This is a genomic window from Gammaproteobacteria bacterium (assembly GCA_033344735.1).
GTDB lineage: Bacteria > Pseudomonadota > Gammaproteobacteria > UBA4575 > UBA4575 > UBA1858.
Genome location: JAWPMW010000001.1, coordinates 1153088 through 1383773 on the forward strand (window position 1 = coordinate 1153088; position 230686 = coordinate 1383773).

Annotated in this window: 235 protein-coding genes and 5 tRNA genes (2 of these 240 cut by a window edge); 108 read left to right on the forward strand and 132 right to left on the reverse strand. The window is 39.7% G+C overall.

All coding sequences use genetic code 11. The features are described 5' to 3' along the window. Positions 1–966: the final stretch of a UvrD-helicase domain-containing protein gene (locus R8G33_05860; protein MDW3095176.1), read on the forward strand. 2370 nt of this gene lie to the left of the window's left edge; the window shows 966 of its 3336 coding nt (coding positions 2371–3336); its start codon lies off the left edge, out of view; it ends in the stop codon at positions 964–966. Between the two features lie 6 nt (positions 967–972). Here R8G33_05860 and R8G33_05865 read toward each other — a convergent pair whose 3' ends face one another. Then, on the reverse strand, positions 973–1701 hold the full coding sequence (locus R8G33_05865) for a DsbC family protein (protein ID MDW3095177.1): 729 nt from the start codon (positions 1699–1701) through the stop codon (positions 973–975). 93 nt (positions 1702–1794) lie between these two features. Further along, complete coding sequence (gene xerD / locus R8G33_05870) at positions 1795–2718, reverse strand: site-specific tyrosine recombinase XerD (protein ID MDW3095178.1); 924 nt, start codon at positions 2716–2718, stop codon at positions 1795–1797. A 251-nt stretch (positions 2719–2969) separates the two neighbouring features. Here xerD and R8G33_05875 point away from each other — a divergent pair, with 251 nt between their 5' ends. Next, on the forward strand, positions 2970–3398 hold the full coding sequence (locus R8G33_05875; GenBank protein ID MDW3095179.1) for an RDD family protein: 429 nt from the start codon (positions 2970–2972) through the stop codon (positions 3396–3398). Here the strand turns inward: R8G33_05875 and lptG are convergent. Beyond that, complete coding sequence (gene lptG, locus R8G33_05880; GenBank protein MDW3095180.1) at positions 3388–4452, reverse strand: LPS export ABC transporter permease LptG; 1065 nt, start codon at positions 4450–4452, stop codon at positions 3388–3390. The two genes, R8G33_05875 and lptG, sit on opposite strands and share 11 nt — an antisense overlap. 1 nt (position 4453) lies before the next feature. Beyond that, positions 4454–5542 (reverse strand): LPS export ABC transporter permease LptF, encoded by a 1089-nt coding sequence (gene lptF / locus R8G33_05885; protein MDW3095181.1) that lies wholly within the window; start codon positions 5540–5542, stop codon positions 4454–4456. A 113-nt stretch (positions 5543–5655) separates the two neighbouring features. Between lptF and R8G33_05890 the strand changes: the two genes are divergently transcribed. From R8G33_05890 to R8G33_05905, 4 genes are all read left to right on the forward strand, one after another. Next, positions 5656–7149 carry a leucyl aminopeptidase gene (locus tag R8G33_05890; protein ID MDW3095182.1) on the forward strand — a complete coding sequence of 498 codons (1494 nt, stop codon included), beginning with the start codon at positions 5656–5658 and terminating at the stop codon, positions 7147–7149. Position 7150: 1 nt separating this feature from the next. Next, entirely contained in the window at positions 7151–7573 is a 423-nt protein-coding gene (locus tag R8G33_05895; protein ID MDW3095183.1) for a DNA polymerase III subunit chi, read from the forward strand. A gap of 125 nt (positions 7574–7698) precedes the next feature. Beyond that, positions 7699–10458 carry a valine--tRNA ligase gene (locus tag R8G33_05900; GenBank protein MDW3095184.1) on the forward strand — a complete coding sequence of 920 codons (2760 nt, stop codon included), beginning with the start codon at positions 7699–7701 and terminating at the stop codon, positions 10456–10458. Between the two features lie 266 nt (positions 10459–10724). Beyond that, entirely contained in the window at positions 10725–11348 is a 624-nt protein-coding gene (locus R8G33_05905) for a LysE family translocator (protein MDW3095185.1), read from the forward strand. A gap of 78 nt (positions 11349–11426) precedes the next feature. Here R8G33_05905 and R8G33_05910 read toward each other — a convergent pair whose 3' ends face one another. The 14 genes from R8G33_05910 to rnhB all read right to left on the reverse strand — a co-directional run bounded on the left by R8G33_05910 (position 11427) and on the right by rnhB (position 26625). Beyond that, positions 11427–11816: a hypothetical protein gene (locus R8G33_05910; protein ID MDW3095186.1), complete on the reverse strand. Its 390-nt coding sequence runs from the start codon at positions 11814–11816 to the stop codon at positions 11427–11429. A gap of 2 nt (positions 11817–11818) precedes the next feature. Then, on the reverse strand, positions 11819–12241 hold the full coding sequence (locus tag R8G33_05915; GenBank protein ID MDW3095187.1) for a glyoxalase: 423 nt from the start codon (positions 12239–12241) through the stop codon (positions 11819–11821). Continuing rightward, positions 12241–12912, reverse strand: a complete 672-nt coding sequence (tsaB, locus tag R8G33_05920; GenBank protein ID MDW3095188.1) for a tRNA (adenosine(37)-N6)-threonylcarbamoyltransferase complex dimerization subunit type 1 TsaB — start codon at positions 12910–12912, stop codon at positions 12241–12243. The genes R8G33_05915 and tsaB overlap by 1 nt, the downstream gene beginning before the upstream one ends. Beyond that, positions 12887–14815 (reverse strand): ATP-dependent DNA helicase, encoded by a 1929-nt coding sequence (locus tag R8G33_05925; GenBank protein ID MDW3095189.1) that lies wholly within the window; start codon positions 14813–14815, stop codon positions 12887–12889. The genes tsaB and R8G33_05925 overlap by 26 nt, the downstream gene beginning before the upstream one ends. A 15-nt stretch (positions 14816–14830) precedes the next feature. Further along, positions 14831–15298 carry a 2-C-methyl-D-erythritol 2,4-cyclodiphosphate synthase gene (gene ispF, locus R8G33_05930; protein MDW3095190.1) on the reverse strand — a complete coding sequence of 156 codons (468 nt, stop codon included), beginning with the start codon at positions 15296–15298 and terminating at the stop codon, positions 14831–14833. 3 nt (positions 15299–15301) lie between these two features. Next, the gene (gene ispD / locus R8G33_05935; protein MDW3095191.1) at positions 15302–16003 is read right to left on the reverse strand and encodes a 2-C-methyl-D-erythritol 4-phosphate cytidylyltransferase; all 702 of its coding nucleotides are present in this window, start codon (positions 16001–16003) and stop codon (positions 15302–15304) included. Continuing rightward, positions 16000–16293, reverse strand: coding sequence for a cell division protein FtsB (ftsB, locus tag R8G33_05940; GenBank protein ID MDW3095192.1), 294 nt, complete (start codon positions 16291–16293; stop codon positions 16000–16002). Before ftsB ends, ispD begins: the two co-directional genes overlap by 4 nt. Before the next feature lie 37 nt (positions 16294–16330). After that, a complete protein-coding gene (eno, locus tag R8G33_05945) occupies positions 16331–17608 on the reverse strand; it encodes a phosphopyruvate hydratase (protein MDW3095193.1) in 1278 nt (425 codons plus the stop codon). Positions 17609–17653: 45 nt separating this feature from the next. Further along, positions 17654–18490: a 3-deoxy-8-phosphooctulonate synthase gene (kdsA, locus tag R8G33_05950; protein ID MDW3095194.1), complete on the reverse strand. Its 837-nt coding sequence runs from the start codon at positions 18488–18490 to the stop codon at positions 17654–17656. Then, positions 18487–20175 (reverse strand): CTP synthase, encoded by a 1689-nt coding sequence (locus R8G33_05955; GenBank protein MDW3095195.1) that lies wholly within the window; start codon positions 20173–20175, stop codon positions 18487–18489. The genes kdsA and R8G33_05955 overlap by 4 nt, the downstream gene beginning before the upstream one ends. A 61-nt stretch (positions 20176–20236) precedes the next feature. Continuing rightward, positions 20237–21508, reverse strand: a complete 1272-nt coding sequence (tilS, locus tag R8G33_05960) for a tRNA lysidine(34) synthetase TilS (protein ID MDW3095196.1) — start codon at positions 21506–21508, stop codon at positions 20237–20239. A gap of 15 nt (positions 21509–21523) precedes the next feature. After that, positions 21524–22480: an acetyl-CoA carboxylase carboxyltransferase subunit alpha gene (locus tag R8G33_05965; protein ID MDW3095197.1), complete on the reverse strand. Its 957-nt coding sequence runs from the start codon at positions 22478–22480 to the stop codon at positions 21524–21526. A gap of 90 nt (positions 22481–22570) precedes the next feature. Further along, the gene (dnaE, locus tag R8G33_05970; protein MDW3095198.1) at positions 22571–26041 is read right to left on the reverse strand and encodes a DNA polymerase III subunit alpha; all 3471 of its coding nucleotides are present in this window, start codon (positions 26039–26041) and stop codon (positions 22571–22573) included. Beyond that, a complete protein-coding gene (rnhB, locus tag R8G33_05975; GenBank protein MDW3095199.1) occupies positions 26038–26625 on the reverse strand; it encodes a ribonuclease HII in 588 nt (195 codons plus the stop codon). Before rnhB ends, dnaE begins: the two co-directional genes overlap by 4 nt. Before the next feature lie 120 nt (positions 26626–26745). On the opposite strand from rnhB, the gene R8G33_05980 reads away from it, so the two are divergent. From R8G33_05980 to lpxB, 3 genes are read left to right on the forward strand one after another with little or no spacing between them, the layout of a single operon-like run. Beyond that, positions 26746–27675, forward strand: a complete 930-nt coding sequence (locus R8G33_05980) for a Gfo/Idh/MocA family oxidoreductase (GenBank protein ID MDW3095200.1) — start codon at positions 26746–26748, stop codon at positions 27673–27675. A 5-nt stretch (positions 27676–27680) separates the two neighbouring features. Continuing rightward, on the forward strand, positions 27681–28787 hold the full coding sequence (locus tag R8G33_05985; GenBank protein MDW3095201.1) for a DegT/DnrJ/EryC1/StrS family aminotransferase: 1107 nt from the start codon (positions 27681–27683) through the stop codon (positions 28785–28787). Positions 28788–28799: 12 nt separating this feature from the next. Then, complete coding sequence (gene lpxB / locus R8G33_05990) at positions 28800–29915, forward strand: lipid-A-disaccharide synthase (protein MDW3095202.1); 1116 nt, start codon at positions 28800–28802, stop codon at positions 29913–29915. Here lpxB and lpxA read toward each other — a convergent pair. The 13 genes from lpxA to rpsB all read right to left on the reverse strand — a co-directional run bounded on the left by lpxA (position 29912) and on the right by rpsB (position 42383). Next, positions 29912–30721: an acyl-ACP--UDP-N-acetylglucosamine O-acyltransferase gene (lpxA, locus tag R8G33_05995; protein MDW3095203.1), complete on the reverse strand. Its 810-nt coding sequence runs from the start codon at positions 30719–30721 to the stop codon at positions 29912–29914. The genes lpxB and lpxA overlap by 4 nt on opposite strands. Positions 30722–30723: 2 nt before the next feature. Beyond that, on the reverse strand, positions 30724–31170 hold the full coding sequence (gene fabZ / locus R8G33_06000; protein MDW3095204.1) for a 3-hydroxyacyl-ACP dehydratase FabZ: 447 nt from the start codon (positions 31168–31170) through the stop codon (positions 30724–30726). Between the two features lies 1 nt (position 31171). Further along, positions 31172–32203: a UDP-3-O-(3-hydroxymyristoyl)glucosamine N-acyltransferase gene (gene lpxD, locus R8G33_06005; protein MDW3095205.1), complete on the reverse strand. Its 1032-nt coding sequence runs from the start codon at positions 32201–32203 to the stop codon at positions 31172–31174. A 26-nt stretch (positions 32204–32229) separates the two neighbouring features. Next, the gene (locus R8G33_06010) at positions 32230–32736 is read right to left on the reverse strand and encodes an OmpH family outer membrane protein (protein MDW3095206.1); all 507 of its coding nucleotides are present in this window, start codon (positions 32734–32736) and stop codon (positions 32230–32232) included. A 15-nt stretch (positions 32737–32751) separates the two neighbouring features. Then, positions 32752–35037 carry an outer membrane protein assembly factor BamA gene (gene bamA, locus R8G33_06015; GenBank protein ID MDW3095207.1) on the reverse strand — a complete coding sequence of 762 codons (2286 nt, stop codon included), beginning with the start codon at positions 35035–35037 and terminating at the stop codon, positions 32752–32754. Between the two features lie 18 nt (positions 35038–35055). Continuing rightward, the gene (rseP, locus tag R8G33_06020) at positions 35056–36420 is read right to left on the reverse strand and encodes an RIP metalloprotease RseP (protein ID MDW3095208.1); all 1365 of its coding nucleotides are present in this window, start codon (positions 36418–36420) and stop codon (positions 35056–35058) included. A gap of 10 nt (positions 36421–36430) precedes the next feature. Beyond that, positions 36431–37627: a 1-deoxy-D-xylulose-5-phosphate reductoisomerase gene (gene ispC, locus R8G33_06025; GenBank protein MDW3095209.1), complete on the reverse strand. Its 1197-nt coding sequence runs from the start codon at positions 37625–37627 to the stop codon at positions 36431–36433. Between the two features lie 3 nt (positions 37628–37630). After that, a complete protein-coding gene (locus R8G33_06030) occupies positions 37631–38440 on the reverse strand; it encodes a phosphatidate cytidylyltransferase (GenBank protein ID MDW3095210.1) in 810 nt (269 codons plus the stop codon). Then, complete coding sequence (locus R8G33_06035; protein MDW3095211.1) at positions 38433–39173, reverse strand: isoprenyl transferase; 741 nt, start codon at positions 39171–39173, stop codon at positions 38433–38435. The genes R8G33_06030 and R8G33_06035 overlap by 8 nt, the downstream gene beginning before the upstream one ends. 50 nt (positions 39174–39223) lie before the next feature. After that, positions 39224–39781, reverse strand: a complete 558-nt coding sequence (gene frr / locus R8G33_06040; protein MDW3095212.1) for a ribosome recycling factor — start codon at positions 39779–39781, stop codon at positions 39224–39226. Further along, positions 39781–40506 (reverse strand): UMP kinase, encoded by a 726-nt coding sequence (gene pyrH / locus R8G33_06045; protein MDW3095213.1) that lies wholly within the window; start codon positions 40504–40506, stop codon positions 39781–39783. The genes frr and pyrH overlap by 1 nt, the downstream gene beginning before the upstream one ends. Positions 40507–40583: 77 nt before the next feature. Beyond that, positions 40584–41465, reverse strand: a complete 882-nt coding sequence (tsf, locus tag R8G33_06050) for a translation elongation factor Ts (GenBank protein ID MDW3095214.1) — start codon at positions 41463–41465, stop codon at positions 40584–40586. A gap of 30 nt (positions 41466–41495) precedes the next feature. Next, positions 41496–42383 (reverse strand): 30S ribosomal protein S2, encoded by an 888-nt coding sequence (gene rpsB, locus R8G33_06055; protein MDW3095215.1) that lies wholly within the window; start codon positions 42381–42383, stop codon positions 41496–41498. Between the two features lie 212 nt (positions 42384–42595). Between rpsB and map the strand changes: the two genes are divergently transcribed. The 6 genes from map to dapE are packed head-to-tail and all read left to right on the forward strand — an operon-like array spanning position 42596 to position 49587. Next, positions 42596–43366 (forward strand): type I methionyl aminopeptidase, encoded by a 771-nt coding sequence (map, locus tag R8G33_06060; protein ID MDW3095216.1) that lies wholly within the window; start codon positions 42596–42598, stop codon positions 43364–43366. Then, positions 43367–46054 carry a [protein-PII] uridylyltransferase gene (glnD, locus tag R8G33_06065; GenBank protein ID MDW3095217.1) on the forward strand — a complete coding sequence of 896 codons (2688 nt, stop codon included), beginning with the start codon at positions 43367–43369 and terminating at the stop codon, positions 46052–46054. It abuts the gene before it with no gap. Positions 46055–46060: 6 nt separating this feature from the next. Further along, entirely contained in the window at positions 46061–47260 is a 1200-nt protein-coding gene (dapC, locus tag R8G33_06070; protein MDW3095218.1) for a succinyldiaminopimelate transaminase, read from the forward strand. Between the two features lie 11 nt (positions 47261–47271). After that, positions 47272–48096: a 2,3,4,5-tetrahydropyridine-2,6-dicarboxylate N-succinyltransferase gene (gene dapD / locus R8G33_06075; GenBank protein MDW3095219.1), complete on the forward strand. Its 825-nt coding sequence runs from the start codon at positions 47272–47274 to the stop codon at positions 48094–48096. 5 nt (positions 48097–48101) lie between these two features. Next, complete coding sequence (locus R8G33_06080; protein ID MDW3095220.1) at positions 48102–48443, forward strand: ArsC family reductase; 342 nt, start codon at positions 48102–48104, stop codon at positions 48441–48443. 16 nt (positions 48444–48459) lie between these two features. Beyond that, positions 48460–49587: a succinyl-diaminopimelate desuccinylase gene (gene dapE, locus R8G33_06085; protein ID MDW3095221.1), complete on the forward strand. Its 1128-nt coding sequence runs from the start codon at positions 48460–48462 to the stop codon at positions 49585–49587. 15 nt (positions 49588–49602) lie between these two features. Here the strand turns inward: dapE and R8G33_06090 are convergent, their stop codons facing one another. After that, positions 49603–50382 (reverse strand): 3'-5' exonuclease, encoded by a 780-nt coding sequence (locus R8G33_06090; protein MDW3095222.1) that lies wholly within the window; start codon positions 50380–50382, stop codon positions 49603–49605. 31 nt (positions 50383–50413) lie between these two features. Here R8G33_06090 and mnmC point away from each other — a divergent pair, with 31 nt between their 5' ends. Continuing rightward, the gene (gene mnmC, locus R8G33_06095; protein ID MDW3095223.1) at positions 50414–52393 is read left to right on the forward strand and encodes a bifunctional tRNA (5-methylaminomethyl-2-thiouridine)(34)-methyltransferase MnmD/FAD-dependent 5-carboxymethylaminomethyl-2-thiouridine(34) oxidoreductase MnmC; all 1980 of its coding nucleotides are present in this window, start codon (positions 50414–50416) and stop codon (positions 52391–52393) included. After that, the gene (locus tag R8G33_06100; GenBank protein MDW3095224.1) at positions 52390–52764 is read left to right on the forward strand and encodes a hypothetical protein; all 375 of its coding nucleotides are present in this window, start codon (positions 52390–52392) and stop codon (positions 52762–52764) included. Before mnmC ends, R8G33_06100 begins: the two co-directional genes overlap by 4 nt. Here the strand turns inward: R8G33_06100 and R8G33_06105 are convergent. The 20 genes from R8G33_06105 to uvrB form a co-directional block, all read right to left on the reverse strand. Further along, positions 52761–53117 (reverse strand): acyl-CoA thioesterase, encoded by a 357-nt coding sequence (locus tag R8G33_06105; protein MDW3095225.1) that lies wholly within the window; start codon positions 53115–53117, stop codon positions 52761–52763. The genes R8G33_06100 and R8G33_06105 overlap by 4 nt on opposite strands. A gap of 83 nt (positions 53118–53200) precedes the next feature. Next, positions 53201–54103 carry a cysteine synthase CysM gene (cysM, locus tag R8G33_06110; GenBank protein ID MDW3095226.1) on the reverse strand — a complete coding sequence of 301 codons (903 nt, stop codon included), beginning with the start codon at positions 54101–54103 and terminating at the stop codon, positions 53201–53203. A gap of 6 nt (positions 54104–54109) precedes the next feature. Further along, complete coding sequence (acpS, locus tag R8G33_06115) at positions 54110–54493, reverse strand: holo-ACP synthase (protein ID MDW3095227.1); 384 nt, start codon at positions 54491–54493, stop codon at positions 54110–54112. Then, the gene (locus tag R8G33_06120) at positions 54493–55224 is read right to left on the reverse strand and encodes a pyridoxine 5'-phosphate synthase (GenBank protein ID MDW3095228.1); all 732 of its coding nucleotides are present in this window, start codon (positions 55222–55224) and stop codon (positions 54493–54495) included. Before R8G33_06120 ends, acpS begins: the two co-directional genes overlap by 1 nt. Then, positions 55225–55914, reverse strand: coding sequence for a DNA repair protein RecO (recO, locus tag R8G33_06125; protein ID MDW3095229.1), 690 nt, complete (start codon positions 55912–55914; stop codon positions 55225–55227). A gap of 8 nt (positions 55915–55922) precedes the next feature. After that, positions 55923–56804 (reverse strand): GTPase Era, encoded by an 882-nt coding sequence (gene era, locus R8G33_06130; GenBank protein ID MDW3095230.1) that lies wholly within the window; start codon positions 56802–56804, stop codon positions 55923–55925. A 6-nt stretch (positions 56805–56810) separates the two neighbouring features. Then, positions 56811–57473, reverse strand: coding sequence for a ribonuclease III (rnc, locus tag R8G33_06135; protein MDW3095231.1), 663 nt, complete (start codon positions 57471–57473; stop codon positions 56811–56813). A gap of 17 nt (positions 57474–57490) precedes the next feature. Further along, on the reverse strand, positions 57491–57907 hold the full coding sequence (locus R8G33_06140) for a DUF4845 domain-containing protein (protein ID MDW3095232.1): 417 nt from the start codon (positions 57905–57907) through the stop codon (positions 57491–57493). A gap of 10 nt (positions 57908–57917) precedes the next feature. Further along, entirely contained in the window at positions 57918–58751 is an 834-nt protein-coding gene (gene lepB, locus R8G33_06145; protein MDW3095233.1) for a signal peptidase I, read from the reverse strand. Between the two features lie 140 nt (positions 58752–58891). Then, positions 58892–58968 (reverse strand) — tRNA-Pro (locus tag R8G33_06150). Positions 58969–59004: 36 nt separating this feature from the next. Next, positions 59005–59364 carry a MerR family transcriptional regulator gene (locus R8G33_06155; GenBank protein ID MDW3095234.1) on the reverse strand — a complete coding sequence of 120 codons (360 nt, stop codon included), beginning with the start codon at positions 59362–59364 and terminating at the stop codon, positions 59005–59007. Further along, positions 59345–59644, reverse strand: coding sequence for an integration host factor subunit alpha (ihfA, locus tag R8G33_06160; protein MDW3095235.1), 300 nt, complete (start codon positions 59642–59644; stop codon positions 59345–59347). Before ihfA ends, R8G33_06155 begins: the two co-directional genes overlap by 20 nt. Before the next feature lie 4 nt (positions 59645–59648). Further along, positions 59649–62042 carry a phenylalanine--tRNA ligase subunit beta gene (gene pheT, locus R8G33_06165; GenBank protein ID MDW3095236.1) on the reverse strand — a complete coding sequence of 798 codons (2394 nt, stop codon included), beginning with the start codon at positions 62040–62042 and terminating at the stop codon, positions 59649–59651. Positions 62043–62073: 31 nt separating this feature from the next. Continuing rightward, on the reverse strand, positions 62074–63075 hold the full coding sequence (gene pheS / locus R8G33_06170; GenBank protein ID MDW3095237.1) for a phenylalanine--tRNA ligase subunit alpha: 1002 nt from the start codon (positions 63073–63075) through the stop codon (positions 62074–62076). A gap of 107 nt (positions 63076–63182) precedes the next feature. Then, on the reverse strand, positions 63183–63536 hold the full coding sequence (gene rplT, locus R8G33_06175) for a 50S ribosomal protein L20 (GenBank protein ID MDW3095238.1): 354 nt from the start codon (positions 63534–63536) through the stop codon (positions 63183–63185). 21 nt (positions 63537–63557) lie between these two features. Then, complete coding sequence (gene rpmI, locus R8G33_06180) at positions 63558–63755, reverse strand: 50S ribosomal protein L35 (protein ID MDW3095239.1); 198 nt, start codon at positions 63753–63755, stop codon at positions 63558–63560. 29 nt (positions 63756–63784) lie between these two features. Next, positions 63785–64309 (reverse strand): translation initiation factor IF-3, encoded by a 525-nt coding sequence (gene infC / locus R8G33_06185; GenBank protein MDW3095240.1) that lies wholly within the window; start codon positions 64307–64309, stop codon positions 63785–63787. A gap of 19 nt (positions 64310–64328) precedes the next feature. Beyond that, positions 64329–66242, reverse strand: coding sequence for a threonine--tRNA ligase (thrS, locus tag R8G33_06190; GenBank protein MDW3095241.1), 1914 nt, complete (start codon positions 66240–66242; stop codon positions 64329–64331). A 95-nt stretch (positions 66243–66337) separates the two neighbouring features. Then, positions 66338–66414: transfer RNA gene (locus tag R8G33_06195), tRNA-Val, on the reverse strand. Between the two features lie 94 nt (positions 66415–66508). Then, positions 66509–68536, reverse strand: coding sequence for an excinuclease ABC subunit UvrB (gene uvrB, locus R8G33_06200; GenBank protein MDW3095242.1), 2028 nt, complete (start codon positions 68534–68536; stop codon positions 66509–66511). A gap of 82 nt (positions 68537–68618) precedes the next feature. On the opposite strand from uvrB, the gene R8G33_06205 reads away from it, so the two are divergent. Continuing rightward, a complete protein-coding gene (locus tag R8G33_06205; protein ID MDW3095243.1) occupies positions 68619–69803 on the forward strand; it encodes a pyridoxal phosphate-dependent aminotransferase in 1185 nt (394 codons plus the stop codon). A 41-nt stretch (positions 69804–69844) separates the two neighbouring features. On the opposite strand, the gene R8G33_06210 is transcribed toward R8G33_06205, so the two are convergent. Next, entirely contained in the window at positions 69845–70222 is a 378-nt protein-coding gene (locus R8G33_06210; protein ID MDW3095244.1) for a Bro-N domain-containing protein, read from the reverse strand. Positions 70223–70564: 342 nt separating this feature from the next. Here R8G33_06210 and R8G33_06215 point away from each other — a divergent pair. Continuing rightward, positions 70565–70640 (forward strand) — tRNA-Asn (locus R8G33_06215). A 143-nt stretch (positions 70641–70783) separates the two neighbouring features. On the opposite strand, the gene galU is transcribed toward R8G33_06215, so the two are convergent. The 9 genes from galU to pheA all read right to left on the reverse strand — a co-directional run bounded on the left by galU (position 70784) and on the right by pheA (position 78981). Further along, positions 70784–71656: a UTP--glucose-1-phosphate uridylyltransferase GalU gene (gene galU, locus R8G33_06220; GenBank protein ID MDW3095245.1), complete on the reverse strand. Its 873-nt coding sequence runs from the start codon at positions 71654–71656 to the stop codon at positions 70784–70786. A gap of 113 nt (positions 71657–71769) precedes the next feature. Continuing rightward, the gene (locus tag R8G33_06225; GenBank protein ID MDW3095246.1) at positions 71770–72033 is read right to left on the reverse strand and encodes a helix-hairpin-helix domain-containing protein; all 264 of its coding nucleotides are present in this window, start codon (positions 72031–72033) and stop codon (positions 71770–71772) included. A gap of 104 nt (positions 72034–72137) precedes the next feature. Continuing rightward, positions 72138–72842: an orotidine-5'-phosphate decarboxylase gene (pyrF, locus tag R8G33_06230; protein ID MDW3095247.1), complete on the reverse strand. Its 705-nt coding sequence runs from the start codon at positions 72840–72842 to the stop codon at positions 72138–72140. A 90-nt stretch (positions 72843–72932) separates the two neighbouring features. After that, on the reverse strand, positions 72933–73235 hold the full coding sequence (locus R8G33_06235) for an integration host factor subunit beta (protein ID MDW3095248.1): 303 nt from the start codon (positions 73233–73235) through the stop codon (positions 72933–72935). Positions 73236–73276: 41 nt separating this feature from the next. Continuing rightward, complete coding sequence (gene rpsA, locus R8G33_06240) at positions 73277–74947, reverse strand: 30S ribosomal protein S1 (GenBank protein ID MDW3095249.1); 1671 nt, start codon at positions 74945–74947, stop codon at positions 73277–73279. Positions 74948–75003: 56 nt separating this feature from the next. After that, a complete protein-coding gene (cmk, locus tag R8G33_06245; GenBank protein MDW3095250.1) occupies positions 75004–75696 on the reverse strand; it encodes a (d)CMP kinase in 693 nt (230 codons plus the stop codon). Beyond that, positions 75686–76984: a 3-phosphoshikimate 1-carboxyvinyltransferase gene (gene aroA, locus R8G33_06250; protein MDW3095251.1), complete on the reverse strand. Its 1299-nt coding sequence runs from the start codon at positions 76982–76984 to the stop codon at positions 75686–75688. Before aroA ends, cmk begins: the two co-directional genes overlap by 11 nt. Before the next feature lie 40 nt (positions 76985–77024). Continuing rightward, positions 77025–77888, reverse strand: coding sequence for a prephenate dehydrogenase/arogenate dehydrogenase family protein (locus R8G33_06255; protein MDW3095252.1), 864 nt, complete (start codon positions 77886–77888; stop codon positions 77025–77027). A gap of 10 nt (positions 77889–77898) precedes the next feature. After that, positions 77899–78981, reverse strand: a complete 1083-nt coding sequence (pheA, locus tag R8G33_06260; protein ID MDW3095253.1) for a prephenate dehydratase — start codon at positions 78979–78981, stop codon at positions 77899–77901. Between the two features lie 293 nt (positions 78982–79274). On the opposite strand from pheA, the gene R8G33_06265 reads away from it, so the two are divergent. Next, positions 79275–79949, forward strand: coding sequence for a hypothetical protein (locus R8G33_06265; GenBank protein MDW3095254.1), 675 nt, complete (start codon positions 79275–79277; stop codon positions 79947–79949). A 184-nt stretch (positions 79950–80133) separates the two neighbouring features. Here R8G33_06265 and wecB read toward each other — a convergent pair whose 3' ends face one another. Beyond that, positions 80134–81225: a UDP-N-acetylglucosamine 2-epimerase (non-hydrolyzing) gene (gene wecB / locus R8G33_06270; protein MDW3095255.1), complete on the reverse strand. Its 1092-nt coding sequence runs from the start codon at positions 81223–81225 to the stop codon at positions 80134–80136. A gap of 322 nt (positions 81226–81547) precedes the next feature. On the opposite strand from wecB, the gene R8G33_06275 reads away from it, so the two are divergent. Together R8G33_06275 and R8G33_06280 are read left to right on the forward strand one after the other, a co-directional pair. Beyond that, a complete protein-coding gene (locus R8G33_06275) occupies positions 81548–83140 on the forward strand; it encodes an acyl-CoA ligase (AMP-forming), exosortase A system-associated (GenBank protein ID MDW3095256.1) in 1593 nt (530 codons plus the stop codon). Then, the gene (locus R8G33_06280; GenBank protein ID MDW3095257.1) at positions 83137–84372 is read left to right on the forward strand and encodes a pyridoxal-dependent decarboxylase, exosortase A system-associated; all 1236 of its coding nucleotides are present in this window, start codon (positions 83137–83139) and stop codon (positions 84370–84372) included. The genes R8G33_06275 and R8G33_06280 overlap by 4 nt, the downstream gene beginning before the upstream one ends. On the opposite strand, the gene R8G33_06285 is transcribed toward R8G33_06280, so the two are convergent. The 4 genes from R8G33_06285 to R8G33_06300 all read right to left on the reverse strand — a co-directional run bounded on the left by R8G33_06285 (position 84369) and on the right by R8G33_06300 (position 87046). Next, positions 84369–85247 (reverse strand): hydrolase 1, exosortase A system-associated, encoded by an 879-nt coding sequence (locus R8G33_06285; GenBank protein ID MDW3095258.1) that lies wholly within the window; start codon positions 85245–85247, stop codon positions 84369–84371. The genes R8G33_06280 and R8G33_06285 overlap by 4 nt on opposite strands. Next, complete coding sequence (locus tag R8G33_06290) at positions 85247–85969, reverse strand: hypothetical protein (protein MDW3095259.1); 723 nt, start codon at positions 85967–85969, stop codon at positions 85247–85249. The genes R8G33_06285 and R8G33_06290 overlap by 1 nt, the downstream gene beginning before the upstream one ends. Positions 85970–86088: 119 nt before the next feature. Further along, positions 86089–86340 carry a phosphopantetheine-binding protein gene (locus R8G33_06295; GenBank protein MDW3095260.1) on the reverse strand — a complete coding sequence of 84 codons (252 nt, stop codon included), beginning with the start codon at positions 86338–86340 and terminating at the stop codon, positions 86089–86091. A 25-nt stretch (positions 86341–86365) separates the two neighbouring features. Beyond that, the gene (locus tag R8G33_06300) at positions 86366–87046 is read right to left on the reverse strand and encodes a tetratricopeptide repeat protein (GenBank protein MDW3095261.1); all 681 of its coding nucleotides are present in this window, start codon (positions 87044–87046) and stop codon (positions 86366–86368) included. 340 nt (positions 87047–87386) lie between these two features. On the opposite strand from R8G33_06300, the gene R8G33_06305 reads away from it, so the two are divergent. Further along, positions 87387–89219: an asparagine synthase C-terminal domain-containing protein gene (locus R8G33_06305; GenBank protein MDW3095262.1), complete on the forward strand. Its 1833-nt coding sequence runs from the start codon at positions 87387–87389 to the stop codon at positions 89217–89219. 81 nt (positions 89220–89300) lie between these two features. Here R8G33_06305 and R8G33_06310 read toward each other — a convergent pair whose 3' ends face one another. From R8G33_06310 to R8G33_06360, 11 genes are all read right to left on the reverse strand, one after another. Continuing rightward, entirely contained in the window at positions 89301–90611 is a 1311-nt protein-coding gene (locus R8G33_06310) for a putative O-glycosylation ligase, exosortase A system-associated (protein ID MDW3095263.1), read from the reverse strand. A gap of 25 nt (positions 90612–90636) precedes the next feature. After that, the gene (locus R8G33_06315) at positions 90637–91605 is read right to left on the reverse strand and encodes a polysaccharide deacetylase family protein (protein MDW3095264.1); all 969 of its coding nucleotides are present in this window, start codon (positions 91603–91605) and stop codon (positions 90637–90639) included. An 80-nt stretch (positions 91606–91685) separates the two neighbouring features. Continuing rightward, positions 91686–92912 carry a glycosyltransferase, exosortase A system-associated gene (locus R8G33_06320; GenBank protein MDW3095265.1) on the reverse strand — a complete coding sequence of 409 codons (1227 nt, stop codon included), beginning with the start codon at positions 92910–92912 and terminating at the stop codon, positions 91686–91688. 12 nt (positions 92913–92924) lie between these two features. Then, on the reverse strand, positions 92925–94151 hold the full coding sequence (locus R8G33_06325) for a TIGR03087 family PEP-CTERM/XrtA system glycosyltransferase (GenBank protein MDW3095266.1): 1227 nt from the start codon (positions 94149–94151) through the stop codon (positions 92925–92927). Between the two features lie 199 nt (positions 94152–94350). After that, positions 94351–95391, reverse strand: coding sequence for a FemAB family PEP-CTERM system-associated protein (locus R8G33_06330; GenBank protein MDW3095267.1), 1041 nt, complete (start codon positions 95389–95391; stop codon positions 94351–94353). A 29-nt stretch (positions 95392–95420) separates the two neighbouring features. Then, positions 95421–96290 carry a DUF3473 domain-containing protein gene (locus R8G33_06335; protein MDW3095268.1) on the reverse strand — a complete coding sequence of 290 codons (870 nt, stop codon included), beginning with the start codon at positions 96288–96290 and terminating at the stop codon, positions 95421–95423. A 119-nt stretch (positions 96291–96409) separates the two neighbouring features. Beyond that, entirely contained in the window at positions 96410–97873 is a 1464-nt protein-coding gene (locus tag R8G33_06340; GenBank protein ID MDW3095269.1) for a TIGR03016 family PEP-CTERM system-associated outer membrane protein, read from the reverse strand. A 223-nt stretch (positions 97874–98096) separates the two neighbouring features. Next, positions 98097–98945 (reverse strand): AAA family ATPase, encoded by an 849-nt coding sequence (locus R8G33_06345; GenBank protein ID MDW3095270.1) that lies wholly within the window; start codon positions 98943–98945, stop codon positions 98097–98099. Positions 98946–98972: 27 nt separating this feature from the next. Further along, entirely contained in the window at positions 98973–100547 is a 1575-nt protein-coding gene (locus tag R8G33_06350; protein MDW3095271.1) for a Wzz/FepE/Etk N-terminal domain-containing protein, read from the reverse strand. A 66-nt stretch (positions 100548–100613) separates the two neighbouring features. Further along, the gene (locus R8G33_06355; GenBank protein MDW3095272.1) at positions 100614–101243 is read right to left on the reverse strand and encodes a polysaccharide export protein; all 630 of its coding nucleotides are present in this window, start codon (positions 101241–101243) and stop codon (positions 100614–100616) included. Positions 101244–101562: 319 nt separating this feature from the next. Further along, positions 101563–102972 (reverse strand): TIGR03013 family PEP-CTERM/XrtA system glycosyltransferase, encoded by a 1410-nt coding sequence (locus tag R8G33_06360; protein ID MDW3095273.1) that lies wholly within the window; start codon positions 102970–102972, stop codon positions 101563–101565. Positions 102973–103264: 292 nt separating this feature from the next. On the opposite strand from R8G33_06360, the gene tviB reads away from it, so the two are divergent. Together tviB and R8G33_06370 are read left to right on the forward strand one after the other, a co-directional pair. Then, entirely contained in the window at positions 103265–104542 is a 1278-nt protein-coding gene (gene tviB / locus R8G33_06365; protein MDW3095274.1) for a Vi polysaccharide biosynthesis UDP-N-acetylglucosamine C-6 dehydrogenase TviB, read from the forward strand. A gap of 22 nt (positions 104543–104564) precedes the next feature. Further along, entirely contained in the window at positions 104565–105575 is a 1011-nt protein-coding gene (locus tag R8G33_06370; GenBank protein ID MDW3095275.1) for an NAD-dependent epimerase, read from the forward strand. 32 nt (positions 105576–105607) lie between these two features. On the opposite strand, the gene serC is transcribed toward R8G33_06370, so the two are convergent. From serC to mtnA, 3 genes are all read right to left on the reverse strand, one after another. Continuing rightward, positions 105608–106678 (reverse strand): 3-phosphoserine/phosphohydroxythreonine transaminase, encoded by a 1071-nt coding sequence (serC, locus tag R8G33_06375; GenBank protein ID MDW3095276.1) that lies wholly within the window; start codon positions 106676–106678, stop codon positions 105608–105610. Positions 106679–106699: 21 nt separating this feature from the next. Then, the gene (gyrA, locus tag R8G33_06380) at positions 106700–109285 is read right to left on the reverse strand and encodes a DNA gyrase subunit A (GenBank protein ID MDW3095277.1); all 2586 of its coding nucleotides are present in this window, start codon (positions 109283–109285) and stop codon (positions 106700–106702) included. A gap of 149 nt (positions 109286–109434) precedes the next feature. Then, on the reverse strand, positions 109435–110484 hold the full coding sequence (gene mtnA, locus R8G33_06385) for an S-methyl-5-thioribose-1-phosphate isomerase (GenBank protein ID MDW3095278.1): 1050 nt from the start codon (positions 110482–110484) through the stop codon (positions 109435–109437). 59 nt (positions 110485–110543) lie between these two features. Here mtnA and R8G33_06390 point away from each other — a divergent pair, with 59 nt between their 5' ends. The 5 genes from R8G33_06390 to R8G33_06410 are packed head-to-tail and all read left to right on the forward strand — an operon-like array spanning position 110544 to position 115295. Beyond that, positions 110544–111860 carry a TRZ/ATZ family hydrolase gene (locus tag R8G33_06390; GenBank protein MDW3095279.1) on the forward strand — a complete coding sequence of 439 codons (1317 nt, stop codon included), beginning with the start codon at positions 110544–110546 and terminating at the stop codon, positions 111858–111860. Between the two features lie 14 nt (positions 111861–111874). After that, on the forward strand, positions 111875–112585 hold the full coding sequence (ubiG, locus tag R8G33_06395) for a bifunctional 2-polyprenyl-6-hydroxyphenol methylase/3-demethylubiquinol 3-O-methyltransferase UbiG (GenBank protein ID MDW3095280.1): 711 nt from the start codon (positions 111875–111877) through the stop codon (positions 112583–112585). Beyond that, a complete protein-coding gene (locus R8G33_06400; protein MDW3095281.1) occupies positions 112582–113280 on the forward strand; it encodes an HAD-IA family hydrolase in 699 nt (232 codons plus the stop codon). The genes ubiG and R8G33_06400 overlap by 4 nt, the downstream gene beginning before the upstream one ends. Beyond that, positions 113264–114562: a DNA recombination protein RmuC gene (locus tag R8G33_06405; protein MDW3095282.1), complete on the forward strand. Its 1299-nt coding sequence runs from the start codon at positions 113264–113266 to the stop codon at positions 114560–114562. Before R8G33_06400 ends, R8G33_06405 begins: the two co-directional genes overlap by 17 nt. Continuing rightward, a complete protein-coding gene (locus R8G33_06410) occupies positions 114555–115295 on the forward strand; it encodes an SDR family NAD(P)-dependent oxidoreductase (GenBank protein ID MDW3095283.1) in 741 nt (246 codons plus the stop codon). The genes R8G33_06405 and R8G33_06410 overlap by 8 nt, the downstream gene beginning before the upstream one ends. Positions 115296–115424: 129 nt before the next feature. Here R8G33_06410 and R8G33_06415 read toward each other — a convergent pair whose 3' ends face one another. Continuing rightward, positions 115425–115625, reverse strand: a complete 201-nt coding sequence (locus R8G33_06415; protein ID MDW3095284.1) for a hypothetical protein — start codon at positions 115623–115625, stop codon at positions 115425–115427. 281 nt (positions 115626–115906) lie between these two features. Between R8G33_06415 and R8G33_06420 the strand changes: the two genes are divergently transcribed. Further along, positions 115907–116179 (forward strand): hypothetical protein, encoded by a 273-nt coding sequence (locus tag R8G33_06420; protein ID MDW3095285.1) that lies wholly within the window; start codon positions 115907–115909, stop codon positions 116177–116179. Here R8G33_06420 and R8G33_06425 read toward each other — a convergent pair. The 6 genes from R8G33_06425 to R8G33_06450 all read right to left on the reverse strand — a co-directional run bounded on the left by R8G33_06425 (position 116161) and on the right by R8G33_06450 (position 121084). Continuing rightward, positions 116161–116916 carry a pseudouridine synthase gene (locus tag R8G33_06425; protein ID MDW3095286.1) on the reverse strand — a complete coding sequence of 252 codons (756 nt, stop codon included), beginning with the start codon at positions 116914–116916 and terminating at the stop codon, positions 116161–116163. The two genes, R8G33_06420 and R8G33_06425, sit on opposite strands and share 19 nt — an antisense overlap. 100 nt (positions 116917–117016) lie before the next feature. Beyond that, a complete protein-coding gene (scpB, locus tag R8G33_06430) occupies positions 117017–117652 on the reverse strand; it encodes an SMC-Scp complex subunit ScpB (protein ID MDW3095287.1) in 636 nt (211 codons plus the stop codon). Then, positions 117639–118511 (reverse strand): ScpA family protein, encoded by an 873-nt coding sequence (locus R8G33_06435; protein ID MDW3095288.1) that lies wholly within the window; start codon positions 118509–118511, stop codon positions 117639–117641. The genes scpB and R8G33_06435 overlap by 14 nt, the downstream gene beginning before the upstream one ends. 43 nt (positions 118512–118554) lie before the next feature. After that, entirely contained in the window at positions 118555–119772 is a 1218-nt protein-coding gene (locus R8G33_06440) for a tryptophan--tRNA ligase (GenBank protein MDW3095289.1), read from the reverse strand. Between the two features lie 9 nt (positions 119773–119781). Then, positions 119782–120420 (reverse strand): site-2 protease family protein, encoded by a 639-nt coding sequence (locus R8G33_06445; GenBank protein MDW3095290.1) that lies wholly within the window; start codon positions 120418–120420, stop codon positions 119782–119784. 46 nt (positions 120421–120466) lie between these two features. Next, the gene (locus R8G33_06450; protein ID MDW3095291.1) at positions 120467–121084 is read right to left on the reverse strand and encodes an L-threonylcarbamoyladenylate synthase; all 618 of its coding nucleotides are present in this window, start codon (positions 121082–121084) and stop codon (positions 120467–120469) included. A gap of 126 nt (positions 121085–121210) precedes the next feature. Here R8G33_06450 and R8G33_06455 point away from each other — a divergent pair, with 126 nt between their 5' ends. The 4 genes from R8G33_06455 (at position 121211) to R8G33_06470 (ending at position 123268) form a co-directional block, all read left to right on the forward strand. Continuing rightward, positions 121211–121828 (forward strand): septation protein A, encoded by a 618-nt coding sequence (locus tag R8G33_06455; GenBank protein MDW3095292.1) that lies wholly within the window; start codon positions 121211–121213, stop codon positions 121826–121828. A gap of 20 nt (positions 121829–121848) precedes the next feature. Beyond that, complete coding sequence (locus R8G33_06460) at positions 121849–122148, forward strand: YciI family protein (protein MDW3095293.1); 300 nt, start codon at positions 121849–121851, stop codon at positions 122146–122148. Positions 122149–122182: 34 nt separating this feature from the next. Continuing rightward, positions 122183–122992: a peptidylprolyl isomerase gene (locus R8G33_06465; GenBank protein MDW3095294.1), complete on the forward strand. Its 810-nt coding sequence runs from the start codon at positions 122183–122185 to the stop codon at positions 122990–122992. A gap of 117 nt (positions 122993–123109) precedes the next feature. Beyond that, positions 123110–123268, forward strand: a complete 159-nt coding sequence (locus R8G33_06470; GenBank protein MDW3095295.1) for a hypothetical protein — start codon at positions 123110–123112, stop codon at positions 123266–123268. 34 nt (positions 123269–123302) lie between these two features. Here the strand turns inward: R8G33_06470 and R8G33_06475 are convergent, their stop codons facing one another. The 3 genes from R8G33_06475 to R8G33_06485 are packed head-to-tail and all read right to left on the reverse strand — an operon-like array spanning position 123303 to position 126139. Next, a complete protein-coding gene (locus R8G33_06475) occupies positions 123303–124103 on the reverse strand; it encodes a hypothetical protein (protein ID MDW3095296.1) in 801 nt (266 codons plus the stop codon). A 32-nt stretch (positions 124104–124135) separates the two neighbouring features. After that, entirely contained in the window at positions 124136–124882 is a 747-nt protein-coding gene (locus tag R8G33_06480; protein MDW3095297.1) for a VacJ family lipoprotein, read from the reverse strand. A gap of 42 nt (positions 124883–124924) precedes the next feature. Beyond that, positions 124925–126139, reverse strand: coding sequence for an argininosuccinate synthase (locus R8G33_06485; GenBank protein ID MDW3095298.1), 1215 nt, complete (start codon positions 126137–126139; stop codon positions 124925–124927). A 108-nt stretch (positions 126140–126247) separates the two neighbouring features. Between R8G33_06485 and rnt the strand changes: the two genes are divergently transcribed. Together rnt and yeiP are read left to right on the forward strand one after the other, a co-directional pair. Further along, positions 126248–126949: a ribonuclease T gene (gene rnt / locus R8G33_06490; protein MDW3095299.1), complete on the forward strand. Its 702-nt coding sequence runs from the start codon at positions 126248–126250 to the stop codon at positions 126947–126949. A gap of 23 nt (positions 126950–126972) precedes the next feature. Further along, complete coding sequence (gene yeiP / locus R8G33_06495; GenBank protein ID MDW3095300.1) at positions 126973–127539, forward strand: elongation factor P-like protein YeiP; 567 nt, start codon at positions 126973–126975, stop codon at positions 127537–127539. 101 nt (positions 127540–127640) lie between these two features. Here the strand turns inward: yeiP and grxD are convergent, their stop codons facing one another. The 3 genes from grxD to R8G33_06510 form a co-directional block, all read right to left on the reverse strand. Next, positions 127641–127958, reverse strand: coding sequence for a Grx4 family monothiol glutaredoxin (gene grxD, locus R8G33_06500; GenBank protein MDW3095301.1), 318 nt, complete (start codon positions 127956–127958; stop codon positions 127641–127643). A 75-nt stretch (positions 127959–128033) separates the two neighbouring features. After that, positions 128034–129821 carry an N-acetylglutaminylglutamine amidotransferase gene (locus R8G33_06505; protein MDW3095302.1) on the reverse strand — a complete coding sequence of 596 codons (1788 nt, stop codon included), beginning with the start codon at positions 129819–129821 and terminating at the stop codon, positions 128034–128036. A gap of 13 nt (positions 129822–129834) precedes the next feature. Then, entirely contained in the window at positions 129835–131391 is a 1557-nt protein-coding gene (locus R8G33_06510) for a hydantoinase B/oxoprolinase family protein (protein ID MDW3095303.1), read from the reverse strand. A gap of 257 nt (positions 131392–131648) precedes the next feature. Between R8G33_06510 and R8G33_06515 the strand changes: the two genes are divergently transcribed. The 3 genes from R8G33_06515 (at position 131649) to argF (ending at position 134384) form a co-directional block, all read left to right on the forward strand. Further along, complete coding sequence (locus R8G33_06515) at positions 131649–132149, forward strand: urate hydroxylase PuuD (GenBank protein ID MDW3095304.1); 501 nt, start codon at positions 131649–131651, stop codon at positions 132147–132149. A gap of 140 nt (positions 132150–132289) precedes the next feature. Beyond that, positions 132290–133453: an aspartate aminotransferase family protein gene (locus tag R8G33_06520; GenBank protein MDW3095305.1), complete on the forward strand. Its 1164-nt coding sequence runs from the start codon at positions 132290–132292 to the stop codon at positions 133451–133453. A gap of 19 nt (positions 133454–133472) precedes the next feature. Beyond that, positions 133473–134384 carry an ornithine carbamoyltransferase gene (gene argF, locus R8G33_06525; protein ID MDW3095306.1) on the forward strand — a complete coding sequence of 304 codons (912 nt, stop codon included), beginning with the start codon at positions 133473–133475 and terminating at the stop codon, positions 134382–134384. A 15-nt stretch (positions 134385–134399) separates the two neighbouring features. On the opposite strand, the gene R8G33_06530 is transcribed toward argF, so the two are convergent. Continuing rightward, a complete protein-coding gene (locus R8G33_06530) occupies positions 134400–135533 on the reverse strand; it encodes a DUF3179 domain-containing protein (GenBank protein MDW3095307.1) in 1134 nt (377 codons plus the stop codon). A 101-nt stretch (positions 135534–135634) separates the two neighbouring features. On the opposite strand from R8G33_06530, the gene R8G33_06535 reads away from it, so the two are divergent. Both R8G33_06535 and nadC read left to right on the forward strand, forming a co-directional pair. After that, positions 135635–136975 carry a sodium:alanine symporter family protein gene (locus R8G33_06535; GenBank protein ID MDW3095308.1) on the forward strand — a complete coding sequence of 447 codons (1341 nt, stop codon included), beginning with the start codon at positions 135635–135637 and terminating at the stop codon, positions 136973–136975. A 5-nt stretch (positions 136976–136980) separates the two neighbouring features. Next, positions 136981–137823 carry a carboxylating nicotinate-nucleotide diphosphorylase gene (nadC, locus tag R8G33_06540; GenBank protein ID MDW3095309.1) on the forward strand — a complete coding sequence of 281 codons (843 nt, stop codon included), beginning with the start codon at positions 136981–136983 and terminating at the stop codon, positions 137821–137823. Here the strand turns inward: nadC and mazG are convergent. Together mazG and R8G33_06550 are read right to left on the reverse strand one after the other, a co-directional pair. Further along, positions 137809–138612 (reverse strand): nucleoside triphosphate pyrophosphohydrolase, encoded by an 804-nt coding sequence (mazG, locus tag R8G33_06545; GenBank protein ID MDW3095310.1) that lies wholly within the window; start codon positions 138610–138612, stop codon positions 137809–137811. The genes nadC and mazG overlap by 15 nt on opposite strands. Before the next feature lie 96 nt (positions 138613–138708). Next, positions 138709–139434 carry a DnaJ domain-containing protein gene (locus tag R8G33_06550; GenBank protein ID MDW3095311.1) on the reverse strand — a complete coding sequence of 242 codons (726 nt, stop codon included), beginning with the start codon at positions 139432–139434 and terminating at the stop codon, positions 138709–138711. A 114-nt stretch (positions 139435–139548) separates the two neighbouring features. On the opposite strand from R8G33_06550, the gene R8G33_06555 reads away from it, so the two are divergent. The 16 genes from R8G33_06555 to R8G33_06630 all read left to right on the forward strand — a co-directional run bounded on the left by R8G33_06555 (position 139549) and on the right by R8G33_06630 (position 154930). After that, the gene (locus tag R8G33_06555) at positions 139549–139851 is read left to right on the forward strand and encodes a hypothetical protein (GenBank protein ID MDW3095312.1); all 303 of its coding nucleotides are present in this window, start codon (positions 139549–139551) and stop codon (positions 139849–139851) included. Positions 139852–140119: 268 nt separating this feature from the next. Beyond that, positions 140120–140305 (forward strand): hypothetical protein, encoded by a 186-nt coding sequence (locus R8G33_06560; protein MDW3095313.1) that lies wholly within the window; start codon positions 140120–140122, stop codon positions 140303–140305. Positions 140306–140357: 52 nt separating this feature from the next. Next, the gene (locus tag R8G33_06565) at positions 140358–142865 is read left to right on the forward strand and encodes an EAL domain-containing protein (GenBank protein ID MDW3095314.1); all 2508 of its coding nucleotides are present in this window, start codon (positions 140358–140360) and stop codon (positions 142863–142865) included. A gap of 17 nt (positions 142866–142882) precedes the next feature. After that, a complete protein-coding gene (locus R8G33_06570; protein ID MDW3095315.1) occupies positions 142883–143998 on the forward strand; it encodes a sensor domain-containing diguanylate cyclase in 1116 nt (371 codons plus the stop codon). A gap of 198 nt (positions 143999–144196) precedes the next feature. After that, on the forward strand, positions 144197–144643 hold the full coding sequence (locus R8G33_06575) for a hypothetical protein (GenBank protein MDW3095316.1): 447 nt from the start codon (positions 144197–144199) through the stop codon (positions 144641–144643). Positions 144644–144663: 20 nt separating this feature from the next. Continuing rightward, complete coding sequence (gene cmoA / locus R8G33_06580) at positions 144664–145389, forward strand: carboxy-S-adenosyl-L-methionine synthase CmoA (GenBank protein MDW3095317.1); 726 nt, start codon at positions 144664–144666, stop codon at positions 145387–145389. Between the two features lie 8 nt (positions 145390–145397). Next, a complete protein-coding gene (gene cmoB, locus R8G33_06585; GenBank protein MDW3095318.1) occupies positions 145398–146381 on the forward strand; it encodes a tRNA 5-methoxyuridine(34)/uridine 5-oxyacetic acid(34) synthase CmoB in 984 nt (327 codons plus the stop codon). 130 nt (positions 146382–146511) lie between these two features. Beyond that, complete coding sequence (glnK, locus tag R8G33_06590) at positions 146512–146850, forward strand: P-II family nitrogen regulator (GenBank protein ID MDW3095319.1); 339 nt, start codon at positions 146512–146514, stop codon at positions 146848–146850. 11 nt (positions 146851–146861) lie between these two features. Next, positions 146862–148157: an ammonium transporter gene (locus R8G33_06595; GenBank protein ID MDW3095320.1), complete on the forward strand. Its 1296-nt coding sequence runs from the start codon at positions 146862–146864 to the stop codon at positions 148155–148157. An 82-nt stretch (positions 148158–148239) separates the two neighbouring features. Further along, positions 148240–149511: a polynucleotide adenylyltransferase PcnB gene (gene pcnB, locus R8G33_06600; GenBank protein ID MDW3095321.1), complete on the forward strand. Its 1272-nt coding sequence runs from the start codon at positions 148240–148242 to the stop codon at positions 149509–149511. A gap of 26 nt (positions 149512–149537) precedes the next feature. Continuing rightward, entirely contained in the window at positions 149538–150038 is a 501-nt protein-coding gene (gene folK / locus R8G33_06605; GenBank protein ID MDW3095322.1) for a 2-amino-4-hydroxy-6-hydroxymethyldihydropteridine diphosphokinase, read from the forward strand. Further along, on the forward strand, positions 150007–150690 hold the full coding sequence (locus R8G33_06610) for a deoxynucleoside kinase (GenBank protein MDW3095323.1): 684 nt from the start codon (positions 150007–150009) through the stop codon (positions 150688–150690). The genes folK and R8G33_06610 overlap by 32 nt, the downstream gene beginning before the upstream one ends. Before the next feature lie 7 nt (positions 150691–150697). Further along, entirely contained in the window at positions 150698–151489 is a 792-nt protein-coding gene (gene panB / locus R8G33_06615; protein MDW3095324.1) for a 3-methyl-2-oxobutanoate hydroxymethyltransferase, read from the forward strand. Positions 151490–151509: 20 nt separating this feature from the next. Further along, entirely contained in the window at positions 151510–152355 is an 846-nt protein-coding gene (panC, locus tag R8G33_06620; GenBank protein MDW3095325.1) for a pantoate--beta-alanine ligase, read from the forward strand. Positions 152356–152713: 358 nt separating this feature from the next. Further along, a complete protein-coding gene (pgi, locus tag R8G33_06625; GenBank protein MDW3095326.1) occupies positions 152714–154321 on the forward strand; it encodes a glucose-6-phosphate isomerase in 1608 nt (535 codons plus the stop codon). A gap of 18 nt (positions 154322–154339) precedes the next feature. After that, positions 154340–154930, forward strand: coding sequence for a DUF938 domain-containing protein (locus R8G33_06630; protein MDW3095327.1), 591 nt, complete (start codon positions 154340–154342; stop codon positions 154928–154930). 3 nt (positions 154931–154933) lie between these two features. Here the strand turns inward: R8G33_06630 and R8G33_06635 are convergent, their stop codons facing one another. From R8G33_06635 to queG, 4 genes are read right to left on the reverse strand one after another with little or no spacing between them, the layout of a single operon-like run. Next, positions 154934–155266, reverse strand: coding sequence for a YdbL family protein (locus R8G33_06635; protein ID MDW3095328.1), 333 nt, complete (start codon positions 155264–155266; stop codon positions 154934–154936). Positions 155267–155281: 15 nt separating this feature from the next. Then, positions 155282–155473 carry a YnbE family lipoprotein gene (locus R8G33_06640; GenBank protein MDW3095329.1) on the reverse strand — a complete coding sequence of 64 codons (192 nt, stop codon included), beginning with the start codon at positions 155471–155473 and terminating at the stop codon, positions 155282–155284. Positions 155474–155531: 58 nt separating this feature from the next. Further along, complete coding sequence (locus tag R8G33_06645; GenBank protein MDW3095330.1) at positions 155532–158168, reverse strand: YdbH domain-containing protein; 2637 nt, start codon at positions 158166–158168, stop codon at positions 155532–155534. Between the two features lie 7 nt (positions 158169–158175). Beyond that, positions 158176–159216, reverse strand: a complete 1041-nt coding sequence (queG, locus tag R8G33_06650) for a tRNA epoxyqueuosine(34) reductase QueG (GenBank protein ID MDW3095331.1) — start codon at positions 159214–159216, stop codon at positions 158176–158178. A gap of 51 nt (positions 159217–159267) precedes the next feature. On the opposite strand from queG, the gene R8G33_06655 reads away from it, so the two are divergent. Genes R8G33_06655 through R8G33_06665 form a run of 3 tightly spaced genes read left to right on the forward strand, consistent with a single transcriptional unit; the run spans position 159268 to position 162857 of the window. Continuing rightward, a complete protein-coding gene (locus tag R8G33_06655; protein MDW3095332.1) occupies positions 159268–160752 on the forward strand; it encodes an NAD(P)H-hydrate dehydratase in 1485 nt (494 codons plus the stop codon). Further along, the gene (tsaE, locus tag R8G33_06660) at positions 160749–161171 is read left to right on the forward strand and encodes a tRNA (adenosine(37)-N6)-threonylcarbamoyltransferase complex ATPase subunit type 1 TsaE (protein MDW3095333.1); all 423 of its coding nucleotides are present in this window, start codon (positions 160749–160751) and stop codon (positions 161169–161171) included. Before R8G33_06655 ends, tsaE begins: the two co-directional genes overlap by 4 nt. 60 nt (positions 161172–161231) lie before the next feature. Further along, positions 161232–162857, forward strand: coding sequence for an N-acetylmuramoyl-L-alanine amidase (locus R8G33_06665; GenBank protein ID MDW3095334.1), 1626 nt, complete (start codon positions 161232–161234; stop codon positions 162855–162857). Positions 162858–162880: 23 nt separating this feature from the next. On the opposite strand, the gene sohB is transcribed toward R8G33_06665, so the two are convergent. Next, positions 162881–163885 (reverse strand): protease SohB, encoded by a 1005-nt coding sequence (gene sohB / locus R8G33_06670; protein MDW3095335.1) that lies wholly within the window; start codon positions 163883–163885, stop codon positions 162881–162883. Between the two features lie 23 nt (positions 163886–163908). Next, positions 163909–164760: a dihydrofolate reductase family protein gene (locus R8G33_06675; protein MDW3095336.1), complete on the reverse strand. Its 852-nt coding sequence runs from the start codon at positions 164758–164760 to the stop codon at positions 163909–163911. Positions 164761–164785: 25 nt separating this feature from the next. Here R8G33_06675 and R8G33_06680 point away from each other — a divergent pair, with 25 nt between their 5' ends. The 10 genes from R8G33_06680 to R8G33_06725 all read left to right on the forward strand — a co-directional run bounded on the left by R8G33_06680 (position 164786) and on the right by R8G33_06725 (position 174320). Further along, entirely contained in the window at positions 164786–165133 is a 348-nt protein-coding gene (locus tag R8G33_06680; protein MDW3095337.1) for a hypothetical protein, read from the forward strand. A 5-nt stretch (positions 165134–165138) separates the two neighbouring features. Next, positions 165139–166935, forward strand: a complete 1797-nt coding sequence (mutL, locus tag R8G33_06685) for a DNA mismatch repair endonuclease MutL (protein ID MDW3095338.1) — start codon at positions 165139–165141, stop codon at positions 166933–166935. Between the two features lie 4 nt (positions 166936–166939). Next, the gene (miaA, locus tag R8G33_06690; protein MDW3095339.1) at positions 166940–167887 is read left to right on the forward strand and encodes a tRNA (adenosine(37)-N6)-dimethylallyltransferase MiaA; all 948 of its coding nucleotides are present in this window, start codon (positions 166940–166942) and stop codon (positions 167885–167887) included. 93 nt (positions 167888–167980) lie between these two features. Further along, the gene (gene hfq / locus R8G33_06695; GenBank protein MDW3095340.1) at positions 167981–168214 is read left to right on the forward strand and encodes an RNA chaperone Hfq; all 234 of its coding nucleotides are present in this window, start codon (positions 167981–167983) and stop codon (positions 168212–168214) included. A 32-nt stretch (positions 168215–168246) separates the two neighbouring features. Next, positions 168247–169560 carry a ribosome rescue GTPase HflX gene (hflX, locus tag R8G33_06700; GenBank protein ID MDW3095341.1) on the forward strand — a complete coding sequence of 438 codons (1314 nt, stop codon included), beginning with the start codon at positions 168247–168249 and terminating at the stop codon, positions 169558–169560. A gap of 44 nt (positions 169561–169604) precedes the next feature. After that, on the forward strand, positions 169605–170738 hold the full coding sequence (hflK, locus tag R8G33_06705) for an FtsH protease activity modulator HflK (GenBank protein ID MDW3095342.1): 1134 nt from the start codon (positions 169605–169607) through the stop codon (positions 170736–170738). 1 nt (position 170739) lies between these two features. Continuing rightward, on the forward strand, positions 170740–171603 hold the full coding sequence (gene hflC, locus R8G33_06710; protein MDW3095343.1) for a protease modulator HflC: 864 nt from the start codon (positions 170740–170742) through the stop codon (positions 171601–171603). Positions 171604–171623: 20 nt separating this feature from the next. Further along, complete coding sequence (locus tag R8G33_06715) at positions 171624–171815, forward strand: DUF2065 domain-containing protein (GenBank protein MDW3095344.1); 192 nt, start codon at positions 171624–171626, stop codon at positions 171813–171815. 15 nt (positions 171816–171830) lie between these two features. Beyond that, positions 171831–173015: an ATP phosphoribosyltransferase regulatory subunit gene (locus R8G33_06720; GenBank protein MDW3095345.1), complete on the forward strand. Its 1185-nt coding sequence runs from the start codon at positions 171831–171833 to the stop codon at positions 173013–173015. A 15-nt stretch (positions 173016–173030) separates the two neighbouring features. Next, complete coding sequence (locus R8G33_06725; protein MDW3095346.1) at positions 173031–174320, forward strand: adenylosuccinate synthase; 1290 nt, start codon at positions 173031–173033, stop codon at positions 174318–174320. Here R8G33_06725 and R8G33_06730 read toward each other — a convergent pair. Further along, a complete protein-coding gene (locus R8G33_06730) occupies positions 174317–174916 on the reverse strand; it encodes a GNAT family N-acetyltransferase (GenBank protein ID MDW3095347.1) in 600 nt (199 codons plus the stop codon). The two genes, R8G33_06725 and R8G33_06730, sit on opposite strands and share 4 nt — an antisense overlap. A gap of 94 nt (positions 174917–175010) precedes the next feature. Here R8G33_06730 and R8G33_06735 point away from each other — a divergent pair, with 94 nt between their 5' ends. Further along, on the forward strand, positions 175011–175805 hold the full coding sequence (locus tag R8G33_06735; GenBank protein MDW3095348.1) for a sterol desaturase family protein: 795 nt from the start codon (positions 175011–175013) through the stop codon (positions 175803–175805). A gap of 20 nt (positions 175806–175825) precedes the next feature. Here R8G33_06735 and R8G33_06740 read toward each other — a convergent pair whose 3' ends face one another. Further along, positions 175826–176041 (reverse strand): hypothetical protein, encoded by a 216-nt coding sequence (locus R8G33_06740; GenBank protein MDW3095349.1) that lies wholly within the window; start codon positions 176039–176041, stop codon positions 175826–175828. Between the two features lie 430 nt (positions 176042–176471). Between R8G33_06740 and R8G33_06745 the strand changes: the two genes are divergently transcribed. The 11 genes from R8G33_06745 to R8G33_06795 all read left to right on the forward strand — a co-directional run bounded on the left by R8G33_06745 (position 176472) and on the right by R8G33_06795 (position 186226). Next, the gene (locus tag R8G33_06745; protein ID MDW3095350.1) at positions 176472–176846 is read left to right on the forward strand and encodes an SPOR domain-containing protein; all 375 of its coding nucleotides are present in this window, start codon (positions 176472–176474) and stop codon (positions 176844–176846) included. A gap of 137 nt (positions 176847–176983) precedes the next feature. Further along, positions 176984–179215 (forward strand): ribonuclease R, encoded by a 2232-nt coding sequence (gene rnr, locus R8G33_06750; protein ID MDW3095351.1) that lies wholly within the window; start codon positions 176984–176986, stop codon positions 179213–179215. Positions 179216–179236: 21 nt separating this feature from the next. Beyond that, the gene (gene rlmB, locus R8G33_06755) at positions 179237–179980 is read left to right on the forward strand and encodes a 23S rRNA (guanosine(2251)-2'-O)-methyltransferase RlmB (GenBank protein MDW3095352.1); all 744 of its coding nucleotides are present in this window, start codon (positions 179237–179239) and stop codon (positions 179978–179980) included. A gap of 101 nt (positions 179981–180081) precedes the next feature. After that, the gene (gene rpsF, locus R8G33_06760) at positions 180082–180549 is read left to right on the forward strand and encodes a 30S ribosomal protein S6 (protein ID MDW3095353.1); all 468 of its coding nucleotides are present in this window, start codon (positions 180082–180084) and stop codon (positions 180547–180549) included. A gap of 2 nt (positions 180550–180551) precedes the next feature. Then, positions 180552–180776, forward strand: a complete 225-nt coding sequence (gene rpsR, locus R8G33_06765) for a 30S ribosomal protein S18 (GenBank protein ID MDW3095354.1) — start codon at positions 180552–180554, stop codon at positions 180774–180776. Positions 180777–180847: 71 nt separating this feature from the next. Further along, positions 180848–181735, forward strand: a complete 888-nt coding sequence (locus R8G33_06770; GenBank protein ID MDW3095355.1) for a hypothetical protein — start codon at positions 180848–180850, stop codon at positions 181733–181735. Positions 181736–181771: 36 nt separating this feature from the next. Then, positions 181772–182221, forward strand: coding sequence for a 50S ribosomal protein L9 (rplI, locus tag R8G33_06775; protein ID MDW3095356.1), 450 nt, complete (start codon positions 181772–181774; stop codon positions 182219–182221). Between the two features lie 25 nt (positions 182222–182246). Continuing rightward, a complete protein-coding gene (gene dnaB, locus R8G33_06780; GenBank protein MDW3095357.1) occupies positions 182247–183653 on the forward strand; it encodes a replicative DNA helicase in 1407 nt (468 codons plus the stop codon). Then, the gene (gene alr / locus R8G33_06785) at positions 183650–184729 is read left to right on the forward strand and encodes an alanine racemase (GenBank protein MDW3095358.1); all 1080 of its coding nucleotides are present in this window, start codon (positions 183650–183652) and stop codon (positions 184727–184729) included. The genes dnaB and alr overlap by 4 nt, the downstream gene beginning before the upstream one ends. 83 nt (positions 184730–184812) lie before the next feature. Then, a complete protein-coding gene (locus tag R8G33_06790; GenBank protein ID MDW3095359.1) occupies positions 184813–185568 on the forward strand; it encodes a glycine zipper domain-containing protein in 756 nt (251 codons plus the stop codon). Between the two features lie 169 nt (positions 185569–185737). After that, positions 185738–186226: a DUF5658 family protein gene (locus R8G33_06795; protein MDW3095360.1), complete on the forward strand. Its 489-nt coding sequence runs from the start codon at positions 185738–185740 to the stop codon at positions 186224–186226. 4 nt (positions 186227–186230) lie between these two features. Here R8G33_06795 and R8G33_06800 read toward each other — a convergent pair whose 3' ends face one another. Beyond that, positions 186231–186572, reverse strand: a complete 342-nt coding sequence (locus R8G33_06800) for a hypothetical protein (protein ID MDW3095361.1) — start codon at positions 186570–186572, stop codon at positions 186231–186233. 291 nt (positions 186573–186863) lie between these two features. On the opposite strand from R8G33_06800, the gene R8G33_06805 reads away from it, so the two are divergent. Beyond that, on the forward strand, positions 186864–187136 hold the full coding sequence (locus R8G33_06805) for a hypothetical protein (protein MDW3095362.1): 273 nt from the start codon (positions 186864–186866) through the stop codon (positions 187134–187136). A 337-nt stretch (positions 187137–187473) separates the two neighbouring features. After that, positions 187474–189315, forward strand: a complete 1842-nt coding sequence (locus R8G33_06810) for a hypothetical protein (GenBank protein MDW3095363.1) — start codon at positions 187474–187476, stop codon at positions 189313–189315. Positions 189316–189395: 80 nt separating this feature from the next. Here R8G33_06810 and R8G33_06815 read toward each other — a convergent pair whose 3' ends face one another. From R8G33_06815 to R8G33_06830, 4 genes are all read right to left on the reverse strand, one after another. After that, positions 189396–189965, reverse strand: coding sequence for a hypothetical protein (locus R8G33_06815; protein MDW3095364.1), 570 nt, complete (start codon positions 189963–189965; stop codon positions 189396–189398). A 66-nt stretch (positions 189966–190031) separates the two neighbouring features. Then, the gene (locus R8G33_06820; protein MDW3095365.1) at positions 190032–190592 is read right to left on the reverse strand and encodes an N-acetyltransferase; all 561 of its coding nucleotides are present in this window, start codon (positions 190590–190592) and stop codon (positions 190032–190034) included. Positions 190593–190650: 58 nt separating this feature from the next. Continuing rightward, positions 190651–191103 carry a TspO/MBR family protein gene (locus R8G33_06825; GenBank protein ID MDW3095366.1) on the reverse strand — a complete coding sequence of 151 codons (453 nt, stop codon included), beginning with the start codon at positions 191101–191103 and terminating at the stop codon, positions 190651–190653. A 62-nt stretch (positions 191104–191165) separates the two neighbouring features. Beyond that, the gene (locus R8G33_06830) at positions 191166–192590 is read right to left on the reverse strand and encodes a deoxyribodipyrimidine photo-lyase (protein MDW3095367.1); all 1425 of its coding nucleotides are present in this window, start codon (positions 192588–192590) and stop codon (positions 191166–191168) included. 305 nt (positions 192591–192895) lie between these two features. Between R8G33_06830 and R8G33_06835 the strand changes: the two genes are divergently transcribed. After that, on the forward strand, positions 192896–193318 hold the full coding sequence (locus R8G33_06835; protein MDW3095368.1) for a hypothetical protein: 423 nt from the start codon (positions 192896–192898) through the stop codon (positions 193316–193318). A 238-nt stretch (positions 193319–193556) separates the two neighbouring features. Here R8G33_06835 and R8G33_06840 read toward each other — a convergent pair whose 3' ends face one another. Beyond that, positions 193557–194765, reverse strand: a complete 1209-nt coding sequence (locus R8G33_06840) for a cytochrome P450 (protein MDW3095369.1) — start codon at positions 194763–194765, stop codon at positions 193557–193559. Between the two features lie 241 nt (positions 194766–195006). Between R8G33_06840 and R8G33_06845 the strand changes: the two genes are divergently transcribed. Beyond that, complete coding sequence (locus R8G33_06845) at positions 195007–195171, forward strand: hypothetical protein (GenBank protein MDW3095370.1); 165 nt, start codon at positions 195007–195009, stop codon at positions 195169–195171. Here the strand turns inward: R8G33_06845 and R8G33_06850 are convergent. From R8G33_06850 to R8G33_06870, 5 genes are all read right to left on the reverse strand, one after another. After that, positions 195168–195749 carry a tetratricopeptide repeat protein gene (locus tag R8G33_06850; GenBank protein ID MDW3095371.1) on the reverse strand — a complete coding sequence of 194 codons (582 nt, stop codon included), beginning with the start codon at positions 195747–195749 and terminating at the stop codon, positions 195168–195170. The two genes, R8G33_06845 and R8G33_06850, sit on opposite strands and share 4 nt — an antisense overlap. Further along, positions 195742–195975: a hypothetical protein gene (locus tag R8G33_06855; GenBank protein ID MDW3095372.1), complete on the reverse strand. Its 234-nt coding sequence runs from the start codon at positions 195973–195975 to the stop codon at positions 195742–195744. Before R8G33_06855 ends, R8G33_06850 begins: the two co-directional genes overlap by 8 nt. A 50-nt stretch (positions 195976–196025) precedes the next feature. Beyond that, the gene (locus tag R8G33_06860) at positions 196026–197981 is read right to left on the reverse strand and encodes a sodium:solute symporter (protein MDW3095373.1); all 1956 of its coding nucleotides are present in this window, start codon (positions 197979–197981) and stop codon (positions 196026–196028) included. 228 nt (positions 197982–198209) lie between these two features. Next, the gene (locus R8G33_06865) at positions 198210–198965 is read right to left on the reverse strand and encodes an amidohydrolase family protein (GenBank protein MDW3095374.1); all 756 of its coding nucleotides are present in this window, start codon (positions 198963–198965) and stop codon (positions 198210–198212) included. A 129-nt stretch (positions 198966–199094) separates the two neighbouring features. After that, positions 199095–199769 (reverse strand): haloacid dehalogenase type II, encoded by a 675-nt coding sequence (locus R8G33_06870; GenBank protein ID MDW3095375.1) that lies wholly within the window; start codon positions 199767–199769, stop codon positions 199095–199097. 298 nt (positions 199770–200067) lie between these two features. Between R8G33_06870 and R8G33_06875 the strand changes: the two genes are divergently transcribed. Next, positions 200068–202053: a TonB-dependent receptor gene (locus tag R8G33_06875; GenBank protein ID MDW3095376.1), complete on the forward strand. Its 1986-nt coding sequence runs from the start codon at positions 200068–200070 to the stop codon at positions 202051–202053. 322 nt (positions 202054–202375) lie between these two features. Here R8G33_06875 and R8G33_06880 read toward each other — a convergent pair whose 3' ends face one another. The 3 genes from R8G33_06880 to R8G33_06890 form a co-directional block, all read right to left on the reverse strand. Then, positions 202376–202777: a MerC domain-containing protein gene (locus R8G33_06880; protein ID MDW3095377.1), complete on the reverse strand. Its 402-nt coding sequence runs from the start codon at positions 202775–202777 to the stop codon at positions 202376–202378. Positions 202778–202942: 165 nt separating this feature from the next. Then, a complete protein-coding gene (locus R8G33_06885; protein ID MDW3095378.1) occupies positions 202943–203077 on the reverse strand; it encodes a hypothetical protein in 135 nt (44 codons plus the stop codon). 686 nt (positions 203078–203763) lie between these two features. Next, positions 203764–204582 (reverse strand): hypothetical protein, encoded by an 819-nt coding sequence (locus R8G33_06890; GenBank protein ID MDW3095379.1) that lies wholly within the window; start codon positions 204580–204582, stop codon positions 203764–203766. Between the two features lie 637 nt (positions 204583–205219). Here R8G33_06890 and R8G33_06895 point away from each other — a divergent pair. The 7 genes from R8G33_06895 (at position 205220) to R8G33_06925 (ending at position 210025) form a co-directional block, all read left to right on the forward strand. Beyond that, positions 205220–205936, forward strand: coding sequence for a hypothetical protein (locus tag R8G33_06895; GenBank protein ID MDW3095380.1), 717 nt, complete (start codon positions 205220–205222; stop codon positions 205934–205936). 86 nt (positions 205937–206022) lie between these two features. Beyond that, complete coding sequence (locus R8G33_06900) at positions 206023–206418, forward strand: tautomerase (protein ID MDW3095381.1); 396 nt, start codon at positions 206023–206025, stop codon at positions 206416–206418. Between the two features lie 151 nt (positions 206419–206569). After that, a complete protein-coding gene (locus tag R8G33_06905; GenBank protein MDW3095382.1) occupies positions 206570–207118 on the forward strand; it encodes an OsmC family protein in 549 nt (182 codons plus the stop codon). 118 nt (positions 207119–207236) lie between these two features. Next, on the forward strand, positions 207237–207671 hold the full coding sequence (locus R8G33_06910; protein MDW3095383.1) for a hypothetical protein: 435 nt from the start codon (positions 207237–207239) through the stop codon (positions 207669–207671). 244 nt (positions 207672–207915) lie between these two features. Then, on the forward strand, positions 207916–208521 hold the full coding sequence (locus R8G33_06915; GenBank protein ID MDW3095384.1) for a hypothetical protein: 606 nt from the start codon (positions 207916–207918) through the stop codon (positions 208519–208521). A gap of 132 nt (positions 208522–208653) precedes the next feature. Continuing rightward, positions 208654–209511, forward strand: coding sequence for a dienelactone hydrolase family protein (locus R8G33_06920; protein ID MDW3095385.1), 858 nt, complete (start codon positions 208654–208656; stop codon positions 209509–209511). A gap of 64 nt (positions 209512–209575) precedes the next feature. Next, entirely contained in the window at positions 209576–210025 is a 450-nt protein-coding gene (locus tag R8G33_06925) for a hypothetical protein (GenBank protein ID MDW3095386.1), read from the forward strand. 50 nt (positions 210026–210075) lie between these two features. Here R8G33_06925 and R8G33_06930 read toward each other — a convergent pair whose 3' ends face one another. From R8G33_06930 to R8G33_06975, 10 genes are all read right to left on the reverse strand, one after another. After that, positions 210076–210702 (reverse strand): tyrosine-type recombinase/integrase, encoded by a 627-nt coding sequence (locus tag R8G33_06930; GenBank protein ID MDW3095387.1) that lies wholly within the window; start codon positions 210700–210702, stop codon positions 210076–210078. A gap of 562 nt (positions 210703–211264) precedes the next feature. Beyond that, a tRNA-Met gene (locus R8G33_06935) sits at positions 211265–211341 on the reverse strand. Positions 211342–211406: 65 nt separating this feature from the next. Then, positions 211407–212498 carry a redox-regulated ATPase YchF gene (gene ychF, locus R8G33_06940; protein MDW3095388.1) on the reverse strand — a complete coding sequence of 364 codons (1092 nt, stop codon included), beginning with the start codon at positions 212496–212498 and terminating at the stop codon, positions 211407–211409. Between the two features lie 12 nt (positions 212499–212510). Further along, entirely contained in the window at positions 212511–213101 is a 591-nt protein-coding gene (gene pth / locus R8G33_06945; GenBank protein ID MDW3095389.1) for an aminoacyl-tRNA hydrolase, read from the reverse strand. Positions 213102–213136: 35 nt separating this feature from the next. Next, positions 213137–213793 (reverse strand): 50S ribosomal protein L25/general stress protein Ctc, encoded by a 657-nt coding sequence (locus R8G33_06950; GenBank protein ID MDW3095390.1) that lies wholly within the window; start codon positions 213791–213793, stop codon positions 213137–213139. A gap of 95 nt (positions 213794–213888) precedes the next feature. Then, positions 213889–214863, reverse strand: a complete 975-nt coding sequence (locus tag R8G33_06955) for a ribose-phosphate diphosphokinase (GenBank protein MDW3095391.1) — start codon at positions 214861–214863, stop codon at positions 213889–213891. Positions 214864–214890: 27 nt separating this feature from the next. Next, positions 214891–214965, reverse strand: a tRNA-Gln gene (locus R8G33_06960). Positions 214966–215002: 37 nt separating this feature from the next. Further along, the gene (gene ispE / locus R8G33_06965) at positions 215003–215848 is read right to left on the reverse strand and encodes a 4-(cytidine 5'-diphospho)-2-C-methyl-D-erythritol kinase (protein ID MDW3095392.1); all 846 of its coding nucleotides are present in this window, start codon (positions 215846–215848) and stop codon (positions 215003–215005) included. A 13-nt stretch (positions 215849–215861) separates the two neighbouring features. Beyond that, positions 215862–216464 (reverse strand): lipoprotein insertase outer membrane protein LolB, encoded by a 603-nt coding sequence (gene lolB / locus R8G33_06970; protein ID MDW3095393.1) that lies wholly within the window; start codon positions 216462–216464, stop codon positions 215862–215864. Positions 216465–216538: 74 nt separating this feature from the next. Then, a complete protein-coding gene (locus R8G33_06975) occupies positions 216539–218284 on the reverse strand; it encodes a tetratricopeptide repeat protein (protein ID MDW3095394.1) in 1746 nt (581 codons plus the stop codon). A gap of 165 nt (positions 218285–218449) precedes the next feature. Here R8G33_06975 and hemA point away from each other — a divergent pair, with 165 nt between their 5' ends. From hemA to R8G33_07015, 8 genes are all read left to right on the forward strand, one after another. Continuing rightward, on the forward strand, positions 218450–219712 hold the full coding sequence (hemA, locus tag R8G33_06980; protein ID MDW3095395.1) for a glutamyl-tRNA reductase: 1263 nt from the start codon (positions 218450–218452) through the stop codon (positions 219710–219712). Positions 219713–219753: 41 nt separating this feature from the next. Beyond that, the gene (gene prfA / locus R8G33_06985) at positions 219754–220836 is read left to right on the forward strand and encodes a peptide chain release factor 1 (GenBank protein ID MDW3095396.1); all 1083 of its coding nucleotides are present in this window, start codon (positions 219754–219756) and stop codon (positions 220834–220836) included. Positions 220837–220853: 17 nt separating this feature from the next. After that, positions 220854–221696: a peptide chain release factor N(5)-glutamine methyltransferase gene (gene prmC / locus R8G33_06990; protein MDW3095397.1), complete on the forward strand. Its 843-nt coding sequence runs from the start codon at positions 220854–220856 to the stop codon at positions 221694–221696. Then, positions 221697–222017, forward strand: a complete 321-nt coding sequence (locus tag R8G33_06995) for a TusE/DsrC/DsvC family sulfur relay protein (protein MDW3095398.1) — start codon at positions 221697–221699, stop codon at positions 222015–222017. A 285-nt stretch (positions 222018–222302) separates the two neighbouring features. After that, positions 222303–222800, forward strand: a complete 498-nt coding sequence (locus R8G33_07000; GenBank protein MDW3095399.1) for a TlpA disulfide reductase family protein — start codon at positions 222303–222305, stop codon at positions 222798–222800. Beyond that, positions 222797–223015, forward strand: coding sequence for a DUF4266 domain-containing protein (locus tag R8G33_07005; protein ID MDW3095400.1), 219 nt, complete (start codon positions 222797–222799; stop codon positions 223013–223015). The genes R8G33_07000 and R8G33_07005 overlap by 4 nt, the downstream gene beginning before the upstream one ends. An 11-nt stretch (positions 223016–223026) precedes the next feature. Beyond that, a complete protein-coding gene (locus R8G33_07010; GenBank protein ID MDW3095401.1) occupies positions 223027–224241 on the forward strand; it encodes a DUF3570 domain-containing protein in 1215 nt (404 codons plus the stop codon). Between the two features lie 2 nt (positions 224242–224243). Then, positions 224244–225146 carry an FAD:protein FMN transferase gene (locus R8G33_07015; protein ID MDW3095402.1) on the forward strand — a complete coding sequence of 301 codons (903 nt, stop codon included), beginning with the start codon at positions 224244–224246 and terminating at the stop codon, positions 225144–225146. Here the strand turns inward: R8G33_07015 and R8G33_07020 are convergent. Beyond that, positions 225143–225565 (reverse strand): Rrf2 family transcriptional regulator, encoded by a 423-nt coding sequence (locus R8G33_07020; GenBank protein ID MDW3095403.1) that lies wholly within the window; start codon positions 225563–225565, stop codon positions 225143–225145. The genes R8G33_07015 and R8G33_07020 overlap by 4 nt on opposite strands. 84 nt (positions 225566–225649) lie before the next feature. Here R8G33_07020 and R8G33_07025 point away from each other — a divergent pair, with 84 nt between their 5' ends. Continuing rightward, positions 225650–226018: a group 1 truncated hemoglobin gene (locus tag R8G33_07025; protein ID MDW3095404.1), complete on the forward strand. Its 369-nt coding sequence runs from the start codon at positions 225650–225652 to the stop codon at positions 226016–226018. A gap of 4 nt (positions 226019–226022) precedes the next feature. Here the strand turns inward: R8G33_07025 and R8G33_07030 are convergent, their stop codons facing one another. Next, the gene (locus tag R8G33_07030; protein MDW3095405.1) at positions 226023–226373 is read right to left on the reverse strand and encodes a hypothetical protein; all 351 of its coding nucleotides are present in this window, start codon (positions 226371–226373) and stop codon (positions 226023–226025) included. A 163-nt stretch (positions 226374–226536) separates the two neighbouring features. Here R8G33_07030 and R8G33_07035 point away from each other — a divergent pair, with 163 nt between their 5' ends. Beyond that, the gene (locus tag R8G33_07035; protein MDW3095406.1) at positions 226537–226890 is read left to right on the forward strand and encodes a helix-turn-helix transcriptional regulator; all 354 of its coding nucleotides are present in this window, start codon (positions 226537–226539) and stop codon (positions 226888–226890) included. On the opposite strand, the gene R8G33_07040 is transcribed toward R8G33_07035, so the two are convergent. Next, complete coding sequence (locus tag R8G33_07040) at positions 226887–227198, reverse strand: hypothetical protein (protein MDW3095407.1); 312 nt, start codon at positions 227196–227198, stop codon at positions 226887–226889. The genes R8G33_07035 and R8G33_07040 overlap by 4 nt on opposite strands. Before the next feature lie 178 nt (positions 227199–227376). Here R8G33_07040 and R8G33_07045 point away from each other — a divergent pair, with 178 nt between their 5' ends. The 3 genes from R8G33_07045 to pntB all read left to right on the forward strand — a co-directional run. Continuing rightward, a complete protein-coding gene (locus tag R8G33_07045; GenBank protein MDW3095408.1) occupies positions 227377–227880 on the forward strand; it encodes a DsrE family protein in 504 nt (167 codons plus the stop codon). A 308-nt stretch (positions 227881–228188) separates the two neighbouring features. Next, a complete protein-coding gene (locus R8G33_07050; GenBank protein MDW3095409.1) occupies positions 228189–229745 on the forward strand; it encodes a Re/Si-specific NAD(P)(+) transhydrogenase subunit alpha in 1557 nt (518 codons plus the stop codon). Between the two features lie 12 nt (positions 229746–229757). Next, positions 229758–230686 carry the 5' portion of a Re/Si-specific NAD(P)(+) transhydrogenase subunit beta gene (gene pntB / locus R8G33_07055; protein MDW3095410.1) on the forward strand. 469 nt of this gene lie beyond the right edge of the window, so the window shows 929 of its 1398 coding nt (coding positions 1–929); it begins with the start codon at positions 229758–229760; its stop codon lies beyond the right edge, outside the window.

Here is a 230686-nt window from a genome sequence, read left to right on the forward strand (position 1 = left end):
CCCATAGTATTTATTGCAGATAGCGGACCTAGTAACGAGCCTCCGGAACAGTTCAACGCTATCACTCAGTGGCCTGCGACATCAGAATCTCCAGAAATTTTTATGCTTGGGTGCAAACAAAGCTCTATGAGTAATAGTATCCAGTCCATCAAAGATAGAGCTAGCCAATCTAGCGATGAAGGCCTTAACTTGCTCTATGTTGCATTAACACGCGCAAAACAGATACTCATTATTACTGGAGTTAACGCAGCAAGAAGCTCTCAACTAGGATGGCACCACCAATGTGGTACTGCTTTAGAAATTGAGGATAATAATGAAATATGGCGTCATGAGCATCTGTCTGAACCTAAAATTGATGCAGATAAATCTATACTACCTGCAAAATTTAACTATCCAGAAAATTTTTCGGACTTACTAGAACCCATTGGCGCTTCATCAACAATGGCAAGCATTAATGAATCCACAAGTGATGAGGCATTAGAAGGCACTCTAATTCATAAATTGCTTGAAATACTATCTCAGTCTCCAGACATCAGCGATCAAGCACTCTTAAATAGAGTTAATATAGAAAGTGATACTCATATCACACTTGAACAGCTCACACCGCTTAAAAGCGAAGCTTGTATGTGTCTAAATGATGATGGCCTTAAAATAATTTTTGAAAAAAACGACACACAGCAAGTACATCATGAAGTCTCTGTAGCCAGCACATTAGGCACAGAACCAATTAATATTATTGATCAAATGATTGTAAGCAATGAAAGTGTTTGGATTATAGATTTCAAAACTCAGGCAGATATCTCAGAACAGAGCGCAAAAGCTGAAGCGATTAAATTCAAACCACAATTGACTCGCTACGCAAATGCAGTTCAATCACTTTATCCAACACTAGCTATTAGATGTTCAATAGTGTTTACAAAAATAGCTAAGCTTGTAGATGTTTCTATTGATTCACCTACAAGCTAAAGTTAGTTAATTTTTAGCTAATTCATCTAGACGTTGCGCTAGAACTTCAGCCGGCATATAGCCTGGCATTAACTCTCCGTCAGCAGTTAGAATTGCTGGAGTTCCTGAGACACCAATTTTCTTACCTATCTCGAAATGATCAGCTACTGGATTATCACAATTCTCTGCAGGCAACTCTTCACCATTCTTAGCTCTTGTTAATGCCTCTGCACGATCCTTATTACACCAAACTGAAACAGCTTTAGTATAGCTTGGAGTAGTGATGCCATTGCGTGGAAACAGCAAATAATTGACCTTAATACCATAACTTGCATATTGGTCCATTTCATTATGCAGTTTTCTACAGTAACCGCAGTCAATATCTGTAAATACAGTGACAGTATGCTTAGGCTTGTCTGATCCAAATGCAATATTTTCTTGTTGTTCCACTTGAGTCATATATTTTTTTCGCGCATTGCTTGAAGCGACAGCTGTAATATCACGCTTGCCATCCTCAAGGTCCATAACAACCCCTTGAATGACATATCTTGCATCCTCAGTCACATAAATAACTTGTGTTCCATAAACCGCTTCATAAAGGCCCTCAACAGCAGATTTAGAAACACTGTCTGGAGTATGTGTTGGGAAAGATTCAACTAATTTTGCTTTGATCGCCTCTTCCTGTTTAGAAGAATCGGCATGTACAGCAAATGAAATAACAGCCAATATGACGAGTGCAGACAACCATCTGAACATGATGTTTCCTTGTATAAAATAAGTGAATTAAATGATAAGTATATAATTGGTAAACTTAATGGACCGGGAAAACATCAAAGTTATCCCAAAAGATTAACCTCGAGGGTGGTGTTCCCGATGTAACTCCTGTAATCGCGCCTGAGCGATGTGGGTATAAACTTGAGTAGTAGATAAATCACTGTGCCCTAACAACATCTGAACAACCCTTAAATCAGCTCCATGGTTCAATAAATGAGTCGCAAAAGCATGTCTAAGTGTATGAGGACTCAAGTGTTTCTCAATCCCTACTACACGTGCATGTCTCTTTATCACATGCCAAAATGCCTGTCGCGTCATCCCTAAACCACGATTAGACACAAACAGTACACTACAATCATGACATTCTTTTAACAAACCAGGTCTTGCCTCTGAAAAATATTTCTCCAACCACTCTCCTGCCTGCTCACCAAATGGAACTAATCGTTCTTTATTACCCTTGCCCACAATTCTTAATACACCCGTGCGCATATTAACTTGGTGCAATTGCAAATTAATCAGTTCAGACACTCGCAAGCCACATGCATATAACACCTCTAGCATAGTACGATCACGAATCCCCTGTGGTTTGCTAATATCAGGCGCAGCCAATAACATTTCCACATCATCTTCAGTTAGCACCTCAGGCAAATAACGGCCTAATTTGGGGAACTCTATTTTCTCAGTAGGATCACTAGCAACGTTCCCTTGCCTTAACTGAAACCGATAGAAACGACGAATACTCGACAGTAAACGTGCTCCAGATCTAGGCTGCATTCCCTCGGCTACCCGATGGGCCAAATAATCTAACAAATGCTCATGTTTAACATCAGATATCGACACGTGTAATCTTGACAGCCATCGCAACAGATTAAACAAGTCATTTCTATAAGCGCTCAACGTATTCTCGCTAAGTCCATGCTCCATCCAGATATTGTCTAAAAACATCTCAACAATATCACTATCCTTATCCATTAACTGATTTGCCGCATTAGTTGCCATAAGAGTAATTTACCAAACTCGAGCAAAGCGCTCTGATATCGAATGAAAGAAAGGAACATAAAAGACAAAATACATGACTTGTTTTAACTGAATTAAAAACGATGAAAATAATCATAGACAATTTTAATTGGTAAACATGTTGTATAGTGTAAATGCTTTTTATGAATTAATCATCTTTTTGTTAGTTTATAATATTTATCTATAGTTCCGCATAATATAAACAAGCATTAATCATTGCGACTTAAACCAAAATGGAAAATAAAATTTTAACTTCTCCCGTAAGTTTGCTGCGCCGAATTGCAATCATGTTTTATGATTCCATTCTGCTTATTGCGTTATTATTTTTTGCATCATTACCTATTGCCATCCCACTTAAAATAACAATGGAACATCCATATTATCCTTTATATATCCTTTATATACATGTTGTTGCATTTTTATTTTTTGGCTGGTGCTGGACACGTGGAGGACAAACATTAGGTTCAAAAACATGGAAAATTCGGGTCATTTCTGATACTGGAAACAAAGTCACTTGGAAACAAGCTTTCTTGCGCTATATGGGCTCTATTTTATGTTGGCTCAGTTTAGGCATTGGATTTTTATGGTGTTACACTAACAAGGAACGCCGCGCATGGAATGACATTCTCTCCAAAACACGCTTAAGCAGAGTCAACGAGTAAATTTAAATGCGAACATTGAACATGCCAAAATTAATATAACAGGTAAAAATGCCACCAAGATGGGAGAAAATTTGTACACAACGGCACCATTAGTAATCGCTTCAACAACAATATATACAAGCAACGCAATCACCATACCAATCAGTAGTCGTTGGCCTGCACCACCCAATTGTCGGGGTCGAAATACTAACGGCAGCGCCAATAACAACATAGCTAAACCAACAAATGGCACTGCCATTCTTTTAAAGAATGCCACTTGATACTCGCGAGCATCTAAATGATTTTGCTCTAGATAGGAAATATATTCATATAGACGCTGCACGGACATCTTAAACGGGTCTGATGTTACTGACTGCAAGAAACTACTTAGAAACAAATCAGGCATAGGGTGAATATCTGAATTCTTAGCAATAACGACATTATTCTCACCGCTGAAAAGAGAACTACGATAGCCCTTTAGATGCCACAAGTCTTGCATCCTAATTGCTGACTTTGCCTCACTAATAGAGTCAATATAACCACTTTTATTGAAGCCATAGATCGCCACATCACTCAATAAATCTTGCGAAACAGCTCGACCAACTCTAATAAAGCGGTCTTGATCACGCACCCAGTAACTCTCGTCTGAAGCTAACAAAATATTCTCTTCATCATCTTGCAGCATGGCCAAAGAAATTTTATCGCTGAATGGTACATATATCTCAACTACAACAGTCAAAACAACAGTAACCAACAATCCCGCAATACAAGAAATCATTCCTACTCTGAAACGACTATATCCACCAGCACCTACAGCCACCAATTCCGAACTAGCAGCGAATTGCCCAAGACTAAATAAGGCTCCAATCAACATACTACTTGGCAAAAATTCAAATAATTTATGAGGGACATCTAATAATGTCAGTATTAGCACATCAGAAAACTTATCTCCCGCACTCATTCTTCCTACTTGATAAAACAAATCACCCAGCCAGTCGATCGCACAAATAATAAGCAACGCAATAACGATTCCAATCAATACAGATCGAGCCAGATATATATCTAAAATTTTCATCTTAAGTAAACGTCATTGCATGTTTAAAACGTGAGAAGGCATCTCGTTGATATGCCAAAACTGTACCAATTACTACAATTAGGTGAATACTAAGAAGAGAAAAAATACCATAACTTTCTCCACGTTTAATCCAACTACAAGCCACAATAACCAAGTTGAGATAAAGAATATAAATTAAAACTGCTATAGCTAATCGTGAAAATCGTCCAGAATTTGGCGCCACTTTGCTCAAAGGTATTGCCAATAGCATAAGCACTAATGTTGAAAATACTATTGAACAGCGTTGAAATATTTCAGCAACATAACTCGCATCACGCATACTAAATAAAGACACTAGATCTTGGTATTTCGCCTTACTCGCTTCACGAGAAAAATCTGTTCTAGGTGGATATACACGATGCTCTTGGTAAGTAGAAATTGCATAATCTGCTTGTCCTGGTATGCCTTCAATTGTTTTACCGTCAAACAGTACAAATACTTGAGTTAGATCTTCGTCATCAGACTCTATATGAGCACGTTCAGCCACCTCGACCACTAACTTTCCACCCTCGCTTCTCTGTACAAAAACATTTCGCAATGAGCCATCTTCAGAATCCTCAGACTCTGCATAAACAACCCAACCAGTACTCTCTAACTCAAAAAATTTCCCAGGAGATAGTTGCCCAAGCACCATGCTTTGCTCGGTCACACTTTCTATTACTTCGGCAAGTCTATGCGCCCATGGTGAAATATATGAAACCAACAAATAGACGGCTAACAACACCGGAATGCCAATAGACATAACCGCTTTAATCAAATCTTTATTACTTGCCCCGCCGGCCATAGCCGCATTGATCTCGCTGTCTTTATACATGCGGCTTAACACCAAAATAATAGCAATGAACAAAGAAAACGGTAGCAAGATAACCAAATATCGAATGACGCCTAATAATAATACCGCGCCAAGCATATTTGCACTCAAATCACCATCCAGCACTTCACCCAACAGCTGTATAAAAAGCTTACCCAAAATGATTAGTAGCAATATCAGAGCAACAGAAGCGATAGCCGCTACAATGTCACGAGCAATATATTGAGAGATTATCCTCATTATTCAGCAGTATTTAGTACAACTTACGAAAAAGTTGATTCATTTTTTTTGATCCATGTAGAATTCACTAATTAAGATTCGCAAAACCACTCAAAAATTTTCAGGAGAACAAAATGGAGTATCTCGTAAAACGTAGTGCAATTACTAGCGAGAAAAGCGCATGTGCGATTGTGGCAGTATTTGCAAACAAGCGTTTAAGCGACGAAGCTCAACAGCTGGACAAGTTATATGGCGGAATTTTATCCTCTGCTACCAAAGGCGGGGATATCAGTGGCAATTTAGCTGAAACACTTCTACTGCATACACCAAAAAACTCAATCCACAAACGCATTTTACTTGTAGGATGCGGCAAAGCTAAAGAATTGGACATTCTTAAATATAGAAAGATCCTCAATGCAGGCATCAATACTCTAAAAAGTACTGGCTCCCCTGATGCAATAAGTTCACTCACCACGCTAGATATAAACAATCACAATGCTCAATCGCTCACCCGAATGCACATCTTGCTGACTGAAGACAACTATTATAAATACGACCAAACGCTTTCCAATAAGAAATCACCAAACAAATTAAAAAGAATTAAATTTACTTGCAACCAAGCCTCAGAACTAAAAAAAATTAAGCAAGGCATCATTCAAGGCAAAGCCATTGCAGATGGCATGATGGTTACCAAAGAGCTAGGCAACTTACCCGCAAACGTGTGCACTCCAAGATATCTCGCTAAAACTGCACAAAGTATTAAGAAAGGAAAAGGGAAATTATCGCTCACAATTCTAGATGAACGTGAAATGAAAAAACTTGGCATGGGCTCTCTATTGTCTGTGTCTGCTGGTAGCGCAGAACCAGCCAAGTTGATTTCACTGCAATATAAAGGTGCTGCTCGCAACAGCAAGCCAGTAGTACTAGTAGGAAAAGGCATCACTTTTGATACAGGTGGGATTTCACTCAAGCCTGGTGCGGGCATGGATGAAATGAAGTTCGATATGTGTGGCGCAGCAACTGTTCTCGGCACCATGCAAGCTATTAGTGATATGAATTTACCACTTAATGTCATTGGACTCGTTGCTGCTGCTGAAAATATGCCAGGAGGCAAGGCTACTAAACCTGGTGATGTGGTCACTTCAATGTCAGGCCAAACAATCGAGGTTCTAAATACAGATGCAGAAGGTCGCTTAGTATTATGCGATGCACTTTCGTATGCTAAGCGCTATGACCCAGATGTCGTCATCGACATGGCAACTCTCACCGGCGCATGTATCGTTGCACTCGGACATGAAGCAAGCGGACTGATGAGTAATTCCGATAAGTTAAGTGATGACTTACTAGAAGCAGGTCAATCAACAGGTGATCGCGCATGGCGATTACCTATATGGGATGAATACCAACCACTACTTGATAGCAACTTTGCAGACATTGCAAATATTGGTGGACGATGGGCAGGAACCATAACTGCAGCATGCTTCCTTGCCCGTTTTACCAAAGAATACAAATGGGCTCACTTAGATATTGCTGGCACCGCCTGGAATCAAGGTAAAAATAAAGGTGCTACTGGACGCCCTGTTCCCATGCTAACAGAGTACTTAATGCGAAGAGCACACACTGCATAACGTGCCACAAATCGATTTTTATATTGTCGATGACCGCGCGACAGATGCTTGGTTGCGCTACGCATGTCGCTTGGTTGAAAAAGCCTATAATCTAGGTATGCATGTCCATATTCACACGCCCAATGAAAGCTTAACCAAGCAAATGGATGAACTACTTTGGGTGTTTCGTGATCGAAGTTTCATCCCACACCAACAGACTTGTGCGGAAAATGAGCTATGCGCAGTTACCTTGAATCATCTCCAGTTACCAGCAAAACGCGAGTTACTAGTCAATCTTTCTCCCGATGCTCCTGATTTTTATAATCAATTTGAACGTGTTATAGAAGTTGTTAGCACTGAAACCGCAATGAAACAAAAAGCACGTGATCGTTTTCGCTTCTACAAAGAAAAAGGTGATACTCCTACTCACCATCAAGTAAGTTAAAGGTTACTCACACACTTTTTTGTGCAATTGATGCAACAAACAATGGTTAGCACAAGCGTTTACAAATAGAATAGCTATATTAATTTCTCACGCGACTATTATCATCTTCAGGAAACCGACCCAACGTGGAAAAAGTCTACCAACCTCACGACATTGAAAAGCATTGGTACCAGGAATGGAAATCTCAAGGATATTTCCAACCCTCTCAGTTAGATGCGCAACCCTTCTGCATTATGATCCCACCTCCGAATGTCACTGGTACTCTACATATGGGACATGCTTTCAATAATACTGTGATGGATAGTCTGACACGCTATCACCGCATGTGCGGTGACAACACGCTATGGCAGCCTGGTACAGACCATGCAGGAATTGCAACGCAAATGGTCGTTGAAAGACAACTTAATGCCGCCGGCACTTCGCGTACAGAATTAGGTCGAGATGCTTTTCTAGATAAAGTTTGGGAATGGAAACAACACTCTGGTAACACCATTTCTCAGCAATTAGAAAGATTAGGCTCTTCAGTAGACTGGTCACGCGAAAGGTTCACCATGGATGACGGCTTATCTAAAGCTGTGCGTGAAGTGTTCGTTCGATTACATGAAGAAGGTTTAATTTATCGCGGCAAAAGACTCGTTAATTGGGATCCAGTGTTACATACTGCTGTCTCAGACTTAGAGGTCATATCAGAAGAAGAAAACGGCCATCTCTGGCATATGCGTTATCCTTTAACAGATGGCAGCGGACACTTAGTAGTTGCAACAACTCGACCGGAAACTATGTTGGGTGATAGTGCTGTCGCTGTTCACCCCGAAGATGAGCGCTACAAACATTTAGTTGGCAAATCGGTCACTCTACCAATATGTAATAGAGAGATACCTATCATTGCTGATGATTATGTAGATCCTGAATTTGGCTCTGGCTGTGTGAAAATTACACCTGCACATGATTTCAATGATTATGAAGTAGGCAAACGTCATGATTTACCCATAATTAATATTTTTACAGTGGATGCTAAAATCAATGAAAATGCGCCTAATGCATTCAAAAATATGGATCGCTATGACGCTCGCAAAAAAGCAATCGATGATCTTAAAGAATTAGATTTACTTGAAAAGATTGCCGACCATAAACTAATGGTTCCACGTGGTGATCGATCTGGCGCAGTAGTTGAGCCCTTCTTAACAGACCAGTGGTATGTGAAAATTGAACCGCTTGCTGAACCTGCAATTAAAGCGGTTGAAGACGGTACTATCCGTTTTATACCAGAAAATTGGAATAACACTTACTTTGAGTGGATGCGCAACATTCAAGATTGGTGCATTAGTCGTCAGCTTTGGTGGGGGCATCGCATTCCTGCTTGGTATGATGAACAAGGCAATGTTTATGTCGGCCGCGATGAAACTGAAGTCCGCAATAAACATAATTTAGACGAAAGCATTAATCTTACACAAGATGAAGATGTTCTTGACACCTGGTTCTCATCAGCACTGTGGCCTTTTTCAACGCTAGGCTGGCCAGAAAAAACGCCTGAGCTAAAACAATTCTATCCAACTTCAGTACTAGTTACCGGCTTTGATATTATTTTCTTCTGGGTCGCACGCATGATTATGATGGGCATGAAATTTATGGATGATATCCCTTTCAAGGATATCTATATCCACGGCTTGGTACGCGATTCCGATGGACAAAAAATGTCTAAGTCAAAAGGCAATGTACTAGACCCAATTGATTTAATTGATGGCATTACTTTAGAGGCGCTTATCGAAAAACGTACTAAGGGTCTCATGCAACCTAAAATGGCTGCGAAAATTGAATCCTCTACACGCAAACAATACCCCGACGGTATTCCTGCGTTTGGCACGGATGCATTAAGGTTTACATTTGCAGCATTAGCATCAACCGGACGTGACGTTAAATTTGATCTACATCGTATTGAAGGTTACCGAAATTTCTGCAACAAGCTATGGAATGCGTCTCGCTTTGTACTAATGAACTGCGAAGATCAACAAGTCGCAGATAAAATTGATTTTGCATCGTTACCGCCCACAGATAAATGGATACTAAGCCGTCAGCAAGAGTTAACAGACTTGGTTCATCGCGACATCCAAAATTATCGTTTTGATCTGGCTGCCAAAGCCTTGTATGAATTCACCTGGAATGAATTTTGTGACTGGTACTTAGAACTAATAAAACCAGTGATGTTTTCTGATGATGAACACGCAAAAAAACAAACGCGACGAGTGCTGCTTGAGGTGCTTGAGAATCTACTCAGACTACTGCACCCAATTATTCCTTTTATTACCGAAGAAATATGGCAGTCAATTGCTCCCAAATTAGGCATTAATGAAAAAAGCATCATGCTTCAAACTTACCCTAGGAGTAATAATGATCTAGTTGATGTGAATAGCGCTGCTGAAATAGACTGGTTAAAAGAGTTTATTGCTGGTGTTCGCAAGATACGATCGGAAATGAACATTCCTCCAGGCAAGGAAGTTCCTGTGTTTCTGCAACAATGTTCAAGTACAGACATAGAACGACTTGAAACGCATCGTAACGCTTTAGACAAACTCGCCAAACTCGAAAGCATTACCGTAATACCCAATGAAGAAGCACCTGAAGCTGCATTAGCCCTGGTTGGTGAAATGAAAGTGTTGATCCCTATGGCAGGCTTAATTAATAAAGATGAAGAACTACAACGACTGACTAAAGACATTAGCAAACTTGAATCCAATATTGAGAAAACTCAAGCAAAATTAAACAACCCAAACTTTAAAGACAAGGCGCCTGCTACTATCGTAAAAAAAGAACAAGATAGAATAAAAGAACAAGAACAGACACTGGCCGAATTACACCAGCAAAAAGATAAGATACAAAAACTATAGCTGTCGCTATCTGTAATTAACGACTTTAAAAATTATGTCACACAAACACAGAGATTAGTCGTTAACTCATGACCCCTACCGCTAATGCAACAATAATAATGGCTATCACCATTGCGGCAAACATTTGACTATCACTCACCACGATTCTCCTTATCAACGATGTGTAATAAAATTTTAACATTGATATGTTAGGGATGTACTTACTTCTCTTTATATCTAAATTAAGAGATTTTTATTACTTTGTAATAATAAGATGATGCATAAGAATGACTAGCCAACCCGAAATATACTATTTTATTATTTCATCATTTCTTCTGATTATTTCGCCAGGCTCAGACAATATATTTTTAGTAGCACAATCAATAAGATTTGGCCCTCAGGCGGGCCTATTCACCGCGCTGGGATTGGCTAGCGGCAATCTTATTCATACTATCGCGGCAGCACTAGGCATTACATTAATCATCAAAACATCGCCTTTGGCTTTTTCTAGTTTAAAGTTTTTGGGCGCAGCGTATCTCACATTCCTGGCATATCAAATAATTACATCAGGCAATAAGCCCAAGACACATCAAACTACAAGCCATTTTGATAATGCAGCATTCTTCAAAAAAGGGTTACTACTCAACGTACTAAATCCAAAAATTGCATTATTCTTTATTGCCTTTATGCCACAGTTCATCCCCTCCTCATCCACACAACAACACATTGACATAATTATTCTTGGGTTAATTTTTGCTTCCATGGTGACGATAATTTTTGGAAGTATTGGCTTATTTGCAGGAAGAGCAATGCAATTTTTTCACATAAAGCCTGGGAGCTATCAAATCATTAACTGGATAATTGCATTAATTTTCATAACACTTGCGATCAATCTTATTTTAACTGGCTAGAGTTAAAAGTAATTACAACTACTTTAAATTTATTAAAAGAGAAATTTGAATCGCCGCAAAGGTAGTATAAAGACTAACTTATTTTTCCTGACTAGAATTAGACAAATCTTTTTGCTGATCTTTTTTATCAATTAGCACATAAGAATTAGACTCATGTCCCTTATTACATTTTGCTTTTATGGTGATCTTACTTGCATCTATAGGCAATGACACATCGCTTAGATTTCGCGTAAATGGCTGCTCATTGACATGTGGATGATACAAGGTCCTCTTAGCAATTTCTTTTCCATCATTTGCAATCACTACCCATTCATTTGCATAGTGATCCCAGCCCGTGTCTGCATGACGTATCGTTACAGCAATATTGAAAAGTTGATTAGTCTTCACTTTAGCTTCAGCCTTCAAAATTTGCGGAGGATGAGCATACGCTGATGCTGACATCACTAATAATAACAATAATTTCTTCATTTTTATTCTGCCTTAAATATAAATGTTCTATCCTGGAAACATTTAAATTCTAAAAAGTTTTCGCATGGATCCTGAATAAAGAATGTTCTCTGCTCTCCAGCTTCTCCGGCGAAACGTATATAAGGATCTATGTAAAAATCTATATTGTTTCGCCTGACATGCTTCACCAAGTCGTCCCAGTCTTTCCTGTCCAATATCACTCCAAAGTGTCTAGCGGGAATTGCTTTAGAATCAACCTGATTTCGGCCTGACTGCTGCATCATAGTTTCATCTAGATGTGCAGTGATCTGGTGACCAAAAAAATTAAAGTCAATCCAGCGTTCGCTTTCTCTGCCGATCTCACAGCTTAATACCGAAGTATAAAACTCACGAATTGTCACAAGATTAGTGACAGGAAATGCCAGATGAAACGGAGGCGAACTCATTACTTCTGATGAGCGACTTGATTTCGCAAATACACTGGCAACGCATACATAGCTTCTACCATTTGTTGAGTATGGTATTTATGCTTAGCAAGATGCACTGTTACTTTTGCATGCGGCAATGCATCTTCAATAATATTATCTATATTATTGAACCCTTGTTTCAGAATTTTTTTATAAGTCCCCCAACCAGTTCCCAATCCACATGAGATGTTATGCATTGTTTGGGCATTTGCAGGTAATTGCACTCTCTCTTCTCCTATCAGGGCTACGTTATCAGCCGTTTTCTTATATAACGCCCAGTATATTTCATCCATACGGGCATCAATCGCAGGCATCACCACCTCGCCATTATTTATCGGCGCCTGAAATGCTAAATTTGCTAAGGTAGATATACTCGCCACAGGCAGATCATGCGCTAAAGCAATACCCTGGGTTACGCTAGCAGCAATACGAATTCCCGTGAACGCACCTGGACCACAACCAAACCCTATTCCGTCTAATTGCTTTAAAGTAATTCCTGCGTCAGCTAACAGCGACTCACACATAGGCAGGATTAGCTCATTATGCCTGCGCGGTGCTAACTCAAAACGCTCGACTATTTCATCATCGATGAGTAGCGCCGCAGAACAAGCTTCTGTAGCTGTCTCAATACCCAGCAGCTTCACTGTCATGAATAATCTCTAAAAATTGTTTAATTTCTGTTTCATCTTCACTAATTGTCATTGGCGGCAGACTTTTTAAAAAAGATTTTCCGTAAGCTTTAGACTTTAATCTTGGGTCCATCAGCACAACAACACCACAATCCTGTTCTCCGCGAATCAGCCTCCCAACACCTTGCTTCAAATTCAAAATTGCTTGAGGGATCTGATAACTCATAAAAGGATTTTCACCTGCTTCTTCCAACGCCTTTGATCGCGCGCGCACTAAAGGATCTGCAGGAGAAACAAATGGGAGTTTATCAATAATCACTAAGCGTAACCCTTGCCCCTTAACATCCACACCCTCCCAAAAACTTTGCGTGCCTAACAACACGCAATTATTAGTCTCTTGAAATTGCTTTAATATTTCTCGCTTAGCTGCTGCGCCCTGAACCAATATATTAAATGCACTATTTTTTAACAATTCAGCAGCCTGGTTTAATGCTTTATGACTAGTAAACAACATAAACGCGTTACCGCGACTTGCTTTCAGCAGCGGAATTGACCTATTCACAATCTCTTCAGTATAACCCTGTTCATTTGGTTGCAGATTGATTGATGGCAAATACAATCGAGACTGACCCGCATAATCATATGGGCTATCACACATTACACACTCAGAGTTTTCCAGACCCAATTGCTCAGTGAAATGACTAAAACTTTGTTTTGCTGTTAACGTTGCCGATGTATATATCCATGCACATTTATATTCCTGAATTGCCTTCTGATAAGGAATAGCAACATTAAGCGGAACACTACCTAATCGAAATCGTCTCCGCCCCAATTCAATCCATTGCACAAATTTGCTGTCAGCACTTTTAAACTCATCTAATAATCCATTAATTTCACTGACACGTTTATATGACTGAGCCAACCCTGGCGTTTCATCAGCAATCACTATTAATTTTTCTTCCAATACTAACAACGAGGCTACTAGCTTTTCATAAGCAACATGGACTGTCTTATCATTCATCATGTCACGCCATAGTTCACGCTGCTCTTTCATTTTCTGAGCCACACTACTATAGAATTTTTCTACCACATCTAATACTGCGTAGTAACTTTTACTGATTGAGGTAATATTACTTGTTAACTGAGAACATTCTTTACTTATATCTGCAACCAAATCTTGTAATTGACGACTACTAAGATTACTCCCAAAAAAGTTTGGCAATACCTCTGTCAGTTGATGTGCTTCATCTAGCACAAATACATCTGCACTTGGTAATAACTCGCCAAAACCCTCACCCTTAAGAACCAAATCCGCACATAGTAAATGATGATTTATAACAACCAGATCAGATTCCTGGGCTTGTTTACGCGCTTTCAGCACATAACACTTAGTGTAATCAGGGCATTCTCCTCCTAAGCAGTTATCACGTGTAGAAGTTACATGTGACCATATTTCAGATTGCTCAGATAACTCATTTACCTCAGCGACATCACCTGTTTTTGTCACAACAGACCACTCTTTTACCTCACTATAGGCATTCTCCAATCTTGGATTATCTCCAAGATCATGTTCAAATCTCTCAAAACGATATTTACATAAGTAGTTTGAGCGGCCTTTAAGTATCGAAGCATTAATTGAAATTGATGCAGCTTGTTGCAGCAACGGCAAATCAGTATAAAAAAGCTGATCTTGCAAGTGGCGAGTTCCTGTTGATATCACCACCTTCTGACCAGATAACATGGCGGGAATTAAGTAAGCAAATGTTTTACCCACGCCAGTACCCGCTTCCACAACCAAAGTACTTTTATGCTGAATAGCTTGGTTCACAGCATCGGCCATCATTACTTGCTGTGTACGATACTTAAAACCTTTAATATTTTGAGCAAGCTCACCTTCCAAGGAAAAATAATTTTCGATAGACAAAGTAATGCTCGCTACTTATCGCAAAAGAACAACAGCCAGTGCTGCTATTCCCTCTTCGCGCCCAACAAATCCCATATGTTCTGTTGTCGTTGCCTTCACATTTACCGCATTAAGATCTAGTTTTAAATCTTGTGCAATATTTTTACACATCGCATCAATATACGAAGCTACTTTTGGTGATTGCAGTATCACCGTAGCATCCACATTGCTAACCATTAAACCTTGAGAATATATTTTTTTTGCAATATCGACGACAAACTCTCGCGAATCTCTATTCTCATGGTTATCATCTTGATCAGAATAGTGCTTACCAATATCACCCAGACCTGCGGCACCCAATAATGCATCACAAATCGCGTGCAATAAAACATCACCATCTGAATGCGCTTCGATCCCAAACTTATGTGGAATTATCACACCACCCAAGGTAATTTCACTACCTTCAGTAAAACGATGCGCATCAAATCCTTGCCCAATTCTCATCTGTTACTTTCTTTTTTGTAAAATCATCTCAGCTATAGAAACATCTTCAGCAGTGGTTATCTTTAGATTTTGCGAGTCACCTTCCACCATACAGGGTTTATATCCCACATATTCTAGCGCGTTAGCCTCATCTGTAATTCTGACATTATCTGCAAAGGCTTTAAGTATTGCGCTGCGAAGAACTTCGAATTTGAACATCTGGGGTGTATATGCTCGCCATATATTTTCACGATCCAAAGTGTTTTCAATATTACCTTTTTCAACTTGTTTGATTGTATCTGGCATGGGTGAACCAACGATACCGCCCACATCATGTTGAATACAAACACCTATTAACTTTTCGAGATCACTCATAGTTAAACATGGTCTCGCGGCATCATGCACCAATACAAAATCATCTTTATCTAGCTGTGCTTCAAAACTATTTAATGCATTCAGCACTGAATGTGCTCGTGTCGCACCACCAATTACTGTATGTATTTTCTGCGATCTAGTCTTTATATTCAGCTCATCGAAATGAACATCTTGCTGATTTAAAGCAATAGTAATACCTGCAATACAGCTATTTTTAATAAAGGGACTGATTGCATGCTCTAGAATAGTTTTACCTGCAATTTTTAGATATTGCTTAGGTAGCGATGAGCCGACTCTTTCGCCAATCCCAGCCGCAGGGATTACTGCCCAGCATTTGGGCACTGTGCTCATTTGGTTTTTTGAGAATTTTCTTTTTCGATGACCTGAAAGAACGTTTCGCCCTCGCGAATCATTCCTAATTCCATTCGCGCTCGTTCTTCAATAGCATCGAATCCTGACTTAAGATCTTCAACTTCGGCAGCAAGCACTTCATTTCTTTCGAATAGCTGTTGATTCTTGGCTGTCTGATTATCAATACGGTCACTCAAGTGAGCCAATTTACGCACTCCATCTCTGTCTATCCACAACTGGTATTGCAGAATCATAAATACGGTAACTAAAAATACAACAAACAGCTTCATTGAGTTTATTTATTGCGCCTTCTTATCGTTCAAAAAATTACTGATGAAATACTTTCTTACCTGGGTAGACTGCTTTAGCGCCTAACTCTTCTTCGATACGTAGCAATTGATTATACTTCGCTACCCTATCAGATCGAGACAAAGAACCCGTTTTAATTTGTCCAGCACCAGTAGCAACCGCAAGATCTGCAATAGTCACATCTTCAGTTTCACCAGAACGATGCGAAATTACTGCGGTGTAATTTGCATCATGAGCCATTTTAATCGCCGCCATAGTTTCTGTTAGCGATCCAATTTGATTAAGCTTAATCAAAATTGAGTTAGCTACACCCATCTTGATTCCTTTAGCAAAGATCTCAGTATTGGTCACAAACAGATCATCACCTACCAACTGTATTTTATTACCAAGAGCTGAAGTTAATTTAGCCCAACCATCCCAGTCACCTTCATCTAGACCATCTTCGATAGTAATAATGGGATACTTGTTGGCAAGGTCCGTTAGAAAGCCTACAAAATCTTCACTTGAATAAACTTTACCTTCGGATTCCAAATGGTAATTTCCCTCTTTATAAAACTCGGAACTAGCGCAATCTAAGCCAATACTAACTTGCTCACCAGACTTATAGCCTGCCGACTCAATCGCTTGCAAGATTATCTCAATTGCTTGCTCGTTTGCCTCTAACGACGGCGCAAAGCCACCTTCATCACCGACTGCTGTATTCAAGCCTTTGCTTTTAAGTATTGATTTCAATGCATGAAAAATCTCACAACCACATTGTATTGCTTTACTAAATGATTCAACCCCATGAGGAACCACCATAAACTCTTGTATATCAGCACCTTTATGCGCATGCGCACCACCATTAATTATATTCATCATTGGTACCGGCAACACCATGTCAGCATTTGTGTTTAAGTAACGATATAATGGTAATTGTTTCTCAGCAGCGCTGGCTTTTGCCACTGCAAGTGAAACAGCTAGAATTGAATTAGCACCGAGATTAGCTTTGTTATGTGTACCATCTAAGTCCAGCATAATTTGATCAACATTAGCCTGATCTAAAGAATCAACACCTACCAACTTAGATTTAATTTTTGTGTTTACATTTTCTACCGCTTTCTGAACCCCTTTTCCAAGATAGCGCTGCTTATCTTCATCCCGCATTTCTAAAGCCTCTAGCGCGCCCGTTGAAGCACCTGATGGTACGGCTGCTCTTCCAAACGCACCCGACTTCAAAGTCACATCCGCTTCTACTGTTGGGTTCCCACGCGAGTCAATAATTTCTCTTGCTTTTATATTCTTTATTTCAGACATAATTGTTTCAATCCTTGTTAAGCCCTTATAAATCCCTATTTATTTCTATAGGAATGTTTGCTCTGTAAGCGTTGATGATTTCACCACCTTATCCAAATCGCATAGCGTGGATAAAAGCTCAGGCACTAGTTGTAGAGGCAAAGAGTTGGGTCCATCACTCTTAGCATTTTCTGGGTCAGGATGGGTTTCAATAAACAAACCTGCAATTCCCACACTCACGGCAGCACGTGCCAATACAGGGACAAACTCGCGTTGTCCGCCAGACCGGCTTCCCTCTCCGCCGGGCAATTGTACCGAATGTGTCGCATCAAAAACTACTGGACATCTTGTCTCACGCATGATCGCTAATGAGCGCATATCGGAGACTAAATTTCCATATCCGAATGATACACCACGTTCACAGACCATAATTTGATCATTCCCGACAGCGCGTGCTTTTTCTACAACATGCTTCATATCCCAGGGAGATAGAAACTGCCCTTTTTTAATGTTCACTGGCCGGCCAACCGACGCAACTCTTTGAATATAATTGGTTTGTCGGCAAAGGAAAGCGGGAGTTTGTAATACGTCTGCGACTTCAGCTACTTCTTCTAGCGGACTATCTTCATGCACATCGGTGACAATTGGCACATCAAATTGCTCTTTTACTGCCTGCAAAATCTGTAAACCCTTTTCAATTCCTAGACCTCTGAAACTAGAATCAGAAGTGCGATTTGCTTTATCGAATGAAGACTTGTAAATAAAAGGGACATTATTATTTTCTGCGACCTCTTTTAGACGCCCAGCTGTTTCTTGAGCGAGATCGAGACTTTCCACCACACAAGGACCCGCCATAAGGAACAACGGGTGTTCCAACCCAATCTCGAAGTTGCAAATTTTCATACTGATTCAGTAAGAGATCTATCTTCTGATATAGAGGTGGCCTGAGTATTCAACTCTTTATTTGTTGAACGACCTCTTCTAGCCGCTAGTACAAAACCAGAAAATAACGGGTGTCCGTCACGTGGAGTAGAGGTGAATTCTGGGTGGAACTGGCAACCGATAAACCATGGATGGTCTGTTATCTCAACCACTTCTACTAATTTATCATCGATAGATTTACCTGTAAAAGACAAACCTGCATTACTTAAGCTTGCCATGAAAGTATTATTAAATTCATAGCGATGACGATGCCTCTCTAAAATTACATCTTCACCATACATATCACGCACTAGCGAGTCTTCGGACAAACGACATTGCTGCGCACCTAATCGCATGGTGCCGCCCAGGTCAGAATTGGCATTTCGCTCTTCTAAACTCCCATCACGTTGCTGCCACTCGGTGATTAAAGCAATTACTGGATCGGGTGTGTCATAAGAAAACTCAGTACTATGCGCTTGAGGCATTCCTGCCACATTACGTGCAAAATCAATCACAGCAACTTGCATGCCCAGACAAATACCTAAATAAGGGATGCCATTTTCGCGCGCATACTGTGAGGCTAAAATCTTTCCTTCAATACCGCGCTGACCAAATCCACCTGGCACCAAAATGGCATCAGCATCTTTAAGCACTTCGACACCATTAACTTCTATTCTTTCTGAATCAAAGTATTTAATATTTACTTGAGTACGAGTTTGCGCACCCGCATGAATTAATGCTTCATTGAGAGATTTATAAGACTCGGTAAGCTCAACATATTTACCAACCATATATATATTTACTTCTACCTCAGGAAACTCAATAGCATGAACCACGTCTTTCCAATCGGATAGATCTGCAGGCGGCAAGTCTAATTCAAATTTTTCTAAAACAATGTCATCTAGTCCTTGCGAATGAAGCCACAATGGGATTTTATAAATACTCGAGACATCGACGGAAGAGATAACCGCTTTTTCTTCAACATTAGTAAACAAGGCAATCTTCTTACGCTCATTATCTGGTACTGCCTGCTCACCACGACAAAGAAGAATATCTGGTTGAATTCCAATAGAACGCAATTCCTTAACTGAGTGTTGTGTCGGCTTGGTTTTAAGCTCTCCAGACGCTTTTAAATATGGCACAAGTGTTAAATGCAAATAAATAACATTGCTACGCCCGAGCTCAACACCAATTTGACGAATTGCTTCCATAAACGGAAGCGACTCAATATCACCGACCGTGCCCCCGATTTCAACTAGCGCGACATCAGCACCTTCGGAGCCTTTCTTAACCGACGCCTTAATTTCATCCGTAATATGAGGAATTACTTGAACAGTTCCACCCAAGTAATCACCACGTCGTTCTTTACGAATAACACTTTCGTAAATTTGCCCTGTAGTGAAATTATTATTGCGCGTGGACCTAAAACGCACAAAGCGCTCATAGTGACCCAAGTCTAGATCTGTTTCTGCGCCATCTTCGGTGACATACACTTCGCCATGCTGAAATGGACTCATTGTTCCTGGATCCACATTAATATAAGGATCTAGCTTTATCATGGTAACTGAGAGGCCGCGCGCTTCTAGTATTGCACCTAGTGAGGCACTGGCGATGCCCTTACCCAATGAAGAGACCACCCCGCCTGTGATAAAGATGTACCGTGTCATCAATTAGATTCCGAAGTGCAAGATGGGATATTAGGGTACCAAAGCCTGAGGATAGCCTCAATCAATATCCTTCCCCAATCCAGTATCCCCACACAAAAATTAGCTGTTGCTGGTGAAATAGTAAGGGAATTCTGTCACGTTCCCATGGTTTTACACCCTGCTCTTGGAATAGCTTTTTTAAGTCTTTTTGACAACCTCTCCCACGTGGACGCATCGCTTCCCCACCTTGACGGAATTTGACCAGCAAATTTTCGACATCACATAAATTGATACCAAAATTATCTAATTGCTCACGAGTTAACGTCAGCCCCAAAGAATCTATAATTAATGGACGCTTCAAGTCCCATTGATAGCTTTGTGTAACATCATGTTTAATCATAATGGGCTGCAAATAGAGCAGCCCACGATATTTTCTAATTTCATTATACTGCCAACGAATGCAGGCCCCACAATTATCGCGACTGCGTACTGCATCATCTACTACTCGCTGTAAAATTTCAGCACTTGGGGTTAGATAGCCCGCTGATTTAATCCACCAACGTAGTACATTTTTCAGACGCGCATTATCCAGAGCTTTGATTTTCTCAATATCGAGCGCATAGCTTTTATCTATAGCATCCTTAGCATCCAATTTTGCTAAGTCATTTAGCATTTGCATAGATTCACTTTGCCACTGACCACTACGTCCGATGGTGTCCTGTAAACCTTGCCAACGCGAATGCAATAAGGGCATTACCTGGAGCCGCAAATAATTTCTATCATGTACCAATGAATCATTTGAAGGATCATCAAGCCAACTTAATTGATGTTTTTGTGCATACTCTTCTATCTGTTGGCGAGAAATGTCTAGCAATGGTCGCATTAACAATGCCTTGCCAAGTGCTCTTTTTGACGCACAACCAGCTAAGCCATGCACTCCTGCACCTCGGAAAAGCTGCAGGAGCATGGTTTCGATTTGATCGTCGGCATGATGAGCTGAAAGTAGTAAATCGTTGACACCCAATACACTCTCAAATGCTTGATAACGCGCTTGGCGTGCCGCACCTTCAACACCAAGATGATTATATTGTTCTACATCGACACAAATAACATCAATATCAATATTCAGCTCATCACACTGATGTCGACAATGTTGCGACCAAGCATTTGAATCAGCATGAATTTGATGATCGATATGAATGGCCTTTAATAATCGGCCCCTCGAAGCACAGGCAATATTAGCTGCATGAAGAAGTACTGTTGAATCTATTCCACCGCTATAAGCAATGCAGATAGACTTTGTCTCGTCAGTGTATAATAGGCAATCGTGTAGTTTTTTTAAGATATCAGGCATATTCTGCCAGTGACGCTAATCTTTGAACACACCATACGAAGTCAGTCGTTCAAATCGTGCTTCTAATAAATCGTGAGTATCCATTTTTGTGAGACGCGCTAAGTTCTGACTTAATGATGCTCTCATGTTCTCACTAGTAACATCTAGATCGCGGTGCGCACCACTCATAGGCTCTTTTATTACTTCATCAACCAAATTGAGCTCTAGCAAACGATCAGAAGTTATACCCAATGTTTCAGCTGCATCTTCAGCTTTATCCGCATTCTTCCAAAGAATTGATGCACAGCCTTCAGGAGAGATAACCGAATATGTGCTATAACTAAGCATAGACAAATGATCTCCGACTCCAATAGCAAGTGCACCACCTGAGCCACCCTCACCTATGACATTACAAACAATAGGTGTCTTTAACTCAGCCATACGATACAAGTTATGAGCAATTGCTTGAGCTTGCCCGCGCTCCTCAGCACCCACACCAGGATAGGCACCCGGTGTATCAATGAATGTCACGATTGGCATTTGGAATTTTTCAGCCATTTCCATAATACGTAAAGCTTTTCGATAACCTTCAGGTCTTGGCATACCAAAGTTACGCTTGAGATTCTCTTTGGTATTCCTACCTTTTTGATGACCAATAACGGCAATGGAACGGCCTTCAAATTTTGCAATACCACATATAATTGCTGCATCATCAGAGTAAGCACGGTCACCATGCAATTCTTCGAAGTCAGTAAATAATTTTTCAACATAATCCAAGGTATAAGGCCGGTGAGGATGACGTGCAATTTGGGCTACTTGCCATGCGGACAAATCTTTATAAATAGTTTCAGTTAATGCGCGACTCTTAGCCTCCAACTTAGCAATTTCGTCACCCAACTGCATTTCATTGTCAGACTCCACCCGACGCAATTCATTAATTTTTGCCTCTAACTCTGCAATCGGTTGTTCAAATTCTAAATAATCAGAAACCATAGGTATCTATTTTCATTAAATTTTTCGCATTATAGTCGGACTCGTCGATGATTTCAGGAAAGTGTCAAAAAATAAGTTATCAATATATGGCTAATAAACCACTCTAGCATTGTTAACACCTTGCAAACTGGACAATCTTCGAATCAGATCTCGTTCAGGAACAACATTCCACTGGTCACCAAGCTGAAATTTTGCCTCGCCATGTGCAGACTGATATTGAATCAGTACTTTACAACTACCATCACGATAAGGCTTCAAAGTATTTTCAAGATCGACTATCAAAGAATCTTTTTGCTCTTCAGCATTAATGCTAACAACAATGCCTTTTCCGTAATCTACTCGCGCGTCATCTAAGCGGGTAATTTCTTTAGCCCGGATTCGCGGCTTGCCATTATAATCATCGATGCTGATCACACCATCCACGATCAAAATTTGATCTTTCACAATATGGTGCTTGAATTGACTGTAAGTATCAGCAAATACTGCGACATGCATACGTGCAGTATTGTCATCTAAAGTTAAGAATGCAATGCGCCCAGAAGGACTATTTCGAAGTCGCATATCCATCAATAAACCACCCACCTTCACCATGTTGGCATCTTTGTTTCGATAGTTAGTATCAATTGGTGCAATTGGTTGCGCTAATCGTTCCTTCAGTGTTTTACCTACCAAATTTGCTAACTCTTCTCGATACTGATCGACTGGATGACCTGAAAAATATAACCCTAAAGTTTCACGTTCCGCTGCTAGCAGAGTATCTTCATCCCACTCTGGCTTTTCTTCCATGACCCCTTCACGCGCCACAACTTGACCACCACCAAACATATCATTCTGCCCAATGTCATCATTACGATGATGCTGCTCAGCTGTTTGCATAGCTCGAGGCAAATGATGCATCAGCGTTGCACGAGTGTGCCCACATGAATCTAATGCTCCTGAGCGTATCATTGCCTCCATACTACGGCGATTAAATTTTTGCGTTTCTAATCGCATACAAAAATCATTAAGAGTTTTATAATATCCATTTTTCTCACGTTCATGCACTAATGACTCAACAGCGGCTTCACCAACACCTTTTATTGCACCTAATCCATAAACAATTTTTAGATCTTCTGTTACGGTGAATCCATAATGCGACGCGTTCGCACACGGCGGTAATACATCGAGCTTCATGGTTTTACATTCTTCACGCAAGTGAACTACTTTATCGGTATTATCCATATCGGCCGAAAGTACTGACGCCATAAACTCTGCTGGGTAATGTGCTTTTAACCACGCTGTTTGATAAGAAAGCATTGCATAAGCCACTGAGTGTGATTTATTAAAACCATATCCAGCAAACTTTTCCATTAAATCGAAAATATAGTTGGCATTAGAATCATCAACTTTTCGCTCTGTAGCACCTTTCACAAAGATAGCACGCTGCTTGGCCATTTCTTCAGGTTTCTTCTTACCCATTGCGCGTCGCAATAAATCTGCCCCACCTAAGGAATAGCCCGCCAATACTTGTGCAATTTGCATCACTTGTTCTTGATACAAAATTACTCCATAGGTTTCATTTAGAATAGCCTCCAAATCTGGATGAGGATATTCAACTAAGGCACCATGTTTACGATCTATAAAATCATCCACCATGCCAGACTGCAAAGGCCCTGGCCGATACAAAGCAACTAATGCAACAATATCTTCAAACTTATCTGGCTTAAGTCTTCCTAAAATATCTTTTAAACCATCAGACTCTAACTGAAATACGGCAGTAGTCTGCTGATTCTGCAATAAAGTGTATGTAGCTTTATCATCAAGCGGCAATGCATTTAAATCGATCGGTGGTTTAGTTTCCTTTTCTAGGCGTGCATTTACTTTAGCTAGAGTGCGATCAATTATTGTTAATGTTCGCAGCCCAAGAAAATCAAATTTAACCAAACCAATTGCTTCAACATCATCTTTATCTAACTGAGTAACAACGTTAGCACCACCAGCTTCACAATATAGTGGAGTGAAATCAGTTAATTTAGACGGCGCAATGACAACTCCACCAGCATGTTTGCCTGCATTACGCGCCAGACCTTCAAGCTGTAAAGCCATATCGATGAGTGTTCGAACTTCATCATCATCATCTACCAGCTGCTTGAAATCTTTCTCACGGTCTAATGCTTTTGCCAAAGTCATGCCAACTTCAAATGGCACCATTTTAGCGATGCGGTCAACAAATCCATAAGGGTGTCCGAGCACACGACCAACATCACGCACTACAGCTTTAGCAGCCATGGTACCGTAAGTAATTATTTGACTAACTTTTTCGCGACCATATCGTGTGGCAACATAATCAATCACCCGGTCACGCCCAGCCATGCAAAAATCTATATCAAAATCAGGCATAGACACACGCTCAGGATTTAAGAAACGCTCAAATAACAGATCATATTGAAGAGGATCTATATCAGTAATTCCTAACACATATGCAACCAAAGAACCCGCACCAGACCCTCGACCCGGTCCAACAGGCACGCCATTTTCTCGTGACCATCTAGTGAAATCTGACACAATTAAGAAATAACCTGAGTAACCCATGCTTTCAATCACATCAAGCTCGATATCCAAACGCTGCTTATAGCTATTTAAATCCACTGATTCACCAATAGACTTAATTCTTTCTAATCGATTTTGCAAACCTAGCAGAGATTGCTCACGCAAATATTCATCAGTTGTAAGCTCTCCTGTTGGAAATTCTGGTAAAACATTTTTACCAAACTCTAAACGCACATTACAGCGTTTTGCTATTTCGATAGTATTTGAAATTGCTGAAGGCACATCTGAATACAAAGCCACCATTTCATCCACAGGACGCAAATATTGTTGTTCACTATAAGCGCGCGAACGCCGAGGATCAGCTAGAACTCGACCTTGGTTGATACAAACACGTACTTCATGAGCTTCATATTCTTGTGATGTTAAAAATCTCACATCATTGGTCGCCACTACTGGAAGATTGTTTTTATCTGCAATCTCTAATGCACGCTCGTTATATACATCCTCTCCTTCACGGCCTGTTCTTTGTAATTCCACATAAAATCTATCTGAAAAAACCTTTTTCCAATTATTTACACATGTGTCGATACGAGCCATATCCTGCTTTAAGAGCAGTTTGCCCAAATCACCTTCACGTCCACCAGACAATACAATTAACCCTTGATTGAATTCATTTATCCAACTGCGATCGATTGTCGGTTGACCTCCGTGTTGCCCATTCAAATACGCACGCGTCAACAATTCTGTTAAGTTACGATAACCAGTATTGTCTATGCATAACAATACAATGCGGTATCGCTCTTGCATTTCCTTATCTTTAATTAAAACATCTGCGCCAATGATTGGTTTAACGCCATTTGCAATGGCTGCACGATAAAACTTGACTAAGGCAAAGAGATTAGAGAAATCTGTGAGAGCTATCGCGGGCATTTGCAACTCTGAAGCTTTTCGCATCAGTTCAGGAATACGTACTAGTCCATCAATAATAGAAAATTCGCTATGCAAGCGTAAATGAACAAATTGCGGATTCATTTGAAGTTATTCGTAACCACATTAGCAACAGGCTTGAAACTTTTGCGGTGATGACTGCAAGGGCCATGTTGTTTAAGTGCTTCCATATGGTAAGCAGTCGGATAACCTTTATGCTTAGCAAAACCATAATTTGGATAAGACTTGTCCAACTCGCACATTTCCGAGTCTCGAGTGACTTTGGCAAGTATTGACGCCGCACTAATAGCAGGCACATGTTGATCACCCTTAATCACGGCAAATGACTCAACAGATAATTGTGGACAAAATTTACCATCAACAAGTGCTAGTGTCGCTTCAAATGCCAACGCTTCAAATGCACGCTGCATTGCTAGCAGACTGGCATTAAAAATATTGTATTGATCAATTTCTGTAGGTTCACATCGCCCAATACTCCAAGCGAGCGCATTCTGTCTTATTTGCGCCGCACACGCTTCGCGTTTTTTAGCAGAGAGCATCTTTGAATCCCTCAATTCTTTCCAGTCATGACCATCTCCAAGCACGACAGCAGCAGCTACTACAGGACCCGCCAGAGGCCCTCGTCCAACTTCATCGATCCCTGCATATGTATTGATATCTACTTGCATATCAGTGAATCCAACAACATTAGAGTGCTTTTTAATCAACTGTCTTTTTTAGTCAATGATGCCCATATCAGGCTGAAGGACGTATACTGCAAGGTTTTTATAATACAGATTTTTAATTGAATGGGAATTGTGAATATTGCGGTAATTGGCACAGGTTACTTGGGTAAATTCCATGCTCAAAAATATCAAGCATTAGAAAATTGCCAATTAACAGGATTAATCGATAGTGACCCTGCCACCCTTAAAGAAATGGCTAGTTTATACCCACAAGCAGCGACTAGTGCAGACATCCATTCACTAATTGATGACGTTGATGCGGTAAGCATAGCTACATCGACCCCTTCACATTATGAAATAGCCAAACAATTTTTACAGCGCGGCAAACATGTGCTTTTAGAAAAGCCTATGACATCAACTATCGAGCAAGGCCAAGAACTTATCAGACTTGCTAAGAATAATCAGTGTATATTACAAATAGGCCATATTGAACGTTTCAATCCTACCGTGCTTGCGATGGATGAACATATGCAACAGCCAAAGTTTATCGAATCACAACGGCTGTCGCCATTCAAATCACGCGGTACTGATGTCAACGTTATACTTGATTTAATGATTCACGACATCGATATTATTCTTAGTATTGTTAAGTCCAACATTGAATCGATTCAAGCTTCTGGCATGCGTGTTCTTTCTGATGACATCGATATTGCTAATGCACGCATCACCTTCAGCAACGATTGCGTTGCCAATGTTACAGCCAGTCGTGTCAGCATCAAAAGTGAACGCAAACTACGCTTATTTCAAGATAATGCTTATTTCTCCGCAGATTTAGGCAATCATGATTTAAAAATATATACTCGTGATGATGGAGAGATCAATTCACAAAGCTTCAACTTTGAAAAGTCAGATGCACTGTTAACTGAGATCACCCATTTTTTAGACTGCATTCACAACAACTCACAGCCACTTGTATCCGGCACTGATGGCTTACGTGCCTTGCAAACCGCGAATCAGATTGTAAACACTATTCAATTACATAACGCAAAATAATCAGTATGAAATATGACCCTATCCCTATGGTTGATTTACACCAGCAATATCAATCACTAAAAGTTGAAATTCAAAGTGCAATTAATGTGACATTAGAAAATACAACATTTATTATGGGCCCCAATGTTCACGCATTAGAAGACGAAGTCTCAGAATATTTAAATATTAAACACTCTGTTAGCTGCTCTTCTGGTACCGATGCTTTACATCTCGCATTACGTGCTTTAGATATAGGCCCTGGCGATGAAGTCATCACCCCATCATTTACTTTTGCCGCTACCGCTGAAGCTATTCGATATGTTGGAGCCACCCCGATATTTGTTGACATAGATGCAGAAACATTAAATATAGACTCCGACTGTATTAAAAATGCAATTACTGATAAAACACGCGCCGTGATTGCAGTTCATTTATTTGGATTGGCTGCTGACATCGACAAAATAAAAGCTATCATTAAAGATAAAAATATATTCTTGGTCGAGGATTGCGCACAATCATTTGGCGCTGATTATAAAGGTAATAAAACAGGGACTCTTGGAGATATCAGCTGTTTTAGTTTCTTCCCTAGCAAAAACCTTGGCTGTTATGGTGATGGCGGCATGATCTGCACCGCATCTGACAAGATTACAACAAAACTAAAGCTATTGCGTAATCATGGCAGCCCAATCAGATACGAACACACCATTATTGGCTACAACAGTCGGCTCGACGAGATACAAGCTGCTATATTACGCATAAAACTGAAGCATATTGATATGTACAACCAACAGCGCCATGAAAATGCAACTAAATATACTAATGCTTTAACAAAATTAGGAATTGTTACACCAAATGAATCTAAAGACAGCACACATGTTTATCATCAATACACTATTCAAGATCCGCGCAGAAATAAAATTCTAAAAGTATTGAGTGACCAAAATATTGCTTCTGCTATTTATTACCCTAAAGGCCTGCATCTACAAACTGCCTTCACAAACGGCTCGCCAAGCTCTTCATTACCCATCACTGAAAAAGTATCCTCAAACTGTCTATCACTGCCAATGTATCCAGAGTTATCAGCCAAACAAATTGATAGAGTTGTAGGTGTTTTCAAACAGCAGCTAGAATAATCAAGAATCAAAATGAATATTGTTATTGTTGCCGGCGAAGTATCAGGTGATTTATTAGCAGGAAAATTAGTCACTGGCCTCAAAAATCTCGATAACCAATTATGCATATCCGGCATAGGCGGACAGTCCATGCGAGATGCTGGGGTAAATACTTTATTTGATGTCAGGGAAACTTCTGTTGTTGGCATTACAGAAATACTCAAACATTATCCTCGTCTGCATAAAATATTATCTACGCTCAAAAAACACATCAGACAAACCAAACCTGAATTACTGATTCTCGTAGATTATCCCGAGTTTAATTTAAAACTCGCACAATATGCGAAGAAGCTAAATATTAAGGTAGTGTTTTATGTTAGCCCACAAGTATGGGCTTGGCGTACAGGTAGAATAGAGAAAATAAAAAACTGCGTTGATTTAATGGCAGTATTATTTCCATTTGAACTGGACTTCTATCAAAATGCAGGCGTACCCGCATGCTTGGTTAGACATCCTTTATTAGACGATATTGACAATGCTTATAAATCCACGGATATCACACCCGAGAAAATCACAGTTATCGGAATGCTCCCAGGCAGCCGCGAAAATGAAATAAAAAAGCTTCTACCAGTAATGATTGAGGCTGGACACAAACTTTTAAATCAGAATCCAAACATGCGCTTCATATTGCCCGCGGCTCCTGGCACAGATATTAATGAGCTAAAAACATTCAATAAAAATAACTTACCTATCGATTATCAACAGGATTCATTCTATCAATCCCTTCAGCAGTGCCAAGCATTAATGATTGCATCCGGCACAGCGACCCTACAAGCAGCATTAATGGGTAAAGCCATGGTAGTAATTTACAAAATATCGCCAATCACATACAAATTATTTGGTCACATGGTTAACGTAGAACACATATGCCTAGCCAACATTATTTTAAACAGGCGCGCTTATAAAGAATTAATTCAGGATGATGCTAATGCAGATAATCTATTCGATTCACTAACCGAATTGATTAATGATAATAAAACCAGCGAAAAAATGATTAATAACCGTGAAGAAATTCGTAATAATTTGAATGCAGGAATAACTTCTAATGAACTCGCAATACGAGCTCTTGCATTAACCAAACAAACTTAGCGAACCGTACCACGTTGACTATTTTCAATAAATTTCACAAACTCACGCACTTCACTATACTCTTCAGCTATATCTTTAACTTTTTCAAATTGCTCTACACGAGAGTTCTTAGAAACTATTAAAGCCTTATATGCCTGATGCAGCGCATGTATCACATCTTCACTAAATTCTCGCCGACGCAAACCTTCTTTGTTAAGACCAAATGCTTTAGCTAAATTTCCCGATGCCATCATGTAGGGTGGAAGATCTTTATTTAGTGCAGATCCCATACCACAAAATGAATGTGCGCCAATATGACAGAACTGATGCACCAACGTAAAACCACCCAATACAGCATAATCATCAACAATCACATGACCAGCAATAGATGCACCATTAGAAAAAATAGTTCTGTCGCCAATAACGCAGTCATGCGCAATATGCACATAAGCCATAATCCAATTATCATTACCTATAATTGTTGAACCTTGATCCGCGTGAGTACCACGATTAATAGTACAAAATTCTCGAATTGTATTATTGTTACCAATAATAAGCTGGCTATCTTCACCAGCAAATTTTTTATCTTGTGGAATTTCACCAATCGATGAGAACTGAAATATAGTATTCTCCTCACCTATTTTAGTAGGTCCTTGAATAACCACATGTGGTCCGATAGTTGTATTAGCACCTATCTCTACTCCAGGACCAATTACAGTATAAGGTCCTACGCTGACACCTGCAGCGACTTTTGAACTGGGATCAATTATCGCTGTTGGATGTATTTCAGCTTCACTTGCGTGAGAAAGAGAATCAGAATTACTCATGTTCATAAATCTTTAAACATGCACTTTAGTTCTGCACTTGCAGTTAGTTCACCCTCGACATAAGCATTAGCTTCGAATACACCATAATTTCTTTTCATTCTTGTTAAACGAGATTCAAGACGTAACTGATCTCCAGGCACCACTGGACGTTTGAAACGAGCATTATCAATCCCGACAAATAAAAACAAACTCTCATTTTCTGGTTTTAATTTAGGGTCACTCAGTACAAGAACTCCAGACACCTGAGCCAACGCTTCCAAAATCAACACACCTGGAAATACTGGAGTACCAGGGAAGTGTCCCTGGAAAAATGCTTCATTAATAGTGATATTTTTAATTGCAGCAATTTTGTCACCATGCGTGCATTCAACAACACGATCTAGCAACAAGAATGGGTATCGATGCGGAAGAAATTTCATTATTTCTGTCACGGACATAACGGCATCCATATTATTTTCCCTTATCAATACTTTCTAGTTTTTTAATTATACCATTGACTCGTTTAAACAATGCATCCAGATCTTTAAATCTCGTCGCATTACGCAACCAACTTTTATTATCTTCCGCAGCAGTACCTGAGGAATACAGCCCCGGCTTAGTAATCGACTTACGGATAGCAGTCATACCTGAAACTTGCACACCATCAGCAATTGTGAGATGACCTTGAATACCAGCCGCAGCACCAATTGCACAATGTTTTCCAATGACAGTACTGCCAGCAATTCCAGTACATCCAGCAATTGCTGTATGCTCACCAATAATAACATTGTGAGCAATTTGAATTTGATTATCCAGCTTAGCACCTTTCTTAATAACTGTATCTTTTAGAGCGCCTCTATCAATTGTTGTATTTGCTCCAATTTCTACATCATCCCCAAGAACTACTCCGCCTAACTGAGGGATTTTCTCCCACACACCGTTGTCATTAGCTAAGCCAAAACCATCACTAGCGATGACAGCACCTGGATGAATAATGACGCGCTCACCTATAATTGCAGGTCCAACAATACTAACGCGAGCAATTAATCGTGATGACGCTCCGATGATTGATGGCGCGGTAATAACTGTTCCTGGGCCAATATAACAATCTCTTTCAATAGTACATTTAGCGCATATAACGACATTAGGGCCAATATACACATTATCAGCGATTTCGCATTCATCATTAATGACTGATGAAGGATGAATATTAGCAACCAGATCTTCCTCAGGATGTAATAACTTTGCCGCACGAGCAAAGCTTAAATAAGGATTTTTAGATATTAAAGCAGTAGTTTTGCAATGCGAAACAAGTTCTTCAGGCACTATGACTGCTGTCGCCATTGTGTGTTTAAGTTTATTTTTGTATTGACTAGAAACAGCAAATGAAAGACTGCCCAGATTTGAGTCATCCAGATCGGCCACATGAGTGATTTCAGCATCACCATCTCCAACAACATCAACTCCTATTTCGCGAGCCAACTCACGAACTCTATAAGTCATAATATTTTTCAAATTATTATGTGTTGTTACTGGCCAGAATTAAGTCTTTGTAAAATTTGATCTGTAATATCAACTTGAGGACTCGCGTATAGAACTGCCTGAGTCAAGACAAGATCATATTTTTGCTGCTCAGAAAATTTCTTTATCACTTCGTATACTTTCTTCTGCAAGGCACTAATTTCTTCATTACGTCGAATATTAATGTCTTCACGATATTCATCTCTCAGACGATTATGATCACGTTTCTTGCTCAAAATATCTCTTTCAAGCTTAACTCGATTTGCTTCACTCATAATGCTGCCATCATTCTTTAACTGTTCTTCCATTTTGAGAATAGCATCTCGTGATACAGCAAGTTGCTTATCTCTACTAGAGAACTCACTCTCAAGTGCTTTACGTACAGCTTGGCCTTGCTGAGATTTTTCCATTAATTTACCAAAATTTACATAACCTATTTTTGATTCTGCATATGCAACTGAAGTAGCACCAAGAAGCATGACTAATAAAATTACAATTTTTAGTTGTATATTCAAGATATTTCTCCTGAGTTAAAAACTTGTGCCAAATTCAAACTGAAACGGCTCAGTTTCATCATCTTCATCATCATTAAATGGACTAGAAAAACTTAAAGTTATTCCACCAAGCCCTGTTATCAAATTCACACCCAAGCCAGCACTTCCACGCAATTCACTAGTTTCAAAGTCATCATAATCCTCAAACACGTTTCCCATATCAGCAAATATACCTAACCTGAATCTGGAAGCATCATACAAAGCTGGAATAGGAAAAAATATCTCTACTCCAGCTGTAGTTAAAAAATTTCCCCCAAACGCATCATCTCGAGAATCTTGTGGTCCTAATGTATTATCTCTATATCCTCTCACCGAACCGGTACCACCAGCTCTAAACTTCTCAAAAAATGGCAGATCTGTAGTGCTACCAAAACTATCGCCATAGCCTATTTCGGAGCGAGTAGAAAGGGTAAAAATTTCATTTAGTGGAAAGAGCCATATATTTTCATGACTACCTTTATAATATTCAAGATCACTTGAAGGAACTGTAAATTCAAACCTGGTTCTGTGATACAAACCTTTAGTGCCAAATATCCTACGATTTCTACTATCGTGAGTGTAGAGTCCAGACAAATTGAAAGTAATATAATCATCACCATTATCATTAAGAAACTCATTAACCTCGTCAGAAGTAGAATCATTAGTGGAAATCTCTGTGGTTCTAATTTCACCAATCACACCAACTCTATCCACCTCGGTCAATGGAATTCCGTAATTTGCTCGAAGACTAAATTGATCTGAATCAAAATCCGAAATATCTGCCTCTTCAGCATCTGTAGAAATATAGCTAAAACCAAATCCTCTACTTACACCATCTATCGTATAAAATGGATCGCTATAGGAAATGTCATAAACTGTATTAACACTACTCGTATTAATTTGAAAAGAGACTTGTTTACCGGTTCCAAGAAAATTATCTTGGCTCACACTAGTTGTTACAACCGCACCTTGGCTGTCTGAAATGCCTGCCCCAATTGAAAAACTTCCTGCCAAACGTTCCGTCACTTTAATATTTATATCCACGAAGTCATCTTCACCGGGTATCTGCACTGTATCAAATTCAACATTTTCAACAAATGCCAATCGCTGAATTCTACGTCTTGACGACTCTATTCCACGCAGGGTATACCAACCTCCTTCCATTTGTCTTAGCTCACGCCGAAATACTTCATCTCGACTATACTGGTTCCCAGTGATATTCACTCTTCGCACATATACTCTTTTTCCTGGATCTATGAAAAACGTTAAGCTTACTGTCTTAGACTCCTCATCAACTTCAGGAATTGGATTAACTCGTGCGAATGCATAACCATCCGAACCTAATCGATTTGATATGCGTTCTGATGATGCGACAACTTTGCCGCGTGAGAAAATCTCTCCGGCCTCAATAACCAGTAAATCTCTAAGCTCTTGTTCTGGAATTTCAAAATTACCAGCAAGTTTTACTTCTGAAAGCGTATATTGATCACCTTCATTTACATTAATAGTAATGAAGATATCTTTTTTATCAGGAGTGATTGATACCTGAGTTGAATCAACCGTAAAATTTAAGTATCCAGTATTTAGATACTCAGATCGCAAAGTTTCAAGATCCGCTGACAAATTTTGTTTGGAGTATTTTTCACTGCTCGACCAAATTTTCCAGAAAGCCTTGTTGCCAGACACGAACTCCTTTTTTAATTTTTTATCTTCATATATTGTATTACCTACTATATTGATATTTTTTATTTTAGCCGCCTTGCCCTCAGCTATTTGAATCTGCACATCCACCCTGTTCCGACTTAATTCAGTAGTGAGTGTTTTAATTTGTACGTTATATTTTCCACGAGCAAAATATTGTTGAAGCAACTCATTTTCCAAGCGCTCAAGAACAGAACGATTCAATACTCTGCCAGGCGCTATTCCTATGTCAGTAAGACTCTCAATTAGTTGCTCATCAGGAATATCTTTATTACCAATAATATCCAGGGAAGCAATGCCGGGACGTTCTTTTATTTCTACTATGAGCACAAAATCTTCAAGACGTATCACCACATCACTAAACAACTCTGTCTTGTAGAGTTCACGAATAATTTCTGCAGAATCTGTATCAGTAAATACATCACCTACCTTCACCGGTATATAGGTAAACACGGTTCCAGGCTCAATCCTTTCCAAACCTTCAATAATGATATCTCTGATTTTAAAAGGCTCAGCAATGGCGCTACTAACGACTAGCAATAGAACTGACAGAGTTATTATTTTTATTATTTTTATTGTCACGTCTGTTATTCAATTTGATTAGCTGAAGAGGCGCTGAAAGTCATTATAGAATGCCAACGACATCAACCCGGCTAACATAAAAATTCCAATTTTTTGTCCAACTAACTGTGTCGCTTCAGACACAGGGCTTCCTTTTACCATTTCGACTATGCAGTACAATAAATGACCGCCATCTAGAATTGGCACTGGCAAGAGATTGAGTATACCAATACTGATGCTAATGATCGCTAAAGTACTGAGAAATGTAGCCAAACCAAGTTGAGCTGATATACCGGCGTATTCTGCTATTGATATCGGACCACTAATATTCTTGACAGATGCTTGACCTGTTATGAGTTTACCCAGCAGTTTAACCGTCAACACACTCATATCAAGTGTTTTAGAAGCTCCTTTAGCAAGTGACTCTAAAACACCCTCTCGAATAGTAATTTGACGTTTTTCTCTCTCAGATTCATCAAACCAAGGATAGGCACCAATTCTGCCTATATTTTGACCATCTACTTCTTCTATAGCGGGTGTAAGCTGAAGACTCATCTGCTCAGACCCTCTTAGTACCTCTAATTCAATTGGTTTGCCAGCATGCTGCTTCACAATATCTACCCAATGAGCCCAATCTACTACGACGCTTCCATTAGCAAATAAAATAGCATCACCCTCTTTGAAACCCTGCTGTTTAGCTGCACTGTTTGGAGTAAATTTACCTAATATTGCATCGAGCTTTAGGCGCCAAGGTTCAATACCAATTTTCTCTAAAGGACTGCCCTCATCCAAAAGCGCCTTGGTATCTGATAAATCAAGCATCACTTCAGATATAGCCTGCTGTGTATCTTTTTTAAGAACTTTAATTACTCCAGTTTTCAAGCCTTCGTTAATCAATTCAATGCTAGCTTCCTCCCAGGTAGATACAACCTGCTCATTAATTTGCAGAACTACATCGCCACTCTTTAAACCTGCTTGATACGCGAGACTTTCTTCCTCTACCTTACCTATTTCAGGAATAATTCCTTGCACTCCAACGATGTACATACAAGCATAAGCGAATATCGCAAATATAAAATTAAATAACGGTCCTGCAGCAGCTATGGCAAATCTAGATCCAACCGGTTGACGATTGAAAGCAAGTGCCTGCTCATTTGGTGCAACCTCGCCTTCGCGCTCATCCAACATTTTTACGTAACCTCCAAGAGGAATGGCAGCAAACACATACTCAACACCACTTTTTGGAGATACATATCTCAGTAAAGATCGCCCAAAACCAACTGAAAAACGCAGTACCTTTACGCCTAGCAAACGTGCCACAATGAAATGTCCAAATTCATGTACTGTCACAATCACACTGACCGCAACAATAAAAGATATAGCACTGATTATAAAATTACTCATAGATTTAAGGTTACCGGGATAATTCTAGGATAGTTTGCGTAGCAGTTTGACGGGAACATCTATCAATTTCTAATACCGTTTCGACGTTATCAATCGCAACTGGTTCCAATTTTTCTATGACACTCGCCACAACATTATAAATTTGCGTATATTGAATTTTACCATCTAGGAATGATTGTACCGCCACTTCATTGGCAGCATTCATTATCGCAGGACTAGACCCTCCTATTTTCTGAACATCCATTGCTAAACGTAAACAGGGAAAACGTTGCATATCTGGCTGAAAAAACTCTAGTCCGCTATGTTTAGTCATATCCAATCCGTCTACACCTGAATCAATACGCGCAGGCCAAGCCATTGCGTGAGCAATAGGTACTCTCATATCAGGAAATCCCATATGAGCTAGTATGGAGCCATCTTGGTAAGCGACCATAGCATGCACAATAGACTGTGGATGAATTACCACATTGACCATTGAGATATTTATCGAAAAAAGCAGACACGCTTCAATTACCTCCAACCCTTTATTCATCATGGTGGCAGAATCCACTGAAATCTTTCTACCCATTTTCCACTTAGGATGGGCACATGCTTGTTCAGGAGACACTTGCGCCAATTCATGTAATGGCTTGTGTAGAAATGGTCCGCCTGAAGCTGTTAGGGTTACTTGCTTAACACCATCATTAACCTGTGTATTTGCAAGATTTTGCATACATTGAAATACTGCATTATGTTCACTATCTATTGGCAGCAACATCGAATTATTTTTCTCTGCGGTAGCGATAAGTAATTCACCTGACATCACTAATGCTTCTTTATTTGCTAGCAATACTGTTTTTCCTGCTTTAGCTGCAGCTAGTGTAGACAATAATCCCGCTGCGCCCACAATAGCAGCCATTACACAATCCACTTCTGGCATTTCTGCAACAGAAATCAAACCCTCACTTCCAACAATTAGTTCTGGTATGTGATCTAGTTGTACAGACCTTTGCTTGAATTGCTTTGCTGCGTTCTCATCTGTTAACACTACATACGATGGTGAAAATTTTTGCACTTGCTGTAATAACTCATCCACTGACCGCCTTGCTCCTAGAGCTACCACATGAAATTTGTCTGAATTTCTTTCAATTACATCAAGAGTACTAATACCAACACTACCTGTAGAACCTAATATTGCGATTCCTTTTGAAAGATTATTTTTTTGCATTTACTAATATATCCAGTACAAACCCAACATAAAGCCGGGTGATGCTGCTAACAGACTATCAATCCTGTCCAATACTCCACCATGACCAGGAATTAAATTACCACTGTCTTTTTTACCAGCATTGCGTTTCAATAAACTTTCAAACAAGTCACCTACCACTGAAATTAATGCCGTTAACACACATAGAATCACAAAATATAGAGCGATGCCCCAATCAAGTTGTTCTCGCCATAACCAAACACCCAACAATGAAAACATAAACGTTCCCATCATTGCACCCAGCACTCCTTCACGCGTCTTACCCGGGCTCAGTTGTTCAGCAAGTTTATTCCTACCAAATTTCTTACCCGCAAAATAAGCAGCAATATCCGCAATCCATATCAATACGAATAAAAACAGCAACAACAGTGGATTTTGCTGATGCAAACTACTCATTGCCAGCCAACCAACTACAATTACAAAATAACCACTGTAATGAAGAAAGCCGTCTAACAAATAATTGCCTATCCATGAAGATTGATAGAATGACAATAGCAGAAGTATAAACACCCAATAAATACAACCAGCAAAGATAATTAGACGAATTTGGACTTCATCTAATATAAACCAGCATATTGCCATCAACACACAACAAACCAACACATAAATTATTCTTGGCACTATTGTTTTAGCTACCATAGATGCCCATTCCCATGCTCCTAGAGCTGCAACCAAAGCTAAGAAGCCTGCAAACCACCGAGTTGGCATATACAACATTGACAGTATAACAATGGGCGCTAGAATTGCCGCAGTTATGACTCTTTGCTTAATCATTTGTACCAGTCTCTATTTGTTCTTGAGTGAGACCAAACTTTCTCTTACGAAGCCCATACTCTTCTAACGCAAGCTGAAATTGTTGCTTATCAAACTCAGGCCAAAAAACATCTGTGTAATAGAACTCGGTATAGGCCATCTGCCAGATTAGAAAATTACTTACTCTTTGCTCGCCTGCAGTACGTATAAATAAATCCGGATCTGGTATCGAACCTGTTGAAAGATGATTAGAAAATTCACTTTCAGTAATATCTTCAATTCTTATTTGTTGCTTCTGCACTTTTTGACAAATATTTTTACAAGCAGTCACAATATCCCAACGGCCACCATAATTTGCAGCAATGTTTAACAAAAACTGCTCGTTATTAGCCGTGATTCTTTCTGACTCTTCAATCTTATCCTGTAGTTTTTGATGAAACCGGCTGCGATCTCCAATAAATTTAAGCCGTATACCATTCTCATTTAACTTATTCACTTCTTTTTCAAGCGAAGAAACAAACAAGTCCATCAAGGTCATCACTTCAGTTTTTGGGCGATTCCAATTCTCGCTACTAAAAGCAAATAAGGTCAGCACTTTAACGCCAGCATTTGCACAGGCCTCAATAGTACTACGAACCGCTTTTACCCCCTCTCTATGGCCAGCAGTCCTTGGGAGCAAGCGTTTATTCGCCCAGCGACCATTGCCATCCATAACAATGGCTACATGATGTGGGATTTGTGAGTTTTTTGACATTATTATAACTGTCGCATCGTTAATAAATTAAACGCGACTGGAAGGACGAATTAGATTTCCATTAATTCTTTTTCTTTTGCGGTTAACATTTCTTCTATTTCCTGAATATGCTTATCTGTTAATTTTTGCACGACTTCTAAAGCACCACGCTCATCATCTTCAGAAATTTCTTTTTCTTTTACCAACTCTTTCAGATCTGCATTAGCATCTCGACGAATATTTCTAACCGCAACACGAGCTTGCTCTGCTTCTTGTCGAACTAGTTTCACGAAGTCCTTTCTCCGCTCTTCAGTTAAGGCAGGAAGCGGAACTCTAATAACATCTCCTGAAGTCACTGGATTCAGCCCCATATCTGAGCTCATAATGGCCTTCTCGATCACAGGCACTAATGCCTTTTCCCATGGCGATACTGCCAAGGTGCGTGCATCCTCAACAGAGACTGTAGCAGCCTGAGCGATAGGCACTTCAGAGCCATAGTAATCAACCATCACATGGTCCAACAAACTCACGTTTGCGCGTCCCGTTCTAATTTTTGTTAATTCATTTTTTAATGACTCAATACTTTTGCCCATACGGGTATCAGCATCTTTTTTTATATCATCTATCATTATTTTTCACTCACTACTGACGTGCCTACATCTTCGCCCAGCGCGATACGTTTTAGGTCACCTTGATTAAACATATTAAAGACTCTTAGCGGTATCTTATTATCTCTGCACATTACGATAGCAGTAGCATCCATTACTTTTAGTTTATCACCCAATACTTGATCATAAGTTAATTGCTTATATAACTTTGCACTAGAATTCATTGCTGGATCAGAATCATATACACCATCAACTTTTGTTGCCTTTAACATTAAATCTGCATTTATTTCAGTTGCTCTAAGACTTGCCGCAGAATCAGTTGTGAAGTATGGATTGCCAGTGCCTGCTGCAAATACCACAACTCGGCCTTTTTCTAAATGTCGCACTGCACGACGACGAATATAATCTTCACATACTTGATTAATTTTAAGCGCAGACATAACTCGACAATGTAAACCTTGTCTCTCCACTGCGTCTTGGAGTGCTAAACAGTTAATTACTGTAGCCAACATGCCCATATGATCGCCAGTCACGCGATCCATACCTCCCTGCGCAAGCCCAGCCCCTCGAAATATATTGCCACCACCAATAACAACTGCAACCTGCACATCTAAGCGGATCAATTCAGCTATTTCTTTAGCAACACGCGTGATTACCTCTGGGTCAATGCCATAATCAAACTTACCCATGAGCGCTTCACCGCTTAGCTTCAGTAGAATCCGTTTAAACTTAGGTTCTTCAGACATTCACTAACCACCAATTATATTTCTTAATCTAACCGCGAACAAAAACGGGGGCTAAGCCCCCGTTTTTGTTGTTAAGCTTAGCCGTTCTTGACTTGAGCCATGACTTCTTCTGCGAAGTTCTCAGTCTTTTTCTCAATACCTTCGCCAACTTCATATCGATGGAATGAGATAACACTTGCTGAATTTTCTTTCAGTAATTTAGCAACTGACTTATCAGGATCTTTCACAAAAGGCTGACCCATCAATGTAATCTCACCAAGGAATTTCTTAATTTGGCCTGAAACCATTTTTTCAATGATCTCTGCAGGTTTGCCGCTGCTTTCAGCTTTAGCCATAAAGATATCTTTTTCTTTCTCTAGCACTTCCTCTGACACACCATTTTCATCAATGCAGATCGGCTTACTTGCCGCAACATGCATCGCGATATCCTTGCACAGTTCGTCATTGCCGCCTTCCATTTCAACCATGACGCCGATACGACTGCCATGCATATACTTTCCTAATGAGCCATTGCCTGAAGATACTTTTGTAAAGCGTCGAATTTGAATGTTTTCACCAATCTTACTAACCAAAGCAAGACGCGCTGATTCCACTGTTTCGCCACTAGCAAGTGTCGCATTCAATAATTCATCGACGTTTTCTAGATTCTGAGTCAATGCAGTAGATGCCACTTCATTACTGAAGCTTAAAAAATTCTCATCTTTACCTACGAAATCAGTTTCACAGTTAACTTCAATAATGACACCGCTTTTAGCGTCGTCACTGATTGAAATAACCACTGTACCTTCTGCAGCAACTCGAGAGGCTTTTTTATCAGCTTTAGCTTGCCCAGACTTACGCATTAGCTCGATAGCAGCTTCCATGTCACCGCCACTTTCAGTTAATGCCTTTTTACATTCCATCATGCCTGCGCCAGTACGCTCACGCAGTTCTTTAACCATTGAAGCAGTAATTTGCATATCTAAAACCCTATCTTGTAAATGTAACTTTTACTCTGCAGCATCTGCTGATTCAGAAGCATCTTTTTCCTCAGCTTTAGGCTCTTCAACTTTAGGCTTCCGTGCTGCTTTCTTTTTAACCGCGACTTTCTTTTTAGCCACCTTCTTTTTAGGCTTAGGTGCTTCTTCAGATTCAGCTTTAGCTTTAGCCTCGTCCACTTCTACAAACTCATCTTCATCACCAGTGAGTGTCTGTGAACTTGCTTTAGCCTCTATAATGGCTTCAGCAGTCGCCGACGCATATAATTGGATAGCACGTATTGCATCATCATTTCCAGGGATAACATAATCAACGCCTTCAAGGGGGTTGTTAGTATCAACAACAGCAACCACAGGAATGCCTAATTTCATCGCCTCTTTAATAGCAATTTCTTCGTACCCAACATCGATCACGAATAATACATCCGGCAGCACATTCATATTTTTAATGCCACCCAAACTGCGGTGTAATTTTTCAACATCACGACGAATAGTCAGTAATTCTTTCTTTCCAAGCCTTTCAGAGCCATTTCCCTCTAAAGTCTCTTCTTGATCCTTTAGACGCTTAATAGACTGCTTAACTGTATGGAAATTAGTCAGCATACCGCCTAACCAGCGGTGATTTACATAAGGCATACCACAACGCTCAGCTTCCGCTTTCACAGTATCGCGAGCAGAACGCTTTGTGCCTACAAAAAGCACTTTGCCTCCATTAGCAGCCATTTTTCCTAGATAATTCAATGCATCGCCAAACATAGGTAGCGATTTTTCTAAATTGATAATATGGATCTTATTACGCTCCCCAAAGATATAGGGGGCCATTTTTGGATTCCAGTAACGGGTTTGATGCCCGAAATGCACGCCAGCTTCTAACATCTGGCGCATAGTGACGTCAGTCATGATATGTTACTCCTTAAGTAAGGGTTTTATACGTCCGCAGCCCCCATCCAGTAACCGATTGAGGATTTCTCCTGGCAATTGGCACCCCACTGAATGTGTCGAGCATGCGTGTAGATTTAAGATTTGCGCTTATCGCGCGCGCTTTATACCATAATCTGCTGGAATCAACAATTTAGAATCAAATAAAAAAGGATTTTGCTGACACATACATTATGTCTATTCACATAAAAACACATGACGAAATAGAGAAGATGCGAGTTGCAGGACGATTAGCCTCTGAAGTCCTGCAAATGATTGGTGATCATGTCAAACCCGGGGTCACTACTCAAAAATTAAACGATATTTGCCATGATTTCATTGTAAATACTCAAAAGGCTATTCCTGCTCCACTCAATTACAAAGGATTCCCACGCTCTGTATGCACATCAATTAATCACCAGGTGTGCCATGGTATTCCAGGCGATCGAGTACTCAAGGACGGCGATACTGTCAATATCGATATCACTGTGATTAAAGATGAATTTCACGGAGATACCAGCAAGATGTTCTATGTCGGCAAACCGACAGTTAAAGCACAGCGCTTAGTCGACCTGACCTACGAAGCCATGAGCACTGGTATAAAAATGGTCAAACCAGATGTCACACTAGGCGATATTGGTCATGCGATACAAACATTTGTAGAAAAGAATAACTGCTCAGTAGTTAGAGAATATTGTGGCCATGGTATAGGAAAAAATTTCCACGAAGATCCACAAGTCCTGCATTATGGCAAACCCAATAGTGGTGACAAATTAGTACCAGGCATGACGTTCACTATTGAGCCGATGGTCAACGCTGGTAAACGACATGTTCGCCTGCTGCCAGATCAATGGACAGTAGTCACAAAAGATCACAGCCTATCTGCACAATGGGAGCATACAATTTTAGTTACAGATAATGGCTATGACGTATTAACGCGTCGCCCAGAAGAATCTTGGTCATAAATGCCAAATTTAACTCCCCCGCCAGTATTTATTTCAAAACATGAATGGTGGCCAAGCGAAGATGAGCAATGGATTAATTTCAAATTATCTCCGCTTAAACATAAAGAGTTGGTACGAACCATTCAAGAAGCAGTGATTGATGCATTCAACGAAGGCACTGCAATTTCAGAAATCATCATCGGCTACGCCATCACAATTGACTACCTATTATGGTACGCATGGTTTACTCACGATCTTCATAAAACCAATGCTACTTTACTAGCCGTAGGAGGTTATGGTCGCTCTGAGCTGCACTTGCACTCAGATATCGACTTAATGTTATTACTAGACAAAAATTTTAATGACAAAGATAAAGAAAAACTCTCATCTTTTTTAACTTTCTTATGGGATAGTGGATTAGATGTAGGCCACTCTGTTAGAACTGTTAAAGAAGCTGTCACTGAAGCCAAGAAAGACATTACTATTATTAGCAGCATATTAGAAGCTAGACCCCTATGTGGAAACATCACTCTATTTAAAGAATTAAAAAAAGCCACAGCAAGTAATAAAATTTGGAACAGCAAAAAATTTTACTACGCCAAAAAAGAAGAAATGCAGGCTCGCCATAGAAAATATGGCGATACTCTTTACCAGCTAGAGCCAAATATCAAAGAAGGTCCTGGCGGCATGCGTGACATACAATTTATCGACTGGGTAACCAAACGTCATTTTGGTAATCGCGCGCTCAGTGACTTAGTTGGGAAAGGTTTTTTACTGGAAGAAGAATACAACTCGCTGAAATTCGCGCAAGAATACCTGTGGAAAATGCGCTTCTCTCTTTACTTGATAACACGTCGCAAAGAGGAACGATTACTCTTCGATCACCAAGTAGCACTAGCCCGTGAAGCTGGTCATACCAACTCCAACTCGAACTTGGCAGTTGAACTATATATGCAGAATTATTATCGACATATCAGCGAATGCTACAAACTAATCGAATTACTACAAGAACATTTTGAAGAAACATGCATCCCCAGTATTTCATGGAAAAAGCAAAAGAATATTGGCAATCATTTTTATTCCACTGGCGATATATTACACGCTAAAAGTAAAACACTTTTTCAAGACCGGCCAAGTGCTTTCTTAGAATTATTTCTTACCCTTCAAACTCACGAACATATAATTAAAGTTAGCAGCAACACCATCAGAGCCATACGTAAAAATCTTCATCTTATAGACAATGATTTTCGCAATAACATCAAACATAAAAAATTATTTATCGATATTCTACGACAACCAAAACGGATAGCTAGAGAAGTATCTCGCATGCACCGCTTAGGGGTGCTCGCTGCCTACTGGCCAGCATTTGCTAGAATCGTTGGGCGTATGCAATATGACTTGTACCACGTATACACCGTCGACCATCACATCCTTACCGTACTTAAAGAGACTCGTAGACTTGGAGACAATAAACGTACTGAGGATGACATTAGCGCCATCTACCATAAGTTACCGAAGTTAGAGATTCTATATTTAGCTGCGCTTTTTCACGACATCGGCAAAGGACGCGACGGTGATCATTCATCTGAAGGATCGCAAGATGCTATCGATTTTTGTCTCGCGCATGGCTTAAGTCAATTTGATACATCTATAGTTAGCTGGTTAGTTGAAAATCATTTAGTTATGTCTATCACCGCACAACATAAAGACTTAAGCGACCCAACTGTTGTGCAAGAATTTGCAGAGAAAGTTGCTAACGCTACCCGACTCGACTATTTATACTTGCTTACCATCGCAGATATTAAAGGCACCAACCCTACTTTATGGAATAGTTGGCGAGCTACATTACTGGCAGATTTATACAAATTTACTTCATTTCAATTACGTGCTGAGTTACCCAGAAACCATGATGAAATTATCCATGAAATTAAGTCATCTGCACTTAGCTTATTAAAAGATAAAGGACATGACCAACAAAACTGTGAAAACTTATGGTCGCAACTCAACGAAGACTACTTTCTGCGTCACACTGATACCGAAATTGCCTGGCATTCCGATATTGCACTAAGTGCAAAGCAAGACACAGACACCCAGGTACATGTTCGTCAATTAATACGCCGAGGCTCAACTGAAATATTTATATACACACCTGATCGTCATAACCTATTTGCGAATATTACTAACAGCCTTTACAGATCGGGCTTAAGTATTTTAGATGCACGCATAATCACTTCAGAAAATGGCCAGACATTCAACACATTCTCTGTCGTAGATCATAACGAAGAACCTATTACCAACAATAATCAATTAAACAGAATAAAGGCTGACATCAACAAATCTTTATTGCTCACCGAGCTTGCAGACAACTCTACGTCTAAGTTTGTTTCAAGCCGATTACGACACTTCCAGATGACACCAACAATTAGCATTCAAAGCGCAAAACATCTAGATTACACAAGCATGCATATCCATGCGACTGATCATCCCGGATTACTTGCCAAAGTTGCAGAAGCATTCGCTATACTTGGTATCAATGTAATTAGCGCGCGTGTTAGCACCCTCGGTGAAAAAGTGCATGATATTTTCCACATTACCAATAAAGATGGCAAAAAAATATTAGACGTGAAAGAACAACAAATAGTCATTGACATGGTAACTAAAAAAATCAGCAAAGTCGCTGACGAAACACCAAGCAGCATCAGCGTTTAATATCTCATGGATCCCAACCTAAACAAACTACAACCATATCCTTTTGAAAAATTACGCGCGCTGTTTTCAAAAGGCACTCAAAATAGCGGCTTAGAAAACATCAATCTATCCATAGGAGAGCCTAAAAGCCCAACACCTGTCTTCATCAAAGAAGCCATGTCAAACAACTTGAATTACCTAGCCAATTATCCAAAAACTAAAGGCGAACTATTATTACGAACCGCCATCACTGACTGGTTATTAAATCGATTTTCTTTGCCCAAAAATTCGATCAATCCTGAACAACATATCTTGCCTGTCAACGGCACACGCGAAGCATTGTTTGCGATTGCACAAACAGTTATAGACCGAAGTCAAAATGCAAAAGTCCTTTTACCTAATCCGTTTTACCAAATATATGAAGGCGCTGCTTATCTAGCTGGCGCCGAACCTGTGTATATTGATTTCACTGTCATTAATGGTGAAGTCCCTGGCATTAATCAAGTCAGCGAACAAACTTGGCAACAAACTCAACTGCTATATATATGCACCCCATCTAATCCAACCGGTGATATTATCCCTTTAACAACTCTGCAAAAGCTACTTAATTTAGCCCATCTGCATGACTTCGTGATTTGTTCAGATGAATGTTATTCAGAAATTTATATGGACGAAAACAACCCACCCCAAGGACTTTTAAAGGCATGTGTCGCCAATGGAGATGATTGCTACAGACGTTGTTTAGCATTTTACAGTTTATCCAAACGTAGTAATTCTCCCGGCTTGCGCTCCGGTTTTGTTGTCGGTGACACTAACATCATCGCTCAATTCCTTAAATACCGCACCTACCACGGCTGTGCCATGCCCATCAGCACCCAACTAGCCAGCGCTGCGGCTTGGGGAGATGAAACTCATGTACAAACCAATCGTGCACGCTATCAACAGAGCTTTAACTACGCCATAGAAGAGATTTCTAGAGAAATTGAGGTTAAACAACCTCATGCTGGATTTTATTTGTGGCTACCCACCCCGATAGATGATGAACAATTCGCTCTTGGGTTATACTCCCAGCAAAATGTCACGGTGCTGCCTGGCAAATATCTTGCGCGTTCAGTGAACAATCAAAATCCCGGCACCAATCGAGTCAGAATTGCATTAGTTGCGACTCCTGAGGAGTGTAAAACTGCTGCACAAAGAATTACCACTTATATAAAAAGCATATGTTAAGGAAAATCTAAATGAGCAATATTCAAGATGTTATCGAAGGCGCGTTCGAAGACCGCGCAAATATCTCGCCTAGCAATGTCAGCAGTGAGGTTAAAGTAGCTGTGATTGATGCTATCGGTCAACTTGATTCTGGTAAAGCGCGTGTTGCTGAAAAAATTAATAGTGAATGGATTGTTAATGACTGGTTGAAAAAAGCCGTACTTCTATCTTTTCGCATTGAGGAAAACAGCGTCATGCCAGGCGGTGCCGCTCAATACTACGATAAAGTACCACCAAAGTTCGCCAACCAATCTGCTGAAGAATTTGAAAAAATGGGTGTGCGCATTGTGCCAAATGCAATGGCAAGACGCGGATCATATATAGCACCCAATACGGTATTAATGCCGAGCTTTGTAAATATCGGAGCCTATGTAGATACCGGCACTATGGTAGACACATGGGTGACCGTAGGCTCATGTGCTCAGATCGGTAAAAATGTTCACCTTTCTGGAGGTGTTGGCATTGGTGGTGTTTTAGAGCCATTACAAGCCGCTCCAACTATCATTGAAGACAACTGCTTTATCGGCGCACGTTCCGAAGTAGTTGAAGGAGTCATCGTTGAACAAGGCGCTGTTATTTCAATGGGCGTTTACATAGGTAAGAGTACAAAGATTTATAACCGCGAAACTGGCGAAGTGACTTACGGTCGCATCCCGGCAGGTTCTGTCGTTGTATCTGGGAACTTACCCTCTAAAGACGGCAAGTACAGTTTGTACTGTGTAGTAATCGTGAAACAGGTAGACGAGAAGACTCGCAGCAAAGTTGGCATTAACGAATTGCTACGTAGCATCGACTAAATCATATGATCACCGTCTACGGTATTAAAAATTGCGATACTGTAAAAAAAGCATGTAACTGGTTTTCGAAAAACAACATCGACTATCAGTTTCATGACTTTCGCAAAGATGGATTAAGCCAAGCCAAACTTAAACAATGGGCTAGCAAAGTCGATTGGGAAATATTACTTAATCGTCGCGGCACCACCTGGCGAAAAATCTCAGACCTGGAAAAAGAAAGCATCAACAAAACTAACGCAATTAAACTAATGGCTGAGCAACCCACACTGATCAAACGTCCAGTGATAGAACATAATAGCAATGTGCTCGTTGGATTCTCAGAAGACACTTACAAAGTAACGTTTTAATATACAATTTAATGGCGTGAGCAAAACACTAGAACTTAGCAAGCAACTCATACAAAAACCTTCTGTTACCCCCAAAGACGAAGGTTGTCTAGATTTGCTCGCCGAACGATTAGCTGCCAGTGGATTCACTACGGAAAATTTGCCGTTTGAAGATGTCTCCAATGCATGGATACGCAAAGGCTCTGAAGCACCTCTATTCGTATTTGCAGGTCATACTGATGTTGTACCAACTGGCCCAGAAGAACAGTGGACCTACCCGCCCTTTGCAGCAACTGTAGTAGACGGCCAATTACACGGTCGTGGATCAGCAGATATGAAAACTGGCATTGCTGCTATGGTGGTTGCTGTTGAAGAATTTATTGAAGAAAATCCCGACCATAAAGGATCAATAGCATTCTTATTAACAAGCGACGAAGAAGGCCCATCTATAAATGGCACTGTCAAGGTAGTTGAGCATTTACAAAACAATAACATTAATATTGATTACTGTTTGGTGGGCGAGCCTTCCAGCACCAATATCGTAGGCGACGTAATAAAAAATGGGCGTCGCGGCTCATTGTGTGCACACTTAAAAATTATTGGCAAACAAGGTCATGTTGCCTATCCACATCTGGCAAACAACCCAATCCATATTATTTCTGATTTGTTAGCTGAGCTAACTAAAATTGAATGGGACAAAGGCAACGATCACTTCCCTGCCACCTCATTTCAAATTTCAAACATTCAATCTGGTACAGGTGCAGAAAATGTAATCCCGGCGACTGCAGAAGCCTCATTCAACTTGCGCTTTTCTACTGAAATAACAGAAGACGAAATTAAACAGCGCATTGAACAAATCATCAATGGCAAAAACATTCAACACGAACTCACCTGGCGATTGTCAGGCAACCCTTTCCTAACGCCAAAAGGAAAACTCGTTGAAGCCTGTCAACATGCAATTAAAACTATTACAGGCACAGAGACTGAATTATCTACCGGCGGAGGCACTTCTGACGGACGCTTTATTGCACCCACAGGTGCAGAGGTGGTTGAGCTTGGAGTTGTCAATGCCACTATTCATCAAATTGATGAACATACTAATATCGACGAACTTAATCGGCTTAAAAATATTTACAAGGAATTGATAAAGTCACTGTATGGTTAGTTGGATAGTCTAACATTACTCTCCCTGCTCCCACACTTGCAAAAATTCTTCTAAATGATTCTCACCAGAATCACGTAACAGTTGCTTTACTCGTTCTAGTTTTTGTTCTAACAATCCACGACTACAGCGCCCACGAATCATTTCGAATTGCAGATAGACTAGATAAGTATTAAGCACATCAGTTTCGCAGTAATTACGAATCTCATCGATAGCGCCTTCTTGGAATTTCTCCCACACCAAACTACCATCCATTCCAAACTTGCCTGGAAAACCTAGCATGGTAGCAATTTGGTCTAATTTAGCACCCGCTCTGGGTTGAAAATTTCCAAGCACATCCATTAAATCGGTATGCCGCCAATGGAAACGGCTAATATAATTATTGTAACGAAATGAACTGTCATCGTCGCCAGTCTCCCAGTAACGAGGTGCTTGCACACCATGCAATAATGAACGGTAATTCAATACCGGCAAATCAAAGCCGCCTCCATTCCAACTGACTAACGTGGGTGTATGTTGCTCTATGCCTTCATAGAAGCGTTGAATAATTTCTTTCTCACCGGAATCTTTATTACCTAGCGACCAAACTTTAAGCTGATCACGGTTTTCAAATAATACCGATATCGCCACAATTTTTTGTAAATGTAGCGGCATGAATTCTGAACCAGATTTTTGAAACTGAAGATGTTGCATGGCTTTCACCACATCTTTGTCTGAAAGATCATCAGTTAATTTATGGATTTTCCTTCCCGCTTCATAGTCTGGGACGGACTCGATATCAAATACGAGTATACTCATTTTAATTTATATTCGTTTCCGTAAAAGTGACATGCTAACAGCTCAGACGCCACAACTAAACTTCAATAGTGATGGAATTCCCTGTTCCGAGTTATTTGGTGACCCTTATTTTTCTCTCACCAACCCACTGGAAGAAAGCCAGCATGTATTTTTAAGCAGCACTAATATTGTTCAGCGCTGGAAAAATACACAATTTACAATTGCTGAATTAGGCTTTGGCTTTGGCATAAACTTTATCACTACATTCAATGAATGGCGTGAGCATTACTCATCAGAACAACATTTACATTACATTAGTTTTGAAAGGTATCCGGTACAGCCAGCTGATCTTGCACAATGCTATAAGCAGTTAAACATTCCCTCAGCACTTACCGATTACTTATTAGAACACTACCCTCTTCCCATTAAAGGGTTTCACCGCATTGAATTCAACCAATATAAGTTAACTTTAACTCTAGTGTTTGGTGAAGCATTAGCTTGCCTTAAAGAATGTAACTTTGTTGCAGACGCTTGGTTTTTAGATGGCTTCGCACCAAGTAAAAATAAAACGCTATGGTCAAACGAAATAGCAAATCAGTTAAACAGACTCACATGTAATGGCGGAACACTTTCCACATACAGCGCTGCAAGCGAAGTTAGAAAAACATTCACTAAGGCCGGGTTTAATATCGAAAAGAAACCTGGTTATGGAAAGAAGCGAGAAATGCTGGTCGGTACGTTAATCAACAAGACTATTAGCAACAAGCACACTTTAAAAGATAAAAGCTGGTTGATTAGTCATTCAGCAATTACCAAAAATAAGCATGCGCTTGTTATTGGCGCAGGAATGACAGGTACCGCAATAAGCAGTGCATTAGCTAAACGCGGCTGGCAAGTAACCATGGTTGATAAGAACTCAACGCTAGCTAGCGAAGCATCTGGTAATGATAATGCGATTTTAATGCCGCGCTTAAGTGCTGATCATAACATTCAATCACAGCTGACACTGTTAGGTTTTCTATACTCTTTACATTATTTAAATAATTTAGAAAAATTTTTAAACACTTTTAGATGGCACCAATGTGGTGCTATTCAAATTCCTCGAGATGATGCTCAATGGAAAAGAATGCAATTAATCGCCTCACAAGAAAATATACCTCCAAAATTATTCCAAGCAGTCAACCAACAACAAGCAAGTGAATTAGCAAATTGCACTATTGACCGCGATGGCTGGTATCTACCGTTAGCAGGATGGGTATCACCAATAGAGTTATGCGCAGCACTTACTGAACAATACACTGACAATATTAGCTTTCGAGCAAATACAGAAATCTGTTCCATTGAAAAAAATGATTCACAGTGGATTGCATATAACCCAGAACAAGAAGAATGTTCTGCAGATATTGTGATCATTGCAAACGCCATGGCTGCTAATCAATTTTCTCAAACAAGCTGGTGTCAATTACATCCAAAGCGAGGACAAATTTCATTGATACCTAAAAGAGACTGCAATATTCAACCTAGTAGAATAGTCTGCGCTGATGCTTATATTACGCCGACAATCAATTCTCACTACGTCGTAGGGGCAACATTTATTACTGCAGATACTTCGACTGACATTCGACAATCCGAACATAAGGAAAACATGCTTAAGATAAGCAAGATGATCCCTAGTTATCATTTTAATGAATTACAATCTTTAGGAGGCCGTGCAGGTATTCGTGCCGTTAGTACAGATCGTTTGCCCATTGTTGGCCCAGTAGCTGATGAGGATAAATTTAACGCCATGTATCACGATGCTGCACAAGGTTCTACTCACCACAAATATCCAACACCCCTGTATCATGAAGGCTTATACTTGGCGAGCGGATTTGGTTCACGTGGGCTAGCCTGGATTCCATTATGCACCGAGGCATTAGCCTGTTTAATCAATAATGAACCCAGCCCTCTCAGCAATGAATTACTTAATGCTATCCACCCCAACAGAATTCTGATGAAGAATCTAGTTAAACGCGTACAATCTGAATCATGAAGAAAGCAATTATAATTGGTCTACTAGTTTACTTAGGCATGCACTTTGGCGACAAAGGACTTCACTTTATTTACTTTTACCTAACACATGATTTTGCTTCTAGTAATCTGATAATGATTAAGTCTTCTTTCTTGCTCAATTTTGCCCCATTAATCGGTGGCGTAGCTGTTGGCTATTTAAGTCACAAAGGCATGCTAAATGGTTTTATTGTTGGTACTTGCGCAGGTTTAATTATTCTGGGTATTCGACAATACAACGGAATCAATCCTTTCTTTCAAGAATTTACTCCTGCAATATTATTTGATGAGGTGTTTTTAAAAGCGTGCATCTGTGCTGCAGGAGGTGCTGTTGGAGAAAAGCTAAAACGTTAGTGCTGAATACTGGCTTTATTACCGTCTTCGTCAATATTCACAAAAGTAATATTTGTTTCAAATAAGACAGTATTTGATTGCGCGCCTTCGACCGCGGAATACACTTTCACATCATAAGTCAATGACGTGTTACCCATACGTAGCTTCTCAACAGAAAATTTTAATACTGCGCCAACTTCAATGCGGTGTTTAAATTCCACATTCTCTAACGCTACGGTGACAAACCGATTATTAGGAAAATCAACTGCTGCAGTAATGTAACCCACTTCATCAATCCATTTTAATAAATTACCGCCATATAATGTACCGTAGTGGTTTAGATGTTCGGATATTACAAATTTAAAGTGATCCATTGAATTACTTTACTTTTAATAGCTCTTTAGCGGTTTATTGTAGAACTAGTCATTACTACTGAAAAGCTCTGTAAATTTTTATTTCATGAACTAGGTACAGGATCAAAAATCCCAGTAGAAATATAACGATCCCCACGATCACAAATAATACAAACTATCGTGGCATTCTCAACTCTTTTAGATAATCTTAATGCAGCCAACAATGCCCCACCTGAAGAGACTCCACAAAAAATTCCTTCTTCCTTCCCAAGCTTGACTGCCATATCATCTGCTTGTTGTCGCGATACATATTCTATTTGATCGACTTTTGATTCATCGAATATCGCTGGCTCATATTGTTTTTCCCATTTCCGAATTCCAGGAATTTGCGAACCTTCTTCAGGGTAAACACCAACAATATTAATTTCTGAATTCTGTTCTTTCAGATATTTTGACGTTCCCATGATGGTCCCTGTTGTACCCATTGAACTAACAAAATGAGTAACTTCACCATTAGTATCATTCCATATTTCAGGACCAGTGGATTTATAATGTGCCATAGAGTTGTCAGGATTTGCGAATTGATCTAGCACTATCCCCTTTCCTTCAGATTGCATTTTTAACGCTAAGTCACGCGCTCCTTCCATGCCCTCTTCGCCGGTGACGAGTACCAATTCTGCACCAAACGCCGACATCGCTGCACGCCGTTCTATGGTCATAGTTGATGGCATGACTAAAATCATTTTATATCCCTGCACTGCCGCTGCCATAGCTAAAGCAATACCAGTATTACCGCTAGTGGCTTCAATTAATGTATCACCCGGCTTAATATCACCGCGATCTTGCGCTGCGTTAATCATATTCAAGGCAGGTCGGTCTTTTACCGATCCCGCAGGATTGTTACCTTCAAGCTTCAATAATATTGTATTACTCGTATTAGGATTCAAATACTGCAATTTTACTAAAGGCGTGTTGCCCACAAAATCTGCAAGTGTTTTATAGTTCATTTCCAATTATTCTTTAGCAAAAATTAGCACATGAGCAACAGCGTACGCCCTCTCATCTGCAATGGTCAATAATGAGTGTTTATTATGCATACTCAACCGCAAACAACAATCGTCCGTGAATTTTAGTAGTGGCTTACCTAAATCGTCATGTTCAACATACATATCTGTAAAACTTAACTGTTTTCCTATACCCGTTCCCAGTGCTTTTGCTGCAGCCTCTTTGACGGCAAATCGCTTCGCAACAAAGGCCTCTAAATTAGATACATTAGCTAATTCTTCTAATTCTTTTTGGTGCATTATTTTTTCTATAAATTTGTCGCCGCGTCTCTCAATAATATCTTTTATTCGCTGCACTTCGACTATATCAATTCCCGCACCTAGCAAAATCATTACGATTCACCGTCCATTGCATGACGCATGTTATGAATTGCACTTTCCAAACCTACAAATAACGAATCCGAAACAATTGCGTGTCCAATATTTAGCTCATTCATTTTATCAATATCAGCAATCGGCTTAACGTTTCCTACATGTAAGCCATGTCCCGCATTCACTGTCAAACCAAGTTCAGCAGCATGCCTTACTGCATCTTTGATACGCTCAAATTCATGCTGCTGCTGTTGACCATGCTTATCCGCGTAATGTCCTGTATGTATCTCTATAATTGTTGCGCCTATCTCTGCCGCCACATCAATAATCAACGCATTAGGCTCAACAAACAAAGACACAAGAATATTTTCTTCTTTTAATGCTGCAATCAAATCAGTCAATCTATCTCTATGTGCAGATACATCTAGCCCGCCTTCAGTGGTTAACTCTTCTCTTTTCTCTGGGACGATGCAGCAATATTCAGGCTTCACTTGAAGCGCAATTTTTTGCATCTCACTTGTGGCGGCCATTTCAAAATTCATACTTGTTGTAATGACTTCACGTGCAGAATATATATCTTTATCTTGAATGTGGCGGCGATCTTCACGCAAATGCAATGTGATGCCGTCAGCACCACAAGATTCCGAAATCTTTATTGCTTGCATAAGATCTGGATAAGGAGTATTTCTCGCTTGTCGCAAGGTTGCGACATGATCCAAATTAACTCCAAGTTTCACTCTACTTTGAACCAATTAATTTACCTTTAATAGTCGCCTAGTCATTAGCGGCTTCCCTTGAAGAAAATGTCTAATTATGCCGCGAAGAAAAATTTTAGCCTCAGGCAAACTTTCAGCAGTTAAATTATTCTCTTCTATATCAGTCAATAATTTACCTGTTACCACATTCCATTGAGCTTGCTTCAGCGTTGTTTGCGTTGGTCCCAGATCTGGATCATAACGATACAATAGTTGCTTCTGTATTTCTTCATCATTGTTGTAATCATATCTAAGCTGTAATGGATGACCCATGATCGCCATCAAACGAATCTCAAAATTTCGTAGAATATACTCATCTTCAGGATTATTTATCATGCAATCTAGTGAGTATTCATATAAATCAAAAAGTTCTGGTGCTGGACTTAGTTTTGGAATTAACTTTAGGATTAACTCATGCAGATAGAAGCATTGCACCTGTGCGCGGAAATTACTTGTATAACGAGAATGCTCATGCTCAATCTTTGTTAGCGAAACTAAGTCGCCACGACCTGACCACGAAAGATACATTTTTGTAAAAGGTTGTAAATTATTATTGCCTTTCTTCCTCGCGCCTCTGGACACCATATGCACAATGCCATGCTGTTCAGTAAGCGCATATATAATCATGCTCGTCTCGCGATACGGGCGACTATGCAAAACATATGATGGTTCTAGTTCTACGCGCATTAGCTCAATTACGACTCGTATTCCCCGACAATTTGCGGATTGTCTTGCCAATCCTTTTTCAATTTAACCCACAATTCCAAGTGTACTTTTGAATCAATTTGCTTTTGAATCTCGCTGCGTGCTCGAGACCCGATTTTTTTTAGCATCTCTCCTTTACGACCTATGAGTATTGCTTTTTGACCATCTTTCTCTATCCAAATAACCGCAGATATATTCACGTACTCATTTTGGTTTTCATATTTTTCAATCTCAATATGGGTTGCATAAGGTAATTCTTTTTCCAAATACATAAACGCTGCTTCTCTTATCGTTTCCGAAACAATAAACTTTTGATCGCGGTCAGTTAAGTATTCCTCAGGGTAATAAAATTCAGATTCCGGCAAATATCGCTTACCAGTTTCTACCAAATCATTAATATTATCTTGTTTTATTGCAGAAATCGGGATCATCTCTGCAAATGAGAATTTAAGCGATAGATTCTGCAATATTACCAACAAATCATCACGACGCTCTAATTTATCAATCTTATTTACTACCAAAATCACAGGACAGTCGATTTTCTCAAGCGACCTTTTTATATGATCTTCTTCTTGTGTCCACTGCCCTCGATCTATTAACCAGAATATCAAATGCACATCATGTAATACATTTAGAGCATTTTTATTTAACACTCGATTCAGCAAACGCCTACCGCCAAGATGAATCCCAGGTGTATCGAGAAAAATAAACTGCGAATCTGAGTCTGTTCTTACCCCCACAATACGATGTCGTGTCGTTTGCGGTCTATAACTCATAGAAGATATTTTCTGCCCAACCAAACAATTAAATAATGTCGACTTCCCTGAATTTGGACGCCCTATAATTGCCACATATCCACAGCGTGCATCCATATTATTTTATTTCTTTAGCAAAGACTGAAGCAATTTACTAGCCGCTAACTGTTCAGCCTTTTTTTTACTCTTCTCTTCACCCTCAGAACTTACATTTAACTCTTTAATAAAACACTTAACACTAAATCGCTTATTATTTCCTTCGCCCCATTCATTGAGCAACATATAACTTGGCACATCAATTTGCCTTGATTGCAGATATTCTTGTAAACGTGTCTTTGGATCTTTGAGTTCATCAATATCAGGAAGTTCTTCTAAAGATTTTTCATACAATGACTTTATAAATTCTGAAGTAAAGTTAAACCCCTTGAGCAAATATACCGCTCCTATTATTGCCTCTAAACAATCCGCTAAAATAGAAGCTCGAAAATGGCCACCGCTCTTTTTCTCACCTGCACCCAACCTTAATACTTCACTTAATTTTGCCTCTTTCGCTAATGCAGCGAGGGCTCGCTTACATACTAAGTGAGCACGTAGACGACTAAGATCACCTTCATCACAGTTAGGGAACTTTTTAAATAGGATGTTGGCGATCACCAATCCTAAAACCGCATCACCCAGAAACTCTAAGCGCTCATTATTATCTTTGCTCGCACTACGATGGGTAAGCGCAGAATTAAACAACTTAGATGTTGTTATCTCTTTAGGTAATTGCTGAAAACACTCCACTACAGGAATAAAATTAATTACTTTTGTAAGGGGTCAATACTACGAATATAGTCAAAGCTAATTAGAAAATCGATATTAGCAATCATAGGAATTCGTTTTTCGTAATTCACTCCAACTTCTGTACTTTTCTTTGCTGTTTTAAAATAAAAAGGATCTTTTTTAGATTTATCACAGCCATCACGACTTGGTGTAAGACCATCGATATCCACATAGTTGATATTAAGTCTCCTTCTCATCAAATCCATATATTGAGCCTTACTAATTTGCCGAGTTTGCATTTCATCAGCTAGCCCATCTACAGCGGATTTTATTGAGAAATACTCCATATACACTGGAGTAATTTTTAGCCCAATAAATATTGCATAACCAAATAACCCAATAATCACTATCAATACGATAGTCGACATGCCATTTTGTTTGTTAGTCAATTTCACAACAGTCACCTCACTTAATTTTCTTTCCAATGCGTCTGAAGTCAAATTGACCTTCAGAAATATCCCAGTTCATCCATATCATGAACGCCTTACCCACTAAATTTTGTTCAGGCACCATACCCCACACACGACTATCATTACTATTATCTCGATTATCACCCATTACAAAATAATGGCCATCTGGAATCGTCCAAGCGCTGTCTATTGATAGCCTTCTTTCATTAATTAACACATCATGCTTGATAGTATTTAGATTTTCCTGTTTTTTCTCAGATCCAGACATCACACTGTCTCGACCTTTTCCAATATATATTCCCAGATCGACTTGCTTCATAGCCTCACCATTGACATAAACTGTTTTGTCTCGATACTCCAACCGGTCACCTGGCAAACCAATTACTCTTTTAATGTAGTCTAGAGAAGGGTTTTTTGGATACCTGAATACAATAACTTCGCCTCTTTGTGGTAAATTATTTGCCAATACTTTATTGTGAAGAACGGGTAAGCGTAATCCGTAAGTAAATTTATTTACTAATATAAAATCCCCATGAAGCAGAGTTGGCATCATTGAACCAGAAGGAATTCGGAATGGTTCAGCTATAAATGACCGTAGAATTAGAACTATTAGAAGTACTGGAAAAAAAGAGCGGGAGTAATCAATATACCAAGGCTCTTTGTATTCACGTTTAACATTAGAACTAACGCCTTCTACGAACTTTGCATCGTAAGTCTCGTTCAAAATGCGCTTGCGACGCTTTTCTGCAAACACCAACTTATCTAACAACACTACTAATCCAGTGATCAACGTGCCAATCACTAATATCAGCTCTAAATTAACATTCATAGTATGAAAAACAGTTAAAGGATTAAAATAATTTTGAATACTACTAGGATACAGCGGCATCACACATACCGAAACCTCTATACGGCAATCTTTTAGCGCCCACTGTCTAGAGAATAATCTTGTAAAGAGTGATTTGCCTATGGTCGGGGTGAAAGGATTTGAACCTTCGACCCCCGCAACCCCATTGCGGTGCGCTACCAGGCTGCGCTACACCCCGAATTTCATATATAGTTTATACAAAAAACTAGCGCAGCTAGCGAGTAAGAAACTGCAGAAGGTCTTCTAATTCAGCGCGAGTTTGTTGGATTACTTGCAGAGAGTCTGAACTTGGTTCTTCAGCTTCATCAGGCACGGCTAATTTCTGTCTTGCTCCACCAATTGTATAGCCTTGCTCGTAAAGCAAACTACGAATTTGACGAATCAGGATTACATCGTGACGTTGATAATATCGGCGGTTACCGCGTCTTTTAACAGGCTTAAGTGTTGGGAATTCTTGCTCCCAGTAACGTAAAACATGTGGTTTTACATCACATAGCTCACTCACCTCACCAATTGTAAAATAACGCTTGGTGGGGATTGCAGGCAATTCGCTATTATTGCTGGCTTCCAGCATATTCTTCTACCCTTGATTTTAGTTTTTGCCCAGGACGGAATGTCACCACTCGCCGAGCCGTTATGGGTATTTCCTCTCCAGTCTTCGGATTTCGACCAGGACGCTGGCTTTTATCTCGAAGTATAAAATTTCCGAAACCGGATAATTTAACTTCTTCGCCTTCCTCCAGCGCTAATCGAACTTCTTCAAAGAACACTTCTACCAATTCCTTGGCTTCTCTTTTATTAAGGCCGAGTTCCTCAAATAAATTCTCAGCCATATTTGCTTTAGTTAATGCCATAGTCTTAGGTGTTTCTCAACTCCGCGTTAAATTTGCCTGCCAGAAGAGAAATGATGTCTGTCATGGTTTGTTCTATTTTTTGTTCTGTAAGAGTGCTAGAAAAGTCCTGTAAAATCAAGCCTAAAGACACGCTTTTTGCTCCAGAAGGCACACCTTCCCCCTGATATACTGAAAAAATAACTATATCTTGCAACTCACTTATTTGTAAGGCGTAGATTTCATCCAATAAATGCTGTGCAGCGGTCTCTGCAGCTACTGTAAACGACAGATCACGCCTTACCTGAGGAAATTTAGACCAGGCCTGAAATGTCTCTATAGGTGCATATAACAGTCTCTCATTCATATTCATCTCAAAAACCACTACTTCTCGCTTTGCCAACCCCAAAGGCTTCAGTACATTTGGATGTAAACTACCAATGACTCCTATTGGTTGATTATCAACCAATATTTGCGCTGTTTTGCCTGAATGTAGACCTTTTTGACAATGAGCTTTATAACTTACCTTCTCTAATAAACCCATTTTTTCAAATAATTGTTCTAGATCTCCTTTTACATCATAGAAATCAATCGACCTTGTCGCTACTCCCCATTGTCTAGGATTCGTCTCGCCAACCGCCACACCAGCAATTACTTCAGTTTGTTCTAGCCGATTTTCTGAAACTAAATATTTTCGCCCAACTTCAAATAACTTTGTTGTTGTCTGTTGGCGCTTTAAATTATAACTTGCCGCCTCACATAACCCTGGCCACACACTAGTACGCATATTAGATAAACCAGTTGAAATAGGGTTAGCTAATTGTTTGGGTTTTCCATCAAAGAATAACAAACAATGTTTTTGCTCAGTGAAACTGAACGTAACTGCCTCGTTATAGCCCAGCGCAGAAAAGTTTTCCTGTATAGAAAAAATCGCATCAGATTTTTTCTTACTAGCAGAAAAGGTCAAATTTGAGGACAGTGTTTGAGTTGGAAACTGATCGTATCCTTTAAGCCGAGCAATCTCTTCAATTAGATCAACATCAAACTCTATATCGAAACGATAACTTGGAGCTGTTACTAATACCTGGGAATCATCTTTCGAAGTCACAGTAAAGTGTAAAGCTTGCAAAATACTTGTAACTTCATGAGCATCTATATCGATCCCTAATATTTTAGCGACCTTAGGAATTGATAAACAGATTTCTTTGCGCACCGGGAGATGTTGCTGGCTAAAGATTTCATTCACTGGACCAGCTATGATCGCTGTTCCGGCATGTGTTTTAATAAGCTCGCTCGCTCGCTCAATGGCGCGTAAGGCTAATTCCGGATCGACACCTCGCTCAAAACGATGCGAAGACTCAGTATGCAATCCAAAGTCACGCGCTTTCCCGGCAATAGCAATAGGATCAAAGTACGCACACTCTAAAAATATATTGTTAGTTTCTAACCCTACAGCAGAATCACTTCCACCCATAACTCCTGCTAACGCTAAAGCACGCTTTGTGTCTGCAATAACAAGGTTATCTTTCTTCAGCGCAATCTCTTTTCCATCAAGCAATACCAGCTTTTCACCGTTACTTGCCCTACGCACAATAATTTTTTCGCTAAGCTTATCTAGATCAAATGCATGCATTGGCTGACCCAGCTCAAGCATTACGTAGTTACCAATATCGACTATTATATTTATACAACGTATACCGCCGCGACGTAAGCGTTCTTTCATCCAAATCGGTGTGTTCGCTGATGCGTTCACATTTCGAAGCAGACGCCCGCAATATCGTGGACATATTTCTGGGTTTTCCACATCTACTGGAAATTGATCATTGCTATCCTGTCTAACGCTTGAAATTTTAGTCGCATTTATTGGCAATTGATAAAGTGCCGATGTCTCTCTTGCAATTCCTTCAATACTTAAACAGTCCGAGCGATTAGGCGTTAGATCAATATCAAATACAACATCATTTAGATCTAGAGCATCAGTTAACGAAGAACCTTCTGTTAACTCATCACCTAACTCTAGAATACCATCACTTTCTTCGTCTAAACCAAGCTCAGATGAAGCGCATAACATTCCCAATGATTCGATACCGCGCAATTTTGCTGCTTTAATTTTCACTCCACCTGGCAACATCGAACCTACTGTTGCTAACGCAACAGTTAATCCAGCACGTGCATTTTTAGCTCCGCATACGATTTGTCGCTTCTCCCCACCACCAACATTCACTTGACATACTTGTAATTTATCAGCATCTGGGTGAGGTGCTGTAGATTCAATTTTTGCTACAATTACACCTTGTAAACTTGGTGCGGCAGCTTCAAGGCCATCCAGCTCTAAACCGGCCATGGTCAACTGATGCCCAAGCTGCTCGCTTGATACATCCGGGCTCACCCATTGTCGCAACCAATTTTCGCTGAATTTCACGTTAACACTCTCGTCTTCATCAAATTATTATCTACGCAGAAAACTGGCGCAAGAAACGCAAATCATTTTCATAAAACATTCTCAGGTCACGTACACCGTGATACAACATTGCTAAACGCTCTACCCCCACACCAAATGCAAAACCATTATATTTTTCTGAATCTATACCCACCTTTTTAAATACATTTGGGTGCACCATTCCACACCCCATAACTTCCAGCCAATTCGAATTGCCTTGCTCGTCATGCCACTCAATATCAACTTCTGCTGATGGCTCAGTAAAAGGGAAATAAGATGGTCTAAAACGAATACCTAATTGATCATTCTCAAAAAAGGCATGTAAAAACTCAATCACCAGACCTTTGAGTTGTGCAAAGTTTACTTCAGTATCAACAAGCAAGCCCTCTACTTGGTGAAACATGGGGCTATGAGTAATGTCAGAATCACAACGATAAACACGACCAGGTGCAATAATACGTATTGGTGGCTGTGAATTTTCCATAGTGCGAATTTGAACTGAAGATGTATGCGTACGAAGCAATAATCCATCATCAAAATAAAAGGTATCATGCATCGCACGAGCAGGATGATGCGCAGGAATATTTAACGCTTCAAAATTATGAAAGTCATCCTCAATCTCAGGACCATCTGCAACTTCAAAGCCATGACGTTGAAATAACTTTTCAATTCTGCGAAGAGTTATGGTGACTGGATGCAATGAACCTACTGAAGAAGTTCTTCCCGGCAAAGTGACGTCAATTGCTTCAGATTTTAACTTTTCTGCAATAGCAGCTTCTTCAAGAAGAGTAGACCGCCGATCTAGATTCGCCTGAATTGCCTGTTTAATCTCATTAATACGTTGACCAGCTGCAGGACGCTCTTCGGCTGATAATTTACCTAGTGACTTCAGCTGCTCGGTGACTAATCCTTTTTTACCTAAGTATTGGACACGCAATTCTTCTAGCGATTTTAAGTCAGATGCCGCTTCGATTTCACTACTGGCAGTTTGTAAAAGCTCGTCGAGGTCACTCATAAATTTAAACTATAAAAATCAAGCGTTATAACGCGTTTAGATTACCCCAAATAAAAAGGGAAAGGTGAACCTTTCCCTTTTACAACTAAAAGCCAATCTAGCAAAACTTATAACTGAGCTTTGGCTTTCTCGGCTAACTGTCCAAATGCAGCAATATCATTCACTGCTAAGTCAGCTAATACTTTTCTATCGACTTCAATAGATGCTTTCTGCAAACCATTAATTAAGCGGCTATATGAAATATCGAACTGACGGGCTGCAGCATTGATTCTCACAATCCACAAAGATCGGAATTGTCTTTTTCTCTGACGACGGTCTCGATAAGCATATTGACCTGCTTTTGTGACAGCTTGCTTTGCTACACGATAAACGTTTTTGCGCGCACCATAATATCCTTTAGCTTTAGCTAAAACTTTCTTGTGCCGTGCACGTGCGGTTACTCCGCGTTTTACCCTAGACATTTCTTGTTTCCTTTAAGTATATTAAGAGTACGGCAGCATTCTGCGTATCATCGGCGTATCTACTTCTGTTACAACATCGATAGAACGCAAATGACGTTTCCGCTTGGTGCTTTTCTTAGTCAAAATATGACGTAAATGTGATGGCTTGCATCTAAATTTGCCAGTCGCAGTTTTCTTAAAGCGTTTCGCTGCGCCTCTGTTTGTTTTTAATTTAGGCATTTCCTAAAATCCTGTAAATAATTTGTAAACTACTTTGCTTTCTTAGAAGGCGTTAACACCATAATCAGCTGTCTGCCTTCCATTTTGGGACGTTGTTCTACGTCACCGTATTCGCTCAAATCTGCTTCAATTCTATCTAACAATTGAGCGCCTAATTCTTTGTGCTGCATTTCTCTGCCGCGGTAACGAATAGTGATTTTAGTTTTATCACCATCCTGCAAAAATTCTATCAGCTTACGCAACTTTACCTGATAATCACCTTCTTCAGTTCCCGGTCGAAATTTAATTTCTTTTACCTGAATCTGTTTTTGTTTCTTTTTCGCTTGATGCGCTTTCTTATTCTGCTCAAATTTATACTTGCCGTAGTCCATCACGCGACACACAGGTGGCTGTGCATTTGGTGATATTTCAACAAGATCGAGCTCCGCATCGCTCGCAATTCGTAACGCTTCTTCAGTAGCAACTACGCCGACATTTTCACCTTCGGCATCTATCAATCTAACTTGTGCATCTAAAATGTCTTCGTTCATTCGAACGTCTTTACTACTACTGATATGCTGCTCCTAAGAACTTTTAAGTATGTATGCCCTTTGCTGTCTGATCAGAAAACAATGCCACTAGGTCCTCAATCTTCATTGAGCCTAGATCTTCACCTTGACGCGTACGGACGGCCACAGACTGCGATTCCACCTCTCGATCTCCCACGACCAACAGGAACGGAACGCGTTGAATTGTGTGCTCGCGAATCTTATAGCCTATTTTTTCATTTCTCAAGTCAAGATTGACCCGAAAGCCTTCATTTATCAGCATTTTTTGTACATTTTGCACATAATCAGCCTGAGCGTCAGTAATATTCAGCACCATCGCCTGAACTGGAGCCATCCAAAACGGCATATTTCCCGCATGGTGCTCAATTAATATACCAATAAATCTCTCCAAAGATCCAAGGATCGCTCGGTGAATCATAACAGGAGTTTTCTTAGATCCGTCCTCGCTGATATAGCTTGCATCTAGACGAGTCGGCATCGAAAAATCCAGCTGAATCGTTCCACACTGCCAGCGACGCGCCAAGCTATCTCTTAAAGTGAACTCAATCTTAGGCCCATAGAAAGCACCTTCGCCAGGCTGTAAGCGGTATTCTAGACCTTTGCTTTCTAGTGAATCTTTTAAGCTCTCTTCCGCTTGGTCCCATAAAGACTCTTCGCCGACACGTTGTTCCGGCCGAGTAGACAATGCCAATTCGATATCCTCAAAACCAAAGACTTTATATACATCGAATGTCAGATTAATTAGCTTGGCAACTTCTTCTTGTAATTGGCCCTCAGTGCAAAAGATATGTGCATCATCTTGTACAAAGCGACGTGCGCGCATCAAGCCATGCAATGTACCAGAGGGTTCATTTCGATGCACTAAGCCAAACTCTGCAATTTTATAAGGCAAGTCACGATAGCTCTTTAGACCTTGATTGAATATTTGAACATGGCCAGGACAGTTCATAGGTTTCACTGCAAATTCTCGATTTTCTGATTTAGTGGAAAAAATCATATCGCCAAATTTATCCCAGTGGCCTGACTTCTCCCACAAACTGCGATCCAATACTTGAGGAGTATTCACCTCGTTATAACCATGATCAGCAACTATCTTTCGAATATACGTCTCTACCGTTCGATATAATTCCCAACCACGCGCATGCCAAAATACCATACCTGGCGCCTCTTCTTGGAAATGGAATAAATCCATTTGTTTGCCTAAGCGGCGATGATCACGTTTTTCAGCTTCCTCTATGCGTTGAATATATTGCTTAAGTTGCTTCTTATCTGGCCACGCGGTGCCATAAATACGCTGCAGCATTTGATTGTTTGAATCGCCGCGCCAATATGCACCAGCTAATTTAGTTAATTTAAACGCTCGTAGGTGACGTGTATTAGGCACATGAGGACCTCGACACATGTCTGTGTATTCTTGATGATGATATAGCGCAATAATTTCACCGTCTGGAATTTCACTTGCGATTTCTACTTTGTATGGCTCATTGCGTGAAGTGAATGCATCCACTGCTTCTTGTTTCGAAACTACTTTGCGGATCACATCATAATCTTCGCTTATTAACTCTTTGATGCGCTTTTCAATGGCTTCTAAATCCTCAGGCGTGAAACTCCGTTCGTATTCAATATCGTAATAAAACCCGTCTTCAATCACTGGGCCAATCGCCATTTTTGCTGTAGGGAAAAGTTGCTTTACTGCATGACCAATCAAATGGGCAAAAGAGTGACGGATAATTTCCAAGCCCTCTTGGTCTTTGCTTGTGATAATTGATAAATCTGCATCTTCGCTGATTTCTACACAGGCATCGACTAGTTGACCGTTCACTCTTCCCGCAATAGTGGCTTTAGCCAACCCGGGGCCAATCGACTTTGCTACTTCCGCAACAGTGACTGCTTGATCGAATGATTTAGTATTGCCGTCTGGCAGAGTGATTTGAGGCATTTATTTCTCCAGTGGTGGCCAATACGAGAGACCACTTGATTACATTTTTTAGTTAAAACTACGAAATTATCTATAACAACTTATACAATTATGTTTGGTAGGCGCGATTGGATTCGAACCAACGACCCCCACCATGTCAAGGTGGTGCTCTAACCAACTGAGCTACGCGCCTGCAACTAACGCTTATGTTTAGCGCTCCAACAGGACTGCGAAAGGTAGCACAGACAAACTTCGATTTGTAGCTGGACTTAAATCAAACACAAATACTAGCCTGCCTCGACATTTGGCTTACCCAAAGCAAAATTCTTTAGGCCCTGGATTTCATCTCTGACTCTAGCGGCATCCTCAAATTCTAAGTTGCGCGCAAAATCATACATTTTCTGTTCTAGTTGCTGAATTTGCTTAAGTGCTAGCTCTGGCGTTAATACTTGGTAATCACTATCAACTTCTGCAATCTCATGCATTTGTTTATAACGCTGCTGATCGTAACGTGACTGTGCTCCTTCCATTATGTTACCGATCGATTTCTCAACACTGCGTGGAGTAATATTGTGTTTTTTATTGTATTCTTGCTGTTTAGTTCTTCGTCGATCAGTTTCTTCTATGGCACGCTTCATTGAACCAGTAATCTTATCTGCATATAAAATTGCTTTACCATTTAGATTTCTTGCGGCTCTACCAATTGTTTGAATTAAGGAGCGATCTGATCTCAAAAAGCCCTCCTTATCAGCATCAAAAATTGCCACTAACGAAACTTCAGGAATATCTAATCCTTCTCGCAACAAGTTAATACCCACTAAAACATCAAATACGCCTTTTCGTAAGTCTTGGATAATCTCCACCCTTTCCACAGTATCAATATCGGAATGCAGGTACCTAACACGCGCACCATTTTCTTCCAGATACTCCGTCAGGTCCTCTGACATGCGTTTAGTTAGCGTAGTAATTAATACTCGTTCACCTTTTGCAGCACGTTGATTAATTTCTGATAAAGCATCATCTACTTGAGACGCCACGGGGCGTATTTCAATAACTGGATCAATCAATCCTGTGGGACGAACTACTTGTTCTACAACTTGAGAAGATTTTTCCGTTTCATAATCACCAGGAGTAGCAGATATATATATTACTTGAGGAGATAAATTTTCGAATTCCTCAAACTTTAATGGACGATTATCCAATGCTGAGGGTAAACGAAACCCATATTCAACCAGAGTACTCTTGCGCGAACGATCACCCTTATACATTCCACCAAACTGAGGAACAGACACATGACTTTCATCCATGACCATCAATGCATTATCCGGAAGGTAGTCCAACAAACAAGGAGGGGGTTCGCCAGGCCCACGTCCACTTAAATAGCGAGAGTAGTTTTCAATGCCGTTGCAATAACCAAGCTCTTGTAACATCTCTAAGTCATATTGAGTTCGCTGCTCTAGTCGTTGCGCTTCAACTAGTTTTTCAATATCCCTCAACCCAGTTAGACGGCCCTTAAGTTCTTCTTTGATTGAACCAATTGCCTCAAGTATCACACCTCTTGGAGTCACATAATGTGATTTAGGATATACTGTCAATCGAGGCACTCTCCTCAACACTTCTCCGGTGAGAGGATCAAAATAACTCAACTGCTCAATTTCATCGTCGAATAATTCTATCCGTATTGCTTCTCGCTCAGATTCTGCTGGATGCACATCAATTACTTCTCCACGCACGCGGAATGTGCCACGTTTTAGTTCTATATCATTGCGCTTATATTGCAACTCAGCTAAACGTCTGAGTAATGTTCGTTGATCTGTAATATCACCACGATCGAGATGCAACACCATATTCAAATATGAGCGCGGATCACCAAGACCGTAAATCGCAGACACTGTGCCTACGATAATAGTGTCATTTCGCTCAAATAATGCTTTAGTCGCTGATAGACGCATTTGCTCAATATGGTCATTAACTGAAGCATCCTTCTCTATGAAGGTATCGCTTGAAGGCACATAAGCTTCAGGTTGGTAATAATCATAGTAAGAAACGAAGTATTCGACAGAGTTACGTGGAAAAAACGATTTCATTTCTCCATATAGCTGTGCAGCTAAGGTTTTATTTGGAGCCAATACGATTGTGGGACGTTGCACATGTTCTATGACCTTAGCAATAGTAAATGTTTTGCCTGAACCTGTTACCCCCAACAGAGTTTGGTGTGCTAGCCCGTCATTTAAACCTTCAGTTAACTCAGCAATCGCAGTCGGTTGATCACCTGACGGCTCAAATGATGATTCTATTCGAAATTCTTTAGTCATTCGCTTTATCGAGACTAGTAAAATACAGTATGATCACGATCGGAAATTATATTGAAAGTATTTATAAGGAAATTATACGCAATTGGACATTAAATTAGCTTCCCGCGTGAGAAGGATCAAACCCTCGCCAACTCTAGCTGTCACTGCAAAAGCCAATCAACTCCGACTTGAAGGAGTGGATGTTATTAATTTAGCTGCAGGCGAGCCAGACTTTGACACTCCAGAGCATATTAAACAAGCCGCAATAGATGCTATTAAGGCAGGAAAAACCAAATACACTCCAGTGGGTGGAACAAATTCTCTTAAAGCAGCTGTTATCGACAAATTTGAACGTGATAATGGACTAACTTATAGCCCAAATGAAATTTTAATTTCTAATGGTGGCAAACAAAGTTTTTACAACCTGTGTCAGGCCGTTATTGAACAAGGTGACGAAGTCATTATTCCTGCACCATACTGGGTCTCTTATCCTGACATGGTGTTATTGGCTGATGGCATTCCTGCCTTCATCATAGCTGATCACACTCAATCATTTAAGATCACTGCAAAACAACTGACTAGCAAAATTTCCACTAAAACTAAAATGCTAGTATTAAACAGTCCGTCCAATCCAACTGGGACTTGCTACACCGCAAGTGAACTTGAGAGCCTAGCTGAAGTATTGCTCAAGCATCCTCAAATCTTAATCGCCACTGATGATATGTATGAGCACATTTTATTTAACAATGAGAAATTCAGTAATATTTTGTCGGTGTGCCCAGAATTAAAGTCCAGGACAATAGTACTTAATGGTGTATCGAAAGCTTACTCGATGACAGGTTGGCGTATTGGCTATGCTGCCGGCTGTGTTGATATCATTGAATCCATGAAAAATATTCAGTCACAAAGCACCTCAAACCCATGCTCAATTTCTCAGGCTGCCGCTGAAGCTGCTTTATCATCAGACCAGGAATGTGTAAACAAAATGAATGCCGCATTTGAGGAGCGACATAATTTTGTGATTGAAGAATTAAATAAAGTAAATGGTATTAGCTGCACTCCATCTCAGGGTACTTTTTACTGTTTTGCCAATGTTGATGATGCTATAAGGCGAATTTCTGGAGTAGAAAACGACGTGGACTTTGCTACACATTTATTAACTAAGTGCGGCATTGCAGTTGTCCCTGGAACAGCCTTTGGTTTGCCAGGCTACATGCGCATTTCGTTTGCAAATTCAAAAGAAAAATTAGCCGATGCTATGCAGCGGCTTAAAGAGGTTTTAGGTTGAAAGTAGCACGCAATATTAAATGCGCGCTGCAAAAGAAATCTTTATTCTACGGTGTTGGCATTAGAATAATTTGCGCCAGCATTCATCTTTGAATACTCTTGCTCAACAAACTGCTTAAATTGCTGTGCTTTAAGCGTGTCAGACAGACTAAGCATTTGCATCAAGCCGTCCTTTGAAACAATCATCATATCAATCCATGGATTTTTTGGGTTCTCTGGAGTATCAACACGAAATTTTTCTTTCTGGGTATCAGATAACTCTCTAGTAGCTACAGTGACGTTAGGTTTACCTGTACGACTATTAATAGCAAGACATACACAACGGCAGACATCTGCAGCAACAAACCACATGTCTCCAGTTTCTTGTTCGACCAGCCTAATTTGGTGGCCCTCATATTCCATTATTGCAACACTACTCACCCAAAATTCTCCTTAATCCCTAAGACTCCATGACGTTCCTTCGGCTACTGTATTGAGTTCAACAGCACTCAAAAAACCACCTCGGCTAACTGGTAGAAACCGTCTGATGATCTGTGTAAGAGCCATATACTAAGCCCATTACATGGATAGGAATTGTAGTACTACGAATCAATGCGAAAAGTGAATTACCTAACGTATTAACTCTCGTGTGCTAGTAGTAGTTCACATTTCTATATAATTCACTAGGAGATGAGATAAGCGTGGTGGAAATTACGATAGTCGATAGAAAATTCCGAGAGTTGACCGAACCTTAAGAGACCAGTAACATCTCGGCCTTCCTGATCCTCGGTAGCTCAGTTGGTAGAGCGGGTGACTGTTAATCACTAGGTCGGCGGTTCGAGCCCGTCCCGAGGAGCCAAGTTACTTTCGCAACTTTTAGAGAAATCTAACAATCGACTTAATTCCAGAAAATTCAACAAATTCTGATCTGCACTTCAAGTATTTGAATGTGATGCGGTGATTGTTGAGATCAGTTAATAAGTTTTTTGTTCTAACAAAAAATTAGCTTTTTAGACTCTGTAAATAATCAGTAAAATCACTTCCAATTTCAGCATGTTTCATTCCATACTCAACGGTTGCTTGTAGATAGCCTAGCTTACTTCCACAGTCATATCGACGACCTTCAAATTCATACGCATAGACTGAACGCTGCTTAATTTGATTGGCAATGGCATCGGTTAATTGAAGTTCGCCACCTGCCCCTGTATCAGTATTTTCGAGAATTTCAAATATTGATCCATCGAGAATATAACGGCCGACTACAGCTATATTCGAAGGTGCTTGTTCTGGTTTCGGTTTCTCAACGATGCCAGAGATTCTCCACAAATTATCATTCACCTGATCACCAGAAATAACACCATAGCTCCCTACTGTTTCTTGAGGGACTTTTTGCACGCCAATGACACCACTATTCTCGCGCTCGTAGATCTCGACCATCTGTTTTAAACAACCTTTAGAAGAGCTATCAATTAAATCATCTGCCAGAATTACCGCGAATGGCTCGTTACCCACAACAGGTTTACCGCACAGTACGGCATGCCCCAATCCCAATGCTTCAGCTTGCCTTATATATATACATGAAATGCCGGCAGGAAGGATATTACGGACAACATCTAACATAACAGTTTTACCTTTCGTCTCTAGTTCAGCTTCAAGCTCATAGGCTTTATCGAAGTGATCAGGAATTGAGCGCTTACTTCTCCCTGTAATAAACACCAATTCTTCAATACCTGCTTCAACAGCTTCCTCTGCAGCGTATTGAATTAAAGGTTTATCAACAATCGGTAGCATTTCCTTAGGATTCGCTTTAGTAGCAGGTAGAAATCGGGTTCCCATACCAGCAACTGGGAATATGGCTTTGCGAATCTTTTTCATAAATTCATCTCTAAAGTAAATTTTATTAAATGATGATACCCAATTGATATGACGATATAAACAAAAAGGACCCACAGAATAGTGAGTCCTTTTTTAGCGCATGACTAATAAAGCTACTCTAACAAAATGATACCTTGATTCTTATCTAGAGTAGCTGTACCGATACCTTTAACATCAAGAAGTTGATCCTGAGTTTGGAAACCACCGATTTTCTCTCGGTATCGGACTATCGCTTGGGCTTTTTTCAGGCCCACTCCTTTCAAATTTTCAGCTAACTGTTGGGCTGTGGCTTGATTAATATTAATAGGTGATGCTGCTAATGGACCAGCAACAAATAAAGCTACAACTAATGCAGCTATCAAATATAATTTTCGCATGAAGTGTCTCCAATTGACTTAATTATTAGAAATTCAACGCTAAGTAAATGAGCGTAGATCTAGTTTAATTAAGCAATCGAAGCAACGTAAACGAACAACGTGCATTACGTACTAATAAACGCTTTTTGAAATACTTCTAATGCAGCGCAAGGATCCTGAGCTTGTGTAATCGGTCTGCCAACTACAATGTGTGTAACTCCTGCTATACGAGCATCTAAAGGGCTAACAATCCTCTTTTGATCATCGTTATTATCACTAGGCAAACGAATACCGGGTGTCACAATCATAAAATCTTGATTGCTTTGCTCGCGAATAATAGCTGCCTCCTGAGCCGAGCAAACAACACCATCTAACTTTGCTTGTTCTGCCATTGCTGCCCAATTCGTGACAACCTGATCGACATTTCCTCTCACACCGATAGCAGATAACGCATCCTGGTTCATAGAAGTGAGAACAGTAACAGCAATTAATTTAGGTCGATCTGATGGGCCAAACTTTCCAATCGCATCACGTGCAGCCAACATCATTTCACTCCCACCAGATGCATGCACATTTATCATCCATACACCCAACTTACTAGCTACACAACAAGCTTGAGCAACAGTATTAGGAATATCGTGAAATTTAAGATCAAGGAATATCCTGAATCCCTTAGTTACTAATTTCTCAACAAATTGGGGGCCACCAGACAAAAATAGTTCAAAGCCGACTTTTAAGGCACACGAATCTGGTTGGATTTTATCAACAAACTGTAATGCCAATTCTGGACTAGGGTAGTCCAGCGCAACAATCACCAGGCGATTAGTCATTATTGAATATCGTCAAGGATTAGATGTTTCTAGAAAATTAAGCGAATTAAAAGTTAGCAATCAGCATTAGATAAAAGACAATATCTTAAACTAACTATTATCTTCTTTGTCCAGGTCTTTATTAACTCGCTCTCTTAATTCTTTGCCTGGCTTGAAATGCGGCACATACTTACCAGGAAGGGAAACGGTCTCTCCTGTTTTAGGATTTCGACCCACACGTGGCGGTCGAAAATGTAATGAAAAACTACCAAAGCCTCTGATTTCAATACGCTCTCCAGAGGAAAGCGCATCGCTCATTTGCTCTATGACACTTTTGACAGAAAGCTCTATATCTTTATGCTGCAAATGATTCTGCTTTTGCGCAATCTTTTCTATCAACTCAGATTTAGTTATTACATTCCCCACCGAACTGACCCTTTAGTAATGAATTATAATTAGTCGCCCATCTGTTCCTTCAGAATATCTCCCAAAGAAGTAGAGCCACCACCAGTATTACTACTACTGTAATCTGACAAAACATCTGCTTCTTCTTGCTCTTCCTTAGCTTTTATTGAGAGAGTTAATGCGCGTGTTTTACGATCGACACCAATAAATTTAGCTTCGATTGCTTCACCTTCTTTTAACACAGTTCGCAAATCTTCAATTTTATCGCGAGCAAACTCAGTTGCTCGTAACACACCATCGATTCCTTCAGCTAATTCTACAGTCGCTGCTTTCGCATCAACTTCTTTAACGACACCGTTAACAATAGTACCTTTAGCATGCTCGGCTAGATAAGCTGATAGAGGATCCTTATCAAGCTGCTTAATGCCTAATGAAATACGCTCACGCTCTGCATCGACTGCAAGTACAATGGCTTCAATTTCCTCACCTTTCTTGAAATTGCGAATCGCATCTTCGCCAGTATCACTCCAAGAGATGTCAGATAAATGTACCAAACCGTCAATTCCACCATCAAGACCAATGAAAATTCCAAAGTCAGTAATTGACTTGATCTGGCCACTAACTTTACTTCCTTTGTCATGAGTTGCTGCGAACTCATCCCAAGGATTTGATTGGCATTGTTTGATACCTAAAGATATTCGACGGCGCTCTTCGTCTATATCCAACACCATCACTTCTTTCTCGTCACCAAGTGCAACGATCTTAGCTGGATTAACATTTTTGCTAGTCCAGTCCATTTCAGACACGTGGACCAATCCTTCCACGCCATCTTCAATTTCAATAAAGCAACCGTAATCAGCAATGTTTGTAACTTTACCAAAGGTTCTAGAACCCTCTGGGAAACGGCGCATTAAGTCAGCCCATGGATCAGAACCAAGCTGCTTCAAACCAAGTGACACGCGTGTCTTGTCTTTATCAAACTTCAACACTTTCACTTCAATCTCGTCGCCTATGGCCACAACTTCAGAAGGATGCTTAACGCGTTTCCATGCCATATCAGTGATATGTAGCAAGCCATCAACACCGCCAAGATCTAAGAACGCACCGTAATCAGTTAAGTTCTTAACAATACCCTTAACCACGCTGCCATCTTGCAAGCTCTCTAATAATGTTTCACGTTCTGCGCTGTATTCTGTTTCTACGACAGCACGACGTGATACCACGACATTGTTTCTACGCTGATCAAGCTTAATAACTTTGAACTCTAACTCTTTACCTTCTAAATAAGCCGTGTCACGAACAGGTCTGACATCAACTAATGAACCTGGAAGGAATGCACGAATATCAGGTAATTCAACAGTGAACCCGCCTTTAACTTTTCCAGTAATAATTCCAGAAATAGTTTCACCAGACTCACTAATTCGCTCTAGCTCGCTCCATGCTTTAGCACGGCGTGCTTTTTCACGTGATAGACGAGTTTCACCATAACCGTCTTCAACAGCATCGAGTGCAACTTCAACCACATCACCAACGGCAACATTGGTTTCACCACGCTCATTTTTGAATTGGTCAATAGGAATTACGCCTTCGGACTTAAGCCCAGCGCTGACCACAACGACATCGTTTCGAATATCAATAACAGTTCCATCAACAATGGAACCAGGTTTCATGTTTAGATTAGAGAAACTCTCTTCTAATAATTCAGCAAAACTCTCGCTCATAAAATTTAAACTTCAATATATATAATACTTGTTAGTTAATATAAAACTGACTCTACTTATTCCATAAACAATCGTTCTCGAACGATTGCAGCCGAGCTACTCACTACGGTTTCAATAGACATCTGTGTAGAATCAATCACCATTGCATCCTTGGCCGCAACCAAAGGAGCCGCACTACGCGTACGGTCGCGCTCATCTCGCGCACGAATGCTGTCGAAAAGGTGGTCAAAATTAGCACTAATTCCTTGGTCAATCAACTGTTTATATCGTCTTTGGGCTCTTTCTTCGCAGCTCGCATCAAGAAATATCTTAACTTCTGCCTGTGGGAACACCACGGTACCCAAATCTCGCCCATCGCCAACTAATCCCGGCGCACGCTGAAATCTTCGTTGTAGTGCCAAAAGCTCAATTCTAACGTCACTAATCTCTGCTACCTGTGAAGCATAACTAGAGCATTCTTCTGATCTCAAGCTGGCATCAATATTTTCGCCGTCAATATGGGCGGCAAAACGTTTTTCTTGGGGAAACTCCAAACTTAGCTGACTAGCCAGTTTAATTAGCTCAGATACATTATCTAATGGAATATTTTCTTTCAGCGCTTTCACCGACAATGCTCGATACACAGCTCCGCTGTCTAAATAATTGAACTCAAACATATCAGCTAGCTTTTTTGCCAGTGTCCCTTTGCCAACACCTGCTGGGCCATCAATAGTCACTACTGGAATTTGTTTAGAATTATTAGACGACATTAACTCTCAAACCAACTAAATTGGCTAGCTCAACAAAACCTGGAAAAGAGGTCGCAACATTCTGGCAATCAGTAATTTCAATATTTGAGTTCGCCCTCAATGATGCCACTGCAAACGCCATGGCTACGCGATGATCATGGCCACTTTCGATCATACCGCCTGAGAATTCTCCACCGGTAATAGTCAACCCATCAGCGAATTCTTCTACTTTTATATTAAGTTCTTTTAGACCATTAGCAACCTGACTGATCCTATCGCTTTCTTTTACACGCAATTCCTCTGCATTTGTGACACGTGTGACACCATCCGCACAGGCAGCGGCGATACATATAATAGGAAATTCATCAATTGCTGAAGGCACTAGATGAGTAGGCACATCAATACCTTTAAGTTGACTTGTCTGCACAGTAATTGATGCAGTGGGCTCTCCGCCCATCATAGCTTGATCATGTATTTCGATATTGGCATTCATTTGTTGCAAGATATCCAGCACGCCTGTGCGTGTTGGATTCATGCCGACATTGTGGATAGTAATATCGCCTTTATTAGCAATACATGCAGCGACTATAAAAAATGCTGCTGAAGAAATATCTGCCGGCACGTGTATATCTGTGGCTTGCAACTGTTTCCCACCATCGACTGACACATACCCAGCCTCGACTTCTAAAGGATAACTAAATGATTCCAGCATGCGTTCAGTATGATCGCGGGTAATTTTAGATTCTCTCACTGTGGTTTTGCCTTGCGCATATAATCCAGCCAATAAAATTGCTGACTTTACTTGCGCACTAGCCACAGGAAGCTCATAACTAATCGCCTCTAGATGATCAACTGGCTTGATCAGCACTGGCGGCGTACCATCTTCGTTGGTTGTGACATTGGCACCCATTTGGTTGAGTGGATCACACACTCTACGCATAGGTCGCTTCATCAATGAGCTATCGCCAACCAATTCAGTTTCAAATGATTGTCCTGCAAGCAACCCCGATAACAACCGCATCGAAGTACCCGAGTTACCCATATCCAGTGTTTTATTTGGTAGAGATAGACCATTTCTTCCCACACCGTGTATGGACAGCTTCCCCTGCCCTTTGCATTCAATCTGAACACCCATGTTCTTGAATACGTTCATAGTTGCCAAACAGTCTTCTCCCTCTAAAAAACCTGTTACTTGAGAAGTCCCTTCAGCAATGGAAGCAAGCATGATAGATCGATGTGAAATAGACTTATCTCCAGGAACAGTTATTTCACCCTGAGCATTTTTGCGTGGTTCTACAATATATTTCAAAACAGTATGTATTTAAAAATTTAGATTTAATATATTAGCGCTAGAAATTGGTATATTTGTCTCTGGCCTTCTTAGCATCTAAAAACAATTTTTCCAAAACTTTGCCATCACTTGATTGCAAACCATTTTTAAGTTGCTTCAAACTTCGATCAAAAAGTGATAACGCATTTAATAACTCTTCTCGATTAGCTAAACAGATATCTCGCCATACAACTGGATCACTCGAAGCAATGCGTGAGAAATCTGCAAAGCCCCCTGCCGCGTAACGAAAGATTTCTTCAGTATGCGATTGTGTAGACAAGCAATGTACTAATGAGAATGCTAATGCATGCGGCAAATGACTGGTCGCTGCCAATATCTGATCATGATCTTGTGCATTCAATTGCTCCACATTAGCACCAACTTGTTGCCACATATCAGTCACAAGTTTCAGACTATCTTCACCAGTCTGCTGTGTAGGTGTTAAAATAACTTTCCTATTAGCAAACAAATTATCAATAGCTGAATTAACGCCGCTTTGCTCTCTACCTGCAATTGGGTGTCCTGGAACAAAACAACTAAATGATTGCTCTGCGAAAACCCGATTAAAGTCTTCAATAACGCTTTGCTTTGTACTACTAACATCTGTAATCGCTTTGCACTGACTTACCCATGATGTTAACTGCTCAAATACTTTGCCAATTTTCAGGACTGGCACTGCAATAACGACAACATCTGGAATAACAGGACATTCATCAATACTAGTGTAACCGCTATCGATAACATTTAGCCTTTTGGCCTCATCAATCACATGCTGATGTGCATCAATGCCAATAATTGATTCACACCAGTTTTGCTTTCGAAGTCCATACGCTAATGAGCCACCGATTAAACCAACCCCAATAACACATACTGTTTTTACCATCGGATTAACTTTATAAGACAGCTTTAGGGTATGATCCAAGGATATTGATCATATCGGATACATCACTCAACTCTTGCAATGCAAGTTTAAGAGACTGGTCCTCAACATGTCCTTCTAAATCCAAGAAAAAAATATATTCCCAGTTAGCGCTGTGTGATGGTCGTGATTCTATACGTGTCATACTCACATCATGCTTTGCAAATGGTTCTAACAAGCTATGTAACGCACCTGGCTTATTTGGCGCACTCACCAACAAACTAGTTTTATCAACACCGGATGGTGCAACTGAGTTTGAGCCAATAATTAAAAAACGAGTAGTATTATCAGGCATATCTTCAATATTACTTGCCAACACGTTTAAGTTATATTTTTCTGCCGCAGAACGACTCGCAATTGCAGCCGAATTCGCTTGTTGCTGCGCTATCAATGCTGCTTGAGCATTACTACCAACAGCTTCTCTTGGTATTGCGCTTAAGTTTGCATCTAACCATTTACGGCACTGTGCAAGTGATTGCTGGTGTGAGTTAATGACAGAAATCTTGCTAATGTCAGTTTCACGCGACAATAAGTAATGATGAATGCGTAATTCAACTTCGCCAACAATCTTTAATGATGAGCGAGTAAAATTATCAAGCGTGTGTGTAATGACACCTTCTGTAGAATTTTCAATAGGCACAACACCGTAATTTGCTTCACCAGATTCCACCTCTCGAAATACCTCGCTAATTGAATTAATTGCAGTGGTTTTCACGGAATGCCCAAAGTGTTTCAGTGCAGCCTCTTCTGTGAAGGTAGCTGCCGGACCCAGAAATGCAATATTCAGCTGCCTCTCGACCGCCAAACATGCAGACATGATCTGACGGAATAAGCGAGCCATTTCTTCATCAGCGAGTGGGCCAGGATTCTGTTGTGCAACTTTACGTAATATATTTGCTTCTCTTTCTGGACGATAAAATTGACAATCATCTTCTCCATTAGCTTTCTTGCATGCACCTACCTCAGAAGCACAATTAGCACGCTCAGAAATCAGCGTCAGTAATTGTTGATCGATCTGATCAATCTCGGTCCGAAGGTCTTTTAAGCTTTTTTTCATGCTTTATCTAATTTTTTAATAAATATTTGCCAACCAGTTTCATCAACTTATGAAATCCAGCCCATTATTGAAATCCAAGAACATGATAGAGTAGAACCAGAAAACCTTATAGCCTCTATCTCTATGAATAATGTTTTATTACCAAGCAGTATTCAGGGCTTAGTGTATATAATTTTGGTTATTTTATATACTCAGCTCGACAAATCAGTTTGATAATTACGCACATTGAAATACGCTAATACTATCATGCTAGCGAACCCTCAAACCACTGACGAATTTTCATAATATCAATAATGAAACGTTTAAAATCTCTAACACAGCAGCTTGGTTATTCATCAACTGCAAGTTATTTGATCTCTACAATGTTAGAAAAATTATTTGGGATCGAAATGCATCATTATCGATTTTATTCTCAGCCGGTTTATAAAACGCCAAGGGTTCCCACACACAAGCTTAATCGCTACAAATTTAGCTGGCTGAATAAACCAGAAAAAATTCTTGATGAATTACAGCGCCCAAAACAAGTGATAGAAAATCGCTTTCAACAAGGCTCTGTCTGCCTGGTTGCAGAACAAAATGGCAAACTTCAAGGGTGCTTATGGTTAATAAAATCCAAGTACATAGAAGATCAAGTGCGAGCAACATATCATTTCCCTGAAAACGCCGTCTGGGATTACGATGTCTATGTCACACCCAAGAAACGCTTTACCATTTTATTTGCCGCACTCTGGGATACCGCAGACACCTGGATGAAAGAACATAATTATGCAAGCAGCCTTAGCAGAATATCCGTAGAAAACGCTCCATCTATTCGCTCACACGAAACAGCTGGCGCAAAGCAAATTGGATGGATAATTGCAATAGTCATCAAGCATTGGCAAATTACTCTCTCGGACAAATCACCAAAACTACATTTCTCCTCAAAAAACAACACTAACGGCCCAGATCTATATTTCACCAAGATTTGAACTCTTACACATAAATATCAATCTGCTTTCGCTATAGTATCTCGCGTTGAAGACACAACTTTAACTCTTGAATTAGGCGCGTAGCTCAGTGGCAGAGCACTGCTATTACTTGGCAGATGCCGGAGGTTCAATTCCTACCCGCGCCTACCACTTCCTTTTATACCTAGACGTTTCAAATAGTTTTTTATTTGATTCTCTTGTGTAAGCTTTCAACGACACGCTGAGCAGTTGCTCCGTCCCACAACTCTGGGCACTGACCTTGTTTCCAATCACCGGCCAAAACATTACTAACAGATACTGCGAGTACATCAGGCTTAATCAGCTGATTTGTCCCGTGAGTAATAGTAATTGGTCGTTCAGTATTCTCTCGCAAGGTAAGACATGGAATACCCAAATACGTCGTTTCTTCTTGAATGCCACCAGAATCAGTAATCACAAGTTTTGACTGCGTGACTAGATTCATAAATTGAATATACCCCTGAGGCTCAATCACCAATATATTCGCCGCCTGTTCAAGTCTACTCATCATTCCAAAGTCTATTAACTTTTGGCGTGTTCTAGGGTGCACTGGGAATACTAATTGGCAATCTTCAGAAACCGCTAACAATTGATTAACAATCTCAGAAAGCGTTTGTTCGTTATCCACATTCGATGGGCGATGCATAGTTACCACAGCAAATTGATTCGCCATAAGGCCATGACTCTCAGCTGTATTATCATTTTCAATCTCCACACGCATCATCTCGAATGAATCGATCATAATATTGCCGACGAGATCTACTTTATTATCATCAACACCTTCATGTTTAAGATTTTCATTTCCATCAATCGATGGCGTCCAAAGTAAATCTACGATTCTATCTGTAAGTACTCGATTTACTTCCTCTGGCATACGCATATCACCACTACGTAAACCCGCCTCTAAATGTGCAACTGGTATCCATAATTTTGCGCCTACAAGCGCACATGCAATGGTGGGATTGACGTCACCCACGACAATGATCCAATCAGGACGATTCTCTATCACTATCTTTTCATACGCCATCATGACTTTGCCAGTTTGTTCAGCATGTGAACCACTACCCACCTCGAGATGAAAGTCTGGTTTTGGCATTTTCAAATCATCAAAAAATGCATCTGACATATTGGCATCGTAATGTTGCCCAGTATGTATCAAACTCGGTTTACACCAATCCGTCGCCGCCAACGCATGATACAAAGGCGCAATTTTCATAAAATTTGGTCTAGCAGCAGCAATAAGATGGACATTAATCATTTCATTCAACAAGGGTAGCTAATATGGGAAGGGCTTCGAATTTGTGTCAAGTAGCTGACGATACAATTTAACAAATAATATACGACAAATCCTATCCAGTTCTTTAATTGAAGTATCTTCAATACACTTCACATCATGATAGATACACATGACTTATAATATTCTAAATAAATACTGCAGCCGAGTTGTGCCGTTTATCGCAATTTTAGGACAAGTAAAGTTTAATCGACTCAAATGACTAATTAATTACACTAATCGGCGCTACAAGTTTATCTCAAGCCCGCTAAAATTAGCCCCTAAATTAATTTCGAAAATCTTTTCTATGAATTTCCTACTACATTCAGCGCTTTTCAATCAGGCAATACACCGCCCTGATTCTATCGCCATAGAATACAAACAAGAAAAGATTAGCTACAGGGAGCTAAGCATGCTTGCTTCAGACTTTGCTGGAGGTTACTCCAATTTGGACTTACCAAAAGGCAGCAGAGTTGGAATTTTTTTAGCTAAACAAGTAGAAACAATTTCTGCCATCTTTGGCACTTTATTAGCGGGCGGCAGCATCGTCCCTGTCAACCCCATACTAAAAGCCAATCAAATTGAACACATTCTTTGTGATTGTGACGTCAGCATACTTGTCACAACTAAATCTCGTCTTAGACAGATTGAAGGTGTAATAGACAATTGTCCAGCACTAAAAACAATAGTCCTAGTTGATCATGATGACTTAATTGATTCCCGCTCTTACCACAAACCTATTTCGAGCTGGCAAAATTTCTGCCAACAATACAATTCTGAAAAAGCACCAACCATTATTGAATCAGACCTTGCTGCAATTTTTTACACATCGGGTAGCACTGGAAAACCCAAAGGCGTGGTACTAACACATCACAATATGCATGTTGGCGCACAAAGTGTCGCGCAATATCAGAACAACAATAAACAAGATAGAATTCTAGCAGTCTTACCTTTTAGCTTTGACTATGGATTTAGTCAAATCACAACGGCCATAGTATCTGGAGCGACGGTTATATTATTAGATTACCTACTACCGAAAGATGTGATTAAAACTCTTGAGCGTACTAAAGCCACAGGATTAGCCGGCGTGCCTCCTTTATGGATGCAAATCACAAAGCTAGATTGGCCAAACAGCATTAAAGATCATTTACGTTACATCACCAACTCTGGCGGAGCAATGCCACAAAGTACTTTATCCATTTTGCAAGAAAAACTGCCAAATACTGACATATATTTAATGTATGGCTTAACCGAAGCATTTCGCTCAACATATTTACCGCCTGATCAAGTCAATACTCGCCCTACTTCTATGGGAAAAGCGATACCCAATGCAGAAATATTTGTTATTAACTCTGAAGGCGAAGAATGCAAGGCTGGCGAAGAAGGTGAATTAGTTCACCGCGGCCCATTAGTTGCACAGGGTTATTGGAATGACCCAGAAAAAACTTCTGAGCGTTACAAGCCGCTACCATCATCTCTATGTGATGGGCGCACAGTAACAGAACTTGCAGTATGGTCCGGAGATTCTGTTAAGAAAGATGAAGAAGGTTATCTATATTTTGTTAGCCGTACAGATGAAATGATTAAAACATCTGGCTACCGAGTGAGCCCTACAGAGATTGAAGAGACTCTTTTACTCCTCGATAATGTCAGTGAAGCTGTCGCAATGGGTATACCTCACTCAGAACTAGGACAAGCTATTGTAGTCGTAGCCACTAGCAATTCAAAAAGCACAGATTTGGTAAAAGAAATTACTTCTTCACTCAAAAAACAATTACCACCCTACATGCTGCCACAGAAAATATTCATCCGTGACGAGTTACCTCGCAATGCCAATGGTAAATTTGATCGCAAACAGATGTATATCGAATGTGAAAACACGTTTAGCAAATCACAATGATTAAAAAAACATTAGAACATCATTCTCCTCTAAACTTCTACACTGTAGAAGATCATTGCTTAGTGATAGGAAATCAGAAATTCACTAATATATTGTCACAACATAAAGATGTCCCTGCTTACATCTATGACAGTTCAGTAATCAAACAGAAAATAGACTCCCTTCGAAAAGTTCTACCTGAATCCATGCATATTCATTATGCAATCAAAGCTAATCCAATGCCTGATGTTGTTAACTATGTACAAGGTTTGGTAGAAGGATTGGATGTTGCCTCCGGCTTAGAATTAAAAGTCGCATTAGCTAGCGGCATGGACCCTAAAGAAATTAGCTTTGCCGGCCCCGGTAAAAGCATTGAAGAATTAACGCTCGCAATTAATAGCGGCATTACAATCAATTTAGAATCAGAAACCGAACTAGATCGCGCTACCATAATTGGCGAGCAATTAGGCATAACACCACGCGTTGCTCTTCGCATTAATCCTGATTTTGAACTAAAAACATCAGGCATGAAAATGTCTGGAGGGCCTAAGCAGTTTGGTGTCGACGCTGAAATCGCCACGGATATTATTAAAAAAATTCTCGACTATAAATTAGAATTCATAGGGCTTCATATCTTCAGCGGTTCACAAAATTTAAAATATGAAGCATTAATTGAAGCACAGACAAAGACATTTGCATTAGCCTCAAATCTAGCAGAACAGTCTGGCACAGAATTTTCCAAACTAAACATTGGTGGAGGTTTTGGTATTCCATATTTCCCAGGTGAAAAGCCACTACCTTTAGAACCAATTGGTGAGAACCTGCATTCTTTACTCGAACAATACGCAAGCCAATTTGGTAACACATCAATAATCACAGAGCTGGGACGTTTTATAGTAGGAGAATCAGGCGTATACATATCCAAAGTTATAGATAAGAAAGTTTCACGTGGAAGTACTTTCTTAATTATCAATGGTGGCTTACATCACCATTTAGCAGCCAGTGGTAATTTTGGGCAAGTTATCCGCAAAAATTATCCTGTGACTGTTGCAAATAAAATTGGCTTAGAGACAGAAAAGGCTAGCGCTGTTGGCCCACTATGCACACCACTCGATGTCCTAGCACAGGATATGGAATTACCCAAAGCTGAAATAGGTGATTATGTGGCAGTATTTATCTCAGGCGCATACGGATATACATCCAGCCCGTTAAATTTCTTAAGTCATCCTCATCCGATTGAGATTTTTATTTAGGAATTTACGAAATTTAAAGTAATCTGCTCAACTTCAGATCTTAATTTCCGAGAAGAAAATGTGTGGTCTGCCTCATCTATATAGTGGATAACTGTTTTTGATCTATTAAATTCATCAAGCAGCCAATCATTTTCATCTAGCATTTGCTTAAATTCATCAGCAACTAAATCTTTACCACTAAGAATCAAGCAAATAGACCCATTAAAATTTGACATTCCTCTAAACACTGCTTCTGCAATATTTTCTTCTCTATCGGCAATAGGTATTACCTGATGCGCATCAAATTTTGATTTGTTGGACCTGCTACTTAAGATCTTAAAAACTATATTACCCAAAGAAAATATCGCTTTTGATATCTTACTTGGCGACAATAATAATTGCTTCCATACTTCGATGCTAAACAAGCGCTCGCGATAGTAACTATGCAGAATGGCTTTAGAGTGACTCGTCTCACTCCTAACCCATGGATTCAATAATACAACACCTTTAATGCGATCATCAGTGTAGGCAGTAAATGAAATTGCAGCGGCGGCATCACACAACCCCCATAGATAAACTTCATCTAAATTACACTCATGATTAAAAACAAAATCTATTGCCACTTTGACATCATCATCAATTTCATAGAACTGTTTAGAGATTCCCTGACTATAGCCCATGCCAGTATAATCAAACCTGAGCGCTAAAATTCCTTGTGCAGCTAAGCATCTTGCCAAAAGTGCAAATTGTCGATGACTGCCAACTCTATACTGAGGACCACCCACAACAATAATAACTGCAGCCTTTGCTTCTACTTCAGGAACCGATAAGATGCCATATAGATCGCGCCCATTCATCGAAAAGCTTACTGGTTTTTCGAAATAACTCTGACTCATTACGCAAACACCCGCTTAGTTTCGCGCAACAATATCGGCGATATCGTGACTTCTTGTTGCATCCAAAATTTAACATCATTTACTGCATGCAAAGACAATTTTGCTAATAAATGCTCGTCGAGTTTAGACTTTGACAAACATATTGGTAACTGTGTTTTAGTGCCGTTTATAGATTTGCCAGTCGTCATCCAGTGCAGATCAGTTAAGGAAAGCACAGCTTGTATATAATCGTTAATGTTTTTTGATTTGATTGTATTGAGCAACTCCGATGAAATATGATAACCACCTACCTCTAAAAAGCCAGATCCCTCTATTTCTTCCAAGACCTCTTTAGTAGTAATTTTTTTCAAATCTCCGGCCATTGCGGCTGCAATTTTCATGCGAATTAATTGTCGAACTAATGCTTCCCCGTTATCAACGGGATCCCACAAAACACATTTATTGATTTGAATATCTGATTGCTCAATCAAATTAAGAGAAATTAACGCACTATCACGCAAGCACACTAAGCTAATTTTTGAAGCAAATTTTTCAGATAATTTATAAATATCAAGTAGATTATTTTTCCAAGCATCATAATTAAACTCCCCCCATTCTCCTGAACTGTCGCCAGTGCCTGCAAAATCAAAGCATATTGAATGGATGCCTGCATCTGCTAATAAACGCGCGCATAGTACATACATTCTTTTTGAACGATTCATTTCCTCGGCAAAGGGAGGCACAAATATGACAACCTGGGCGTCCCGCACAGCTGCACTTTGCTCGAATGGAGCATAGTGCGCTAAGAATATTTGGGAATTTTGACTTGAAGGAAGGAATTGGAAATCAGTTGTGTGCAACCTTAGTTTTCCATTTTTGCGACTATTTGATTTCGCAGTGTTCCTACTGTTTCGAACACTTCAGCATCTAATTCATCATCATCAAAGACAATGCCGAAGCGATCTTCTATTGAGGTAATAATGCCAACTATTGCCATGGAATCTAACTCAGGAATGGCTCCAAGTAATGGCGCCTCTTCACTCATTTGATGTATCTGAGCGGCACCATCTAGCGATTCTGCCAACACATCTAGCACTTGTTCTAGTTCAACCATATTTAAATCTAACCAAATTACAGAATTAATTTGCTATGTTTTGAGAAACAGTCTTATCCCAAACACCTTTTCTAATCAATTTATTTTTCAATCCAGGCAAAGGATACCCTAGCTCATAAGCTCTATGCCCATGCTTAACCGCCATACTTAAATGATTAGTATCCACATAATATAATCCAAAATTATAATGAGCCTCAGCTGAATCTGGATTTATCTCGAGCGCCTTTTGGTATTGCATTTTCGCCTTACCAAGACTTCCCTTACGATGAAGATAAGTTGCGTATATTAAACGCACAATACCATCATTTGGTTTGAAAACTATAGCACGATTAAAGAAACATTCTACAGAAATTGAATCACCCATTTTTTCAATTGCATTTTCAACCTGAAACTCATACTTAGATATTGAAGTTAACGCTCTATGATGATTTGGGAACACTCTTAACACATACTCCAAGTCACCATAAACACTACTAGTCTTACCTTTAACCAAAGACTCAACATCAGTATCAAAGTGGTGATACTCAACTAAATAGCCATGTTCCTTATAAACATTATAGTCAGTATAATCAAATGGCCCATGGTGGTTATCTAGACTTCCACATGCTCCTCCACCCAAACCTTGCTCCTCATTTGCAACCGCAGATTGCAAATAAAATAGTGCAACCAATAACACTAAGATAGTAGAAGTGTACTTATATTTCATTGCCAAGCCTCTTTTAAACTGTTGTTTCGCAATTATAAAGCTTTAAGCCACTCCGTTCATCGACCTAGGCCCTAGCTTAAGCATTTATAGCGTGAATTCCATCAAATTATCAGCAAAAATGACGCTATTACACAGCCAATCAATTCACTGATTATTTATATTTAATATTCACTGGCAATCTAACAAACATGGCCCCATACAATCTAATAATGTGTCACACTTCAGACAAATTCCACTAACAGAACTCAAGCTTTCAGGGACCGCCTCTTTCTCTCTAATCATCATATATTAGAATAGACTCAGCAATTTATCGTTCAACTTAATCGCATAAAATTACTAGATGAAACAATTTATCTTTACTGGATGGACTGTCAACAATGCTGATCAGGACTCTAAATTATTAGGCCATCTTGACAATTCTGAAAACAAAATTTCTCAGTCAAAAATAGATCAGTGGAATCACTCAGCTGCCTGGACATCCCCTAGCGAGCTAGTAATCCACCACAAATTTGATGACATTACCCTCAGCTTATGTGGCAGACCTACGATTAGCATTAACGATGATGGATCATTTCAAACCATAAAAACTGAACATCAACTAAATGGGCTGGTACAAGAATACAAGAAACATGGATATCATTTTCTCAGAAAACTAAATGGTAGTTTCTCATTAATTTTATTCGATGCACGCAAACATATAACTATATTAGCTGTCGATCGCATGGGCATAGAGCAAATGCATTATGCGACTATTTCTGGTGGTTTATTTTTTAGTAGCTCTCTAAAATCTTTAAGCAATTTACCAAGCATTCCTAAAAATATTTTTCCGCAATCTGTTTACAATTATTTTTACTTTCACTGTATTCCAAGTCCCAATACTATTTTCCAGGATTTATACAAGTTAAAGCCTGCCGAGGTATTGATCTTTAAAAATGGATCAAGCTCTAAAGATACATACTGGACACCGGAATTTAATGAAAAACTCTCAACATCTGTAGACACTCTCCAATCTGATGTAAGAGAATCATTAGACTCAACAATGCGAGAATTATCTGCAGATCCTAAGACAGGAGCATTCTTAAGCGGTGGTACAGATAGTTCTACACTCTCTGGGTTATTAAAAAAACATCACCCTACAGACGCACCTGCTTTCTCTATTGGCTTTGAAGAACAAGGTTATGACGAAATGGGATTCGCTGATATAGCGGTCAATAAATTTCAAAACAAGCATTATAAGTATTATGTCAATTTTGACGATGTCCTAAAGCTATTCAACGAAATACCTAAAATATACGAAGAGCCTTTTGGAAACTCATCAGTCGTTCCAACATTTGCTGCTGCACAATTAGCAAAGAAAAATGGTGTTGACCATATGATTGGTGGCGATGGTGGTGATGAAATTTTTGGCGGTAACGATCGCTATGCCACACAAAAATTATTTAACATTTATAGCTCTGTACCAAAATGGGTGCGCGAAATCATTCTTGAACCAAGCTTTTGCAATTCAGTCGCAGGCTCATTACCCATCGCTAAGAAAGCAAAGAGCTATATTGAACAAGCAAAAATTTCTATGCCTAAACGTATGCAAACATACAATATATTGCATATGCAGCAACCCAGTTCGATATTCGACAGCCATTATCTTGGAGAAATTAATAGCAATTACCCCATAGATTTATTAAGTGAAACTTACAACGAAATACAGGATGCTTCACTATTAAATAAAATGTTGTACTTAGACTGGAAATTTACCCTGGCTGATAATGACTTGCGTAAAGTAAATACCATGTGTCGTGCAGCTGGCGTCGAAGTTTCATATCCGTTTTTAGATAATCGAGTTGTGGAAAGCTCGACAAAAGTGCCTTCCAAACTTAAGATCAAAGGAATGAGATTACGCGCATTCTACAAAGACACTTACAGTTCCTTACTACCTCCAGAAATAATCACTAAATCCAAGCACGGGTTTGGCTTGCCATTTGGAGTATGGCTGAAGAAAGATAGCCGCTTACAAAATGAAGTCTATGGCGCACTAACAAATCTAAAAACAAGATCTATGTTTCAAGATAAATTCATTGATGATTTAATTGAAAAGCACCGCTCTGAACACGCGGCTTATTATGGAACATTTGTCTGGGTCTTAGCAGTGCTAGAGCGCTGGTTAGACGCTCAATAATTCTTACACTCTTCTATTTTAAACGCCATAATTAGCTTTAAGTAAACTTTAGCTACAATGGCAATACTCGAATTAAAGCAACTATTTAGTTATCGCCATATTCATAGCAGGCAACATTTTACCGCCTGAATTTACAGGCAACTCAGTTTCTTGCATTCGCCGCTTGTGGAGCAACGTCGACATGGCTATACCGATACCTATCAGTGCGTACAGCAAATCAAACTTTGCCATCTCCAAGAACAACCCGGCAACCATATAACCAACGATACTTACTTGAATCATCGCGGCCAAATCTCGCATCCAAATCATATCCTCATATTTAGGCGCAGTTTTTATGATATATCCCATAGTGCGATATAAAACTATCAGTAACATTGTGAAGATAATAAGCCCCACCCATCCATGCTCACCCAATGACTCAAAATAAATACTATGCGGGCCAGCCCATTGCACTTCAGGTCTCTCAGAGTACTTATTAAATAACTCCTCTGTAAAAGTACTATAGCCACCGCCAAATATAGGATAATCATTAGCAAGATTGATTGAAAACTCCCAAGCATTAATTCTCATCATTGCTGATTCATCTTCTTGATAGTTTTTAATCGTATCCATTCGATCATGCCAACTCTGTGGCATAAATACAAAGAGCAATGGTGCAAGAATAATAACAACTGCTGCCACTTTAAACTTTGCTTTGCTTTTCATAACTAAGAAACCAGTCATTGCTATCAATGCTAGGAACCCACCTCTTGATTGGGTACCCAAAATCGCAAACGCAGTCAATATCATCAGCATCAGCGACGAATGCCTAAATAGTTTCTTTTCTGCCTGCGTATGTAGATACCACATCAATGGAAGCACCATTACTAGTGCAAGACTAAGTGCATTGTTATCAGCGATAAAAGATTCTGAAGGACCCCAAACACGGAAAGCCCCAGCATTCACAAGGGTGAATATACCTCCCTTGAGACCAAAATAACCTAAAGAAAGTGCAATTGTTGCAACCAAGGCATTAACTTTATTTTTATCACTTACCATAAATATCATTAACGCAACCATAGTAATAATCTTTAAAAAGTTAACCCATTGCGCCATAGCCTCTTCTGGATAAATTGCCATGCTTGTAGTAATGGAAACCCATCCGGCATATAAAATCAGCATCCACAGTAGCCCGGAACCTTTAGGCATGATTTTATCTTTATAATATAGAAAGGCAATTATCGTAATTAGGCCAATCATTTTTGAAAATGGGAAATCATACGCAAACCCAAAACAAAGTCTGTGAGGATTCATAAAACCCAACCAACTCCATACTAAAATGCCCACATAAGGTCTGAACAAAATGAATGGAATGAAACCAAAAACGATTAAAGTTAGCAGTATATCTCGCATTGTATTCTCAACTTTTCATACTTAATTAATTAGCGTACTGCACATAGCCGCGCGCCAAAGAAACACCAAATTTAAATTTGCTCGTATGGTCAATGCTAATTCTAGGTAGATCAAACATACCCATACTCTTATCTATAACACCATTATTTGTCGTTAATGCCGCATTAAAACCGGCCTCCTCAACAAACTGCATGTGTCGTTCATCATAATCCTTATCGGCTTGCCCATTAGGGTAAGCAAAAAACTTTAACTTCTTATTTAATATATTTTCTAAGTACAACTTACCTTCAACAATTTCCTGTCGCACTTCATCTTCGTCCGCACAAGTCATAATAGGATGATTAACAGTATGTCCACCAATCTCCATGCCGGCATTTGATAGTGCTTTTACTTCATCTTCTGTCATCATTAAACGCTCAGATAATTCAACTTCAGCAAGCTGCCTTAATCGATCAACTAATTCTATGCGTCGACTAACACTGTTATATTTAATATAACCAAGCAATTTTTCTATTAGCTGTAATTTCTTCAATTCAGTATTTATTGAAACCTTACCCAAGGAAAACTCATGCAAATCCAGCTCTCTAAATGAGGTATATTTAATTGTCTGTCTAACAACATCATTCCACATCACACCATCACCCAAGTATCCAGTAGCAATAAAAAACGTAGCGTGTAAATTTAATGCTGACAAAATTGGTAAGGCAACATCATAATTATCACGATAACCATCATCAAATGTCACGCATACAGAGCCAGCTGGTAATGTTCCTTGTCGCATTTGTTCCAAACCAGACTCTAAACTGACAACATTAAAGTACTCCGCCAAAGTTTCCATTTGCCGAGTAAACTGAACTGAATCAACCTCATCTATTACAGGATCATAGTCTGCAAGCACACGGTGATAGGTAAGCACCAGCAATTTATTATTTGCTCGATGACCTGATAATGCTCCCACTGTCTGCTGGAAAATTGGCCTTAATACTCTGTTCACTGCTTAACTTTACCTCAATCTAAACTGAGCAATTACCAAACTCGTCTCAGATTTGCTATCTCAAAAATTAGTGGACGAGTTCACACTTTTACAAAAGTTGCATGTCTATCTTGCGCTTTCTTATATAAATCCACATAACCAAAAACACTCTTCTTCCAATTACGCTCAGCTTTCACATACTTTCGTGCCCAGCCAGAAAATAAGGCTTTCAATGGCTTATTAGCTACTGTTGACTGTAAAGCATCTGATAAGGCCTCAACCGATCCCGCATCAAATAAAACCGAATGAAGCCGCTCTGGCAACAGCTCTACATGACCTCCCACATTTGACGCAATAAATACCTTGCCCATTGCCATAGCCTCTAGAGGTTTTAATGGCGTAACAATATCCGTAAGTCGTGCTGGTTTACGTGGATAAACCAGCACATCAATTAAGTCATAATAAGCTTCTACCTCAGAATGTGGCACGCGACCGGTGAATATAATTTTGTCTTGCATGCCCAACTCACTTACTAAGTCACGCAGTTTTTCATCCTCAGGTCCACCACCAACGAGTAAACCCTTAACATTTAAATCACTATCGCGCATTGCATGTAGCGCTTTTACAAATAGCTCCAAACCCTCATATGCGTAAAAGGAACCAATAAACCCTGCAACATAACTATTCCCTAGCTTATATTTTTCACGCAAATTTTCTTGAATAGTAGACTCACCTTCAAACTCCTCTGCATTAACCGCATTAGGAATCACCTGTATAGGCGTCTGACCAATACTTCTACTGGTAATATCATTTTTTAATCCATTACAGATAGTCGTTATCCCATGCACTCTTTTAAACACAAACGTTTCTAATGCACGTGTTAAACGATAACGAAAACTACCCTCAGTTGTAGTGCCATGTTCAACTGCAGCATCTTCCCAAGATGCACGCATTTCATATACAACAGGAATAGAAAATTTCTTGGCCGCATTTATTGCCGCAATGCCATTCAGACATGGAGAATGCGCATGAATAATATCTGGCTTCTCACGTTCAATTACATCAGTCACACGTTTTTGCAAACTGCTAATCACATACAACTGATTAATAATTGGAATTCTTGACAGCAATTTATTCTTATCTTCTGTTCTGTAAAATTTCAGATTGTCATGCACCTCCTCATCTCCCTGAGGATTTATATGTTTAATACCAGTAACATGCGTGGTTTCCCAGCCTAGCTTGGCTTGTTCATTAAGAATAGAACAAGTACGAAACGTGTACCCGCTATGCAGAGGTATAGAATGATCTAATACATGTAATATTTTCATAATCGCTTTAATCTAAATATGATTTTCTTGAATGCGTGTATTAGCAACATCAATATCAGCTATCTGCTGATCAAGTAAATTGGCATCCATTTTTTCCATTGCAATGTCCCAACCATGGTGAGACAACATACGTGATCTTCCTGCCTGAGAAAGCCTTATTCTCTCTTCAGCACTATCCAGAATGCGCGATATTTGCAACACATACTCATTACTATTTTTAGCAACCAGCACATGCTTACCTGGCAACGCATCAATCCCACGCGCAGCAATATTACTACAAACAACCGGGACACCCATTGCCATTGACTCTAAAATTTTATTTTGTGTGCCACGCGCAATTTCAAGTGGTACCACAGTAAGTGCTGCTTGCTGTACATATGGACGCACATCGGCAACCCGACCAGTGACTTCTATGCCATCAATATCTGCTAACGCTAGAATTTTATCAGTAGGATTAGAACCAACTATAGAAAGCTTAAGATTAGAATACCTCTCACGTAACAATGGAAATACTTGCTGACAAAATTCAAGCATGCACTTCTCATTAGGGTAGTAATTCATCTTACCTATAAAGCAAATCGTATTCGCATCATAATCACGGTCGACAGGAGAAAAGTATTCTGTGTCTACGCCATTAGGAAAACAAAACGAAGCACGACCAGACTCAAAACTTTCTAGTGTTTCCAATTCAAATGCAGTTGCTACAGAAGAACCATCAAACTGCATTGCTAACTTCTTCTCAGCTCGTTGTAATTTAATACCTTCTAACCAATAAGCTAAAGATAAAGGAAATGGCTTATGTTTTGCGTAAATCAACCATTTTTGCGAATCCATATCGCAAAAATCCAACACCTTTGGTGTATCTTTTTCTGATAAAATAAAATGTGCAACAGATGAACAATGCACAACAATCAAGTCATATTGCTGTTCATTTAGAAGGGTTTTAATTTTTTTACCTAACGCCCATGAGTGGAAATAACCCATAGATGACGGAATCAACGTCAGCAAACAAAATAGAGCTTTCAACCAAGCAATAGGCTTACTCATACGTTGTGCAATATATGAATGACAATAAGGCTTTATACCTTCGATATCATTTTGATCTATCTTAGACTCAACCAAAGACGCAACAGTCACTTCATGCTGTTGCTGGAGATGGGCGATCATATTAAATGAACGTATCTTTCCACCTTCATTTGGTGGATATGGAAAACGATGACAAACAAATAAAATTTTCATATACAGATGGACAATATCCTTAGGATTTCAACCTAATTCCTATTAATTAGGGCTATTTTCCCAGACTATAGCCAATAACCATCTGTGTTTATTAGAATTACTTCACTGTTAGAGCAAATAATTTTAACTAGTTTGTGATTGGTTTCGAGATTCGATTAAGCGGTATCGATCTAACAATCAACTCAGCAATATCTTAAGATTAACCAAGATTTCTAGCAATAATCGGTCCTAAGACATGCGTCACAGGAAGAGGTAATTTTTGCCAGATTTTGATTGCCATTTGATATTTTGGATTGACAGGACTTAAATCGGGCACACTCTTGGCAGCAATCAAATGATGCCGATAATGCAAAGGCTCGGGGCTAAAGCCCCAGTGCTTTTTAAATCGATAAGATCCTGCACCATTTTTACTACGCCCAAAATCAAACACTTTAATCCCTTGTGCAACACTTAAACGCATTAATTCCCAATACATAAAGTCATTAGCTCTACAGGCTCTAGCCTGCGCCGGGCCACCGCCATAAAAAGGCAAGACCTGGTCTTTAAAATAAAAATTTAGCACGCTTGAAACTGGCATACCTTTATCCAAAATTGTGAGTATGCGACATTGTTCTCCAAACGTATCTAATAAAGCTTGATAGTATTTTTTAGATAATACTGGCGTACCTAAATTACGCACACTTTCTGAATACATTGCATAAAAACGATCAGCATTAGCATCCCATTCAGATGTCAATCCATAGTCAATCGCCTTTCGGACTACAGCACGTTGTTTACGTGGAATAGCTTTAAAATTTTCCTCTTCGGACTCAAATAATTCTTTTCGAAACGTGACATATAAATCTTTTTCATACCAATTAGCATTTAAGCCTACTGATTGCTGTTGTTCACGAACCTCTACATAGTCGACGTTCAGCTCGCTTGCAAGCCTTATTGCATGCTCTGACAATGCTAAATAGATTGATTCATTATCTGCGATAGCACCGCCATACACACCGAAAGGAACAGAAATAAGGGCATTGCCAAACAACTTACTCTTGACCTGCACTAATGGGAAAATCCCAACAACATCCCGATTTGATTTCGCCATCAGGTAATAAGAGTGATGACCCAAGATATGATCGAAAATTGTTCGCCATTGCTCAAGATGAAAGAAGGTTGAATCATCAGATTGATTTACATACTGATCCCACAACCCGGCGTCAGAATCAGTCAATTGACAGATTTCTATATCACTCATTTGAAATATTTTTTAATAATTATGTCGAGTCAGATTGAAAAAACTTGATCCATCCGATCCCAACGAAAATCTTGTGAGAGTTTTTCCAGACGATTATAAGTGTGTTTAAGATTAATATAATGTCGAAATTTTGTTTTCATCGACAGGTTATCTTGCTTAGGCTGATCAGGATCAATTTCCCAAGGATGCAAATAAAATATAGCACTGCGTCGTTCCTTCTGATTTACATTACGAATTAAACGTTTAGAAATAGCATAAGGAAAGAATCGGAAATAGCCACCGCCACCTGAAGGCCACAGTCTATTCATCCATTGAACTGTAGAAATTGGTACTTCAACCAACCCAGCATCATTTGCAAAGAAACTAAAACGCGGCGCATCTGGCATTCCATAATGATCATGCTCAACTGGGTATATACTCGAACTATATTGATAACCCGCGTGAGACAAACAGTCGTAAGCCCATAGATTTCGATTATCAATTGAAAAACTTGCTGCACGATAACCCTTGATTTCAACGCCACCTATATCCTCTAATAGATTCTTTGTATAGAGAATATCTGAAGTAAATTGCTCAGGTGTTTGATCAAATACGCGTCTGTGGTTGCGCCCATGACTTGCTAATTCATGCCCATTAGAGACAATGTTTTTAACTACTTGCGGGTACTTCTCGGCTATCCAACCTAAAGTAAAAAATGTTGCTTTGACATCATTATCTGAAAACAACTGAAGAATTCTATCCATGTTATTTTCCACACGACAACGATGATTTGGCCAATCCTGCACAGAAATATTGTCACTAAATGCAGAGACTTGGAAGTAATCTTCTACATCAATTGTCATCGCATTGACATTGCAATCCAGGTCGGATTGCTCTACAGGTCGGGGAGTGAATTTCATTTTACTGGAAAGCTCAATCGGTCGTAAGTGTTGGATTTGCTTAACATTATCAGAAAAGCAAATGCATCACCTAGAGCGAATTCTCACTTTCAACAAATGCCTATCGAGGCATCTTTAGTTTAAAAATTATGCACAAGTCCTACAGATATAGTATTTGAAGTAAAGTCATCATCACCGTCTATGTCATCTTCATTACCATCCGAGTACGAGTAATCGATATCGAAATCAGTTTTTGCGGAAAGTTTCCTTGTATACACCACCCTAAAATCAAATAGACTGGATTTTTCTTCTACTCCCAAATCAGAAAACTCATCTTCTATCCATTCCACAGTGGTGAGTAAAGAGCTAACTCCAGAGATATCCCACAGCCATCCAAGCGCATATGACTCTGACTTTTCTCTATCACCAGAATCCAAAAATTCCAAATCATCATTGGTAACATTTGCTGCAATTGTGCTTTTACTCACTGTGTAAGTAATAGTTGCATCCCATGATTTAGTAATTGAAACGGAATCTCGGTCGTTCGCTATATTTGTATCAACATCATTTTGCAGTAAATTTTCTTGGCTACTGAATCCATCGCTATCGATAGAATCTAGCACTTCTAGACTGGTATCTTCTTCATAATTAATACTGGCAGATAATTTAGGTCCGCCCACATTTAATCTAGACTCCCAAGTATTACCAAAGAATCGTTCTCCTCTCCTGACTTCTAGCGCGGTGAACTCACCTAAACTATATATAAATCCTGCATCCCAGAATACATCATCTTCATCTTCATCAGTGATGACTATGTTTCCGAAATCATTATCTTCATAGCCGTAAGTACCAACAATTTCTATTCTTGAAGTTAAGTCGTAGCCAACATCAACTTGTTGAGAAACAAACTTAAATTCTTCTCCATCTTCAAATTCAACTTCTTCATTCCTATACCCAAGGCCCCAGTCAAAGCGATCACTATCAACATCTCTGTTTCCTAAGTTGGCTAAAAACCGATGGCGATCATTATCATCAATATCACCACCGACCTGATCTTCATCTGTTTCATCTTCAAAATTTTGAACTGCATACAAATAAGCGGCTCTCGCCTTCATATAGGTGCCTAAATTTTGCTCCCACACAGGCTCAATACCTAATGTAATTTCATCTGTGGTGTTACCAGTACTGTTTAAATTATCAACAGATATCTGCTCAGTGCTATCCACAAGCACCTGAGTAACCGTTGCATACCCATTAAGAAAAAAGGTTTTAGGTACAAATTCATAACGTGAAATAGCATCTAAAGTATGATCTGTACTCAAATCACTATCATCAAGATAGTAAAAATTCTGCATTAAATAATCGAGCTGGACTAGCAGTCTTCCTTCATCTTTTTGAATTGATACACCAGGATTAATCTGGCCGATAAATCCACTATCTTCATCACCGCTGTCATCAAATTCAATATTATCTGAATATCCCAGACGCGCTTCCACTGATGGTTGTATTTTCCACGAGGCAGCAAATGATAAAGAGGTAAAATTTAGCAGAAAACAAGAAAAAACTAATAAAGGTAGTTTCGAACTAGTACTTTTTAAGATCATGTAAGCAAGTAAATTAAGTAAGTAGAGACGTATATATTAACCGTAAAAGAAACAATAGTCATATATTCGTTTGAGAAAACACACTATTTTTCAGTGCGATATCAACTTGCTTATCTGCTGCTAGCTTCCGCCTGTCTTTATGCCGATAAATGGCTGGATTTGATAGACAAACGTAGATAATTGACTAGCTAGAAGCATAGTCAACTATCTATATAATTAAATTCTACAATCTATAGTTTTCGTAATATGAACCGTAAGTTTCCTCACCATGAGACTTCTTACTCTTATTTAGAACCATGCCTACTGGCTTATCTTTTTCTATTTGATCAAGCACTGATTGAACCATCTTATGAGAAGTTTTTGCAGCCTCTGTGACTACCACTACCTGCCCAGCAAGGCGTGTTAATACACTAGCTTCAACCGTTGCCAACATTGGTGGAGCATCAAATAGTACGATACGATTTTCTGCCTCTAACAACTCAGCAAGAATCATATTCATTCTTTCGCTAGAGAGTAATTCACAGGTATTGTCATTAAACGAACCAGCTGGAAGCACTTTTAGCTTATTCACGTCAGTTTGGACGATATGAGAATCTATTGAAGCGCTATGATCATTTAACAAATCATTAAGCCCCGGTCGATCACTTAGCCCCAATACCAGGCTCGCATCTCGCTTAATTGTATCACCGTCAACAAATAGTACATCGTAATCTCTTTCATAACTCAACGACATTGCCAAGTTAAGAGACGTATGAGTTTTACCTTCACCTGGGACCGCACTTGTCACCACTATAAAGTTAGTGCCAAATGAGCCTTCAGTTTGAAAACCATCACCTATCATGTTGTTTAACAAAGGACGTTTGATTTTCTGAAACTCTTGCATACTACTTGAGGATTTATCCCAATCGATACCGTGCGACCTTAAGCCTACTTGGTCAATCTCCACCATATCGTAACTTGGTGCAGCAGCATGCCTTTTTTTACGTTTCACTCCATTCATCTTACGGCCTACTTGCATGCCAACAGATGAATTCGAATTTAGATTCCCTACTGCTTTTTCAATTATGCTCACGATGTTATCCCGCTTTTATTATTTTCGTTACATGTCCACATATGAAGAGATTATTGATGCCCCTTCTTCGTGCTTAACAATTGAGATCGAATAAAATCCTAGTAGCAGTACAACTAATAACACAAATGCCGCTAGGGTCGTTCTCTCAGTACGCATACCCTGATCAGAGACTCTCATGCTTACCGAACCATACACTGGTAAGCTAGTTTCACGATTCAAGTGATGTGTTGTTAAAAATACTGGCTTCGCCTGATCTAAGAACAGAGCAAAACCTGCACCGATAATGATTGATATTATTAATACAGCCGTAATAAATAGTGGGCGATTAGGACCAATTGAAGCTTTTGGTACTATCGGCGGATCAATAATCTGGAACTTAATGCTCTCATTATCTCTCTCAGCTTCTTGAGATAGACGCGCTAGCTCTAAACGACGTGTCAATTCTAAAAATTGTGTCTTAGTAATATCGTAGTCACGATTCAGCTTTGACAACTCCGCTTCAACTTCGGACACACCATCGAGCGAGTCTCTGAGCATTGCAACTTGACGTCTATGCTCATTTACAATTGCACGATTTGTTGCCACCTCAGTTTCAGCCCGTCTTAAACCAATTTGTGCTGATTGATAAACTGGATTTGCAGCATTCAAACGCGCTGTATTAGAAGAAGTAGATGCTTTCGTAGGCGACCTTTTTTCCTCAAATAGCTGCTTCTCAAGACTTTCTATCGTCGCTAGACTTGCTAATACCTTTGGATGATTCTCAGTATATTTAAGTAAATCCTGATTAAGCTGATTACGCACAGCCTCTATTTGACTGGTAAGAGGACTTGTTATCGCCTGTGTTGGAGAATTAAATCCAACCAAACCAACAGACGGGATATCACCACTAAGTTGACGTCTAAGCTCATTACGCTTCTCAAGAGAAATTTGTAATTGGACGCTTGCTGCTGCCAACTCTGTTTGCGCTTCCTGCAAAGAAAACACATAGTCTCTATTATTCGCTGGCATTTGCTCAATATGTTCTTTCTTAAAGTCAGCCAACTTGTTTTCCGCTGAAGTAAGACGATGCTCATATTCAGCGATCTGTTTTTCTAAGAAAACCTCAGCGACACGTGCATCAGATAATTTTCCAGACAAAACTTTATTCAAGAACTGATTTAGCAGTATATCAACAACTTCAAATGCAATTTGTGGATCGTCGTAAATAAACTCTACATCGTAAAGTGTTGAACGCTCTGTTGTAATCTTGATGTTTTTCTGAAGATAACCAACCATGTCCTGCATATCATCTTCATCTTTTAATCGTTCACTCAAACCAGATTCTAAAATCAGCTCTTCCATGATAGATCGAGATTTGATTGCCTCACTTAAGACATAAGCATGCTTCTCTACGTTTGACTGTACTGTAATCCCCTTAAGAATTGGCTCGAGTACAGAATTATCTTTTACGTAGAAACTTGCACTTGACTGATACTGATTCGGCAACCAAAAAACCAAAATTGTGCCAACAACAAATACTAACCATGATAATCCAACTGCCCACCAGTTGAAGCGCCACATGCCGCGCAAGAAAGTTTCAATTTGAGATATTAAATTAAACATAAGCTTTGACTCTACTTTTTAAGTAATTTTTATATTTGATTGTTAGCCAAGTACTGAAAATCGCTTTTAAAATACTGACTCAGGAATAATCAGCACATCACCTGGTCGCATTGCGACATTGTTGTTGATTTTCCCCTTCTTCATTAAGTCAGAAAGCCTCACAGGCATTTCTGATTGTGTAGTACCGTCTCTACGCACAATTTTAGACTTATTACCTGCTGCAAATTGTGTTAAACCACCAACTTCAATCATCACATCTAACAACGTAATACCTTCTCGATATGATAAAGCTTGAGGTTTTTCTGCTTGGCCAACTACTCTAATCTGATTGCTGAATTGACCTCTAAATTCTTGAACAATAACGCTGACGACAGGCGCTCGAACAAATTCAGAAAGCGCTTTCTCCAAGTCATCAGATAATTCTGAAGGAGTTTTACCTTCTGCTTTCAGATCTTCAACCAATGGCGTTGATATCTTACCGTCTGGACGAACAGGCACATTAACCGACAAGTCTGCATGCTCCCAAACAAATACTTCTAACTCATCACCCGGACCAATTCGATAATCTTCTGCAGGAGTCATTGCTTCATCAGCAAGCTCTATGGTTGATGCTGTCGGTGCTGACGAACAGCCACTAACTAGTAACCCAGCAAATAAAAGCGAAATAATTGCACTACTGTTCCATCGAATTTTCATGTGTGTCTCCAAGTTAACTATATCTTTCCAAAATTGTAGTAATTAACTACTTGTTTATGTTGTGACTTCTATCCAATTAGCATTAACTAAAAGAAAATAGACAGTAAATATGTGACCTGCGTATCTCTCTGTTTTCTATTAGTTTGTGTATTAGACCCAAACCAACAAACCATTACTGAGATAATGGACACAAATTTCCATTGATCCTCTAAATAAAACTGCTCATCTTCGTCAGGCATTTCATTGATGCTAGAAATTGCCAAGTAATTCACATTTTCTAATTAGTTGGCCGCCTGAAATCGTAACCTTTGTTACTAACTTAGCGCGCGCCTTTACCCCAAAGAACAATTTCTGCAGTTTGAATTAAAATTGCCAAATTAAATATCAAACTGCTATTTTTAACGTAGTACAGGTCATACTTTAACTTCTCAATAGCGTCATTCTCTGTGCTTCCATAGGGGTATCGCATCTGCGCCCAACCCGCTAAACCTGGTTTCACCCTATGTCGTTCACTATAAAAAGGAATTTTCTCGGATAATTGATTAACAAATTCAGGCCGCTCAGGTCTTGGCCCAACTAAACTCATCTCGCCTTTTAAGATATTGATTAGTTGAGGTAGCTCATCAATACGATATTTCCTGAGAACCTTTCCAACACGTGTAATACGCGAGTCATTTGCGCTTGCCCACTTAGCACCAGTACCAGCCTCAGCGTTTTCACACATGCTTCTAAACTTGAGCAATTCAAAATTTTTATTGCCTTGTCCAACACGATTCTGCTTATAAAACAAAGTGCCCTTACCCTTGCTTTCTATCAATATTGCTAATGCACCACCAATCAACAACGGCATTGTTAAAATTAGCATCAGCAAGCTAGCAAGGACATCAAATGCTCTGGTACTTATAGACTTCAGTGTGTTCTGACGAAATCCATCAGAAAATATAATCCAACTGGGATCAAGCAACTCCACATAAACGCGCGACATTTGCCTCTCTAAAAAGGTAGGCAACTCAATTACATCAACACCACTCAAACGACAATTAATAAGTTCTTTTGCTGGGAATTTTTGTCGACGCTCACCCATGGCAACAACTATTTCCTCTACACCATTATCTAGAACATACTCATCCAGACTTTGATTTGTAGATATCACGCGATCTTCATCAACACTTATTTCTTCAGATTCAGCACCATAAAAACCAACAATCGAAATTCCCCGCTGATCAGCGCGTCGACGCAAGTTATTCACCCACTTAGCATTCTCGCCGACACCCAAGACTAGAACTCTTCTATTAAGTGTGTGCTTATCTACCCATGATTCAAAAATTACTCGCGCAAAGACAATACCAATGAATGATATAAACAGTGTTAGCACAAATAATCCACGACCAAAATACATGTCGGGAAACATGAAAAAGATTATAGATAGCACTAAGGATGCGACAATAAATGCTGTAGTGATACGATTAAGAACATTCCATATCACTTCTCGGCGCTGCGCTTGATACAAGCCCATCGCCAACATAACAATCACCACTAATACCGCAACTAACACACTACTTGCTTGAATAGATAACAATTCACCTTTTGCGTATTGAATTCCACCATCATTGTAGAATCGTATCGTTGATGCTGCGAATAGACTTAGATAGCAAATCAACGCCTCAACTATAATAAGTAGTGCTACAGGAAAGCTAATATGGTGATTGAATACTTTAATAGATGACAACTAAGGCCTCTCTTACTCTATTATTTTTGTTGTGGTGCTCATTCAAGAGCAGCCAGTCTACGAATAAATTTTCATTTGTCCGCGAAAATCATCACTTAATTAAGATGAAGCCTATTGTCTGTTAAAAACCTCCGTATTATTTGTGAATTGGTTCTAACTTTCGCTATAACAGAAGTTTACAAATCATCTGTGATATATTTCCGAAGTTGCCAACGGGTTCATAGATGCGTACGCACGTTTGAACTAAAGTGCACATCAAATTTTAATCAATCAAAATTAAGAGTCATTTTTAATGCATTCAATAGACAATATACATATCGGTGTCATCGGCCTGGGTTATGTAGGTTTACCTCTCGCAGTGGAGTTTGGTAGAAAAATTAACACCTTAGGCTTCGACATCAACCAACACCGCATCGAAGAATTGCGCAATGGCAACGATCGAACGCTAGAAACTGATTCTGATGAACTTGCATCTGCCAAACAATTAAGCTTTACGTCTAATATAGATGATATGCGTGACTGCAACTTCTATATTGTGACTGTCCCCACACCTATTGATGAACACAAGCAACCGGACCTAACGCCTTTAGAAAAAGCCTCATCGACACTTGGCAAAGTCATCTCAAAAGATGACATTGTTGTATTTGAATCAACCGTTTATCCCGGTGCAACTGAAGAAGTATGCGTGCCCATTATTGAAAAAGAGTCAGGCTTAACCTTCAATAAAGACTTTTATGTTGGATATAGCCCTGAACGAATTAACCCGGGTGACAAAGAGCACAGATTACCTACTATCAAGAAGGTGACATCAGGTTCTACCCCAGAAATAGCGAAACTTATTAATGAAGTCTATGCGTCAATTATCACTGCAGGCACATTCTTAGCTAGTAGCATTAAAGTTGCCGAGGCAGCGAAAGTCATCGAAAATACACAAAGAGATGTAAACATTGCACTAATCAATGAGCTGGCACTTATTTTTAATCGCATGGACATTGATACGATTGAAGTCTTAGAAGCGGCTGGTACTAAATGGAACTTTTTACCTTTCCGTCCAGGTCTAGTTGGTGGCCACTGTATAGGCGTTGACCCTTACTACTTGACTCACAAAGCGCAAGCTATTGGTTACAATCCTGAAATGATTTTATCGGGCCGTCGCATTAACGATGGCATGGGCCCTTATGTTGCAGAATGCGTAGTCAAACAAATGACGCGCAATAAAATTCATGCAGTAGATTCTAAAATATTAATTTTAGGTTTTACTTTTAAAGAAAACTGTCCTGACGTACGTAACACTCGCGTAATTGATATTGTTGAAGAATTTGACAGCTACCACGCCAACGTCGACGTATACGATCCCTGGGTAAATGCCGAAGAAGCAAAACATGAATATGGAATAACACCATTATCAGAACTCAAGGCGGGCACTTATGACGCGATCATTGTTGCGGTTTCACATAAAGAGTTCATCAAAATGGGAGTCGATGCAATTCGTGCATTAGGCAAACAACAACACATTTTATTTGACGTAAAACACATCTTCCCGAAACAAGATGTAGATGCACGTCTTTAATCAAACATAAATAAATATCAAAATGAAAGTACTTGTCACTGGATCAGCAGGTTTTATTGGTAACAACCTCTCTCAGCGTTTACTTGAAAGGGGCGATGAAGTTATCGGTATAGATAACCTAAATGATTATTATGATGTCACGTTAAAAGAAGCACGCCTGGCTAAAATCATAGACCACGCAAATTTCACAGAAGCACGCATTAACTTAGAAGATCGCGATGCTGTTGCCGATCTTTTCAAGACTCATAAGCCTGATCGCGTTGTTAATCTAGCCGCTCAAGCAGGTGTAAGATATTCACTCGAAAATCCATATGCTTACATCGACACAAATATTATGGGTTTCACCAATATTCTTGAAGCATGTCGTCACAATGAAGTAAAGCATCTTGTCTACGCATCTAGTAGCTCAGTATATGGCGCCAATACAAATATGCCTTTTTCTGTACATAACAACGTTGACCACCCTGTTAGTTTATACGCTGCTACCAAGAAATCTAATGAGTTAATGGCGCATACTTATTCACATTTATTCCAAATACCAACAACCGGTTTACGCTTCTTTACCGTCTATGGTCCCTGGGGTCGCCCTGACATGGCACTATTCATGTTTACTAAAAATATTATTGCCGGAAAACCGATTGATGTATTCAACTATGGCAACCATCGTCGTGACTTTACTTACATTGACGATATCGTTGAAGGTGTTATTCGAACATTAGACAAAGTGCCAAGTGCCAATGAGAGCTGGTCGGGTGACAACCCTGACCCTGCAACGAGTAAAGCCCCTTATAAACTGTATAATATTGGTAACAACCAGCCGGTTGAACTAAAACACTACATTGCGGTTTTAGAAGACTGCCTTGGAAAAAAAGCCATACAAAATCTTTTGCCGTTACAGATGGGTGATGTACCAGATACTTACGCAGATGTTGAAGCGCTAGTGGAAGACGTAGACTACAAACCACAAACAAAAGTGGAAGATGGTATTGCAAATTTTGTTAGCTGGTACAAAGACTACTATTCTATTCAATAATCTAGCCTGGCATTATTCTTCAACCAAGCGGGCTACGCTACTTCAATCAATTCAGCTAATTTTTTTACTGCGCTAATTGGAGTGCCATTGTACATACTTGCTCGCACACCACCAGAAAACCTATGCCCTTGCAATCCAATTAAACCTTGCTGATTAGCTTTTGCTAGCAAATCGTCAATCACTTGTTTGTCAGGTGAATTGAATGCCACATTGATTACTGAACGATTATCTACACATACGTTATTAATTAATTTCGGATTTGAATCAATCGCTCGATATAATAACTCAGAACGCAATCTAGCTTTTTCTACCATTGCTTTAATGCCACCATTGTCCGTTACCCACTCCAACATTAACTGCGCGACATAACAGGCAAACACAGGACATGTATTAATGATTGAGTTTTCTTTTACATGCAGATCATAGCGCAACAAATCAGGTGTTAAATCGGATACCCGATCAAGCAAATCATCGCGAATAATGACAACACTAAGACCTGCAATACCTAATGACTTTTGCGTACCAGCGTATACAACACCATAATTAGAAATATCAATATCTTGCATTAACATACAAGAGGTTAAATCAGCCACCACCGGGACATTAGTTTTTTTCACATCAACGAACTCAACGCCATTTATTGTTTCATTAGGTGTGACATGTAAAAATGCTGAACCCTCATCAACATCATAGTCTTCAGGCTTGATACAACAAATTTTATCGCTACCTTTGTTCAAACCCTCGATAAATCTTACGTCCACATATTTACTAGCAAGTTTGGCAGACTTGCGTGACCAAAAACCTGTATCCAAATAACTTGAGAACTTTGCATCGCCAGCTAGATTTAACGCAACAGCATCAAATTGCATGCTTGCTCCACCTGGCATAAAAATGATTTTGTAATTTTCTGGCGCAGAATATAAAGCACGCAATAAGATTTGCGCACTATTAATGATTGATAAAAATTGCTCGGAGCGATGACTCAGCTCTAATATAGAAACACCTGTACCAGCATACAATTGAATGCTTTGTTGAATTTTTTGTTTTACTTCTGGCGGAAGCGCTGCCGGACCAGCGCCAAAATAATGCTTACTATTTTCCACTGACAGCTATGATCATATTAACTAATTTTCTGTTTCTTGCTTATCGTCATCTTCACTAATATCAGACAGTGTTTGCACTGCTTCAATCTCGGTCAGCTGCTCTCCTTCACTCAGCCTAATTAGCGTTACACCTTGCGTGTTACGCCCCATTGATGAGATATCTTTAACCTGAGTGCGCACCAAAGTTCCACGATCTGTAATTAACATAGTTTCATCTTGATCAGATACCAATACAGCGCCCACCACTTCACCATTTCGACCAGATGTCTGAATAGCTATAACACCTTGACCACCACGCTTTTGTACAGGGAAATCTTTGACCGGTGTACGCTTACCAAATCCATGCTGAGTTCCAATCAGTACTTGCAACTGCGCCTCATCTGGTTGAATAGATATTAGAGATATCAATCTATCTTGTTCGGAAATTTTTATTCCACGAACTCCTGTGGCAGTTCTACCCATTGGACGCACATCATTTTCATGGAAGCGTACAGATTTACCAGTACTTGCAACAAGAATAATGTCATGATCACTGGTTGTAACTTCCACACCAATTAAATGATCATTTTCGCGTAACTCTAATGCAATTATGCCACTTGCCCTTGGACGTGAAAAATCCTTAAGCGCGGTTTTCTTCACCGTGCCATGACTAGTCGCCATGAAAACATAAGCATCTTGAGAAAAATCTTTGACCGGCAAGATAGCATTTATTCTCTCATCTTCCTGTAAAGGCAATAAGTTAACAATTGGTTTACCTCGAGAAGTTCTTCCAGACTGAGGTAGTTCGTAAACTTTTAACCAATAGACTTTACCTAGACTTGAGAAACACAAAATTGTGTCGTGCGTGTTTGCCACAAATAAATTATCAACAAAATCTTCTTCTTTTACCGATGTTGCCGCTTTTCCGCGTCCACCGCGTCTTTGCGCTTGATAAACATCCAATGGTTGAGCCTTGGCATAACCCGCATGCGACAAAGTCACCACCACTTCTTCTTCCTGAATAAGGTCTTCAATTGTGAGATCTACTTTTGTTGTGGTGATTTCTGTTTTACGCTCATCACCATATTTCTCTTTAATTTCATCTAGCTCTCCACGAATCACTTCCATCAAACGATCAGGACTCTCTAAAATTGCTAAAAGATCCGCGATTAGCTCTAGAAGCTCACTAAAATCTTTGACAATTTTCTCTTGTTCAAGGCCCGTTAATCGATGTAATCGTAAATCTAGAATTGCTTGCGCCTGCACTTCGGATAAATAGTATTTGCCATCTCTTAAGCCACACTGCGCCGCTAACCCATCTGGACGAGATGCTTTTGCACCGGACCGCTCTAACATGTCTGTTACTGCTCCAGGCATCCAGCCTTGACCAACTAGAGCTGTTTTAGCATCTGATGGCGTATTTGATGATTTAATTAAAGCTATAACTTCATCGATATTAGCCAACGCTACAGCTTGACCCTCTAATATATGTGCTTTATCACGGGCTTTACGTAACTCAAACATGGTCCGTCGAGTAACTACTTCACGGCGATGACGCAAGAACGCTTGCAAGATTTGCTTAATATTTAATAAACGTGGCTGCCCATCAACTAGTGCCACCATATTGATACCAAACACACTCTGCATTTGTGTATGTTGATACAAATTATTTAATATCACCTCACTAACTTCGCCACGACGCAGTTCAATCACTATACGCATGCCATCTTTATCAGACTCATCACGTAAACCACCTGGAGATATCCCTTCTAATCGCTTCTCTTTAACCAAGTCAGCAATTTTTTCAATTAAACGTGCTTTGTTTACCTGGTAAGGAAGTTCTGTAACAACAATAGTTTCGCGACTAGTCTTTTCATCAGTTTCTATATGACTGCGCGCACGCAAATAAATCTTTCCTCGTCCAGTTTGATAAGCATCAACAATTCCTTTCTTACCATTAATAATGGCCGAGGTAGGAAAGTCTGGCCCGGGGACTAACTCCATAATATCCATCACAGATAATTCTGGATTCTCAATCATGGCGATGCATGCATTAACAATCTCAGATAAGTTATGTGGTGGAATATTAGTGGCCATACCGACAGCAATGCCGGAGGAACCATTAATCAATAAATTTGGGATGCGAGAAGGAAGAACGGAAGGTTCTTTTTCTGTTTCATCATAATTGGGAATAAAATCGACCGTGTCTTTATCAAGGTCTGATAACACCTCATGCGCGATCTTAGACATGCGCACTTCGGTGTATCTCATCGCAGCTGGCGAATCGCCATCAACTGAACCAAAGTTACCCTGGCCATCAACTAATAAGTAGCGCATCGAGAAATCTTGCGCCATTCTAACGATAGTGTCATAAACAGCGGTGTCACCGTGTGGGTGATATTTACCAATCACGTCACCGACAACGCGCGCAGATTTTTTATACGGTTTATTCCATTCGTTGCCCAATTCGTGCATGGCAAATAATGCACGTCGATGCACTGGTTTCAAACCATCCCTTACATCAGGTAAAGCACGTCCGACAATGACACTCATCGCATAGTCCAGATAGGACTTGCGCATTTCGTCTTCTAGATTAACTGTAGATATTTCTTTTGCTATTGAAGCCATTAATCAGCGCAGAGGGATTTAGTTCGTTTATGAACCAGAAATTATACCATACCTTTCCCCCAGAAGAGTAAAAGTATAAAAACGAAAAATGGCTAAATAAGGCTGCGCTACATGCATTCTACCGTTTTTTAGATATAATTTTGTGCTTATTAAACGCCCTTGTTGGCGAATAATTGAGCGATCTTGGAGACACTCGGTTTCTCTACTGCACCACGCTCTGTAATGAGTACATCGATAAGCTCTGCTGGGGTCACATCAAATACAGGATTCCACACATCAGCCGCCTCTGTAGCTATGATTTTTTTACCTACATGAGTCACTTCATGGCTTTCGCGCTCCTCTATCTTAATGTCTTCACCGCACGTTGAGCCCAGATCAATAGTGCTGGTAGGCGCTACCACCATGAATTTTTTCCCCAGATGTTTAGCTAATACCGCCAACCCATAAGTACCAATCTTATTAGCCACATCGCCATTTGCAGCAATACGATCAGCACCAACAATAATCCAATTAATATTATGCGCACGTAGTGCGCTAGCTGCGGCCGAATCACAAATTAAATTTACAGGGATATTTTCTTGTTCCAATTCCCAAGCCGTCAAGCGTGAGCCTTGAAACCAAGGTCGAGTCTCATTTGCGAATACTGTTTGTAATTTTCCCTGTGTAAACGCCGAACGAATCACGCCTAGTGCAGTACCATAGCCACCAGTGGCAAGAGCACCTGCATTACAATGAGTCATTACTTTGCTATTCGTATCGATATAACTCGCCCCTAATTCACCCATGGTTTTATTAGCGGCAATATCTTCTTTATGAATTGTAATCGCTTCTCTTTCTAAAGAAGCTAACCAATCATTTCTATGAGCATGCAAACAAGTCTGCATACGCTGCAAAGCCCAAGCCAAATTCACTGCAGTTGGGCGCGCTTTAGCCAGCGTGACCATATCCATTTGTATATTTTGCCTAGCGTTATATTCATCAAGCGATTGATGCTTTAGTGCAGACAAAACCACACCATAAGCAGCGGTAACGCCAATGGCGGGCGCACCACGCACAACCATATCTTTAATTGCGTCAAATGTTGCAGGCACACTATTGATATGCAAAAACTCAACTGTACTGGGCAACAAACGCTGATCTAATAATATTAGTTGTCGATCTCGCCATTCAATGGCTCTATTAGGTAAAGATTTATCCATATTATTCAATTCAAGGTTTTTACTTGTCCTAAGCAGGCTAGAAAGGTAAGTTTAATCATATGCGCACCATTCAAACACTTTTATCTGCTCGCCATGTTGTGCCAGTGGATACAGAAGACTCTATACTCGAAAATCACTCTATTGCGATTGATAATGGGCGCATTGCCGATATTCTGCCAACGCAAAAGGCACTTGAGAACTTTAGTGCAAATTCACACATTGAATATGACAATCATATTTTAATGCCCGGCCTGGTTAATGCCCATACCCATGCGGCGATGTCTCTTTTACGCGGCATTGCCAGTGACATCTCTTTAATGGAATGGTTACAAAACCACATATGGCCAATCGAACAAAAATGGGCAGATGAAAGCTTTGTTCATGATGGCAGTGAATTAGCCATTGCAGAAATGTTGCGCAGTGGCACTACGTGCTTCAATGATATGTATTTCTTTCCACACGTGACAGCACGCGTTGCATCAACTATCGGAATAAGAGCTGTAATAGGCATGATTGCACTAGAATTTCCTACTGCATATGCTGCTTCGCCCGATGAATACATATCAAAAGGTCTATCACTTTACGATGACTATAAAGCTGACCCTTTAATCACCAATGTATTTGCCCCTCATGCTCCCTACACAGTTTCAGATGCAACTCTCACAAAAATTAACAGTTATGCTAACGAGTTAGATTTACCAATCCATATGCATATTCATGAAACAAAATCAGAGATTGAAACAAGTATCAAAGAGTTTGGCATGCGCCCGCTCGCGCGACTAGACAAGCTTGGGCTCGTCAATCCAAACCTACTCGCAGTTCACATGACTCAACTTGACGAGCAAGAGATACAGCAGGTATCAGATGCAGGCGTGACTATTATTCACTGCCCTGAGTCCAACATGAAACTCGCCAGCGGCTTTTGTCCGACACATAAATTACTAACCAATAATGCTCGTGTAATTATAGGCACTGATAGCTGCGCAAGTAATGATGATTTAGATATGTTTTCTGAAATTCGTTCAGCGGCGTTAATAGCTAAGGGATTCAGCGAAGAGGCAACAGCTTTTTCTTCAAAACAAGCTATTCGTGCTGCCACAATTGATGCTGCTAAGGCACTAGGCCTTGAAGATGAAATTGGTTCTATAGAAAAGGGGAAAGCAGCAGACATCATTGCTATTAGCTGTGAGCATGTAGAAGCTCATCCTTTATTTGACGTTCATAGTCACCTAGCATATAGCACCAACGGTGGTCGTGTTTCAGACGTATTCGTATCAGGTCGCCAATTATTACGTGACCGAACACTTACCACAGTCAGCGAAGACGATATCATTGCTAAAACTGAGCAGTGGGTACAAAAAATTTCTCACACTTAACTAAATTTATTTACATGACCACGTCAGACAATTTCGACCCAGAAGAAATCGCAAAATTTGAAGAGCTCGCTTGTCGCTGGTGGGACAAAGACAGCGAATTCAAACCACTGCATGATATCAACCCATTACGACTAAATTTTATAGATGAGCGTGTTAACTTATCAGGTAAAAAAGTGTTGGACGTTGGCTGCGGTGGTGGCATTTTATCGGAAAGTATGGCCGCAAAAGGCGCTAACGTGCGAGGCATCGATCTAGGCAAAACACCTCTCTCAGTTGCGCAGCTACATGCCAAAGAAAGCAATATAGATATCAGTTATGAAATGATTTCCGCGGAAGATATTGCCCAGCGCGAACCAGAGTCATATGATGTTGTTACCTGTTTAGAAATGCTAGAACATGTACCTGATCCTGAAAGCATTATTGCAGCATGTACTCAATTAGCTAAACCTGGTGGTCACGTATTCTTTTCCACGCTAAATCGAAATCCGAAATCATATTTATTTGCCATCGTTGGTGCTGAATACATTCTAAATTTATTACCAAAAGGTACTCATGAATATCAAAAGTTCATTCGTCCCTCTGAACTCGATCGATGGTGTCGCAATAATAGACTTTTACCTCAAGAACTCATCGGCATGAGCTATAATCCCATCACCAAACACTATTGGTTAGGCCGTGACGTTAGCGTTAACTACATGCTACATACCAAGAAGTCAGAACATTGAGTAATGCAATAACACCCATCCATGCCGTTCTATTTGATTTAGATGGAACATTATTAGATACCGCCCCAGACTTAATATCAGCGCTTAATAATTTATTGGAACATTATGATCGAGCTAGCGTCGATTTTGAAAAACTTAGAAACCTTGCTTCGCAAGGGAGTGTAGCGTTAACACGTTATGGCTTTCCAGAAGTTACTGATGACATTCAATTCGAAAAACTAAGACAAGAATTTCTCCAGCACTATGCGCAATGTGTTTGCGTAGATAGTAAATTATTCAACGGAATGAAAGAGTTGCTGGAAACGATAGAAGAAAATGACATTCCATGGGGAATTGTCACAAATAAACCCGGTGATTTAACCAAATCATTACTAAATAAACTATCTTTACCACATCAACCAGCCTGCATTGTTTGCGGCGATACACTTAAAGTGCGCAAACCACACCCGGACCCATTACTGCTTGCCAGCAAGACTATTCAATTATCACCACATCATACTATTTACCTAGGCGATGACCCACGTGACATTTATGCGGGCAATGCCGCAGGCATGTATACTTGCGTTGCACGCTATGGCTATATAGAACCAGACATTGATACAGATCAATGGGGGGCCGACTTTACCATCAATAATCCATTAGAATTATTAACCCACATACAATTAAGCACTCCGATCAATGAAATGGGAACTTGAGCTAAGTTGGCAACTAGGTGTTGCAATAGGAATAGCCGCATTATTAGGCGCTCTGATTGCTTATCTTGTTACACGTGCACGTATGGATAAAAATATTCATGCTCTTCATGAAAAAAATAATGCCATTTATACCAGATTGCAAGTTGAGCAAGCTCAAAATATTGAGAAGATTGCTGCGCTTAACGAATCACGAGAACAATTAAAAGAAAGTTTCAGCGCATTATCCAAACATGCATTGGATTCAAATAACGAATCATTTCTACAACTCGCTCAGCAAAAATTAGGTTTATTCGAATCACGTGCACAAGCGAACTTAAGTGAAAAAGAAAAATCAATTGAAACCATGCTTAAGCCAATGGCAGATGCTTTGAAAAAAACTGAACAACAAATCTCAACAATAGAAAAAGAACGTAAAGAAGCATTTGGCTCAATCACAACACAACTAAAACATGTCACCGAAGCACAACATGGCTTGCAATCAGAAACCGAACAACTTGTGCGCGCTTTACGAAGACCAGAAGTGCGTGGGCAATGGGGTGAACTAACTCTCAAACGTTTAGCCGAATTAGCGGGTATGGTTAATCATTGTGACTTTGAAGAACAAGCGCACACAGAAGTAGATGATGGTAAAAATATGCGCCCCGACATGATTGTACGAATGCCAGAAAAACGCGAACTAATTGTTGATGCAAAAACGCCTCTAGACGCGTATTTAAGTGCAGTGCAATCTAACTCCCAACAAGAACAAGAAACTCATCTCAAACATCATGCTCGCAAAGTACGCGAACGCATGAAAGAGTTAGCAAGTAAAGCCTATTGGTCTCAATTCAAGCAATCGCCTGACTTTGTTATATTATTTATTCCTGGAGAACAATTTTTAACAAGCGCTTTAGATCATGATGACAAATTACTTGAGGATGCATTTGCTAATCGTGTGATTTTAGCGACACCAACCACATTAGTTGCATTACTTCGATCAGTTGCTTATGGATGGCAACAAGCATCAATATCTGAAAATGCAGAACAAGTAAGAGACTTAGCGCAGGATCTTTACAAACGTTTATATACCTTCTGTTCTCATTTACAAAAAGTCGGAAAAAATCTAGATGATAGTGTCAGCAACTACAACAAAGCCATTGGCTCTTTAGAACGCCAAGTATTACCTGGCGCTCGCAAATTCACTGAACTTGGCATACAAGGCAAAGAAGAATTGCCATTAATTGATGAGATAGAAAAGAAAGCTCGCGATATTCCAACAATACAACAAGACAAACATGGATAAAAACTTAAAGGACTTCCAACCTCCCCAAGAATATTTACAAGATCGAATTATTTTAATTACTGGAGCTAGCCGAGGTATAGGCAAAGCTGTCGCCTTAGAGTGTGCGCGACTTGGTGCAACTATTTTACTTGTCGCTAAAGATCTAAAAAGACTTGAAAGTACCTATGATGAAATTATTGCTCTCAATGCTCCTCAACCAGCAATTTTGAACATAGATTTAGAGGCAGCAGTCGCAGATGATTTTCAAATAATCGCTGAATCTATTGATAAAGAATATGGAAGGCTAGATGGTCTACTTCACAATGCTGGCCGCGTAGGCGGTTTAACGCCTTTACAAAACATAGAATTAGAAACCTGGTCAAAGCTTATTACTTTACACTTACATGCACCATTCTTACTTTCACGTGCATGTATACCTTTATTGAAAAATTCCAAAGACCCTTCTATATTATTTACCATAGATGAAACCAATAAGGCTTATTGGGGTGCTTATGGTGTTAGCAAGTACGGCCAGGTCGGCTTGCTAAAAATTTTAGCGGATGAATTAGACGGCGACCAAAAGATTCGCGTTAATGGAGTACACCCAGGCATAGTACGCACAGACTTGCGCACTCATAATTATCCTGGCATCAACCCCAATGAATTTCCAGCACCAGAAACTGTGACATCTCCGTTCATTTATTTCTTAGGTGCAAGTAGCAAAGGGACTAGCAGCAAGATTTATCATATTTAATCAAATATTTATAAATGGCTCTTTATTAAGTAGGAACTACGCTAAGCTTGCTATCAATACTTTGATTACAATTTTACTATGGATCATCAACCCCACAGCAGAATGACCGTAGGGTTGGAGATCTCTTCTTTATGATGCTTTCTTAGCAACTTTACGCGCAGCTTTTTTTGCTTTGCCTTTCGAACCTTTTTTGACAGGCTTTAACGCTGCTTTTGTTGCTTTCTTAATCGCTTTAGATTTCTTTTTCTTTACCCCAGCTTTCTTCACCGCTTTACGCGCGATTGATTTTGCTGTTTTCTTTGCTTTTGATTTAGATACTTTTTTAGACATGCATAACCCTTAAGAGTAATTTTAACGACAAAAATATAATGTATATACTTTATATAGTCAAACGATGTGCAATATATAGCTAAGCAATATACATTTTATTACAATAATCTTACAAAATAATTTTTAAATAATCCTAATTTTATATATAGCGGACTTAAATTATTTTTATCCGGATTATTAGTATTATCGCAAAAGACAACATTTAGCCGCTCAATGCCATATCTTTATCGCTTGCGAATAAACTACAATTAATTAACCATGAAAAAAATCAGACGAGTCATATGACCATAGTTAACGGCCTATTGTTAATACTATTATTTGCCAGTTGTGCATTAGGGCTGATAATTGCTCTTGTATTGACTGATTTTATTACACTTAAAAAACCTTCAAGCATTAAAGTCTTATACAGCGCTTTGGTAATCTGCTTACTAACATTGATTGTCGGGATTTCAGTAAAAATGCTATCTAGCGAGGAAGGTAAAAAATGGCTAGATTCATTTTCTGAGAATGGTGATTGTGACAAGCCAAATCGGCCTTATTGGTGCGAACTATAGATTTTTTTTGCTTGGTGGGCTAAAGCATTAATCAGTTTTACTTCTTTATTTGTCAGAAGCCTATGCTGCCCTTTTTTCAGTGCACCATCTAAGGCGATTGGTCCAAATCTAATTCTTATTAGCCGCGTTACGCGCACACCCTGTGACTCAAACATACGTTTTACTTCATGGTTACGGCCCTCTTGCAAGACTACCTGTAACCATTGATTAGTTCCCTTGCTTGGACGTTGCTGTACATCAGTAAATTTTGCAATGCCATCATCTAAATGCACACCCTCTCTTAAATTATAAATTAGCTCAGGTGTCACTCGTCCATGCACGCGTACCATGTATTCTCTATCGACCTGTGTACTAGGGTGCATCAATGTATTCGCCAACTCACCATTTGTAGTGAACAATAATATTCCAGATGTAGTTAGATCTAAACGACCAATCGCAATCCAACGCCCTTCTGCCAACTTTGGCAAATGATCATAAACTGATTTACGTTGTTCAGGATCTTTACGTGAGCAAATCTCATCATCAGGCTTATGATATTGTAGAAATTTCGTTTCAATTTCTTTCTGTAAAGTTAGGTTAACCCCATTAATAGTGACAATCTTTACTCCCTCAGAGGTTTGTCCAACTTGCGCTATATTGCCATCTACAACTACTAAGCCTTGCTGTATCCAGCGCTCGATTTCCCGCCGAGAACCTACACCCATACGAGCCAACACTTTATGTAAGCGTTCAGCCATTAGCGTATATCAGGAAAATACAAACAAGAGAATATTTCATGCTATTTCGCAACTTGCGCGAAGCATCTGAGGAATAAAGAGAGTCAGGCTAAAAATACAATCAGTGATGTGTCTCAATGCCGCCTTCAATTACTTCTAATTGCACAGGTGCATCTGGTGCTTTCTGATCTTCATCCATAAATGCCAGCTCGGGATGCACTTGATCTAGATCTTTTATTTCAGCGAGAGAAGGAAGCTCATTGAGCGTTTTAAGATTAAAATAATCTAAAAACTTTTTAGTTGTACCATACATAGCAGGACGGCCAGGCACTTCTTTATGTCCAACAATTTTAATCCATTCACGCTCAAGCAAGACTTTAAAGATACTGCTACTTATAGATACTCCACGCACATCTTCTATCTCTGAGCGAGTTATAGGTTGACGATAAACAACTAGCGACAGTGTTTCCATAAATGCACGCGAATATTTTGGCGGTCTTTCAACGCGCAATTTAGACACCCACTGCTGAATCTCTACTCGCGTCTGATAACGATAGCCACTGGCAATTTTCTTAAGCTCATAGCCACGATCTTCACACTCTTTCTCTAGCTCTGCTATGGCTTTTTTGACTTCATCTTTAGATGGAATTTGCTGATCGTCAACAAACAGCTTCAATAATTGATCTGCAGTCAAAGGATGATCAGCAGCCAACAGTGCCGCCTCAACAATATTTTTTAATTGCTTAAACTCCATCATTTTCCCCATCTTCCAGTGCTGTGCCTTCAACTAGCTGGCTAGCAGGTTTTACATAAATTGGTGCAAATACTTCAGACTGAACAATTTCAATCACTCTATCTTTTAGCAGTTCAAGAATTGCAATAAATGTCACTATTACTCCATCGCGACCTTCAGTCTTAGTAAATAAACTCGAAAATTCAACAAAATCATCTACCGCCAAACTACTCAATACTTGTGTCATGCGCTCTCTTAAAGAAAGCGGTTCTCGTTGAATTTCATGCGCAGCATACATCTCTGATCTTTTCAACACTTGCTGCAATGCATGCATTAAATCTTTCATGTCAACTTGTGGCAATTTTTCTTCTACTACCACTTCAGTTTGAATAACATTGATTTCTAAAATATCACGCTCAACTCTAGGCAGCTCTTCCATATCTTCTGCAGCCTTCTTAAAGCGTTCATATTCTTGCAGGCGACGAATTAATTCTGCACGAGGATCATCTTCTTCACCCTCTTCCACTGGGCGAGGCAGCAACATTCGTGATTTAATTTCAGCTAACATTGCGGCCATCACTAAATACTCAGCAGCCAACTCAAGACGCAAGTCTTTCATTAACTCAATATATTCCATGTATTGGCGTGTAATATTGGCAATTGGTAGCGTCAAAATATCAAGATTCTGACGTTTTATAAGATATAGCAATAAATCTAGCGGCCCTTCGAAAGCATCTAAAAATACTTCCAATGCATCTGGGGGAATATATAAATCTTGAGGAGGGACCGTAACAGGCTCACCGTGCACCATTGCGAATGGCATTTCATTCTGCTGAGCTTGAGGCACAGCCTCTGATGTAGGTTTTGTCAGTTCTTCTGTCATTTAATTATGTTTTACTTAATTTAATATTCCAAAAAGATTTTCTCTACCTATATACCAGCCCCATGGCCTTCCGAACGTCCTCTAGTGTATCACGTGCAATATCCCGTGCCTGCTCACAACCATCATTAATAATACTCTGCACAGTGGCTAAATCTTGCTCATATTCACGTGCACGCAATTGTATGGGCATCAATTCCTTTTGCACTGCCTCAATCACAGGTTGCTTACACTCAACACAGCCAATACCCGCAGAAGTGCAGCCCTTTTTCACCCACTCTTGTATATCAGCATCTGAATATACTTCATGTAATTGCCAAACTGGACACTTGGCAGGATCACCCGGATCTGTCAATCGCACCCGCGCAGGGTCAGTAGGCATGGTCCGTAACTTAGTTTCAACTTGCTTAGGATCTTCTCGTAATGAAATAGTATTACCATACGATTTAGACATTTTTTGTCCATCCAATCCTGGCATTTTAGAAGCTTGAGTTAGCAACGCTTGTGGTTCAGGTAAGATTATTTTGCCAGTACCTTCGAGAAACCCAAACAGGCGTTCACGGTCTCCTAATGAAATATTTTGCTGCGACTCAAGCAAAGCCTGAGCAACGCTGAGTGACTCCATATCACCTTTCTCTAAATATTCTTTACGCAGTTTCTTGTATAGCTTGCTATTCTTTTTACCCATCTTGGCAATGGCTTGTGCAGCTTTTTCTTCAAACCCCTGTTCTTTGCCATAAATATGGTTGAATCGTCGCGCAACTTCTCGTGTGAGCTCTACATGAGCCACCTGATCCTCACCTACGGGCACATTGCCAGCCTTATAAACAAGAATATCGGCAGATTGCAGCAGTGGATATCCCAAGAATCCGAAAGTGGCCAAATCTTTTTCTTTCAATTTTTCTTGTTGATCTTTATAACTGGGTACACGCTCCAACCAGCCCAACGGTGTCATCATAGAGAGCAGCAAATGCAACTCTGCATGCTCAGGCACACGGGATTGAATGAATAATGTAGCGGTACCAGGCGTAACCCCTGCGGCCAACCAGTCAATCACCATATCTGTCACATGTGGTGCAATTTGCTCACTGTGGTCATACTCTGTGGTTAATGCATGCCAATCTGCTACAAAGAAATAGCACTCGTGCGTATGTTGCAATTCAATCCAGTTTTTTAATACTCCATGATAGTGGCCGAGATGTAGCTTACCTGTCGGCCGCATTCCAGATAATACGCGTTGATTTTGAGCAGTGGTTGTAGGCATTAGGAAAAGTTAAAGTCCAACGGTTTTAGTAATAAGTGTTTGAAAAAAGGATAATGGTCCCTGCAAGAAAAGACTTAGCAAACCCATGGCAAGCAGACCAAAAATAATAAACATTCCATAAGGTTCAATTTTTGCCAACATCATGCTTAAGTTATCTGGTAATACGCCTGATAATACTCGCCCGCCATCAAGTGGAGGAATGGGGATTAAATTCAATACCATCAATATCAAATTAATAACCAAACCAACCTTACCCATTTCAACCAATACCATACGCATCACATCAGACTCCATCATAAAGCCTAATTTAATGGCGATTGCCCACAAAAAAGCCATAACAAAATTTGAAGCAGGACCAGCAGCTGCAACTAAAGCCATATCTCGCTTTGGATCATTCAATCTTTGCATATTCACCGGAACCGGCTTCGCCCAACCAAACAAAAACCCTCCCAAGGCAAACAAAATAGCAGGCACCGCTATGGTCCCAACAGGATCAATATGTTTAATAGGATTTAGAGAAAGGCGCCCCATACTAGCCGCTGTTGGGTCACCCAAATAACGGGCCGTCCATCCATGTGCGACTTCATGCAATGTAATTGCTAACAGTATAGGTGGCGCATAAAGCGCGATCTTGATAATCAGTTCCATTGGTTTAGCAATTATACTGGCTTGGCAATTTCGGCGCTATCAATAATCAAGGTAGATTAAATTCACCTTTACCTTGGCGCAAGATTTCATAACTTGAATCTTCCATATTCACCACAGTGGTGGGCTCTATTCCACAATTGCCACCATCGATAATCAAATCAACTTTATGCTCAAGGCGTTCTCGCATTTCTTCCGGATCGGTCATAGGTGTTTCATCACCCGGCAATATTAATGTACTGCTCATTAGCGGCTCGCCCAATTCTTCTAATAAATGCAACGCCACCGGGTGATCCGGGATGCGTAATCCTATGGTTTTACGCTTTGGCACTTGCATGCGCCGCGGAACTTCACGCGATGCACGCAAAATAAACGTATATGGGCCTGGCGTATAATTCCGTAATAGTCTAAAAGTAGTATTGTCGACAAATGCATAATTACCCAGTTCTGACAAATCCTTGCAAACTAATGTGAAGTTATGCTTTTCATCCACCTCTCGTATTCGACGAATACGGTCCAAAGCATCTTTATCGCCTATATGGCAGCCAAATGCATAACAAGAGTCTGTAGGATAAATCACTAAAGCGCCTTGCTTTATCATTTCAACCGCGCGCTTAACTAGGCGCAATTGGGGGTTCACGGGGTGAATAGAAAAATACTGACTCATCGAATTTACAAGAAATTTAGCGTGTACTATGTATTTAAAGTTGATTATTCCGCTACAATACGCGGCTCTTGGCTATATGCCTATTTTATTTATTTAGCGGCTACTTGATAACAATAAGGTTTCAGGATGAAATTTTTAATTGAGTTTTTACCCATTATTTTATTCTTTGCTGCATACAAGCTTTACTCGCTCATTCCGGCACCAATTATTGATACACTCAATGCTTCTTTGCCTTTCTCTCTAACTCCTGGCAATGAATCAGATGCAATTTATTTTGCTACCTTAATTGCGATTGTCATTTCAGGAATCACTGTACTAATTCACTATATAAAAAATCGCACATTCAATAAAAACCAAACTATTACATTTGTGTTATTCATCATCTTTGGAGGAGCCACTCTACTTTTACGCGACCCTACATTTATTAAATGGAAGCCTACTGTTATTAATTTAGTATTCGCCTTAATATTTTTTGGCAGCACATTTATTGGCGACAAAAACCTAGCGCAAAGATTTTTAGGTGGCGCAATAAACGCACCCAAAAGCATATGGAACAAACTCAATGCCGCCTGGATTATTTTCTTCGTATTTATAGCAGCAATTAATCTCTATATCGCCTACAATTTTAGCGAAGAAATTTGGGTAAATTTCAAATTATTTGGAATGATAGGACTAACTATTGCTTTCATCATTATACAAATGATTATTTTAAGCCGTTACATAATCGTAAAACCTGAAGATTAATCCAGAAGAGTGAACTAAATATGTGGTATGCAATCATAAGTGAAGACGTTGAAAATAGCCTAGAAAAACGTAAGAGCGCCCGTCCTTTGCATGTAGAACGTTTACAAGATCTTGCTAATGCTGGAAAGTTACTCACAGCCGGGCCACACCCAGCTATTGATAGTGAAGACCCAGGTGATGCTGGATTTACTGGCAGCCTAATTATTGCTGAATTTGATTCACTTGAAGATGCTCAAATATGGGCGGATGCTGATCCATATATAGCAGCAGGTGTTTATAAACAAGTGACTATCAAGCCATTTAAGAAAGTACTTCCTTAACACGACATTCAAATACTCAACACAGGAAAAACCTATGCATCGTTTACTAATATTAGCAGTGATATCAAGCGCGTTTATTGTTTCATCGTGTAACGAAGAAAACACTAGCTCCACTAGCAACGCAGCTGACATCCCCGCAGATCAGATTGCTGCAACTGTCAATAGCACTGTGATAAGCAAAGATGACTTAAATAACTTCAAAGAACTTAAAGGCAATCCTCAAGTGCCTGACGATACTGTCTTAGACGAAATGATTGCAACAGAATTACTTCGAGAAGAAGCCATAAAAGCAGGTATTGCAGACAAGAAAGATGTTCGCTTCCAAATACGACTTCAAGAGTCAGAAATGCTAGCTCGCCTACTAATGCGCGAGAAATTTGGCTCAATTAGTTTCTCAGATGAAGAATTAAAAGCGGCGTATGACAAACAAATGAATGACACTGCTAGCAGTGAATTCAAAGCTCGTCATATATTACTTAAAACTGAAGATGAAGCACAGGCTGTAATTGAAGCACTTCGTAATGGTGAAGACTTTGTAAAGTTAGCGAAAGAGCGCTCAACAGGTCCTTCTGGTCCCAATGGCGGTGACCTTGGATGGTTCCAAGCTTCTCGCATGGTTCCTCCATTTGCTGAAGCAGTAAAACTTATGAATAAAGGCGATGTATCAGTAGCGCCTGTTCAAACTGATTTTGGATTTCATGTGATCAAACTGGAAGATATGCGTGAACTAGAAAAACCTTCATTTGAATCAATGCGTGACCAGCTTCAGCAATCTCTAATAAGAGAAGCGATTAATGACTATATTCAAGAAGTCCAAGCTGCAGCAACCATCATCAAAAGCTAATTGACCAATAAAATTGGTTGCTTTTGGCCAAACATTGTTCAAGAATATAACTTGCAGGCTCGAAATTACGGGCCTGTAATAACAATTACACTCGGTACAAATCGAGGAGGAGAACAAATGAGCAATATAGCTGAAGCACCTCAAGACTCTGTTCTACGCAGACATTGGCAGGCATCTCGCGAGATGCAATCTAGTTCTGCTGGAACCTCATCTCAAGCTAATACTACAGCACAATCTGGCGGGTTCTTTTCTTGGCTAAAATCTTTATTTAGCTAACAAATATAGGCACACAAGGATGTGTCACCGCTCTTTAAAATTGTTTTTGCGCATGCTGTATAAAAGCATATAACAAGCGGCCATCTTCACAATAGTATGTATCTGGTACTGCTTGTAGTTTTGCAGACTGTAAGCGCACACCGTTTACCACTGGAGTACATGAGTAAATATCTCGATACTCTGTAACCCGTAAATCTTCGCCACTATCAAAACACATCCTTTGATTGGTCAGTAAAATTTTTCCTTCACCTAAATTTTTCTTTTCAAGTGACTGCTTGGGTTTTTTCTGCAATAGATTTTCTGCTATGTGCAATACTATTGACCATTGACGCTTATGCTCTGCTGGTTTTAATTGCTCCAAAGAACTTTCATTAAAGCACCACCACAACTGCTCCGTTTCTCGCAAATCGATAGAATAGTTAGCAGGATTACAATTACTTTCTGGTAATAGGCCTGTTTGCAAAATCTCCACGGCCAGTAAATTTTGCTGTTGAGTTATAAAAAACTTATTTACAAATAAAGCTTCGGCAGGACTTAATTCATTCAGTAGCGCTAACCATGAATCAATATTACAAAAGATATCTTTTTCTATATAGTGTTTAGAAAAATATTCTAGCGCTCGATTCAATGTTCGTTGCTGTGCTTCATCAGCGAATCGATAACTAGCTATTTCATTAGTGATAATGTTAGCTAATTGATCACACTCAACATTCTCCAAACCCTCAACTAAATGCTCTGCAATTACTTGATTGGATTTATTATACTTTGCGAAACAGCTTTTATGTAGAGAATAAAAAAAGCCTGCAGACTTTCCACAAAGTATGCAGGCTCCCATATACGAAAATAACTCAAATAATTAAGAGTTACTTACTCTTCATCAAGTTCATCATAAAGGTCAGATTCACCTTCAGGAGATCCATCATGAACTAAGAAATCTCTACGGTCTAAGTAAGCTTCTCGAATAAATGTATATTTATCAGTAGAAATTTCATCAACTGTTTCTTCTAGCGACAATAATTCTGCTCTTACAGACACGACATCCAGCGCGACAACGGCGATACGCTCACCAGTTTTAATCTCTACGTAGGTAAGTGGATTCAGTAACACTCTATCAACAACTAAAGATGGAGAATCACGTAAAGTGGACGGGCCAAAGATTGGCCACATGATATAAGGCCCCGAATCCATTCCCCATACGCCTAAAGTTTGGCCAAAATCCTCATCATGTTTGGTAAGGCCCATGGAGCTGGCCACATCAAACAAACCCAATATGCCAATAGTGCTATTTATCGCTAAACGACCGATATCTGAAAATGAATTAGATACTTTACCCTGCAGCAAGTTATTAACAGCAACACTAATGTCATCTAAATTATCGAAAAAATTACGCACCCCTGTTTCGACAAAGCCTGGTGCAATTGCTTTATACCCCTTAGCGACTGGCTTCAAAATAGCTCGATCTAGGCCATCATTAAACCCGTACATAGAGCGATTAAAACCCTGCCATGGGTCACGCTCATCAGCAACATATTGTGTACTAGCACAGCCATTCAGCATCATTACTACGCATGCTAATAGAGCAACACACAACTTAGACATACCCCTTATTGCCACTGAGATTTCCTCCATATTGATTTGTACTTTAGTTTTATTTTTTTATTTTTTCGATTGCGCCTGAATTCTTAATCTTAAAGCATTTAGCTTAATAAAGCCTTCGGCGTCTTTTTGATCATACGCGCCTTGATCGTCCTCGAATGTGGCGATTGCCTCACTAAACAAACTTTCCTTCTCTGATTTTCGACCAGTAACACTAATATTACCTTTGTAGAGCTTTAAACGCACCTCCCCAGTGACACTTTTTTGGGTTTCATCGACTAATGCCTGTATAGCCATTCGCTCAGGACTCCACCAATAACCATTATAAATTAGCTTGGCGTAGCGTGGCATAAGATCATCTTTAAGGTGAGCAAGCTCTCTATCGAGTGTGATAGACTCCAATGCACGATGCGCCTTGAGGAGTACTGTTCCGCCTGGTGTTTCATAACATCCGCGGGATTTCATTCCTACATAGCGATTTTCAACTATATCTAAACGCCCAATACCATGACGACCGGCACGCTCATTTAGTAATTTTAGCATTGTCGCGGGCGATAGCTTCTCACCATTCAGTGAGACAGCATCACCATACTCAAAACCCATCTCAATATATTCAGGCTTATCTGGCGCTTGCTCAGGAGACACACTCCACTTCCACATATCTTCTTCAGGCTCTGTCCACGGATCTTCGAGAGGACCGCCTTCGTATGAGATATGCAATAAATTTGCGTCCATAGAATAAGGTGATTTCCCTTTGCGCTTTTGCTCAACAGGTATTCCACGTTTTTCTGCGTATGCCATTAGTGTTTCACGCGAACTTAAATCCCATTCACGCCATGGCGCAATAATTTTAATATCAGGATTTAAGGCATATGCACCCAATTCAAATCTAACCTGATCATTACCTTTACCAGTAGCACCATGAGAAATTGCATCGGCACCTGTTTCACGTGCAATTTCAATTAAACGCTTTGCAATCAACGGTCGAGCGATAGAAGTGCCTAATAAATACTCACCCTCGTAAATAGTATTACAGCGAAACATCGGATACACGAAGTCACGTACAAATTCCTCACGCAAATCTTCAATATAAATCTCTTTAACGCCAAGCTGTTTTGCTTTTGCGCGTGCGGGCTCAACTTCTTCTCCCTGGCCTAAATCAGCTGTAAATGTGACCACCTCGCACTGGTACTGTTCTTCTAACCAGCGCAAAATTACGGATGTATCCAGGCCTCCAGAATAAGCAAGGACGACTTTTCGAATGTCTGTCATAATGTTTTATCGATTAGTTTGGTGCAAATTGAACCACGCATTATATCGAATGATTATTCGAATAACCTAGTAAAATGACCCAGCAAGAATCCTAAATAGCTAGTTATCTTCATGCCGACCCAACACAATATCATCAATAATGAAGTCAACTTCGTTCCTATGGGTAATCGTTTTCGAGGATTTTGCCCAGTTGTAATTGATGTAGAAACGGGCGGATTCAATGCACAAACTGATGCATTGTTAGAAGTTGCCGCGGTAATTTTAGGTATTGACGCTAAAGGCGTTTTACACTGCAAAGAATCTCATAGTATTCATATAAAGCCTTTTGAAGGCGCCAATATGGAACCAGCATCACTAGAAGTAAATGGAATTGATCCCTTTCATCCACTACGCATTGCTTCCCCAGAAGGTGAAGCGCTCAAAGCTATTTTCAAACATGTGCGCAAAGCTACTAAAGAAAATATATGTAAACGCGCTATCCTAGTTGGACATAACGCATTTTTTGATTTGAGCTTTCTAAATGCGACTGTAAATCGAGCCAATGTTAAGAACAATCCATTTCACCCTTTTAGTTGTTTTGATACCGTTAGCCTTGGTGCCATGGCATATGGCCAAACTGTTTTATCAAGGATTGCGCAAGTATCTGGGTTACCCTGGGATAATGATGAAGCTCACTCAGCACTATACGATGCACGCAAGACAGCTGAAATATTTTGCAAAATTCTTAATACCTGGAATGATAGAGTAGAAAATATGATACCCATGTCCAATCCAGACCTTGCTAATGAAGACCAAGAGCAACCTCAAGAATAAAAGTTAACCATCCATAAACACAGATGCCTAAAGCCAACGAACTTAAACGAGGTATGGTCATTGACCTTAACGGCATCCCCCATGCTGTTAAAAATGTTGAAGCAAAGAGTCCTTCATCGCGAGGAGCCACAACGCTCTATAAAATTCGTTTTAAAAATCTCAAAACAGGGCAGAAATTGGATGAATCTTATAAAAGTGACGACTTATTAAAAGAAGCAGATTGTGTGCGAGTTTCAGTACAGTACTCATATTCCGATGGAGACAAGGTCATTCTAATGAATTCAGAAGACTATTCTCAATACGAAGTCGATCTTGAAGATATTGAGGACTTAATGCCATACATTACAGAAGGTCTTGAAGGACTAACAGCATTAATTATGGACGGCGTACTTCTGAGCATTGAATTACCTCAGTCTGTTGAATTAAAAATCACCGAGACTGCACCCGCAATCAAAGGCGCAACAGCAGCAAGCAGAACAAAGCCAGCTACGTTAAGCACTGGTTTAGAAGTTCAAGTTCCCGAATACATTGAATCTGGAGAAGTTATAAAAGTGAATACTGGGACTGGTAAGTTCATGTCACGAACATAGCTTTTAAACAGTAAACTTTTGGCGGTAAAATTAACGCAATTTACACAATACAATTTACCCAAATAGTTAATGCCCTCTCAATTGAGACATTGACGCTCCCACTACTTAGTTGCAGCCTGCTCAATCATTGTTTGCAATTCACCTTTCTCAGCCATCTCAAGCGTGATGTCACATCCGCCAATTAATTCTCCATTAATATACACCTGCGGGAATGTAGGCCAATCTGCATAACGAGGAAGGTTCTGGAAAATCTCAGGATCCATAAGCACATTCACATAAGCAAATTCATGCCCACACTTCTTTAGCGCTTCTGCAGTACGCATAGAAAAACCACACTGCGGCATTTGTGGGGTACCCTTCATGTAAACAATGACAGGGTTTGATTCAACTTGTTCTTTGATTCTATCTAACACATCCATACTGACATCCTCTAAATGTAAACAATCTGCTCTGAATTTCTAGGTATTTTATGCTGACAATGATCTACTGACTACCTATCGTGAGGGATACGCTGCAGTGTCGACATTAGCTTGCAACCATTGTTCTAACAAAGCCATGTGCCAGATTTTACTTCCTTGCAGACGAGTGTGATATTGATCAGGCGCCGCCAACAATTTATCTACATAATCACGCGAATACAAACCACGCTGAATACACGCACTCGACATTAATGTGTCACGTACCATTTCCAAAAATTCGCCACGCACATATTTCAGTGCCGGCATAGGAAAATACCCTTTAGGCCGATCGATAACTGCATCTGGAATTAACCCGCGTGCAATTTTCTTAAGTACATATTTCCCATCATCTTGTAACTTCATTTCTGGTGGCATTTGCATTGCCAGTTCTACTAATTCATGGTCCAAAAATGGTACGCGTGCTTCTAGTCCCCAAGCCATAGTCATGCTATCTACCCTCTTAACTGGGTCATCAACAATCAAAGTAGTCGCATCAAACTGGAGAACCGCGTCGATAAAAGTATCGGAATCACTTTTTTCAAGTGCTTCGCTAACTAACTGACTTGTGAAATCCTGCTGAACGTAATCAACATTGACTGTTTTTGCATATTCATCAAAGTCGCGATCAAAATAAAATGAAGAGAATCGTTGAATATAGCTCCCTTGCGCAGCATGCATTTTCGGATACCAAAAATAACCAGCAAATACCTCATCTGCACCCTGTCCCGACTGCACTACCTTTATATCTTTACTCACTTGCTCCGCTAATAAATAAAATGCTACCGCATCTTGCGCCACCATCGGTTCAGGCATACAGCGAATAGCTTCCGGCAGTCTTGTTAAGACTTGGTCATTGGCAATATGAAATCTCTGATGATTTGTCGAAAAACGTTCTACTACTGCGTCAGAATATTCAAACTCATTACCACGCTCTTCGGGCTGATCTTCAAATCCGACAGAATAGGTGTTCACTTGGCCATGTTTTTGTGCCAACAACCCTACTAACAAACTTGAATCCAACCCCCCTGACAACAACACACCTACAGGTACATCAGAAATTTCTAATCGACGATCAACAGCCAGTTGCAATGCTTGTTGAATTTGTTCAATCCATTCCTGCTCATCCTTTTCATCTTTTCGGCGCGCAGACAGTTCCCAGTATGCTTTCGACTCGCCCACTCCATTAACATCTACCCACATAAAATGACCAGGCGCTAGTTTGCGTATACTTTTTAATATCGTTCTTGGTGCTGGCACAACCGCATGCAGTGTAAATTGATGTTGTAGCGCTTGAGTATCAATATCGGTATCAATTTTACCAGTTGCCAGCAAAGCTTGCGTGTTTGATGCAAATAAAAAAGAGTCATCTGTCTGGCTATAATAAAAAGGCTTAATACCCAGACGGTCACGTGCAACAAATAACTTTTTTTTGCGCTCATCCCAAATTGCAAAAGCAAACATACCTATTAACTTTTCAAGGCATTGTTCACCCCAAAGCTCATAAGCCTTTAAAATGACCTCGGTATCACCAGACGATGAAAACTGCACTCCCCGCGCTTGCAATTGCTGGCGTAATTGTGGGTAATTGTAAATTGTGCCATTGAAAACAATAGACATTGATTTGTTAGCAGTGCGCATCGGCTGATGGCTCGCTGACGTCAAATCAATAATCGACAACCTTCGATGGCCCAACCCAATTTGTTTATTTATATAAACACCTTGATCATCCGGACCACGCCTCTCAAGATGTACAAGCATATTATTAATACTTTGCTCACTGGGAGACTGACCACGCCAGCTTAATTCACCACAAATTCCACACATATTGTTTTTTTATTTAATTTTCAGTAGATGAATCAAACACACCGTAAGCTCCACCCCCAGGTGTCTCAAGTCGCACTTTGTCACCCACTTGTACTGTCATTGAAACTTTGCCATCAACACATTGATCATTTAAAAAATTCTTGCCTGACTTGCCTGGCTCTCCATTATTAAGGCCATAAGGTGCATACATCCTGCGCTCACTAAGAATAGTCACTCTGGCCGGCTGCAAGAACTCAAATTCACGAACTATCCCACATCCTCCATTATGTTGGCCATGACCACCAGATGCTTTGCGAATTTCATAACGATTAATTCTCAATGGATAATTCATTTCTAATACTTCTATAGGCGTATTCTGAGTATTAGTCATATGAGTTTGCACTGCATCTAAGCCTGGGTAATTTGCTGTGGCACCCGCCCCGCCCCCAATAGTCTCGTAATAACTCCATGATGTTTCGCCTTGGCACCCCATTGCAATATTATTCATAGTACCTTGGCTCGCAGCAGGTATTTCACTTGGAAAAGCTTGAGCCAATGCAGCAAATAATACATCAACAATTCTCGAGCTAGTCTCGACATTCCCCGCTGCCACCGCAGCGGGATATTTTGCATCGACCAAACTACCCAGAGCAGTTTCTATAGAAATAGAATTAAATGTTCCTTTACATGAAGGGACGTCATCAGTCATTAAACAACGGAATACGTAAAATACTGCAGCGGCTGTCACCGCTTTGGGACAATTTATATTTCCTTGAACTTGCTTTTCTGTCCCTGAAAAATCAACTTGTATATTTCCATCATCAACCATCACATTTACTTTAATTACAATATCAGTATTACCCAAACCATCATCATCCATATAATCAACAGCAGAATAATTCCCGTTAGGAATTCGCTTCAATTGCATAACAGCCATTGTCTGCGCGTAATCAAATACATGTTCTATTAGCAGCTTATATTGATTCACATCGAGTTCATCGACCAAAGTCTGAATGCGTTTCACGCCATGTAAATTTGCGCCTAGCTGCGCACTAAGATCAGCATAGGTATTATCTTTTTGCTGCACCCCAGCGAATATTTTTAAATATGCATTTTTATCAATCTGATTATCACGACCCAAATACTGTGGCGATATAACAATCCCTTCATGTATAAGTGAAGATGAAAGTGGCATTGATCCGGGCTCATCAGAACCAATATCTGCATGGTGTGCTCGGTTGGCAACAAAACCGATGCATTGTTTAGCTACATATACTGGTGATACCAAAGTCACGTCAGGCAAATGAGTACCACCCAGATAAGGATCATTAAATATGACGATATCTCCAGGCTGCCAGTCAAAAATACTAACAATGCTTTCCATAGCGTAAGCCATACTGCCCAGATGGACAGGGATATGAGCAGCCTGAGCACACAATTGCCCATAACTATCAAACATTGCACAGGAATAATCCAAGCGATCGCGAATATTGGGTGAAAATGCCGCATGTCTCAGCTGAGCACCCATTTCCTCACATAATGCATTGATTTTGTGAGTAAATAAGCTGAGTTGGATCGTATTTATAGCCATCAGGGATTGTTGTTTTTAGCGGTAAAACATTCTATGGTTTACCTTGTTCAGAAATAAGGTTTTTGCAGTTTCCATTGACCTTTAATATTTAAAAAAATAACAACTACTTCGAGGTGCTACGTGAACCCACTTAATTCAGTACTAGGGACCATCATTGCAGGATTTGTCTTAGCAATAATTATTACTCTAATTGTCTAAATCGAACTGCAGCGTATAACGCATATAATAAATAATCAAAAAATTCAGGAGGAATCACTATGGAACTAAACACATGGTCGCTAATTGTTTGGCTACATGTTTTTGCCGGTATCATTTGGATCGGCTTGCTTTATTACTTTAACTTCGTACAAGTGCCAGCAGTCGCTGCAGCTACCGCTGATAGCGACGGCCCCGGACCTGCTGCGATTAGTAAATATGTTGCACCACGTGCATTATGGTGGTTTCGCTGGGGCGCACTTGCTACATGGTTAACTGGCGCAGGCGCTCTATCTTATGTGGGCGGATTTATACCAAATATGCTATTCACTAATGGCATCACTGTGATTGGTATTGGAGCATGGCTTGGAACAATTATGCTTTTCAATGTCTGGGCTTTAATTTGGCCGAATCAGAAGAAATTACTCGGCATAAAAGAGGCTACTGACGAAGAGAAAGCAACAGCTAAGAAAGTCGCATTCATGGCATCACGCACCAACACATTATTATCTATCCCGATGATTATGTGTATGGTTGCTCACGGTCACGGCCTACCTTTCTAAGCAAAGCTTTAAGGGCTGTAATCGCCCGCCAAACAAGCTGGAAATACAGCATGTTTGGTAGCATAATTTCACTACGGCAGCGGGATCCCGCTGCCGTTTTTATTTTATGAACGATTGAATATATTATTTTGAATACACTTATGTCGACCTATACTCGCAAAGACATTACCTTCACTAAAGGCGAAGGCGTATGGTTGTGGGATCAAAATGGTGAAAAGTATTTAGACGCATTATCTGGCATTGCAGTATGCGGGCTGGGTCATGCTCACCCAAAATTAGCTGACGTTATTTCCAAACAAGCCAGAACTCTTTTGCATACTTCAAATATCTACCGTATTAGCGCGCAAGAACAACTGGGTGATCGCATATGCCAAGTCAGTCAAATGGATCGTGCTTTCTTTTGTAATTCTGGCGCAGAAGCGAATGAAGCTGCAATTAAACTGGCACGCTTGCATGGCAACAAACAAAATTTTGAAACACCCACCATTATCGTATGTGAGAATAGTTTCCATGGTCGCACCATGGCAACATTAACAGCCACTGGAAATCGGAAAGCTCATGCAGGATTTGAACCTTTAGTTGCCGGATTTATACGCGCACCTTTTGGCGACAGCGAAACCATTGCCGAGATCTGCAAAAATAATTCGAATGTTTGTGCAATTTTTGTTGAGCCTTTTCAAGGCGAAGGTGGAATAAATATTCCTAGCACTACATTCTTGCAAGAACTACGAAATATTTGTGATCAGCATAATATGCTACTAATGCTTGATGAAGTACAAACTGGTAACGGTCGCACTGGCAAATGGTTTGCTTGTCATCATCAGAATGTTCTTCCTGACGTCATGACTACAGCAAAAGGTCTCGGCAATGGTATGCCTATTGGCGCATGCCTGGCACGTGGCGCAGCGGCTGAATTATTCGGCCCGGGTTCACATGGCAGCACATTTGGTGGTAACCCATTGGCATGCGCGACCGCTTTACAAGTACTCACCACAATCGAAGAAGAAAATCTTTTATCTAATGCCGCATGCATGGGAAAACTGCTTGTCGACACTTTAAAGCAAAAGCTCACTGATAATACCCTTGTAAAAGAAATACGTGGTTGCGGCATGATGATTGGCATTGAATTAACCACGCCTTGCGCAGTTATCGTTGACATCGCATTAGAAAAAAAATTATTAGTTAACGTCACCGCTGACAATGTCATTCGTATACTTCCACCATTAATCACTGGCAAAAATGAGATTGCAATGATTGCAAATATCATCTGTGAATGTATAGAAGATTTCCATCAACAGCTTTAACCTTAAACTATAAATAATTATCATGGCTCGTCACTTTTTATCATTACTAGACCTTAACAGCGAGGAATTGCGCACAATAATAACTCGAGCAATTGAACTCAAAGCCATTTTGCGCAAGGGTGAGTCATATACTCCTTTTCAAAACAAAACGCTTGCTATGTTGTTTGATAAGTCATCTACGCGTACCCGTGTTTCTTTTGAAGCAGGTATGGCGCAATTTGGTGGGCATGCATTATTTTTATCCTCCAAGGATACTCAACTAGGTCGCGGCGAGCCAATAGAAGATACTGCACGCGTGTTATCAGGCATGGTAGACATCATTATGATTCGCACATTTGCCCATGAAACCATTGAACGCTTCGCCAACGTGGCAACAGTACCCGTGATTAATGGTTTGACAGATTTAGTCCACCCTTGCCAGTTACTCGCAGACTTACAAACTTGGTTTGAAAAACGTGGAGATATCAAAGGCGCTACTGTTACCTGGGTAGGTGATGGCAACAATATGTGTCACTCATATATTAATGCTGCGCGCTTATTAGACTTCAACTTACGCATTGGCAGCCCACATGGCTATGAACCTGATCAGAACATAGTTGATGCAGCAGGCAATAAGGTCTATTTCACAAATGACGCCATGGAAGCTGCAAGTAATTCAGACCTTATCGTCACTGACGTGTGGGCGAGCATGGGACAAGAAGAAGAACAAAAGCAACGTGAAAAAGCTTTTTCCTCATTCCAAGTGAATAGTCAGTTAATGCAACAAGCAAATAAAGATGCCTTATTTATGCATTGCCTACCCGCACATCGAGGCGAAGAAGTATCTTCTGAAGTACTAGAAGGTGCGCAGAGCGTAGTCTGGGATGAAGCAGAAAATCGTCTACATGCACAAAAGGCGCTAATTGAGTTTTTACTACTAAGTAGTAATTAAATCGCAAACACATCGCTATAGTCTTTTCTTAAATATTTCTGACCGCGGATAAAAGTCCAGCCATACAAAAGAAAAATATACTCCTCGATCCAATTGCTTTAAACGAGTACCTTTTAACTCGCCATCAATTGCAACACCAAACATATTCCATGTACTGCGAGTTTGAATGTCGACAATATCATTATCATTTAATTCAAAATCTAATGTACGACCCGCCACAGCTCTCGAATAAGCTGCTGCTGCTAAAACATCTTTTGATTCACGGATAACACGTTTATCAACTGATGATGCCATCCCAGGTTTACTAACGACCAACACATCCTGATCTGCTAATTTAGTTTGCAATAAAGGGACTGTATTCAAATATGAAAAAGGAAATGCAACAGCATTATTATTATTATTTATTCCTAACACACGCTCCATCGCAGGCAAGCGATCATCAAAAGGCCTACGAAAAAACCAAGCGATAGGTACCGCGCGCGAATCATAATGTGTATATGGATTAATGCCATATTTTTTATTCAAGTCAGTTTTTCTAGAAAGCACTTTTCCTGATGGGAATGCATTTTTATAATCTTCAAAAGCAACAATTTTTGATGGCAACAGTGTAAGAGTTTCCCCAGCATAGTCACCAACGACACTTTCACCGGTAAATTGTAACCACCATGATTCACTCTGTCGATCATACATCACCAAATTGCTCGAATAAACTTTCCCAGTTGTTCCGAAATCAAGTAATTCTCCTTTATGCTGCCTCGAAAAAACCATCGCCGCATTACATAAGGGACAATAAGTAACTGAGATTTTTTCATCGCCCAACTGGTCATTAACAATTTCGTGATACATTAAAATTTGAAGTGGATAAGCTTTGGATTTTGTTCCATTAGCAAAAACGACCACAGGTTCACTCTCATGCAACCACTTATCAGCCTCTCCAACAGAAACAAACACTGGTTGATCAATTGATAAAATTCCATCCTTCCCAGGACCCCCCTCCACCATGTCAGCTAATGCAACTGTTGAATTTGAGAAATCAGTATTTACCCAATCATGCATATCAGGAAACGGCGGTTTAGCGAATACGCTTAACAGCCAAAATATATAAAGAAGAACAAATAAGCTTATGCCAGCAAACACTGTTTTATTCATGCCAATTCTCTACTAAGTGCATAATTAAGGGTTGATTTAGACCTCACATGTCCTGCATGCTAGCAAAACAACAATAATTACAATACAGATGGAGGGTAACCATGGAAGCTCTTATTTCCTTACTTGAAACGCTCAGCTCATTTATCTGGGGTAAGTTCACTCTAGTATTAATACTAGGTGTCGGCATTTATCTTACCTTAGGACTCAGATTTATCCCTTGGAGAAAAACCATTCCTTATGCTTTCTCCTTATTATTCAAGGGCAAACAAGGATCTGGTGAAGGTGAAATATCTCCTTTCCAAGCATTGATGACAGCCATGTCAGCAACCATTGGTACAGGAAATATCGCTGGTGTTGCTACAGCAATTTTTATCGGTGGACCTGGCGCCATCTTCTGGATGTGGATTACCGCATTGGTAGGTATGGCAACCAAATACGGTGAAGCAGTGTTGGCAGTTAAATATCGTGAAACTGATGCTAGAGGCAAACATGTTGGTGGCCCCATGTATTACATCAAGAATGGTTTAGGCTCCAACTGGGCTTGGCTTGGATTTCTTTTTGCATTATTTGGCACGATAGCAGCATTTGGCATTGGCAATATGGTCCAATCTAATTCTGTTGCCGATGCCTTACATACCAATTTTAGTATCGACCATAAAATAACTGGAATCGTCATTGCCGCATTGGCAGGACTAGTCATACTAGGAGGCATAGAACGTATTGGCGCTGTTGCTGGAAAGCTTGTTCCTATAATGGCAATAGCATACATCATTGGCTCCTTAATTATTATCATAGGCAGCATTGACGAAGTACCCGCTGCCATTGCTCTTATCGTCGATAGCGCATTTAGTGGCTCGGCTGCTGCGGGTGGCTTTGCAGGTGCAGGCATAATGATAGCGATTCAGATGGGTGTTGCTCGCGGCATCTTCTCTAATGAAGCAGGTTTAGGCAGCGCACCAATTGCTCATGCTGCCGCACAAACTAATAGTCCAGTGAGACAAGGCATGATAGGCATGCTTGGTACATTTATTGACACCATCATTGTTTGCACAATGACAGCTCTTGTCATAATCATAAGTGGTGCTTGGACTAGCGGTGAAACTGGCGCGAGTTTATCTTCATTGGCATATGGAAACTCAATTCCATTTGGCGAATACATTATTACATTCGGCTTAGTAGTTTTTGCCTTCACAACAATACTTGGCTGGAGCTATTACGGTGAACGTTGCGCAGAATATATTTTTGGTGAAAAAGTAATTCTGCCTTATCGCATACTTTGGATTGTTGCAGCTTTTATCGGCGCATTCCAAACAGTCAATTTAATTTGGATACTTGCAGATGTAATGAACGGATTTATGGCCGTGCCCAACTTGATCGCATTAGCCTTACTTAGTCCAGTCATCTTCAAAGTCACTAAGGATTACTTTGCTTCCAAGGAATAGGATTTTTGCTCGAGCATTCTACAGATAACTTAGCAATAATTCGTGAGTCTGTTCGCATCGCCCTGACCGAGGATATCGGCCAGGGCGACGTGACGGCCGCACTCTGCAATAGTGACATTATTAACGCAAAAGTAATTTGCAGGGAAACCGCAACGCTTTGCGGGCAAACTTGGTTTGAAGAATCCTTTCAGCAATTAAACTCAAACATCTCCATTAAATGGCTCAAAACTGACGGCGATACTATGCACCCTAACAATGAAGTATGCATTATCAATGGGCCTGCTCCTGACATACTCACTGGCGAAAGAACAGCATTAAATTTTCTACAAACATTATCGGCTACAGCCACGGCTACAAAAAAACTTTTACATCGTCTCAAAGGTACAAAAACACAGTTACTTGATACACGTAAAACGATTCCAGGTTTACGTTACGCTCAAAAATATGCAGTACGCTGCGCAGGCGGAAAAAATCATCGTATGGGCTTATATGACGCCTACTTAATTAAAGAAAATCATATCGCCGCATGCGGATCGATCAGTAAGGCCATTGAGCGCGCCAAAAAGCAACATCCTGCACTTAAAATTGAAGTAGAAGTCGAGACACTTGATCAACTAAAAGAGGCGATTGAGAATCAGTCAACCATTGCGTTACTTGATAATTTTTCTTTAGAAGAAGTAAAACAGGCTGTGGGAATGAGCGAGGAAAAAATTAAACTAGAAGTATCTGGTAACATAAATATGGATAACATCCATCAATACGCAATACTCGGAGTAGATTATATTTCTGTAGGGGCACTGACAAAAAATGTGCGAGCAGTAGATTTTTCAATGCTATTTCACACTTAACATCTTTTTAGCCTGTCTCCAGCACTGATCTAATTCATTCTCTTTTAGATCGGTCATATTTTTACCTTGCTCACTAACAAGATATTCTACCAATCTAAATCGACTCTCAAACTTAGAATTTGATTTCTGCAAAACAACATCAGCGTCAACACTTACGTGCCGACAAAGGTTAACTACTGAAAATAAAACATCGCCCATTTCCTCCTCAACACGCACACTACCTTGTTCCATTTTAATGGATTGCTCTAACTCGCCGACCTCCTCTTTAAGCTTTGCGATCACACCAGCAACATCTGACCAGTCAAAATTTACTTTTGCTGCTTTCTTTTGCAACTTGCGCGCTCTTATTAGAGGAGGCAAGCCTTCGGCAACATTAGCTAAGACTGAAGAATCCTCTTCTGTCTTACCCCTAACCAATCTCTCTTGCTGTTTAAATTGTTCCCAGTCTTGTTTACCTTGCAATACTTCTACGTCACTACCAAATACATGCGGATGTCGTCGCAACATTTTTTCGCAAATGGCATTCACCACATCGTCAAAAGAAAACTGGTTTTTTTCTTGCGCTATTTGAGCGTGGTATACCACTTGCAACAATAAGTCTCCTAGCTCATCGCATAAGTCATCCATATCATTACGTGAAATAGCTTCAGCCACTTCGTAAGCCTCCTCAATAGTATAAGGAACAATTGTTTCAAAGGTTTGCACCTTATCCCAACTACAACCTGTTTGTGGATCGCGTAGTGCGCGCATAATTCCAAGTAAATTATTAATAGATTTATTATCAGTCATGACACTAAGTTTAAACTCATTTCAATTTTGACTTAGTGTTATACAAATCCATTTGAAGGGGAAGCATTATCTTTAAATGCAAGCCACACAAAATAACTATGCATCTATTTTTACAAAAGTACCCTGTACTTGATGGAAACGCAGCGTTAAATACTCAAGCCCAATTCTCCAGCGCTTACGTAATATAGTATGATCACTCCTAGAATTTACTACTACTGCTACTGCATCTAGCATATGGCTAGATAACTTCAGCACCTTGCCATTTTCAATATATGTGTTTGACAGTATCTGAATACCATTAAGTGAAACATCCTGCGTCATACCAATATAGCCGCGCGCATCCTGCCAATTTGTATAAAAAGATACTGGCCACTGTTTTTCAACTCGATTAATTAGCCGATTTCCATTTAATTCAATGTTCTGCATAGTCGCTGGATAAAGTGCGGCACCACACCGAGTACACAAACTATCTGACTTAGCATGTTCTCCATGATTATGTGGTAATTCACAAAAAAAACACTGGTTCTCTTTGAATATCGTAGCGCTAGGTTCCTTGTAATGATCAGCTTGTTGCTCTGTATAATTCTCTCTGACATTACTGTTTTGTGATGCAGATAAATGCTTGTCGTATTCGGCACGTGCATGCTCATCCATTAACACCGAATAAGCCTCGTTAATTAACGCAGCATTTTCTTGATCCCCACCCAAGTCTGGATGCATTTTTAACTTCTGCATTATTGTGCGATAAGTAGAGCGTATGACTTCACTGGGAGCATCTTGCTGCACATGCAATATTTGATAAAAGTTTTTCGATTTACTCATTGCAAATTTTTGTAAGTCATTAAAATGAAAATCAGCTTCACATTCACTAACTAATCGGCTAGATCCACCTATTCTTTAAAATTGCTTGAACATAAAGTGAGAGGAGTATACGATATGATAATAATTCTCATTCGCATTATAGCCATGGTAGATAATCTAAAATCAGAAATCGAAATTATTATCAATCGAAAGGATATCGACTTCGACTCGCACACAGTCAATAAACTCAAGAAAAGTCTCATAACCCACATAGAAACAGTATCTTTAGCAGTTTGTGAATCACCGGAGACCTTTAAACGTGCAATAGAAAAAGGCCTAGTCAAGATTGGAGGCTATCAATCACAATGCGGTAAAAAGTTGATATACATGCATTTTGACAATTACGACTATGTCATTCCATACCGTGTAGATCACTAAATTAATTGTGCTAAGTATTCATTAGACTCAATTATTTTCTCCAGCCTGTTCAAATAATACATTTAAATCAGTCACTTAAAGGCTTTACCTGTCAATTGATTAATACTATGCTAAAAATCCAGCAAAACTGAATAAATGTCCAATTTGACATCCTCACCAGATTCCAAGTCAAATCACTACGTTAGCCAAGTTACCTCGCAAATACTTGTAAGTAATTACATAAGTTGTCATACTCCTGTAATTACTAGTTACTGACCAGAGTATACATTTGGCTGATAAACTCCCTACAGACCCCGCCCTGCTCCAGGTTAGGATTCCACGATCATTGCGTGATGAATTTATGCGCTCTGTAAAGATGGAAGACGACAATGCCTCGCGACTCGTCCGACAATGGATTCGAGAGTATTTACGCGAAAGAGCACAAACCGATCTATTTGAAGGCGAAGCAAGATGAACTTGCTTACTAACAATAACCACTTTACTAGAGCAGGATAAATTCTCGTCTAATGGCAGCGAAAGTTTCACTAATTAATATTGGCAAAGACTTATGGTCTTACTTGTGTCGCCAGATACCACCACCCGTGGCGTTATCTAATTACACCAGCGAGGCGCAACTATCAGAAGTTTTGAAATCTGGAAATCTGGATGCAGACATTATTGTATTGGGGCACCACCTGGAAGACCCACTCAAAATTGCTAACTGGGTAAAAGCAGTGAACCCGTATACAAAAATATTCGTGTTACGCAGACCTAGCGATTTTGAGCTTATGCGCCAAGACTTTGAGCTTAATCCAGCACTTGGTGAAGGATTAATGTTGTGCTCAACAGCAGACATAAAAAGTTTGCCCGCAGCACTCATTCACTCAACTGAAGCCTCAGCCAATGACACTAATATTAACGCTGCTATAAATAGCAGCGACAACATCCCAGTATTAAATAAAAAAGCATTACTAACACAACCTGATGAAATAGAAGTAGTTGATGATCTATTAAATAGTGCCAATGTCGGCTTTATCTTATTAGATAAAAATCACACCATTACTCATGCTAACAAAACAGCATGCGAATTACTCAACATAGATCAACATGAATCATTAGGCACTCCAATTGATTTGATTTTATCTTCTAAAGAACAAAATTCAGTTAAGCACTTAATCTCAGAAACTCAAGAGAATGAAGATAAATCTACTGGGCTCATTACTGCAGATACCGAAAATGGCACGCTTCACTTACGCTGCACTGTTGCGCTTAACGACAAGAAGAATAGCTCGTCTGGTTATGCATTAGTAATACAAAATCAAAGCAACTTGATGCGCATTGAAGCAGAGCTTCTAGAAGAACAAACTCGCAACAAGCTAACCCTCGAACTGCTGAAAGAAGGTGTCATTATAGCTGACAGCAATCTTGAAGTAGTTCATATGAATCCAGTAGCAGAAAGCTTAACTGGCTGGCCAACTTTTGAAGCCGAAGGCCATAGCATTGATGAAATTATTCGTATAATCGATTCTGACAAGCGCGAACGCTTTGATATTCCCGGACAATCTGCAATTCAAGAAAACAGAACTATCCAAGTATCGCAGAATTTATTATTAGTAAATAATCACAATGATGAACGTGCCATTGAACTTACCCTTGCACCTCATTTCCCTAGCGAGAAAAATGCCAATGGTGTTGTTATCATCATTAAAGACTTATCTGAAACTAGACGCCTCGCCAGTGAAATAGAACATCGTGCTTCGCATGACTCTCTCACGGGCTTATTAAACCGTCAAGAATTCGAATATCAATTAGAGAAATCGATCGCCAGCGCGGCCATGCATGATGTTCAACATGTATTGTGTTACATCGATGTTAATCAATTCAAAATTATCAATGCTCAAGCCGGTCATACAGCTGGTGACTACATTCTTAAGGAAGTTGCCCATTTATTACACTCTAAAATTCGCAGCATTGATTATATTGGCCGCTTAGGTGGTGATGAATTTGCATTATTGCTAGTTAACCACACAATAGATAACGCAAAGCGCACTGCTCAAACACTTATTGATGAATTTCAACGTCACCGCTTCACTTGGGAAACGCAAATTTTTGAACTTGGCTTAAGCGTCGGTGTTGTTCCCGTAACAAAAGAATCACCAGAGCCTGCGCAGATGCTGACACGAGCGGAATTAACATGCTATTCAGCTAAAGAGCGAGGACGTAATCAACTACACATCTATCAAACAGATGATGACGAGCTAACCCGCAAACATGCTGAAATCTTGCGCGCTGCAGGAATCACTGGTGCACTACAAGAAGATCGCTTCATGCTTTATTGCCAACCTATAGTCTCTTTGTCACTTGGCAATAGATCTATTCAACACTACGAATTACTGTTAAGACTTAATGATGCTAATGGCAATATAATTATGCCGGGCAGTTTTATACCTGCCGCTGAGCGTTATGGCTTAATGCCCAACGTAGATCGCTGGGTAATTCATACTGCACTGCACAGTTACCATGAAACATTTGGCGAAAAGTCTGGCGTACATATTGCTATCAATTTATCTGGCAATTCACTTAACGATGACAAGCTCCTAAAGTTTATTAAAGACGAGTTGGCCAGTTCTGAAGTTGATCCACAGCAAGTATGCTTTGAAATTACTGAAACGGCAGCTATCAATAATTTATCTCAAGCTAGCCATTTAATTAAAGAATTAAAATCAATTGGCTGTTGTTTTGCACTTGATGATTTTGGCAGCGGACTATCTTCGTTTACATATCTGAAAAATCTTCCAGTCGATTATTTAAAAATTGATGGTAGCTTCGTCACCGACATGTCCAATGACACAATTGACTACGCTATGGTTGAGGCGATTAACCAACTTGGTCATGTCATGGGCATTGGCACTATTGCTGAATGCGCTGAAAGTGAAGAAGTAGTTGAGCAACTTCGTAAGCTAGGCGTTGATTTTGCACAAGGTTACGCCATGGGCTCTCCTATGCCTATGGATGGCTTAAAGTTACTCCACTAGGGAATACTCATATACTCATGGCCGCACAACCAAAACAGACCAAACTTCAACTAAATGAGCTTGAAACTCTCAAGCATCGACTGGAAGCTGTTTACGATGATGCGCGCAACAATGAAAAAGTGCTCAAAAAATTCCAGTACCTGGAATTAAAGCTACTTAGCTGTAGTTCTCTATCTGAATTAATTCAAATTATTACTCATCATAGTCGTTCAACCTTTGGCTGGGATACTCTGACAATTATCTTGCATGATGAAGATAGAAAAATTTATAAGCTGCTAAAAGAATCTGGAGAAAATCCAGACAAACAAGAAGCATTACAGCTATTACCAGACATCACACATGTAAAACATATCTATGGAATGACGCGAAAACCAACACTAGGTAAGTTTGACTTAGACAAACATCGCTCTCTGTTTTTAGATAATCAAAAATACCCGCGTAGTGTTGCCCTATTACCACTGCAAAGAAACAATTGCCTATTAGGTAGCCTTAACTTAGGCAGCTATAAACTCGAACGTTTCCAGAAAGGTAGCGCAACTGATTTCTTGCAACATTTAGCTGCCGTATTGGCTACATGCCTTCATACTGCCATTGCCCATGAACGACTAAAGCAAGCAGGGTTAACAGATTCACTGACTGGCATTAATAATCGACGTTTCTTTGATCAAAGATTAGAAGAAGAAATTTCACGCAACAAGCGTTTAGAATCTAGCCTGGGCTGTTTATTCATCGACATTGATCACTTCAAAATTATTAACGACAGTTATGGGCATGACGTTGGTGACACGGTATTAAAAAAAGTCGCAGAACTAGTACGCGCTCAAACACGCTCCATTGATGTTGTTGCTAGATATGGTGGAGAAGAGTTTGCTATTCTGCTAGGGCAAAGTGGAAAAGTGAGAGCAATAGAAATTGCAGAACGAATTCGCTCTATTATTGCTGACACTAAATTTAAGAATACTGATAACAACATCAACATCACCGTCTCAGTTGGCGTCTCAACAATTGACTTTCAACAGCGACATAACGAAGATCCAAAATTAATCGGCAGGCACTTACTTCAACGCGCAGACAAAGCACTTTACCAAGCCAAGCAAAGTGGCCGCGATCAAGTTGTCTTCCTTGAAGATTAACTCAAGCCCTATACTTACTCACAATGAATATTCTTAATACTCTTCACTGTAACTTGTAAAATACCATATCCAAAATAGACATCACTAATTCAATATTGATCACACTTACTATTATCAGTACTCGATAAGATTCACCAATTAGACTTTAGTTAATGGCTATGCTCAAATGCTTAACACCAATCCTGTCGAGAAATTACGATGCGAATTTTATCTATAGCTATCATCTCTCTAACATTGTGCGCTTGTTTACCCACAGCCGATGAAAAACAAAAATCACTAAGTAAAGAGCAGATGGCTTTAGTCCTGGATGATGCACTAGCCAATCCAAAAGCATTTCAGACCTCTCTCAAGGAAAGCTGCACTACATTCAGCCCCTTGTTATTGGAAGTAGCCGAAACTATTAATATGGGCTCACGCATTTGGAATGCAGGCGGCCTACCCATCACGATAAGACTTTATGAAGGTGTCGCATACCGCGTACTGTATGAAGCTGGCGATGAATGCCCTGATTTATCACATGCATTTCAAGCAGGCTTATGGCGTGCTGAAGAAAGAGACACTGCCAATGGCAAAGGCCGCGTATTACGTCAGACCCTAGATTTAATTATGGGTGGACTTCCAGCCAAGCCCCCTGGCGCGCAGTAAATTTCATAATATAGTGCTGTATGAGTAAAGATGAAATATACAAACAACCACTTCAAAACATAGAAGATTTTAGTTTTGATAAAGCCGTTAGCGATGCTTTCGATGACATGGTGGATCGTTCGGTCCCTGGTTACAGAACACTTATAGCCAATATTGGCCCCATCTCTGCGTATTTTTTACGCCCGAATACTCATTGTTATGATTTGGGTTGTTCGCATGGCGCTGCTTCATTATCAATATTTAATTGCCTTCCATATAATTCCATTACAATTCACGCCATAGATAATTCATCAGCTATGATCCATCAATGTGAGCAATTAGTTTCACATGCGGGAGCGTCTGATCATATTAATACTCTATTAGCTGATATTAATAACATCAGCATACAAAATGCATCTGTTGTCGTCCTCAATTTGACACTACAGTTCTTACCGCTTGACCAGCGATACGAATTACTTAGTAAAATTGTTACAGGAATGAATCCTGGCGGAGCATGTATTCTTACTGAAAAAATAATTTTGCAAGATCATTACACTGAAGATTTATTCCATAAGCTACACACCAATTTCAAATCTGCCAATCAATATAGCCAGCTTGAAATTAGCCAGAAACGAAAAGCAATCGAGAATGTATTAATTCGCGAATCATTTGATGACCATCAGCAGAGATTATTTGATGTGGGCTTCAGCAGCGTGACAGCTTGGTTTCAATGCCTTAACTTTGCGTCTTTAATAGCTGTCAAATAAACTATTCGATGAACCTTGACCATTACACTCATTTATTTGAGTTAAATCAGCTCTCTAATGATTCAGAATGGAAGTCTTTACTTAGAAAGAAAATAGAAGCAGTTTTTCTAAAGCCATCACATGGTCACTTTTCCAAATGGCAATTCGCCGTGGACCAGTTATCTACTACGCGTAGCTCTCACTTCAAATTTGACACCCCTATAATAGAAATAGGAACCTCTAACGACCTTACAGATCAGAAAAATGAAATAATATTACAATCGTTAAATTCATTACATCCATGGCGCAAAGGCCCATTTAATTTTTTTGGAACTCATATAGATACTGAATGGCGTTGCGATAAAAAATGGCTACGCATTCAAAGTTACTTGCCATCATTAGAAGGTAAAACAATTTTAGATGTTGGCTGTGGAAATGGTTATTACATGTTACGAATGTTAGGAGACGGAGCAAAAAATGTTATTGGCGTAGACCCAACATTAGTTTTTTTAGCTCAATACTATGGGCTCACACAATGCATTAATCGAAATATTAATGCTCACTTACTGCCCATTGCACTGGAAGAACTGCCCACACAAATAAATCAATTTGATTATGTATTTTCAATGGGTGTTTTATATCATCGACGTAATCCGCGTGAACATCTAAAACGCTTACACCAACACACATCAGCAGGCGGCAGCGTGTTGATTGAAACATTAGTCATTGATACTGATAAAAACACTCAGCTAATCCCACAAAATCGATATGCTGGAATGCGCAACGTGTGGAGTATTCCTAGCCCCTCATTAGTCCAGTCTTGGTTAGAAGATAGTGGCTATGAAAATATTCAACTTCACAACATTCAAACAACTCAAATAGAAGAACAACGCGCTACACAGTGGATGCAAAATTATTCCTTGATTAATTTTCTTGATCCTATAGATCACAGCAAAACTATCGAAGGACATCCAGCACCTACACGCGCTATTTTTACTGCTCTACGCCCATAGCAATATAGATGACAATTAATAATGCACTATAACTGTGCATTTTTCTTCTATGCACTATTAAATGATGTCAGTTGCATTATTCAGTGGCATACTGCACTTTTATAGCGCACAAACTCAGGAGAGAATAACAATGAAGCTAGTCACCGCTATCATTAAACCATTCAAATTAGATGATGTACGTGAAGCACTAACCGAGCAAGGCATACAAGGACTTACAGTAACCGAAGTAAAAGGATTTGGACGCCAAAAAGGGCACACAGAACTCTATCGGGGAGCAGAATATGTCATCGATTTCTTGCCTAAACTAAAAATTGAGATTGCTGTCCCTGAAGAACGTGTAGACGAAGTTATTGAAGTCATAACTCGCACAGCAAACACAGGAAAAATTGGTGATGGAAAAATCTTTATTACTAATTTAGAACAAGCAATTCGTATAAGAACCGGAGAAACCGGTCCAGAAGCACTCTAGAGAGGGAAAGAATGATTAATATATACAAAAAAAATGCACTGTTTTGCTTACTATTGCTTCTACTGCCTGCAGTAGGTATTGCAGACGAATTAAATGGTGCTAATACATCTTGGATTCTTACTTCGACAGCCTTAGTGTTGTTTATGACTATCCCAGGACTTTCATTATTTTATGCTGGACTGGTTCGCAGCAAAAACGTGCTATCTGTTCTTATGCAGTGTTTTACCATTACATGCGTAGCTTCAGTAGTCTGGCTAGTATTTGGTTATAGTATGAGTTTCACCGCTCATGGTTCCCTAAACCAATGGATTGGCGGATTTGATAATTTATTCTTATCTCAAGTATCTCGTGAAAGCATGTCAGGTGACATCCCGGAATCTGTGTTTGTGATGTTTCAAATGACATTTGCCATAATCACACCAGCACTTGTCATTGGTGGATTTGCTGAAAGAATGAAATTCTCAGCAATGATTTGGTTTACAGTTTTATGGTTGATCGTAGTCTACTTCCCAGTTTGTCATTGGGTATGGGGTGGAGGCTGGCTAAGTGATAAAGGCACTTTAGATTTTGCGGGGGGACTTGTTGTTCATATCACTGCAGGTGTTGGTGCCTTGGTAGCAGCGATTGTTATAGGCAAACGCAGCGGTTTTCCATCAACTCCCCTACCCCCACATAATATGACTATGACTGTTACTGGCGCAGGAATGTTATGGGTAGGTTGGTTTGGGTTTAATGGTGGTAGCGCTTTAGCAGCAAATGGCGATGCAGGCATGGCTATTCTAGTTACTCACATTAGCGCAGCGATTGCTTCTCTCACCTGGATGACTATCGAGTGGATCAAATACGGCAAGCCAAGTGTATTAGGCATTGTTACTGGCATGGTTGCTGGTCTCGGCAGTATTACACCAGCTTCAGGTTTTGTTGGCCCTATGGGCGCTATAGTAATTGGTTTTACCGCAGGAATTGTCTGTTTCTCGGTAACCAACTTCATGAAACGCACGCTTCATATTGATGATTCACTTGATGTATTCCCTGTTCATGGTGTTGGCGGAGTTATTGGGACACTACTTGTAGGTATATTTGTCGCATCACAATTTGGCGGTGCTGGATTAGCTGAAGGTGTCAGCATTGCTGATCAATTTGGCGTTCAACTTACTGCCGTTGCTGCAGTCATCGTTTGGACAGCTATTGCCAGCTACATTATTCTAAAAGTAATCGGACTTATATGCGGATTACGTGCGACTGATGAACAAGAACGCAGCGGTCTGGATATCACACAACATGAAGAAAAAGGTTACAACCTTTAAATTTTAGTAAATTTGTATAAAAAGGCGGCCATTAGGCCGCCTTTTTTTCCACCATAATGTTAGATCCCTCTATAATTGGCTGGTGGAAAATACTAATAACAATCATCACGCACTCAATAGAATTCAAGCTAGTGAACACTGCATCGATGAAAGCAAAATCTGTGGCCAAGCCCGCCATGTTGTCGAGACTCTGTTAAAAGCAGGCTACGAAGCCTATTTAGTCGGCGGCTGTGTTCGCGACTTAGTTTTAGGCATCGAGCCAAAAGACTTTGATGTTGCAACAAATGCGCACCCCGAACAGATCTGTGAGCACTTTGAAAATAGCCGTTTAATTGGTAGGCGTTTCCGTATTGTGCATGTTTATTATCATCGCAATAACATAGAAGTTTCTACATTTCGCGCACATACAGGCCAAACCAATAATCAGTCATCTAAAGCTGGAGCTAGCGGTAGAATACTTCGCGATAATACATTTGGCACCATTGAAGAAGATGCTATTCGTCGTGACTTTACGATTAACGCACTCTACTATGACATTGACAATTCTGAAGTACTAGATTACTGCAACGGCTACCAAGACTTGCAAGCTCGCAAAATATGTATGATTGGGGACGTAGAAACACGTTACCGAGAAGATCCTGTGCGCATGTTAAGAGCTCTTCGATTCCGTTCTAAATTGAACTTAGAAATAGAAGACAGGACTCAAAATCCAATTATTTCGATGGGTCACCTCCTTTCAGAAATACCGCCCGCACGTCTATTTGATGAAGTAATAAAGCTTTTCCATAGCGGCTCAGCAATACGTTGTTTTCATGAGCTAAATAACTTCCAACTATTAAAAATCTTATTTCCAATCACTTTCAATGCGTTAAATCATGATGAATCATTTAGCTTGCTAATTCACAATGCTTTAGAAAATACTGACTCACGTATTAGAAACGGCAAGTCTGTTAACCCTGCATTTATATTTGCAATTTTACTATGGCGACCGTACTTACAATTATTAGAACAAAGCAGTCAACAAGGAATTCCCTATTCAGAAGGCGCGTGGTCTTCTGGGCGTACCACTGTACTAGATCAATCTTCTATAACTTCGATCCCAAAAAGATTTTCAATCACTATTTGTGAAATTTGGAAGCTGCAGAATCGTTTCACGAGGATGCATGGTCGCAAATCATTACAACTAATATCACATCCTCGATTTCGCGCAGCTTATGATTTTATGTGCCTTCGCGCTCACAGTGGAGAACTAGAAGAATCCGTCTGTAATTGGTGGACAAAAGTACAAACGTTGCCAGAGCAAGAACAGCGTAAAATGGTCGACCAAAATAATAAACCACGTACAAAAAAATAGACCACACAAAAATAAATACTAGGCTTATGTTTAACCAATTAATTACAGATGCCTATATTGGCTTAGGAAGTAACTTATTAAACCCTTTATTACAAGTTACCAGTGCTATTGAGCGACTGGATTTAATTGAACATACAGACCTTCACTCATCTTCCAGCTTATATTTGAGCCGCCCAATGGGTCCACCAGACCAACCTCCTTACGTCAACGCAGTAGCTTGGCTAAAAACTAGACTAAATGCTCATTCCTTATTGCTCAAATTACAAGCAATTGAAAATGAGTATGGGCGTACGCGTAATGGAGAACACTGGGGACCACGAACATTAGACCTTGATATACTAGTTTATGGAAATTATACGCTTAAAAGTCAGACACTTAGCGTTCCTCATCCAGGAATAAAATCACGAGAATTTGTTCTCTACCCATTGCACGAAGTGAATAAAAACCTCATCATTCCAAATTTAGGAGCTATACATCGTATACAACCACGATGCTATGCAAACGGACTCACCAGACTACCAATATAAAATGCCTACTCCATTACCAGACTACATCGTTATTGAAGGCCCGATAGGTGTGGGCAAATCTAGTCTCGCAAGTCGCTTGGCTAATGACTTTAATTCTGAATTAATATTGGAAGAAGTTGATGAGAATCCATTCTTAGAACAATTTTACCAGCGTCCTCGTGAAGCAGCATTATCTACGCAATTGTTCTTTTTAATGCATCGCACTCGACAAATTCAAGAGTTACGCCAAGGCAGTATTTTTTCGCAATCCAAAATAGCCGATTACTTAATTGAGAAAGACCAGCTATTTGCACAAGTAACTCTAACACCAACAGAATACGAACTTTATCTGCAAGTTTACGAACATATGATTGTAGATGCACCCAAACCTGACCTAGTAGTTTACTTACAAGCTCCGGTACCAACATTAATTGAACGCATACGCAAACGAGGCCGCAACTATGAACGTTTTATTGAGTCTAGTTACTTAGAACAACTTAACGAAGCATATGCCAATTTCTTTTATCACTATAACGACACTCCTTTGCTCATAGTCAATGCTAGTGACATTGACTTTATTAATAATGATCGTGATTACGAACAATTAAAGTCTCAAATCATGAATACCACTAGCGGGCGTCATTACTTTAACCCTCTTTCATTTGTCAGCTAAGTTAGTCATGAGCACACAGAACTCTATTGGTGTCACAATCAATCAACTACAAAAAATGTGCAACAGCAATGAAAAGATTGCTTGTCTTACAGCTTATGATGCAGCATTTGCAAAATTATTAGATGAAGCCGGGATGGATGTCATATTGGTCGGTGACTCCTTAGGAATGGTAGTACAAGGAAACCCATCAACTGTGTCTGTCACTATGGACGATATGATTTATCACACAGAGTGTGTTGCTGGCTCTGCAAATCATTCCTTAGTGATATCAGACATGCCCTTTATGAGTTACAGCAATATCGATAGCGCACTATTCAATGCAACTCGTCTAATGCAAGAAGGTGGCGCACAAATGGTCAAGCTGGAAGCCACACAACGTCAAACAGAAATTGTTGAAGAACTCAGCGCTTGTGGTATTCCAGTATGTGCACATCTCGGATTACGGCCACAATATATTCACAAACTTGGTGGTTATCATGAACAAGGAACTGATGCTGACTCAGCTAACGAACTATTATTAACAAGTGTGGCATTGGAAAACGCTGGTGCAGACATTCTATTAGTTGAATGCATACCCCCCAAGCTTGCTGCAGAAATTACAAAAACTGTCAGCATTCCAGTGATAGGTATTGGCGCAGGAAAAGACTGCAGTGGACAAATTTTAGTACTACAAGATATTCTTGGGATCACTCCGGGCAAGACTCCCCCATTTGTAAAAAATTATATGCGGTCTTGCAGCATCCAGGATGCAGTTACCAACTATATCAAAGATGTTAAGTCCGGCAATTTTCCTGCTTAACATTAGCATTGATATAAAACATGAAGGTATATTCTGACTCCGAACGCATTCGCGAGCATATCGGTAGCCAGAAATCTAACGGAGAAAAAATTGCCTTAGTCCCAACCATGGGTAACTTACATAAAGGCCACACTTCACTGATTAAGCTAGCAAAATCATTAGGCTATCGAGTATCCGTTTCTATATTTGTTAATCCTCTTCAGTTCAATCAAGAATGTGATTTCATCGATTACCCAAGAACTTTAGATGCTGATATTGAACAATTAAGCAACCTCAATGTGGATTTAGTTTTTACCCCAGATACTAAATCCCTTTACCCTGCAGGCACAGAATCAGCAACTAATATTATTGTGCCTGAGTTGGCTGATGAATTTGACGGACATTATCGTCCAGGACATTTTGAAGGCGTATGCACGGTTGTGTGCAAACTGTTTAATATTCTAACTCCCGATATCGCTGTATTTGGGAAAAAAGATTACCAGCAATTGTTAGTCATCCGTCGTATGGTCAGCGACCTAAATTTCAATATAGACATTGTTGCCGGTGATACTGAGCGTGAAAGTAACGGTCTCGCTTTGAGCTCACGAAACACCCATTTAAGCCCTGAACAACATGTGCTTGCCAGCCATTTATATACCAATTTAGAACTTGCAAAAACACAATTTTCAACTCAACGAATAGCTTCCTTAGAGCATTCTGCCCGCTCAAATTTAGAGAAAATTGGTATGATAGTCGATTACTTCAGCATTCGAGATGCGGTCAATTTACAACCAGTTACAGATAACACTAAAAATATTGTGATTTTGGGTGCCGTCTGGCTAGGTAATACCCGTTTGATAGACAACATACTTTTCCCAATGCCCTAATTGTGTATACTAATACCATGCGAAGTCATTAATAAATTTTCAGGAGAATAAATATGGCATGGTTTGTAGTTGGTCTCATTGTACTTGCGTTTATAGTCAATATTGCTGCGCAGTTAAATCTATTCTCACACTTAAAGAACGGTACTATTTACCGATAATTCGGGCGCATTTCACAAAAAAAGCGGGCTTTTGCCCGCTTTTTTTGTGCTTAGAAATTGTCCCAGTCACTTTGTTTACTATCGACCGTTCCTTGATATGATATTCACTGCTGTGTATTTCTCACCCTTAGTCTGATAAACGGTATAAGACAACTAAATCATAGTGCTCAATTGTTTTTAAATCCTAGTATTATCCGCAGATGATAGCCCCGCATTGGAAAAAACTTATTAATCACGCATCACTCATGCGTGATGTTGAAATGCGTCAGCTGTTTGATGAAGATCCTAATCGCTTTAAGAAATTTTCTATTCAATCAAATCCATTACTTGTAGATTTTTCTAAGAATAGAGTCATCGAGCAAACACTATCATTGTTATTTAAGCTAGCTGAGGCAGCTGAAGTTGAAAAATGGCGTGACAAGATGTTTGCTGGAGAAATTGTTAACAACACCGAGCAACGCTCTGTATTACATACTGCATTACGCAGCCCAGTAGATACTCATGTTAGTAATGAAGTAGACAATGAACTGGCTAGAATGGAGCGATTATGTAATAAACTGCATCACAATCAATGGCTCAGTTACAAAGATACGCCAATTAAAGAAGTTGTTGTCATTGGAATTGGCGGCTCTTATTTAGGACCCAAGCTTGCTTGTGAAGCACTCAGTCACTTCACTCAACAAAATATTAAAGTTCATTACGTAGCGAACGTAGACGCACATTTACTAGATGAAGTTTTAAAACAGGTAGCCCCTGAAGACACCTTGTTTGTTGTTATATCAAAAAGCTTCTCTACCCAGGAAACTACTGCCAATGCAGAAACTGCTGCTGCATGGTTACGCGAGAAAAGCGGTATTAGACGTTCCGTTCGCAAACAATTTGTTGCTATCACTTCTAATGCCGAAGCAGCAAAATCTTTTGGCATTGATTCAGACCACATTCTAAATATGTGGGACTGGGTAGGAGGTCGCTACTCCTTATGGAGCACTGTTGGCTTTCCACTGGCACTTCAAATAGGCATGCAAAATTTTCGTAGCTTATTAACTGGTGCTTATGCAATGGATAAACATTTCCAAACAGCTCCGTTAGATCAAAATCTACCTATAATTATGGGTCTGTTAGGAATTTGGTACATCAACTTTCTACATATGCCTCACCATGCAGTTTTACCCTACGACCACCGTCTACGTAGTTTACCTGCTTACTTGCAGCAACTTGATATGGAGAGTAACGGCAAAAGTGTCACTCGTGATGGAAAGCGAACAAACTACAATACTGGGCCAATCATATTTGGCGAAGCCGGAACCAATGGTCAACATGCATTTCATCAATTACTCCACCAAGGAATACCTATTGTTCCATGTGATTTTATAGGTTTCTCAAAAGCTGAACATGAACATAGAAGCCACCATGACATTTTACTTGCAAACATGCTTGCTCAATCACAAGCAATGATGATGGGTCGATCAAAAAAAGAAACTATCGAATTATTAGCTAGCCAAAACATTACTGGCAAAATGGTTAAAGATCTATCCCCTCATATGACATTCCCAGGCAACCGGCCTAGCAACACAATAATGTGTGAGTCGCTAACACCAACTACACTAGGCGCACTTCTTTCGCTTTATGAACACAAAGTATTTGTACAAGGCATAATTTGGAACATTAACTCATTCGATCAGATGGGTGTGGAACTTGGAAAAACTTTAACTAATAAAATTCTTCCTGTGCTTCAAAGTGACAAAGAATTAGCCAGTGGAGATTGCTCCACAAAAGCATTAATCGACTATATTCGAAAAACAAGCTAAAACACTTAATCCAATTTTATGCTGAACAAACCTTTTGCTCCAGCTGCTAAAGAAAATAGTAATGCCATTCTTGACGTACTAAAACAAGAATTCAAAAATACAAACACAGTGCTTGAAATTGGTAGTGGGACAGGCCAGCATGCCGCCTATTTTTCACAACATTTATCACATCTCAACTGGCAAGCAAGCGATAAACAAGAAATGCTTGCGGGCATTGCCATGTGGCTTAATGATAAAAATCTAGATAATGCGTTAACTCCAATAGAGCTTGATGTAAATTTGAATTGGCCACAACAACACTATGATGGCGCATATGCCGCGAACATCGCTCATATCTTACATTGGAATGAAATTGAAGCGTTGTTCGCTGGACTAGACCAAACACTTACCAACTCAGCCGTATTTTGCTTATACGGCCCATTTAATATCAATGGAAAATACACAAGCGAAAGTAATCAGAGCTTTGATCAATGGTTAAGAAATCGAGATCCTCAATCTTGTATTAGAGATAAAAACGATCTTGATCAACTTGCAGTGAATAATAACTTTCAGGCTTCCACGCAATGGGAGATGCCAGCCAATAATAAAATATTAAGCTGGAGAAGATAAATACTACTTCTTTTTCCACCCTGCTGCTGTTTGTATATAATTGCCAGCCTGAGTTTTTTCGATTGCTTTTTTACCTGCAAGCAGCTCAACTGTTTCTAAGCTAGTACTGTTTTTTGCAGCAATTGATTGATACTTGGCTTTACGCTTTGCATTAACATCGACAACAAGCCCCCTCACTTCGGCATCAGCATCTGCACTCACAACACCAAGATAACCATTTAATTGTTCTCCAATCAGTCCTTCACTTTTAACCTGTTGCAAGTCCACAGCGAAAACACATGCTGCATTTAATGCAATCAAACCAATAAACAATATTTTTAAAATTTTATTTTTCATTGTTGTTAATCCCTATTAGAACAGACCGCTATCGTCGGCAAACACATCATCCAATTCTTTATCAACCTTAATACGCACTTCATGTTCAATCTTTATGTTCATGTTAATTGTAATAGGTTCATCTGGCGCTTCAACCTTAACCGTAGGATTACAAGCGGCTAGTAAAAAACTGACTACAAAAAACAGATACAAATGTGATTTATTCATTGGTGTTATACCGATTATATGTAAATGGTTGACAAAGACTGGATCAATAAAGTTCCCATCATGGCTTCTGATTAGAAAGTATTTGCTCACTGATGCCTTGATCAATATGTGTTAGCAATCTAGCACTCTCCAAGAATTTCCACAAATTAAAGTCAATATTAAAATTCAAATTGACTTGCTTATTTAGAGCTGCATTAGGGCTTCGACCATAAAGTTTAGTTGATAATGTCAAATCGCCTCCTGATACTAAATCAACTTGTGCGGACATTTCGTTATATTGGAAATCTTCTAGCAATTCTCCAACCAGTCGCAAATTTTCATTGCCCATCAGCACTTCCCCAATACGCCCATACTTGATATAGCCACCGCTTTCATCTGCTCGCAACCACCCACTATCAATCAACAGCACTCCATCATCAAGCCGCATTGGTAACTCACCGTCTAACGTTCCACTCGCCACCAAGTCTTCAGTTTGATTTAAGGCAATTAACTTTTCCAATGACAATGAAGACAGGAATATAGAAAACCCATTCTCACGTCGATTCAAATCAACTTCTACCTGATCAGCATAAATACTACCATCAAGCGCACTCGCATATAAATTGCTCAACTTTACTGACGGTTGCTCTTGGACCTGGTATTCCATTCGTTCTAGACGCATTGATACATCTCTAAGTGGAACCCCCACATTAACCAAACCAATCTCAATTTCTGCGGGTTGTTTTAATTTCCAGCCTTCTTGACTTAAAAATTCCAATGTCGCATTTAGATTAGAAAATTGATTTTGCGCGTAATCTCCCATGACATGATGCGCAATTAATTTGACAGCGATTTCAGATACCGAGTTATTAATATTCCAAATAGCATCAATACCTAGATCTAACATCCCACCTTTTAATTGTAACGGAAACCCAGTCTCGCCTATCTGATCTTCTATAATTTCATTATTCGCTAATGCTACTGCATCAGCATTCATCGTCATTGACCCTAACCCAGTGAACAAATCTTGTGAGGCAGAAAAATCCAATGGGTGTTTCTGTTCACCCAAATTCACACCGCCATCAACAGAAAGTTTATTATTATTTAAGTCAATATTTGCATTTAACTTATATGCTGTAACTGGAATAGCACGTTCTCTTATCAAGATATTGTCAACTTGCACATTGGCGCTTATCTTTTGATAACTACTGGAATAATCCGCACTGCGAATATGCAGTTCAATTGGTGCTAACTCGAGCTCAATATTGCCACTACGCAGCTGACCGGATGACAAACCAAACCGCATATCATTCGACTTAATGCCATCCTGATAACGATATATAAATTGTGTATCTTGTATCGACTTGAGTTGGACTTTTTTAATTTTATAACCTTCATAATATACATTCAATGCATTCGCAATGAATTCCTTACTCATATATACATTCACTTGCTCGTTATCAGCATTAATATTTCCACGTCCATTGACAAGCAAGCGAGAAATTTTAGTTGGTGCTGATACATCTTGACCCTCCAATTTTAATTGATAATCAGCAGCTAACTTCCACTCCTGATAGAAACTATCAAAAATTAAATCAGACAACCAAATATCAACCTTTAAAAGTGAAGATTGAGCAGCAAAATTAATTGCAGCATCGCCTTTGGCATTGATCGCAAACACTTCCTTAAGTGAAAGTTGTACTAGCACCTGATCACTAGGATTTATATCAACAACATATCTGCGTCCTATACGGTCAAAATATTCATTCACCCAAATCGGTGTTTGATAGAACTCCACCTCAGCACGCTGCGGATCTTTAAATGCACAACTGGCAAAATTCAACTGCTCGACATGGCAATTTGCTCTCACGTCTATATGTGCTTGCTTTACGCCATGCTGCTTTGAAGATACATGCAACTCACTATCTATATCCACATCAGCTGCAAACGATTGCATAGACTTATGCGTGGAGCGAGTTAAATCTAACTCTATGTTTGCACTTATAGTGCTAACATCATCTTGCACATACTGTTCAACATTAAACAAAATTAAAAATTTATTTATCTCAGAAAAACTTACATCGCCTTGCAAACGAATACTCAACCAATCATCTTGCACATCATAGTCACCGTCAAAAGCAACCACAGTTGCATCAGGGTGAAGAATATCTAGAGAGAAATCAGATTCATTAACTGATAAATTTAACTCTGCATCAATGCCATTCTCATAACTAAGCACTCCTTCTAGAGTTACTTGTTTCGCATAGATCAACGAACCATCAAAATGAATTGATTCGCTTTGATATGCGTGATAGTGCAATTTCAGATGCTCTATATTTATTCCAAATATCGGTAATAACTTAACAATATCTATAATACTTTTCTCACTAGATGATGCTCCCGCATTACTTAGTGACATCACATCAATATCAATATAACTCGATGATGCAGCAGTCACTTCAGCGTTATATTTATTTATATCAACAACAAGGTTGTGAATTTCAATATTGGCTTCTATAGAATCATCAACATGCCGCATTATTAACTTTGGAATTACTATCTTATCAATATCAAATTGACTAACTTCAAAGCTACTAATATCAATTCCATAATATTTAGCTACTTTTGGAGATATCTCTTGAATAATTAGCGCACGCATCAAAAACAAACAGAGAAAAATAATTCCAACAAAAATTATAAAAAATATTTTTTTCATGGTTTATTCACTGCCCGTGCTGTTGCAATGCCCATTGCACATGCTCGCGCACCAATTCTGAACAATCATCTTGACGAATAACTAATGCGTCAACTACTTCAGGAATGCTCGGCGCATTTCCTAAAGCAACTGCTACATTTCTTAACCACTGTTGATAACCAATTCTGCGTATTGCAGAGCCCTCTGTGAAATACAGAAAATCCTTTTCAGTCCATGAAAATAACTCGACCAACCTAGTAGCATCTAGCTCATGTCTTTTGGCAAAGTCTGCCAATGGTGACTTTTTAGAAAATTTATTCCATGGACATACCAGCTGGCAATCATCACATCCATATATTCGATTTCCCATGGGTTTTCGATATTCGATAGGTATAGATGTTTTATGCTCTATAGTTAAATACGAAATGCATTTACGCGCATCTAACTTATAAGGAGCAACAATTGCCTGAGTTGGACATATATCGATACACGCTTCACATGTACCACAATGACTTAATGAGGGATCATCAACAGGTAATGGCAAGTTGGTAAATAACTCGCCAAGAAAAAACCATGATCCAGCATCTTCCGATAATAAATTTGTATGTTTTCCTATCCAACCCAAACCTGCTTTATGCGCAAGCGCTTTTTCCAACACAGGCGCGCTGTCAACGAACGCACGATACCCAAATGATCCGACTTGCTGCTCAATACGGTAGGCAAGTTTTTGTAACCGCTTCCTCATGACTTTATGGTAGTCGCGACCCAAGGCATAACGAGAAATATATGCTAGGCTCGCATCCTCAAGCACTTGAAATGGATCCTGCGCATCTGGTGGTAGATAATTCATTCTGACAGAAATGATACGTACCGTACCTGGCAGCAATTCATCTGGACGCGAACGCTTGGTACCATGCCTATGCATATAGTCCATTTCGCCCTGCATGCCTGACTGCAGCCAATTCATCAGATAAACCTCATGTTCTGCAAGACTTGTATCGCTAACACCAATATGATCAAAGCCAAGCTCAAGCCCCCAATCTCGGATATTATCCATTAGGCTTTGCATACTCTGCTCAGTAACGATAGGCTTTTCCACAATAGAATTACTCAATTACAGATGAATTTCATAAATAACGGCAAACAATACCCGGTCTTCTCTAGACAGCAAATACTAGACCTTGAGTCTAGCGCAATCCAGGAGCATGGTTTTAAAAGTTATCAGCTAATGCAAAGTGCAGGAAAAGCTGCATTTATGTTTGTTCGCAAATATTACCCTAATGCTAAGCGAATTCTGGTTGTGACTGGCGGCGGCAATAATGCTGGTGACGGATATATTTTGGCACGCTTATTACATAATGCGGACATCCAATGTTTCGCCATGCCGGTAGTGCCCATCACCAAACTAAGAGGTGATGCTATGCGTGCTCAAAATGAGTTTGCAATTCACGATGGCCTGGATATTGATGTAAGCGATAATTTACCTGAATGTGACTTAATCGTTGATGCACTTTTCGGCACTGGTCTAACACGCCCAATAGAAAATGAATTTGCAGATATGATAGATGCAATAAATCGCACGCCCATTCCAGTTTTGTCGTTAGATATACCCTCTGGACTTAGCGCAGAAACTGGCAACCCTATGGGCCCGACTATATATGCCAGCAATACTCTCACTTTTATAGGCCTTAAAAGTGGATTAATCACCGGAGAATCACGAAATTATACAGGTACCATCGAGGTAGACTCTTTAGGTCTACCTGAAACTTTAATCGATAGTTCTGAAAAGTTAGGTCTGTCTTTAAATGAAACAATGCATGCACACTTATTACCCCCACGCAAACAAAGTGGATATAAGAACATGTATGGCCATGTGCTTGTGGTGGGTGGAAACATTAAATATCCTAATGCTGCACGACTCGCAGGTGAAGCCGCGGCTCGTACTGGGGCAGGCTTAGTTAGTGTAGCTACGCACCCTGATAATGTCGCAGCAGTTGCATCAGGATGTGGTTCACTAATGGTTAAGGGAATACACGAACCGGCTGATCTTGCTGAATTAATTAAAAAAGCGGATGTTATTTTAATTGGCCCAGGACTTGGGCAGGACAAATGGGCACAAAAATTGTTTGCGCGTGTAATAGAAACCAGCAAACCATTAGTTGTGGATGCAGATGCTCTTAACTTATTAAGCAGTAACGCAAGCAAATGTGATCACTGGGTATTAACGCCACACCCAGGTGAAGCCGCTAAACTTTTAGCGTGCAGCACAGAAGAAATTCAAGTAAATCGAGTATCTTCCGCACTTGCTATCCAAGAACAATTTGCTGGTGTCGCCATACTTAAAGGCGCCGGTACACTCACTTGCCATAATCAACAAATTTACTTCTGCACTAGCGGAAATGTAAGCCTGGCTACTGGAGGCAGTGGCGATGTATTAGCAGGGATAATTGCCGGTTTAACTGCTCAAGGTATGTCATTAATTGATGCAGCAAACTGCGGTACCATGATTCATGGTCTTGCTGCAGAACTGATATCTAAAAACGGCACTAGAGGTATTTTGGCACAAGATTTATTCCCAGCGATATATCAACTCATCAATCAATGAAGCAAATAATTAGCTGCGCCAAAGAAATGGAGGCACTTGGGGCCAAATTAGTCAAAGACATATCTACCCCTGCAGTAATTTATTTGCATGGCGATCTCGGAGCAGGCAAAACTACCCTAGTGAGGGGTGCTGTCCACCAGCTAGGGCACCAGGGCCTAGTCAAAAGCCCAACATTTACACTCGTCGAAACTTACTCATTTCCTTCTCTAGAAGTCTATCATTTTGATTTATATAGAATTTCAGATCCAGAAGAACTCGAATACATAGGTATAAGGGAATTTTCCAGTGGCCCTAGTATTTGTTTTATCGAATGGCCAAATCTAGGAAAACCGCTAATTCCAAAAGCGACAATGGAAATATCCATTGAATACGTACAACAAGGACGTCAGGTCAGCATCGAAAATTACCCACTTCAGTAGCTTATGCGCTTGACCTAAGATGTAGATTTTTATTTAATAATTGTCCGTAGGTTATTATTTTTGTTACAGTTAACAAAAATAGACACAGATTATTGGGAGATCTACTGGGTGCTACATCCAAAATCATCAAATACCAGTTATGTCGTTCGGTTGATAATTGCCCTAAGTGCAATATTCGCTGTCCTTCCCACCTGTGTATTCGCTGAATCATTCCAGGTCGAGAATATTCGTGTAGCCAAAAATGGCCAAGTAACTCGGGTTGTATTTGACACTAATGCAGTCCCTTCATATAAGATCTTCACACTCAATAATCCTAGACGCGTAGTCATTGATCTTGTTGACGCAAAACTATCTGCCAAGGTAAATCAGGCCGTATTCAAAGCATCTTTCGTGGACAAACTTCGTCACGCTAATCGATCCAATAACAAACTTAGAATTGTACTCGACATTAACCAACAGATCGTAACCAAAAGTTTTGTGTTACCGCCCAATGGAAATTCTCGCCATCGACTTGTCATTGACTTAAAAAACTCTCAACAAACAAATACGCTGATAGCCAAGAAAACTTCCACCAGAGCAGCGAAAGATATTGTTAAAACCACTACCACTAAAAAAACAAAAATAGCTAAAACTACGAACAAAAAACCAAAAGTTACTGCATCTAATAATAGTAAACATGTCGAGAAAATAGTTAAACCCAAGCCGACTAAAAAAACCTATCCAAAGTCGGAGCAAGATATTATTGCAAAAGTAACGGCACCAGCTAAAGTAACAACTAAAACCAATCAAGCAAAAAAAGTTACACCTGCAACAAAAAAGTATAGACCCAGCACATTTGTGGTGGCCATAGACCCTGGGCACGGCGGTAAAGATCCAGGCGCAACAGGTTATGCTGGCACACGCGAAAAAGATGTTGTCCTACAAATTTCCAAAAGATTAGCTAAATTAATTAATGCCGAAAAAGGAATGCGTGCCGTTATGACGCGCAATTCAGATAAATTCCTCACACTACGTGGGCGTATTAAAAAAGCACGCCAGCAAAAAGCTGACGTTTTTATTTCAATCCATGCTGACGCCGTGGATGATCGACGTGTTCGAGGCTCATCTGTCTATATACTATCCAAAAATGGTGCAAGCAGTGAAGCCGCAAGATTTTTGGCTCAACGTCAAAACGAATCCGATGTGATTGGAGGAGTAAAATTGGAAGGCAAAGGCAAGGACGTTCAGAAAGTACTGGTAGACCTCTCTCAAGCAGCTACTATCGATGCCAGCATGAAATTAGCAAGCTCAGTCAAGAAAGAATTAAGCACGCTGGGGAAAACACGCAAAAATGTTGAACATGCTGGTTTTGCGGTACTCAAATCTCCTGATATTCCATCCATTCTCGTAGAGACAGCATTTATATCTAATGCATCAGAAGAAAAAAAATTACGCTCATCCACCCACCAACAAAAACTTGCCAGCTCGGTATTCAAAGGATTAAAGAGATACTTGAAGTATCACGCCCCTAAAGATGCTGTACTTGCCAGCAACATTAAGACCGACAAACATACTATTAAATACGGTGAAACATTATCTGAGATAGCAATTTTATACCGCGTGAGTATTGATGCAATCCGCAAAACAAATTCACTAAGGTCAGATAGAATTCGCGTTGGCCAAAAACTAATTATTCCTGAAGTTTAATACCAGCCTTTCTCACCCAGACATCAAGAAAGCAATTTTCTCTCCCACAGCGTCGTCATTACTTTCTCAAACGCTAATTGTGCACTCCCCATAATTTTTTCACTCACGGTTTTAGGAGCACTATGCTTTACTTCATAAACATCAGCTGTTTCACTTTTACGTAACAAATAATCATCACTAGTAAGTAATTCATCTACTAGCTTTAATTCTAGCGCACGTTTACCTAACCAATGCTCACCTGTAGCTATTTCTTGAATATCAATTTGCTCACGATTACTAGCCACAAACTCTTTAAACAAAGTATGAGTTTCTTCCATTTGTTCAGTGAACCTCTCCCTATCTTCGTCTGTATTTTTTCCAAACATTGTCAATGTGCGTTTAAGGTCACCAGCTTTTACCTGCTCATAATCAATTCCATGTTTATCAAGCAACCGATTAAAATTAGGCAGCTGAGCAATCACGCCAATAGAACCAATAATTGAAAAAGGCGCAGCAATTATTCTATCTGCGACACACGCCATCATATATCCACCACTTGCAGCAACCTTATCTACCGCTACAGTCAGAGGAATATTTCGTTGCTTAATGCGCTCTAACTGCGATGAAGCAAAACCATGCTCATGAACCATGCCGCCTGCATTCTCCAAGCAAATAACCACCTCATCTTCAGGCTTAGCTACTGCCAATATAGCCGTTATTTCTTTGCGCAAATGTTTGACTGCACTAGCTTTAATATTACCTACGAAGTTCAGAACAAAGACTCGCTTCCGCTTGTTTTCACTTTTTGTCTTTTTATTTAGTTTTTTATTATTCTTCACCAGCTCTTTCAGCTGCTTCTTGGAAAGCAAAGATTTTTGCATTAGCAACTTTAGATTATCGAACTTTTTATTTAGATTTTTAATCTCAATTTGATCTTGTTCTTGCGCCTTATGCGTCAATGATATAATCAATGACAACAACAACCAGATAAATATCAGAATCGTAGCAGCCTTTGCCAAAAATAATCCATAATTAGATATAAATTCCATAATTATTATTTCTCTAGTTAAAATTAGTTATTTTTCTCAAAAGAAAATTCAATATACCACTGACCCATAGCATTAGAATTTTCAGCATCCATATACATATTCTCTAATCTCATGCGACCAGAGGCATTTAACGCTTCGCCCGACAGCAAACTCTTAAAGTCATTACCTCCTATTAACTGATGGCTCATTGTCATATAAAGGCTGTGTACATAATCATGCTCAATCAGGTCTTGCAGTAAGTCAGGGCCAGCAACGAGATACACTGATTGATAGCCTTGTTGAATCAAATATTCTAGTAATAGTTGAACATTTACATGTTGATGAGCTCCCATTTCGTGCACTTGCTTTCCTGAATCCAGCCATCGCTGCTTATTAATTTGAGTCGCATTACCACCGGTAACAATATGTACTTTCTGCTCGGAACTATCTAACGAGGAGTGCCATGGAAAATCCAAGCTACCGCTTAAAATAACAACATCAGGATTTTTCTTTAGTCCTTGTAGTTGGCGCCAGTCATGCATATATTGTGTATCACTTGATTCAGGCAGCTGTAAAACATTGCCTAAGCGACCTGCATTTAATGCGCGCATGTATCCAGCATGGGTAATGATACAGTCAGCACGTGCATACAATTCAAGAAACAGCATGAAGTCCTCATCAGACTTAAGCAACCCAGGTAACTGGTAATAATCTTCACTAGCTTCACGTAATGCAATGCGCCCATCCAGACTGGTCAAAAAATTAGCATAGATATATGGCAGGCTGCTATTTCCCTTAATATTTCCTAAGACAGGCTGATCCTGTCTAAGATACAATCCCCTCAAGGGAACGGACTCACCGCCGCCCGGATATAAGCGAACAACTTTCTTATTCATTAGGTTTACAAATACTCTGTATCAAATGGCACTTCCAGTAATTCAGTCAGCAATCCCCAAAAAACGCTATCAATTTGGTGAGTTTACCGTCACTTTATTAACTGACATCAATAGCAATGACAAGGCGTCATACCAATTTATTGTAGCGGTACTTCGTGAAGGCAGTATTAAGCCAGAAGTATACATCACGTGTGAAGTGTTCACTTTAAACGATGCAGAATCTTATCGTGTACGAGTTTTATCAGAGAAAGATGAGCATATTATTAGTGAAGATAAGCAATGGCGTAATGAGCAAAAATTCTGCGACTATGCCTTACAAGGAATTCAGCAAATGTTCGAATTATCCGATGAAAATCCCATTCTGATTGCCTGATCATTATGCCTAGAATCATTCGCAAGCTACCTGACAATCTAATTAACCAAATCGCGGCTGGTGAAGTCATTGAACGCCCCGCATCAGTAATTAAAGAATTAGTTGAAAATAGCATTGATGCCACAGCCAGCAGCATAAACATAGACATAGAAAAAGGTGGTATTCAGCGTATTTCAATACGCGACAATGGTACCGGCATAGAAAAAAATCAATTGACTACCGCATTAACTCGTCACGCAACATCAAAGATACAAAGCATGGATGATTTACAGAACATCCACAGCCTTGGTTTTCGTGGTGAAGCACTGCCTAGTATTGCCTCAGTATCTAGGCTAACTATCACATCCAATACAGAACAATCCAATCAGGGCTGGGTATTACATAGTGAAGGTGGCAGTTGCGACCAAGAACCCAAACCCGCTGCTCACGCTAAAGGGACTAGTGTTGAAATAAATGATATTTTTTATAATACTCCTGCACGTAGAAAATTTCTTCGCACCGAAAAAACAGAATACACTCATAGCGAATTAGTCGTTAAACGATTGGCCTTATGTAATTTTCATGCTGCTATTACATTACGCCACAATCAAAAAACCATTTACTCTCTTCCCACCGCTCAAGGGATTGACGACAAAATCAAACGCATAGAAAAATTGATTGGCAAAGCTTTTGTTGAAAATGCCATTTATGTAGAACGCACCATAGATGATATAAAAATATATGGCTGGATTGCCGCGCCAACCTTCTCCAGAGGACAGGCTGATATACAATACCAATATGTAAACGATAGACATATTCGCGATAAAACTATTAGCCATGCAGTAAAACTCGCATACCAAGATGTGCTTTATCACGGGCGTCATCCAGCTTATGTTTTATTTTTAGAAGTCGACCCCAACAATGTTGATGTAAATGCACATCCGGCGAAGCATGAAGTTCGCTTTCACGATACCCGTTCAATTCATAACTTTGTTCGCCAAACAATTAAACAAGCAGTTAGTGAAGTTCGTCCCGCCTCTATCGATTCACATGATTTAAACAAACTATCTGCCATCAAATCCCCAGACACACTATCTGTTCAATCTTATATTTCGACATCTACACTTAGCTCAAACAACCAATTCCAAGCGTTATATTCTTCAGCTGTCGCAGAACCACAAACTCAATATCAAACAAATTTAGACTCTAAAACCAATACTCAAGCTGAACAAAGTGACATTCCATTACTTGGGTATGCTGTTGCTCAACTGCACGGTATTTATATACTTTCACAAAATAAACAAGGACTGGTATTGGTCGATATGCATGCTGCACATGAACGTGTGGTATATGAACAGCTAAAAATTTCTCAATCTACAAATGAGCTCGCACGTCAGCAATTATTAGTGCCCCTGCAAATTGCTGTGACGGACTCTGAAGCTAGCTTGATTGAGAACCGTCAGGCATTGTTTGACTCATTTGGATTCGAGATTAATCGCCTTGGCATGACCTCAATTGTTGTACGCACTATTCCTAATATTTTATCGACAATTGATATTCCTGAATTAATACGTGACGTGATCGCAGACATACTGAAAAATTCAACAAGTACACGAGTTGAAGAACTTCGCAATGAAATGCTTTCAAGCATTGCGTGTCATGGCTCAATACGTGCAAATCGCAGCATGACTATCCACGAAATGAACGCCTTACTAAGGTCCATGGAAGAAACTGAGCGCAGTAATCAATGCAACCATGGACGCCCCACTTGGATTCAACTGAGCATCTCTGATCTAGACAAACTATTCTTACGTGGTCGCTAGTCTTGTGAAAAATAACACTCCCCCAGTTATTTTTTTAATGGGGCCCACTGCTAGCGGTAAAACAGATTTAGCTATTTCACTCGTTAGAAATTCGGCCTGCGAAATTATTAGCGTGGATTCAGCTATGATTTATCGTGGCATGAATATTGGCACTGCTAAACCATCACTGAAAGAATTATCAATTGCTCCCCACTATTTAATTGACATCAGAAATCCAACTGAAAGTTATTCTGTGGCAGAGTTTTGTCACGATGCCAACGCACTTATTGATCAAATACACACAAACAACAAAATCCCCCTATTGGTGGGCGGTACAATTATGTATTTCCACGCCTTACAGTTCGGACTATCAGAACTACCAGCCGCGGATCAAGAATTAAGATCACAAATGAACGACATTGGTAAACAGCAAGGCTGGCATGTTTTACACCAAAAATTAACGCAGGTAGACCCGGAATCTGCAGCAAAAATTCATCAAAATGATGCACAAAGAATTCAACGCGCACTCGAAGTATATGAGTTAACTGGTGTCAAGCTTTCGTCGTATCACACTACCAAACAAACTGTCAGATCAGATGTGTCGATTATCAACATTGGCCTTTTCCCCGAAGACCGCGGCCAATTACACAAAAATATTGCAAGTAGATTTGATGACATGCTAAAAAATGGTGTTGTGGATGAAGTTAAGCAATTACGTAAAGATTGGCCACTAACTCCACAAATGCCATCTATGCGCTGCATTGGATATAGACAATTATGGAGCTACCTAGAAAACGAAATCAGCATTGAAGATATGCGTGATCAGGCGGTTGCCGCCACCCGTCAACTTGCTAAACGCCAATTGACTTGGCTAAGACATTATCCTGAAACAAAGCTAATAGATCCTTACGCGACTAGTAAAGATCACCTTAGTCAGCAAATAATTTACCAATTACAACGAACTAGCTGCTAAACTAATGACTCTAGGACAATTTCTGGGACAGTTTAAGCAGTGCTCAAGCACAACTTTTAATAAGAAGAATAACGAAGGTTAGGAGCAAACATCATGTCAAAAGGGCAAACATTACAAGAACCCTTCCTAAATGCGCTACGAAAAGAGAAAGTAGCTGTCTCCATCTATTTAGTGAATGGCATTAAACTGCAAGGCCAAATAGATTCATTTGATCAATTTGTTATCGTGTTAAAAAACACTGTTAACCAAATGGTGTATAAACATGCTATCTCAACTATTGTTCCTGCAAAATCAGTAAAAATTCCTTTTGGTGACGAAACAGAATAAAGCACTTCTAATATGGTGGAGAACACCACTATATGTTTGAACGCCCTAAGTCTGGTGAACGTGCACTATTAATCCATCCTGAATTTGGTAAATCCCCAGATCCTGCAGATACTGAAGAATTTTGTTTGCTTGCTCATTCTGCTGGCGCTCAAGAAATAGAAGTCATTACATATACTCGCCCTAAGCCTGAATCTCGCTTCCTTATTGGCCACGGAAAAGTTGATGAATTATCCGCTCTTGTGGAAGCACAAGAAATTGAGCTACTTCTGTTTAACTTCGAGTTATCACCTAGCCAGGAACGCAATATTGAAAAAGCATGCAAATGCAGGGTCCTCGATCGCACAGGCCTAATCTTAGATATTTTTGCTCAGCGAGCACGATCATACGAAGGCAAGCTACAGGTTGAACTTGCCCAACTAAAATTCATATCCACAAGGCTAGTACGTGGTTGGACTCACTTAGAAAGACAGAAAGGTGGAATAGGATTAAGAGGCCCCGGCGAAACTCAACTAGAAACTGATAGACGCCTGCTAGCGCAACGGGTAAAACACCTAGAGAAACGTTTACAAAAAGTACGTAAGCAACGCGAGCAAGGACGTCAAGCACGTAAGAAAAATTCAGTACCAACTGTCGCATTGGTAGGTTATACCAACGCGGGTAAGTCAACACTTTTTAATAGACTTACCTCTGCCAATGTATATCAGGCAGATCAATTATTTGCCACCCTAGACCCCACTTTACGTAAATTGGAATTAAGTAAAACTCAACATGTGGTATTAGCCGACACTGTAGGATTCATACAGAACCTTCCTCACGACTTGGTCGATGCATTTCATGCCACACTGCAAGAAACCTGTGAAGCAGACCTGCTATTACACGTTGTAGATGCTGGTAACGAATTGCGCAATGATCATATCGATCAAGTCAATCAAGTGCTTAAGCACATAGGTGCTGATGAATGCCCACAACTTTTAGTATTTAACAAAATTGATCAAACCCAACATATGCCGCATATTGATATGGGTGAAGACAAAAAAATTAATCGCATCTGGGTATCCGCACTAAAGGATCAAGGAATGAATTTACTGCATTCTGCCTTGCTTCAGTATTTCGAGTGCAAACAGACAAAAGTCACCATACATTTACCGCTAGAGCAAACAGAATTACGCACCTTACTTTACAGTCAAAATGCTGTACTCAATGAAACCTTTCACGCTGAAGGGGTATGGGAAATTGAAGCATCTTTGAGTAATATACTCAAAGATCGCTTTGCACCCTATATGTATAATCCATTAGATAACAAAACATCACAACATAAGGCTGATTTTTTGGCCCAGAGTGAATAGAATACACCCCTTAACCTTTTAATTTTTTCATATCGGAGAACTCCATGCCTTGGAACAGCCCAGGTAATAAAAACGACGACCCCTGGAATCGCAATTCTAATAATCAAGGCCCGCCTGATTTAGACGAGATATTTCAAAACCTCAGTCGCAAGTTTGGTGGTATTTTTGGAGGCAAAGGGGGCGGTTCTGGCACTGTACCAGGCAAAGGCGGCACAGCAGGTATTGGATTATTTGCCCTAATTGTTGCAGGTCTTATTTGGGCAGCTACTGGAATTTACACCATTACTGATGGTGAAACAGGCGTGATTTTGCAGTTTGGTAAGTACAAAGAGTTAACTAACCCAGGCTTACACTGGCATATGCCTTACCCGATAGAAGAACTGCGTGTCGTAGACATGCAACAAGTGCGTAGCTCAAAGCACCAAACCACCATGTTAACGAAAGACGAGAATATTGTTGAAATCATTCTTGCCGCACAATTCAGAATTAAAGACGCACCTAATTATTTATTTAACTTGCGCTTTCCTGAAGTAACAGTTAAGCAAGCAATGGAAAGTGCTATCCGTGAAGTGGTCGGCAAAAGTGGTGTCGATTTTGTTCTGTATGAAGGTCTAGAAGTTGTCTCTTCAAATACCAAAGCCCTCATGCAAGAAATTCTAGATCGCTATCAAGCTGGCATCGAAGTAACTACATTAAACTTAGAAAAAACCCAGCCTCCTGCACCAGTTCAAAGCGCATTTGATGATGTAATCAAATCACGCGAGGATTTAGAAAGATATATTGAAGAAGCAGAAGCTTATTCCAACACTATCGTACCTCAATCTCGTGGTGAGGCAGCGCGTATTATTGAAGAAGCCACTGCTTACAAAGAAGCAATTGTCTCAAAAGCAGAAGGTGAAGCAGAACGATTTGAAGCATTGCTTACAGAATATATAAAGGCTCCAAGTATTACTCGCGAACGACTTTACTTAGAAGCGACTCAATCAGTATTTTCAAATACGACTAAAATAATGGTCGATGTTGAAGGTGGCAACAACTTAATGTACTTACCATTAGACCAGCTAATGCAAAATAATCGTGCGCCATCTGGCTCAGTTAATTTAGGCTCACCTACTCCTTCCAGTGGCTCAGCCAGCAACAACCCGCGACGCACCGTGCGTGGCAGAGAGGTACGATAAGATGATTTCTAAAGCTCTAGTTACACTTGGCATACTAACCGTTGTTGTTTTCAGTCTATGTGCGTACACCGTAGATGAAACTGAACGCGCTATACTATTTAAATTTGGTGAAATTAAAAAAGCTGACATTAAACCTGGATTGCACTGGAAAGTACCATTCATTAATAATGTGAAAATATTCGACTCGCGAATTCTGACTCTAGATGTACAGCCCGATTTATTCCCAACTAACGAGAAAAAATACGTTTATGTAGACTTCTTTGTTAAATGGCGTATCGATAATGTACGCGACTACTTTGTTGCGACAGGTGGATTAGAAGAACGTGCCAACAGCCGTTTAAGCCAAATCACTAAAGATGAGTTACGTGATGAATTTGCGCAACGAACTATTAAAGAATCGGTATCGGGTGAACGCGCTGACATCATGGCAGCACTAGTAGTTAAAGCAAACAATATCTCAAAAGAACTTGGTATTGAGATTGTCGATTTACGCGTCAGCCGTATTGACTACACTGACGATATTAGTGGATCAGTTTACGAACGTATGAGAGCCGGTCGAGACCGGGTAGCTAAAGATTTCCGTGCCCGTGGGAAAGAGTCAGCAGAAAAAATACGCGCTGCGGCCGACCGTGAACGCCAAATCACATTAGCGAGTGCCTATAAAACTTCTGAGCAATTGCGTGGTGAAGGAGATGCCACTGCTGCAGATATTTATGCTCAAGCCTATGGCAAAGACGAAGAATTCTACAAGCTCACTAAAAGTTTAAATGCCTATAAGCAGACCTTTAATAGCAAAGGTGATGTGCTGGTACTAGAGCCAGATTCTCAGTTCTTTCGCTACTTCAACCAGTCCAAGCCGAAGTAGCCGAGAATTAAACTCACACAATGGCTAACGACCTGCTAGCCGCTTGCGCACTGGTGTTAGTATTAGAGGGAATTCTTCCCTTTGCCAGCCCACGCAGCGTGCGCAAGTTATGGGAGAATATTGCTACCATGCCTGACCGAACTTTACGCATATTTGGATTAGTGAGCATGCTAGTAGGCGTGGTACTCTTAACCCTTATTCGTCAAAGTTAATACTATTAAATCTTCATGTCTTCACGCACTCGTTGGTTACTACCCGCAGGTATCGAAGAAGTGCTGCCTGAAAATGCAGCTATTCTGGAATCATACCGAAGAAAATCTCTAGATCTTTTTGCTTCTTGGGGATATCAGTTAGTCATTCCGCCTTTCATTGAGTTTTTGGACTCCTTACTTGTCGGTGAATGTGAAGATTTGAATCTACAAACATTTAAACTGACTGATCAATTATCTGGACGCACTATGGGTGTTCGCGCAGACATGACACCTCAAGTGGCTCGCATTGATGCTCACATGCTCAAGTCTGATACACCAACTCGATTATGTTATTGCGGGACAGTACTTCACACTTTACCAGAAACAGCCGGCGGTACACGCAGCCCTTTACAAATTGGCGCTGAATTATATGGTCACTCTGGCATAACTAGCGACGTAGAAATCATTTCTTTAATGACTACAACATTAAATGCTAGTGGTATTAGTGAAATTCTATTGGATATTGGCCACACTGGAATATTTGATGCATTAATTAAATCTGCCAATCTTACTCAAGAAGTTGAAACAGATTTATTCTCAATGCTACAACGCAAATCGAAACCAGATATTGTGACATTACTTGATTCCATAGATTGCTCGACAGAATTTAAAACATCGATAATAAACCTTGTTGATTTACATGGCTCTGCTGATGTACTAACACGCGCCCGTGAACAACTTTCAATAGGTGGACAAGATCTAATAAAGTGCATTGATTACATTGAAAACTTAAGTTCAGCGGTAAACTCTTCAATTGGTAATACTAAAATCCATTACGATTTAGCAGAATCTCGTGGCTATCATTACCAACAAGGCATCGTATTCACAGCATTCTGCGCGAGTAGCGGAGACGAATTAGCACGAGGCGGGCGTTACGATAATATTGGTGAAACTTTTGGACGCGCCAGACCGGCAACTGGATTTAGTGCTGACCTAAGACGCTTAATTACTGCTTCTAGCCATCAAGCAGCACAAACTAAAGGTGCAATTTATGCACCCAATGTCAATGATGCAAACTTAGCAATGACCGTCTCTGAACTACGCACTCAAGGTGAAGTAGTTATTTACGGTCTTAGTGGCGAAGTTAACGAAGCTAGCTTATCCAGCTGCACACGGACCTTAAAAAATGAAAATAATAAATGGGTAGTTAAGGATCTATAATTAAGGATATATAGGATGAATAAAAACGTAGTTGTTTTAGGAACTCAGTGGGGAGACGAGGGCAAAGGTAAGATAGTCGACATGCTAACGGCTAAAGCAGATGCTGTCGTACGTTTCCAAGGTGGGCACAATGCTGGCCACACCATTGTCGTTGGGAATGAAACTACTATATTGCATCTGATACCTTCAGGAATTTTACGCGAGAATGTCGAATGTTATATAGGCAATGGTGTAGTGTTGTCACCAGAAGCCTTGTTTGAAGAATTAAGCATGCTAAACAAACGCGGCGTTGACGCACGCTCAAGATTATTTTTGTCTGACGGTTGTCCATTAATTCTTCCATATCATATTCTGCTAGACCAGGCGCGCGAAAAAGCACGTGGCAAGTCAGCTATTGGTACTACTGGACGCGGTATCGGACCTTCTTATGAAGATAAAATTGCCCGCAGAGGATTACGTGTTGGCGATTTCCTAAACATAGATAACATGCTATCCAAGCTAGACGGTATTCTCGATTATCATAATTTTGTTTTGAAAAATTACTACCAGCATGACACCTGTGATGTCAAACAACTTTCTGATCAACTTCATGAGTGGGCAGAACAAATCAAACCAATGATTAGCGATGTAAGCGCACGATTAAATGTGCTGCAAAAACAAGGCAAGAAAGTATTATTTGAAGGCGCTCAAGGAACACTGTTAGATATTGATCATGGTACGTATCCTTATGTTACCTCATCAAACACAACTGCTGGAGGAGTTTGCTCTGGTAGCGGCGTCTCTCCTAGCTCCATTGACTATGTTCTTGGCATCGTTAAAGCGTATACCACGCGAGTAGGTGGGGGACCTTTCCCAACTGAACTATTCGATGCAGTCGGCGAAGAACTAGGAACGCGCGGCCATGAATTTGGTGCTACCACTGGCAGACAACGTCGCTGCGGTTGGTTGGACGCTATCGCACTAAAGCGTGCCATGTATATAAATGGCGTTACTGGCATCTGCTTTACCAAACTGGATGTGTTAGACACCTTAGATGAACTTTGCATTTGTACTTCTTACCAATCTAATGGCCAAGCAGTTGATTCATTGCCACTGAATGCTGAAAACATTGAAAACTGCACTCCGAACTACATCACCATGCCGGGATGGAAAAGCTCTACTGTTGGTGCTACTGATTTTGACCAGCTACCAGAAAATGCCAAGAATTATATTAAGAAAGTAGAAGAATTATTGGAAGTGCCTATTGATATTATTTCTACCGGGCCTGAGCGTAGCGAAAATGTTATTAGACTAGATATTTTCTAATTCCTCTCAAAATCAAAACGCATCAATACCAGCGGGCCCTTGTCTGTTAAAAATTCATGATTGGCTACATCTATCTCACGAGATATCACAAATTGATTACGTTTATAAAATTTAATTGCCCTAACATTCGTAGCAAATACAAAAACCTCTAAAGTTGGAAAGTTATAGTAAGCAGCTTGTTGCTTAACACTATCCAACAATCGCTGCCCTATTCCCATTCCACGGCAATCACTATTAACGCAAATAGCATCTAGATGCCAACTGTCAGTCAGCTTATTATCAACAAAATACTGGATATACTGAAATTGTTGTTCTGAATAATATTGCTTAACATTTTCATTAATCATTAGCCCACTAGAAGGAAAACTTAACGCTATTCCAATGACTTTATTTGCCAGATCCATAACTATTGTATTTGCAAAAGAGTAATGAACTTCTCGCGACAATAAGTCGCTCATTATTTTTTCCGCACCTCCAGGCTTAAGCTTTTCTTGCCCAAACAAATAGTCACCTGCCCCTTGAGCAGACTGATTAATTAGCCGTGCAATATCTGCACAATCAGACAATCGTCCTTCTCTTATCAAGAATTTTTCCACAAGATCTTCGATACGCAGTTAAATTTCATCAATGTACTTATATATTAACAAACATCATCTATACTGATCTATTTCAAGGCTATATAGTTAACCTATGCTTGATGGATATATCAATGAGGAAAACATAAAACTACTTCTTATTGCGGGTATATATTTAATTTTATTTACTATTGAGCATTATGCTCCTTACTTCAAGAAAAGAGAGCACCATCTTCCACATGTACTGCGTAACTTTACTCTGGCATCAGTCAATATATTAGTATCCACAATATTTTTTATTCTCATTCTCAAGCAAGTCCTAGACTGGACTACAGACAATCAGATTGGACTGCTTAATCAACTGAACCTGCCTAATACTTATTCATTTTTGTTGGCCATCTTATTAATAGACTTATGGCAATATATTTGGCACCGACTCAATCATCAAATTCCTTGGTTATGGAAATTTCATCAAGTTCATCATGCAGACAAAGATATGGATGCGAGCACAGGTCTTCGCTTTCACCCAGTAGAAATTATTTACTCTAATTTAATTCGCACATGCATTATCCCTCTTGTGGGTCTGCAAATCGATCACCTACTAGCATATGAAATATTATTACTACCAATCATATTATTTCACCATAGCAATATAAGAATTAATGAGCTCACTGATAAAATTTTACGCCTCTTTATTGTCACTCCCCACATACATCGATTACATCATTCAGATATTCAGAGAGAAACGGATTCTAATTACGCAAGCGTCTTTTCTATCTGGGATAGACTATTCAATTCTTATACGATGCGCTCGATAGAGCACAAATTTAATCTTGGACTAGGCGATAAATTTTCTGAACCACGATGGAATCGTGTTTACGGGATGCTAACTCTTCCTTTTATCAAATAAAGAAAATTAGCGGAATGCTATTAGTGTTTTCCGAACTCTTGAAATAACTGATCAAACTCTTCTGGCGACACCTTAAGTTCTTGCGTCTCCAACCCAGGATGTCTACGATCTGGATTTATTCGTCGCTCTCTTAATACAACTTCTCCACCTGCAGCCTTCATTGGGAAACGCACATGTCCAGCCTCAGTTCGGCGACTATTTTTATTCCTAATTTTAAAATCTGCTTTAATCTTCATATCTGATCTGATTAGCTAGTGATTTCTTGACGATAATTTTACTCGCCTAACACACTAAGAATGTGACTTTGTTAACGTAATTTATACCAACTCACCCTATGAATATGGTTTGTATAAGCGATTTCACATTAAAAATGACTCATCCTCACTAGATAGCATCGTAATACAATTGCGTAGAAAAGCAGACTATTTTTGAATAATTATTAACAATGATAATTTCCGCATCCATTTTCTCTAATAAATATAAAATTTCACAAAACAATTATTAACCAAAATAAATTTGTTAGCATAAATTATGCATGAACTCGGCTTAATTAACTTACAATACACTTTTAACTATTCAAGAATAGAGAAAATAGTGAAAAAAATAATCTTTCTCACCCTACTATCGATACTCTGTATAAGCTCTATTACGAAGTCAGATCCACAATTGAGCACCTATAGCATTCAAATTGGTGCTTACAAAAACCCACCAGAGAATCTCATCAAAAGAGTAGAAAAATTTGGAGTAATACATACATCAAAATTCGGCGACATAACCCGGGTAAATGTTGGAAGCTTCAAAAGCAGAAGCAAAGCACAAGAATTTCTATTAAATATCCAGGAAGCCGGCTATCAAGATGCTTTCATCTCTCGATTGAATATGATCTCAGCTACAAGCAATCTTCAAGAAACACACCAATCTGATTCAACAAGTGAAATGACTAAATTCAGAAACCTGTCAAATACAGACAAAGATAAAGCCGTCTTCATTAACGGAAAACTACACCTTAAAGAAGATAACAAATTTATCCCTGTATTATAGGTTCAGCCATGTAAAGATATAAAAACGCTTTTAAGGTCGTTTTATTATCAATTACAATTTAGTTCTACGTTTATCAGCCTAAAACCGGTAGTATTCGCTGATGAAAAAGAAACTCTCATCCATACCGCTCCTTTGAAATGGCTAAAAATAAAAAATCAAAAAAAAGCAGCGACCCTCATGCTGAGAGAGAAGCAAAAAAATATGCTCATCCGATCGCGAGTCGGGAGTTTATATTAGAACTTATCGACAAAAACGAAGGCCCGGCAACATTTACTAAATTAAAAAAATCATTGGGTTTATCTACTGAGCGCGACCTTGAATCATTAGAACGCAGACTACGCGCCATGGAACGTGATGGCCAGTTAGTTCGCAATCGACAAGGTTCATACCTCCCTGTTGGTCGAGCTGACCTAGTTCGCGGACGCATTATCGGCCACCCTGATGGATTCGGATTTTTAAATCCAGACGAACATGGTGAATCCGATATATTTTTATCCCCGCGAGAAATGCGCGCAGCATTACACGGTGATCGCGCTGTAGCTCAGATCACACACACAAAAAGAGATGGGCGCAAGGAAGGCCATTTGGTTGAAGTACTTGAACGCGCCAATGAACAAATCGTTGGCCGGTATCATGAAGAACAAGGCATGGGTTTCGTCATCCCCGATAACAAGCGCTTGCATCAGGATATTTTCATTGCCGCCAATAACAAGAATGGTGCTGTCCACGGTCAAATTGTAATTGCTAAAATTATTGAGCAACCCACTAAAAGAAAACAACCGATTGGTGAAATATCTGAAGTCTTAGGTGAACACATGGCGCCTGGCATGGAAATAGATATTGCTATTCGCGTACATTCATTACCAAGCGATTTTTCTCAACAAGTTATCGATGAAGCAGAATCCTTTTCTGAACAATCCATCATTGAAGAATCTCCAAAAAGAAAAGATCTGCGTGCAACTCCCTTTGTAACAATAGATGGTGAGGATGCTAAAGATTTTGATGATGCAGTTTATTGCGAGAAAAAGGATGGTGGCTGGAAATTATATGTAGCTATTGCCGATGTTTCTTTTTATGTGCAACCAGGCAATGAATTGGATAAAGAAGCACAGTGGCGTGGTACGTCCGTATATTTTCCAGGACAAGTTATTCCCATGCTGCCAGAAAATCTGTCCAATGGTCTATGTTCATTAAATCCAGAGATACCACGTTTAACACTTGTATGCGAAATGAGTATTTCACAGACTGGAGAAATGCAAAGTTATCAATTTTATAAAGCTGTAATTAAGTCACATGCAAGACTTACATATACGCAAGTGGCAGCTGCAATTGTAGAAAAAAAAGCAAAAGAACGTTCAGCGATCGGCGAATTGTGTACTCACTTAGACGAGTTATTCAACTTATTCAAAGAACTATTGCTTTATCGCGAACAAAGAGGTGCTATAGACTTTCATTCCACAGAGACTAAAATCGAATTCGGGCCTGATAAAAAAATTGTTCGCATCTACCCTTACGAAAGAAACGACGCACATCGCATAATCGAAGAATGTATGATTGCCGCTAACGTTGCTGCAGCAAAATATCTCACCAAGAATAAAATTCCAGGCTTATACCGCATTCACGAAGGCCCAACAGAAACTAAGTTAAAAGAATTACGCCAACTCCTTAAAACTTTGGGATTGAACTTACCTGGCGGTGAAAAACCTGAACCCAAACATTACGCAAATCTAATCAAACAAGTAAACCGACGCGAAGAAGATAGATGGATAGAAACCATGTTATTGCGTTCACTATCACAAGCTGTTTACAGTCCAGATAATGCGGGTCACTTTGGGTTGGCACATGCATTTTATGCGCATTTCACCTCACCGATTCGCCGCTATCCGGACTTAATTGTACATCGCGCAATTAGCCACTTAGTTGATAAAAAGAAAGCAGCTACTTTCATGTACAGCCACAACGATCTGGTACTTCAAGGCGAGCATTGCTCAATGACAGAACGCAGGGCGGATGATGCTACGCGTGATGCAGAAGCAACATTAAAATGTGAATTCATGCAGGACAAAGTGGGCAAGATATTTACTGGCTCAGTGACCGGTGTAACATCTTTTGGTCTATTTGTAGAACTACTTGATGTGTATGTCGAAGGGTTAGTTCACATTAGTACATTATCTGATGATTACTATCACTTTGATCCGTCTAGAATGACTTTAGAAGGCGAGTTAACTCACAAGACATATCGACTTGGCGACACAGTCGAAATTATTGTCACCCGAGTAGATATTGATGAACGCAAAATTGATTTTGTCTTAGAGCAAAACAAAAATCCCAATAAACGCAAGCGCCCTAAAAAGCCTAAGCGAAAATAACTTAAGCAAAATTATATTTAGATGAGCAAGAAAGAGATTCTTCCTGGCATCCATACAGTTGACTCACTGTTGCGATGGCAACCACAACGTGCACATTCTATTTGGCTAGAGCAAAATAAAAAAAATCACCGCATTGAACAGTTAATTGCATACGCCAAAAAACTGGGTATATCTATTCAGCAAGTGCAACGAGTCAAATTAGATCAATTATGCGAAGGTGCACAACACCAAGGCATTGCTGCCAGCTGTTCGCCCACTCCTCTTTTAGACGAGCATGACTTGATCACTCAAGTTAGCGGCGCACCTACCCCTCCACTAATATTAATTTTAGATGAGATCAGTGACCCACATAATTTTGGCGCTTGCTTAAGAACCGCAGATGCTGCCGGAGTTGCCGCAGTGGTGATCCCACAAAGAAATTCTGCGCCTTTTTCTCCTATTGTTCATAAAATAGCCTCTGGCGCCACACTAAGACTCACGATTACCAAAACCACAAATTTATCAAGGTTTATAGATGCGATCAAAAAATCCGGCGTATGGGTCTACGGTGCAGCAGGAGAAGCCTCCAAATCAGTCTACCAATCCAACCTTACTCAAGCGTCAGCCATTGTAATGGGCGCTGAAGGCCAGGGATTGAGACGTCTAACACAAGAACGCTGTGATGAGCTCTACTCGCTCCCAATGTTAGGTGGTGTAGAAAGCTTAAATGTATCTGTAGCTACTGGTATTTTCCTATATGAGGCAGTGCGACAACGAGGTCATTGAATGTTCCACCCTGCTCACGTACACTTCGCGTCTTTAATTTTACCAGCTACCTTTCCTCACCGTTAATGTCCACGGGAGGACACAGACCTTAAGGAGCCATAATGAGACATTACGAAATCGTATTTCTGGTCCATCCAGATCAGAGCGACCAGGTATCTGCTATGGTCGATCGCTACAAAGCCATGATTGAAAACGGAAATGGTAAAGTCCACCGTTTAGAAGATTGGGGCCGTAGAATTCTTGCATACCCTATCAATAAGATCCTTAAAGCACATTATGTATTACTCAACATTGAGACTACTCAAGAGATTCTTGACGAGCTAGTCAGTGCATTCCGCTTTAATGATGCGGTACTTCGCCACATGGTATTGAGCTGCAAAGAAGCAGTGACTGAGCCTTCTCCAATGATGAAGTCTCTTGAAAGAGAGCGTGAGCGTGATACACGCGAAACTAGACCCCCAAGAGCCGAACAAGCTCCTAGCGAAGAAGCAACTGAAGCAGAAATAAACGATGCTGCTGAAGCTGCACCAATTGAAGAAGCTGCAACCGAAGCAGCAGTGGAGGAATAATCATGTCTAAATATTTTCGCAGAAGAAGATACTGCCGATTCACTGAAGAAGGCATTAAGCAGATCGACTATAAAGATATCGATCTACTGAAAGATTTCGTCACGGAAACAGGCAAAATTGTTCCTAGTCGAATCACAGGCACTAAAGCACGCTATCAACGCCAGTTAACAACCGCTATCAAGCGCGCGCGTTACCTAGCTTTACTGCCGTATAGCGACCAACACTAAGAATTTGGCGTCCTAAAACAGAAGTTTAATGGCGCCAAACTCTTAGCTCAAACAACCCTAGGTTGTTCGCCATGATGAAGAACTTTGCCAGCTTTACGCTTTCGGGAAAGTTTCCCGCATTTACTGTCGTCTTTGGCTTTTTATTGTTTGCATTAGTATTCCCATTAAGTGCCGTAATAAGCGGTACTGCCATCGTACTAATCACGCTACATGCTGGACCCAAGAATAGTTTTTCAATCGTCCTAGCTTGCACCATAGCATTATCTCTTATGAGTGCTGTTTTAATTGGCAATGCTTCCCTTGGCGCCGCAACAGGAGTTGCTCAATTATTACCTAGTTTCATACTTGCCGTGATTTTTTACTCAACACGCTCTTTATCGTTATCGCTGCAAGCAGCTTCACTACTAGGCGCTCTTGCATTCATCCTTGTCAGTGCAGCTTTCCCAGATAGTGCTCAATTTTGGCAACAATCTTTAAGCTCAATCTTAGCTCCGGTACTTGAAACAGGTGGATATAACGCTGAACAAAGCGCCGTTATTATTGCTCAGACAGCTAAATTCATGACCGGTTTATTGATTGCTTCTATCGTGTTGGTACATAGCTGTATCTTGTTATTTGGCTACAAGCTGAAATGCATTGTCGATGATAACCAGCAATTTAAACGTGATTTCCAATCAATACGCTTAGGCAAGGTACTTGCGGCACTGGCAGTTGCGGTTGCTATATGGGCATTTCTGGCCCAATCAGCCTTCGCAGCACAACTATGCGGCATATTGACAATCCTATTCTTTTTGCAAGGAATGGCGGTCATCCATACCACTAGTGGGACCATGACAAAAGGCAAACTATGGTTAATAATTGCCTATATATTAGTGATATTTGTTCCGCAAGTGATCCTCGCCGTTATACTGCTAGGTATATTCGAAACATTTTTCAAAATACGCGAACGCGTTAAGTAAATAAATAAACATATTGATATTTGAAGGGAAAAAGCAATGGAAGTTATTTTATTATCAAAAGTAGAAAACCTAGGTGCGCTAGGTGACAAAGTGAATGTACGCTCAGGTTTTGCACGCAATTATCTTATACCTCAAGGCAAAGCTAAATTTGCCACACCTGAAAATATTGCTGAGTTTGAGGCGCGCAGAGCCGAACTCGAAGCAGTTGCCGCTAGTGCTTTAGCTGAAGCAGAAGAGCGTAAAGCCAAATTAGATGGCGTATCAATCACAATTCCTGCAAAAGAAGCAAGTGAAGGTAAATTATTTGGTTCAGTTAACAACGTTGATGTTCTAGAAGCATTGAATGCCCAGGGCCACCAAATTCAAAAACGTGAAATTCGCATGCCTGATGGCGCATTCCATAATATTGGTGAATACCAAATTGAATTGCACTTACACTCAGATGTAGACGCAACAGTAACTATCAATATAGTTGCTGAAGAATAGCTATTAAAGGTCATAAAACCTAGATATGGCAGAAACAATTTCTAGCGCAGATTACTCTGCACCAAACGCAGAATCGTTACGCACGCCTCCTTACTCGCTTGAAGCAGAACAGGCAGTACTTGGAGGCTTGATGCTCGAGAATGGCACCTGGGATCAGATAGTCGACACTTTGAACGAAAATGACTTTCACTTATTTGATCATCGCATAATATTTAGAGCTATTGCTGATCTTGCATATCAGAATCACCCATTTGATGTTGTCACCCTAGCAGACAAAATCAAACACTCTGAAGATGCTTCCGGAGTTAATAGTAAGAACATTACTGCTTATATGGCAACGCTTGCCAAAGAAACTCCTACTGCCGCAAATATCTCTGCTTACGCCGACATTGTTAGAGAAAAATCTATCCTGCGTCAGCTAGCTACCACCGGCACTGACATTGCCGGCACAGCATATCAACCACAAGGCATGCATAGCCGTGATCTACTGGATATTGCCGAGAAGAAGATTTTTGAAATAGGCGATCATGGTTCTAAAGGCATGGGCGGTTTTAAGGGCATGAAAGAATTGCTTAAGACAACTGTAGAACGGATTGACGAATTATTTGAGCGTGGTGACGCCATTACAGGTACAGCGACAGGTTTTGATCAGTTTGATGAAAATACTTCAGGCTTACAAAAAGGTGATCTAATTATTGTCGCTGGTCGACCTTCTATGGGCAAAACCAGTTTAGCTATGAACATGGCTGAATATGCAGTGATACAAAAACAAGAAACAGTAGCGATCTTCAGCATGGAAATGCCTAGCCATCAATTGACTATGCGCATGCTGTCTTCAATTGGACGAATAAATCAACAGAATATTCGCACCGGAAAGCTTTCAGATGAAGACTGGCCAAGACTAACCAGCGCAGTATCCATGCTCTCAGAATCGAAACTGTTTATCGATGACAGCCCCGCATTAAGTCCCACTGAAATTCGTGCACGCGCACGACGATTAAAGCGTGAGCATGGATTATCTTTAATCGTTATTGATTACTTACAGTTAATGCAAGTAACAGGTAGCAACGAGAATCGGACTAATGATGTCTCTGAAATTTCACGCTCATTGAAAGCACTCGCAAAAGAATTAGAAGTCCCGGTAATCGCATTGTCACAGCTCAATCGAAGTCTTGAGCAACGTACAGACAAACGTCCAGTGATGTCTGATTTACGCGAGTCTGGTGCGATTGAACAAGATGCTGATCTAATTGTGTTTATATACCGAGATGAAGTCTATAACGAAGAAACACCAGACAAAGGCACAGCAGAGATTATTGTCGCAAAACAACGTAATGGCCCGATATTTAAAACTCGATTAACGTTTTTGGGTCAGTACACACGTTTCGAAAACTTTATTCCCGAGATGTATAGTAACGAGAAATATTCATGAGACGTTCGGCATACGCCTTAATAAGACTAGAACATCTCGAACACAATCTAAATATTCTAAGAACATTTGCTTCAAACTCGAAAATAATCTCAGTAGTTAAAGCAGATGCTTATGGACATGGTTTAGCGAAAACTGCACAAGCGCTATCACAGAGTGATGCATTTGCTGTTGCATGTGCAAATGAAGCTGTCGAATTACGCGCTGCTAGAATCTTGCATCCTATTATTTGTTTACAAGGTTTTTCAAACGAGGCAGAGTTAAAAATGATTGCCGATGCCAATGTGCAGGCTGTCATACATAACAACCAACAAATCAAACTACTAAAAAGCCACAAGCTCAACCAATCCATTCAAGTATGGCTAAAAATCGATACCGGTATGGGACGGCTGGGTTTTCGCCCAGAAGACGCACGCCATGCCTACCAACAGCTACAAACTATTAATTCCATATCCAAAATTCGCTTAATGACACATTTTGCTAATGCAGACTTGCTGGATGACGATTTTACCCAACGCCAGTTAAAATCATTTGATAATGTAACAAAGAGCTTGCCGGGATGTGAAAGAAGCGCTGCCAATTCCGCTGCAACACTTGCTTACTCAAATTCACTCTATGAGTGGGTGAGATCAGGATTAGCGTTATATGGTATTTCTCCCTTTCAAGTAGACAAAACCCACCCTGACACCAGCGAACTAAAACCAGTAATGTCATTACACGCGCCTTTAATTTCAATCAAGCAATTTAAACAAGGCGATAAAATTGGTTATGGAAGCACATATACCTGTCCACGTGAAATGCGTGTTGGTGTCATTGCTATTGGCTATGCTGATGGTTATCCGCGCACTTTAACAACTGCTGTCAATGTAAGTTTAAATGGCAATCTTGCTCCCATCATAGGGCGTGTCTCTATGGATATGATTACTATTGATCTTAGCCATACAGACGCCAACTTAGGTGATGACGTCGAACTGTGGGGGGATGATATTTCAATAACTGAGATTGCTAATTCAGCAAACACTATTAGTTATGAGTTACTATGTGGCATCTCAGGGCGCGTCGATCGACGTTACCAGTAAAATATTCTTCCAGCAAAATTGAACTGAGTTAAGTTAATCTTGACTAACATGCATAAGAACTCTGCATTCCTAAAGGATTCATTATGCAATCACACCAACAAACCACCTCACTTCCAGTAAGCTTTTCATCGGTCCTGCTATTGGTATTTGGCCTTAATGCATGCTCAACCTATGGGGACAAAGTAGCTCCAATACCATTACCAAGTGAACAAACAGGGGGACTTGAAGTTAATAATGTTGGTTTATATGCCGAAGCCTACTTGGAGCAAGACGCTGCTGAACAGGCATTTGGCTTTGATATCAGAGGAGCTGGCGTACTACCGGTAAGATTTGTACTTGACAATCAGTCTGAAGGCGATATAGAAATCCGTGGTGACCAAACCTTTTTAATTGACGCCGAAAATCAAGCGTGGCCTTTACTGACTTATGACCAAGCATACCGACGTGTCAATCAACACGTAGAGCTAGGAGAAACTGCTAAAGGCGCGGCTAAGCCGGCAGTATTACTTGCGGCGACAGGTGCACTGGTCGGTGCAGCAGTTGGTGTTGTTACGGGTGATAGCGCAGCAGAAGGTGCTGGTCGTGGTGCAGCAGCAGGAGCTGCGGCGGGCGCTGTAATTGGTGGTGCAAAACGTTACCAAGAAATTGGCCAAGAAATCAGAGAAGATCTAGCCCATGATTCATTTGATAATCGCAGTATTGAAACTGGTGAGATTGCTCATGGATTTTTATTCTTCCCAGGCAACCAGGAGATTTCTTCTCTAAACTCATTAAGAGTTTCAATCATTATGAATGATCAACCACAAACAATTAAATTAACATTACATGAAAAGATTTAACTCAAACTCAATCTGTATATTACGCACTGAACTAAATCTATCGATCATTCCTGAAGCACTTGTTATAGCTAAAAACTGTAACTGTGAACTCGTTCAAACTAATAGTAAGGAATTTTAATAACAGCTGTGGGATAGTGAGGGACTACAAAAATAATACACATTACTTGTCGTGAGCACATTCGAAAGCGAACAAAAAATCATATCAAGCAGTAGCTCTGATTTAGATCGACGCGAGGAAAATGAACGTAGAAATCCTACTTTAAAAGGATTTATTTTAGGATGCTTTAAATGCCAACGTAGAGATCAACGCCGTGCCAACTGTAATGCTCATTACAGAACTGATTGGTACGACACAAAATTATTTATAATGGCTTTGGGGATTCTGTTTTTGTCAGTTGCCGATGCCGCTATGACAATGACACTTTTAAATAATGGAGCTGTTGAAATAAATCCATTTATGAATTACCTACTGAAACAAAGTATTCATGCGTTTGTATACACAAAGCTAGCACTGACGTCAGTTTGTATATTTGTATTAGTAGCTCACTATCACTCTAAATTATTTAATACTATTAGAGTAGATATATTATTAACGTTTGCACTAATGGTTTATTCAATTCTAGTAATATACGAATTAATTTTATATTTCATCTATTAACAAATCAGTGAAGCAGCATGGGATCTTCTTCTCTCAATCTAATTAACTGCCGCTGCCATAAAGTTATATTGCTAGGATTTGAACCGCGAGAAATAGCATCCAGCCATTTATCGTGACATAACATTAACAATTCCAAACCTTCATCAGTAAAATCCGACATCTTTAATTCGAAATCCAACCAATCTTTCTCAGTGATTTTATCCTCATGTACCAAGCCTGTTTCTTTAAAAAAATGTAACAATGGCTTATATCGATTCGAGAATTCTTCTGCTGCTTTTTTCTTAACGTTGTCTTCTGAACCTTCATCTACGTACCACTTACACGCATCTATAACCATATCTTTCATATTGCTTGCCTCCATTTAGTTATTTCATCCTTGTAGTACACACAATATTTATTACATAAATATGTTATCGCTAAGTGTAACTCCTGGAATGAGTACTCGGTCAACAAATTGCTCATCTACCCATCCGAAATATATGGCCTTTTATCATCGAAGAAATCAATGATAATCAACGTTAAAATTGATATGGCCGTTTATGCGATTAAAATCACAAATCTAAAATAAATGATTTTTGTTAATATTATGGTAACAATTCTCACAAATACTTTGCTTAACCAAAGTAACTAGCAACACATGATGAATAAAGACACTATTGCCAATAAAGGAATTTGCACACTTTGCCCTAAGTGCAACATGAATACACGCTCACATTATTTACATAGTCAGCTTATTATTTCTTACTGCGAATGCCAGAACTTAGGAGGCTTACATATTGGTTTTAGCGAAAAGCCATTTTGGAAGTTATATTCAGACATGACCAAGCATGAGTTCCTTGACTTCGCTCAAAGTGCACAAGCGTATGTAGAAGCGATGAAAGAGACACAATTATATTCAGAATCAGCCTAATACAGCACACTTGTGCCATTCTGGCTCAACAATTCATCCAACCCCACAACAGATATGCTCGCAAATTGCCAGCTAAAATCCATATCTATCAATTAATTATTTAGTACTTGGCCTTATTTGCTTGGCGGGCATTCGTTAGTTTATAAGCACCCTTTTGTAGGTAAAAAAATACCAATTATCGGTACCTCTGGTTTTCAAGCACTAAAATTACCAAGAATGCATCCCATAATTTTAAATTATTTTTGCGTCGATTAAGAACGCATGAGTCTCACTACAGACTCAGAAAAAATAAGCTTTTATTCGCGGTAACAGCGAAAAAACCATGAGGGGTTAAAAAATGTTGCATGCTATTCGAGTCATTATATTATCTATAGCTTCCTTAGTATTTTTATATGCCTGTGGTGGACAATCATCAGGTGAAAGTACAGGGACTACGACTACAACAGCACCAACAACTGTTGTACCACCTGGAAATGCCGACGCAATAAGTGGTGCTGCTTTTTATGCACAACCTGCTTTAGGTTGTGTTGGCTGTCACGGAGCTGATGGGCAAGGTGGTACATTCCAAGCAATCAATACATTCTCTCCAACTACATGCCCTTCATGTACTGACGTTGCCACATTAGCTGCTGATATCGCTGCAACTATGCCTCCGGGTGCTGCTGCTACTCAATGCTCAGGGAGTACATCAGGTAGCTGTGCACATGATATTGCAGTATTCATGATGGAATCTTGGATTAACACTAGTACGCCTCCAGTCACACCACCAACTCCGGGCATAACTGTTACTCCTTCTGCAAATCCAACAACAGATGAATCAGGTGCTACTACCACCATTCTAGTAAGACTTGATTCAGAACCAACTTTTGATGTGACCATCAATGTCACAAGTAACAATTTAAACGAAGGCACTGTAAATACATCCTCACTTACATTTACCAGCGCTGATTGGAGTGTTGACAAATCCATAGTCGTTACTGGAGTGGATGATGGAAACGTTGATGGAAATGTTGCGTATGCAATCATGATGGGGCCTGCAGTTAGTGCTGATCCAGATTATTCAGGGCTTAGTATTGCTGACGTAACTGTCACAAATAATGATAATGATGTTGCAATACCTGCTGGTATAACTGTTACACCTACAAGTGGTTTAATTACTGACGAGGGTGGACTGACGGCATCATTCCAGGTGTCACTAAATTCCATGCCCACTAGTGATGTCACTATAGCTATCGCTAGTTCAAACACAAATGAAGGTACCGTAGCTCCAGCATCACTGACCTTTACAAACTTAAATTATAATAGCCCTCAAACGGTAACGATTACTGGTATTGATGATGCGAACTTAGATGGACCAGTTAACTATATGGTGACTACAAGCCCAGCTGTTAGTGCTGACCCAGAATATAGTATGCGAGACGCATCTGATGTTTCAGTGGTAAACAATGACAACGAAGTACCACCTCCAGCAGGAATTACTGTAGCGCCAACTAATGGCTTAATTACCACAGAAGCTGGTGGCTCAGATACATTCACCGTGGTTTTACAATCTATGCCTAGTGCGGATGTTACTATTCCCCTTTCAAGCAGTAATACTGCGGAAGGTACAATTGCTCCATCCTCTTTAACCTTTACTAATGTTAACTGGAACATACAACAAACCGTGACTGTCACTGGCCAAGATGATGTTGTTGACGACAATGATGTTCAATACACCATTGTTACAGGAGACCCAACTAGCGGAGACGCAGGCTATGATGCTTTAACTGCGGCAGAGGTAGCAGATGTGACTGTTACAAATACAGATGACGATCTAAGCCAGCTTGAAATTGGCCAGCAACTTTACCGTCAAGTGTTTAACATGAATGACGCAGCAGTTACTGAAAGCTGTGAAACTTGCCATGGCTCTGCGGGACTAGGAAACGATCCTGGTCAAGCAGTATTTGGACAAATGATAACAAGCAAACCTGTTGCTCCGGGAACATGTGGCGACGAATGTGCTAGCGAAGCAGCATTTAGTGCCTATACCGTAACTACAATGCCTACGAATAACTTAACCAGCGGATTTGCTTTACTAAAAGGTTTAGGAGATGGCGAGACAGCCCCTGTAGTGTGCGATCAAACCTGTGCAGATGCAATTGCAGCATACGTGTTTAACAACTTCAGCACTGTTCCATAATAAATTTAATATCATCATTCAAGCAAAAGCCCGCTAATTAGCGGGCTTTTTTATTTTCTATTATCATCATATAACTAAATCTAAAGTAAACCAAGAATTTCTGCGGTCAACCCTAAAATTAGTCCAATCCAAAGCACCGCGCCTAGTATAATAATTAATATATGTTGCCAGTTGTATTTAGAATTGTATATTCCTAAAGGATCACCCTTAAGAGCATTTACATTATCTTGAATCTCTATCAAAGGCAGCACACTTAAATATAGTAGTGCAATCCATATAAAATCAAAATAAATTGGATAATTTCCTGATCCTGCTAATTTAGAAAATATATTAGTTAGAATTATTAACACGACAAATGCAGTAGCAAATAAGCTTAAATTTTTTGAGCCTTGAGTATTCTTGTTTTTCATGCTCTGCCCAATGCGATGTGTTAGGGAATGGGTAAAAAATATTGCAAATATTCCTCTAGCAAGTGGCATTACACTAGGAGCACTATAAATATTCTGGAGCCTCCAATGCTTATAAAACCAATATATACAGTAAAGTCCAAAAGTAAGGAGATACATATTTCTAAGTTTTGAAAGCGAAATAGAAAAGTACGCTGTGTCAGGCGTGTTTTCAGCTATATCTATGTTAGATTCTTCACTCATTATATCTTTGAATTTATATGTCGATAATCAAGATTAGGCAGTAGAAATAAATATATTTGGTTCTCATTACCAATATGCAGAATCATTAAATGCTTCTACACACTGTGGACGCTCATGTATCTTTGGAATCGAACCTTTGACCAAAGACTGTCCCAGCCATCCTATTGGCATCGTAAGCTTCAGCGGGGCTTGAATAACAGTTTCAGATAATGGCTGAAAACCTACTTTAGAGTAAAACGCTGGATCGCCGTATGTAATCACTACAGCTACACCTCTATCTTTTAATTTATTGAGGCCATATTTGATTAGTCCCTTACCCACCCCTTTTCCCTGATAATTTGTGGTAACTGCCACAGGAGCAAGCATGTAAATTAAAATATCTTGTGTAAATTTAAGGTGAGTAAAGAATATCGCACCAATAATTGACTCTTTATCAAATGCCCCAATACAAACTATATCTTCATTATCAATCACTGAAGACAATTCTGATGCAAGATTACCAATGAGCTTCCCTTCAGCATCCCCTTCAGATGATGTGAAGACAGACATAAATAGATTGGTTACTTCATCTTTATTTGTCTCGTTTAGAAACTTATGAATAATGATATCACCCCGAATATAATTAATTTAGCGCTGTAGACTTTCCTGCTTCTCGCTCAAAAAGAAAACATAAATCACATGAGTTTTAATTCAAATTATAAATCGAATAATTAAGAAAAATAGCAAAACCTACCCAACCCAAATATGGAATCATTAGAGCGCCAGCTACTTTATCAATTCTATAAAATAGAAAAGTAGTAAATAAAATTAATGACCATAGAATTATTATATCAATCAAAGCTAAATCCGGTCTTTGAACTCCAAAGAATAAATATGACCACAATATATTAAAGCCAAGCTGTATCAAAAATAACGCTATGGGCAAGCTTGTAACTTTTTGTTGTTTTTGACTAACGCGCCATGCTGCTATACCCATAAGCACAAACAAAATATTCCAAACGATGGGAAAAACGATATTTGGTGGAGTCAACGAAGATTTCTGAAGTGAAATATACCATTCCCCTGGACCAAACAGAGAACCTATAATTCCAGCCAACATACATAGTACAATCCAGAGTATTAAATTTAACTTACTCATATTCATCATATTGCTCGTTATTGAAAATAATTTAATTCTTATTTCAACTAAATATTAATCTCTCATTGAGACGTAGATTGTAATGATTTATATGCATCTAATGCACGAATGCGAGAATTTTTTAAATCAACAATAGGAGCAGGATATGTTTCTCCAATGATTACTCCGGCCTTCTGCAAAACATCATCAGGCGCTTCCCACGGGTTAAATAAATATTTATTAGGCAAGTTTGCAAGTTCGGGTACAAACTGTCGTGTATATTCGCCTGAAGAGTCAAATTTTTGCCCCTGCGTGCTTGGATTAAATACACGAAAATAGGGTGCAGCATCTGCTCCGCAACCCGCTATCCACTGCCAACTTGCACTATTATTTGCAAGATCAGCATCAACCAAGCAGTTCCAAAACCATCGTTCTCCATGATGCCAATGCAATAATAAATTTTTTACCAAGAATGAACCAACAATCATACGCACACGATTATGCATATATCCGGTTTGCCAGAGCTGCCGCATACCCGCATCAACCAATGGATAGCCTGTTTGACCTCTTTGCCAACTTTGCAAATATTCCTTATTTTCCAACCAAGGAAATTGATCGAACTTTTTTTGTAAATTTTTTCGAGGTAAATCAGGAAAATGGTATAAAAGATTATGCGAAAACTCCCGCCATCCTAACTCTCTTAGAAAGTGGGCCTGATCGTCACTGTCTTCAATAGATTTTGCAACATACCAAATCTGAACGGGAGAGATTTCTCCAAAATGAAGATGCGGGGAAAGCCGTGATACGCTTTTTAAAGCTGGATAATCACGGCCTGTTTTATAATTAGCCAGATCATTATCTATAAACTCATGTAATCGATCTTGAGCACCAGCCTCACCAATATTCCAATGCGGCTCTAATTTTTGATCCCACCGAACTTCAGGCAAAAGATTCAAATCAACTACTGAGGATTTTTTTAACTCACTATCAAGCAATTTTAATTTCAATGGCTTTTGTTTTGGTATTCTTGGAGGCGCACCCTTTAAACATCCATTTTTATAATACGGAGTAAATACTTTATAGGGAGTCCCATCTGCTTTCAGGTTCTCCCATGGCTCCCAAAGAAGTGAAGCGTTAAAGCTTTGGGATAGTGTATTATGAGTTTTTAGTACTTTTTTTATATGAGCATCACGAGTAGTGCGCCAAGGCTCGTAACATCTGTTCCAGTAGACTGCTTTAATATTATGCTCTTCGATTAAATCGATAAGAATTTTTTTTGGATCTCCTCTAAAAACAGATAATTTTCCATTTAGAGATTTATTTAGCGCTATTAAGGAATGATGTAACCACCAACGACTTGCATCCCCCATATTATGTTCAGCTGAATTTTTTTCATCCAGGATATAAATAGGTAAGACCACACCCTGCTCTGCCGCCTCAAATAAAGATGGATTATCTGCGATTCGTAGATCCTGCCTGAACCAGTGAATGATGATGTTAGTGCTCAATATGATCCAACAAAGATGTTTTTTATTGAAGGAATAAAAGCTGTTAAAGATTCAACTTCTGCTAAAGATGTGCTAATACAAGAAAATCTTAGAACTTTTCCAAGCACTTCACAACTTAGGGTACAGTACATAAACTTATTATTGATAATAAACTAATAAAAGATGACCTTTCCCCCAATAAGCGACTACATGGATTAGACGAATTAATTTGATTTCAATATGAGTAAAAAGCAACTTGCGATAATAAATATAATTATTTTATAGCTTTCAAAAAGATTTATTTTTAACAAAGCTTGAGGTTAGCCATGAATGATGAGACTAAAGTAATTAAAATTATAAACACCGAGACACTAGCATTTGATACTCAAGATGCTGAACTTTTCTTGAGTATATTGCACCCAGATATGGTTTGGCCTTGGCCACCAAATGTTGATGCACATAACCCTTTAGAGTGGGTATTGCCTTGGGGTCGATACAACGAAAGACGTTGGCGAGGTTATTTAGATAAGTTTTTTGACAAATATGACCTAATACACAATATCAGACAGACGAGGAAAATTGAGATTTCAAAAGAAAGGGATGGTGCATTTGCTGTCGTAGACGTTGATACATTATGGAAAACAAAATCTGGAGATGAATTACACTGGCATGGTCGTGCATGTAAAATATATACGACTTCCGATTCAAGATGGTTGATGATTTCTCAAACAGGGTTATTGAAATATTAAATGACCCCACCTCAAAGTAGCGGGGTCATTTTGTTAGCATGTATATGAAGACAATTTCTAACATATTATCAATAGCAATATACATTCCAATCTCCACAGTCTATAAAATTCAATGACTTAATTAATAGGCGTATCCAAAAAGAAAAATTATGTGCAATATGAAACATCTATTTGACACAAAGTTACTCTTATTGCAGAGTTTACATTAACAATATTTGAGTATGCTTTAAGAATTTAACTAGTGTAATTTTACAGGTAGAGAATCCATCCCTCTAAGCATATGTCCTGGAAGCCAATTTGTACTAGTGTTTGTTAAACTAATGTCAGGGAAACGCTGAAATAACAAATTAATTGCAATACTACTTTCCAACTTAGCCAGATGTTTTCCTAAGCACGCATGAATTCCTCCCCCAAATGATAAATAAACGTTATCCTCTCTCATAATATTAAATTCATCAGGCGATTTAAATTGCTCTGGATCATGATTTGCTGACCCTAGCAACATACGAATATTAGACCCTTTAGGTATTATAGTTTCACCGATCATAATTTTCTCTTTAGCCACTCTTGCCGTTACTTGAAATGGACTTTCATAACGTAGTGTTTCCTCAATAGCAGATGAAATTAGTTCTGGCTTTTGTTTTACACAATCAAACTGTGAGGGATGAGAAATTAATGCGTTGGTACAGTTGCCAATTAAGTGTGCTGTTGAGATATTTCCGGCTACAAAAAACAAGCTGTTTGCGAGTAGCTCAATATCAGAGATAGTTTTAGAGTCGTATCTGGCTAGTGCTAATGATGAAATTATGTCGTCACATGGGTTATCTCGCCGCTTTTTAACAATAGGATTAATATAAGTCTGAAATTCGGCGACTAATTGCTTGATGCTCCCAAGGCCTCCTGTCATTTGGGACGCATCCAATAGCGTTCCAAAATGTTTTGCCCATCGCGCCATCTTTGCATGGTCTGTAACAGGCAATCCGATTATCTTTGCAATAACCATGAATGACAATGGTTCTGCAAAATCTTTAATTAAATCTACAGATTTTAACTGGCTGCAATTATCTAGTAAAAAATTAGCTGTTGTCGAAATGTCTTCTATCAATTGCTCTTTGGGGTATCGGCGCAAAGGTTTATTCAGTACTGAGCGAATTACGGAATGACGAGGGTCGTCAGTATTTAAAATCACATTAGACGCACGAATTAAGTATGCTAATTTCAAGTTACCCTTTCTTATCAGTGAAAATAATAGCCTCTTAGATGTAGCACTTGCTCCTAGCCGAGCATCTTTTAAAGCAGGTTTAATGTCATGGTATTTAAATAAACTATAGCTGGTACCGTTAAGGCTATGCTGTTCTAGCACTGGGCTATTCTCACGAAAATCTTTATATATATGATAAAGATTATTTGCATATTCAGAATTATTTGAATCGGGTAATTTATTCATAGCAATACATTATCAATAAGAATATGTCATCTATAACTTCAATTACATGAGTCGAATTCCAAACACAATCACGAGACTACACATGACTCGATAGTAATTATTTAAAGCTTTTATTTATAAGAATTTATTTTTAATCAAAATCAACAGATAAAAAATGCTAAAACAGTGATTCAAATTATATCCATTCGGAATTATAATACATCACTTTCAAAGCATTTTTTTGTTTTAACTAAAATTATTTATGTTTGACTGGATATTTCTCATTGTAACGGCAGCCATAGCTTTTCATGGTCTTACATTTCGCGATAAAGATGGAAATTCAAATTTTGTTCACTTGTTATTTGGCTGTATCTCGTTACTATTTTTTATGCGTGTACTTTTTGTTGACGTGCTTAATTTAATTTAGCTCTTATAAGGTTGTTGCAATTCATCTAATTCTGGTACATTTAATAACTGTTCATCCTGAGTCTTGAGTAACTCATTTTGCAAATAAATCAATCTGTCATGAACATTTGGCGGCCTTTCAATTTGGTTGCGTAAAAATCTTGTGATCCAAGACGGACCCTCCACTATTTTTTTGTCTAACTCAATAGCTTTCTTATAATCCTTGATTGCATTTTCATAGCGGCCCAATCTGTCATATAAAATTCCTCGATTCGCGTAACTGGCTGCAAATTCAGGATCTTTTTGAATTACCTCATCAAAGATCACAAGAGAGTCCTCATACATATCGAGCTGCATCAATGATCTTGCCAAACCTCTTTTCGCATGTATAAAGTCTGGATTGACCGAAAGGCAAGCCAGGTAGGATAATTTTGCTTTATCATAATGACCATCTTCAAAGTATTTATTCGCAGAGTGATAGTCATGCTCGCCTGGTATAGTTTGACGAAGTGCGCCATCGTAAAGTGACCATGCGATCACAATGGCTCCCAGCACAAAAGCACCAGTCACTAATAACCTATATTGACTAGATTTAGCCACGAGGATTGATGCCCAGGCTGATATTAAATAAGCATGAAAATATCAGCACGACTATTACTGCTATTAGTCTTGCTCTTTGATATTGACCTTGAATTTCATCTTCAGTTAGCTTTGATGCAGTTTTTTTTTCTAAACGCCTAATGCTAAAGACCAAAATCAACTTGCTCGTTGGGAAAAATAATAAAAACGCAAGCAATAAGACAGAAAACAAAAAATATAAATTCATACAAAACTAACTCGCGTTAGCCACAAATAACTAATAGATATATTTAGCGATCAGGATTTATTATTTTCACCAATATCTTGGTCTCCAATATCATCATACAACACTTCAACCTGTTTATCTGGGACGGTAGACATTCCCATTTTATATGCAAGGAACCACATCATGAATACTCCAACTGCCCACCACAACAACTGCCAAGCCCAAATAGAAGGCATACCAAAAATCCATGTATTAGCATCATTAGGATTTCCAAAAATAGTATTTCCAATAACTGCACCCGGGCCAATTGCGAAACAGAACCACACAATAGTGATGATCCATGCAATAGGTTTTAAATTTTTCCTTTTCTCTGTCGCAATTTTTGTATGCTCTCTTAAAAAATTGTGGAACGTCATTTTGTGTTTAGTATCTTCGGCATTTTGTGTGAAGTATGAAATTAAAATTGCGAAGCCTAGGTTAAAAAATATTCCCCAACCTGCAGAGTGGATTGTTAGCGGCCATCTTCCCCAAGGCATATATTGAGAACCAATGCTTTCAGTTAATGTGACTGCAATTAATCCTGCTATTAACCCTATAACAACTCCTTGTCTTGTTAACCACGGCCACCAGCATACCGCAATTAAAGCTGGCCACATCTGAAAACCATAGGCAACAGCAAGACCGCCCAATAGTACAAGCGCATCACTACTGGTTGTTGCAACGATTAGTGCTGCTAAAACAATGAGTACAACACCAATTCTTCCCCAGAAAATCTGTTGTGAGTGCGTTGCATTATGCATGACATAGCGTTTTAAAATATCTCTGGTAAGCATTCCGCCGGCAGTTGACATATATGCGGCACCCGTTGACTGCATTGCAGCTAAAGCGCACACGGCTAAGAAGCCTACAAACCAAGGTACGGTATCGCCGAGTAAATGGATTAGCTGAGGAACCAACATACCTTGTTTACCTGTAGATTCCATCAGATCTTTCCCTTGCAGACCCGCAGCCATGACATTATTAACTAGTTCAGGATGAGCTTCTAAGAATTTTAAATCACCACCAAGGAAGTGGCCGCCTAATCCCTGAAATGCGGTAAACACCATCATGATGAGACCGATTCCAAACGAAGATGCCCACACCTGTTGTGGCGCGAATGGTTTGGGGTCATTGTTTGAAAACGCCCACATAGAAAATGCTGGAGCAGACTGAATGCCCATCAATGCAAACATATAGGTCAAAATCATAATGCCAGTCCAGGCACCGCCGGTTGCGGAAGGACCATTGCTTACAAATTGAATAATGCCAGGGATCGCAATGTAATGACTATAACCATCCGGTGTTCGTTTATCATCAATCGTTGCAAGAGCGGCTATACCTTCGTTTAATCTTTCAAATCCCCCAACATAATTTAACGCAATCATTCCAACTGCAACAATACCTAATGCTAGCAAGATCGCCTGAAGTGTATCGACATAAGCAACGGCTCTTAACCCACCTGAAGCGACATAGATAATGACTACTATAGACAACATCCACATACCTGTATTTACACCAAGTAAACCATCAGTCAAGACATTAAATAAGAATCCAGATGCGCGAAGTTGAACGCCTAAATACGGAATAGAAAAAACTAGAGCAACAAGTACAACAAGCAAGCGAATAGAGTCAGATTTAAAATAAGTTGACAACATTTCTCCTGGTGTCACAAATCCAAAACGCTTACCCAGTATCCATTGCCGCTTCAAGAACATGACGCCAGTGAATGGAATTGTTATGGCGTAAAAAGATGCATACGCATATTGGAAACCATCACGATATAGCAATCCTGGATGACCCATAAATGTCCATCCAGAAAATGAGGTGGCTGTAGCAGCTAATACAAATACCCAGAGAGATATGCCGCGGCCTGCAAGGAAGTAATCACTTGCTGTTTTGGCCGAACGTGCTCCTTTGACGCCCCAATAGATGCAGTATGACCAATACAAAAATACAAATACAAAAAGCCAAATGACCTTAGCTTCCATGACTCCCCCCATTTCTTCTAATAATTATTTTTATGTGGCATGCATTTAGAAAGCATTTTTGCCACATTTTAGTGCATTATGTTGGGTAAGCAAGACTTTTTCTATCATCTTTCTAGAAAGATTTGCTCAGATATTGAAAATTCTACAGCCTATTAAGTGGCTCTGACCCATAGAATTTGCATACCAGCCCCATACTCAATTGGAGAAAATTCAAGAAAATACAAATAATCAGCGTTCAACCGTTTGCAAATAAAACTCTAACGCATTTTTATACAGAATTTTATTTACTTGTTCTGGTTCAAAACTATCAAAAATAAGCTGGATATCACGCGTGCTAAAGGACCTTGGTGAGCGTGTAGAGGGAAGATCCGTTCCAAACATAACTGATTGCGGATTAGCCGAATATAATTCGTACAGAGCAGTTATGACATCAAAATCAACTCGGCCAAAACCTGAAGCTTTCACACGTATACCTTTCTCAGCAAGTTTAACCAGTGTGCTAAAACCATCTTTAGTCAAACCGAGATGATCAATACTAATTGCAGGAAGAGCCACAAGAGTCTTATATATGTCATCAAGCTCTTTAGAGTCTACGTATAATTCTACATGCCATCCTGCAAATTCATGCACCCTTCTTGCCATACTATCCAGATGCCGAAGTTCTTCTGACCCACCGCGTTTAAGATTAAATCTAACGGCGCGAACGCCACTTTTGTTGAGTGAATGCAATTCATTATCTGAAACCGAATTTGGCAACTGGGTTACGCCTACAAATGATGGGCCTAGCTTCTTTAACGTATCTACTAAGTAGGACTGATCGAAAGCTTGGAAAGAACCAGAGACAACTGCTCCGCCGCACCGCGACCATCCACTCATGCGATTTAAATAATCAGTAACTGTAAATTCTTCTGGGAGATAACCATCATTAGCAACAACAGGAAATCGTTTGTCGACAATGTGGAAGTGTGCATCAAAGAGTTTGATGTTCTGAATAATTTATCCTTACGTGTGTGCTTCAGTTATCGGTTCAACAGCGGCCACTCAACACCATACCCAGAAATATAAATTAGTAGAGTTATTATTATAGAGTGGTGCTTTTACTATCTGCGGAAGCTAATTGTTTGCCAATTTATCATATAGCTCTGACAGATTATTTACTGTTAACGTCGGTTCAATTCCCCAAGGATCAAAAATTACACTTTTTGAACGCTTCACCCATACAGCTTTCATACCTGCAGATATTGCACCGATGATATCAAATGGATTACTTGAAATTAACCAAGCATCACTGCCATTAGCCTCAGACTCTCGTAAAAAATGGCTATATACAGCAGGATTTGGCTTGAATGATTTCACATCATCAACACTAACGACACCTTGAAAATAACCTCTGATTTCCGCTGAAACCAGCAAACCTTCAACGACATTTGCGGTACCGTTTGAGAATGCAAACATACGATAATCATTTGTTTTTAATTTTTTCAGACCATCATCTACGTCTTTGAATGCCGGGAGGGAACGGTAACTTGCAAGTAAAATTTCCTTTTGGACATTTGTCAGATCTGTTTCATACAACGTGCATGTGTAATCAAGAGCATTACTTATACAAACAGAAAATGACTCATAATTTTGCATTAAACCTCTGCGAAAGGAATATTCTAATTGTTTTTCACGCCAAGTCTGAGAGAAATTCTCAGCTTTGTCGCCAATCAAAGTCTGTAGCGCATAAATTACTCCATGGGTATCAATTAGTGTCCCATATACATCAAAAGCGAGTGTAGTAGGCATTAATTTCCCCTTAGATGTAATGCTAATAGTTAAACCACCGAACTCACGTTAAGCGTGGGTTCGAATTGAGTTATTAATTATATGGTAACGCTTATTCATGCATGAACAGTATGTTTATTTACAACATAGCCAAAAAAATTTAGTAAGTAGAGGCCTGATTTCACAATAATTATGTATCTCTATTATCGGGCATTAGCAGACATCAGCGTTTGACTCCTAGACAATAATGTAATGTTATAGTATAACATCATGCGCATGTTTACCGAATAATAAAATCCAATATCTAGGGAGCTATCAGATGCACTTTTTCAGTGTTGTTATATTAACTGTTTTAATTTTATCGAATAATGCTTTATTAGCTGATGAAAAGCTAAGATCTATCAAGGTGCATTCCACTGTCTTGCATGCTCAATCAGTTGACGTTATTTCAGATGAAGAACTGGAAAGAAAATTATCTAACTCTATAGGTGAAACTATAAAGAATGAGTTAGGTGTTTCTTCTACATATTTTGGTCCCGGTGCAAGCCGCCCGATTATTCGAGGACTTGGCAGTAACCGTGTACGAGTCATGGAGAATGGTATAGATACGCTGGATGTTTCAAGCGCAAGTGAAGACCATGCGGTCACGATTGATCCCTACACTGCGGATCAAATCGAAATACTCCGCGGTCCAGCGACATTGCGTTATGGTCCCGGCGCGATTGGTGGAATCGTCAATATAACTAACCAACGTATTCCAACACGAAACGATATTGAACCACTCGAATTAAAAGCCACCGTTGAACATGCCACTGTGTCTGACGGCAACACGGCTGCAATTCAACTTATGGGCTCGCAAAATGCATTTAACTGGTATTTAGACGGACTTACGCGAGAAACAAATGATTACGATATTGATGGCTTCGCAAACGAAGATGAACCTGAAGACAAAGGTCGTCTAAGTAATAGTGACCTTGAAACAGATCAATATGCGATAGGAGGTAGCTACCTCACTGAAGAATTTCTTGCGGGTCTTGCTTTTAGCCGTTTTGATACAGAGTATGGTATCCCGGGCGCAGAAGAAGGAGATGTACGTATTGATCTCAAACAATATCGTTATGAAAGTCTATTTGAGTTATACGATCTAAGCGATGCCATAGAATCTATTTCACTTCGCTCAACGTACAATAATTATCGTCATTTCGAGATTTTAGAAGGTGATGTGGAAACCACCTTCGACAATGAAGAGTTTGAAACTAGACTTGAGGTTGTCAATGTCGTTAACACACGCTGGGATAATATTTTTGGTGTTCAATATAATGACCGAGAGTTCTCCGCCGTAGGAGAAGAAGCATTCGTTCAACCTGTAGATGAAAAACGCTATGGGATATTTGGCATCTCACATTACCATACAGACATGTGGGATTTTGAAGGTGGCTTACGTTTTGATAGAGATGAATTTGAACCTGAAAATGGTGAAGATGAAGAGTTTGATGTCTTGTCAGTGTCACTTGCTGCCACACGATTCTTTGATAACAATGTCGAGTTAAGTGTATTGGCAAGTCGTGCAGAGCGCGCACCACAAGAAACTGCGCTTTATGCAGATGGCCCTCATTTAGCCACATTGACATTTGAAACCGGCTCGACAGATATTGATATAGAAACATCAAATAGTCTAGAGATCGGATTAGCTCAACAAGGTGAGCGCACAGGATGGAAAGTGAATGCGTATTACAACCAAATTGATGACTACATCTTCTTAGCAAGTGAAGATGCTAATAACGACGGTATTGCTGACCGTGCTGACGAAGATGGAATGTTCGATTTAAATGGAGAATTACTCACTCTCAATTACGATAATGAAGATGCCACATTCTATGGAATTGAAGCCGAACTCACACATCAACTTATTCAGACTGACACTTACACACTAGATGGACGAGTATTTGGGGACTATGTTCGTGCAGAATTCGATGATAATGATCTAGGTGATGTGCCGCGTATCACACCGTTACGTTTTGGTGCTGGCGCAGTGTTCTCTTACGATACATGGCAAGCTGGTGTTGACGTCATAATTACTTCCGACTCCAGCAATGAAGCAGATTTAGAAACTGATACAGATGGGTACACCATGCTAAATGCAAATTTAAATAAAACATTATATGCAGGTGACTCAGATTTTAACCTTTACGTTAAAGCTGAAAATTTACTAGATGAAGATGCTCGACAACATACTTCTTTTCAAAAAGACCGTGCAGTGTTGCCAGGTAGAAATATGATCTTTGGTGTGACATTTGACTATTAAATAATAATCTCAGTAGCGAATAAGATAGTAGCGAGATCAGAACTATAAATATCTGTAATAAGTAACTGTTTGAGGTAAAAATGAGTTAAGGGTAACCCAGCATACTGGATACACTTAAGGCATTTTTATCTCAATGCGTAGTACATTTATCAAGATTGTTAGCTCCAATATTTGGGAGCATCCGAAGTAATACAGCGCGTATCTGATGTAATCATAACAATTGTAAGTCTTCCCGGGCTAGATAAAGAGCGCGCCATTCACTTCTGGCTTATGAACACGCTTACTCGAGTTAAATAATCACTTAGAGATAAGGCTATTTTACTTAAGTTTCACAATTTACACGCCGGCAAAGCTTGTAATTCAGCATGTGTCCCAAAGCAATTACACTTACACCAATAAGAGTAGCAATACGTTCTCTATCATGACCAAGTACATCATGCCCATATACTGCTGTAAAGATTAATATGCTTATACCAATCAAACCAAGAATTGCTACCAACCAACTTTTATGTTGTTTGCACCCCATAGTTAACGCAACCAGACTCAATGGAATAACTAAGAACAGCAACCATTTATGAAAAGATTCCTGTCCAAAAATTGTTGTACCTAAAGCCGGGAATAAACTCAATGCAATTGGTAAAAAAAGGCAATGAATGGCACAAAGTGCAGAAGTTGAAACCGCAAACTTATCAAATATAAAAGAGTGTCTTGTAAGATTAATCATAGCAGAATGAAAAGTGTGTAATGTTATATTGTAACACTTATTAAACTGATTGCTATGTATATTAATTCTTGTTTAATAACGTCAAATTCTCGCTATGAAAGCCAAGTACAAATGAAGACTAAAGCTCAAGAATAGGCAAAAGAAAATGAATGAGAGTGAAGTTAACTATGCGTCTTTGGCATCTCTGTATTCTGGCTTGCATTCAAAGGTGGCCGTCATTTCATCGTTAGTCCAATTCTTCTGCCACTCCATACCAAGCTCCATACAAACATCATGATTACGTATACCAGATATACTCATTACTCCATACGTCAGAGGATTGAGGTCGCTATACGATTGAACAAATAGATGCCAACTGATGATTGTTGCTGCTGCTAAATTCATACTCTATTCTCCTTGGTATCTATTACTTAAATGTTATCCACATTATTCATAAAAGTACAAGCATTATCGATCATCTTTTTTTAACATCTAATTAACAATACTTTGCATGACCATTGTTGATAAATTAAAGAAATGCCAAAAATCTGATGATTTGATTAGCCCTCATTTATTTCTATTTCATTCATACACAACTTCTGCAAATTAAAAAATAATTTTATTTATTAAAAATTTTTATTTTAACTTTTAACGCCTCTAGTGTAGCTATAAACAAAAAAGAGATTTTTATACTTAAATGAATTTATTTACATTAAATTTGCCGTTATAAATTAATGCAACGAATGTTCAAAAAGGAAGACTGATAAGTATTGTTTTTGAATGGTGGCTATGGGTGGACTTGAACCACCGACCCCAGCATTATGAACTTGAACGAGTAAATTACACTTTTAATTAATTCAGTTACTTACTGTACTTGTCCCCACTCAAAACCCGTTTCAATTAGGGCACAACCTGGATCACTTGGTGTTGACTCTGGCACAAAACACACCTATCTATGTCTTCTTTCGGCGCAAAAGCAGTCATTCGCGTTTATTGTTGCTTGATAATTAAGGATTTGATCTAGCCCAAGCAATCATACCTAGCAATCCAGAGCCCATAAACCAAATAGCAGCAGGTACTGGTACGACACTAGCGGGAATTTCATATCGTTCAGAACAATAATTTTCATCGTTGCTATAACAACCCATGGCAGTGATAACAGCACTATCACCAGGGCTGAGTTGAAATCCATTTATATTAAAACGCAACAAGTTAAAACCATCTCCCATAAAATCATCTGAATTTGGTCCAGCACCTAGATTATCAAATAGAGATTGTTTGCCTTCAGTAAATTGATCATAAAAAGAAATTTGACCCAAGTTGCTAGAACCATTGATGGCTGTGCCATTTAGAGGATCGTCAATGACTTCAAAAAAAGAATTAACGCTATTGATAAATACACCACCACTATTATCGTCATCAAATAGTTCAATATTGGCGAAGGTGTTGTTGAAGGTAGGACCAGATGTCACATCTGTTGGAATTATTATTTGATATGCGAATGCCTGTGGTAGGTCTGTAGGGTTAAATATTTGCAGCCGCAGGTTGAGCAATGGATCAGGATCTACCTGTAATTGCGCCTCGAACAATAAAGAATTAGCTGCGTCAAAAACGCTTGTTATAAAATTTATGTTACCAGTCATAAGATTCGGCGTACTACTTTTCACCAGATTTAGTACGTCAATTTCTCCATCAACTGCAACTAACAATGCACCATGATCTGCAAATGTTTGGGCTTGTGTTGTTAACGCTATAGAAGCTCTGGGTATAAATAGTAAAAATGAAATCCCTAGAAGCAGGTAAATATTATTATTTTTTGATTCCATTGTTTACTCCTAATATTTTCCTTATAAATTTAGCAAGCATATATTGTCAAAATATTCTGGATATGTTGACAATGCTACATTCGTATAATGATTACAACAGAATTATGTATTACATCTGGTTTGATTCAAGATATAAATTTATAAATAATTATTTATGTTTATTTGTAATACAGAATCAGTGAGTTAAAACAGACTAATCCATAGCAACTGCTGATGGCTGCTTTGGGTCGTTAGCAGACATTAAGATCTGTTGTAGATCAGTATATTTGAGTTTGCTAATATATACTAAATTCTAATGGCCGCTTTCGACCCTTAGCGGACATTATATATTGCTGATGAATTCAATACTCGTAAATTAATGTTGAAACATCAATGCGGGTAAAATAATAAAGCAATATAAAATTTCACCTCTTACATTTGAGGTTAACTTCATCTTTTCTTTCATTAAAGGAAGATAACTCACTTATTTAATACTATTTGCAGACACTTTAGCCTACTAAACTGACATGGTGCAAAGTCAGTTGATAGCTTTGATAAAACTACTTTGAGGTGTAGAGTAATAGCTGCTTTCAAACAAAGAGTCGTATTACGATGAACATAAGAATAAACAATAAGACTCAATTGGAGAGATCGTAATATGTCTATACGTAATTTGTTTTTATTCTTTATCGTTTTGCTAATAAGTATCAATTCGACCTTTGCTGCTCAGGGAACCATTACGATTGATGGTACGCTGAGTCTACTTGAAAACGATTTCGGGGAAGGCGATACAGCAAATCTTGAAGGTGCACAACTCAATCTCGTGTTCACTTATGATACTGCTGCCATCCCAAGTCTTACACAAAATTTCCCCGATCAAGCGAGCGCTCGATATGATACAGCGGAGAGATTTAATGTCACGGGGCGGCCAAATATGGCAAGTGATCTACAGTTTCAATTTTTACCTGCACTGTTTAGTGGTGGACTATATTTAGAATCCGTTAACCGTTTTACGGACCCGTTTGGGGATAGCTTTAGAATTAGAGCCTTTGCACCTAGCTTTGAGGATTTCATTGGTGATTTTGGTTTTGGTGGCCCATTTATTAATTTCAACGACGTATCATTTTTTCCTGGAACGGATGTTCCCAATCTACTGTTTTTAGAAACCATTGACAGTGATATTACAAATTTATTCGATCCAGTTGGATTTCAACAATTATTAGGCTACGAAGACCAAAACAGCGGTGCTTTCTTAACTTATAGTTTGCTCAATGCAACGGTTACCAACACAGTAATTCCCGTCCCAGCCGCAATTTGGTTATTTGGTTCTGCTTTAATTTTCTTTGGATTGATTGGCAGACAAAAATACTCTTAGATTCGTATTCTTAATGACTGCTATTGCGCCGAAAAAAGGCACTTAATTTTTTGCAAGTCGACATTTTTATTGAAAGAATAACTTTAATGCCTCATTTACAGATCGATATAAATTGTAACCTTGACGATAGTGCTAAGAAGATCATTACTGATCGAATTAAAACTCTTTTTTCGAAGGTTATGGATACTGGTACGGATCATATCGCCATATCTATCAGAGAGCATGGAACATACAATCTAGATATTGGAAGAGTAAAAAACCACAAGAAAGGAGTAGCTCTGGTAAACGCAGATATACGTGAAGGTCGGGCACTAAATAAGCGACGGGATCTTGCGCTTGGATTTATAAAGATTTTAAATGAACTAGCAAATATTCCAGCTGAGAATATATATGTCACGTTCAGTGAGCACAAAGGTGAAGATTTCCACTTACATGAAAAATATCTTCATTCCTGGAAGGAAGGTGATGACCCTCTTGTTTAGATGTAGTGAACGACCTCTTTCGACCCCAAGTAGATATAAAATATAATTATTTCGCACATAAGCAACTAAGATACAAAAAGTGAACTAGTAAATCATATCCACGAGACTAAACTGTTAGTGTTTAATCAAAACAATAAATCAGGGGTGTTTCATGTCACAAGCAACAGTAAAAAAAGCAGTTGATTCTTTAGCAGAAGCAATAACAAATAATCCTAAAACGGCAAAATTGAGATACAAAGCAGAAGTTGTGTGGGATGGTGATGTGCATTGCACATCGACTGTACGCAATCTACCACCAGTACCAGTAGATGAACCTACCGCATTTGGTGGCGGAGATGCAGCGCAAAGTCCTGGTGATCTTATTCTTACCGCGTTAGGTACATGCCAAGGAATTATGTATGCAGCACTGGCTTCTGCAATGAATATTGAACTGACTTCATTGCAAGTGAAACTTTCAGGTAATCTAGATTTACATGGTTTGTTTGGAATGGGAGCAGATAAAGGTATCCCGCCGGGTTTTCAAGATATCTCATTTGAGTCCATCATCGAAAGTCCAGCAAGTGAAGAAGAACTTAAACAATTAGTGGATGCAGTTGAGGCACAGTGTCCAATTCTAGATACTCTTGTAAGACCAATTCCTATAAGCGGTACAGCAACCATCAATGGGAAATCTGGATATATTGCAACGAAAGCTGCTTAGATATTCTTTAAGTAAGAGGGTATAAAAATATGCTCTCTTACTTCTTCATGACAGATTTTTTTGAATGTCCGCTATTGCGCCGGAAGCAGACACAAATAATTTATGGCACATAATATAAATGCATAAAATAAAACTCACTCCATTTGAAACAGAAGTATTAGAAAGTATTCTGTGGCAATTAAAGGGTTTTAAAGAAGGCTTTGTTACTGATCGTGTGACAAGACGAATTTTGAGAGCTACATTGCGACGTCTGAAACCATGTCTTATTGGACATAGTGTGAATGCGGTAAATTCAAAACAAGTGGAAATAGATCATGCTGTGCCACTCAAAGAAGTAGTGGCGATGCTAATGGAGCTCGACAATTTGAGTTCAGTTGAGCTTATAGATTTGCTAAATAAGTATTTGGTTTCAGTACAACTTACACCTAGAGAGCATAGAGTAGTTCTTAAGGATCACGGAGTTTCTAGTTCTATGCCCGATAACTGGGATGGTGATGATGCACTTGCTCGCTATAAAAAAGCAGGTATTGAAATTACCAAAACTTATCCATAGTTAAATACAATAATACACTTAGTAAAATTACTTGATTTAGAATGTCCTATAGCTGTTATTGAGCCGATAGCATTCAGACGATAAATGAATTTATGGATGTATATAATAAAAATCGAATTCATGATGAATTGAAAAGTCTGTGCGAATGACCGCTTTTGCGCCGGAAGCGGACGTAATCCAGTTTGATAGCGAGATTTATATCTTTATGACAGCTAATGACCCTTAGTGGACATTAACTCATAATATGAATAAGGCTAAATTAATATTTCGTTCACTAAATATCATTTGGATCATCATAGGTATATTCGTGGTGGTTATTCTTGCTACGTCAACAAAAGGACATCCGCCGGGAATCATTTTTGCTCCGATTGCAATTGTAATTTGGATATTCGGTCACGTGCTACTTTGGATTAGTCACAAATTAGCTATCAAAGGAGAACAGCTAGCTGGTATCAAGGTTAAAGAAGGAAGCAGTTGGCCGATTACACTAGTTTTACTTGCGATATTTTTAGGGGCTGTGTGTATCTTTGGGTTATTTGGAATTATTTTAAAAATTATGTTTGAGCATAATTGGCAAAGTAAGTTACCTACCATGCTTGTATTTTGGTTTCCCCCATCGGTATGTTTTGTAGGTATTCTATTGAGAAAATCATGGTCACGAATTATGGCAGGCAGTGGATTTATCGTCGCAGCTATGTTTCTTATTTATCAAATGATTGAAAGTCTTATACATAGTCACAAACATTCTGCTTTAGAATGGTTGGCAGCTATTGTGGTACTGGTAATCTGTCTCTTTCTGGGTCAGCATATATTACGTTCATCTCGTTTTAGAGAATTTTACTCTAAATGACCGCTTTTGCGCCGTAAGCGGACATAATACCTAGTGTAGATCACTTATGGCTAATGCCGACTCTTTGAGGGCTATAAATTCGAATTTAATTTATTATCTCCAGCACCTCTCACATTACTATTATCAATTTTTATGAAACTTCTTAAACTCTCAATCATTACAGTCTTATCTCTTTTCATAACACAAATCACACTAGCTACTGATTTGGGAAATCATAATAAGAAATTCACAGATCCAACAAAGATGTCCAAAAAAGATTGGACAGATCCTGATGAGCTAGAAAGGGTTTGGAAAGCAGCCTTAGTAAGAATACCAAAAGATAATGGTAAATTTGACAGCTCAATAATGAAAGATTTAACTCAAAAAGCAGACACTATCAAGAAACACCCTACAATAATTTATTTGCATGGATGTTCAGGTGTGTGGGAAGGCACATATAGGAGACTTAACTTTTTTGCCAAATCTGGGTTTGCAGTCATAGCGCCAGTCAGTTTTGCTAGAGAGAAATATCCTCAATCGTGTGATGTTAAGAGTCATAAGGGAAGTATGTATCGGTTTACATTAAAGATGAGGCAAATAGATGCGGGATATGCAATAGAAAAAGCAAAACAATTAGATTGGGTAGATCCCAACAATGTATTTCTTGTTGGACTAAGTCAAGGTGGAGTAACAACAGCAACTTATTCCTCAAAGAACCCAGGTATGTCTGTAAAAGCTCGTGTAATTGAAGGTTGGACATGTCATGCGGGCTGGCATGAATATAGAGGAATAAATGCATCAAAGAACGAACCAGTACTATCTGTCCTTGGATACAAAGATCCATGGTTTAAGAATTCATGGTCACGAGGTGACTGTGGTAGCTATATGAAAAATGAAGCGAGTCGATCCGTGGTATTCAAAGATGGTCATTTAAGTACACGACATGAGTTGCTTGAAAATAAAAGTGTTCAGAATATTGTTCTGGACTTTCTTAAGAAGCAGATTCATTGAATTACTTTACCGCTTTAGTTTATGTCCTCTCTTGAGCCGAAAGAAGACTAAATAATTAGTTATTATGAGATTGGCAAAACCGCTAGCAATTTTATCAACAGTAATATTTATCGGTATAGCAGTGTTAGCTTCCTATGCAGCATACAAGATATATATTCAGCAGGACTTGTATGAAGAAGTAACTAGAGGTTCTTATAAGAACTATTCTATTAGCGAATCGAAGAAAGCTACATTATCAGAAATAAAGAAGTCCTTTTCTAAATTGGATGATATTAATTCTATAGAAGCAAGCCTTCGAGATAGCGAGAATGTTGAGAAGAAAGCAATTACATTTGACGTAAATGATATCAATAAAGCAACTATCGATTCATTAATGGCTACACAAATATGGGTATTTTATCTCTGCGAGGATAAATGTGATTGGCAAAAACAAAATCGGTGGATTTCATTTAAATTTGAAGAAGATAAACTCTCTAGAGTGGCGGACTATGAATTACGACGGTGGACTGAATGACCGCTATTGCGCCGATAGCAGTCATTACAACTGCTATCGAAGTTCAACCTCTATGCTTCAGTTTGTTCCGCCATATCTAGTGCATCATCAATCTCAATACCTAAATATCGAATGGTATTCTCAAGCTTGGAATGGCCAAGCAATAGTTGAATTGCTCGTAAATTTTTAGTCCTCCTATAGATCAATGAAGCTTTCGTTCTTCTCAATGAATGCGTTGCATAGATCTTTGGATCGAGTCCAATACTTTGTATCCACCGATCAACAAGTCGAGAATATTGACGTGTAGAAAGATGATTAGATTTATTAACCCTGCTTGGGAACAAATAGCTACTTTGTGTGAGATGAGCAGCTTTGATCCATTCCTTCACGGAGTGCCGAGTTTGCTCTGTCAGCTCAAATTGAACCGTCCTCATGGTTTTTTGCTGCATCACCACGGTACGTTCAGGGATTTGATCTCCATGCAAAACATCTGAAACCCGTAATTTAACTAAATCACACGCTCTCAATTTGCTATCAATTGCAAGATTGAATAATGCTAATTCACGAATCTTTTCCGTCAACTGCAAACGAATACGAATACCCCAGATCTCTTTCAGCTTTAAAGGTGGTTTTTGACCAATTATCTTGCCTTTATTCCAAGGCTCAATTCTTTCAGGTTGATAACTTATTAAATACATAATTTGTCCTCTTTGTATGAGCGGACTATGTATTTTCAGACAAGAAAGACTGGTCTACTTTTTCAATGGGCTATGAGTTAATTCAAATCAGACGCAGGGTCATGTTCTGTTAGCTATTGAAATACAAAGAATTAGCTTCTAAGTGGCACCCTGTTTTTGCTTTTGGTACCCCCCACCCCTTAAATACTCTCAAGTCTTTGTTTCTATACTTTGTTTCTCACATTAAATGGAATTTGGGTTTAGCAAAAACAAGCAAAAATAACTGTAATGGTGAGCTTCTTTCTTTTTCTTTTACCTAATCTGTACTTTAGCTTTTACCTATACTAACGCCTTTACTTGTACTCATGCTTTTACTTACACCTTTACCTAACTCTTACCTTTGCCTAACCTATTCCTTTGCTTAAACCTTTCCCTTACCTATACCTACCCTAGTAAAGATAAAAAGATAGAAAAAAAGAAAAAGTTATTTTTAACGAAATGAATTAATTTGCAGTAAATATGCAGTAAAAACTTTTATAAGAAGAAACTTTAATAAGAGAATTTTATTAAGTATTTGTTTTCATGGTGGCTATGGGTGGACTTGAACCACCGACCCCAGCATTATGAATGCTGTGCTCTAACCAGCTGAGCTACATAGCCATATTTTGAATGGAGCCGCGCAAGATACTGTACGGCTGAATTTCTGTCAAATGATGGTCAGGATATCAAACATTAAAGCGGAAGTGCACCACGTCACCTTCCTGCATAATGTAATCCTTACCTTCCAGACGCCACTTTCCTGAATCTTTTGCACCTTGCTCTCCATTTCCTTCAATGTAGTCGTCAAAGCCCACCACTTCTGCTCTGATAAAACCTTTTTCAAAGTCAGTATGGATGCAGCCCGCCGCTTGTGGTGCGTTAGCTCCTTGCAAGACAGTCCAAGCACGCGCTTCTTTGGGTCCTGCCGTGAAGAATGTTTGTAAATTAAGTAATCCGTAACCTGCGCGAATAACTAAATTTAACCCAGGCTCTGTCAAACCTAAGTCTTGCAAAAATTCATCTCGCTCTGAATCATCTAATTGTGCAATTTCTGCTTCAATCTGTGCACACACAATAACAAATTGGGCATTTTCTTTCGTGGCAAATTCATTCAGCGTGTTTGCTAGCTGACTAATTTCCAAAGATGCTTCATCTACATTGGCGATATACATAATCGGCTTACGGGTAATGAGATGCAAATGATGAATTATCTTTTCTTGTTCTGCATCAGCCTCAAATAAACGCGCAGCTTTGCCTTCACCCAAATGATCACGCAATGATGTTATTAATTCTAGCTGGGTAATCGCATCCTTATTCCCTGATCTAGATAGCTTGCTAACTCGCGCCATACTTTTTTCTACTGACTCGAGATCAGCAAGAATCAGTTCGGTATTTATTGTTTCAACATCGCTGAGCGGATCAACTTTTCCATCTACGTGAACAACATCATCATCTTCAAAGCAACGTACTACATGTGCAATCGCATCTGTCTCACGAATATTTGCTAAAAATTGATTACCTAAACCTTCACCTTTTGAAGCACCGGCAACCAAACCAGCAATATCAACAAATTCCATTACTGTTGGAATCACTTTTTCTGATTTGGCAATATTGGCTAGTTGATCTAAACGAGTGTCGGGTACAGGAACAACACCAACATTAGGCTCGATAGTACAAAATGGATAGTTTTCTGCAGCGATTTCTGCACGTGTTAGCGCGTTAAATAAAGTTGACTTACCCACATTTGGCAAACCAACAATCCCACATTTAAATCCCATGATGTGCTCTACTTATTCTTCTGATTTTTTATGTAACGAACGCATTGCGGCTTCCATGTCACCTGCTAATACATCAGCCATTGTATCTACGACTCGATCTAAAGAGTCATTGATAAAACTTTGCTCTTTGCTTGAAGGTGCTTTCATTACATATGAAAGTACTTGGTCTTTATTGCCTGGGTGACCTACACCCACACGCAAGCGCCAAAAGTCTTTAGCAAAATGTTTAAAGATGTCGCGGATACCATTATGCCCACCATGGCCACCAGCCCATTTAAGCTTTGAAGTTCCCACTGGCAAATCCAATTCGTCGTGAACCACCAAAGTATTTTCTGGGGCAATTTGATAATACTTGGCAAACGGCCCGACACATTCGCCACTCAAGTTCATAAACGTCGTTGGTTTAACCAACCACACTCGCTGACCTTCATATTCAATTGAAGCTACTTCAGCTTTGAATTTGGATTCGTTACGAAAACTTGTTTGATGACGACGCGCAAGCTGGTCTAAAAACCAAAACCCGGCATTATGCCGGGTTGCAATATATTTATCGCCAGGATTGCCTAAGCCAACAATCAACTTAATGGGGGTAATGCCCGCCACAATTAACGTTTAACTCAAGTTAAGACTAACTAAAACTACTCGCCCTCTTCAGGCTTGTCGTCTTCTTCAGTCTCTGGTGCTTCTGGTGCTTCAGTCGGTTCTTCTTCAACCACCTTAGTAGCGTGGACATTCACAACCTGTTGATCATGACCTTCACCATGAGTTAATGCTGTCAGAACAATTCCTTCTGGTAAATTCATCTCAGTAAGATGAACAGAATCACCAATCTTTAACTCAGTAAGATCTACCTCAATAAACTCAGGGATATTCTTTGGCAAACATGTCACCTCAACTTCTGTCATAAGGTGACTGATTTGACCGCCTTCCATCTTCACACCATGACAAACGTCCTCACCAATAAAGTGTAGAGGCACATGGATACTGATTTCTTGATCATCACTAACGCGCAAAAAGTCAAGGTGAAGAATCACCGGCTTTGCAGGATGGCGTTGCATGTCACGCAAAATAACTTTCTGTTTTTTACCTTCTAAATTAACAGTCAAAATATGCGAATAAAACGCTTCGTTTTCTAAATCATGTCTAATTTTATTGTGATCCACAGAAATATTCTGCGGCTCAACACCTGCGCCATAAAGAATAGCAGGGACGCGGCCAGTTCGACGTAGGCGGCGGCTCGCACCTTTCCCTAAATCGTTACGTGGCTCGGCATCTAAACTAAAATCGATGCTCATTTAATTTCTCCTAAATATTAAAATAAAAAAACACACACTTGCGACCAATGCATGCACAACTCAAAGTAACTCTAGTAAAAAATACCAGTGTTCCTTTAATCCATAAACAGAGTACTTACTGACTCTTCGTAACTAATTCTTCGTATTGTCTCAGCTAATAAACCCGAAACCTTTAATTGTCTAATGCGACTACAATTTGCAGCGTCTTCACGAAGCGGAACGGTGTCTGTAACGACCAAACCATCCAGCACTGAATCTTCGATATTCTTTATCGCATTTCCTGATAATACAGGATGCGTAGCATAAGCAATTACAGCTTTGGCACCATGCTCTTTTAATGCTTGCGCAGCTTTACACAGTGTACCGGCTGTATCAACCAAGTCATCTACAATGACACAGGTTTTACCTTTCACTTCACCAATAATATGCATCACTTGTGCAACATTGGCCTGCGGACGTCGTTTATCAATAATCGCTAAATCTGCGTCATCTAATCGTTTTGCCACAGCTCGGGCTCTTACAACTCCACCCACATCTGGTGACACAACAATTAGGTCTGAATACTTCTGTTTATATATGTCCCCAAGTAATACGGGCGATGCATACACATTATCTACTGGCACATCAAAAAACCCTTGAATTTGATCAGCGTGCAAATCTACTGTAAGCACACGATCTGTACCAATATTGGAAATTAAATTAGCTACTACTTTAGCCGAGATCGGTACACGCATTGAACGCACTCTTCGATCTTGACGAGAGTAACCAAAATAGGGAATCACGGCGGTTATTCGATCGGCAGAAGCTCGCTTCAGCGCATCTACCATAATCAACAATTCCATGATGTTGTCGTTGGTAGGCATTCCTGTAGGCTGCACCACAAAAACATCGCGCCCACGTACATTTTCTTGTATCTCAACCTGAATTTCACCATCACTAAATGAGCTGATCAGCGCTTTACCCATTGGGATATTTAGTTTTTCGACAATATCACGCGCCAATTCGGGATGGGCATTTCCACTAAACACCATTAAGCGACTATCGTCGTATTTTCCGTTGTCTTGACTCACGTTAATTCCACTATGCTTTATAAAATTTGGCTGGGCCGGCAGGATTCGAACCTGCGAATGCGGGGATCAAAACCCCGTGCCTTACCACTTGGCGACGGCCCAATAATTTTCTAGTACTGCTTGCAATAAAGCAGTACCTCTATTCAGTCTCTAACTGAGTTTTCAATGGCGAAGTATTTTTTGCCTGCACAAGATAGGCTGTCATCCCTTTTGGACACAGGGATTGTATCTCAACAGCGGAACTTTTATCTGCGAAAGCTGCAACTACGCAACCACCAGTCCCGGTCAGGAATGGATCACTGTAATTACCTAGCCAATCAAAAACCGAATCTATTTCTGGATGTTGAGCTCTTGCAATTGGCTCAAATACATTCCCGAACTCCCCCGGTTTAGGGGGGCATATTGTGAGCTGGGGACTATTACGTGTCAATTGCGAATACGCAAACATTTGCGCTGTTGATAAATGAATTCCACAATTTACTATGAGATACCAGCATTCTTTCATATTTATAGGTGTTAATTTCTCGCCTACCCCTTCTGCCCAGGCTGATTGACCACGTATGAACACTGGAACATCAGCACCTAGCTGCCTGGCTAACCCAGCCAATTCATCCTCACTAGCATGAATTGACCAGATTTTATTCAAGACTAAAAGTGTCGTAGCAGCGTCTGAGCTAGCGCCTCCCAAACCTCCCCCCATGGGGATGTTTTTAGTCACAAATATATCTACGCCCTGCTTCACATCGGCCGTCTTCTGCAGCAATAATGCCGCACGCATACACAAGTCATTTTCCCCGGTTACGCCAGGAACTGAATTAATGCGATTTATTTCAACATCTGAACGCAATGTAAACTGGAGCTGATCACATAAATCTACAAACTGAAATGCAGTCTGTAGTTCATGCATTCCATCATCACGACGTCCAGTAATGTGCAGAAATAAATTGATTTTGGCGGGCGCTAACCAGCTCGTAGATGTATGCATAGAAATTTTCGAGCTATGGAGACAACTTCCATTGACTGATTTTAACATTTAATTCGATATCTTCGAATTCGAGCAATACTTGGCTGGGCATTTTATATGGGTTATTTGACATATAGTAAGGATAAGATATTTTCCATCCTTGCTGATTTAAAATGTGCGCCAAGCCTTCATCATTAAAATTTAATTGTTCGACTTCAACACTTGGTAATGGCAAGCCTTGCAGCCAGTAACGCATTCCGGTTACAGGTATATTGATAGCAAATAATTCATCAATTAATGTTTCCGCATCATCTCCTTGATAACGCTTACCTTTCGAAGTTTTAGCAACAACTTCCGAAGGGGAACCATCAATGATTGCGATTGTGCGACCAATGAAATCACGTAACTTTATCTGATAATCATCTGTCTGCTGATACCAAACTACACGAGCTTTAAATTTCTGCTGATTAGTCACACCAACTAATGATAGCTGTGCTTCCCAGTCTTCCAGTTGATATAGATAGTTTGCACGTGCATCCCAGACTTGCTTAACATCCTCAGTGGGGACTTTTGTGACAGAGATACATGCCGACAATAAAGACACCAGCAACAATACTAGGCTAGATTTAATTTTCACATCAAAGCAATTGAGTCTGCAGCACATGGAAATTATTTATCTGGTTACTTTATCAAGCGCGGCGCTTGAATTATTTATTCTGAAAACTGTTTAATCAGCTTTTGAATATAACTATCTTCAGGATGCCTATCCATTGCCTCTCGAAGTAAATTTCTTGCTTCTTCGTAATTACCTTGCGCCCAAAGCAATTCACCTAAATGGCCGATAATTTCCGCATCATCCATTAGTGTTAATGCTTTACGCAAATAAGCCTCAGCTTCTGCATAATTACCTTTTCGAAACTGAATCCAACCCATACTATCTATTACTGCCGGATCATTTGGTTTTAACTCATATGCACGCTCAACATATCTTTCAGCCTCATCTATTCGTAAACCTCTATCCGCCAAGGTGTACCCAAGTGCATTTAACGCATTAGCGTGATCAGGGTCAGACTGCAAAATAATCAGCAAATCAGATTCCAATAAGTCAACTCGATCAATATATTCAGCGGTTAATGCGCGCGCATACAAAAGATCTGGATGTTTAGGGAATTCTAACAATCCCTGACTATAAAGCTCATAAGCTTGATCAAATTCATTTTCTTCGTGAAGGATGTGTCCTTCAGCCAAAAATAAACGAATCACATCTTCAGGTTGATCGACTCTTCCGCGCACCTCATTAAGATGACTGCGCGCCTTGAGTAACCCATTTTCTTTTGCGTATAAATCGGCTAGACGCATTGCAGCCTCTAAGTACAAGTCGCCATATGCAACCTCCTGATAATGTTCTACTGCAGCCTTGGACTCGCCAAGCTCTTCTGCAATGCGCGCAAGATAATAATTAGATTCATCTAAACGGCGATTATCTTCAATCAGCGCCTTGAAGTATTGTCTTGATTGCGAATACTCTTCAGCTTGAACATAAGTAAGGCCCAACATATAAGTAATATCAGGATCATTGGGACGTTGATCTAAGAGTACTTCAAACTGTTCACCTGCACTGCTATATTTTTCCGCTTGCAACAACATACGAGCATAACCCAAACGCAAATCAAAATTTTGCGGATCGTCATCAACCAATGCTTGCATATCCACAAATGCAGATTCGTGATCACCAATTAAACTTAGCGCCCTAGCCCGTAATACTCTTGCTTCAGATAGATCTGGGTTAAAACCTAACGCCAACTCGCTTTGATCTACCGCAAGTTGATATTTTTTTGCTTTCATTGCCAATTCGGCATAGGAAAGATGTCCGTACGGATTAGAAAAGTTTTTTACTACCAAACGATCCATCAACTCAAGACTATCCTCTACATTCTCAACACGCGCTAACGTTGCCGCGATGATACTGTAGCCTTGACTGGGAGAGTCTGACGCTGCGTCCATAACATTGCTAAAATATTTAACAGAAGAATCCACATCTCCTTGTCGCAGATACAACACGCCCAATACTTGTTGAGCTTCAATATTCCCATCCAATACATCCGACCACCGATGAGCAATTTTCAATGCAAGTGGCCAATCCTTTGCAAATATTGCAATTCTCATCGCGCGCTCAATGACATTTGGATCATCACTCAGCTCACTAGCACGACTATAAGATTGCTTTGACCCCTCTAAGTCACCAAGCTTTCCAGACAGTTCCCCAGTTAACACCTCGTACATTAATGCACTGACATCATCGTATCTTGCATCATTGGGTGTTTTAATTGGTATTTGATCAGTAAGCGCTTGCTCTGCGCCCCCATGCCTCGAATTGGAGGGTGCGGTGGCACACCCAGAAATGATAGTGGCAAGCACCACGATAAGCATATACTTGCAGAAATTGTCTTGAGGCATAATTTAGAAGTGTAAAATAATTTATATAAATCAAAGGCTATATAGCAATTCTACGTTATTTCAAATGTCATTACATGAGCGCTTCAGCAGCCACTTCTCACTTTTTATACAAAACATACCAGTTTATTCACCTTGTCATGGTCAAGGTGCGCTAAAATAGCGGCCATGTCCTTACTAACTATAGGTGTTAACCATACTTCTGCCCCTGTCGAGGTGCGGGAACGTGTGGCTATTCCTGATTCCGCATTACCGACAGCACTAAGTACGCTAATAGAAACGCCTACTATTGATGAGGCTGCCATCATATCCACTTGCAATCGAACAGAGTTGTATTGCTCAGTGGAATCATTCGAGACCGGCAAGTTAGCTACAGTGCAATGGTTGAGCGACTTTCACCAATTAGAGATCGACCATAATCAATCTTACCTATACAACCTTAGCGATCAAGAAACCGCCAAACACATGTTCCGTGTCGCTAGCGGACTAGATTCTATGGTGCTTGGTGAACCCCAGATCCTGGGTCAACTCAAACAGGCTTATCAGCATGCTCAAGGTGCCGGCACTCTGGGCAAACAGCTTAATCAATTATTTCAGCATTCATTTAATGTCGCTAAAAAGGTTAGGACTCATACTTCTATTGGTACCAATCCTGTCTCAGTGGCTTCAACCGCCGTATCTCTAGCCAAACAAATTTTTGGGGATTTATCGAAAAGAAATGCTCTATTTATTGGTGCAGGAGAAACCATTGAACTTGCCGCACAACATCTTAGTGCGGTAGGTGCAAATCGCATCACAATTGCAAACCGAAATATCAACCGCGCACAAAAACTGGCAAACAATTTTAATGGTTATGGTATTAGCCTGTCATATATAGGTGAGGTATTACCAGAAAGCGATATTGTGATAACCGCTACTTCAAGTACATTACCCATTCTTGGGAAAGGACTACTCGAGAGAAGTTTAAAACGTCGCAAACATAAACCCATTCTTGTCATCGACCTCGCTATTCCAAGAGACGTTGAACCTGAAGCAGCAAATCTACAAGACATCTACTTATATAGTGTGGATGATTTAAAACAAGTCATCCAAGAAAATATGCAATCAAGAATTAACGCTGCCGAAGAAGCAGAAATAATTATTGATGATGAAGTTACAAAATTTTATCATTGGTTGCGCGGGCAGGATGTGACTGATGTTATTCGCACGTACCGCAACCAGGCTGAACAACATAAAAATGATGCCATTGAAAAAGCAGCACGCATGCTAAATCAGGGAAAATCTTCAGAAGAAGTCTTGCAGTTTCTTGCAAATACACTAGTGAACAAACTATTGCATAGTCCTACCGAAGCTTTAAAATCTGCAGGCGCAGAAAATCATCAAGAATTACTTGAGGCCGCTAAAACTATTCTTGGTCTTCCTCGCGATTAGATTCGCGAGCACCGTCAATATACCCGTTATAATTATTTATCATGAAAGATTCTATTGTTGCCAAGCTTGAGTCCTTGCAAGAACGTCAGCAGGAAATTGCAGGCTTATTAGCAGAGCCAGACGTAATTGCTGATCAAAACCAGTTCAGAAAGTTCTCTATGGAATATGCTCAGCTCGAGCCTGTGGTTGCTGCATTTAGCAAATATGCGCAAACTGTTGAAGATTTGGCTGGCGCCAAAGAAATGCTGTCAGACAATGACGCCAGCGTACAAGAAATGGCACAACAAGAAATTACTGAGCTACAAAAACAGCAAGAAGATCTAGAGCTTGACCTGCAAAAACTTCTTTTACCCAAAGACCCGCTAGACAACAGCAATGTGTTTATAGAAATCCGTGCTGGTACGGGCGGTGATGAAGCCGCTATCTTTGCAGGTGATTTATTTCGCATGTATTCACGATACGCAGAACAAAAGCGCTGGAACGTTGAAGTAGTAAATACTAATGAAGGTGACCATGGAGGTTATAAGGAAGTTGTAGCACGTATTGTCGGTCAGGGTGCATATTCATTACTTAAATTTGAGTCTGGCGCTCATCGCGTACAACGAGTGCCAGAAACAGAATCTCAAGGGCGCGTGCATACTTCAGCGGCCACGGTGGCTATTTTAGCTGAAGCGGACGAAATCGAAGACATTGAAATTAATCCTTCTGATCTTCGCGTAGATACTTTTCGCGCTTCCGGTGCTGGTGGACAGCACGTAAACAAAACAGATTCTGCAATTCGATTAACCCATTTACCTACAGGTGTGGTTGTTGAATGCCAAGATGAGCGTTCTCAACATAAAAATAAAGCACGGGCGATGTCATTATTAAAAGCACGTCTGCTTGATGCTGAACAGTCCAAACAGTTCGCCGAACAAGCCGCGACAAGAAAAAGCTTAGTTGGCAGTGGCGACCGCTCTGAACGCATACGTACTTATAACTTCCCTCAAGGGCGTGTGACTGACCACCGAATTAATCTAACGCTTTATAAACTTGAAGAATTAATGCAAGGCAACCTAAGCGAAATAATTGATCCTTTAATTAATGAGCACCAAGCTGAACAACTTGCCTCATTGAGTGACTAATCATCAACTAAATACTAGTGACTAATATTAAACAAGCAGTTCAGCACGGTCGCGAAACTTTAAATTACCGGTCTGAAAATCCTCAACATGAAGCTTCTCTTCTTCTTGCTCATACTATTGATAAAACCAAAGAATATTTAATCGCTCATTCGGAAGATCAGTTAAGTAATGTAGAATTTGAATGGTACAAAAACTATTTAGCTCGCCGCCTTGAAGGCGAGCCAATTGCTTATATACAACAACAAAAAGAATTTTGGTCGCTTCCCTTAAAAGTGACACCTGGTGTACTAATTCCTCGTCCAGACACTGAAGCTTTAGTTGAAGCAGCTCTCGAGCATATTCCCAATAATGGTCGCGCAAATATATTAGACCTGGGCACTGGCAGCGGCTGCATTGCATTAGCATTAGCCAAAGAAAGGCCTAATGCAAATATTATTGCTTGCGACAATTCTGAGCTTTGTATAGACACTGCAAAACTTAATGCAGAGTCACTAAATATTAAAAATATAACACCGATCACTAGTGATTGGTTTAGCTCAGTAGAATTTAAAAACTTTGATTTGATAATTAGCAATCCACCTTACATAGCCTATGATGACGATAACATTGACTATAGTGTAGAAAAATATGAGCCTGAAACAGCTCTATTTTCAAGAGATCAGGGATTAGCCGATTTATTCCATATTATAAAACATGCGCCTGATTATTTATGCGCTAATGGCACATTGATAGTTGAACATGGCTTCGCGCAAGCAACCGATGTTCGTTTACAGTTTATAAAGTATCACTACAATAACATTCAGACGCTACAAGACGTGCAACAAAATGATCGTCTCACACAAGGAACAATATCGAAATAAATGGAAATTCAAACAGACGAAGATGGATTCTTACTAGATCCAGACAACTGGGACAAAAACTTTGCATTGTCGACAGCTAAAGATTCCAAATTAGAATTGAACGAAGATCATTGGCGTGTAATTCATATGATACGTGAATTATATTCGGCGTCAGGCGTAGTACCAGAATTACGCACCATCCTTAAAAATTTACGAACAGCTATTGGTAAAGACAAAGCAACACGCAAATATGTATATGCCTTATTCCCTTATGGGTACGGCCAACAAGGCTGTAAAATTGCCGGCATGCGAAAGCCATTAAAATTATGGTTAGATTTATAATTTGACCACATGATCCTCATTACAAACAAACTCCTGAATTCGTAATCAACATCTAGAAATATCATAAAAGTATCGATTAGCGGTCATTTATCACCGATGAGTGGTTGCATCATCTAATGCTATTTTAAGTCACATACATAAGTCCGCAGATAATCAATTAATTATAGCGGTTCGTCTTAGTGGTCTACGATCTTAACTAGCAACTCAATTATTGTGAGCAAAGTCACAATAACAACTTAGATCAATCGCTAAGCCAATAAATCTATCCAGAGAGGATTTTTCGCAATGCTTAAACTTATCCAAGTATCTGTAGTTTCTTTCTTTTGTGTTTTTGCCACACAGTTTGCTTACTCTGCAAGTGTGGGTGATGACGCACCTTCATTTCGTGCTCGCTCACTAGATGGTTCAGAAACTATCAGCAAGGCAGACCTTGAAGGGAAAGTAGTGTTTGTTGATTTCTGGGCATCCTGGTGTCCACCTTGCTTAAAATCATTACCTGAATTTGAAAACATACAAACTTCATTCTCTGGCAGAGATGATGTTGTAGTACTGGCTATCAACCTTGATGAAAATCCTAAAGATGCGACTGATTTCATCAAGAAAATAAATGTCAGTTACAAAATACTTGCTGATAAATCTGGCGAAATTCCTGAATCATTTGGTGTCAACGCAATGCCAACCTCTTACATCATCGACAAATCAGGCGTGATCCGTTATGTGCACAACGGCTATAAATCAGGCGACGTGGACAAAATCAAAACCGAGATTGAGAAATTACTATGAGCACTAAGCTAACTGTAGCTTTAATTCTCATTACACTATTTGTTACATCTGGTTGTACTACTGTCAAGCCATGGGAACGCGGCACGCTTTCCAAGAAAGAAATGTCATGGTCACCTGATCCACTTGCAGCAACCTTAGGTGAACACATTTATTTTGCTAAAGAAGCAGCTGCAGGCGGATACGGCTCTGCAGGTGGCGGCTGTGGCTGCAACTAAATTTTATACCGATGTCATACAATAAAAAACAAAACATCAGCCCTACTTTAGCCGCGCTGTATTCAGCAGCATTTGCATTACCCGCCTACAATAAAACGGTCGAAGCTGCTGGCGCGCCAGATAGCGAGCCCAGCATAAGCGCACGTATTTCTAAATACGATGAAGATCGTTTAAGTAGCAGCAACTTCTCTGGTTTAGGCGACCAAAAACGCTACGACATTGAAGTCGGGCAAGTTAGTGTGGTTTACCCAATTAATGACACTGTACAACTCACTGTTGATAGCGCTTATGAAAAAATGAGTGGTGCATCTCCATGGTTCGTGCAACCAGATGCCGAAGGCAGCCCGGTACAAGTGATGAGTGGCGCAACCATTGATGACGAACGTTTTGATGCCAGTGCAAAATTAGATATTTACAAAGGTAAATACACCATTAGTCCCAGTGTAGGCTTCTCTACCGAAAAAGATTACCAGGCTATCTTTGGTGGCGTATCGGTAGCACGTGAATTAGACAACAAATCAACCACTTTACGCGGAGGAATATCCGCATCGTTTGATGAAGTCAAACCTACTTCAGATGTAGTTAACGATCCTAATCGTATAGATAGTGATGACAAAGAAAATGTCAGCGCCTTTGTAGGCATCGGCCAAGTCATTAACAAAAATACCGTGGTTCAATCTACATTTACTATTGGCCACCTTTCAGGATTTTTATCTGACCCATATAAATTAGTATTTAATTCAGCGGTGCCTGGACTGAGAGACAATCGGCCTGATGATCGCACTCAATATATATGGTCCGCACAGCTTAGACGCTGGTCAGAAACATTAAGCGCAGCATTACATGCAGACTACCGGTTTTATTATGACGATTGGAATATACGCTCACACACACTAGATGTTGGCTTTCTCAAACATACCGATAGTGGTTGGAGTTTTGAATATTCAATGCGCTATTACAGTCAAACACAGGCTGAGTTTTATGAACCGTTTTACCAGGCTGCGCGCTCAGACGGCTATTACTCTAGCGATTATCGTCTATCACCTTATGGCGCACTGTCGTTTCGCGTAAAACTAGCAGAAACTATAAATAACTGGACGGTTGGTGTTTCTGCTGAGAGATATATTAGTGACAAATCTTATTCTTTACAAAGTGTCGATGTAGAAAATCCTGGACTCGTCGACTTTACATTATTCACATTTGGAGTGGACTACTCATTTAAATAATCATGGAAATCTATAATTTTCCATTTCGCGCGATGGGCAGTCCGTGCGAATTCCAACTCTACACTTCAGATAAAAATGTTGCTGAAACTGCTTGTAAAAAAGCTCACGCAGAAGTTACTCGATTAGAAAAAAAATATTCTCGATATCGCTCTGATAGCGTTACTAGCACAATCAATAAATCCTCAGGCAATCTGTCAGGCACTAAAGTCGATAGCGAAACTGCCTTACTAATAGATTATGCACAAGCTGTTTATAAACAAAGTGAAGGCTTATTCGATATCACTTCTGGCGTATTAAGAAGAGCATGGAATTTCAAATCGAATAATTTACCAACACAGTCGCAAATTGATGAAACTTTGGAATTAGTTGGTTGGCAATATGTTGAATGGCAACGTCCACATATTGTACTCAAGAAGAAAGGCATGGAAATTGATTTTGGTGGTTACGTTAAAGAATATGCAGTGGACGCAGCAGCAAATACTTTGCGCAACCATGGTATAAATGCCGGTTTAGTAGATCTTGGTGGAGACCTTAAAGTATTAGGACCTCATCCTGACAACAAACCATGGCAAATTGGCATAAGGCATCCAAGAGATCCAGCCAATGCAATTGCAACAACCACCCTAGGACAGGGTGCTATTGCAAGTAGCGGAGACTATGAACGCTTTATGACAATCGACGGCAAACGCTACGCACATATTCTTAATCCAAAAACAGGTTGGCCTATTGAAGGTTTCAGCGCGGTAAGCGTCATTGCAAGCGAATGTTTAATTGCTGGGAGCTGCTCAACTGTCGCCATGTTAAAAGGTGAACAACAAGGAAAATCTTGGTTAGACTCATTAAAACTCCCATACATTAGCGTTACTAAAGACATGCATGTGGATGGCACAACTAATCTTGATTAATTAAAATTAAGTATCACTTTAATTTTTGGAGCCAGCAAATCTTCGAGCGAGTAATCATCTAATACCGCTAAGAATTGATCAAGCGCTTCAACAAGAATAGCTGACAATTTACAACTGGGTGTTAACACACACTGATTTTCAGAAGAAAAACACTCCACCAAATCAAAACTTTGTTCTGTAGCACGCACCACATCGCCTATATTAATTGCAGATGGTTCTTCTGCTAATTCAAAGCCACCGCCTTTGCCACGAATTGAATGTATAAATCCAAGAGTTGCTAGCTGATTCACTACTTTCACTAAGTGATTTTTTGGAATCGCATAACTTTGTGAAATTTCATCAATAGTACATCGTCGCTTGGCTGTTGCTGCATATATTAATGTTCTCAGTGCAAAATCACTGTATTTAGTTAATCGCATATCCATTAGTCTCTTGACAATAACATATATATTATATACATTTTATAAACATGTATTACAAATGTATGTTTAAGGAGAACATGTATGTCTAAAAGTCTATTTGAAAGAATCGGTGGCGACGCTGCAGTGAGTGCAGCTGTCGATATTTTTTATGGAAAAGTAATTTCCGATAACCACATAAATGGCTTTTTTGAAGGCGTTGACATGACAAAGCAAATGCGCAAAATGAAATCATTTTTATCTTATGCGTTTGGTGCAAATACACCTTTCCACGGCGAATCTATGCGTACAGCTCATGAGCGATTAGTAAAACAAGGATTAAATGACAGCCATTTTGACGCTGTTAAAAATCACATCGACAGTACATTAAAAGAGTTAGATGTTGCTCAACCTCTTATTGATGAAGTACTAACTATTACAGAATCAACCAGGAATGATGTCTTAAACAAATAGCACTCTACTCCCTCAGCACAAGCGCATTAACTGAAATTGGCACAATCGCCAGTGAACTACCTTTCTTGTTTCTAGCGATCACATATCCATTCGTACGGGCTTGTGGAGTAGTTGGAACACCGAGAATTTCACAAGTATGACCATCAGCTGACACCATCACAGTAATACCTTCAGGAAATCGATATGAATCACATTGAATAATTTGATTTCCTCCGATATTAACAAGCCGTACTTTATCAATACGTAAATAATTGGTGAATACTAATTCGTCTGAATCATTTAACTTAGTAGCAAACAAGCCTTCCGGAACATTTTGCATAATCAACTCGTCACACTGAACTCTTAAAAATGTCATGACATAGCCCTGAAAGAGGGCTGAGTCTGCAACCAGTGCCAGGCTAATAAATAGACATATTAGATAGGATGATATTCTCATTATTAAAGATAGCTGTATTAGCTTATTATTTGATAGTGAAAATATCGTACATCTCCAATGATATCAATACTATCCTTGGCAGATGTCGAACATCGCGCACAGAATCACTCAAGCTAGGAAATCACGTGGCCTTTCCCAAGAATTACTCGCGGAGCGCTTGAAAATTTCGCGCGGCGCATGTGGTCACTGGGAAAGAGGCAAAGCACTCCCCAGCACTGAACATCTAACAGAATTATCTAAAATATTAAATGTGCGTCTGGAATGGCTCATCAATGGTGAAGGTGAAATGCAAACCAACCACCAGATTTCTGAAGCATCTGTCCCCGCCTACATAATAGAAGATGATGAGACCAAAGAAGTTGCTGAACGCTATTACCGATTATCTAATCGAAAGCGGCAGATAATTCTCGATTTACTAAGAGAACTTTCGAGCTAATTGCCAACATCACCCAGCGGGCGTTTAAATGTATAGCGTGCTGGTTCATTTATGAGATGTTCTCGTGCTTGCGCTTCATTACCTCCCAACAAACTAAAAGGCAATGAAATTGTGTAAATTGCAGTTCCTGCAACGGTAGTCACCAGGCCGATTGGACGCAATACCACAGCATCTAATACCATTTTTTCGCCTGTTGTAAGAATATCTCTATCAGAATTTGAGTGGTAACTACGATCACTTGCGTGACTCACGTTAATTAACATAAATACTAAACCAATACTTATTAGCAAACTAGTAATGTGTTTCATACAAACCTCAACTATCGCAGGTTAATCTACAATTAGTATCTCACAAAGCGACACTTAAAATATGATTACTAAAGACATTATCGTTTACGCCAAAGATCATTAAGTGACACAGATCATATCTTGCGTGTTTATGTGTAATAATTTCCAGCATACAACCATTGACTCCCCGAGGTTCAACATGAAATTACAACGCATAATCACACTTAGCTTCGTTAACATTTTATTAGTATTACAGCTAACTAACGTACATGCTGGAAATCCAAATGATGCTGATGCATTAGAAGGGATAGAAACAGGCAAAGTGATATGGGATGTCACTTTAAGCAAACCTAGTCGTCTTTTATTCGTCATGAAAGTGATTGACGAGACTTATGAAGATTTACTTAAGCAAAACGTTAAACCTGATATGGTTTTCACATTTCATGGACGCGTATTGAAATTATTGTCTTCACAGCCATTAGAATTAGAACTGGAAGAAGAATTGGCACTAGAAGAGTTACTTGCTTTAATTCAAACACTAAGCAATAAGCCGGGAGTAAAAATGGAATCATGCTCGGTTGCTTCGCGTATTTTAGGTATTGATAACAACACCATCATTTCTGAAGTTAAACCTGTAGGCAATACATTCGTTTCATTAATTGGCTACCAGCAAAAAGGCTATGCTTTAATTCCTATCAGATAAATAGATTGATATTGACCTTGCATTATATGTGGTTATTTCAATATTTAATATACTTTCTATTTGCGGTAGTATCACAAGCAGAGCTTATAGCTCAAATTACTAAATATAATAATTCCGACAACCCTGATCTATATTGCAAGATAGGCAAGTTAACAAAACGGATATCACCATACACCAGGAAGTGAAATGTCTTTTTATCGTTCAAACAATTTAGTCGCTTAATCTATTATTGATTTTGTTGCTTGTTTGCAGCTGCAAGCTAGACCTGTGTTCCGGATATAATTTACTCGGGAGAGGAGTATGCAGTTATGAAGATCGGTGTACCTAACGAAATTCACGAAAATGAATGCCGCGTTGCGATGACGCCGGATACAGCCAAGCGTCTGCAAAAGCTTGGATTCGAAACATCCATAGAAGCCGGTGCTGGCGCAAGTGCAAACTTTACTGATGCTGCTTACCGAGAAGCAGGTGTAGAAGTCATTTCTGACACGGCACAGCTTTGGTCTAACGCCGACATTATTTTAAAGGTTCGCTCACCAGAGACAAACTCTTCTGGTGTTGATGAGGTTAGCCTGATGTCTTCAGGCACCACTTTAATTAGTTTTATATGGCCTGCTCAGAATGAAGATTTACTCAAAAAACTAGAGGCACAAAACGTAACCGCGTTAGCTATGGACTCTGTGCCACGAATTTCACGTGCACAAAAAATGGATGCATTATCATCCATGGCAAATATTGCTGGTTATCGTGCTGTTATTGAAGCTGCTAATCAGTTTGGAAGATTCTTTACTGGTCAGATAACTGCAGCCGGCAAAGTACCTCCAGCAAAAGTTATGGTAATTGGTGCTGGAGTAGCTGGCTTAGCCGCACTTGGCACTGCAAATGGTCTCGGCGCCATTGTTCGAGCATTTGATACTCGCCCAGAAGTTAAGCAACAAGTGGAAAGTATGGGTGCACAATTCTTAGAACTTGAATTTGAAGAAGAAGATGATGGCCCTTCTTCTACTGGCTACGCTAAAACAATGAGTAAAGAATTCATTGAGGCAGAAATGGCTTTATTCAGAGAACAAGCAAAAGAAGTCGACATTATTATTACTACTGCTTTGATTCCAGGTAGACCCGCACCAAAATTGATTCTAGCTGACATGGTTGAATCCATGAAAGAAGGTAGCGTTATTGTTGACTTAGCCGCTGAACAAGGCGGTAACTGTGAGTTAACAGAACCTGGAAAAATTGTTGTTAAACATGGTGTGACCCTTATAGGTTATATGGACCTTCCAAGTCGCTTACCAAATCAATCCAGTCAACTATATGGTTCAAATTTATGCCATATGTTGAATGACTTAACACCAGAAAAAGATGGCAATATCAACGTTAATATGGAAGACGATGTGATTCGTGGGGCAACCGTTGTTAAAAACGGTGAAATCACTTTCCCACCACCTCCAATTGCAGTTTCGGCTGCACCCGCTGCACCTAAAGCAGCAATGCCAGAACCTGAACCTGAAAGAGAAAAAAGCGGAATGGGTTTAATCATTACTATGCTGATTGCCGCCGCAGGATTGTTCTGGTTAGGGAAAGTTGCACCAGCAGAATTCATGCAAAACTTTTCTATTTTTGTTTTATCTTGCTTCATTGGGTACATGGTTATCTGGAATGTCACACCAGCACTGCACACACCACTAATGAGTGTGACCAATGCAATTAGTAGTGTGATTATTATTGGCTCCTTGCTTCAAGTAGGCAGCTCAAGTCCGCTGATAATGTGGCTTGCTTTAGTCTCGATACTGATAGCTTCGATAAACATAGGCGGTGGTTTTGCGGTAACACAACGCATGCTACAAATGTTCCGTAAAGACGACTAAGGGGAGATAATAATGAATCCACAATTACTAACTGTTTCTTATCTCGCTGCAGGCGCTTTATTTATCTTCAGTCTTGGCGGACTAAGTAATCAAGAATCTGCACGTCGAGGAAATGTTTTCGGCATGCTTGGAATGGCCGTTGCTATTTTAGCCACTATCTTTAGCGGTCAAGTCGGTGCATTTGAAAAATTCATCCCTGCCATGATCATTGGTGCATTAGTTGGAATAGTCATTGCAAAAAAAGTTGAAATGACATCCATGCCTGAATTGGTCGCAGGCTTTCATAGTTTCGTAGGTGCTGCTGCTGTGATGGTAGGGTTTGCGAGCTACCTAGACCCAACTGCACATTTTGAAGGCGCGGAAAAAACTATACATGATGTTGAAGTTTACCTCGGGGTATTCATTGGCATTATTACTTTTACAGGGTCCGTTATTGCATTTGGCAAATTGAGCGGGAAAATTTCTGGCAAACCATTAATGCTTCCTGCACGTCATTGGTTAAATTTAATCATGCTATTTGCGTGTTTGTATTACGGCTATGAATTTATCAATGCTGAATCACACGCAACAGGGTGGATGCCACTTGTGATAATGACCGTGATTGCAGGAGTAATTGGTATACACCTCATCATGGCCATTGGTGGTGCCGATATGCCAGTGGTTGTTTCCATGCTAAATAGTTACTCAGGCTGGGCTGCTGCTGCAACTGGCTTTATGCTTGGCAATATTGCATTAATTGTTGTTGGTGCATTAGTTGGTTCCAGTGGAGCAATCTTAAGTTACATTATGTGTCGCGCCATGAACCGGAATTTCGTCAGTGTTATATTGGGCGGTTTTGGAACCTCCGGCGGAAGTTCCGCGGCGAGTGGCGACGAAGAAGTTGGCGAAGTTACATCAGCCACCGCAGAAGAGGTTGCCGGACTGCTTAAAGATGCTAGCAA

Excerpts from the sequence above, each read along its gene's own strand:
- glnK (MDW3095319.1), top strand. The coding sequence starts at position 146,512 with ATGAAGCTAGTCACCGCTATCATTAAACCATTCAAATTAGATGATGTA.
- hemA (MDW3095395.1), top strand. The coding sequence starts at position 218,450 with ATGTCCTTACTAACTATAGGTGTTAACCATACTTCTGCCCCTGTCGAG.
- panB (MDW3095324.1), top strand. The coding sequence starts at position 150,698 with ATGAGCACACAGAACTCTATTGGTGTCACAATCAATCAACTACAAAAA.
- R8G33_06460 (MDW3095293.1), top strand. The coding sequence starts at position 121,849 with ATGTGGTATGCAATCATAAGTGAAGACGTTGAAAATAGCCTAGAAAAA.
- R8G33_06280 (MDW3095257.1), top strand. The coding sequence starts at position 83,137 with ATGATTAAAAAAACATTAGAACATCATTCTCCTCTAAACTTCTACACT.
- hfq (MDW3095340.1), top strand. The coding sequence starts at position 167,981 with ATGTCAAAAGGGCAAACATTACAAGAACCCTTCCTAAATGCGCTACGA.
- recO (MDW3095229.1), bottom strand. The coding sequence starts at position 55,914 with ATGCGCGTAGAACTAGAACCATCATATGTTTTGCATAGTCGCCCGTAT.
- map (MDW3095216.1), top strand. The coding sequence starts at position 42,596 with ATGTCTATTCACATAAAAACACATGACGAAATAGAGAAGATGCGAGTT.
- R8G33_06465 (MDW3095294.1), top strand. The coding sequence starts at position 122,183 with ATGCATCGTTTACTAATATTAGCAGTGATATCAAGCGCGTTTATTGTT.
- R8G33_06455 (MDW3095292.1), top strand. The coding sequence starts at position 121,211 with ATGAAATTTTTAATTGAGTTTTTACCCATTATTTTATTCTTTGCTGCA.
- R8G33_07050 (MDW3095409.1), top strand. The coding sequence starts at position 228,189 with ATGAAGATCGGTGTACCTAACGAAATTCACGAAAATGAATGCCGCGTT.
- R8G33_06300 (MDW3095261.1), bottom strand. The coding sequence starts at position 87,046 with ATGAAATATAAGTACACTTCTACTATCTTAGTGTTATTGGTTGCACTA.
- R8G33_06995 (MDW3095398.1), top strand. The coding sequence starts at position 221,697 with ATGGAAATTCAAACAGACGAAGATGGATTCTTACTAGATCCAGACAAC.
- R8G33_06440 (MDW3095289.1), bottom strand. The coding sequence starts at position 119,772 with ATGCCTACAACCACTGCTCAAAATCAACGCGTATTATCTGGAATGCGG.
- R8G33_06655 (MDW3095332.1), top strand. The coding sequence starts at position 159,268 with ATGAATTTCATAAATAACGGCAAACAATACCCGGTCTTCTCTAGACAG.
- tsf (MDW3095214.1), bottom strand. The coding sequence starts at position 41,465 with ATGCAAATTACTGCTTCAATGGTTAAAGAACTGCGTGAGCGTACTGGC.
- R8G33_06275 (MDW3095256.1), top strand. The coding sequence starts at position 81,548 with ATGAATTTCCTACTACATTCAGCGCTTTTCAATCAGGCAATACACCGC.
- cysM (MDW3095226.1), bottom strand. The coding sequence starts at position 54,103 with ATGAACTATAAAACACTTGCAGATTTTGTGGGCAACACGCCTTTAGTA.
- glnD (MDW3095217.1), top strand. The coding sequence starts at position 43,367 with ATGCCAAATTTAACTCCCCCGCCAGTATTTATTTCAAAACATGAATGG.
- panC (MDW3095325.1), top strand. The coding sequence starts at position 151,510 with ATGAAGGTATATTCTGACTCCGAACGCATTCGCGAGCATATCGGTAGC.
- R8G33_06355 (MDW3095272.1), bottom strand. The coding sequence starts at position 101,243 with ATGAAAATTCGATGGAACAGTAGTGCAATTATTTCGCTTTTATTTGCT.
- pgi (MDW3095326.1), top strand. The coding sequence starts at position 152,714 with ATGATAGCCCCGCATTGGAAAAAACTTATTAATCACGCATCACTCATG.
- R8G33_06825 (MDW3095366.1), bottom strand. The coding sequence starts at position 191,103 with ATGAGTAAGTTAAATTTAATACTCTGGATTGTACTATGTATGTTGGCT.
- rpsA (MDW3095249.1), bottom strand. The coding sequence starts at position 74,947 with ATGAGCGAGAGTTTTGCTGAATTATTAGAAGAGAGTTTCTCTAATCTA.
- R8G33_06520 (MDW3095305.1), top strand. The coding sequence starts at position 132,290 with ATGTCGACCTATACTCGCAAAGACATTACCTTCACTAAAGGCGAAGGC.
- R8G33_06295 (MDW3095260.1), bottom strand. The coding sequence starts at position 86,340 with ATGGTTGAACTAGAACAAGTGCTAGATGTGTTGGCAGAATCGCTAGAT.
- sohB (MDW3095335.1), bottom strand. The coding sequence starts at position 163,885 with ATGGAATTTATATCTAATTATGGATTATTTTTGGCAAAGGCTGCTACG.
- R8G33_06875 (MDW3095376.1), top strand. The coding sequence starts at position 200,068 with ATGCACTTTTTCAGTGTTGTTATATTAACTGTTTTAATTTTATCGAAT.
- R8G33_06800 (MDW3095361.1), bottom strand. The coding sequence starts at position 186,572 with ATGAAAGATATGGTTATAGATGCGTGTAAGTGGTACGTAGATGAAGGT.
- mtnA (MDW3095278.1), bottom strand. The coding sequence starts at position 110,484 with ATGGATAAATCTTTACCTAATAGAGCCATTGAATGGCGAGATCGACAA.
- R8G33_06610 (MDW3095323.1), top strand. The coding sequence starts at position 150,007 with ATGCAAACGGACTCACCAGACTACCAATATAAAATGCCTACTCCATTA.
- R8G33_07005 (MDW3095400.1), top strand. The coding sequence starts at position 222,797 with ATGAGCACTAAGCTAACTGTAGCTTTAATTCTCATTACACTATTTGTT.
- R8G33_06080 (MDW3095220.1), top strand. The coding sequence starts at position 48,102 with ATGATCACCGTCTACGGTATTAAAAATTGCGATACTGTAAAAAAAGCA.
- R8G33_06425 (MDW3095286.1), bottom strand. The coding sequence starts at position 116,916 with ATGGCTGAACGCTTACATAAAGTGTTGGCTCGTATGGGTGTAGGTTCT.
- R8G33_06890 (MDW3095379.1), bottom strand. The coding sequence starts at position 204,582 with ATGGAATCAAAAAATAATAATATTTACCTGCTTCTAGGGATTTCATTT.
- ihfA (MDW3095235.1), bottom strand. The coding sequence starts at position 59,644 with ATGGCATTAACTAAAGCAAATATGGCTGAGAATTTATTTGAGGAACTC.
- R8G33_06505 (MDW3095302.1), bottom strand. The coding sequence starts at position 129,821 with ATGTGTGGAATTTGTGGTGAATTAAGCTGGCGTGGTCAGTCTCCCAGT.
- R8G33_06905 (MDW3095382.1), top strand. The coding sequence starts at position 206,570 with ATGTCACAAGCAACAGTAAAAAAAGCAGTTGATTCTTTAGCAGAAGCA.
- R8G33_06090 (MDW3095222.1), bottom strand. The coding sequence starts at position 50,382 with ATGAGTATACTCGTATTTGATATCGAGTCCGTCCCAGACTATGAAGCG.
- R8G33_06530 (MDW3095307.1), bottom strand. The coding sequence starts at position 135,533 with ATGAATAAAACAGTGTTTGCTGGCATAAGCTTATTTGTTCTTCTTTAT.
- lpxD (MDW3095205.1), bottom strand. The coding sequence starts at position 32,203 with ATGACTTATAGAGTTCGTGAGTTGGCTCGCGAAATAGGAGTTGATGTT.
- R8G33_06255 (MDW3095252.1), bottom strand. The coding sequence starts at position 77,888 with ATGGTAAAAACAGTATGTGTTATTGGGGTTGGTTTAATCGGTGGCTCA.
- ispD (MDW3095191.1), bottom strand. The coding sequence starts at position 16,003 with ATGAGCACAGTGCCCAAATGCTGGGCAGTAATCCCTGCGGCTGGGATT.
- galU (MDW3095245.1), bottom strand. The coding sequence starts at position 71,656 with ATGAAAAAGATTCGCAAAGCCATATTCCCAGTTGCTGGTATGGGAACC.
- R8G33_06320 (MDW3095265.1), bottom strand. The coding sequence starts at position 92,912 with ATGAAAATATTACATGTATTAGATCATTCTATACCTCTGCATAGCGGG.
- R8G33_06925 (MDW3095386.1), top strand. The coding sequence starts at position 209,576 with ATGAGATTGGCAAAACCGCTAGCAATTTTATCAACAGTAATATTTATC.
- R8G33_06515 (MDW3095304.1), top strand. The coding sequence starts at position 131,649 with ATGGAACTAAACACATGGTCGCTAATTGTTTGGCTACATGTTTTTGCC.
- rpsF (MDW3095353.1), top strand. The coding sequence starts at position 180,082 with ATGAGACATTACGAAATCGTATTTCTGGTCCATCCAGATCAGAGCGAC.
- hflC (MDW3095343.1), top strand. The coding sequence starts at position 170,740 with ATGATTTCTAAAGCTCTAGTTACACTTGGCATACTAACCGTTGTTGTT.
- R8G33_06770 (MDW3095355.1), top strand. The coding sequence starts at position 180,848 with ATGATGAAGAACTTTGCCAGCTTTACGCTTTCGGGAAAGTTTCCCGCA.
- rlmB (MDW3095352.1), top strand. The coding sequence starts at position 179,237 with ATGAGCAAGAAAGAGATTCTTCCTGGCATCCATACAGTTGACTCACTG.
- R8G33_05910 (MDW3095186.1), bottom strand. The coding sequence starts at position 11,816 with ATGAAGAAATTATTGTTATTATTAGTGATGTCAGCATCAGCGTATGCT.
- dapD (MDW3095219.1), top strand. The coding sequence starts at position 47,272 with ATGAGCAATATTCAAGATGTTATCGAAGGCGCGTTCGAAGACCGCGCA.
- R8G33_06370 (MDW3095275.1), top strand. The coding sequence starts at position 104,565 with ATGAAAGTACTTGTCACTGGATCAGCAGGTTTTATTGGTAACAACCTC.
- R8G33_06975 (MDW3095394.1), bottom strand. The coding sequence starts at position 218,284 with ATGCCTCAAGACAATTTCTGCAAGTATATGCTTATCGTGGTGCTTGCC.
- R8G33_06815 (MDW3095364.1), bottom strand. The coding sequence starts at position 189,965 with ATGAGTGAAGAATCTAACATAGATATAGCTGAAAACACGCCTGACACA.
- R8G33_06640 (MDW3095329.1), bottom strand. The coding sequence starts at position 155,473 with ATGAATAAATCACATTTGTATCTGTTTTTTGTAGTCAGTTTTTTACTA.
- R8G33_06410 (MDW3095283.1), top strand. The coding sequence starts at position 114,555 with ATGGATAAAAACTTAAAGGACTTCCAACCTCCCCAAGAATATTTACAA.
- eno (MDW3095193.1), bottom strand. The coding sequence starts at position 17,608 with ATGTCTGAAATAAAGAATATAAAAGCAAGAGAAATTATTGACTCGCGT.
- R8G33_05905 (MDW3095185.1), top strand. The coding sequence starts at position 10,725 with ATGACTAGCCAACCCGAAATATACTATTTTATTATTTCATCATTTCTT.
- R8G33_06030 (MDW3095210.1), bottom strand. The coding sequence starts at position 38,440 with ATGATTAAGCAAAGAGTCATAACTGCGGCAATTCTAGCGCCCATTGTT.
- dnaE (MDW3095198.1), bottom strand. The coding sequence starts at position 26,041 with ATGAATCCGCAATTTGTTCATTTACGCTTGCATAGCGAATTTTCTATT.
- R8G33_06265 (MDW3095254.1), top strand. The coding sequence starts at position 79,275 with ATGAAACGTTTAAAATCTCTAACACAGCAGCTTGGTTATTCATCAACT.
- R8G33_06895 (MDW3095380.1), top strand. The coding sequence starts at position 205,220 with ATGTCTATACGTAATTTGTTTTTATTCTTTATCGTTTTGCTAATAAGT.
- R8G33_06575 (MDW3095316.1), top strand. The coding sequence starts at position 144,197 with ATGCGAATTTTATCTATAGCTATCATCTCTCTAACATTGTGCGCTTGT.
- R8G33_06860 (MDW3095373.1), bottom strand. The coding sequence starts at position 197,981 with ATGGAAGCTAAGGTCATTTGGCTTTTTGTATTTGTATTTTTGTATTGG.
- R8G33_05985 (MDW3095201.1), top strand. The coding sequence starts at position 27,681 with ATGAAATATGACCCTATCCCTATGGTTGATTTACACCAGCAATATCAA.
- R8G33_06930 (MDW3095387.1), bottom strand. The coding sequence starts at position 210,702 with ATGTATTTAATAAGTTATCAACCTGAAAGAATTGAGCCTTGGAATAAA.
- R8G33_07015 (MDW3095402.1), top strand. The coding sequence starts at position 224,244 with ATGGAAATCTATAATTTTCCATTTCGCGCGATGGGCAGTCCGTGCGAA.
- R8G33_06735 (MDW3095348.1), top strand. The coding sequence starts at position 175,011 with ATGCTTGATGGATATATCAATGAGGAAAACATAAAACTACTTCTTATT.
- R8G33_06595 (MDW3095320.1), top strand. The coding sequence starts at position 146,862 with ATGATTAATATATACAAAAAAAATGCACTGTTTTGCTTACTATTGCTT.
- R8G33_07035 (MDW3095406.1), top strand. The coding sequence starts at position 226,537 with ATGTCGAACATCGCGCACAGAATCACTCAAGCTAGGAAATCACGTGGC.
- R8G33_06840 (MDW3095369.1), bottom strand. The coding sequence starts at position 194,765 with ATGAATAAATTACCCGATTCAAATAATTCTGAATATGCAAATAATCTT.
- era (MDW3095230.1), bottom strand. The coding sequence starts at position 56,804 with ATGGATGCACGCTGTGGATATGTGGCAATTATAGGGCGTCCAAATTCA.
- yeiP (MDW3095300.1), top strand. The coding sequence starts at position 126,973 with ATGCCTAAAGCCAACGAACTTAAACGAGGTATGGTCATTGACCTTAAC.
- R8G33_06740 (MDW3095349.1), bottom strand. The coding sequence starts at position 176,041 with ATGAAGATTAAAGCAGATTTTAAAATTAGGAATAAAAATAGTCGCCGA.
- R8G33_06105 (MDW3095225.1), bottom strand. The coding sequence starts at position 53,117 with ATGGATCACTTTAAATTTGTAATATCCGAACATCTAAACCACTACGGT.
- R8G33_06845 (MDW3095370.1), top strand. The coding sequence starts at position 195,007 with ATGTTTGACTGGATATTTCTCATTGTAACGGCAGCCATAGCTTTTCAT.
- R8G33_05915 (MDW3095187.1), bottom strand. The coding sequence starts at position 12,241 with ATGAGTTCGCCTCCGTTTCATCTGGCATTTCCTGTCACTAATCTTGTG.
- R8G33_07010 (MDW3095401.1), top strand. The coding sequence starts at position 223,027 with ATGTCATACAATAAAAAACAAAACATCAGCCCTACTTTAGCCGCGCTG.
- rpmI (MDW3095239.1), bottom strand. The coding sequence starts at position 63,755 with ATGCCTAAATTAAAAACAAACAGAGGCGCAGCGAAACGCTTTAAGAAA.
- gyrA (MDW3095277.1), bottom strand. The coding sequence starts at position 109,285 with ATGGCTTCAATAGCAAAAGAAATATCTACAGTTAATCTAGAAGACGAA.
- R8G33_06100 (MDW3095224.1), top strand. The coding sequence starts at position 52,390 with ATGAAGAAAGCAATTATAATTGGTCTACTAGTTTACTTAGGCATGCAC.
- R8G33_06445 (MDW3095290.1), bottom strand. The coding sequence starts at position 120,420 with ATGGAACTGATTATCAAGATCGCGCTTTATGCGCCACCTATACTGTTA.
- lpxA (MDW3095203.1), bottom strand. The coding sequence starts at position 30,721 with ATGAGTAATTCTGATTCTCTTTCTCACGCAAGTGAAGCTGAAATACAT.
- R8G33_06035 (MDW3095211.1), bottom strand. The coding sequence starts at position 39,173 with ATGTCAAAAAACTCACAAATCCCACATCATGTAGCCATTGTTATGGAT.
- R8G33_06915 (MDW3095384.1), top strand. The coding sequence starts at position 207,916 with ATGAATAAGGCTAAATTAATATTTCGTTCACTAAATATCATTTGGATC.
- R8G33_06550 (MDW3095311.1), bottom strand. The coding sequence starts at position 139,434 with ATGAGTAAATCGAAAAACTTTTATCAAATATTGCATGTGCAGCAAGAT.
- ubiG (MDW3095280.1), top strand. The coding sequence starts at position 111,875 with ATGACCACGTCAGACAATTTCGACCCAGAAGAAATCGCAAAATTTGAA.
- rpsB (MDW3095215.1), bottom strand. The coding sequence starts at position 42,383 with ATGACTGACGTCACTATGCGCCAGATGTTAGAAGCTGGCGTGCATTTC.
- R8G33_06510 (MDW3095303.1), bottom strand. The coding sequence starts at position 131,391 with ATGGCTATAAATACGATCCAACTCAGCTTATTTACTCACAAAATCAAT.
- scpB (MDW3095287.1), bottom strand. The coding sequence starts at position 117,652 with ATGATGGAGTTTAAGCAATTAAAAAATATTGTTGAGGCGGCACTGTTG.
- rpsR (MDW3095354.1), top strand. The coding sequence starts at position 180,552 with ATGTCTAAATATTTTCGCAGAAGAAGATACTGCCGATTCACTGAAGAA.
- R8G33_06570 (MDW3095315.1), top strand. The coding sequence starts at position 142,883 with ATGGCCGCACAACCAAAACAGACCAAACTTCAACTAAATGAGCTTGAA.
- R8G33_06350 (MDW3095271.1), bottom strand. The coding sequence starts at position 100,547 with ATGTTTAATTTAATATCTCAAATTGAAACTTTCTTGCGCGGCATGTGG.
- R8G33_07025 (MDW3095404.1), top strand. The coding sequence starts at position 225,650 with ATGTCTAAAAGTCTATTTGAAAGAATCGGTGGCGACGCTGCAGTGAGT.
- R8G33_06885 (MDW3095378.1), bottom strand. The coding sequence starts at position 203,077 with ATGAGTATATCTGGTATACGTAATCATGATGTTTGTATGGAGCTTGGT.
- grxD (MDW3095301.1), bottom strand. The coding sequence starts at position 127,958 with ATGGATGTGTTAGATAGAATCAAAGAACAAGTTGAATCAAACCCTGTC.
- hflK (MDW3095342.1), top strand. The coding sequence starts at position 169,605 with ATGCCTTGGAACAGCCCAGGTAATAAAAACGACGACCCCTGGAATCGC.
- R8G33_06565 (MDW3095314.1), top strand. The coding sequence starts at position 140,358 with ATGGCAGCGAAAGTTTCACTAATTAATATTGGCAAAGACTTATGGTCT.
- R8G33_06810 (MDW3095363.1), top strand. The coding sequence starts at position 187,474 with ATGTTGCATGCTATTCGAGTCATTATATTATCTATAGCTTCCTTAGTA.
- R8G33_06645 (MDW3095330.1), bottom strand. The coding sequence starts at position 158,168 with ATGAAAAAAATATTTTTTATAATTTTTGTTGGAATTATTTTTCTCTGT.
- rnhB (MDW3095199.1), bottom strand. The coding sequence starts at position 26,625 with ATGCAAGTAGATATCAATACATATGCAGGGATCGATGAAGTTGGACGA.
- R8G33_06475 (MDW3095296.1), bottom strand. The coding sequence starts at position 124,103 with ATGGGAGCCTGCATACTTTGTGGAAAGTCTGCAGGCTTTTTTTATTCT.
- cmoB (MDW3095318.1), top strand. The coding sequence starts at position 145,398 with ATGAACCTTGACCATTACACTCATTTATTTGAGTTAAATCAGCTCTCT.
- alr (MDW3095358.1), top strand. The coding sequence starts at position 183,650 with ATGAGACGTTCGGCATACGCCTTAATAAGACTAGAACATCTCGAACAC.
- tsaE (MDW3095333.1), top strand. The coding sequence starts at position 160,749 with ATGAAGCAAATAATTAGCTGCGCCAAAGAAATGGAGGCACTTGGGGCC.
- cmoA (MDW3095317.1), top strand. The coding sequence starts at position 144,664 with ATGAGTAAAGATGAAATATACAAACAACCACTTCAAAACATAGAAGAT.
- R8G33_06435 (MDW3095288.1), bottom strand. The coding sequence starts at position 118,511 with ATGACAGAAGAACTGACAAAACCTACATCAGAGGCTGTGCCTCAAGCT.
- R8G33_05875 (MDW3095179.1), top strand. The coding sequence starts at position 2,970 with ATGGAAAATAAAATTTTAACTTCTCCCGTAAGTTTGCTGCGCCGAATT.
- R8G33_06450 (MDW3095291.1), bottom strand. The coding sequence starts at position 121,084 with ATGAGTCAGTATTTTTCTATTCACCCCGTGAACCCCCAATTGCGCCTA.
- xerD (MDW3095178.1), bottom strand. The coding sequence starts at position 2,718 with ATGGCAACTAATGCGGCAAATCAGTTAATGGATAAGGATAGTGATATT.
- R8G33_06805 (MDW3095362.1), top strand. The coding sequence starts at position 186,864 with ATGATGAATAAAGACACTATTGCCAATAAAGGAATTTGCACACTTTGC.
- lepB (MDW3095233.1), bottom strand. The coding sequence starts at position 58,751 with ATGAATGTTAATTTAGAGCTGATATTAGTGATTGGCACGTTGATCACT.
- rnr (MDW3095351.1), top strand. The coding sequence starts at position 176,984 with ATGGCTAAAAATAAAAAATCAAAAAAAAGCAGCGACCCTCATGCTGAG.
- mnmC (MDW3095223.1), top strand. The coding sequence starts at position 50,414 with ATGCTAACAGCTCAGACGCCACAACTAAACTTCAATAGTGATGGAATT.
- pyrF (MDW3095247.1), bottom strand. The coding sequence starts at position 72,842 with ATGACTAATCGCCTGGTGATTGTTGCGCTGGACTACCCTAGTCCAGAA.
- lptG (MDW3095180.1), bottom strand. The coding sequence starts at position 4,452 with ATGAAAATTTTAGATATATATCTGGCTCGATCTGTATTGATTGGAATC.
- prfA (MDW3095396.1), top strand. The coding sequence starts at position 219,754 with ATGAAAGATTCTATTGTTGCCAAGCTTGAGTCCTTGCAAGAACGTCAG.
- R8G33_06675 (MDW3095336.1), bottom strand. The coding sequence starts at position 164,760 with ATGAATAAGAAAGTTGTTCGCTTATATCCGGGCGGCGGTGAGTCCGTT.
- fabZ (MDW3095204.1), bottom strand. The coding sequence starts at position 31,170 with ATGGATGCCGTTATGTCCGTGACAGAAATAATGAAATTTCTTCCGCAT.
- R8G33_06680 (MDW3095337.1), top strand. The coding sequence starts at position 164,786 with ATGGCACTTCCAGTAATTCAGTCAGCAATCCCCAAAAAACGCTATCAA.
- R8G33_06920 (MDW3095385.1), top strand. The coding sequence starts at position 208,654 with ATGAAACTTCTTAAACTCTCAATCATTACAGTCTTATCTCTTTTCATA.
- R8G33_06910 (MDW3095383.1), top strand. The coding sequence starts at position 207,237 with ATGCATAAAATAAAACTCACTCCATTTGAAACAGAAGTATTAGAAAGT.
- R8G33_06305 (MDW3095262.1), top strand. The coding sequence starts at position 87,387 with ATGAAACAATTTATCTTTACTGGATGGACTGTCAACAATGCTGATCAG.
- R8G33_06155 (MDW3095234.1), bottom strand. The coding sequence starts at position 59,364 with ATGCTGGAAGCCAGCAATAATAGCGAATTGCCTGCAATCCCCACCAAG.
- lpxB (MDW3095202.1), top strand. The coding sequence starts at position 28,800 with ATGAATATTGTTATTGTTGCCGGCGAAGTATCAGGTGATTTATTAGCA.
- R8G33_06535 (MDW3095308.1), top strand. The coding sequence starts at position 135,635 with ATGGAAGCTCTTATTTCCTTACTTGAAACGCTCAGCTCATTTATCTGG.
- rplI (MDW3095356.1), top strand. The coding sequence starts at position 181,772 with ATGGAAGTTATTTTATTATCAAAAGTAGAAAACCTAGGTGCGCTAGGT.
- R8G33_05865 (MDW3095177.1), bottom strand. The coding sequence starts at position 1,701 with ATGTTCAGATGGTTGTCTGCACTCGTCATATTGGCTGTTATTTCATTT.
- ispE (MDW3095392.1), bottom strand. The coding sequence starts at position 215,848 with ATGCATACATCTACGAGCTGGTTAGCGCCCGCCAAAATCAATTTATTT.
- dnaB (MDW3095357.1), top strand. The coding sequence starts at position 182,247 with ATGGCAGAAACAATTTCTAGCGCAGATTACTCTGCACCAAACGCAGAA.
- R8G33_06285 (MDW3095258.1), bottom strand. The coding sequence starts at position 85,247 with ATGAGTCAGAGTTATTTCGAAAAACCAGTAAGCTTTTCGATGAATGGG.
- R8G33_06420 (MDW3095285.1), top strand. The coding sequence starts at position 115,907 with ATGACCATAGTTAACGGCCTATTGTTAATACTATTATTTGCCAGTTGT.
- kdsA (MDW3095194.1), bottom strand. The coding sequence starts at position 18,490 with ATGAAAATTTGCAACTTCGAGATTGGGTTGGAACACCCGTTGTTCCTT.
- R8G33_06415 (MDW3095284.1), bottom strand. The coding sequence starts at position 115,625 with ATGTCTAAAAAAGTATCTAAATCAAAAGCAAAGAAAACAGCAAAATCA.
- dapC (MDW3095218.1), top strand. The coding sequence starts at position 46,061 with ATGGATCCCAACCTAAACAAACTACAACCATATCCTTTTGAAAAATTA.
- R8G33_06390 (MDW3095279.1), top strand. The coding sequence starts at position 110,544 with ATGCGCACCATTCAAACACTTTTATCTGCTCGCCATGTTGTGCCAGTG.
- rnt (MDW3095299.1), top strand. The coding sequence starts at position 126,248 with ATGCCGACCCAACACAATATCATCAATAATGAAGTCAACTTCGTTCCT.
- R8G33_06325 (MDW3095266.1), bottom strand. The coding sequence starts at position 94,151 with ATGAAAATTTTATTTGTTTGTCATCGTTTTCCATATCCACCAAATGAA.
- R8G33_06405 (MDW3095282.1), top strand. The coding sequence starts at position 113,264 with ATGAAATGGGAACTTGAGCTAAGTTGGCAACTAGGTGTTGCAATAGGA.
- R8G33_05955 (MDW3095195.1), bottom strand. The coding sequence starts at position 20,175 with ATGACACGGTACATCTTTATCACAGGCGGGGTGGTCTCTTCATTGGGT.
- R8G33_07040 (MDW3095407.1), bottom strand. The coding sequence starts at position 227,198 with ATGAAACACATTACTAGTTTGCTAATAAGTATTGGTTTAGTATTTATG.
- thrS (MDW3095241.1), bottom strand. The coding sequence starts at position 66,242 with ATGCCTCAAATCACTCTGCCAGACGGCAATACTAAATCATTCGATCAA.
- R8G33_07020 (MDW3095403.1), bottom strand. The coding sequence starts at position 225,565 with ATGCGATTAACTAAATACAGTGATTTTGCACTGAGAACATTAATATAT.
- pyrH (MDW3095213.1), bottom strand. The coding sequence starts at position 40,506 with ATGTCTGAAGAACCTAAGTTTAAACGGATTCTACTGAAGCTAAGCGGT.
- R8G33_05965 (MDW3095197.1), bottom strand. The coding sequence starts at position 22,480 with ATGGTTTCTGATTATTTAGAATTTGAACAACCGATTGCAGAGTTAGAG.
- R8G33_06950 (MDW3095390.1), bottom strand. The coding sequence starts at position 213,793 with ATGAGCATCGATTTTAGTTTAGATGCCGAGCCACGTAACGATTTAGGG.
- rplT (MDW3095238.1), bottom strand. The coding sequence starts at position 63,536 with ATGTCTAGGGTAAAACGCGGAGTAACCGCACGTGCACGGCACAAGAAA.
- R8G33_07000 (MDW3095399.1), top strand. The coding sequence starts at position 222,303 with ATGCTTAAACTTATCCAAGTATCTGTAGTTTCTTTCTTTTGTGTTTTT.
- wecB (MDW3095255.1), bottom strand. The coding sequence starts at position 81,225 with ATGATTAATGTCCATCTTATTGCTGCTGCTAGACCAAATTTTATGAAA.
- mazG (MDW3095310.1), bottom strand. The coding sequence starts at position 138,612 with ATGACTGATAATAAATCTATTAATAATTTACTTGGAATTATGCGCGCA.
- R8G33_06470 (MDW3095295.1), top strand. The coding sequence starts at position 123,110 with ATGAGCAATATAGCTGAAGCACCTCAAGACTCTGTTCTACGCAGACAT.
- cmk (MDW3095250.1), bottom strand. The coding sequence starts at position 75,696 with ATGTCGTCTAATAATTCTAAACAAATTCCAGTAGTGACTATTGATGGC.
- R8G33_05980 (MDW3095200.1), top strand. The coding sequence starts at position 26,746 with ATGGGAATTGTGAATATTGCGGTAATTGGCACAGGTTACTTGGGTAAA.
- R8G33_06715 (MDW3095344.1), top strand. The coding sequence starts at position 171,624 with ATGGCTAACGACCTGCTAGCCGCTTGCGCACTGGTGTTAGTATTAGAG.
- rseP (MDW3095208.1), bottom strand. The coding sequence starts at position 36,420 with ATGAGTAATTTTATAATCAGTGCTATATCTTTTATTGTTGCGGTCAGT.
- R8G33_07045 (MDW3095408.1), top strand. The coding sequence starts at position 227,377 with ATGAAATTACAACGCATAATCACACTTAGCTTCGTTAACATTTTATTA.
- R8G33_06555 (MDW3095312.1), top strand. The coding sequence starts at position 139,549 with ATGATAATAATTCTCATTCGCATTATAGCCATGGTAGATAATCTAAAA.
- uvrB (MDW3095242.1), bottom strand. The coding sequence starts at position 68,536 with ATGACTAAAGAATTTCGAATAGAATCATCATTTGAGCCGTCAGGTGAT.
- lptF (MDW3095181.1), bottom strand. The coding sequence starts at position 5,542 with ATGAGGATAATCTCTCAATATATTGCTCGTGACATTGTAGCGGCTATC.
- R8G33_06335 (MDW3095268.1), bottom strand. The coding sequence starts at position 96,290 with ATGAAATTCACTCCCCGACCTGTAGAGCAATCCGACCTGGATTGCAAT.
- tsaB (MDW3095188.1), bottom strand. The coding sequence starts at position 12,912 with ATGACAGTGAAGCTGCTGGGTATTGAGACAGCTACAGAAGCTTGTTCT.
- R8G33_06330 (MDW3095267.1), bottom strand. The coding sequence starts at position 95,391 with ATGAGTGATATAGAAATCTGTCAATTGACTGATTCTGACGCCGGGTTG.
- R8G33_06720 (MDW3095345.1), top strand. The coding sequence starts at position 171,831 with ATGTCTTCACGCACTCGTTGGTTACTACCCGCAGGTATCGAAGAAGTG.
- tviB (MDW3095274.1), top strand. The coding sequence starts at position 103,265 with ATGCATTCAATAGACAATATACATATCGGTGTCATCGGCCTGGGTTAT.
- R8G33_06310 (MDW3095263.1), bottom strand. The coding sequence starts at position 90,611 with ATGCGAGATATACTGCTAACTTTAATCGTTTTTGGTTTCATTCCATTC.
- mutL (MDW3095338.1), top strand. The coding sequence starts at position 165,139 with ATGCCTAGAATCATTCGCAAGCTACCTGACAATCTAATTAACCAAATC.
- acpS (MDW3095227.1), bottom strand. The coding sequence starts at position 54,493 with ATGATTTTGCTAGGTGCGGGAATTGATATAGTCGAAGTGCAGCGAATA.
- ispC (MDW3095209.1), bottom strand. The coding sequence starts at position 37,627 with ATGCAAAAAAATAATCTTTCAAAAGGAATCGCAATATTAGGTTCTACA.
- R8G33_06725 (MDW3095346.1), top strand. The coding sequence starts at position 173,031 with ATGAATAAAAACGTAGTTGTTTTAGGAACTCAGTGGGGAGACGAGGGC.
- pheS (MDW3095237.1), bottom strand. The coding sequence starts at position 63,075 with ATGAGTGACCTCGACGAGCTTTTACAAACTGCCAGTAGTGAAATCGAA.
- ftsB (MDW3095192.1), bottom strand. The coding sequence starts at position 16,293 with ATGAAGCTGTTTGTTGTATTTTTAGTTACCGTATTTATGATTCTGCAA.
- R8G33_06340 (MDW3095269.1), bottom strand. The coding sequence starts at position 97,873 with ATGATCTTAAAAAGTACTAGTTCGAAACTACCTTTATTAGTTTTTTCT.
- ispF (MDW3095190.1), bottom strand. The coding sequence starts at position 15,298 with ATGAGAATTGGGCAAGGATTTGATGCGCATCGTTTTACTGAAGGTAGT.
- R8G33_05890 (MDW3095182.1), top strand. The coding sequence starts at position 5,656 with ATGGAGTATCTCGTAAAACGTAGTGCAATTACTAGCGAGAAAAGCGCA.
- R8G33_06225 (MDW3095246.1), bottom strand. The coding sequence starts at position 72,033 with ATGCGAAAATTATATTTGATAGCTGCATTAGTTGTAGCTTTATTTGTT.
- R8G33_06855 (MDW3095372.1), bottom strand. The coding sequence starts at position 195,975 with ATGAATTTATATTTTTTGTTTTCTGTCTTATTGCTTGCGTTTTTATTA.
- ychF (MDW3095388.1), bottom strand. The coding sequence starts at position 212,498 with ATGGGATTTAAATGTGGGATTGTTGGTTTGCCAAATGTGGGTAAGTCA.
- queG (MDW3095331.1), bottom strand. The coding sequence starts at position 159,216 with ATGCAAAGCCTAATGGATAATATCCGAGATTGGGGGCTTGAGCTTGGC.
- R8G33_07030 (MDW3095405.1), bottom strand. The coding sequence starts at position 226,373 with ATGACATTTTTAAGAGTTCAGTGTGACGAGTTGATTATGCAAAATGTT.
- R8G33_06630 (MDW3095327.1), top strand. The coding sequence starts at position 154,340 with ATGCTGAACAAACCTTTTGCTCCAGCTGCTAAAGAAAATAGTAATGCC.
- R8G33_06835 (MDW3095368.1), top strand. The coding sequence starts at position 192,896 with ATGAATGATGAGACTAAAGTAATTAAAATTATAAACACCGAGACACTA.
- R8G33_06790 (MDW3095359.1), top strand. The coding sequence starts at position 184,813 with ATGCAATCACACCAACAAACCACCTCACTTCCAGTAAGCTTTTCATCG.
- hflX (MDW3095341.1), top strand. The coding sequence starts at position 168,247 with ATGTTTGAACGCCCTAAGTCTGGTGAACGTGCACTATTAATCCATCCT.
- R8G33_06900 (MDW3095381.1), top strand. The coding sequence starts at position 206,023 with ATGCCTCATTTACAGATCGATATAAATTGTAACCTTGACGATAGTGCT.
- R8G33_06635 (MDW3095328.1), bottom strand. The coding sequence starts at position 155,266 with ATGAAAAATAAAATTTTAAAAATATTGTTTATTGGTTTGATTGCATTA.
- R8G33_06880 (MDW3095377.1), bottom strand. The coding sequence starts at position 202,777 with ATGATTAATCTTACAAGACACTCTTTTATATTTGATAAGTTTGCGGTT.
- R8G33_06870 (MDW3095375.1), bottom strand. The coding sequence starts at position 199,769 with ATGCCTACTACACTCGCTTTTGATGTATATGGGACACTAATTGATACC.
- tilS (MDW3095196.1), bottom strand. The coding sequence starts at position 21,508 with ATGCCTGATATCTTAAAAAAACTACACGATTGCCTATTATACACTGAC.
- folK (MDW3095322.1), top strand. The coding sequence starts at position 149,538 with ATGTTTAACCAATTAATTACAGATGCCTATATTGGCTTAGGAAGTAAC.
- pheA (MDW3095253.1), bottom strand. The coding sequence starts at position 78,981 with ATGAAAAAAAGCTTAAAAGACCTTCGGACCGAGATTGATCAGATCGAT.
- frr (MDW3095212.1), bottom strand. The coding sequence starts at position 39,781 with ATGATAGATGATATAAAAAAAGATGCTGATACCCGTATGGGCAAAAGT.